Source organism: Aeromicrobium sp. 10G20-16 (assembly GCF_055809665.1).
In genome coordinates, this window is the sequence record NZ_CM147919.1 from 2,525,480 (window position 1) to 2,745,700 (window position 220,221).

The window sequence follows — 220,221 nt, forward strand, 5'->3', positions numbered from 1 at the left end:
CTTCGAGCCTGGTCCGCGCACGTCGCGGCGACCCGCTCGCAGGCGCACTGGTCCCCGACCTGCTGGACGACGATCGTCGGCTCGACGAGATCGCCGCCGGCCGGTGGTGCCTGGCCTCCCTGGACCCCCTGTCCCCGAGCGACGTCGAGCAGCTGCACGAGCTGGCGGTGGTCGTCCTCGATCGGGTGCACGACTCCGCCGTCGGACGCTGGCTCGACGACGCCGGATCCCGGGCGGCCCTGGTGCGACCGGACGGTACGGTGCTGGCATCGGGCCGAGACGTCAGGGCGCTGGTCGCGGCCGCCGCTGGGATCCTTGCGCCGTGCGGAGGGTCGACGTGACGGAGGGCGTGGTGATGGCCGAGCAGCCGCAGAACCGGTTCGATCGTCGCAAGGCACGCACGCGTCAAGCCTTGATCGAGGCGGCGCAACGGCTGCTGTCCGAGGGGCGCACGTCCGCTGCGGTCCAGGAGGTCACGGCTGCCGCCGACGTCGGCATCGGCACGTTCTACAACCACTTCTCGACCAAGGACGAGCTGTTCGACGCGGCCGTCGTCGCAGCGGTCGAGCAGGTCGGCGCCTTCTTCGACGAGGTCGCGGGCGAGCTGGACGATCCGGCCGAGGTGTTCGCCCGCAGCTTCCGGCTGCTCGGCCGGCTGCACCGTCTGGAGCCGCAGCTGAGCAAGGTGCTGCTGGGCTCGGCGCAGGTCCAGCGGGCCGACGTGGGGTTCATGCCACGGGTGGTTCGCGACCTCGAGGCGGGACGGTCGGCCGGGAGGTTCGTGATCGACGACGTCGACGCGGCGTTGATCGTCATCAGCGGCGCGGCGCTGACCCTCGGTGAACGTCTGCACCGCGACCCCGACCTGGACGACGCCGCCACCACCGATCGCGTCACCCGTCACGTGCTCCAGGGACTCGGCCTGTCAGCCGACGACGCCCTCGACGTCTGCTCCCGGCCGCTGTAGTCGCGCGGCCCTGATCGGGTGCCGTCGCCTTGGCCTCAGCGGACCGGATCACCCCAGTGCGCGGAGTCCCGCAGCTGGCCCTTGAGCAGCTTGCCGCCGGCGTTGCGTGGCAACGGCTCCTCCCGGAGCTGGACGTACTGGGGGACCTTGAAGTCGGCGATCCGGTCTCGACAGTGCGCGAGCACGTCGTCCACGTCGATCTCGGCTCCGTCGGCGAAGAGCACCGCGCCCACCTTCTCGCCCATGACCTCGTCGGGCACGGCGATGACCGCGGCGTCGGCGACGCCCGGAGCGCCGAGCAGGGCAGCCTCCACCTCGAGGCTCGAGATGTTCTCGCCGCCGCGGATGATGATGTCCTTGCTGCGATCGATGATGTGCACGCGGCCCGCCTCGTCGACCCGGACGATGTCGCCGGAGTGCAGCCAGCCGCCGGCGAAGGTCTGCGCGTTGGCCTCGGGCCGGTTCCAGTACCCAGCTGTCACGTTCGCTCCCCGCGCGACGAGCTCGCCCACCGTCGGGTCGGCGTCGTCGAGCGGGATCACGCCGAGATCGACCGAGGGGACCGCGTAACCGATGGAGTCGGCGTGATCGACGGCGTCCTCGTGGGGGAGGACGGTCATCAGCGAGGCCGACTCCGACATGCCGTACCCGTTGAAGACCCGGGCGCCGGGGAAGCCTTCCTGGATCGTCGCTACCAGCGCTGGTGCGATCGGCGCTCCGCCGTAGCCGACCCAGCGCACACCGGAGACGTCCGTCTGGGCGAACTGCGGATTGCGCAGGATCAGGGCGTAGATCGCCGGGACCGAGACCATGAAGGTGATCTGCTCGGCCACCAGCGCCTCGAGCAGTCGGGCCTGGTCGAAGGCGGGCAGGATCACCGACGTCCCACCGACGTGCACCGCCGCGAGCAGCTGGGTGTTGCAGCCCGTGACGTGGAAGAGTGGCACCGAGATCAGCGTGCGCATGGCCGGCCCGGAGTCCTCGGGGATGCCGATGGTGCGCGACACGTTGACCGCGTTGGTCAAGAAGGCGGCGTGCGTCGTCGGCACGGCCTTGGGGTGACCGGTGGTGCCCGAGGTGTAGAAGAACGCCGCGACGTCATCGAGGCCGAGCTGGTCGTCGACGAAGCTCTCACCGTCCGGAAGGTCCGACTCCGCGGTCAGGTCCAGCGACACCCCGGCGTCGTCGAGCATGAACCGGGTCTCCGACTCCGACGATCGCGTGTTGGTCGCCACCACGATGCCTCCGGCCATGAGCGTTCCCCAGAACGAGAGCACCCAGCTGGTTCCCGCGGGGTGGCGCACGGCGACGCGGTCCCCCCGCTCGATCCCGCGGTCTCGCAGCCCACCGGCCACCCGTGAGGCTCGGTCCCAGAGCTCGCGGTACGTCATCCGGTCGCCGCCGACCTCCACGACGGCCTCGGTGTCAGGGGAGTGGTCGACCCGGGACTTCAGGAGAGCGACCAGGGACGGAGCGAGTGACTCGTACCGGGGAGCGTTCTCGTCGGTCGTCACCCCTTGGCGATCGAAGGGGTTGTGCGTCCGATCGATGGGGATGATCGTGCTCATCGGGGGTCCTCTCGTCTACGACGGCAGCGCGGTGTCCCTTCAGTGAAGCCGTGGCAGCGCCCGGGGTCTCGCGCACGGGCGCACTGCTGTGTCGTGATCGCGCACAGGGTGCGAACGGCGCCGCCCGTTGAGCAGGGGGCCGCTCGTGAGTGATGAGACGCGCATCACATCGGTTGCTAGCATCCGCCCCAGGAGGTGGCGATGTACGAGCGCACCACGCTGACGGCGCACCACGCGGTCCCGGAGTCCATGGACGCCTGGCGCGACTGGTGCTCGGGCATCCACGGAAACCTCGACGTCACCCTCGACACCCAAACCTTCCGAGGACTGACCACGCGCCAGCGAACCGCGACCTACGAGCTGGTCGACTGGCGCAGCGGGGCCGAAGTGGTCCAGAGGTCGGGCCGCGACATCAAGGGCGACGAGAGGGGCCACTACGAGGTCCTCGTCCCGTTGTCCGGCGACATGCACGTGCTGGGTGACGAGTCGGGCCGGCGTCTGGGGCCGGGGACCGTGGCGTTGCTGCCGATCGACACCCCGTTTCGCCTCGTGCACGATCGCGACGCCTCCGCCGTCACCCTGATCGTCCCGGCCCAGCGGGTGCACGATCGCCTGCCGGGTCCCGAGGGAGGGTTGCCGATGCAGGTCCTCAGCGGCATGGGTCTCGCCCGTGTGGGCCGGGATCTCGTCGTCAGCCTCATGGAGTCCAGCGACGACCTGACGGCGAGCGAGTTCGACCTGGTGTGCGACCGGGCCCTGGATCTTCTCGGGCTCGCCATCGCGGGCTCGGCCCTGGTTCCGATGGACACCGGATCCGACGCCGTCCTGGAGGCGGTCCGGCGACACATCCGCGACCACGCGACGGACCCCGACCTGTCGGTCACGTCCATGGCAGCGGCCATCAACTGGTCGCCGCGATACATCCAGGCCGTCCTGGCGCGCAGCGGCATGACGGCGAGCGACCTGATCCGTACCGAGCGTCTCGAGCTCGCACGAAGCCGCCTCATGACCCCCGCCTTCGCGGGACACAACATCGCGGCGGTGGGCGCCTCCGTCGGCTTCGGTTCGCCCAGCGCCTTCGCAGCCGCCTTCCGGCGACACTTCGGCGTCACGCCGCGAGAGGTGCGCGCCGAGCAGCACGACGCCTGATCCCGGTCCGGCGGGCTCGGTTCGATCCGTCTCCGTGACGTGTGCGCGTCCACGACAGTCCTCTGCGCGCCAGCACGAGACGATCCGCCGGAGTTCCGGTTCGCTGGACGCAGGCCGTTCTGAAGGGATCGGCCCTCGACCGTGGCGAGAGCGACGGTCGAGTGTTCCCCGGCTCCCCGTGGCATCGGCGGCGCCCCAGCGAAAGGCACGCGACCATGACCGCGAACGACTTCACCACGATCGTCACCGACCAGTCCTTCACCGAGGGCCCGCGCTGGCACGACGGCCGACTCTGGTTCTCCGACTTCTACACGAACCGCGTCATGTCGGTCCTCGAGGACGGGAGCGACCTGCGGCTCGAGGCCGAGGTCCCCGGCCAGCCGTCCGGTCTCGGGTGGTTGCCCGACGGCCGGCTGCTCATCGCCTCGCAGCACGACCAGCTGGTGGTGCGGCGCGAGCCCGGCGGCACCCTCGTGACCCACGCCGACCTGTCCGCCCATCTGGACCACCACGTCAACGACATGGTGGTCGACGAGCAGGGCCGCGCCTACGTCGGCAACTTCGGGTTCGACCTGATGGGCGGTGGGTCGGTCACCTCGACGAACCTGTTCCTGGTCGACGTCGACGGCTCCGTCACCGAGGTGGCCGACGACCTCTGGTTCCCGAACGGGATGGTGATCACGGCGGATCGTCGACTCCTCGTGGACGAGTCGTTCGGCAACCGGGTCACCTCCTTCGAGATCGCCGACGACGGCACGCTCACCAACCGCACCACCTGGGCCGAGTTCGGTCCGGCTCCGGTCGAGGACGCCCTCGAGCCCGCGATGGCTCGCCTGGTGATCGCACCGGACGGCTGCGCCCTGGACGGCGAGGGCAACCTCTGGGTGGCCGACGCCATCGGCGGGCGTGTCGTGCAGGTCGCCGAGGGAGGCGCCATCCTGCGCGAGATCCGCACCCCCTCGGGAGTCTTCGCCTGCGCCCTGGGAGGGGACGACGGCCAGACGCTGTTCCTCTGCTCCGCCCCGGACTTCTCCGAGGCGAACCGCAGGCCGGTGCGGGAGGCCGAGATCCTCACCACTCGCCTCGTGCCGTGAGCGACCTCATGGCGAGCAGCGTGCCCCCAAGGTCCGAGGTCGAGTGGGCCCCGTGGGACTCGAACCCACAACCCGCGGATTAAAAGACCCGGGCACTCCGTCATCGGGGGTGATCGGTCGTGATCGTCCGTCCTCGAACCGCTGAAATTCCGGCTCGATCATGCTCCGCCGTGCTCGCTGGTGGCGCCGGTTCATCGCGGGTCTGTGACCATCTCGTGACCAACGGAAGCGTGCCGAGCCGGGCGGGCCCGGGGGCTATTGACTTCGCGCATACCTTCCAGCATGCTTTCAGGCATGACTTCCAGCATAGAAGCGAGACAGTGATATGACCCCCGCCAAGGTGCTAGAGAATCGCGTCAGGCGCGTCGCCGAACGCCGCGGGCTCAAGGCGGTCAAGTCCCGGCGCCGGGACCCCCGCTCCACCGACTACGCCACCTATGAACTAGTCCACCAGTCCGGTGAGGTTGAGGTCGCCGGCCTGAGCCTTGCCGGCGTTGCCGACTACCTAGACATCCTCGACGTGCTCGACAGGTCCGCGGAGACGGCCGAAGCGGATTTCGCCGCACTGATCGAGAAGTTCAATCTGCTCGACGCAAGTAACGAGCTCGATGATCTGTTCAAGAAGTTGCGCGAGGAGGATCGACCCGAGATCGCATTGACGCTCGGGCACGCCCTCGTTGCGTTCATCAATCGGTTTGGCCGGAGGTAGGGGAGGACGATGAGCAATTCGACAACGTGTAGTAGATGTGGCCGCCTTGCACCCGACCAGTCCAGTGAGGCGTTTCTCGGGTGGGAGGCTGGGGCCGACGGAACAACGCTGATTTGTCCGGGCTGCATGACCGGTGAGGAGCTGACCGGCATGGCCGACGATTTCGACGCAGCTGGCGACCAGGCCCAGGCCTACAACGAAGCCGAGTTCTTGGCCATCAAGCTCCTCCGAATCGCCGTCGCAGAGGACTCCGCCGCCCCTCAGACGCAACGGATCGTTGACGAGGTCATGGAGATGCAGTCACGCCGTGAGAGCAGCGGGGTGATCGCTCTCGTCGTCGCAATGGTCCGACAGTACGGGGTAGCCATCGAAGTGCTCGCCCACGCCCAGAGTCGCAAGGTCGAAGAAGTGATCGACGCGTTCGAGAGTCACAAGCTCGAGCAGATCGACCAAGACGAGGAGGGCTGGCCCGAGGACTGAACCACAAGCGGCCCCGCCGCGTGCGCCAACACGACGACGGGGCCTTGATCCGATCACCTTGCAACGAAGGGAACCGAACCCATGAATGACCGTAGAACACCAGTCAGCCAGAACGACCCGCAGGACCAGTACGCCCACCGGACGATGAGCGCCGCTACCGCGTGCCCACACGGCACGACGTGGTGCACCGAACACGACGACGATGTCGATCAGTGCGTCTCGCAGTCCGTCGACCTGCAGGGCGGCAAGATCAGCCTGTGGCTGGTCGCCGAGATCCCCGGGGTCGAACCGGTGATCGCGGTCGACGCGGCGGGCGTGTTGCGACTCGACCAGGTGGCCGGCTTCCGCGATGCCCTCACCCACCTGCAGGCGTCAGCGCAGGCGGGGGCGGCACGATGACGACGGGGGCGGCGACGCGCGACTATGAGGACTGGATGCTCGGTCAGGGGCTGAGCCCCTGCACGATCGAGCAGCGCGTCGAGTTCGAAGCCTGGCGACGGCGCGAGTGGGGCACCTGGGACCTGCCGGCGCCCACGCTCGCGACGTGGCTCGCCGGCTACTCGGGCTGGACTCGCCTGACCTACCACGCGCACCTGTCCTCGGTGTACCGCTGGCTGATGGAGTCCGACCAGCTCGAGCGGAACCCGATGGCGACGATCAGGCGGCCGCCGAAGCCGTCCTCGTCCCCTCACCCGCTCACGCCCGACGAGGTCGCCGCGGTGCTCGACGGCGCGGACGAGACTGTCCGTGGATGGATGCTCCTGGCCCTCCTCGCGGGTCTGCGTGCGCACGAGGTCGCGAAGTTCCGAGGCGAGGACATCGACGCGCAGTCGATCCGTGTGATCGGGAAGGGTGGGAAAGCGGCGACGATTCCGGCGCATCCGTTGCTGTGGGACCTTGCGCAGCGGCGCCCGCGACGTGGGCTGTGGTTCCCGTCGCCGCGGAGGCCCGGGATGCCGTTCGGCACCGGGTACGTGTCGCAGCGAGTCGCCGACCGGTTCCGCGACGTTGGAATCGCGCAGGGGTCGATCCACCGGTTGAGGGCCACTTACGGGACGGGGCTGGTCAGGGCGGGGGTGAACATTCGCCTGGTGCAGACGCTGATGCGGCACTCGTCGCTCGAGACGACCGAGAGGTATCTCGGCGTCAACGAGGACGAGCGAACAGCCGCGATCGGGCTGCTGGGGGTGTAGCTGCTGGGCCTGCACCCGCTGCTGGTGTGGGGTGAGGACTGGATTCGCATGCTGCACGAGTATGACCGGCGGCCGGCCAAGCCGCGGCGCGAGCAGCTCGCATAGCTGGTGATCGTCGCTCGCGAGGGCCCCTCGGCAGGCATCTGCCGAGGGGCCCTTGCACGTGCGTCGCGTCGCCTCGGGGTGCTGCGAACCGGCCTAGGTCTATCGTCGAATGATGTTCTGCACGGCGGTGGAAGGTCCGAATGACCTGACGTTCCTGGGACTGGACGGCTCCCAGTGGGCGATCGTGGCGTACGCCGCGACGGCCGGAACATTCTTGGTCGCGCTCGTTGCCGCTTTCGTTGCCCTGCGGCAACTCTGGCTCGGCCGCGCGACGCGGCTGGACCAGACTCGGCCCTACGTGATGGTCAGCGTCGAGAGGGGCGAGACGTGGTTCCAGCTCCTCGACATCGTCATCGAGAACGTCGGGAACGGTCCGGCCCACGATGTGCGAATCTCGGTGACCCCGTCGCTTGATCGAGCGGTCGCCGACCCGGACGAACCCTCGCTCTCGAACACCAGGCTCTTCACCGAGCCGATGCCGCTCATGCCTCCGAAGTACAGGCTCAGGGTGTTCTTCGACGACATCCGCACGAGGTCCGCAGAGCCTGGCAAGTGGCCAGATCGCTTCACCTTCCAAATCGCCTACAACGATGGTCACGGGAACAAGTTCGACGAGACGATCGTCCAAGATCTCGGCCTCTTGAACGATCAACAGTTCATCATGGTCAAGGGCATCCACGACATCGCCACTAGCCTCGAGGCCCTGACCAAGGTGGTGAAGAAGTCCCCGCTCATCAACGACTCAACGCTCGATGTTGCCGTCGAAGACCGCGAGGTTCGCGCTGCTCGCCTCGCCAGTGAGTCCAAGGCCCGGCGCGAGCTGATGAGGGAGCGCCGAGAAGCGCTCAGCCGCGCGCGTGAGACGCCCAAGGACGACCCAGGCAGCCCCACCTAGACGGCTGCCGCCCCCGCTGGGGCATCGGTCAGCCCCTCGCCCTCATGATGCGCCAGAGGCGCTCAGCCAGCTCGGCGTCGGACTCCCCGGGCTGCTGGTAGACGCTCCCGATCAGCGGCCCACGATCACTCATCGGCGGCGTGCCGCCGAAGAACATCGCGGACTCCGCCGCCTGCCCGAGGTTCGCCGCCGTCGGACGGTTCGCCGATGCCGCGAACTGCGGCGCCCCAGTCGAGGAAACGACCATCGCGTCACCCATCGCCTCGGCAGCCTTCCGCAGCCCAGGCAGGCCCTGGTCGATGCCGTCAGCGATGCCTGCGGGGATCCACTGGCCGACCTCGTCGCGCATCACCTTCGACGGCGAGCTGATCCCCAGCACCTTCTTCAGCCAGCCGGGGATGAGGCGGCCGACCCCGCTCAGCTTGTCCTTGATCCACCGGAACCCGCCCTCGATGCCGTTCAGGAGGCCACGCATGATGTCGCCGCCCACGTTGTAGAGCAGGAGTCCGAGGTTCCCGACGGCCCGCAGGATGCGGCCGGGCAGCCCCTTCATGAAGGTCACGACCTTGTCGACGCCCCCTGAGAATGCGCCGGAGATGGAGTCCCAGTGCTTGAAGATCAGGCCCGGCAGCGACCACTTCAAGAAGAACCCGACGATCATGCCGGGGACCTTCTTGACCTTCTCGACGACCCAGTCCCACACGGCGGCCGTCTTCTCCTTGATGGTGTCCCAGTGCTTGATGATGAGGAACACGGCGCCGGCGATCGCGGCGATCGCGATCCCGATTGGGCCGATCATGATCAACCACGCGGCGGCGGTCCGGATCGCGGAGGCCATGGCCTGACCGGCCATCACGACGTACCCGACTCCGAGCATGGTCATGGACGCGAGCTGCAGGCCGGCGGACATCGCGGCGCCCGCGGACTGGGCGATCCAGCCTGCGACGGCGGCGGCGGCCGAGATGGTGGCCTGGACGCCCATGGCGATGAGCGCAGGGATCAGGACGGCGAAGATCAGCCCGCCGATGACCGTGAAGATCGTCTGGTGGTCCTCGATGAAACCGATCGCGGACTGAGCCGCACCCCAGAGCCACACGAGCGCGGCTCCGGCGGCCGACAGCGACGGGCCGAACTTTTCGGCCGCGGTCGATGCGACGGTCTCGAGGATCGGTAGGGCCCAGTTGCCGAGCTTGAGGAACGTCATCTCGACCTGACGGCGCAGCTGCAGCAGCGACTGGGTCGCGTTGCTGTTCAGGGTCTTGTCGAAGCGGGCCGCGGCGCCTGCGGTGTTGTCCATCGCCGCGCCGCCGTCGTCGAGGGCCTGCAGGAACTTCGGGATGTTGTTCGTCCCGATCTCGGTCAGCGGGTCACCGAACAGGCTGATCGCGGTCTTGGCCTGGGTCGCGGGGTCGGTGATCGCGAGGAGCTTGTCGACGATCTGGCCCATGGCCTTGCCGCCCCGGTCGCCGCCGGCGACCATCGCGTTCGCCATCTCGTCGGCGTCCAGACCGAGGGTCTTCAACGCCGCGCCGGCGCCGGTGTCGTTGAGGTCGCCGACCTTGAGGGTGAACTCCTTGAGGGCATCGCCGGTCTTGTCGAGCTGGAACTGTCCGCCCTTGGCCGCCTCGGCGAGCAGCCCGAACGACTGCTGGCCGTTCAGGCCCAGCTGCGCCAGGAATCCGCCGTACTCCTCGACCGCGTCGAGCATGTCCCCACGCAGGGCGACCGGGACGGCGGTCGACGCCTTGGTCATCAGGTCGAACGCCTCGGTTGAGTCCTTCGCGAGGCCCTGCTTCACCGCCTGCCCGGCCAACTGGGCCGCCCGGGCGACGTCGGTGTCCATCACGTCGGCGAAGTTCATCGCGTAGGACGCGGCCTTGCGGATCTCGGCACCGCTGGCGGTGCCCATGCCGTCGATCGAGGTGTAGACGGCTGCGACGGCGTCGTTCACGGCCTCGATCGACTCGCCGTAGCCGTCGGCGTACAGCCGTCCGGCGACCTTGCCCAGGCGCTTCGACTCAGCCCCGGACAGCCCGAGCTCGGCGGCGAGCTTGTCGTTCGCGGCGTCGACCGACAGGTTCGCCGCCATTGAGGCGCCGACCGCGGTCACGATCCCGACACCGACCGCGGCCGCGAGCTTGAAGGTGTCGTCGCCCCAGTCGCGCATCCACCCGAGGGCGTGGTCCAGCGTGGACTTGAAGTTGTCGTCGTCGATGCCGATGTGGGCGGTCAGTGCCCCCAGGTCCATGCTCACGTGCCCAGCTCCTCACGGATCGCCGCGGCCACGATCGACGCGACCCTGGCCTTCTCGCCGACCAGCGCCGACTCCAGGAACTTCGCCTGTCGGCCCGCGTCGTGGTGCAAGGTCAGGTCCTCGTGCTGCACCACGGCGTAGGGGGTGTCGTACGAGATCAGCGCGGTCAGCGACTCGGAATCCACCGAGGTCGCCCCGGACCGTTCGAGGGTGCCCTCCTCGATCGGGACACGGGTGTTCGCGACCTGCAGGACATGTTCGGCGGCACGCTCCAAGCCCCTCGCGGCGCCTGTGCGGGTCGCCCTGGTGATCGGGCCGACGTTGATGCTGATCGTCGTAGCTCGCGCCATGTCCTCACCCCGCGTACTTCTGCGCCAGTGCCGTGCCGACGCCGTCGGGGTCGCGGATCGCGGCGATGAACTCGGCCGGATCGAACCGGGGGTCAGCGGCCTGCAGGGCGGCTGCGAGGTACGCGACCCGCTGCGCGAGCCTGACCGCGACGTCGTTCATCTCGGCCCGGTTGACCTGCATCAGCTGAGCCGCGACACGACCGGTCGCCTGCTTCGCTGTCGGCCCGCCTGCGGTGGTCTGGATCGCCGCCTCGACTATGTTGGCCTCGAGCGTCCGCGACCGGGCGGTCTTCGCCACGGTGCCAGTGCGGCGGGCAGAGGGCCGGCTCACGCGGGCGGAGCGTTCATCGCTCGGGACACGGCGTCCTCGATCGACAGGGACTCGGTGCCGGACGTCGTCCGCTTCGACGCCTGCGGCCCCGCCTCGTCCAGCTGGGCCTGGATCGCCGACGAGATCGCGTCGTGGGTCTGCATGTCGCGGTGGTTGCGGTAGACGTCCTCATCGGTGGGTCGGCTCATGCTTCCTCCTCGTTGTGGCGCCGCTCCTGCACGGCCGCCTGGTACTCGTCGGTGCCGACCTCGGCGTGCATCAGCACGTCGTCGTGGCAGGCAGGGTGGCGCAGCGGGCGAAAGTCCTCGGGCCGCGGGTCGACAGAGGCGTCACGGATCACGACCGCGCCTCCTGCATCTCGGCGTACTTCTCGCGGTCGGCGCGGAACAGCTGGTTGCGCTCGGGTCCACTGAGCGCCTGGAACTGCTCGAACGTCAGATCCGTCCAGTCCTCACGCGGGCGGGCTCGGCGCTCGGTCTCGAGCTCGGCTGCCTTGCGCTGCTCGGCCCACCGGTCGGCCGACGGCGACGTGTACCCCTTCACGACTTGTGACCAGCTTCGGCGCCCGCCTTGGCCCTGTCGGCCAGGCCCTGGCTCCATGACTGGCTGTTCAGGACGCTGTTGGCCCTGATGATCGCGTCGCCTGCGGCGATCGCCTGGTCGTCCAGGGCGACGTTGTTGGGCGACTTCCGTAGCCCTTTCTGCGACGGGTCGGACGGGTCGTACTGCGGGACATTGAGCCTCTCGGCCTCACGAACCACATCAAGGACCGCGTCACGGCGACGAATCGCTGACCGCATCAGCTTGACCGCTGCAGCCTCAACCGTCGCTTCGAACTCTTCCTGGTCGGCGGTTGCGCCGGCGTGCTCAATTCCCAGCGCGTCGCGCACAAGCCCCGAGACCCGTGCGACTTCCGACTCGAAACGTGCCTTCTCGGCGGCAGCCTTGCGGCGTCGAGCGCCCTCGGCACGCTTGCGGGCGAACTTCGCCAGCCCCTGGGCCTGCTCGAACTCGGTCGGCGTCACGTCGTCGTCGCCGTCGAGGACACGCTGCTCGAGCGCCTCGACGAGCGCGTCAGCTTCTTGGGCCTGGGTGTCGGCGGCCTCGATGGCCTGGTCGATCTCGTCGACCTCCGGTGCTGCCTGTGCGGTCATGCGGTCCTCCTGAGGACGTTCCCCAACGATTCGGTGTCGATTAGCCACATCAGGCCCCGGCGTTGCCGCCGAACCCGACCGGTCCGGGCGAGGCGGCGGGTGTATTCCTCGCTGATTCCGAACCGGTCGGCCGCCTCAGAGACGGTCGTCCAACATGGCGAGCCCACAGTCGCAAGCACGGTTCCGACCTCGGAACTAATCGCAGGGACTGCCCGCTCAGCCAGCGCCGCAAGCGCGGCCAGAAGCTCCTGCGGCGGCAGCACCGCCCGCCCCTTCAGCCCGTTACGGCGGCGCACTCGGTCCGCGTCCAGCTGCGCCCTCGCATCCCGCACCAGGGCATCGAGGACCAACCCCGCGACGGCGGGGTCCTCGATGACGACGCGGACGGGATCGGACATTGGTCAGCGCGCGCCCGGATGTCGGAGGTGCGTGGTCCACTTGGGTCCCGACCAGGAAGCGAGATCACGATGAACCATGAGAGCTACACGCCGACCGACGTTGAAGGCATGCTCACCGAGATGATCGAGTCGATCCGTACCGAGACCGATTCGAGCGCCGTTGTCGGTCTCATCGGAGGCACCCTCGGGCAAATCGTCCGCGCACTGCAGGAAGACCTCACTCGCGCCTACGCGCGTATCGAGGCACTCGAGGCTCAGCCGACGATGGAAGAACTCGCACGTGGTGCGGGGATCTGAAGACGTAGCCGTCATCGGCGCATCCGCAGGTGTCGCCCTGCAGTAGCTCACGGCCGCGACCCCGGCAGTGAGGGGTCGACCACCGGGCGCGGCTCGATGCGACGCGCCATCCACGCAGCCAGGGCTACGGCGATGGTCAGGTCGCCATGCCCCAGCCCCTCACGGCGTTGGAACTCGTACGTGTCCCGACCGGCCGCGCTGATCTTGAGCCGGAACGATTTCAGTTCCTCCTGCAGCACTGGCCGCAACGCCAGATCCTCGGCGATCTGCAACCGGTCCTGCTGCAACGCGACCTGCAAGACGCTCATCAGGTCACGCTTGGCGATTGAGCCTCGCGACGTCCCCTGAGCCTCAGCCGTGATCGTCTTCGCGATCGGCCACCGGTAGCCCATTCGGCCGTCTTGATAGGCGGCTATGAACATGTCCTTGATGCCTCGACCCACCCCGGTCCCGTCGAACAGCAACCACGAGTCCTCCAACTCCTCGGTGCGCATCAGCGCTGCCACGTCTTCGACGATCACGTCGTACGGCGTCCCCAGGTCCCACCGCTGCAGATGCCGCACCTGCAACCGGTCGACCCCCTCGCCGCGGTCCCACCGCCTCATCACCTGGTCGGGCAGAAGCCCAGCCGGGAACGCCTTCACCCGATCCACCACCGCTAGCGCCGTGTGATCGTGCACCTGCCCCAGATCCAGACCAACCACCATCGAACTCATGAACGACCTCCTCCGAACAACGGCGTCACCGCCGACGAAGCCGCAGCCCGGACGGACTCCGACGAGAACAACTGCTGATCGGTGTCAGCGAACCGAGCAAGGCACTCAGCGGAGAACTTCCACGCCGGCATCGCAGCCTCAGCCTCCGCAATCCGCTGCGCATCCCACTGCGCCGACTCATGTACCGACACACGGTGCTTCTCCCACCCCGACCCAGGCGTGTCCCACAGATCGAAGAACCACCCACTCCGCCCGTTCGGCGACGACAACGCCATGAGCACCCCATCCGACGCGACCATCGGCAACACCCCGAAGAACACGTCCTCCGACACCCAGGCGCCCTCGTCGATCACCAACAACGTCACCGCCGAGAACCCCCGCGTCGTCGTGTCCGTCCCCGGCAGCGACACGATCCGCGACCCGTTGTCGAGCTGAAGCTCGCTCTCGCTCTCACGCACCAACCGGCCCGTAGCCCCAGTCCGCGCCAGCACCCCACGACACTTCCGCAGCATCTCGTTCGACTGCCGCTGAGCCTTCGACACGATCAGCACCAACGCCCCCGGCGTGAAGACCGCCACATGCACCGCCTTGTGCGACACCGTCGTCGTCTTCCCCACCTGCCGGGCACACGCCAAGATCGAACGCCGCGCAGTCGACCGCAGCACCTCCGCCTGCCACGGCTCCGGATCGAACCCAGACCGGCGACCGAACGCCACCGCATCCAGCGCCGACGCCAGATCCCCGGCCATGCCCCCACTCACCGCCGACCACCCGCCTCGAGCGCCGGCAGCGAGTCCAGCCGCTGAGCCACCGCGGCCGCCGCCTCCGGGAACGGCGCCAGCACCTCGACCAACGCCTGACGGATCGCCAGCCACTCCGGCGCCGTCGACACGTTCAGCACCTGCACCGTCGACCGCTCATCGAGCTCGCCGGTGATCTTCGCGATCGTCTCCACCAGGCCCCGCAGCTCACGGATCGCGGCCAACGACATGGACGTCTTGCCGTCCGCCTCCGACGCGTCCAGGACTCTCGTGGCCCGGGTGTGCAGATCCTCGAGCCGTGCCAGCGCCGACCGCGGGCCAGCCTCCTCCCGTGCCGCGACGACCCGCGACAGGGCCTGAGACACGTGACTGCCGTGGCGCGACACAGCGTCCTTCCCGACCTTCCACTGTCGCGCGATGTCGCGCAGCGTCCTGCCACTGACGATCGCCTCGTCGATCGCCTCGCGGTCGTCGTGGTTGCAGATGCTGCACCGGGGGCTCACGTCATGTCCCTCGGGTGGAGAACGATCTCTTCGTCGACGACACCACGGTGGTCACGGCGACCGTAGGCCTTGAGGAACTCCCACACCGCGCACTGCAGCCTGGTCGCCACCAGCGGGACCCGGTCGTCCGGGTGTGCCTTCTGCGCGTCCTCGACATCGACCAGCGCGAGCAGGAGCGCGTCGTGGTGACGGTGGCCAGTAGCGAACAGATCATCCTCAAGCGTGCTCATCGGACACCGCCGACCAGCGGATTACGAATCCGATCCACGACGCATCGCCGCAGGTCAGAAGCCGCGACGGTCACGCGATGGTCACACGGAACCCGGGCTGGACGACTCGCGCGCGGCAATCCTGCACCCAGACAGCGAGGCACCGAGGCGGCGATCGGCCGGTGTCGCGGCTCTGGTGAAGGTGTCGCGGAAGGAGGGCTGAGGGTGCTCATGGTGTTCCCTTCGTCTCGGTCTGGGCAGTGGGTGCATCGGTCGGTGCACATGTCCCCGTGTCTTGCTCTGACTGCTCCGACTGCGCTGACTGGGCGTGTTCGCCCCCAGTTGGTGCAGTTGGTGCAGTTGGTGTGTCTCCCCTGGCGGATTGCTCCGACTGGTGCTCCAACTGGGTTCCGGGCAGCGACCAGAAGCTCACCCGGGGGAATCCGACGTTCTCGACGTCGAGCTTGTGGCGACGTCTTGCCCGCTTGAGGGCGTCTTGGCTGTGGCCGGTTGCTGCGCCGTGCTTCTTGATGTCGGCACTGGGTGCGGTGCCGCCCTTGCTGGCGAGGTAGTCGAGCAACCAGGCACCGGCTTCGGTGGCTGCTGAGCGGTCGTCGGGGTCGGTGCCGGCTCGGCGCATGGCTTCGGCGATGGTGCCGTCGACTTCGCCGGTCCACTGGAGTTGGCCGGTCCAGGCGGTGCCGTCGTCGGTGGGCACGGGGTGGCTGGCGACGATGAAGCCAAGGGTGGGCAGGTCGGCGCGTCCGAGGTTGTTCTTCGGCGTGCCGAAGAGCCGTCGGCGCCCGTCGTCGTCGTCGGGGTCGGCGATCACTGTGTGGACTGATCGGGCGACTGCGGTGAACGCCTTGGATGCCATGACGAGCTGCAGAGGGTCGGCGCTGGCGGACTTGTTGTGATGGATCAAGCCCATGATCGCGAGGTTGGCTCGATCGGCGATCGCGGTGAGTGGTTCGAGGGCTCGGCGGACGTCGCCGTCCTTGTGGGTGTCGAGGTTCTCGCTGATGCGCGACATGAGGGGGTCGAGGATCAGGAGTGCGGCGTCGGTGTCGAGTGCGGCTCGTTCGAGCGAGATGAGGTCTCGGGGTAGTGAGAGGCCGACGGTGATCTCGTCGGCGGTGCGGATCTCGATTCGGAACACCCGGTCAAGATCGGCGTCGGCGGCCATGAGACGGGGGACGATGGTGTGTTCCCATGAGTCCTCTGCGGCACAGATCAGGACCGCCTTGGGGTGCCCGAGGTGTTCGCCGGGTAGTTCTCCGCGGGTGATCCGAGCGGTAATCCACGACGAGAGCGTGGACTTGCCGAGGCCCTCACCGCCGGCGAGCAGAACGAGCGTGCCGAGGGCGGCGCGGCCGTCCCACAACCACGAGACGCGTCGCGGCTTGATGGCCGAGGCGGCAGTCAGGACGATGTGGCGCGTGTGCACCTCGTCTCCGCTGTCCGATCCGTTCGCCCCGGGGGAGAGCTCGCTCGGCCCTGGGTCTTCCGGCGGCAGCTGCGGACCCCATTGCCGCGAGTACTCGGCGCTCACGCGGTGGCCGCCAGCTCGTGGTGTGCCGGGTCCAGGTCGGTGGCGCCGAGGTGGAACAGGATCTCGGCGCGGATGGTGTCACTGAGCGGCTCGAGCTCGCACATGTACGCCTTCGCCCGACAGGCCGCGGCCTTCGCTGCGAGACGCTGATCGGTGGCCTGTGCGCCTTGGGTGCCGGCGAAGTCACCAGGCCGGGATCGTGCGGCGTCGAACTCGTCGCCCCTGCGCAGCCAGTACGACGACGTGGCCTCCTGGAGGGCCTGTTGGATGATCCGGCTCGGTATCTCGACGAGGATGTCGGACAGTACGCGGATGACCTGGTCGCTGCAGTCGGGGCAGATCATGAGGCGTCGCCCAGCGGCGAGCTGGGGCCCTGCGGTCGGCGGAGGTGGACGACGCGTCGCTCGGGGATCAGGTCGACGGTGATGCCGAACTCCTGGGCGAACGCGAGTGACGCCGCCCTCATGAGGCTGTCGTGACTCACGCTGACCAGCTCGTCGTTCAGGTCGTCGCTCTCGGCGAGGGCCCGGGCTGCGTCGACGGCGGCCGCACGGAGCCGCTCGCGGGCATCCTGCCACTCGTAGAGCCAGGCTGCCGGCGGTGCCGTGATCGGGTGGACGGTCGCGTCGGCGTTCGACACGGGGGTGGTCTGATCGCTCGCGCGCGGGTCAGATCGCGCGGATGCGCGTAGGCTCTGCTTCACGAACTTCTTCTCCTTCGCCGGGGTGGGATGTCGTTGAGGCCGCTCCTGTTGGTGCAGGGGCGGCTTCGTTCGTCTGGGGGAGCAGGTCGGCCGCGAGGTCGGCGGTGCGGACCCGGTAGCGGTGTCCGACCTTGAGCACGGGGACGGGGAAGTCGCCGGCCTTGGCCATTGCGTACGCCTTGGCCCGCCCGATGGAGTACGCGCGGCCGGCGGTCTCGACGTCGGTTGTGGCGGCGGTGGCGACGAGGTCGCGGAGCTCGTCGAGCGTCATGCCGCCGGCCCATCTCCGGCGAGCAACCGAGCCAGCTGCTCACGGGGGACCAAGATCCTGCGACCGATACGGATCGACGGGATCTGGCCGTTGCGGACAGCGTCATAGGCCTGCCGACGGCCGATCCCGAGCACTTCGGCGAGTTGGTCGACGGTCAGCGGAGGCTCAATGACAGCCATGACGGTTCCTGCTTTCCTGTGAAGACATCATTTCCTGACGTCTCCTATGAGACCCCGGGGGTTCCCATGGGGTCAAGCAGTGTGTATCTTGGGGGGAAAGGAAAACCTGACGTGAGGAAAGCGATGCGACTCGAAGCGGTGATCGGAGCGAACGTCGCCCGACTGCGCGCTCAGCACAAGATCGGCCAGCCGGAGTTCGGGAAGCGGATCGGATCATTCCTGGGCGAACGGGCATGGTCGCGCCAGACGATCTCGGCCATGGAGAACGGCGGCCGTTCCTTCGCCGCCCGTGACCTGGTCGTCCTGGCGCATCTGCTCGAGGTCCCGGTTTCGGCGCTACTGCAGATCGGGTCCGACGTCGATCAGGTCGACGTCGGCGCATACACATTCGGGCGCGACGAACTCGAAGCGTCCGGGTGGCAGTCCGACCCCACGACGCAGGGTCTCGCCGAGGTGCTGGCTGCGCTGGGGAACGTGTCGAGCCGCCTGTCGGACCTGATCGACGACGCCGCGGCGCTGCACCACGACGCGGGCATTCTCACTGCGGCGGTCAGCCGGGTACGTCTACTGCAATCGCTCGAGAGCAAGGGCGCCACGATCGAGGAGGACTACTCATGAAGGGTCGGACGTTCAAGCGGTGCAGCTGCCCGCCGGTGTACGACACCAAGGGCAAGGCGAAAACCTGCCCGAAGCGCCACGGGAGTTGGACCTTCGTCGTCGACGTGACCGTCGGCGACGGACCCCGCCAGCAGCTCAAGCGCGGCGGCTTCGTCGACGCCAACACAGCGCAAGACGAGGTGGACAACGTTCGCGACCTCATGCGCCTGGTGCGCGAAGAGGACATCAGCCCGGGCCGGTTCCGCGAAGCGATCGCGCTGCGGCCGATCCCGCGCGCTGAGGACGTGAAGCGGGCTGACCGGCTCAACCTGACCACCGACGGCAGGGACACCGTTGCCCAGTGGCTGGCGTTCTGGATCGACGCGAAGACCCGCGACACGGGGTCGTCGGTCGTGAAGCCCGTGCGAGCCACGACGGCGCGCTCCTACCGCCAGCACGTCGACGACTACCTCTCGCCCCAGCTCGGCCACATCACGCTCCGCAAGCTCCGCCCCGAGCACATCCAAGGCGCCTACGAGGCGATCCTCGAGAGCCGACCGAACATGAAGCCAGCCACCCTGCGCCGGGTCCACGCCACGCTGCGGTCGGCGCTGCGCGACGCGATGGACCTCGGACGGATCGAGGACAACCCGGCCTCCCGGGTCCACCCGCGAGCGGGGGACCGGCCACAGGTGAAGCCGTGGGAGCCGGCCGAGCTCGGCAAGTTCCTCGACCACGTCATCAGCGACCGCCACGGCCCGATCTTCGAGACGATCGCCGCCACCGGCCTGCGACGCGGTGAGGCCCTGGGTCTCCGCTGGTCCGACGTCGACCTCAACCGCGGCGTCCTCGTCGTCCGACAGCAGCTGCTCGACGTGCGCGCAGGTGAGCCACGCTTCGCACTGCCGAAGTCCGAGGCCGGCGAGAACCGCCTCGTCGAGCTCGACGGCCACACCGTCGACGTGCTCAAGGCTCGCCGGTTCGCCAGCCAGCTCGAGCGTGACGAGTGGCGTGAGGCTTACGAAGATCACGACCTGGTCTTCGCTCAGGAGAACGGGCGTCCGTACGATCCGGCCGCGATCACCAAGGCGTTCACGCGCCTCGTCGCCGAAGCCGGAGTGCGTCGGGTCCGACTCCACGACCTTCGCCACGGTGCCGCGTCGCTGATGCTGGCCGCCGGTGTCCCGGTGGAGATCGTGTCCAAGAGGCTTGGTCACAGTTCCATCGCGATCACCCTGGACACGTACTCGCACCTCCTCGAGGGAGTCGGCCGCGACGCCGCCGAGCGTGCGAACGCTCTGATCCCGCGGGCGGGGCGCGTGCAGGCCCGTGACCAGAATGTGACCACCGAGCCGGTCGACGCCCCTCATGGCGGGACGGTCAATGGCGATACTGACTCTGATTCCGGTGATTCTTCGGTGGGCCCCGTGGGACTCGAACCCACAACCCGCGGATTAAAAGTCCGCTGCTCTGCCAATTGAGCTAGAGGCCCCGGGGCTGGCCCGGTGCGTCAAGTGTCGCAGAGCTTCGCGGCGGTTCGCGTTGACGCCCAGGGTGCGCGGGCGCACCCTGGGCGCACCGATCGGCGTGGTGTCCGTGCTCGCGGGGGTGTTGCTGTGCGGCCGGATCGCGCTGGTCGTCGCCGGTCTCGTCATGTTCGAGCTCGGCGCGCACTGACCTCGGCGGTCGCTCAGGCGCCGCTGGTCTGCATCGCCTCGGCCCACGCGTCGTATCCGCCCAGCAGGTCGCTGACCTCGCGGTGTCCCTCCGCACGCAGCACGCTCGCAGCGACCGACGAGCGCCAGCCGCCGGCGCAGTGCACGAGGATCGGACGGTCCGTCGGCAGCTCGTCGTGGCGGCGGGCGATCTCGGCCAGGGGCACGTGCACCGAGTCCGGGATCGCGCCGTCCTCACGCTCGCCGGCGTTGCGCACGTCGAGGATCACCGTGTCGTCGGGAAGTGTGGCCATCTCGTCAACGGTGACCCGTCGCGACGTCACCACGAGATCGGCCAGCTCCACGAAGGACTCCTCGGGCTCGACCAGGTAGCCCAGCGTGCGGTCGAAGCCGATGCGCGAGAGGCGCAGACCCGCTTCGTCGACCCGGTCGAGGTCGCCGACCACCACCAGCTCGTCGTCCTCGTGGACGACCATGCCGCACGTCTCGGCGAATCGGCCGTCGATGCCCACGTTGATCGAGCCCTGCAGGTGACCGGTGGCGAAGCGTTCCGGGCTGCGGGTGTCGATGACCTTGGCGCCGCCTGCGACGGCCGCGCGCACCTCGGCAGGGCTCAGCGGGGTGAGGTCCTCGCCGGGCTCGAGCAGCTCGCGGTTCTTCAGGTTCAGCGCCGCGTCGGTGGAGAAGTACTCCGGTGCCGACGGTTGACCCGTCGTGACCATCTCGACGAAGGCGTCCTCGTCCATCGGCTGCACGAAGATGTTGGTCCGGCGCTGGGCGCCGATGGTGGAGTCGAGGTCGTCGGACAGGTTCTTGCCGCACGAGGACCCGGCGCCGTGGGCGGGGTAGACCACGGTCTCGTCGGGCAGCGTCAGCAGTACCTCGTGGACCGTGCGGTACATGGCCTTGGCGAGGTCCTCGGCGGTCGAGCCGTCCGAGACGACCAGGTCCGGGCGACCGACCGCGCCGATGAACATCGAGTCGCCGGTCAGCACGGCGTGCGGGGCGTCGTCGGGCCCGTGCTCTCGCACCACCACGCTGATCGACTCCCAGGTGTGGCCGGGGGTCTCGAGGATCTCGAGGTCGACCTCGCCGAGGCTGATGTGGTCACCGTGGCGCAGTGGCCGGACCTCGAACTCGGCCTTGGGAGCTGCGACGGCACCGTAGCCGATCCATGCCCCTGTGGCCGCGGCCAGCTCGAGGTGACCGGCGACGAAGTCGGCGTGCACGTGGGTGTTGATGACACCGACGATTCGCAGGTTCTGCGCCTTCGCGTCGGCGAGGTACTCCGACACGTCGCGGCGGGGATCGACCACGACGGCCTGGCCCGTGGTCTCGTCGGCGATCAGGTAGGACCCGTGCGACAGGCAGCTGAGGTAGTACTGGGTGATGATCATGGTGCTCTCCTTCTGATGGGGCGTGGAACCGGACGGGTCAGGCGCGGCCGGTGAGGATGAAGTTCCAGTACAGGAACGGCAGTCCGTACTTCTTGAGCAGCCACATGTCGCGGCGCTCGTGCGTGGTGTCGATGATCGGGATCGACGGCGCCGGCTGCATCGAGTAGTCGAACTCGGCGAGCAGCATCTTGTTGCGAGCGGTCGTCAGGGGGCAGGACGCGTAGCCGGAGTACTGCGCCTCCGGGCTGCGACCGGTGCGGACCGCGAGCAGGTTCTCGACCAGCACCGGAGCCTGCTTGCGGATGGCCGCGCCGGTCTTGGAGTTGGGAGTGGAGCCGGCGTCGCCGAGCGCGAACACGTCGGGGAAGCGGGTGTGCTGCAGGGTGTGCTGGTCGACCTGCACGTAACCGGCCGGATTGTCGGGGTCGGCGATCGGCGACGCCTTGATCCAGTCCGGCGCGGACTGGGGAGGCACCGTGTGCAGCAGGTCGTAGTGCAGGTCGTGCTTGGTGCCCTCGGCATTGTTCGCGACGATGGCGGTGCCGGTGTCGGAGTTCACCTCGACCATCTCGCTGGAGAACTCGACGTTGATGCCGTAGCGCTCGACCACCTTCTCGAGCTCGTCGGCGAACACCTTCACGCCGAACATGCCAGGTGTGGGAAGCACCAGCGTGATGTCGATGGCGTCCAGCACGCCCTTGCGGCGCCAGTGGTCGGCGGCGAGATAGGCGATCTTCTGCGGTGCTCCGGCACACTTGATCGGGCCGGACGGCATCGTGAACACCGCGCTTCCCGAGGTCATCTGGTCGATGTTGCGCCACGTCTTCTGCGCGAGGTCGAGCTGGTAGTTGCTGGACGCGGACGGTGTCGTGAGTGCTTCGGCCATGCCGGGCACCCGGCCCCAGTCGAGCTGGATCCCGGGGCACACGACGAGCTGCTCGTAGGCGATCGTCAGCCCGCGCTCGGTCTGCACCGTGTGCTGCTCGGGGTCGATCGTCGCGACGCGGTCCTTGACCCACTCGACGCCTTTGGGCATGACGCTGGCCTGCGGCCGCTGTGATCTGGACGCTTGAGCGCGTCCGCCGCCTACCAGGGTCCACAGGGGCTGGTACGAGTGCGTCTCGTTCGGTTCGACGACCGCGACGTCAGTGAGTCCGCCGCGCTTCAGGCGTGCGGCCACGGAGATCCCGGCGTTGCCGCCGCCAACGATGACGACCTGGTGGTGAACTGGGTTTGAACTCATGACGCTCTCCTCGGCGGATGTGGCCCGGGTCGGACCGTTGAGTTGCTCTGGAACGAATGTACGTACATTATGGTGGGAACGCAATGGAGGATCTCGTGAACGACGTCGAACACCTCTCCCGGCCCGGCTACGGCCCCGCCGTGCTGGACCGCGCGCTCGGCGTGCCCTTGTGGACCCAACTGCGCGACGACATCGGGCGGCGCATCGAGCGGGGCGAGTTCTCCGACGTCTTTCCGGGCGAGCACGCGTTGCGCGAGCAGTACGGCGTCAGCCGCCAGACCGTGCGCGTGGCGCTGCGATCCCTGCGCGAGGCCGGTGTCATCTCGGCCGCGCGCGGCCATGAGCCACGCCTGATGCGGTCCCGGATCGAGCAACCGCTCGGCACGCTGTACAGCCTCTTCGCCTCGGTCGAGGCCGCCGGAATGACGCAGAACAGCATCGTGCTCAGCCTGGACGAGCGGTGCGACGCGCAGGCGGCTCTCCGTCTCCGACTTCACGACGAGACGCCCCTGGTGTTCCTGCACCGCATCCGGCTGGCCGACGACGAGCCGCTCGCGCTCGACCGGGTCTGGATGCCGGCCGCCGTCGCGCGCCCGCTGCTGGAGGCGGACTTCACCCACACCGCCCTGTACGACGAGCTGGCCATGCGCTGTGGCGTGCGCCCGGTGGGTGGCAGTGAGGAGATCGACGCGGTGAGTCTCCTGACGCCGCAGGCGGCCTCGCTGGCCACGTCGCCGGGCGCCCCGGCGTTCTCCATCTCGCGGCTCGGTTGCGCCGCGGGCGAGCCGGTCGAGTGGCGCACGACGCTCGTGCGGGCTGACCGGTTCCGCATCCGCACCGACTTCTCCACGGCAACCGGCCTGCGACTGTCCGTCGCCGGCCACGAGACCACGCATTGACCTCCAGGAGGACCCATGAACGACCCCGTCGACGTCCGTACCGCTCACGACCTGCACGAGAGCGGCAAGGTCGTGCTGCTCGACGTCCGCGAGCCCGAGGAGTGGGTCGCGGGCCATGCTCCCGGTGCTTTGCACGTGCCGTTGGGTGAGCTCGATCCCGACCGGATCGGCGAGGGTGAGGTCGTCGCGGTGTGTCGCTCCGGCAACAGGTCCGGGAAGGCTGCCGAGGTGCTGGCGCGGGCCGGCATCCCCGTGCGCAACATGACCGGCGGCATGCAGGCGTGGGCCGAAGCGGGTCTGCCCGTCGTGGCGGCCGACGGCGGGGCAGGGACCGTCGCGTGACCATCGCTCTCGCGGTCGTGTGCGGTCTCGTCATCGGGACCGTGCTCGGCATGCTCGGCGGCGGCGGGTCGATCCTCGCGGTCCCGGCTCTGGTCTACCTGCTTGGCCAGTCGGCGCAGGAAGCTGTCACGGCCAGCCTGGTGGTGATCGGGATCAGCTCGGCGATCGGTGCGCTCAGCTATCACCGCGACCGGTACGTTCGCTGGCGCGTGGGTCTCGTGTTCGGCGTGGTGGGCATCGGCGCCTCGTTCGGTGGCACGGCTCTGAACCGCAGCGTCAACGAGTCGGTCCTGCTGGGCTCGTTCTCGGCCGTGATGGTCCTGTCGGCGGTGGCGATGCTCCGCAGGGCGGTCAAGGACCGCCGACGCGAGCGCGCTGCCGCCCCCGGCCACGGGCCCGTGACCGCCGCCGAGCCGGAGACCCAGCGCGGCCCGGTCGACGAAGGCGTCGTGGCGGCGCCGACCCGCGCGCGGCGGGTCGTGGCGCGTGTCGTGCCGTCCACCGTTGGACGTCGTGTCGTCTTCGAGGTCTTGTTGACGGCGCTGGCGGTCGGCTTCCTGACCGGCTTCCTCGGCGTGGGTGGGGGCTTCATCGTGGTGCCCGCCCTCGTGATGATCCTGCGTTACCCGATGCCGGTCGCGACGGGCACGTCCTTGCTGGTCATCGCGCTGAACGCCGGCGTCTCGCTGGCCATCCACGCGGGCAGCGGCCCGAGCTTCGACTGGGCCGTCATCGGCCCGTTCACCGCTGCCACGATCGTCGCGTCGCTCGTGGGCAAGCGGTTGGCGTCGCGCCTCTCGGTCCGTACCCTCACGGTCGCCTTCGCGATCGTGCTCCTCCTGGTCGCGCTGGGCATCGGCCTGGAAGTCGCTCTGGCCTGACCCGTGACACATACCCCCTAGGGTATTTGATAGGGTCGCCTGCATGACGACGCTGACGACAGATCGCCCGACGCCGCCCGCTGCCGACCCGACTCTTGGCTTCCTCGGGCGGTGGGGTGTCCGCATGGCGACCCATGGCCGCCGGGTGGCGGTCGTCTGGGTGATCGTCGTGGCGGGCTTCGGGTCGCTGGCGCCCAGCGTGTTCTCCGACCTGGCCGGCGCGGGGTGGCAGGACGACGGCTCGGACTCGGTCCAGGCCCGTGAGCTGGCGCAGGAGCACTTCGGCGGCAACGCCTCGACCGCGATCCAGCTCGTGATCCACACCGAGGACGGGTCCGTCGAGTCGCCGGCCGCCCAGGCGGTCATGGACGAGGCGACCGCGATCCTGAAGGCTGACGACCGCATCGCAGAGGTCGTGCCTCCGCAGCCGGGGTTCACCATCAGCCCCGACGGTCGGACGGCCATCATCCTGGCCGGTGCAGGCGCCGACCCCAACGAGATGGTGCGCGCGGTCGACGACGTGAAGGACGACCTGACCGCGTTGTCCGGTGACGGTGTCGACGTCTACCCCACTGGCGCGTCTGCGCTGTGGAGTGACTTCAACAAGGCCAACCACGACGCGATGATCAAGGCCGAGATCATCTCGTGGCCGGTGACGCTGGCCATCATGGTGATCGCGTTCGGTTCGCTGGTCGCGGCCGGTCTGCCCCTGCTGCTGACCATGGCGGGTCTCGGCGCCTCCGCCGGAGCCCTCGTGCTGCTCAACCACGTCACGCCCATTTCTGTCTGGGCGATGAACTTCGCGCTGATGTTCGCGCTGGCCCTGGGCATCGACTACGCCCTGTTCGTGGTCCACCGGTTCCGCAGCGCCATGCACCACGGCCGAACCCCGGTGCAGGCGGTCGCCGAGACCATGGACACCGCCGGCAAGGCGGTCACGCTGTCCGGGCTGACCGTGCTGGTCAGCCTGTCGGCAGTGCTTGTGGTGCCTGCGCCCGCGGTGCGCACGATGGCGGTCGGCATCATGCTCGCGGTGATCTTCGTGCTCGCCGCGACCTTGACCCTGCTGCCGGCCGTGCTCGGCATGCTGGGGCCGCGGATCGACAAGGCGTCACTGCCCTGGGCGGGGGCCCACCAGCCCCGATCACGACGCTTCGCCGCCTGGGGCGAGCTGCTGCACCGTCATCCGCTGCCGTTCGCGGTCGGGTCGGTGGGCGTCTTGGTCCTGCTCGCCCTGCCGGTGTTGTCCCTGAAGGTCGCGATGCCGTCGATCGCCGTGGTTCCCGAGGACGCGCCGGTCCGTGAGGGGTACGCAGTAGTCCAGAGTGCCTTCGGCGAGGGAGCTTCCCGGCGCGCTCCAGGTCGTCGCTCCGGCGTCTGACGCCGCGCAGGTGCGGGAGACGCTGCTCGCGCAGGGCGATGCCTACACGATGGTCGGACCGGCCCAGGCGGCCACCGACGGCAGCGACTACGTGATGGTCCAGGCGATCCCGTCGGTGGATCCGTCGTCGCCCGAGCTCGGCGACATCCTCGACGCGACCCGCGCCGATCTGCCCGCCGATGCCGTCGTCGGCGGAGCGCCGGCCGAGAACCTCGACCTGCAGTCCGCACTCGACCGCTATCTCCCCCTCGTGGTGGGAATCGTCCTCGTCCTCGGCTTCGCGCTGCTCCTGGTGGCGTTGCAGGCTCCGCTCATCGCCCTGCTGGGCACCTTGGTCAGCCTCCTGTCGACCGCAGCGGCCTTCGGGGTCGCGAAGCTGATGTTCCAGGACGGCTTCGGGTCGGGCCTGCTGGGCTTCGAGCCCCAGGGATTCCTCGACGGCTGGGCGCCGGTGTTCTTCTTCGCCATGATCTTCGCGATCGCCATGGACTACACGGTCTTCCTGCTCGCGACCGCCAAGGAGCACTACGAGCTGTCGGGCAGTGCCAAGGACGCCCAGGTCGACGGACTGGCTCACTCGGGCCGGGTCATCTTCGCAGCGGCAGCGGTGATGGTGGCGGTGTTCTTCACCTTCGCCCTCGCCGAGCCGCTACCGCCCAAGGAGATGGGGATCATCCTGGGCGTCGCCGTGCTGCTCGACGCCGCGCTGGTGCGGCTGGTGCTGCTGCCCGTGATCCTGCGGCTGACCGCTCACGGCGCCTGGTGGTCGCCGGCATGGCTTCGTCGCGTGCTGCCGAACATCACGTTCTCGCACTGACGCCCCTTTCCGACGCCCCCGACATTCGAGGAGATCTCATGACCACCGATCGTGCCGTCCTGGCCCTGGCCGGAACCGTGATCCTCGTCAGCGTCACCCTGAGTCTGTTGTTCTCGGCGTGGTGGCTGCTGATGGCGGGCTTCGTGGGGCTGAACCTGCTGCAGTCCAGCCTCACCGGCTGGTGCCCGGCGGCGGCGCTGATGCAACGGGCGGGTGTGCCGGCGCACTCCTGCGAGCGCTGATTCGGACGTTGCCGTGGACGATGCGGAGTTCGAGCGGCTCGTGGAGGAGACGTCGCCGCGACTTCGTGCATACGCGAGCCGGCTGAGCGTACCGGGGGTGTCGGCCGAGGACCTCGTGCAGGACGCCCTCGAGCGGGCATGGTCCCGGCGGGCCTCGTTTCGCGGTGACGCGGCCTGGGCGACGTGGGTCCATCGCATCATGATTCATCGGGCCATCGATCTGTCGCGGCGATCACGACCGGACCCCGCCGTGGTTCTTGCCGGGCTTGTCCCGGCGAGCGCCGACTCCCGGTGGGCTCGCCTCGAAGGGGCCGTGGAGGTGCGTGCTGCCCTCGCCCGGCTTGCCGCGGACGATCGGATCACGTTGGTGCTGCGCGACGTCGAGCAGTGGCCAGTCGCTGACGTCGCCGAGGTCTTGGGATGCAGCCGTGCGACTGCGCAGAAGCGAGTACAGCGTGCCCGTGACCGACTCATCCGTGAGGTGTCGCTCACGGACGGTGCCCCGGTCCCGCCCCGGACGTCCGACGCGTGTCGTGACGCCCGCCGCGACGTTCTCGCCTTTCTGGACGGGCGCCTCGACGGGGCGCACGTGTCGGTGCTCGAGGACCACGTCCGTGGTTGTCTCGCCTGCCCGCTGGTGCTGCACGCCCTGCGAGTGGCCGGCGGCGCAGTCGCAGGGCAGGGCGTGTCGGGGTCGGGTGTCTCGGCGCGAGCGGCCGAGACCGTGCGCAGCTCGCTGCGACACCTGTTCGGCCTACCGGCGCAGGAGCGGAGCGATCAGGCAGACGTCGAAGACCCCGGCCAGAACAGGCACGATGCCGATCGCGGCGATGACGATGCCGGCCGTGCCGCCGACGGCCAGCAGGCCGACGAGGATCAACCCGACGCCGACGAGGATGCGGGCGCCTCGACCGGTCGGGGTGCTCATGAGTTCGGGAATGGACATGATGTCTCCTCGGGTGGTGTGACGGTGGTGTCACCTTCTTCGACGCACTTCCCGAGCGGATCGGACACGATGGGGTCGTGAATCGTGTGACGTGGTGGGACCAGCGGCTGCTGCCGCGCATGATCGACGTCGTGCTGGGGGAACGGGTCACCGGCAGATGGCGCGCCCAGGCGGTGCGGGGAGCCAGCGGCGACGTGCTCGAGCTCGGCTTCGGCTCGGGCCTGAACCTCGGGCACTACGACCCCGGCGTGGCGCGGGTGCTCGCGGTCGAGCCGTCGGACCTGGCGTGGAGTCGCGCGGCAGATAGCATCGAGCAGTTCGGTCGACCGGTCGAGCGGATCGGCCTCGACGGCGCACATCTCGACCTGCCCGACGCCAGTGTCGATGCCGTTGTGTCCACCTGGACCATGTGCACGATCCCCGATCTCGAGGGTGCCCTCGAGCAGGTGCGACGCGTGCTGCGACCGGGCGGTCGCCTCCACTTCGTCGAGCACTCGCTCGCCCCGGGCGACCATGTCGCGCAGGTCCAGCGCCAGCTGCAGCCGGCGTGGGGGCGGGTGGCAGGTGGATGTCACCTCGACCGAGACATCCCGCGCGAGCTGGAGCGCGCGGGGTTGTCCACGCCAGACCTGAGTGAGCGCTATGCGTCGACGCTGTGGGTCGCGCGACCGTTCGGATGGTTCGTGACCGGCCGTGCCGGAGTGGTCAACGCTTGAGGATTCGCGAGAGCAGTCCGGTGGATGCCTCGTTCTCGTGGCCGGCGCACCGGTCGGCCTTGGGGACTCCGCGCATCACGGAATCGACGTGCTGGCCGCAACCGGCCCAGGTGGTCTTGCCGCATCGGCGGCACGCGACTGCTCGGCACATGGGTGATCCCTTCGTCGATGACCACTATACCCCGGTGGGTATAGCCTGTCAGGCGAGGGACAGGAACAGCTTCTCCATGGCCGCGACGTCCATGCTCTCGCCGTCGTCGCTGTCCAGGCACTGGCGCAGGCCGCTGGCGATGACGGCGAAGCCGGCGCGGTCGAGCGCCTTCGAGACCGCAGCGAGCTGGGCCACGACCTCGTGGCACTCGCGTCCCTGCTCGATCATGCGGACGACGCCGCCGATCTGACCCTGGGCGCGGTTGAGTCGCTTGACGACCGGGGTCATGTCATCGGGGTCGAGCTTCACGGCGCATCTCCTCGGAGCTAGATGAGTTCCACCATACCCCGTGGAGTATCAGCTCAGCGCTCGATGCGCTGCAGCAGGCCCTCGGCGGTGCCGGTGACCCACAGCCTGCTGCTGCCCGGGTCGACGGCCACGGTGTCGGCCTGACGTTCGGTGGGGTAGCGGGCGATCACCGTGGGGGTGTCCTGGCTGACGTCGAGGCCCACCAGCTCGTTCTTGGTGATCAGCGTGACCCACACGGTGTCGGTCTTGCGGTCCACCGTGATGCCGTACGGCCGGTCCCCGAGCTTGATCTCGCCCACCTGCTTCAGAGGATCGAGGTCGTAGATCAGCACGTCGCCGCCGCGGGTGTCGGTGACCGCGAGGCGCCCGCCGCCCAAGACCACCCCGTGGGTGGGGCCCTCGCCGGCCGACACGCGGGCGACCCGCTGCAGGGTCGCGATGTCGTAGGTGGTGACGCTGTAGTCCTTCACGTCGATGACGGCGGCGGTGTTGCCGTCGGCGACGACGCCACCGGGCTGCAGCAGGTCGTCGAAGGTCTTCACCACGCGACCGTCACGGACCACCGACATGGAGCCGCTGAACTCGTTCCCGACCAGGACATCGCCGTTGGCGGCGCCGGCGGCGTCGTGGGGCTGTCGCTCGACGTCCGTGGCGCGCACCTCGCCTCCGGGCAGGGACACCTCCCAGATCTGGTTGGCGCTCTCGATCGGCACCAGCACCGGCCCACCGGGCTTCGCGACCTGCAGGTGGCGCACCTTGCCCGGCAGCGGGACGGACTTCACGACACGCATCGTGTCGGCGTCGACCAGCAGCAGACGGAACGGCTTGCGTACCGCCACGGCCAGCAGGCCGCTCTGGTCGTCGTAGACGATGCCCTGCGGCAGGTCGCCGATTAAGGTGGACTCGCCGGCCGGCCTGGCCGTGACCTCCGGTGCGCGTCCGGGCTCGGCGGCCTTCTTGCCCTGCGGCTCGTCCGCTCCGCCGCAGGCCGAGGCGACCAGCGTGGCTGCCAGCATCGATGCGAGCAGCAGACGTGCCCGTGTGGTCCGGTGTCGCCGGGTGGAGCTCATGGGGCGAGTCTGCCCCCTCCGAGACGGGCACGCCGACCGAGCGCGGCTCAGGACTGTGCCAGGTGGAAGGGGGTCCTAGATTGGACCGGGTGGCCGACACGCAGACCCCTGAGCTGACCCCCGAGGAACGATCCCGCCGCTGGCACGCCCTGGCCATCTGTCTGGGTGCCGGCGCGATGACCCTGCTGGACGTCAGCATCGTCAACGTGGCGCTGCCGTCGATCCGCGAGGGCCTGGACGCCGGCAACAGCACCATCCAGTGGGTCGTGGCCGGCTACGCCCTGGCATTCGGCATCGTGCTCGTCCCGGCCGGTCGGCTCGGCGACGCCCGCAGTCGGCGCACCGTCTTCATCGTGGGAGTCGGCGTCTTCACGGCGGCGAGCGCGCTGTGCGGCGCGGCACAGACGCCCTTGATGCTCGGCGCCGCCCGCGTGCTGCAGGGAGTCGGCGGCGGACTGATCTCCCCGCAGGTCTCGGGCTTCATCCAGAACCTGTTCAAGGGTCCGGAGCGTGGTCGCGCGTTCGGCCTGTTCGGCACCACCATCGGCATCTCCACGGCGATCGGTCCCGTGCTCGGCGGACTGCTCGTCCAGCTGGGTGGGCCCGAGTTCGGCTGGCGGCTGGTGTTCTACGTCAACGTGCCGATCGGCATCGCGCTCATGGTGCTGGCCCGCCGGTACCTGCCGGTCGCCGAGCAGGGCAAGAAGCAGTCGCTCGACCCGGTGGGCGTGCTGCTGTTCGGCGCGGCGATGCTGTTCGTGCTGCTGCCGCTCGTCCGCAGCGGCAACGGCAACAGCCTCGCTGATCGACCGTGGTGGTTGCTCGGCGTGGCGGCCGCGCTGCTGGTGGCCTTCGTGGTGTGGGAGCGGTGGTGGACCGCCGGTGACCGCGAGGGCCTGGTCGATCTGGCGCTGCTGAAGGTGGGGTCGTACATGCTGGGCCTCGGACTCGGCACCGCCTACTTCGCCGGCTTCACGTCGATCTTCATCATCTTGACGCTCTACCTGCAGCAGGGGCTCGGCTACACGGCCCTGCAGGCGGGCCTCGCGCAGGCGCCGTTCGCGATCGGATCGGCCCTCGCCGCCTGGCAGGCGGGCCGCTACACCGAGCGGTTCGGCCGCCCGATGGTGGTCGCCGGGCTCGTGCTCATCGTCGTGGGGCTGATCGTCATCGACGTCCAGGTCCCGCGGCTCGACTCCAACGTCGCCGTCTGGCTGGCTCCGGCGCTGTTCGCCAGCGGCGTCGGCGGAGGCATGGTCATCGCCCCCAACATCACCCTGGCCCTCGAGGAGGTCGACCCGGTCCGCGCAGGTGCCGGCGGTGGCCTGCTGCAGACGGCCCAGCGGATCGGCTCGGCGCTCGGCGTGGCGGTCATCCTCGCGCTGTTCTTCGAGCGGGTCGCCTCCACCCGGGGCGACTTCGCAGCGGCGCTGTCGTACAGCCTGCACGCCACGATCGGTTTCATCGCGTTCGCCCTCGCGATGGGTCTGCTCGACATCGTGCGGCGTCGCAGGTCGGCCTCCGCGACGGTCGGCGCCTAGTCACTCCGGGCCATTTTGAGCGAGCCGCTGCCGCCTCGCCCGGGCGCCGTCTACCCTGAGGTCATCAGGGCGCATTTCCCGTTGGGGCCCGCGAGACGACGTCAGGAGTGCCGGCATGAACGATCCGTTCGAGGGTTCGCTGCTCGACCCGGCCGCTCTGGACGAGATCGAGCTGACCAGCCGTCTGATGATCGCCGCCTCGGGCTGCGCTCAGCACCTGTCGCAGTGCGAGGTCGACCAGATCCTCGGCATCGCCGCCGCCAGCTGACCGGCAGCATTCACCGTTCCTGCGTCGTTTCGGCACTCAGTTGACGCCTGCCGTTCACCTGCCTCTAGCATGAGCGTGGCCTTTCCACACTGACGGGAGCACGCGGTGCGATTTCGCATTCGACCGGTCGAGACGACCTTCTACGACCTCTTCTCGCAGATGGCTGCACAGCTGGTCGACGGGGCGGCGCTGCTGGCCGCCCTGCTGGACCCGCAGGCCGACGCCGACGAGCTCGCCGAGCGCATGCGCGAGGCCGAGCACCAGGCTGACGAGATGACCCACGAGATCGTGCGGCGGGCCAACTCGACGTTCATCACCCCGTTCGACCGCGAGGACATCTACAAGCTCGCGAGCAGCCTCGACGACGTCATGGACTTCATGGAGGAGACCGTCGACCTGGTCCACCTCTACGAGCTCGGCCAGCTGCCCGCCGACTTCGCTCCCCAGGTCGAGGTGCTGCAGCGGGCCGCCGCCGTGACGGCCGAGGCCATGCCGCGGCTGCGCACGATGAAGGACCTCGACGAGTACTGGATCGAGATCAACCGGCTCGAGAACCAGGGCGACCGGTCGTACCGCCGCATCGTCGCCCACCTGTTCAGTGGCAGCTTCAAGTCGCTCGAGGTGATGAAGCTCAAGGACGTCGTCGACTCGCTGGAGCACGCCATCGATGCGCTCGAGTCGGTCGCCAACACGGTGGAGCAGATCGCGGTCAAGGAATCCTGAGCGTGGACCTCGTCTTCACCCTGCTGGTCGTCACGATCGGCATCGCCCTCTTCTTCGACTACACCAACGGATTCCACGACGCCGCCAACGCCATCGCGACCTCGGTGTCCACCCGCGCCCTGACCCCGCGGCTGGCTCTGAGCATGGCGGCCGTGCTCAACTTCGTCGGTGCCCTGCTGGGCGTCGAGGTGGCCAAGACGATCAAGGACATCCTCGCCGGCTTCGACGGGATCATCGCGCCCGAGCACGCCCTCACCGTCGTGCTGGCCGCCCTGGTCGGGGCCATCACCTGGAACCTGATCACCTGGTACTTCGGCATCCCCTCGTCGTCGTCACACGCGTTGATCGGCGGACTGATCGGCGTCGGTCTCGCGGCAGGCGTCTCCGTCGACTGGCAGAAGGTGATCGACAAGGTCGCCATCCCCATGGTGCTCAGCCCGCTCATCGGGTTCACCGGTGCCTTCGTGGTCATGACGAGCATCATGTGGGCGCTGCGTCGACGCAATCCGCACGCCGTCAACCGCGGTTTCCGGCGCACACAGGTGGTGTCGGCCGCAGCCCTGTCGTTGGGACACGGTCTGCAGGACGCCCAGAAGACGATGGGCGTCATCGTGCTGGCCCTGATCGCCGCCGGTGAGCACACGTCGGCCAACGACGACATCCCGCTGTGGGTGATCCTGGCCGCAGCCGGCGCCATCAGCCTGGGCACCTTCTCCGGTGGCATGCGGATCATGCGCACCATGGGCCGCCGCATCATCGCGCTCGACCCTCCCCGCGGGTTCGCGGCCGAGTCGACCGCAGCCGTGGTGCTCTACGGCATGGCCATCTACGCGCAGGCCCCGGTCTCGACCACCCACACCATGACGTCGGCCGTGATGGGCGCCGGAGCGTCCAAGCGCTTCAGTGCCGTCCGGTGGGGCGTCGCGCGCAGCATCGTGACCGCGTGGATCATCACCATCCCGGCAGCAGCGGGCGTCGCGGCCCTGTCCTACTTCGTGCTCCGCGTGCTCATTCCGCAAGGCGCCTGACCGAGCGCGCTCAGCGCGCGAGCGTCAGGCGCCGCGCTGGCATGGGTTCACGCGATTCGCGCAGAGCGCGAATCGGTTCACCCAGCCTCGCGTCCGGGGCGCTGCGCGCCGGCACGACTCACGCTGCGCTGGCATGGCTGAGCGCTCGCTCGCAGAGCTCGCTCGGCTCAGCCGCCTCGCGTCCGGGGCGCTGCGCGCCAGCACGACTCACGCTGCGCTGGCATGGGTTCACGCGATTCGCGCAGAGCGCGAATCGGTTCACCCAGCCTCGCAGTCGGGCGGCTACGCCGCGGCACGCTCACGCTGCGCTGGCATGGCTGAGCGCTCGCTCGCAGAGCTCGCTCGGCTCACCCAAACCGGCCCTGGATGTAGGCCTCGGTGGCGGCCTCGGTGGGGTTGGAGAAGATCGCCTCGGTGCGGCCGACCTCGACCAGCTTGCCCGGCATGCCCACGCCGGCCAGGTTGAAGAACGCGGTCTCGTCCGAGACGCGGGCGGCCTGCTGCATGTTGTGGGTCACGATGACGATCGTGTACTCGGTCTTGAGCTCGTGGATCAGGTCCTCGATGACGCTGGTGGAGATCGGATCGAGGGCCGAGCACGGCTCGTCCATGAGCAGCACCTCGGGCTCGACCGAGATGGCACGGGCGATGCAGAGGCGCTGCTGCTGGCCGCCGGACAGTCCCGAGCCGGGACGGTCCAGACGGTCCTTGACCTCGCCCCAGAGGCCGGCGCTGCGCAGCGACCGCTCGACGATGTCGTCGGCCTCGGCCTTCTTCATGCGCTTGCTGTTGAGCTTCTGCCCCGCCAGCACGTTGTCGTAGATCGACATCGTGGGGAAGGGGTTGGGGCGCTGAAAGACCATGCCGACCATGCGTCGCACGTTGACCGGGTCCATGTCGGAGCCGTACAGGTCCTCGCCGTCGATGAGGACCTTGCCCTCGACGCGGGCGCCGCGGATGACCTCGTGCATGCGGTTCAACGACCGCAGGAAGGTGGACTTGCCGCAGCCGGACGGTCCGATGAAGGCGGTGACGGAACGTGCGGCGATCGGGATGGTGACACCCTCGACCGCGAGGAAGTCGCCGTAGTAGATGTCGAGGTCGGAGACGTCGATGCTCTTGGCCATGAACTGATTCCTTGATCCGGAGCGCTGGTCAGCGCTCACCCTTGGGGGAGAAGAAGTACGAGACGAGACGTGCGATGAGGTTGAGCAGCATGACGATCAGCAGCAGCACCAGGGCTGCGCCCCAGGCTCTGTCGATGCTGAACTCCGGCGGCACTCCCGGGTTGCGCTGGGAGGAGTAGGCGAACACCGGCAGCGTCGCCATGCGGCCACCGAAGAGGTTGAAGTTCACCGAGTCGGTGGCACCGGCGATGATCAGCAGCGGGGCGGTCTCGCCGATGACGCGGGCGATCGACAGCGTCACGCCGGTCACGATGCCGGCCAGTGCGGTCGGCAGCACCACCTTGGCGACGGTGCGCCACTTGGGCACGCCCAGGGCGTACGACGCCTCGCGCAGCTCGTTGGGCACGAGCTTGAGCATCTCCTCGCTCGAGCGGACGACGATCGGGATCATCAGGACCGACAGGGCCACCGATCCGCCGATGCCGAGCCGGACGCCTTCGCCGAAGAAGATCACGAACAGGGCGTAGGCGAACAGTCCGGCCACGATCGACGGGATGCCGGTCATGACGTCGACCAGGAACCGCACCCAGCGAGCAAGCCGGTTGTTGTCGGCGTACTCGACCAGGTAGATCGCCGCGAACAGGCCGATCGGCACCGAGATGACGGTGGCCGCGCCGGTGATCAGCAGCGTGCCGATGATGGCGTGGTAGACACCGCCACCCTCGCCGACCACGTTGCGCATCGAGAACGTGAAGAACTGCACACCCAGGACGCTGAGGCCGTTGCTCAGCACGGTGAACAAGATGCTGAGCAGCGGCACCATGGCGACGGCGAACGCCGATCCCACCAGCAGCGTCACCAGGCGGTCGGTGGCCTTGCGGGTGCCCTCGACGGCCACCGACCAGGCGGGAACGACGAAGCACAGGGCCCAGGCCACGAGGGCGCCGGTCAGCTTGCTGTCGGTGGCGAGCCAGGCGCCGACGCCTGCCAGCACCGCGATCATCACGACGACGGTGGGGCCGGCGGACGGCAGCTGTCGACCACGCAGGGCCGTGGCGATGTCCCCGGGGAGCGGGCGGGTCTGGGTCTTGGTCTGGGTCGACATCAGTTGGCTCCGGAGAATTCCTTGCGGCGGTCGACGATGGCTCGCGCCGCGAAGTTGACGAGGAAGGTGATGACGAACAGCACCAGGCCCGTGGCGATCAGCGCGTTGACCGACTTGCCGCTGGACTCAGCGAAGCTCAGGGCGATGTTGGAGGCGATGGTGCTCGGGTTGGTGCTGCTGATCAGTGTGGCGGTGACGACGCCGGCGGTGGCCGACAGCACCATGGCCACGGCGAGAGTCTCGCCCAGTGCGCGGCCGAGGCCGAGCATTGCGGCCGACACGATGCCCGAGCGGGCGTAGGGGAACACGGTCATGCGGACCATCTCCCACCGCGTGGCGCCGAGGGCGAGCGCCGCCTCCTCGTGCAGGCGCGGCGTCTGCAGGAAGATCTCGCGGCAGATGGCGGTCATGATCGGCAGGATCATGACGGCGAGGACGATGCAGGCGGTCAGCAGCGCGCGACCGGTGGTCGAGGCCGGGCCGGCGAAGATCGGGATGAAGCCCAGGTGGTCGGCGAGCCACTTGTAGGTGGGGGCCATGGCGGGGGCGAGCACGAAGATGCCCCAGAGGCCGTAGACCACACTCGGGACGGCCGCCAGCAGGTCGACCATGTAGCCGAGGGTCTGGCCGAGGCGACGCGGCGCGTAGTGCGAGATGAACAGGGCCACGCCGATGGCGATCGGGGTCGCGATGATCAGTGCGACCGCGGCCGAGATGATCGTGCCGAGGACCAGGGGGCCGACGTACGGCAGGAAGTTCTGGCCGCTCTTGACCTCGTCGGGCGAGGCGGTCATGCCGGGCACGCCCTCCGCCGTCAGGAAGATCGCGACTCCGGCCAGCGTGGCGAGGATGAGGACGCCGGCGCCCGTCGCCAGGCTGGAGAAGATGCGGTCACCGGGGCGTACCGGAGCCTTGCCGGGGGCGGCATCCGAGGTGGTGCTCACAGACGTTGCCTTTCGCGGATGTCCATCGATGCAGTCTTGTACAGATGGCTGGCTGAACCAAGGGTGCGGGGCGCCCGGTCTCGTGACCGGGCGCCCCGCGTCGGGTCAGGCGCCCTTGATGGTGTTGATCGCCGCGGCGACCTTGGCCGAGAAGTCGCTGGTCAGCGGAGCCGAACCGGCAGCCTCTGCAGCGGCCTTCTGACCCTCGGCGCTCGTCACGTAGGTCAGCCAGCCCTTGACGAGGTCGGCCGTGGCGGCGTCGTCGTAGCTCTGGCAGGCGATCTGGTAGGACGCCAGCACGATCGGGTACACACCGGGCGTGGTCGTCTTGCGATCGATGTCGATGGCCAGGTCGGTCGCGGCGCGACCGGAGACCGGCGTGGCGGTGTCGAGCGTCTTGGCGGCGGCGTCCGGGGTCGGATCGGTGAACGTGTCGCCGACCTTGACCTTGACCTTGCCGAGGTCGCCGGCCTGGCTCTCGTCCGCGTAACCGATCGTGCCCGAGCCGCCCTTGACCGCGGCGACGACACCCGACGTGCCCTCGGCGGCCTCGCCGCTCTGGATGGGCCAGGTCTCCACGACACCGCCGGTCCAGCCGCCGTCGGAGGCCTTGTCCAGGTAGTCCGTGAAGTTCTTCGTGGTGCCCGAGTCGTCCGAGCGGTGGACCGCCGTGATCTTCGACGACGGCAGCTTGGCGTCCGGGTTCGTCGCGGCGATGGCCGGGTCGTTCCAGGTCGTGATCTTGCCCTCGAAGATGGCGCCGATGGTCTTGGGATCCAGCTTCAGGTCGTCGACACCGTCGAGGTTGTAGATGACCGCGATCGGGCTGACGTAGGTCGGGACCTCGATCACGTCGCCGCCGCAGCGGTCGGCAGCGGAGGTGAGCTCCTCGTCGGTGAGGTAGGCGTCCGACCCGGCGAAGGCGACGCCCCCGGCGAGGAACTGCTCACGACCGGCGCCCGAACCAGCGGGGTCGTAGTTGACCGTGACGTCCGGGTTGGCTCCCTGGAAGCCGGCCTTCCAGGCGCCGACGGCGGCCTCCTGGGCGCTGGAGCCGGCACCGTTGAGCGTGCCACTGAGCGAGCTGCCCGAGTCGGAGCCGGTCGAGCCGGAGTTCTCGTTCGACGCGCCGCAGGCGCTGAGGGTGACGGCGAGTGCGAGGGCGGTCACCGCGGGAGCGGTGAGGCGCAAAGACATGCGGTTCACGGGGGGATCCCTCCATGGGAATGGTTGTTCTGACCCGGTCACCGTAGGAGCGTCAGGTGTATGCCCCCCACGCACGAGATGAACGAGAGGTGAACGACGCTCCAACCTTGGGTCGGGGCCGTGTGGCCCAGGTCATGCCGTCGCTGCGATTGCGGCGTGCCGGCTGTTCACCGGCTGTTCGGCCAGACCGCCTGTGCCGGCGACCGGCGATCACATCTCGGGCTGGGACGCGAGCCGTTCGATCGGCTCGGTCGCGAGGACCCGGCCCTTGCGGTGGTGCACCACGACGGCGTGCCCGGGTGACAGGTCCGAGCCCTCGCAGCCGATGGCGTCGAAGATCCACGGCAACGTGGGTCGATGGCTGCACAGCACCGCGGCCTTCTTGTCGTCGAGCAGCGCGAGCACGGACCGCTGCACGTCGGCGGCTCGGGTGTGCTCGCTGACGCGATCGTCGATCTGCAAGAACGTGCCGATGCGGTCGGTGATGGGCTCGACGGTCTGGACGCAGCGCAGGGCCGGGCTGCTGACGACGCGGCGCACGCCGTAGGCGTCGAGCACCGGCACGAGCTGGCGAGCCCGAGCCGTGCCCGACCGTGTCAGCGGCCGCTCGGCGTCCTCGCCGTCGAAGTCGTCGCGGGCAACGGCCTTGGCGTGGCGCAGGACGATCAGGCTGCTGGTGCGGTGGCCGTCGTCCTGGCGCAGCGAGCGAAACTCCTCCAGCAGATCCCGGTCGTGCGAGTAGCTCAGCAGCTTGCGGGCGTCGCGCGGACGCACCCACCGCACCTCGTCGACCTCCTTGTTGGGGCGGAACGTCGACTCCGTGCCACCGACCTGCCGGGCGATCCAGTAGCTGACGTGCTTGGTGCCGGACGACGTGCGATAGCTGACCCGCTGCAGGGGGTGGCCCAGCCGGACCTGCAGACCGGCCTCTTCCCAGATCTCGCGCACCGCGGTCTGCTGCAGACTCTCGCCGGGGTCGGTCTTGCCCTTCGGAAACGTCCAGTCGTCGTAGCGCGGTCGGTGGACCACCAGCAGCTCGACGGGGGAGCGGCCGGTCGTGCCGAGCTCGCGGGCGGACACGGCACGCCGTCTCCAGACGATCCCGCCAGCGGCCGTGATGATCCGTTCGCTTGCCATGCCCGTATTCTCCACACCGTTGGTGGACAGCAGGTGACGGAGGTGGGGCGACGGTGCGTTCGGCTGTGCTGCGCGTCGTGCTGGCCCTCCTCCTGCTGGTCGCGGGTGCCGGAGCAGGGTGGGCGCTCTCGCGCACCGACGATCAGGGGGCACCACGGCGCGCAGCACTGGTGGCCGCGCTCGACGCCATGCCGCCCGGCACGCTCACGGTCGACTTCACCGACTGGTCGCGGATCGATCGGCCGCTCACCGACGCCGGGCTCGAGGGCCTGACGGCGCGCTCGATCGTCGCGTCGCTGGACACCGAGATGCGCGAGCGTCTGGGGTGGTCGGTCTCGGACCTGCGATGGGAGGCGTTCGGGCGCACCGAGGCCGGCGGCGTGCTGGCCCTGGGCCTGGGCGACGTGTCGGCACAGCGGGCGCAGAGGACCTTCGCGAAGATCGCCGTCGGCGCGGGCGACGCCGATGGTGTGGTCGAGGTCGATGCCGCCCGGGTCAGCACCGACTTCGCCACCACCTTCGCGTGGGTCAGGGTCGTGCCCGGTCGGGACCTGGTGCTGGCGGCCGCGGATCGCAGCTCGCTCGCCGCTGCATCACGGGCGCTGCGGAGCCGCTCCCTGCTGGCGAATCGCTCGGTCGCCGGACTCGCGACCCCGCTGTCCGCGGCCACGTCGGTGCTGCTGCAGGAACGACGTCTGCTGTGCGCCTCGTCGCAGATCGACCCGGACGACGAGGCCGCCCGTCGACAGCTCGACACCACGCTCCGCGGAGTGGGCCGGTTGACGAGTCCCCGATGGGGTGGGCGCGGACTGGTCGGCGGTCGCCCGTCCCGGATCGTGTTCGCGACGGCCTTCGCCTCCGACGACGTGGCCCGTCGTCAGCTGACGGTGCGCACCGCGGTGGCGTCGGGCACCTTCATCGGCCGGACCGGTCAGGTGGCCGACTCGCTGCGCGACCTGCGAGCGCGGGTGGACGGTGAGGTCGTGAGCCTCGACTTCGCCCTGACCGCCGAGGGCGAGCAGTTCATGACCGACACCGGGCCGGTGGTGTTCGCGGGCTGCAGCCCCTAGCGCGACCGGCGGGCCTTGGCGCGTTCGATCAGGGACGCCTGGATGTCGACGGTGCCGTCGTTGCGGGTCCAGTCGCCGTCCGGGCCGAGGCTCCAGGACCGGGTGTCGGGGTCGACCATCGCCTCGAGCAACCCGCCGACCTGGTCGATGTGGTGCTGCTCGGGGATGCGCACCAGCACCTCGACGCGACGATCGAGGTTGCGGTGCATGAGGTCGGCCGAACCGATCCATGCCTGTGGCTCGCCGCCGCACGCGAACCAGTAGACGCGGCTGTGCTCGAGGAACCTCCCGAGGACGCTGGTGACGACGATGTTGTCGCTGAGCCCGGGGACCCCGGGGCGCAGGGTGCAGATGCCGCGCACGACGAGGTTGACCGACACGCCGGCCTGCGAGGCCTCGTACAGCTTGTCGATGATCGCCTCGTCGACGATCGAGTTGACCTTGATCCGGATCCCGGACGGCCGGCCGGCGCGGTGGTGCGCGATCTCGGCGTCGATCAGCTCGACGAGGTTGCGGCGCAGCCCGGCCGGCGCCACCATGAGCCGGTCGTAGGCGAAGTCCTGGGCGAAGCCGGACAGGTTGTTGAACAGGTGCGTCAGGTCCGACGTGATGGCGCGGTCCGACGTGAGCAGTCCGAAGTCCTCGTAGAGGCGGGCCGTCTTGGGGTTGTAGTTGCCGGTGCCGATGTGGGCGTAGCGGCGCAGGCCGTCGGGCTCGTCGCGCACCACGAGCGCCAGCTTGCAGTGCGTCTTGAGTCCGACCAGGCCGTAGACCACGTGGCAGCCGGCGCGCTCGAGCTTGCGGGCCCAGCGGATGTTGGCCTGCTCGTCGAAGCGAGCCTTGATCTCCACCAGCACCAGCACCTGCTTGCCGCTGCGAGCGGCGTCGACCAGCGAGTCGATGATGGGCGAGTCTCCGGACGTGCGGTACAGCGTCTGCTTGATGGCCAGGACCTGGGGATCGGCCGCGGCCTGCTCGATGAATCGCTGCACGCTGGTGGCGAACGAGTCGTACGGGTGCTGGACCAGGACGTCGCGCTTGCCGAGCGCGCTGAACAGGTCGGCGGGCGCTGCCGTCTCGACCTCGGCGAGGTGCTGGTGGGTGCCGGGCACGAACGGGTCGAAGTGCAGGTCGGGACGATCGATGTCGGCGATCTCGTTGAGGCTGCGCAGGTCCAGCGGTCCCCGGAGCCGGACGACCTCGTCGGCCTTGACGCCGAGCTCGGACGCCAGCGTGTCGAGCACGTCGGGGTCGATGGACTCCTCGACCTCCAGGCGCACCGGCGGACCGAACTTGCGGCGCAACAGCTCCTGCTCGAGCGCCTTGAGCAGGTTCTCGGCGTCGTCCTCCTCGACCTCGAGGTCCTCGTTGCGGGTGACGCGGAACGCGTGGTGGGCGACGGCCTCCATGCCGGGGAACAGCAGGTCCAGGTGGGCGGCGATGACCTCCTCCAGGGGGACGAAGCGGCCGGCGTCGGCCGGCATCCACCGGTTGATGATCGGGGGCACCTTGACGCGGGCGAAGTGCTCCTTGCCGGTCGCGGGGTTGCGCATGACCAGGGCGAGGTTCAGTGACAGGCCGGAGATGTAGGGGAACGGGTGCGCAGGGTCGACCGCCAACGGCGTCAGGACCGGGAAGACGCGTTCGCGGTAGGTGGTGCTGATGCCGGCCTTCTCCTCGGCCGTCAGGTCGTCCCAGTGCAGCAGGGCGATGTTCTCGCCGAGCAGCGCCGGGGCGATGGCGTCGTGGTAGGTCGCGGCGTGCTGCTCCATGAGCTCGCGGGTGGCCGCGAGGCTGCGCGACAGCACCTCGCGAGGGCTCAGGCCACTTGCCGTGGGCACCGCGACGCCGGCGGCGATGCGGCGCTTGAGCCCGGCGATGCGCACCATGAAGAACTCGTCGAGGTTGCTGGCGAAGATCGCCATGAAGCGCACGCGTTCCAGCAGCGGGATCGACTCGTCGCGGGCCAGCTCGAGGACGCGGGCGTTGAAGGCGGTCCAGGACAGCTCGCGGTCGAGGAAGCGGTCCGGCGGCAGCGTCCCGACCTCGGGGTCGAACGGCGGGTCGACGTCGAACTCGTCAGGCGAGGCGGGCGACTCCACCGCCGTGGCGTCGGACAGCGCGGCGACGGAGAGGTCTGACGTGTCCATCCGCGTATTTTGGCAGGTCCACGTGAACGCAGACTGAACAAGGTCGACCGAGGCCGCTCACGGCTCGCCAACCGATAGCGTGGGGCCATGTCGATGCTCACCTCAGCCGCCGAGGTCGCACGCGGCACCGTCATGCGCCGGGTCCTGGGGCTCCCCGCTCCCGTGCTGGAACGCCTGGCCGGGGCGCCGGTCGTCATCAACGGGCGGCGTCTGCACCGTGAGATGCAGGTGTTGCTGAGGCTGCAGAAGCTCGAGGGGCCGGCTGCGGAGTCGGTGGCGATCTCCCGCGGCCGCCGGATCATCGCGGCGCAGTCGCGACTCGCGGGCGGCACCCAGCCGATCGGTGCGGTCACCGACCGCACCATCGACGGTCCCGGTGGCCCCCTCCCGTTGCGCTTCTACACCCCCCGCGGCCTCACCCAGCGATCACCGGCGCTGGTGTTCCTGCACGGCGGTGGGTGGATCTACGGCGACCTGGAGAGCCACGACGCGCTGTGCCGGGTGCTGGCCGAGCAGGCGCAGGTGCGCGTCGTCGCGGTCGACTATCGCCTGGCTCCGGAAGCACCGTTCCCTGCCGCGGTCGACGACGCGTTGGCAGCGTGGACCTGGGTCGCCGACCACGCCCAGGCGCTCGGCATCGATCCCGAGCGCATCGCGGTCGGCGGCGACAGTGCCGGCGGCAACCTCGCCGCGGTGGTGTCCCAGCAGACGGTGCAGGCGGGCGTGACGTCGCCGGCCTTCCAGCTGCTGATCTATCCGGCCACGGACTTCGCCGCCAAGGCGCCGAGCCGCGCGACCTACGCCGAGGGGTTCTTCCTGACGCAGGCATTCATGGACCTGGCCGAGGAGAACTACCTGGTGGGGAGCGAGGACCGGGCCGACCCACGGTTGTCGCCCCTGCACGGCGACCTGACGGGCGTCGCTCCGGCCTACGTGGTCACCGCCGGATTCGACCCGTTGCTCGACGAGGGCGCCGCCTACGCCGCTGCGCTCGAGGCGGCGGGCGTCGACGTCACCTACCGCTGCGAGGAGGGGCTGATCCACGGCTTCGCCAACATGGTGGCCGCCGGGCGGGCCGCACCGCAGGCGGTCAAGCGGATCTCGTCAGCCCTGCAGAGAGGTCTGGCCTGACGGCGTGGCGTAGAGGGTGTCGCGGGCGTGGTCGACGAAGCCGAGGCGCCGGTACACCGCGAGGGCGGGTGCGTTGTCGCCCTCGACGTACAGGTCGACGACGGGCACCCCGACGGTGTGCAGGTGGCGCAGGCCGCGAGCGGTGAGTGCGGTGCCCAGGCCCGAGCCCTGCTCCGACGGGTCGACGCCGACCACGTAGACCTCGCCGGGCCCCGTGGGGGAGTCCTCCACCTTGGTCCAGTGGAAGCCGACGACCCGGCCGTCCCGCTCGGCCACGAACAGGCCGCCGGGGTCGAACCAGTCGCTGGCGGCGCGCCGCTCGAAGTCGGCACGGTCCATGGCGCCCTGCTCGGGGTGTGACGCGAACGCGCGGCCGTTGACGTCGACGATCGCGTCGGTGTCGGCGGGGTCGAACGTGCGCAGGGTGATGCCCGTGGGCACGACCTCGGGGGAGGGGGCGCCGTCGAAGGTCAGGCGCAGCACCAGCAACGTGCGCACGGCCTCGAGCCCGGTGACCGCGGCCAGAGCCTGTGCGGCCGGCAGGTCTCCGTGCGCCCAGAACTGGGTCTCGCCGCCGTCGAGGGCTGCGTGGACCAGGTCGCCACCCAGTCCCCGGCGGCGGTGGTCGGGGTGCACGACCAGCTCCACCGGCTGGTCACCGAATGCGAGCCCGACGAAGCCCTCCTCGGGCCCGCCGACGCTGAACCGCGGCTCGTCATCGTCGGCGACGGCCAGGAGGGTGGCCTCGTTGAAGGGGGCCACGCCGTCGACCTCTCGCGCGGCGGCGGCGAGCGCCGTCAGGTCGGTCATCGGCTGCGCAGCGCGACGAGCTGGGCGGCCACCGTGGCGGCCAGGGCGGTCGCGAAGGTCTCGGGCGTGTCGTCGTCGAGCTCGGGCACCACGTGGTGGACGGTGCCCGACTCGAGCAGGTCGATGGCTCCGACCCGTTGGGACCGCGCGAGCTCGTCGGCGTGCTCGAGGTCGCCGTAGACGATCGCGCTGGCCCCCTCGGGAGGCAGCGGGGACAGCCACGCGTTCTCGGCGGCCACCACGACGTCGGCCGGCAGCAGGGCCAGGGCGCCACCGCCGCACCCCTGACCCAGGAGCACCGAGACGGTCGGCACGCGCATGGTCGACATCCAGCTGATGCAGCGGGCGATCTCGCCGGCGATGGCGCCCTCCTCGGCCTCGGGTGACAGCTCGGCGCCGGGGGTGTCGATGAACGACACCAGCGGCAGCCGCAGCTCGTTGGCCAGCCGCATGCCGCGGCGCGCCTCACGCAGCGCGGCGGGGCCCATGGGCGTCAGAGGTGTCTGCTTGGTGCGGTCCTGGCCGATGACGACGCACGGCTGACCGTCGAGTCGGGCGAGCGCCACGAGCATCGCGCTGTCACGCTCGCCCTTCTCGGTGCCCTGCAGGCGGACGATGGCGTCGGAGCCGTACCGCAGGACCTCGCGCACGCCGGGCCGTTGGGCCGACCGGGTGATCTCGATGGACTCCCACGCCGTGCGCACGCGGTCGGTGGTGCCGGCGCGTTGCGGGCGGGTCTGCTCCGACGGGGGATCGACCAGGATGCTGAGCGCGCGGTCGACCAGGAACGGCAGCTCGTCCGGAAGGGCGACGGCGTCGATGATGCCGCGGTTCGCGAGGTTCTCGGCGGTCTGGACGTTGGGCGGGAACGGCCTGCCCTCCATCAGCTCGTAGACCTTGGGCCCGAGGAAGCCGATCAGGGCGCCCGGCTCGCCGAGGGTGATGTGCCCCAGGGACCCCCAGGACGCGAACACGCCGCCGGTCGTGGGGTGGCGCAGGTAGATCAGGTACGGCAGCCCCGCCGCCCGATGGGCCATGAGTGCCCGGGAGATGTCGATCATGTGCACGAAGGCGGGCGTGCCCTCCTGCATGCGCGTGCCGCCGGACGCGGTGGTGGCGAGCACCGGGATGCCCTCGGCGGTCGCGCGCTGCACCGCCGAGACGATGCGCCGTGCCGCCGCCTGCCCGATGGATCCGGCGAGGAACCGGAACTCGCTGGCGACGACGGCGACCGGCCGGCCCCGCATCAGGCCGCGGCCGGTGACGATCGACTCGTCGGTGCCCGCGCGCTCAGCGGCGGCAGCCAGCTCCGCCCGGTACTTGGGATCGTGCCCGGACGTGTCGACCGGTTCGTCCCACGACGTGAACGACCCGGGATCGAGCACCAGGTCCAGCAGAGCCTGGACGGTGAGCGTGGCCATGGGTCAGGACGATACTGCGGCCTCGTGGTTGGACTCCGACGTGGCGGCGACGAATCGGTAGCCGACGTTGCGCACCGTGCCGATGAGCGTCTCGTTCTCGGGCCCCAGCTTGGCGCGCAGTCGGCGCACGTGGACGTCGACCGTGCGGGTGCCGCCGAAGTAGTCGTAGCCCCACACCTCCTGCAGCAGCTGCTGGCGGGTGAAGACCCGGCCCGGGTGCTGGGCGAGGAACTTCAGCAGCTCGAACTCCTTGAACGTGAGGTCGAGGGTGCGGTTCTCGAGCTTGGCGGTGTAGGTGGCGTCGTCGACCACCAGGCCGCTGGAGGCGATGATGTGGCTCTCGGCGTCGACGGCCGCGCCGGCGGCGGCGCGGCCGATGCCCAGGCGCAGTCGGGCCTCGAGCTCGGCGGGGCCGGCCGTGGTGAGGATGACGTCGTCCATGCCCCAGTCGGCGGCGGCCACGGCGAGCCCACCCTCGGTGAGGATCAGGATCAGCGGGCAGTCGATGCCCGTGGTGCGGATGACCCGGGTGAGGCTGCGCACCTGGGCGAGATCGTGACGCCCGTCGACCAGGACGGCGTCGCACGGTGGAGCGTCGAGCAGCGCACTGGCCTCTGCGGGCAGGATCTTCACGTGGTGCGGCAGCAGGGCGAGCGCCGGGAGCACTTCGACCGATGACTGCGGCGTCTTGGTCAGCAGGAGCAGGTGGGACACGAATCCTCCGGATGTGGCTCGATGGTCAAGAATACGACATGTGTCTGACGAGTTGCTGGGAGATGTCGTGAATGAGAACGAGGTCACAGTCCGCTACTGGGCTGCTGCGCGTGCTGCCGCGGGCGTCGAGACCGAGCAGGTCGCGGGCGCCACGCTGGCCGACGTCATCGCCGAGATCTCGCGTCGTCACCGTGATCGTGACCGCTTCGACGACGTCATCGACTCCTGCTCGATCCTGCACGGCGAGATCCCGGTGGGGTCGCGCGATCCGGCCGAGGTGCGCCTGGCGCCCGGCGACTCCATCGAGTTCCTGCCGCCCTTCGCCGGAGGCTGAGGGGGGCCTGGCCCCGCGACTGGCATCATGCAGGTCATGTCGCGCCTGAGGTCCTCTCTGCTGACGGTGGTCCTGGCAGGGGTGCTGGCGCTGGCCGCCTACGCCGACGTGCTGCTGGTCGCCGCGGTGGTGGTGCTCGTGCAGGTGCTCATCGCGTCGGCGCCGAGCCTCGCCGACGCTCGCGGGCGCAGTGTTCCCACTCCGCGATTCGTCCCGGCGCTCGCCGGGGGACTCGTGGCCACCGTCCTCGCGGTCTTCCCGCACTCGCTGACCGGGGCGGCCGGATCGACCGACGTGCTGGGGGTGGCCGACACCGGTGTGTTGGCCGGCCTGATCCCGGCGGTCGCCGTGACGCTGTTCGCCGCCCTGATCACCCAGATGCTGCGCAAGGACGGGCGCCGCGAGCTGACGACCTCGACGGCGTACGCGGTCTCGCTCGGAGTGACCGCTGCGGTCGCGGCCGGGTGGATCGGTGCGCAGCAGTCCCTCGGCGGGGCCCCGGTGGTGGCCATCGCAGCAGCCGGAGCCGTGGCCGGCGTGCTGGTGTGGGCGCTGCCGTTCGACCGCGTGCTCACCGGCTCGGCCGCGGTGCTGGCCGGGGCAGCCGCCGGCGCGGCGGTCGCTGCATCGGTCGACTCGGTGGTGACCGTCGTGTTCGGCGTCGCCGTCGGGTCCGGTTCGGCCCTGTTCGCCGTGATGGGCCAGGTGTTCGGCCGGGCCTGGGTGAGCTCGCGCACGCACGCCTCGGTCGGCTGGGGATTCCCCGGCGCCATGTCCATCGCGCTGGTCGCTCCGATCGCCTACGTCGGTGGCCAGCTGGTGGCGGCGTCGGTGTTCTGACCGCCTTTCGTACCAGCGGTATCCTCAGATCATGACCGGTCTGTACGTCCTCGCCGGCGCGTTGGTGGCCTGCGTCCTCGTGGCGATGGCGCTGCAGTGGCGCAACGGCCGATTCTCCTCGCCCGCGGCGTCGGCGGCCGACGACGAGACGATCCTGACGGCGGACACCATCGGTGGCCCGCTGGGTCGAGACGCCACCCTCGTGCAGTTCTCGAGCTCGTTCTGCGCGCCGTGCCGCGCGACGCGCGTTCTGCTGACGGACATCGCCGGCTCGACCGAGGGGGTCGAGACGGTGGAGATCGATGCCGAGTCGCACCTGGACCTGGTCAACGAGCTGGGCATCCTGCGGACGCCGACCGTCCTGGTGCTCGACGCCCGGGGAGTCGTGCGCACCCGAGCCTCGGGGCTGCCGCGCCGCGACCAGGTGATGAGTGCCCTGTCGGCGGCTACCGTGGGAAGGTCCACGATGTGAACTGCCGTCTCGCCATCTGAGACGAACGACCCGGTGGCTGACGAGGGTCCGTACTGTGGGTGACATGTTCCTGACGACACATCTCACGAGGCGCCGCGCGGTGGATCACTGCCGCACGCGGTCCGCTCTGTGTCGTTCTCACTGATCTGACCGCTACCAGCACCACCACAGTCCAGCAGAACAGTCACCCACCGGCCGCTCACGTGCCGGTGCGCCCATCGCAGGAGCATGCATGTCCACGTCCACCACCCAGGTCGATCCCCGCGGTCTGCGGGTCTCGGCAGCGATCACGTCGGCGGTCCTCGCCCTGGTCCTCGTCCTTCCGTCGCACGTCGCGGTCCCGCTGCTGGCGGCGCAGGTCGCGATCTTCGCCCTCTCGTCGGTCGTCGGGCTGCAGTACTCGCCCTACGCCCAGTTCTTCGCTCGCGTGGTGCGTCCGCGCATCGGTGCACCGCGCGAGACCGAGGACGCCCGTCCGCCCCGCTTCGCGCAGGTCGTCGGGCTCGGCTTCACCGCCGCCGGTCTGATCGCCCTGCTGGCGGGAGCCGGCGTCGTCGGGCTCGTCCTCGTCGGCTTCGCGCTCGTCGCGGCACTGCTGAACGCCACGACCGGCCTGTGCCTCGGGTGCGAGATGTACCTGGGCTTCCGGCGCCTGGGCCTCGTGCGCCCCGCCTGATCCACACAGCCTGATCCCACACAGCCTGATCCCACACAGCCTGATCCCGCACCACCTGAACCATCTCCACCACTCTCATCGCCCGTCAGGGCAGACCATGGAGGTCATCATGAGCCGCGACACCGCACTCGTCACCGCAGACTGGGTCGCCGAACATCTGCAGGACCCGAACGTCGTCCTCGTCGAGGTCGACGAGGACACCGAGGCCTACGACAAGGGCCACATCCCCGGCGCCGTCAAGCTGGACTGGAAGAGCGACCTGCAGGACGGGGTCCGTCACGACTTCGTCTCCAAGGACCGCCTGGAGGCGCTGCTGTCCGAGAAGGGCATCGGCAACGACGACACGATCGTGTTCTACGGCGGCAACAACAACTGGTTCGCCGCCTACGCGTACTGGTACCTGGCGTACTACGGGCACGACAACCTGCGCCTGCTCGACGGCGGCCGCAAGAAGTGGGAGCTGGACTCGCGTGAGCTGACCGACGAGGCCACCACTCGACCGGCCACCACGTACACGGCCCAGGAGCCCAACGACGACATCCGCGCATTCCGCGACGAGGTCGTGAGCGCCATCGGCGTCAAGAACCTGATCGACGTGCGCAGCCCCGACGAGTACGCCGGACGCCTGCTGGCCCCGGCGCACCTGCCCCAGGAGGCCGCGCAGATCGCGGGTCACATCCCCACGGCCGGCAACGTGCCGTGGAGCAAGGCGGCGAACGACGACGGCACCTTCAAGAGCGACGACGAGCTCAAGGGCCTGTACGCCTCGGTCGGCTACGACGAGGGCAAGGACGCCATCGCCTACTGCCGCATCGGTGAGCGCAGCTCGCACACCTGGTTCGTGCTGCACGAGATCCTCGGATACCCGAACGTCAAGAACTACGACGGCTCGTGGAGTGAGTACGGCTCGCTGCGCGGCGTGCCCGTGGCTCTCGGCGACGAGCCGGGAGCAGCCTGATGTGCGGCGCGATCAAGGGTGGCCCGTCCCTCGACGGGGTCGACGTGGCGAACCAGGCCGTCATCCAGGGCGTCGTCACCCGCGGCGGTGAGCCCGTGTCGAACGCCTACGTCCGCCTGCTGGATCGCACCGGTGAGTTCACCGCGGAGGTGCCCACCTCGGCCACCGGACAGTTCCGGTTCTTCGCCGGGCCGGGGTCGTGGACGCTGCGCACTCTCGCGCCACGGTCCGAGCCGGTCGATCGTGCGGTCACGGCGGCGACCGGAGTGGTCGCCGAGGTGGCCGTCGCGGTCTGAGACCGGGCCCTGAGGATCGCTTCCGGGCCGTAACCAATCTGTCGACCTTTCGTTCTGTGGTGTGTAGAATTTTGCGCACCGACCACCTCCTGGCTCCGATCGGACACCGAACCATGACCAAAGCACGCCTCGCCCTCGCGGGACTCCTCGCGGCGCTGTTCACCGTCGTCTCGGCCGGGGCAGCCCAGGCCTACCCCGACCCCACCGTCAAGATCACGATCGGCGACGCGCGCTTCGTCGGCGGACTGCCGCTGACCTACAGCGCCACCTCCGGCGGGGTCGACTGCTCGTGGACCGTCACGTTCAACGGCAAGACGCAGACCGGCACCGGCACGACCCTCGAGGGCACGTTCTCCACGCCGAAGGTCGACAAGATCACGCCGAAGTCGATCACGGCCAGCTGCACGTACACGGTCGATGACAGCTCGACCGGCCCGGCCAGCGGCCCGGCCACCACCGGTTCTGCGACGGCAGTCGTGCCGGCCGGCTTCTTCGCGGTCGACGCCGTCGCCTCGGACTCGGCAACGGTCACCCTGCTGCCGCAGGGCTCCGGGACGGCCTCGGTCGACGGCGCCCTGCCCGACACCGGCGGTTCGAACCTGTGGATCCTGATCCTCGGTGGCGTGCTCGTGGTCGCTGGCGGCGGGGCCGTCATCGTCGCTCGCCGTCGCTGAAGCATCCGGTGGTCGGTGTGCACGGCTCACCTGACGAAGCGCCCGGACTGGAGAGGTGATGTCGCGACGCACGAGGTCGCGACGACACCGACGCTGGTACCAGAAGGTCGACCTGCGCCGAGTCGTGCTGCTGGCCGTCGGCGCCGTGGTCGTCATCGCCCTGGCGGTGTTCGGCTGGCAGGCGTTGACGACGCGTGCGGCGCTCGCCCGGGCTGCGGCCCAGGCCGACCAGCTGCAGCGCCAGCTCGTCACAGCGGACGCCGCCGGTGCGCATGGGACGTTGCGCCAGCTGCAGGTGTCCACCGAGGAGGCGCACTCGGCGTCCGACAACGTCCTGTGGTCGATCGGCGCCCGCATCCCGCTGCTGGGTCGCAACGTCGACGCGGTCCGGACCGTCGCCGCCGAGATCGACCGGGTCGCGGACCAGGCAGCCCCGCCGGTGGTCGATCTCGCCGGGCGGGTCAGCTCCAACACCTTCAGCCCCTCCGGTGGCACGGTGGACCTGCCGGCCATCTCCAGCGTCGCTCCGTCGATCGCTCGTTCGAGCGCGGCTCTGGACACCTCGCGCGCGGCCCTGGACGGCATCGAGACCGACCGCCTGCTGGCCGCGCTCCGCGGTCCCGTCGGGGGCCTGAAGATCAAGGTCGAGACGTTGGCATCGGTCGCGGACAACGCCGACCTCGCCGCCCGTCTGCTGCCGGACCTGCTCGGCGGCGACGGCACCCGGCGCTACCTGCTGCTGAACCAGAACAACGCCGAGATCCGCTCCACCGGCGGCATTCCGGGCTCCTTCGCCGTCATCACCGCCAAGAAGGGCAAGATCACCCTGGGCTCCCAGGGTTCGGCGGTCGGTCTGGGGATGTTCGACGAGCCGGTCGTCCCGCTGACCGACGACGAGCGGGCCGCCTTCCCCAGCACTCTGGGTACCGACCTGCGCGACGTCACCATCACGCCTGACTTCACCCGCACGGCGCAGATCGCCCGCGCGATGGTCCAGAAGCGGCTCGACATCAAGATCGACGGCGTCGTCTCGATCGACCCGGTCGCGCTGAGCTACCTGCTGGCCGGGACGGGACCGGTGAAGCTGCGCGACGGCGTCGTCCTGAACCAGGACAACGCGGTGACGACCCTGCTGAGCACGGCCTACACCCAGCTGGACGCGCGGCAGCAGGACGACTTCTTCGAGCTGGCGAACAAGAAGATCTTCGATGCCTTCGCCGCCGGACAGGGCGACGCGACGGCGGCACTGGGCGGCCTGGTCCGCGGGGTCGAGGAGAACCGGGTGGCGTTCTGGTCGGCGCGCGACGACGTGGAGAAGCTGGTCGCGCCGACCGACCTGGGTGGGACCTTCCCCGGCGACGACGGGAAGACGCCTCACCTGGGGGTCTATCTCAGCGACGCGGCGTCGACCAAGATGGAGTACTACCTCGACCATGACACCACCGTGCAGGCGGTCAACTGTCTCGACGGTGGTCGGCAGGTGCTCACCACCACCACCACGCTGACCTCCAACGCCCCGCAGGACGCCGCCGACCTCACCTTCGTGCCCGGTGACGGCACCTACGTCAAGCGCGGCGAGATGCGCTTGAACGTGCGGATGTTCGCTCCGTACGACGGCGCGTTCACGTCGGTCCGGCTCGACGGCAAGCCCATCGGGCTGAGTGCGGTCACGTATGACGGGCGAGGAACGGCGCGACTCGAGGTCATCCTGAAGCCCGGGCAGACCCGCACGATCACCGCGAACGCCACCAGCGGGCCGGACCAGACGGCGGACGCCGTCTTCAGCACGACACCCGGCATCGCCAGCCTTCGCAACGACTACTCGGTGCCCTCGGCGTGCGGCCGTTGATCGAACATGGCTGTCCCCGGGAATTCGACGAGGTATTCTGCGTCATGATCGATGACGGAGACCCTCGTCGTTCCCAGAGGCTCTTCGCGTTCGCGGCGTAGCCCTGTCTCACAGAATTCGGAAGCACCATGACCCACGTGCGTCGTACCCATGTCCTCCGCCTCGCTCTTGCCGGAGCCGTTGCGGTCCTGTTCACGTTCATGTCGGGAACCGCGGCCCAGGCCTATCCGGATCCGCCGTGCACCGTCACCGCGAACCCGACCAGCGTCCAGGGTGGTCAGTCCTTCACCTACACCGTGAGCTGCTCGGTCGCGTGCGACTACCAGGTCTCGTTCAACGGCAAGACGCAGACGGGCTCGGGCAGCACGATCTCGGGTTCGTACACGGCGCCGGTCGTGGGCAAGACGCAGTACCTGCCGCTCTCGGCCGACTGCGCCTACAAGCCCTCAGGGCACTCCAAGTCCAGCGTGAACATCAAGGTGCTCGGCTCGGCCAACTCCAGCGGCGTGCTGCCTAACACCGGCGGTTCCAGCGTCTGGATCCTCCTTGCAGGTGGCGTGCTCGTGCTGGCCGGGGGCGGCGCCGTCGTCGCCAGCCGCCGCCGAGCCTGATCATCGCCCCGGGTCGGGGCGCCCGCGCGGCCGCGGCAGCGCGTCGACATCCCGTCGTCGTCGCTGCTGCGACGGTCGTCCTGGTGCTCGTCGTGGCGTCGACCGCGGTGTTCGCCTGGCAGGCGCGTGAGGTGAAGGGTCACCTCGACGACGCCGTGCAGCGTGCACGCACGGTGCAGGATCGCCTGGTGGCCGGCGACGCGACGGGAGCACGCGCGCCACTGGGTCGGCTGCAGGAGTCCAGCGAGGAGGCGCGCCGAGGTGTCAACGGCGTGCTGTGGCGGGCGGGGTCACGGCTTCCGCTCGTCGGCGACGACATCGCTGCGGTGCGCACCGTGGCCACCGAGCTCGATCGAGTGGCCGACCAGGCGCTGCCCCCGTTGATCGAGGTGTCCGGTCAGGTCGACGCGAACGCGTTCAGCCCGCGCGGCGGGCGATTCGACACCAGGGCGATCGCAGGCCTCGCCCCGGCCGTCGCCGACGCCGACGCCGTGCTCAGCAGGTCGCAGCGAGCCGTCGACGCGATCGACGTCGACCAGCTCAGCTCGATGCTGCGCGGCCCGGTGAGATCGGCTCAGGGCAAGATCGACGCAGCGGCCACGGTGTCGTCGAGCCTCGACCGAGCGGCCCGGCTGCTGCCGGACATCCTGGGGCAGGACGGCACCCGTCACTACCTGCTGCTGAACCAGAACAACGCCGAGATCCGGCCGACGGGTGGCATCGTCGGATCGTTCGCCGTCATCACCATCAGCGACGGGGCGATGACGCTGGGCCAGCAGGGATCGATCGACGACCTGCCTGCGTCGGCTACCGCGCCGCTGCCCCTGACGGCTGACGAGCAGGCCATCTTTCCGTCCACCATGGGCACCGACCTGCGCGACACCAACATCACACCGGACTTCCCACGGACCGCGCAGATCGCCCGAGCACTGGTGCAGAAGCGCCTCGACACGCCGATCGACGGCGTGCTCACGATCGACCCCGTCGCGCTGTCGTACCTGCTGAAGGGCATCGGTGACATCACGTTGGCCAACGGCACGGTCCTGACGTCCGACAACGCCGTCGACATCTTGTTGGGCCGGGTGTACCGCGAGATCCCGAACCCCCGGCGGCAGGACGCGTACTTCGCCAGCGCGACGAGGTCGGTGTTCGCGCGGTTCGCGTCCGGTGCAGGCGATCCGGTCGAGACCATCAAGGCACTGGTCAAGAGCATCGACGAGAACCGGTTGGCGTTCTGGTCCAGCCGCCCCGACGAGCAGCGGCTCATCGCGCCCACGGCGCTGTCAGGCGCCTTCGTCGGCGACGACGGCGACGTGCCGCACGTCGGGATCTACCTGAGCGACGCCGCGCCGAGCAAGATGGAGTACTACCTGCGGTTCACGACCACGCCGGTCGCCGTCGAGTGCTTGTCCGGCGACCGACAGGTCATCACCACCACGACCACACTCACCTCGACCGCACCGAGAGGGCTGCCGGCATCGGTCGTGGCACTTCCCGGCTTCGCGCCCCCGGACACCATGAGCCTGAACGTGCGGTTGTTCGCTCCCCATGGCGGGAGCTTCCGATCGGTGCGGCTCGGTGACGACGCGGTGGCGATCCAGGCCGGCTCGCTCGGCGGTCGTCCGGTGACCGGTCTCGGGGTGCTCGTCGGACCGGGGGAGACCCGCACCATCACCGCCACCATGGTCTCGGGTCCGGGCGAGTCGGGCCGTCCGGTCTTCAGCACCACCCCCGGCATCGAGTCGCGTCGCAACGACGTCGCGATCGACAGTGCCTGCCGGGGCTAGCTGCGCTCCGCGGCGACCTCCAGCAGCACTGTGGTCGGTCCGTCGTTGACGAGGCTGACCTGCATGTCGGCGCCGAAGACGCCCTGCGCGACCGTCGCGCCGGCCGCGCGCAGCACGGCGCACACGTGCTCGTACAACGGCTCGGCCACCGATCCCGGCGCTGCTGCGGTCCACGAGGGCCGGCGACCCTTGCGGGTGTCGCCGTACAGCGTGAACTGGCTCACGACCAGGATCGGAGCATCGACGTCGGAGGCGGACGCCTCGTCACGCAGGATGCGCAGGTTCCAGATCTTGTGGGCCAGTCGTTCGGCCACGTCGGGGGTGTCGTCGTGCGTGATGCCCAGCAGCACCATCAGGCCGCCGCTCGCCGCACCGTCGACGGCGCCCACGACCTCGCCGTCGACGGCGACCGACGCCTGGATGACTCGCTGGACGACCGCCTTCATGCCCTCACGGTAGGGGACCGGAGCGGTTCGTCGTCGGTCGATAGCATTGACCCATGCCGTTCGTGATCCCCGAGGACCTGCACCCCGACCTGATGCCGGTGGTGTGGCTGCTCGGCACGTGGCACGGGTCGGGCCGAGGCGAGTACCCCACCATCGATGCGTTCACCTACGACCAGGAGGTCGCCTTCGCTCACGACGGGCGTCCGTTCCTGCACTACTTCAGCCGCACGTGGATCACCGACGACGAGGGCGAGCGCGTGCGCCCGGGCGCGTTGGAGACCGGGTTCCTGCGGCCCACGGGTGAGGACTCGCAGATCGAGCTCGTGCTCGCCCACGCCACCGGTTTCGCCGAGATCTGGTACGGACAGGTCGCGGGCGCCCGCGTCACCCTCGCCACCGATCTCGTGGCCCGTACGTCCACGGCGAAGGAGTACACCGCCGGCCAGCGGATGTACGGCCTGGTCGACGGAGCGCTGATGTACGCGTACGACATGGCAGCCGAGGGCCAGGAGATGCAGTCGCACCTGTGGGGGAAGCTCGAGCGTGACTGAACGTCTGCGCAGCCCCCTGCTCGACCTGCCGGGTGCGGTCGAGGCCGACGCCCCCGACGGCGGGGTCGCGGCGCACTACGGGGCCATCTCGTCGGAGCAGAAGTCGTTGCTGTCCGACAGCGGCTTCGTGGACCTGTCGCACCGTGACGTCTTCACCATCACCGGGCCCGACCGTCTCACCTGGCTGCACGCGCTCACCACGCAGCACCTGGAGTCCCTGCCCGCGGGTGAGCACGTCGACGCCCTGCTGCTGTCGCCCCAAGGGCGCATCGAGCACGGCTTCAGCGGTGTCGACGACGGTGAGACGTTCTGGGGTCACACCGAGCCGGGTGCCGCAGCGGGCCTGGTGAAGTTCCTCGAGCGGATGAAGTTCATGAACCGCGCCGACCTCGCGGACGTGTCGAGCGCGCACGCGGTCATCGGGCGGTGCGTGGACGGCCGGCTGGTGTGGGAGCTTCGCGACCGGTCGACGCTGGTCGACCTCTCGACCGAGCTCGGTGCTCCCGTGGGCCTGTGGGCCTGGGAGGCGCTGCGCATCGAAGCCGGCGTGCCCCGCATCGGCCTCGACACCGACGAGCGCACCATCCCCAACGAGGTCGGGCTCCTCGGCACCTCCGTCCACCCCGACAAGGGTTGCTACCGGGGCCAGGAGACCGTCGCGCGCGTGCAGACCCTCGGCCGGCCGCCGCGCCGGCTCGTGCGGCTGCTGCTCGACGGGTCGGTCGACCATCTGCCCGCCCCGGGCAGCCCGGTGCTGCTGGCCGATGCGTCCGTGGGCACCGTCGGCACGTCGGCACGCCACCACGAGCTCGGGCCCATCGCGCTGGCGATCGTCAAGCGCGGTGTCGATCTCGGCGCCACGCTGGTCGTCGACGGCGTCGCAGCGGCCCAGGAGGTCGTGGTGGATCCGGACATCGGGCTGCACGTCCGACCGGTGCTCAAGTCGTGAGTGCTGGCCGGTTCGGTGTGCTCGCGGTCTGCACCGCCAACATCTGTCGGTCGCCGATGATGGAGATCCTCCTGCGCGACCGTCTCGATCCCGATCGGTTCGAGGTCGCGAGCGCCGGGGTGGAGGGGCGCGACGGACAACCGATGGACGCGATGTCGGAGATGGAGCTCATGCGCTTCGGGCTGGGCGCCGACACCTTCCGATCACACCGCCTCAGCGAGTACCTGATCGAGCAGTCGAACCTGATCCTCACGGCTACCGCCGACCACAAGCGCGGTGTCCTGGAGTCGGTGCCACGGGCGATGCGGTCCTCGTTCACGCTGCGCGAGTTCGCGGCACTGTGCGTCCTCGGCGACGACGACCTCACCGCACCGCAGCTGGTGGCCGACGCGGCGGCGCGGCGCCAGCAGCGCACCGGGGCGCTCGACGTCAAGGACCCGTTCCGGCGGTCTCCCCGCGTGCACCGTGAGACCGCCGATCAGATCCACGAGGCGGTGCAGGTCGTCGCCGACCGCCTCAACCGCTGCCCCGCCTGAACGGCTGACCGCGCCGGTCAGCGGCGGGCGCGCCGTCCCTCGGTGGCGCGCGCCGGTCGACGGGGCGCGTCGTCGTAGCCGTACCCGTAGCCGTAGCGGGTGATGCCGCGGGCCGGCACCATCGTCAGGACCGTGCCGAGCAGCGTGGCGCCGACGGCGGCGAGGCGTTCGGTGGCGAGGCGCACCTGCTCGACGCTGGTGCGACCGTGGCGCACCAGCACGATGGCACCGTCGGACAGAGTGGCCACCAGTGCTGCGTCCGTGACCGGGAGCAGCGGCGGCGCGTCCAGCAGCACGACGTCGTAGCGCCGCTGCAGAGCCGTCACCAGGTCCGCCATCGCGTTGGTCTGCAGCAGCTCGGACGGGTTGGGGGGCAGCGTGCCGGTGGTCAGCAGGTCGAGACCGGGCACGCTCGACTCCTGCACGGCATCGCCCAGCTCGACGGAGCCGACCAGGACGCCGGTCAGGCCGGGAGAACGGTCGACGTCGAACAGCTCGTCGAGGCGCGGTCTCCGCAGGTCGGCGTCGACCAGCACGACCGAGTCGCCACCGTGGGCGAGCGCGATCGCAAGATTGGCCGCCAGCGTCGACTTGCCCTCGCCCGGCAGGGAGCTCGTGACGGTGAACACCGCATCGGTGCTGTCGACGTTGAGGAACTGCAGGTGGGTGCGCAGGATCCGGGCGGCCTCGAAGCGTGGATCGTTCGGCTCGAGGTCGGTGACCAGCGGGCGTCGGCCGGCGTGGCGGTCGTAGCCCACCGCCCCGAGCAGCGGCGCCGTGGTCGCGGCAGCCAGGTCCTCGGGGGTGCGGATGAGCCGGTCGGACAGCAGCCGCGAGATCGCGAGGAGCAGCCCGAGCACCAGCCCGGCCAGAGCGCCGCCCGCCATCCACCACGGGACCGAGGGGGAGGTCGCCCGACTGGGGGGTCCCGTGCCGTCGACGACCGTCGCGACCACGGTGGCGGTTCGGCCCTCGTCGTCGGTGGGTGCGGACCTGACGGCTGTCCCGCGGGCGACGAGCAGGTCGACCAGCGACGTCGCTGCCGACTGGCTCAACGAGGCCGCCGTGCGGGCGTTGCCCTGGCGGGCCGAGACGCGCAGCACCGAGGAGCCGTCGACCACCTCGCCGGTCAGCGCACGGTCGATCGCCCCGACCGAGAGCGGGGTGCCGGTGTCGTCGCGTACTGCGGCAGCGACCGTCGGGCCGCCCAGGAGCACGGCGTAGGACGCCAGCAGACGCCCGTCGATCGCGTCTGCGGCGCGCACGCCGTCGACCGGGGTCATCAGCACGTCGGTGCTGGCGGTGTACTCACGCGGTGCGACGAACGTGGCAGCGAGGCCGATGATCGCTCCGACGAGCGCGGCGACGACGGTGCTTCGCCACACCTGCCGCACCAGGGTGCCTCGTGCCCGCGCAGCGTCCGTCGTCACGCCCGCGATCCTAGCGTCTCGCGGCTGCGACAGGGTGCCGCCGTAACCTGCGCGCGCCGGGGTCGTTTCTTCCGGTGGGGACTCGAGCAGGCGCGACAGGAAGGGCTCCGATGGTCCGGCAGGCCAAGGCCACGATGTGGCGGGTGTTCATGGCGTTGCTGGTGACCATGGTGGTGGCCCTGGCGCCGATGGCCGTGCTGCTGTCGTCGCAGTGGTCGATGCCCGACGGTCCTGCGACCTCGTCGGGTTACGGTGAGGCAGTGCTCACGGCCGTGCTGATCGCGGCTGCGGGTGCCGCCGTCGCGGGTGCGTCGGTCGCGCTGCTGGCGGCGCGTCGCCTGCGCCCCGCGCGCGGCTAGGGAGCCCACCGGACGGAGAACAGTGTCGACGACCACAGGCGCTGACTGGCGCCACGCCTTCGCGCGTCGGCTCGTCCTGTCGGACCTGGTGGTCCTGATCTGGGTCTTCGCCACGGCCCACGTGGCGTGGGCGGTGACCCGGGCCGACGTGCTCGACGAGCGGTCCATGGACCCCTATGCGCCCGGTCCGGTGCTCGTGTCGGCGTTCCTGCTGCTGTTGTGGCTCAACGCGCTGACCATCGCCGGAACGCGTGAGTCGATCGTGTTCGGCGGCGGGCCCGAGGAGTACAAGCGCATCGTCACCAGCACGCTCATGTGGTTCGCGGTCGTGGCGTTCACCGGCTACATGGTGCGTGTGCAGATCCCTCGCACCTACGTGGCGGTCTCCGTCGTCTTCGGGCTGGTGCTGCTGCTGCTGAGCCGATGGACGTGGCGCCAGTGGCTGCTGGTCCATCGACAGAACGGCCTGATGTCCAGCCGGACGCTCGTCGTCGGCACGCTCTCCGGAGTGGAGCACCTGATCGACGTCATGGGTGTCAGCTCGCAGTTCGGGTACCGCGTGGTCGGCGTCTGCGTCCCGGACGGCGCCGTGGTGAGCAGCGATCGGATCGGCGGAGTTCCCGTGCTCGGGACCCTCGACACCGTGATGAGCGTCGTCGCAGCACACCAGGTGGAGGCGGTGATCGTGACGGCGTCGGACTCGACCCATCCCGACATGGTGCGCCGGCTGGGGTGGGACCTGGAGGAGCACGACGTCCAGATCATCGTCGCGCCGTCGCTGGCCAACGTGGCGGGGCCGCGCGTGCACGTCCGACCGGTTGCGGGCCTCCCGCTCCTGCACGTCGAGCAACCGGCGTACCGGGGCGCCTCGCGCTACGGAAAGGCCGTGTTCGACCGGGTGGGTGGCGTGCTGCTGCTGCTGATGTTCTCGCCGGTGTTCCTCGCGACGTCGCTCGCCATCCGGCTCGGCAGTCCCGGGCCGGTGTTCTTCCGACAAGAACGTGTCGGACTCGGCGGACGCAGCTTCAAGATGATCAAGTTCCGGTCCATGGTGGTCGGCGCGGAGGCGATGGTCGGCCAGCTGGCGGCCGACTCCGGCAACGAGGTGCTGTTCAAGATGCGCGACGACCCCCGCATCACCCGGGTGGGCCGGTTCATCCGCCGCACGTCGATCGACGAGCTCCCGCAGCTGATCAACGTCGTCAAGGGCGACATGAGCCTGGTCGGCCCGCGTCCGCCGTTGGTGTCGGAGGTGTCCGGATATGCCAGCGAGGTGCGTCGCCGCCTGCTGGTGCGCCCGGGCATGACGGGACCGTGGCAGGTGTCGGGTCGCTCCGACCTGGGGTGGGAGGAGTCGGTCCGTCTGGACCTGTACTACGTTGAGAACTGGTCGATCGTCGGGGACCTGTTGATTCTGTGGAAGACTTTGCGCGCCGTGGTGTCTTCAGAGGGGGCGTACTAGTGACCGATGAGGCAGCCGCACCGAACAGCGGCGGGCCCGTCCCGAGCGGCTTCGCCGACCTCGGACTGTCCGACGAGCTCGTGACCACCCTGGCGCGCCTGGGGTACGAGACGCCCACGCCGATCCAGGCCCAGGCCATCCCGACCCTGTTGTCGGGGCGCGACGTGGTGGGTCTGGCCGAGACCGGCACCGGCAAGACGGCGGCGTTCACCCTGCCCATGCTGCAGAGGATCGATCCTGCTGCGTCCCACGTGCAGGCGCTCGTGCTCGCACCGACCCGCGAGCTCGCGCTGCAGGTGTCCGAGGCGGTCCGGTCCTACGCCCAGAGCATGCCCGGTGTCCGGGTGCTGCCGGTCTACGGCGGGCAGGGCTACAACGTGCAGCTGGCTGGTCTTCGCCGCGGCGCCCACATCGTCATCGGGACGCCCGGTCGCGTGATCGACCACCTCGACCGTGGCAGCCTCGACCTCGGCTCGTTGGAGATGCTGGTGCTCGACGAGGCCGACGAGATGCTCAACATGGGCTTCGCCGAGGACGTCGACCGGATCCTCACCGGCACGCCGGAGTACAAGCAGGTCGCCCTGTTCTCGGCCACCATGCCCAAGCAGATCCGAGCGATCGCCAAGCGGCACCTGCACGAGCCGGCCGACATCTCCACGCCCAAGGCCACCACCTCCACCACGACCGTGCGGCAGCGCTGGATCCAGGTCTCGCAGCACCACAAGGTCGACGCGCTCACACGACTGCTCGAGGTCGAGACCGGCGACGCCATGCTGGTGTTCGTCCGGACCAAGTCCGCCACCGAAGAGCTCTCGCAGCGGTTGCGGGCCCGGGGCCACAACGCCGCTCCCCTGAACGGTGACCTGGTGCAGGCCCAGCGCGAGCGCACCGTCAGCCAGCTCAAGGCCGGCGCGCTGGACATCATCGTGGCCACCGACGTCGCCGCGCGCGGTCTCGACGTCGAACGCATCACCCACGTCGTCAACTACGACATCCCCCACGACACCGAGGCGTACGTGCACCGCATCGGGCGCACGGGTCGCGCCGGCCGCACCGGTGACGCGATCTTGTTCGTCACGCCCCGCGAGCGACGCATGCTCCAGGCCATCGAGAAGGTCTCGGGTCGTCCGGTCGAGCAGATGTCGGTGCCCACGGCAGAGGAGGTCAACGAGAGCCGCACCTCGCGGTTCTCGCAGACCATCACCGACAGCCTGGGCTCTCCGCAGTTCCACGCGTTCCGCGCGCTCGTCGAGCAGTACGCCAACACCCACGAGGTCGCGATGGCCGACGTGGCGGCGGCGTTGGCGGTCATGAGCCAGGACGACAAGGACTTCTTCCTGCGTCCCGATCCGCCGAGGTCCGAACGTCGCGAGCGCCCCCAGCGCGGAGAGGGCGGAGAGCGCCCCGAGCGCGGAGAGCGCGGAGAGCGCGGAGAGTGGTCGGACCGGCCGCCCCGCACGCGCTCGGAGCGCCCCGAGCCACGCGACGGCCGTGTCGTCTACCGCCTCAACGTGGGCAAGCGGCACAAGATCGGACCCTCGTCCGTGGTGGGCGCACTCGCCAACGAGGGGGGTCTCAAGCGGTCCGACTTCGGGCGCATCACCATCGGCCAGGACCACACGCTGGTCGAGCTCCCGGCCGATCTGCCGCCGGCCGTGTTCGAGGCGTTGGAGCGCACCCGCATCTCCGGTCGGCTCATCGACATCCGACTCGACGACGGTCCACCGATCCGGCGCACCCGCGAGGACCGCAAGCCCTACCCCTCGAAGGGCAAGCCGGACGCGCCGCGACGCAAGCCGCGGCACGGGAAGAGCTGATCGATGCACCGCCTGAAGAATCCACGGCGGCGGTACGACTGGGGTTCCACCACCGCCATCCCGGCGTTCGCCGGTGAAGAGGCTGACGGGTCGCCGGTCGCGGAGGAGTGGATGGGCACCCACCCGCTCGGCGAGTCCCTGGCGGTCGAGCGCGACGGCGTCCTCGTGCCGCTGTCGGCCCTCAGCGGAGCCCTGCCGTTCATGTTCAAGATCCTCGCCGCCGCGCGGCCGCTGTCGGTGCAGGTGCACCCGTCGGCGGAGATCGCGCGAGCCGGCTACGAGGCCGAGCAGACCGCGGGCGTGCGGCTCGACGACCCGGAGCGAACGTTCAAGGATCCGCACCACAAGCCGGAGATGGCCTATGCCCTCACGACCTTCGACTCGCTGGTCGGCTTTCGCCCGACGGCCGAGATCCTGCGCGTCCTGCAGGGGCTCGACGTCCCGCTGGCCCATCGACTGGCCGACGAGCTCACGGCCGATCCCGGTTTCGCCGGCATCGTGCGGCTGGTCGAGAACGTCCTCACCGGCGGCGCGACGACGGAGGACGTGCGTGCCGTGGTGGCTGGCTGTGCCGACCTCGTCGATCGGGGCATCGACGTCAGGCGGGCCTACGCCACGGTCGTCGAGGTGGCCGAGGACCACCCGGACGATCCGGGCCTGGTCGTGGCACTGCTGCTGAACCGGCTCACCCTCCAACCCGGTGAGGCGGCGTTCCTCGGCGACGGCATCATCCACGCGCACCTGCGCGGCCTGTGCCTGGAGATCATGGCGGCCTCGGACAACGTGCTGCGTGCCGGGCTCACCTCCAAGCCGCTGAACACGGCAGGCCTCGTGCAGTGCCTCGACGTCGGCATGTCCCGTCTGGCCCGCGTCACGCCGTCGCTGTTCGGCACCTCGATCGACGTGTTCGCGCCGGACGTCCGCGAGTTCGCGCTCGCTGTCGGGCAGTGCTCCGCCGGCGAGCCCGGCGGCATCGAGCTCCCGCCGTCACGACACCGGATCATCGTCTGCACCGGTGGCGACGTCGAGATCGTCAGCGGCGCGGGCGAACGCATGCCCCTGAGCCGCGGGCAGTCGCTGTACGCCGGGCCCGACGACCACGGTCTGCGGGTCGTCGGTCTCGGCGAGGTGGCCCAGGCGTACGTGCCGTCCGAGCAGGCCGCCGCGCCGTCGGGTGCGGGCCTCGTCGACCTGGTCTGACGGGCCGAGGCTCAGGTGCAGCTCGTCGCGACCGCTGTCGCGCAGGGCCGCCGGCACGTCCTTGACCTGCTGAGCGTGCTCACGCGTGGTGACCAGGACGGCGTCCGCGGTGCGCACCACCACGACGTCGCTCACCCCCACCACGGCGATCGTGCTGTCGTCGGTGGCGGTGGCGAATCCGTCGGCGTCGACCCAGACGGTGGTGGTGTCGGACCCGCGCAGGTCGGCCAGCGCGGCGAAGTCGCCGATGTCGTCCCACGCGAACGTGCCGGGAACGACGGCCATGCCGCCCTCGCGGGACACCGGCTCGGCGATGGCGTGGTCGATGGCGATGGGGGTCAGCGTGGGCCAGCGCGCGTCGAGCGACGCCGGATCTGCCGCGATCGCGACCAGTCCTTCGTGCAGGCTCGGCTGCAGCCGGGCCAGGTGGTCGAGGAGGGTGCTGGCACGGGTGACGAACATGCCGGCGTTCCAGCTGAACCGTCCGGAGTCGAGGTAGCGCTGCGCGGTGGCGGCGTCGGGCTTCTCCACGAACGTGGAGATCGCCCGGCCCGTGGGTGCACCGGGCACCTGCAGTGGCGCTCCGGACTCGATGTAGCCGAACGCGGTCGACGGGCCGCTGGGCACGATGCCGATGGTGGCTACCAGCCCGGTGGCCGCGAGAGACACCCCCTGGGTGACGGCGTCGGTGAAGGCCGAGTCGTCGGCGATGACGTGGTCGGCCGCGAACGAGCCGATGATCGCGTCGGGGTCCTGGGCGGCGATGGTCGCGGCGGCCCAGCCGATGGCCGGCATCGAGTCGCGGGGAGAGGGCTCGACCAGCAGGTGCGCCAGGTCCGGCAGCTGCGCGCCGATGGCCTCGGCGTGGGCCGCCCCGGTGACGATCCAGATCCGCTCGGGCGGGAGCAGCCGGCTGAGGCGGTCCCAGGTCTGCTGGATCAACGATCGCCCGGATCGGTCCAGGTCGAGCAGGAACTTGGGATGGCTGCGCCGGGACAACGGCCACAACCGGGTACCGGCTCCACCGGCCGGGATGATCGCGTGGAAGGAGTCGAGGCCGGCCGGGTTCGTCACGGCGTCACTGTACCGAGGGGCCGAGCCCGGGCACCGGGATCGTCGGGGTGACGTCGCCCAGGTCGGTGGCGGCGGACTCCAGCGACACCACGGCGCTCAGGGCGTTGTGATCGGAGACCACCGGGCGGGTGTAGACGCCACCGGTGATGCGCACCAGCTGCTTCCACGCCTCCACCGTGAACTCCTTGGAGGTGAAGATGTGGTCGACCGCCGCTCCGGAGCGCAGCACGCGGGTGGAGAACGTGTGACCGGTGTTGATCGAGGCGTTGACGGGATCGTCGACCGCCTCTCGGGTGTCGACCATGCCGGCGCCACGCATCAGCGAGCCGGGGGAGTCCGAGCTGCGGTGTCGGCCGGAGTTGAAGTCGCCGGCGTAGACGATCGGGTAGCCCTTGGAGTTGATCGCGGCCATGCGGCTGAGCATCGTGCGGGTCTCGGCGGCGCGCTTGGCGTCGTTGCCCTTGCCGTTCTCCAGGTGCACGTCGACGAAGTAGAAGATCCGCTGGGACTTCAGCGTCCGGAACGCCGCCCAGGTCGCATGGCGACCGTGACCGACCGGGAAGTAGCCGCCGCTGAGCTGCTCGAACAGCGCGGGCCGGTAGAAGATGTAGCGCGCCTCGGCCCCACCGGTGGCACGCCGGAAGCCCTGGGACCCGCCGCTGAAGATCGCGTTGGTCGTGACGCCGACGCGCTTGCCGCCGGACTCCTGCAGGCCGAACATGTCGAGCTCGTTGTCGTTGAGGAACTTCGCCATGATGCGCGCGCGGCCGGCGTAGCCCGAGCACTTCTCCGAGCACACGTTCCAGGTGCCCACCTTGAACGAGACCGACGGAACTGCGGTGGTGAAGGCGACGGCCTTGCCCCAGTCGCCGGCCAGCTCGCCGTTGACCGGGCGGACGCGCAGCCAGTACGGAGTGTCAGGCGCGAGCCCGCGGGTGGAGAACGCGGTCACCGGGGTGAGGGTGCGCAGGACCGCGACCCGCTCGGTGAAGTTCTTGTCCTCCGCGATGACGACGTCGTACTGGCGCGCGTTGTCGACCTTCTTCCAGCCGGCGCGGATGCCGTTCGCGCCGATCCGGGGCACCGTGACGTCGGTCATCGCGCCCGGCTTGAGCACGAGGCGCGCGGTGCGCGAGGAGTTGACCTGGTCGCCGTCCACCGCGTCGACGCGGAAGAACTGGTCGGAGCCGGGACTGGTCGGGGTGAGCCCCGACACCGTGACGGACGACTTCGACCCGTCGACGGTCAGCTTCTTGGCGCCGGTCAGGGAGCGGTCTGCTCCCACGCGGACGACGTATCGGTCGGCGCCGGTGCTGCGCCACGTGATCGTGGTGCTGGTGGGGGAGACGGCCTGGTACTCCAGCCGTGTGGGGGCGGGAGCGTCGCCGGAGGTCGCCGCATAGGTGATGCCCAGACCTGCGGCCAGGGCCGCGACGCACCCGGCAGCGATGATGCCCACGCCGAGTCGCCGGCGGTCCTTGCGTCGACGTCGGGTGCCTCGTGCGGGGCTGGACGTCGTGCGATCGGCGCGTCGGCGTGGCTCGAGATTTCTACGAGTGACGACAGGAGTCTCCGGTGCAGGGTGCGGGATTTCGGCCATGATACCGGGTGGATCGCGCCTGCACCGCCGCTCGCGCTGGACCGTGCCGCCCGCCTGCTAGGTGGCCGGGATGGTCAGCTGGACCCGCAGGGGGTTGTGGTCGCTGGCGAAGGGCGTGAGGTAGGCCTTGCTCGCGCTGATGCGGATCATGATCTTCCACTGCCTGACCTCGATGCGGGGGTCGAGGTAGACGTGGTCGACGTGGTCTCCGTAGGTCATCGGCGGGTTCTTGGCCTGGTTCGCGCTGTTCCACGAGGGATTGACCTTCGTCTGGGCCACGTCGATCGCGTCCGGGATCCCGGCCGCGGTGAACGCCTTGAGCGGCCCGTCGTAGCCGCCGGGGTACTTCGAGCTGGCGTTGCTGTCGTTGGAGTTGTAGTCGCCGGCGTACACGACCGGAAGGTTGTCCGGGTTCTCCCGGGTGACCTGCTGCATCAAGATGTTCGCCTGCGCGAAGCGCATGTCGTCCTGCGTCTTGCCCTTGTACGGCTGCAGGTGGGCGTCGACGACGATGAAGCGAGTCCGGTGCTCGAGATCCTTGAACTCGGCCCACACGGCGTACTTCTTCTCGGCCTGGTTCAGCGTGATGGTGCCGGAGTCGAGCACGGAGTACTTCGCCGTGTCGTAGAACAGCGTCTTGGCCGAGTAGTACGCGGCGATTCCGAAGCCGGGCAGCTCGGTCTGGAAACGGGTGTCGCGGTCGTGCGACTCCTGCGTGGCGATGATGTCGGCGCCCGTGGCCCGCACCACCGATCCGGCGATCGGCTTGCGAGTGCTCCACCGCGACATCTTGTTCGACGACGTGACGCACTTGTCCTGGCCGCACAGGTTGTAGGTCAGGACGGTGACGTCGGTCGGCTCGGCCGGTCGGTTGTCGGGCACCAGGTCCGTGGGGATCTTGTCACCGTCGGTGTAGCCGACCTCGTTCACGGCGCGGACCCGGACGTAGTAGTCGGTGCCACCGGTCGGAGCGAGGCCGGTGAAGGTGGTGGTCGTCGCGGTCAGGTCGTCGGCGGAGTAGGCGCAGGACGTCGCGGTGCCGCTGGTGAGCAGGCAGACCGCATAGCTGGCGGCGTTCGTCGACGGCGCCCACGTGACCTTGACGCTGTTGTACGACGGTTCGACCTTGACGCCGGACGGCTTCGCCGGCAGCGGACCGGTGGGCTTGGCGGCGAGGTTGACGGGGATCTTGCTGGACCAGGTGCCGCCGGCGCTGTTGTTGGCGCGGATGCGGACGTAGTAGTCGGTGCCGCCGGTGGGCTTGAGCTTGGTGAAGATGACGGTGAGGCCGGTGAGTGTGGCGGCGTAGCGGTAGCAGGTGGAGGTGGTGCCGTTGGTGGTCAGGCAGGCGGAGTAGGAGGTGGCTCCGGGGACTGCTGTCCAGCGAGCGCGGATCGTGTCGTGTCCGGGCTCGATGGTCACGGCGGGGGCGGCCGGTCGGCTGACCGTGGGCTTGGAGCTGAGGTTGACCGGGATCTTGCTGGACCAGGTGCCGCCGGCGCTGTTGTTGGCGCGGATGCGGACGTAGTAGTCGGTGCCGCCGGTGGGCTTGAGCTTGGTGAAGATGACGGTGAGGCCGGTGAGGGTGGCGGCGTAGCGGTAGCAGGTGGAGGTGGTGCCGTTGGTGGTCAGGCAGGCGGAGTAGGAGGTGGCTCCGGGGACTGCTGTCCAGCGAGCGCGGATCGTGTCGTGTCCGGGCTCGATGGTCACGGCGGGGGCGGCCGGTCGGCTGACCGTGGACTTGGCGGCGAGGTTGACCGGGATCTTGCTGGACCAGGTGCCGCCGGCGCTGTTGTTGGCGCGGATGCGGACGTAGTAGTCGGTGCCGCCGGTGGGCTTGAGCTTGGTGAAGATGACGGTGAGGCCGGTGAGGGTGGCGGCGTAGCGGTAGCAGGTGGAGGTGGTGCCGTTGGTGGTCAGGCAGGCGGAGTAGGAGGTGGCTCCGGGGACTGCTTTCCAGCGAGCGCGGATCGTGTCGTGTCCGGGCTCGATGGTCACCGCCGGCGCACTCGGACGGGCCTCGGACGCCAGGTTCATCGCGACCTTGGGTGCCTCGCGCGTCCCGGCGGAGTTGGTGGCGCGCACCATGACGAACCAGTCGGTCCCGCCGGTCGGCTTCAGGCCGGTGAAGGTGGCGGTGGTGCGCTTGAGGCCGCCTTGGTAGTGCGAGCAGGTGCGCGTCGTCCCGGTCGCGGCGAGACACACCGAGTAGGACGTGGCGCCGGACACGGCCTTCCAGGTGATGGTGGCGGAGTTGTTCGTGGGCGACACCTTCACGCCGGAGGGCGGCGCCGGTCGCGATGCGGCGGAGGCTGGTGAGCCGGCCACCGCTCCGAGCACGAGCATGCCGGCGACGGTGAGGCGGAGGATGAGCGGGCGCATGGGTGTCCTTGCTGGTGGGGAAGCGGCCCCGAGGCCGACCAACTTCTTGAGGATAGGCGAAATCTTCTCATTGGTCACCCTCGTCTCTTGAATCACTTCTGCCTCATCGGCCTCGCGCGCCTCGTCCGGCGGCCGACCTGTCGTGTCACAGTGAAGCCGTGGACGTGGTTGCGGAAGTGGTCAGATCGGGCTTCGTCGAGAGCCGGCATCGCGGTGTCGCCGTGCGCGTGAGCGCTGACGGAGAACCGCTGTGGTCGGTCGGCGACCCGACGGTCGTGGTGTTCCCGCGCTCGTGCAACAAGCCCATCCAGGCGATGGCGATGCTGCGAGCCGGCCTCCCGCTCGACGGGGAGCTGCTCGCCCTGTCGATGGCCAGTCACTCCGGCGAGCCGTTCCACCTGGCCGGCGTGCGAGCGATCCTGGCCGAGGCGGGCCTCGACGAGTCGGCGCTGCAGACGCCGGCCTCGTACCCGATGGACCCGCACGAGCACGCGAGCCTGCTGCGTGCCGGGGGCTCGCGGGCGCCGATCCTGATGGACTGCTCGGGCAAGCACGCCGCGATGCTCCTGACGTGCGTGGTGAACGGCTGGCCGACCGACACCTACCTGGCCGTCGACCACCCGCTGCAACAGCTCGTCGACGCGACCTTCGCCGATCTCGTCGGGTCCTCGCCCGCCGCGGTGGGTACCGACGGGTGCGGCGCCCCGCTGCTGGGGTGCTCGGTGACAGATCTCGCGCGCGCGATCGGCGTCATCCGACGTGGTGAGGCCGGGCCCGAGGGGGAGCGCCTGGTCGACGCGTGGCTGGCCCACCCCGATCACGTGAGCGGGACGCGGCGAGCCGAGCGCGCCCTGATGAGGTCGGTGCCCGGGCTGGTGGCGAAGTCGGGGGCCGAGAGCGTGTACGTGGTGGGGCTGCCCGACGGGACGTCCGCGGCGGTCAAGATCGAGGACGGCGCCGAGCGGCCGCTGTACGCGGTCATGGCGCGCGTGCTCCAGCTCGCCGACGTGCAGGCCGACGTGCTGGGCGAGCGCCCGGTGGTGCTGGGTGGGGGCCGGCCGGTCGGCGAGATTCGCACCGCGTTCTGAGCCGTCGTTCCAGGCACTTCCTCCGTGTGACGCACCTCGCAAACACTTCTGCTTGCATTTGCTAACTTTTGCAAGCACCATGGAGTCATGGCCAAGTTGAGCATGCAGCGCACCGCGGAGGGACTCGGCATCCAGCGCACCGTCGAGGGCCTCGGTGAGTACCTGCGTGAGCAGCGGGGCCAGGCCCAGATGTCCTTGCGACAGCTGGCTGAGCTCGCGGACGTGTCCAATCCGTACCTCAGCCAGATCGAGCGAGGACTCCGCCGTCCGTCGGCAGAGGTGCTGCAGCAGATCGCGAAGGCGCTGCGCATCTCGGCCGAGTCGCTCTACGTCAGAGCCGGCATCCTCGATGCCGACGAGTCGGGTGCGCGGATGGTCGAGGACGCGATCGCGCTCGATCCGCGTCTGACCGAGCGGCAGAAGACCGCTCTGCTCGACATCTACCGGTCGTTCGTCGGAGTCGACGACGCGTCCGACGTCGAGCTGGCCGCCACCGTCACCCACGCCAACACGACGCCCCCCGGGGCGACCCACCAGGAGGAAGCATGACCATCACCGACACCATCAACGCCCAGGTCAAGTCCATCGTCGACGACGTCAAGGGCCTGCCCGAGACGATCAAGAAGATCGACATCGCCGACCTGCAGAAGCAGGCCGAGGGCCTCGTCCAGACCGCCGTCGGCACCGCCACGGCCACCTACACCGACCTCGCCAAGCGCGGCGAGGGCGTCTACGCCAAGGCCAAGGGCCTCACGGTCGACGACCTCCGCAAGACGGTCGACTCGAGCGTCGACGACGTGACCAAGACCGCCAGGGGCTTCGCCGACGACGCCCAGAAGCGTGCCGAGCAGCTCGTCACCGACGCCAAGACGCAGGTCACCAAGGTGACCTCGAAGGCGCCGACGACGGCCCGCAAGGCCGCCGAGAAGGTCGACACCACCGTCAAGAAGACGCCGGAGCCGGCCAAGAAGACGGCTGCCAAGAAGGCCACCACGGCCAAGAAGACGGCCACCACCAAGGCGACGACCGCCAAGAAGACGGCCACCAAGAAGGCCACCACCGCGAAGAAGACGGCCACCAAGAAGGCCTGACTCGCAGCGTCGCCGGAGGCGGGTCCCCCTGGGGGGCTCGCCTCCTGTGCTGTCCCCGGCAGTGTCTCGATAGGGTGAGCGGGTGCTCGACTTCGCCGGACTTCAAGGTGGCATCAGCCTCGTCCTGTCCGTCGGCCTGCTGATCGTCAAGGGTTTTGCGCTGGTCGACTGCATCGGTCGATCGCCGAGCTCGTTCACGGCCCACGACACGCTGCCCAAGCAGACCTGGCTGATCATCTTGGCGCTGGCACTGCTGGCGCACCTGTTGTTCCCGGCGCCGATCGGCCTGTTCAACCTGATCGGCACCGTCGCGGCACTGGTGTACCTGGCCCAGCTGCGCGGGTCGAGCTTCTAGGCGTCGCGTCGTGCCGGGTGCAGCCATCGCGTGATGAGCACGCGCATCAGGGCCAGCTCGTCGTCCGCGGAGATCTCGGGGTGGCTCAGTCGAAGCGCACGGTGCCCGTGGGCGAGGCCGAGCAGCCAGCGCACGACGTCCGGCAGGTGCAGCTCGCGATCGATGCTGTGGTCGGCCTGCGCGGCGACCGCCAGCTGCTCGAGGGTGCGCTCGGTGTCGCGGTTGATCGGCAGATCGGGGTCGCCGGCGAGGCGATCGACCAGGTCGAGCAGCATCTCGATCGGGGCCTCGGGGGCGGTCTCGATGGCGGACATGGCCCCAGCCTAGGGGTCGCGGTGCTAGAACATCTGTTCGATCAGGCCTAGGCTGCGGGTGTGTACTTCCAGGCTTCGTTGCTCGACGGTTCCGACGTCACCGGGCTGACCCCGCTCGCCGGCGCGGTGCAACGACGAGAGCTGACCGACGGGGCGTGGGTGGACGTGCGGCCGGGGTGGGTCACCGGCTCCGACGCACTGTTCACCCGTCTGCAGACCGCCGTGCGGTGGCGCGCCGAGAAGCGCGAGATGTACGACTCCGTCGTCGAGGTCCCCCGGCTGCTGCGCTCGTTCGGCGCACGCGACGAGCTGCCCGATCCGGCGCTGACCGAGGCGCGCGACGCGCTGAACGCGTACTACGCGCCCGAGCTCGGCGAGCCCTTCGTCACCGCGGGTCTGTGCTACTACCGCGACGGGCGCGACAGCGTGGCGTGGCACGGCGACCGCATCGGGCGCGGTCGCACCGTCGACACCATGGTCGCCATCGTGTCTCTCGGCGCTCCCCGACGGCTCTCGCTCCGGCCGCGCGACGGCGGGGAGTCCCTCGGGTTCCTGGTGGGTCACGGCGATCTGCTGGTCATGGGTGGTTCGTGCCAGCGCACCTGGGACCACGCCGTCCTCAAGACCAGCAAGCCGGTCGGCCCGCGCATCAGCGTCCAGTTCCGCCCCGCCGGCGTCCTGTGAAACCCTGGGACAGGCGCTGGGTCAGCCCCTAGGCTGTCGGCGTGTGGTTGCTGTGGATGCCGCTGGCGCTCGCCCTCCTGGTCGACCTGATCTGGTCGCGGAGTCGTCGCAGCAGTCTGGGGTACGTGATCGAGTTCGGGCCGTCGGCCCGCATCGACCTCGCATACTGGATCTTCTACGTGCTCGGCCGTGGTGGTCTGCTGGCGGTGCTCACGCCGATCGGCCTGGTCCACCACGTCGTGGAGCCTCGCCTCCCGGCGGTGCTGGACCCGGTGTCCATGTTCCCGAACCATCAGGTGCTCGCGGTGGTGGGCGTGGCGATCGCCGCACTGCTCGCCATCGACTTCATGCAGTACTGGGTGCACCGACTGATGCACCGGTCGACCTTCCTGTGGCACTTCCACGCGCCGCACCACGCCGCGGACGAGATGACCCTGTTCACCGGCATTCGGGTGACGCTCACCGAGCGCGTCCTCAACGACCTCGCCGCCGGCACGGTCCTGACCCTGATCGGACTGCGGATCGAGTCGGTCATCGTGGTGCTCTACCTGCGCCGCTTCGTCGACATCATCCAGCACTCGAACCTGCCGTGGACCTACGGGCCGCTCGGCATCCTCGTGGCGAGCCCGGTGAACCACCGCTTCCACCACGCGTTGACCGAGCGCGACTGGGGCAGCAACTACGGAAACATCCTGAGCGTCTGGGACCACGTGTTCGGTTCTGCCAACCCGCGCAACCGTGGGCATCGCCGCCAGCTGGCGGTCACCGAGCTGCCGGCCATCGGTCTCGACGAGAGCCACACGGTGGCGACCAGTCGAGGGGTGTGGGCCCTGCCCGGTCTGCAGGACGCGCACATCTGGTGGATGCTGACCATCGGTCGAGCGGGTCGCGCCCGGTCCAGCGACCGGCCCGAGGCCGTCCGCCGGTCGCCGTCCGCGCACCCCTGACCCGGCAGGCCCGGGTCGTCGGGCTCGCTCGACCTACTTGTTCTTGCGGGCGGTGCGGGCGCGCTCGCCCATGTCCAGGACGACCTTGCGGATGCGCACGTTGCCGGGGGTGACCTCGACGCACTCGTCCTCGCGGCAGAACTCCAGGCACTGCTCGAGCGACAGCTTCTTCGGCGGGATGACCTTCTCGAAGTTGTCCGACGTCGCCGAGCGGATGTTGGTCTGCTTCTTCTCCTTGGTGATGTTGACGTCCATGTCGTCGTCACGGGAGTTCTCGCCGACGATCATGCCCTCGTAGACCTCGGTGGCGGGGTCGACGAACAGCACGCCGCGCTCCTGCAGGTTCGTCATGGCGAACGACGTGACCGCGCCGGCGCGGTCGGCGACCAGCGAGCCCGACGGACGGGTCGAGATCTCGCCGAACCACGGCTCGTAGCCCTCGGAGATGTGGTGCGCGATGCCGGTGCCGCGGGTGTCGGTGAGGAACTCGGTGCGGAAGCCGATCAGGCCGCGGGCCGGCACCAGGAACTCCATGCGGACCCAGCCGGTGCCGTGGTTGATCATCTGCTCCATGCGGCCCTTGCGCACCGCGAGCAGCTGCGTGATCGTGCCCAGGTACTCCTCGGGCGCGTCGATCGTCAGGCGCTCCATCGGCTCGTGGCGCTTGCCGTCGATCTCCTTGGTGACGACCTGCGGCTTGCCGACGGTCAGCTCGTAGCCCTCGCGGCGCATCTGCTCGACCAGGATGGCCAGCGCCAGCTCGCCGCGCCCCTGCACCTCCCAGGCGTCCGGACGCTCGGTGGGCAGCACCTTGATCGAGACGTTGCCGATCAGCTCGGCGTCGAGCCGGTCCTTGACCAGGCGTGCGGTGACCTTGGTGTTCTTCTCGCGGCCGGCCAGCGGCGACGTGTTGGTGCCGATGGTCATGGAGATCGCCGGCTCGTCGACATGGATCAGCGGCAGCGGCACCGGGTTCTCCGGGTCCGCCAGCGTCTCGCCGATGTTGATGGTCGCGAAGCCGGCGACGGCGACGATGTCGCCCGGTCCGGCCTTCTCGCCGGGCTTGCGCTCCAGCTCCTCGGTGATCAGCAGCTCGGTGATCTTCACGCGCTCGATCGAGCCGTCGCGCTTGCACCACGCCACCTGCTGGCCCTTGCGCAGCTCGCCCTCCTTGATGCGCACGAGCGCGAGGCGGCCGAGGAACGGCGAGGAGTCCAGGTTGGTCACGTGCGCCTGCAGCGGTGCACCTTCGCTGTACTCCGGAGCCGGCACGGCGTCCATGATCGTCTGGAACAGCGGGATCAGGTTCTCGCTGTCGGGCATGCCGCCGTCGGCCGGCATCTCGGTGGACGCGCGACCGGCGCGGGCGGAGGCGTAGACCACGGGGAAGTCGAGGGCGTCGTCGCCGGCGTCGTCGGGCAGCAGGTCGAGGAACAGCTCGTAGGTCTCGTCGACCACCTCGGCGATGCGCGAGTCCGGTCGGTCGACCTTGTTGACCACCAGGATCACCGGCATCTTGGCGGCGAGCGCCTTGCGCAGCACGAAACGGGTCTGGGGCAGCGGGCCCTCCGACGCGTCGACCAGCAGCACGACGGCGTCGACCATCGACAGGCCGCGCTCGACCTCGCCGCCGAAGTCGGCGTGCCCGGGGGTGTCGATGATGTTGATGGTGACGCCACCGTCGGGCGAGCCGGGGCCGTTGTAGCGCACGGCGGTGTTCTTCGCGAGGATCGTGATGCCCTTCTCGCGCTCGAGGTCGCCGGAGTCCATGGCGCGCTCGGTCAGCTGGTGGTGCTCGTCGAAGCTGCCCTGCTGCTGGAGCATGGCGTCGACCAACGTGGTCTTGCCGTGGTCGACGTGGGCGACGATCGCGACGTTGCGCAGGTCGGAGCGAAGGGGCATGAGAGATGGCCTGCCAGTGATCGAGCCCGGAGATCGTCCGGGCGTGGGAAATCGCCCTCGTGCGCGAGGGCCGTGTCGATCCTAGTGGCCCGGGCCCCCAAGGCCCTCATCGGCGCTGCCTGGAAGGCGCTCATCGGCACTGTGGCCATGACCGACGTCTCACTGCGTGATCGACGCGCCTGTCGCTAACCTTGGTTGCGTCACGCAACGGAGAACAGGGGAATCATGGCCAGCACCGATGCTCCCGGCGCTTCCGAGGACCGCCTCGACGCCGACATCTTGAAGATCGCCGGCGTGGTGGTCCTCGGCGCCATCATGTCGATCCTCGACATCACCGTGGTCAACGTCGCGCTGCCCACGTTCCAGCGGGTGTTCGGCACGGCCGCCGACCCCATCTCGTACTCGCACGTCGCCTGGGCCGTCACCGGCTACACGCTGGCGCTGGCCACCGTCATCCCGTTGACCGGCTGGGCGGCCGATCGCTTCGGCACCAAGCGGCTGTACCTGGTGGCCATCGGCCTGTTCACGGTGGGCTCGCTGCTGTGCGCCACGGCGTGGGACATCAACGTCCTCATCGCCTTCCGCGTGCTCCAGGGCCTCGGTGGCGGCATGATCATGCCGCTGGGCATGACCATCTTGACCCGTGCGGCTGGCCCGGCCCGCATGGGCCGGATCATGGCCGTCCTGGGCGTGCCGATGCTGCTCGGACCGATCATGGGTCCCATCCTCGGCGGCTTCCTGATCGACTCCGCGTCGTGGCACTGGATCTTCCTGATCAACCTGCCGATCGGCATCGGGGCGATGCTCTACGCGTGGCGCGTGCTGCCCAGCGATGCCCCCGAGCCCTCGGAGTCGTTCGACTTCGTCGGCATGCTGCTGATGTCGCCGGGCCTGGCGCTGTTCCTTTTCGGCGTCTCCTCGATCCCCGATGCCGGCACGTTCAACAGCCCGCGGGTCTACCTGTCGATGCTGGCCGGCGCCGCGCTGATCGTGACCTTCGTGTTCCACTCGTTCCGGCCCCGGCACCCGCTGCTGGACCTGCGCCTGTTCAAGAACCGGGACCTCACGATCTCGCTGATCACGATGTTCTTGTTCATCGCGGCCTTCTTCGGTGGCCTGCTGCTGGTGCCCACCTACTACCAGCAGGTGCGTGGCGAGTCGACGTTCGACGCCGGTCTGCTGGTCGCGCCGCAGGGCCTCGGCGCCATGATCACGATGCCCATCGCCGGCCGCCTGGTGGATCGTCTGCCGATCGGGCGCATCGTGCCGTTCGGCCTCACCGGCATCCTCGTCGGCCTGCTGGGACTCACGCAGGTCCGGGCCGACACCCCGTACCCGTTCCTGATCGGCTCGCTGTTCGTGATGGGTCTGGGCATGGGCGGCACGATGATGCCGCTGTTCACGTCGGCGCTCAAGACGCTCACCCACGCCGAGGCCGCGCGCGGATCCACGCTGCTGAACATCACCCAGCAGATCTCCAGCTCGGTGGGAGTGGCGGTGATGTCGGTGCTGCTGTCGAACAGCCTCAAGGGCTCGGACCTGGCCCTGCCGGCCATCGCGTCCCAGCGCGACCCCGCCGTGGCCGAGCGGCTCGGCCCCCAGGCCGTTGCCTCCGGGCTCGCCGACGCCGCCTCGAGCTTCGCGCACACCTACTGGGTGGCGTGGACGCTGGTCCTGCTGACCGTCATCCCGGTGTCGTTCCTGCCGCGGCGACGCCGCGACGTGCCCGAGCCCTCCGGCGGCGAGCAGGTGGCGCCCCATCTGATGTGACCCCCATCGGATGAGGCACCGCCTGATGCGGCACCACCTCATGTGACACCACCTGATGTGACGCAGTTCATTGCGCGTTCGCAATCATTTCGCTTCCGCAACAGTTGCGTTGGCGCTAGCATCGTCGGGTGAACAGTCACGATCGAGCCATCGACGCCCTCCACGGCTTCTTCGCCGCCTGCTCCTCTGCAGGTGACGCCGAGACCGTGGACCACTTCGTGGAGCTCGAGCTGTCGCTGAGTCAGCTCAAGGCCCTCTTCGCCCTGTCGAGGACCGAGTTCCCGCTGCCGATCAACGTGCTCGCCGAGCACGTGCGGCTGTCGGTCGCGGCCACCGGCCGCATCGTCGACCTGCTGGTCACCGCCGGCATGGTCGAGCGTCACGAGAATCCGGCCGACCGCCGGGTCAAGCTCGTCAGCCTGGCACCCGAGGGGCGTCGGGCCACCGACGCCCACATCGAGGCCAAGCGTCGGGCCATGCGCGCCCAGGTCGAGCGCCTGACCGAGTCCGAGGCCGACGCACTCGCTGCGGCCCTCGCCCCCCTCCAGAACGTCCCGCCTCTCGAACAGGAGATCCCTGCATGAGCACCGCCACCCCCCCGGTCGTCGACGACGACGACAAGATCACCCCCGAGATCCTCAAGGTCGCCGGCGTCGTCGTGCTCGGCGCGATCATGTCGATCCTGGACGTCACGGTCGTCAACGTGGCTCTCCCGACCTTCCAGACCGAGCTGGCCCGCTCGCCCGGCGAGCCGCTGGCCTACTCCACCGTGGCCTGGACCGCCACGGCGTACATGCTGGCCCTCGCGGCCGTCATCCCGCTCACGGGCTGGGCGGCCGACCGCTTCGGCACCAAGCGGCTCTACATGACCGCGATCGGCCTGTTCACGGCCGGCTCGGTGCTGTGCGCCGCGGCCACCAACATCGAGATGCTGATCGGCTTCCGCGTGCTCCAGGGCCTGGGCGGCGGCATGCTGATGCCGCTCGGCATGACCATCATGACCCGCGCTGCCGGCCCGCAGCGCATGGGCCGACTGATGGCGATCCTCGGCATCCCGATGCTGCTCGGCCCCATCCTCGGCCCGATCATCGGCGGCGTCCTCATCGATGCCGCCTCGTGGCACTGGGTGTTCCTGATCAACCTGCCGATCGGTCTGATCGGTCTGGTCTACGCATCCCGCGTCCTGCCCAAGGACGCGCCCGAGCCCAGCGAGAAGCTCGACGTCGTCGGCATGATCATGCTCTCTCCCGGCCTGGCGTCCCTGCTGTACGGCGTCTCGACGATTCCCGAGCAGGGCACGGTGGCGTCGGCCAAGGTGCTCGTCCCCGCCGCCATCGGCGTGCTGCTGATCGTGTCGTTCGTCGTGTACTCGTTCAAGCCCGAGCACCCCCTGCTCGACCTGCGCCTGTTCCGCAACCGCAACCTGACCGTCGCCATCATCACGATGTTCCTGTTCGCGGCAGCGTTCTTCGGAGCACTGCTGCTGGTGCCCACGTACTTCCAGCAGGTGGGCGGCGACTCCGTGCTCAAGGCAGGCCTTCTGGTGGCTCCCCAGGGCATCGGCGCCATGCTGACCATGCCCATCGCGGGCGCCCTCACGGACAAGATGCCGGTCGGCCGGATCGTCCCGTTCGGCTTCGCAGGCATCCTGGTCGGCGTGTTCGGGTTGTCGCAGAGCACCGACCCGTCCACGTCCAACTGGACCATCATGGGCTGGCTGTTCGTCACCGGTCTGGGCATGGGCGCCACGATGATGCCGCTGTTCACCTCGGCGCTGAAGACGCTCAAGGAGCACGAGGTCGCTCGCGGCTCGACGTTGCTCAACGTCACCCAGCAGGTCGCGAGTGCCACGGGCATCGCCACCATCTCGGTGGTGCTCACCAACGCGATGCGCAGTGGAGCCGTCGTCGCGGGCACCGAGCAGATCCCGGGCACCGACGGCGGGCTCGCCGCGGCCCAGCTGGCGGCCGCCTCGAACGGTCAGACCGGCGCCCCGATCGACGTCCCGGCCCAGGTGCTCCAGCAGGGTCTGCAGGATCTGGCCGACGCGTTCTCGTCGTCGTACCTGGTCGCCTTCGCCGTCCTGGTCGTCACCTTGATCCCGGTGGCGTTCCTGCCCCGCAAGCGCGAGACGTCGCACCTGCTCGACGACGACGGCAGCACGCCGGCGTCGGTGATGATGCACTGACCGCTCCGGCACGACGACGGGCCCCCCACCATCGCGGTGGGGGGCCCGTCGTCGTCAGGCAGCCGAGGCGTCAGTCCTTCGAGGCGGTCTCCGCGTCGCGGAGGGCTGTCTCGATGCGGCCGTCGACCGGGTCGGCGAAGTGCTCGTCGAAGTTGTCGACGAGGTCGCCGGTGATGTTCTCGGACATCTCCTGCTCGAGCTCGCGCACGCGGGCCCGTCGCGCCAGCCGGGTGATCTCCCGATGCTCGCCCTTCAGCGCCTTGTAGGTGGCATAGGCCATCGCGATCATGACCACGCTGAACGGTGCTGCGGTGAGGATCGCGCCGGTCTGCAGCGCGCCGAGGCCGCCGGCCAGCAGCAGGCTGATGGCGACGCCGCCCTCGAGGAAGGCCCACATGACGCGGCTCCACTTCGGCGGGTTGGGGTCGCCGCCGGAGGCCAGCATGTCCACCACCAGCGAACCGGAGTCCGACGAGGTGATGAAGAAGATCGTGACCAGGATGATCGCGATGCCGGCCAGCAGGCCGCCGCCGGGGAGCACGTCGAACAGGTTGAACAGCACCGTCTCGCTCTGCTGGACGCCGTCGGGTCCGACCAGGTCGCCCTCGGTCATCTGGCGCATGATGGCGGTGCCGCCGAGCGCCGTGAACCACAGCGCGGTGACGAGCGTGGGCACCAGCAGCACGCCGGCGACGAACTCGCGGATGGTACGACCGCGCGAGATGCGAGCGATGAACACGCCCACGAACGGCGCCCAGCTCATCCACCAGCCCCAGTAGAAGGTGGTCCAGGCCGACTGCCACTGGATGCCCTCGTCCCCGGCCAGCGCGCTGGTGTTGAAGCTCATCGGGATGATGCCCACCAGGTAGTTGCCGATGTTCTGCACGGTGTCGCGCAGCAGGAACAGCGTCGGACCCAGTGCCACGATGGCGAGCAGGAACGCACCGGCGAGGAGCAGGTTGGCGTTGGACAGCCACTTGATGCCCTTGCCGACGCCACTGACCACCGACAGCGTCGCTGCGCCGGTGATGACCACGATGACCATGACGCGGATCAGGTTGGTGGGCTCGCCGATGATGCCGAGGCTCGCCATGCCGGCCGTGATCTGCTGCACGCCGAGGCCCAGCGAGGTGGCCACGCCGGCCACGGTGCCCACGACGGCGATGACGTCCACGACGTCACCCAGGCGGCCCTTGACCCGGTCGCCGAAGATCGGCTCGAGGGTCCACCGCAGCGAGACCGAACGGCCCTTGCGGTGGATGGCGTACGCCATGGCCAGGCCGACGACCACGTAGATCGCCCAGGCGTGCAGACCCCAGTGCAGGAACACCTGCGCCATCGCGGCGTTGGCCAGGTCTGCGTCGGTGCCCGTGACGCCCGGCTTCGGGTCGGTGAAGAACGTCAGCGGCTCGGCGGCACCCCAGAACACCAGGCCGATGCCCATGCCGGCCGCGAACAGCATCGCGAACCAGGCGGGCAGACTGAACTCCGGCGGCTCGTCGTCGTCGCGGGCCAGCTTGATGTCGCCGAAGCGCCCGATGCCCATCCAGAGGGCGAAGATCACGAATCCGCTGACGGCCAGCGTGTAGTACCAGCCGATGCCGCTGATGACGCCGCTCTGTGCCTTCTCCAGGACGGTGTCGGTGCCGTCGGGGAAGATCACCGCGAGCAGCACTACGGTGGCCAGGATGGCCACGGCCGGGTAGAAGACGCCGGGGTGCACCGACTGCAGGAATGCCAGTCGCTTGCGGCCCGAGGGGCCGGGTGGGGGAGCGGAGCTTCCCGGGGTGTCGGGGGTGTCCGCGGAGGGTGGTGAGGCCTGGGTGGTGGCCATGGACGGTCCTTCCTGATCGAGTCGAAGGGCCTTCACGACCATTCCAGCCTGATCAGCACGCGTCAAATGGACGTCACCTGACGGGCGCGGCGTCAGCCGTCGCGCGCCACCTTGTGCTGCGCGGCCTGGGCGACGGGCTTGACCACCATCAGGTCGACGTTGACGTGCTGGGGCCGAGACACCACCCAGGCGATCGTGTCGGCGATGTCGCCGGCGGTCAGCGGCTCCCGCACGCCGGCGTAGACCGCGTCGGCCCGGTCGCTGTCGCCGCCGAACCGGTTGAGCGAGAACTCCTCGGTCTGCACCATGCCCGGCGCGATCTCGGTGACGCGCACGGGCCTGCCGACCAGCTCGAGCCGCAACGTCTCGGTCATGACCGCCACGCCGTGCTTGGCCGCGGTGTACCCGCCGCCGCCCTCGTAGGCGATGCGGCCGGCGGTCGATCCCACGTTGAGCAGCGTCCCGGCACCGCTGGCCTCCAGGGCGGGCAGGAGCGCGCGGGTCACGTTGAGCGTGCCGATGACGTTGATCTCGTACATCTGTCGCCACGCGTCGGCCGATGCCTCCGCGACGGACTCGAAGCCGATCGCGCCGCCTGCGTTGTTGACCAGCACGTCGAGTCGAGGTCCGACCTGCTCGGCGAGCCGTGAAACCTGCTCGGGGTCGGTGACGTCGCACGCGACGGCGGTGCCGCCGATGTCGGCGGCCAGGTCAGTCAGTCGATCGAGCCGCCTGGCGGCGCAGAACACGTGGAACCCGTCGGCGGCGAGTGCGCGGGCCGTGGCTTCGCCGATGCCGCTGCTGGCTCCGGTCACCACGGCGGTCCGGGCGGAGGATGAGGACGTCATGTCGTCATCCTCGCGCACCGGGACCGGGTCAGCGCTTGCTGCCCTCCAGCGTGCCCGAGATGGGCCCCGCCGGATCGGTGGCCAGGCAGGTGATCTCGTGGTCGCCCTGCCCCCACGACTGCTCCGAGGGGAACAGGTAGTTCAGGTCGAGCTCGGAGTCGTCGAACGCCAGGCCCACGTAGGTCTCGAACTCGGCGGCGCACGCGTCGTCGGCCTTGGCCTGCACGGCGTCGTCGCCGGGGAAGTCGTCTCCGGAGATCGGGGCCACCGCGAACACCTCGTAGTCGTGGTCGTCGGTGCAGGGAACGGCGGGAAGGGTCTCGAGCTCGTCGGCCTCGCCGGGATCGTTGTAGCAGTCACCGACCTTCATCTCGAAGACGCTGGCCTTCTCGTTGGCCTCGGTGATCGCCCCTGACTCGTCGCGGACGGTGTCCTCGGCGGTCGAGCAGCCCGACAACAGGGCGGCGGCGATGGTCAGTGCGGCGGCGGGCAGACCCATCATGCGGGTGGGTGCGGGAGTCATTCTCATGGCGGAATCGTAGAGGAAGCCGGGGTGCACCGGGTGCGCCTTGGGCGGACTGCGAGAAGATGGTGTGGTGGACGGTCAGGTGCGCGACATCCGGCGGGTGGCGATGCTCTCGGCACACACGTCACCCCTGGAGCAACCGGGCGGTGGCGATGCCGGAGGAATGAACGTCTACGTGCTGGAGCTGTCGCGCCAGCTGGCGCGGCGCGGCGTCGAGGTCGAGATCTTCACCCGTGCCACGAGCCGGCACCAGCCGGTGCTGGTCGAGGCCGAGCCGGGCATCCTCGTGCACCACGTCACGGCAGGCCCGTTCGAGGGACTGCAGAAGAACGACCTGCCGTCACAGCTGTGCTCCTTCGTCCGCGACGTGCTGCGGGTCGAGGTCGAGCGGGATCCCGGGCACTTCGACCTGGTGCACTCCCACTACTGGTTGTCCGGCCAGGTGGGCACCGTCGCCAGCGAGCGCTGGGACGTCCCGCTGGTGCACACGATGCACACGATGGCCAAGGTCAAGAACGCCCAGCTGGCCGCGGGCGACTCCGCCGAGCCCATCGGCCGTGAGTTCGGCGAGGACGAGATCGTGCGGCTGGCCGACCGCCTGATCGCCAACACCGACGAGGAGCGGCGCGAGCTGATCGAGCTGTACGCGGCCGAGCCCGACCGCGTCAGCGTCGTCCACCCGGGCGTCGACCTGGACGTGTTCCGAGCCGGCCGGCGGGCTGCGGCGCGCGCTGCGCTCGGCCTCGCCGACGACGCGCAGGTGGTGCTGTTCGTCGGCCGCATCCAGCCGCTCAAGGCCCCCGACGTCGTGATCGCGGCGGCTGCGACCATGCTCCGGCGCGACCCGTCCCTGCGAGACCGGCTCGTCGTCGCCGTCGTCGGTGGCGCCTCCGGCAGCGGGCTCGAGCACCCCACCGCGCTGACGGACCAGGTCACGGACCTGGGCCTGGACGACGTCGTGCGGTTCGTTCCTCCGGTCGACCAGGCCACGCTCGCCGACTGGTACGCAGCGGCCTCCGTCGCGTGCGTGCCGTCGTACAACGAGTCGTTCGGTCTGGTCGCGATCGAGGCCCAGGCCTGTGGCACGCCGGTCGTCGCCGCTCGCGTGGGGGGACTCAGCACGGCGGTGGCCGACGGGGTCAGCGGCATCCTGGTCGACGGCCACGACCCGGACGACTACGCGACCGAGCTGCACCGGTTGCTCGCTGACGACGACCTGCGCGAGGCCATGGGACACAAGGCCGTGCGCCACGCCGAGACGTTCGGGTGGGACGCCACCGCCGACCGCACCCTCGCGGTCTACTCAGCAGCCCTCGCCGACCACAGGAGTCGTCCGTGAACGAGCCGTCCAGCGACCACGGGTCCGCCCCGTCGACCTCGAGAGTGCGCGAGCTGATCCTCGACACGTTGCAGTCCAACGAGCTCGAGCACACCGAGCACCGCCCCGGCGTCTTCGACGTGACGCTTCCGGGGGAGCGCAAGCTGCAGACCATCTGCCGTCTCGACGTGGGCAAGCACGCACTCGGCATCCACGCCTTCGTCGCCCGCCAGCCCGACGAGAACCACGAGGGCGTCTACCGCTGGCTGCTGGAGCGCAACCTCAAGATGATCGGGGTCGCCTTCGCCGTCGACTCAGCAGGCGACATCTACCTCGACGGTCGCCTGCCCCTGCACGCCGTCACCGCCGATGCAGCTCGACCGGGTGCTGGGGGCGGTGCTCACCTACGCCGACGAGTCGTTCAACACCATCCTCGAGCTGGGCTTCGCCTCGTCGATCCGCAAGGAGTGGGCGTGGCGTGAGTCACGTGGGGAATCGACGCGCAACCTCGAGGCGTTCAAGCACCTGAGACCGCACGACTGACAGCTCGAGGAGGCAGCCATGAAGGCCGTGGTGTTCTGCGACGTCACCGACCCGTCGTCCTACCTGGGCGCCACCCGGTTCGAGCGTGCCGCCGCCACCTTCACCATCCTGACCGGCGAACCGGTCGAGATCGCCTACCGTGCCGCCCGCCGCACGGTCACGCTCGACGACGACGAGGCGGTGGCGGCCGCGCGCATCAGCGGCATCGACCTGAACCTCGACGAGCGCGTCCTGGCCGACTCGTCCGACGCGTGGAGGCTGCTCACGTGGGCGGCCGAGAGCGGCGACGCCACGCAGCGCGACCTGCTGCACCAGGTCTGGCGCGCCCACTTCCTCGAGGGCGCCGACATCGCGGACCACCTGGTGCTGGCCAGCCGTGCCGCGCTGGTCGGACTCGACCTCGAGACCGCCGAGGCGCTCCTGGCCAGCACCGACTACGAGCCGGAAGTGCGCCGTCAGGTCGAGACGGCCGACGAGCTGAGCATCACCGACCTGCCGTTCGTGGTCGTCGACGGCGACCGGACGCTCGCCGGGTTGATGTCGCAGAACGACTACGTCCAGGTGCTCGGCGACCTGCACCGATCGGAGCGGTAATAGGCTCGGTGCCATGAGCACCCTGATCCTGCTGCGCCACGGCCACAGCGAGTGGAACGCGAAGAACCTGTTCACCGGCTGGGTGGACGTCGACCTCAACGAGCAGGGGGTGACCGAGGCCCACCGCGGCGCCGAGCTCCTGGCCGATGCCGACCTGGCCCCGGACGTGTCGCACACGTCGTTGCTCCGCCGAGCCATCCGGACCTCGCAGATCGTCCTCGACGGCATCGACCGGCACTGGATCCCGGTCAAGCGGTCGTGGCGCCTCAACGAACGCCACTACGGCGCACTGCAGGGCAAGGACAAGAAGGCCACGCTCGAGGAGTTCGGCGAGGAGCAGTTCATGCAGTGGCGTCGCTCCTTCTCGACCCCACCGCCCCCGCTGGACGACTCCTCGGAGTTCAGCCAGGCGTCCGACCCGCGCTACGCGGACCTGCCCGACGAGCTGCTGCCGCGCACGGAGGCCCTCGCCACGGTCATCGACCGGTTGCTGCCGTACTGGTACGACCAGATCGTCCCGGACCTGCGGGCTGACAAGACCGTGCTGGTCACCGCACACGGCAACTCGTTGCGTGCCCTGGTCAAGCACCTCGACGGCATGGACGAGGAGTCGATCGTCAGCCTCAACATCCCCACGGGCATCCCGTTGGTCTACGAGCTCGACGACGACCTGAGGCCGACGGTGCGCGGCGGACAGTACCTCGATCCCGACGCTGCTGCCGACGCCATCGCGGCCGTGGCCAACCAGGGTCGATAGACCGAACGCCCGGATGCGTCGTCAGGCGTCGTACTTGTAGCCGAGGCCCCGCACGGTCGTGAGCGTGACCGGCTCGGCCGGGTCGTGCTCGATCTTGGCCCGCAGGCGCTTGACGTGCACGTCGAGCGTCTTGGTGTCGCCCACGTAGTCGGCGCCCCAGACGCGGTCGATCAGCTGCCCACGCGTCAGCACCCGCCCCGGATTGCGCAGGAAGTACTCCAGCAGCTCGAACTCCTTGAGCGGGAACTTGGTGACCTCGCCGTCGATGGTCACCAGGTGCCGGTCGACGTCCATCCGCACGCGGCCGGCTTCGAGCGAGGCGCCGTCCTCGACGTCGTCGACCGCGCCGCGACGCAGCACGGCACGGATCCGGGCGACCAGCTCGCGGGGGGAGTACGGCTTGGTCACGTAGTCGTCGGCGCCGAGCTCGAGGCCGACGACCTTGTCGACCTCGGTGTCCTTCGCGCTGACCATGATGATCGGGACCGACGAGATCTGGCGCAGCGCCCGGCACACCTCGGTGCCGGACAGGCCCGGCAGCATGAGGTCGAGCAGCACGATGTCGGCGCCGCCGCGGTCGAACTCGGTCAGCGCGTCGGGGCCGGTCTCCGCGATCGCGACGTCGAAGCCCTCCTTGCGCAGGACGTAGGACAGCGCCTCGCTGTAGCTGGTCTCGTCCTCGACGACCAATACCCGTGTCACGTGGTGCTCTCCCTGTTCTCGGCCCTGTTGATGGTGCCCGAATCGTTGGTCTCCGTGGGTGCGCTGTCGTCGAGCTCAGCGTCGAACGCCGGCAGCAGCAGGGTGAAGGACGAACCCAGACCCGGCTCGCTCCACACCTCGACGGTCCCGCCGTTGCTGGCAGCGACGTGCTTGACGATGGACAGACCCAGTCCCGTGCCGCCGGTGGCCCGGGCCCGTGCGGGATCCACGCGGTAGAACCGCTCGAAGATCCGGTCGATCTCCGGGCCCGGAATGCCGATCCCGTTGTCGGCGACCATGATCTTGACGTCGCCGTCGGCGAGCTCGGCGCTCACCACCACGCGCGATCCGCTGGGGCTGTAGGTGACGGCGTTCTCGACCAGGTTGCTCACGGCCGCGTGCAGCTGTGCCCGGTCGCCGTGGACGAACAGATCGGGCTGCACGGACTGGATCACGTCGATCGTCTTGCCCTCGGCCTCGGTGGCCGAGTGCTCGCAGGCCTCGGCGACCAGCTCGCCGACCTTGATGGTCGCGGCGTCCTCGCTGAGCACGTCGCTCTGCAGGCGGGACAGGTCGATGATCTGCTGCACCAGACGGGTCAGCCGCTCGGCCTCGAGGTGCATGCGGGCGGAGAACCGAACGACCGCCTCGGGGTCGTCGGCGGCCTCGCCGACGGCCTCGGCCAGCAGGTTGAGCGCGCCGATGGGGGTCTTGAGCTCGTGGCTGACGTTGGCGACGAAGTCGCGGCGGATCGACTCCAGTCGCTCGTCGCGGGTGCGGTCGTCCGCGAGCACGAGGATCAGCCGTGAGGACAGGGGAGCGACGCGGGCGTGGATGTGCTGGGTGGTGCCTCGCGCGGGCTGCAGCACGAGATCGGCCTCGCGGACCTGGCCGTCACGTCGGACCTGACGCACCAACGCCATCAGCTCGTCCTGCGCGAGGCGGTCGTCGGCGACGATGCCCAGCGCGATGGCCGGCGCCGACGCCTTGACGACGGTGTCGGAGGAGTCGACGAGCACGGCCGACGACGACAGGACCGAGAGCACCGACTCCGCGCCCGGAGGCACGACGGCTGCGGGTTCGACCGGCCGGTCCGCGACGTGGTCGACGGTCGGCCGGCGTCGCGCGACGGCGAAGCCTCCGACCAGCACGCCGAGCATCACCAGGCTGATCGCTGCGGCGATCACGGCTGCGGTGCTGGTGCTGTCCACGGACTCATCGTAGAGCGACGACACGCCGCACCCCGCATCCGAAGGGCCGAGAACGCAGGCCTTTCGGCTCGCGTTCACGACGCGTTCACCGCAGGTCGCCGTCCGTTCACCCCCGGCGAATAGGCTGAGGACATGCGCGATCAGTATTACGAAGAGCTCGACCACATCGTCGACGAGCTGGTGCAGCTCACCGGCACCGTCCGTCGAGCCGTGTCCGACGCCACCACGGCACTGCTCCAGGCCGACGGCGCGGTGGCCGAGTCGGTCATCGACGCAGACAAGTCGATCGACGAGAACTGCGACTCGCTCGAGGAGCGCACGCTGCTGCTGCTGGCCACCCAGCAGCCGGTGGCCACCGACCTTCGCCAGCTCGTCGCCACGCTGCGCATGCTGGCAGACCTGCAGCGCATGGGTGCACTCGCGGTGCACGTCGCCAAGATCGCCCGACGCCGCATGCCCGACGTCGCCGTTCCCGAGTCGCTGCACCCGACCATCACCTCGATGGCGAAGGTCGCCGACTCGATGATCGACTCCGCCTCACGCATCGTCGCCAACCGCGACGTGCCGGCCGCGCTGCGGCTCGAGGAGGAGGACGACGAGATGGATCGTCTCCGCAAGGACCTGTTCCGCGCCCTGCTCGCCGACGAGTGGCAGCACGGCGTCGAGTCGGCCGTCGACATCGCCCTGCTGGGCCGGTACTACGAGCGCGTGGGCGACCACGCGGTCTCGATGGCGCGTCGCGTCGTGTACCTGGTCACCGGCCAGCTCACCTGACGACCGCACCCACCAACGAACGAACAGCACCGGCTTCGGCCGGTGCTGTTCTTGGCTTTCAGCCGGTCGCCACCTTCGTGTAGTAGTCGTCGCGCGTCACGACCGGCGCCTCGATGACGGCCGGGGAGCCCTTCTGGAAGGTCACCGTCAGCCGGACGTACTCGCCCACCGGTGCGTCCACGACCGTGTACACGTCAGATCCTCCCTCGGCGCCGAGCAGCACGTTCTGCTGCGAAGGCAGCGACACGTCCGTGTCGGGGCCTGTGACCTTGAGGGTGGCATCGGTCAGCGTCGTGGCGCTCATCGCGGTGATGGCGTCCGAGGAGTCGTTGTTGTTGACCGCGCCCGCCGACACCGTCGCGGTGCCGTCGGGGTTGATGACCAGCAAGGTGTTCAGCAGGTCGACGTCGCCACGGTAGTTGGCGCCGACGGCCGGCTGGTACGGCTGATTGGTCTGGGCGCTGAAGTTCGTGTCGGTGCAACCGCCGAGGGCGAGGGCGGCGGTGGCCACCGCGGTGGCTGCGGCGAGTCTCATCGGTCGTCGAAGGGGGCGCACGGCTCCTGCTTTCGCGGATCGGATCGGGAGGCGGATCGGCCGGCCCGAGGGCCGAACGATGCTGCCTCCAGATCGTATCCGAGCGGCCGGGAGGACCGAGCATTGACCGCTGTCGGCGTCGTCTGCTATGGCGTGGACGGCCGGAATGACCCGAAATCGCAGACCTCATCGCATGTTAGAATGGGTGTCCTACGAAAGGGTGTTCTCTTCATGACGTTCTCGGTCGGCGAAACCGTTGTCTATCCCAATCACGGCGCTGCAGTCATCGAAGACATCGAGACCCGGACCATCAAGGGCGAAGAGCGCGACTACCTCGTGCTCCGCATCATCGCCCAGAACGATCTCGTGGTGCGCGTGCCTGCATGCAACCTGGATCTGGTCGGTGTGCGCGATGTCGTCGACGAAGCAGGTCTGGAGCGGGTGTTCGGAGTGCTGCGTGCCGAGCACGTCGAGGAACCGACCAACTGGTCGCGTCGTTACAAGGCGAACCTCGAGAAGCTGCACTCCGGTGACGTCCTGAAGGTCGCCGAGGTCGTGCGTGACCTGTGGCGTCGCGACCACGAGCGCGGCCTGTCCGCCGGCGAGAAGCGCATGCTGGCCAAGGCCCGCCAGATCCTGGTCTCCGAGCTCGCTCTCGCGGAGAAGACCAACGAGGACAAGGCCGAGACCCGGCTGGACGAGGTTCTCGCCTCCTGACGCCCCCTCCGACTCCTCGGCCAGAGGTCCCTCGGCCTAGGAGTCGGACTCCCTGAACACCAGCGCCGTGGCGATGGCAGCGATGCCCTCGCCACGGCCTGTCAGTCCCAGCCCGTCGGTGGTCGTGGCCGACACGGACACGGGTGCGCCCAGCGCCTGCCCCAGGACTTCCTGGGCCTGGTCGCGCCGCACCCCGATCTTGGGGCGGTTGCCGATGATCTGCACCGATGCGTTGCCGATCACCCAGCCATGGCCGTGCACGCGTCTGGCCGTCTCGACCAGGAAGTCCGCTCCGGACGCACCGGACCACTCGGGGTCGGCGGTGCCGAAGTGGCTGCCGATGTCTCCCAGACCGGCGGCGGACAGCACCGCGTCGACGAGGGCGTGCGCTGCGCAGTCGCCGTCGGAATGACCCTCGAGACCGGCCGCCTCGTCGGGCCAGTGCAGGCCGGCCAGCCACAGGGCACGACCGGGCTCGAGGCGGTGCACGTCGGTGCCGATGCCGATGCGGGGTGAGGTCACGCCTCCGATCATGCACCACACGTGCCGCTCGCCGATGTGATCTGTCGCGTCGGACGCGCACGATCGGGGTGCTGGCGGCACCATGGACGTGTGCAGCTCCTCTCGCCCGATCGCCTCCGGTGTCCTGGCCGCTGCGGCCGGTCTCGCCGTGTCCGAGGGCCTCTCCGCCGTGTTCAACCTGCGTGAGTCGCCCCTGCTGGCGGTCGGTCAGGGAGTCATCAACCTGACTCCGGGTCCGATCGCCGAGGCGATCATCGGGGTGGTCGGCACGGCCGACAAGCCGTTGGCCGTCACCTCGGTGGTCGCGGCGGTGCTCGCCCTCGGTGCGCTCGTGGGCGCCTGGTGGTCGGCACATCGGGTGCGCGCGATGCTGCTCGTGGCCCTGCTGGTCGTGGGCGCGTCGGTCGCCGTGCTCGTGCGGCCCTACGGTTCGGCGCCGGGGGTGTTCGGTGCCGTCGCTGCGGGCACGGCGATGATCGGGGTGCTGCAGCTGTTGGCCCCTCGGTCGGGTCGAGACGGTGCACCGACCGACCGGCGGGCCTTCCTGCGCACCGTCGCGTTCCTCGGCATCGGCATCGCGGTGGTGGGCGTGGGCAGCCAGCTGCTGGCGGCCCGTCACCGGCGGCGTCGCGACATCGAGGCGCTGCGTGCCGCCATCAAGCTGCCGGATCGTCGCGTGGTGGTGCCGAGCGGCGCCGATCTCGGTGTGCCCGGCGTCGCGGCCTGGAACACCTCGAACCGCGACTTCTACCGCATCGACACCTCGCTGAGCGCTCCGCTGATCGACCCTGCGGAGTGGCGCCTGCGCATCCACGGCATGGTCGACCGCGAGATGACCCTCACCTACCAGGACGTGATCGACCGCGGTCTGACCGACGCCTGGGTGACGCTGTGCTGCGTCTCCAACCCGATCGGCGGCGACCTGATCGGCAACACGGTGTGGGGCGGCGCCTCCATCAAGGACATCCTCGACGAGGTCGGCGTCCAGCCCGGCGCCGATGCCCTGCTGTCCACCTCCGAGGACGGCTGGACCTGCGGCACGCCACTCGCGGCCCTGACCGATGGTCGCGACGCGATGCTCGCCGTGACGATGAACGGTGAGCCGCTGCCGATCGTCCACGGCTTCCCGGTGCGCCAGGTGGTGCCGGGTCTGTACGGGTACGTCTCTGCGACGAAGTGGGTCACGGACTGGGAGATCACCCGGTTCGCCGACTTCGAGGCCTACTGGACCCAGCGCGGGTGGGGTGAGCGCGGACCGATCAAGACGGGGTCGCGCATCGACGTGCCCCGCTACGGCGACGAGCTGCACGGCCGGACCGACCACCATCGGCGGTGTCGCCTGGCACCAGCACGTGGGGATCAAGGGCGTCGAGGTGCGAGTCGACGAGGGGCCGTGGCGGGCGGCCGAGATCTCGTCCGTGCCGACCGCAGACACCTGGGTGCAGTGGAAGATCGACTGGACGGCCACGCCGGGTCGCCACACCGTCGCCGTGCGCGCGATCGACGGCGACGGCGTCGTGCAGACCGCCGACATCGCCGACGTGCTGCCCGACGGCGCGACGGGCCACCACACGATCAGCGTCCCCGTCAGGTCCTAGCGGCGACGCCTCCGGGGCCGCCGCGACCGCTCAGGCGCAGAGGGAGTCGGTGGCCTTGCTCGTCGTGGCCTTGACCGGCTTCGGGACCACGGGATCGACGCCCGCGGTGACCCGGTCGGCGCCGAGGATGAGCCAGACACCGGTCATGCCGGTGGGCTGGACGACGATCTTGGCGTCGAAGCCGAAGTCCTTATTCAGCTTCTTGGCCGTGGCCATCGCCTCGTCCGAGCTGTCGACGAAGATGCGCGTCGTGTCGGACGGCTTCTGGGCCGTCTGCAGGCCGCTGACCGTGAAGCCGAGATCGGTCAGGGAGGTCTGCGCCCGCGTGGCCAGCCCCTGCGTCTGCGCTGCGTTCAGCACGCGCACCGGTGTGGTCGCGGCGGCGGTCGAGTCCTTGCTCACGACCGGCATGGGCTTGTCGTCCGCGACGGCGGCGAAGATCGTGTCGGCGTCGGGAGTCTTGACCACCCGGTTCGGGTCGGTCGGCGCCGCCCCGTTGGGCATCGTGACGAAGGTGATCGCGTCGTCGGGAACGGCTCGCGCTCGCTTGGCCAGTCCGGTCAGGGCGGGGATCGACGAGATGCCGTCGTCGACGGTGATGGACTTCGTGAGCGCGTTCAGGAACTTGAACAACCGGTCGGGCCGGGTGAGCACGTTGGTGCTGCGGGCCTGCGCGATGATCGAGGACATCACGACCTGCTGGTGTCCGAGACGACCGATGTCGCTGCCGTCGCCGACGGCGTGACGCGTGCGGGCGAGCGCCAGGGCCTGCTTGCCGTCGAGCTTCTGCTTGCCGGCCGGCAGGTTGAGCTTCGCGTCGCGGTCGACCATCGGCTGGTCCAGGCACACGTTCACGCCGCCGAGGGCGTTGACCATGGACGCGAAGCCGTCGAAGTCGAGCTGGACGAAGTGGTCGACGCGCACGTTGCTGATCTGCTCGACCGCGCGGACCGAGCAGGCCGGTCCGCCGTCGAGCGCGGAGTTGATCATCCCGTAGCCGCCCGCGAACGCCCCGCTGCCGGTGTCGTCGCACGACGGCAGCTCGGTGAGGGTGTCGCGGGGGATCTGCACGGCGTCGATCCGGGCGTTGTCCTTCGCGAAGTGCACCAGCATCAGCGCGTCGCTGCGCTGCGATCCGTTGCCCTTGCCGTACTCGTCGTTGCCGAGATCGCGTGAGTCGGAGCCGATGAACAAGATGTTCGTGGCGCCCTTGGGGGTGTCGTCCTTGACGATCGAGTCGCCGATGGGCTGTGCCGCGATGTTGCCCTGCAGCTTCCAGACCGCTGCCGCGGCGCCGACGCCGAGCACCAGCGTGAACACGCCGACCGAGATGATCGCGCGGCGGGCGAACTTCCGCCGTCGCGAGACGTCACCTCGGCGCTTGGGCGCGGTGGGGGACTTGGGCACGCGTGTACTCCTGACAAGGGGTCCAGAACGTCCAAGAATACGGGCAGATCCTGAACGAGACATGTGAAGACCACCGCGGTGCCGCCGCGCGTCGGGAGGACCCCCTCGGAGCCGATACCCTTGGTCGGTGGCAATCAGGCTCTACGACTCCGCGACGCGGCAGGTGCGGACCCTCGAACCGGTCGTCCCGGGGAAGGTCTCGATCTACCACTGCGGGCTGACGGTGCAGGGACCGCCGCACATCGGGCACATCCGCAAGGAAGTGGTGTTCGACGTGCTGCGGCGCTGGTTGCTGCGCGCGGGCCTGGAGGTCACGATCGTGGCGAACGTCACGGACATCGACGACAAGATCCTCGGCAAGGGCGCCGAGCAGGGGCGGCCGTGGTTCGCGGTGGCCTACGAGAACGAGCGCGCCCTGCACGCCGCCTACGAGGTGCTGGGGTGCATCCCGCCCACCTACGAGCCCCGCGCCACCGGCCACGTGCCGGAGATGATCGAGATGATGCAGCTGCTCATTGACCGCGGTCACGCCTACGCGGCCGAGGACGGCTCGGGCGACGTCTACTTCGACGTGCGCTCCTGGCCGGCGTACGGCGAGCTGTCGAACCAGAAGATCGACGACATGCTCCCCGCCGAGGACGCGCCGGCTGACGGCAAGCGAGATCCGCGCGACTTCGCGCTCTGGAAGGGCCATAAGGACGGCGACCCCGTGACCGCCTCGTGGGCGACCCCCTGGGGGCGGGGCCGTCCGGGCTGGCACCTGGAGTGCTCGGCCATGGCAGGCAAGTACCTCGGTGACGAGTTCGACATCCACGGCGGCGGACTCGACCTGCGCTTTCCGCACCACGAGAACGAGCTGGCCCAGTCGACGGCAGCCGGACAGACGTTCGCTCGCACCTGGATGCACAACGCGATGCTGAACCTGTCGGGCTCGAAGATGAGCAAGTCGGTGGGCAACACGCTGCTGGTCAGCGAGGTCGTCAAGCGGGTACGCCCCATCGAGCTGCGGTACTACCTCGCGTCGGCGCACTACCGCTCGATCGTGGAGTTCTCCGAGGAGGCACTCACGGAGGCGGCCACCGCCTTCACGCGGATCGAGGGATTCGTCACGCGTGCCGCTGAGCTGGTCGGCGCCGGCGACCTCGGCGACCCGACGCTGGCCTTCGCCGCCGCGATGGACGACGACCTCTCGGTACCGGCCGCGCTGGCCGAGCTGCAGCGCGTCATCGCCGAGGGGAACCGGATGCTGGCCGCCGGCCCGTCCGAGGAGCTGCGCTCGGGCCTGGCCGCGGTGCGGGCGATGCTCGACGTGCTCGGCCTCGACCCGTTGTCGCCCGTGTGGGCCGACGGCGGTGCGGCCGGGGGCGAGCGTGACGCGATCGATGCGCTGGTGGCCGGCCTGGTCGAGCAGCGCCAGCAGGCCCGCGCCGACAAGGACTTCGCCACCGCCGATCGGGTGCGCGACCAGCTCGCCGCGGCCGGCATCGACGTCGAGGACACACCGCAGGGACCACGGTGGTCCCTGCACCCGAAGGGAGCCCGCTGACATGGCCGGCAACAGCCAGCGCCGAGGGGCGATCAAGAAGTCCGGCAAGGGCAATCCCACCGCCGGATCGGGCGGCCGCCGCCGCAAGGGACTGGAGGGCAAGGGCCCCACGCCGAAGGCGAACGAACGCCCCAACCACAAGGCGTACAAGTCCGATCGGGTAGCCGACCGCCGCGACGTCGCGCGCCCCAAGCGCAAGCCGGGCTCGCAGGCCGAGTGGGTGTCCGGACGCAACCCGGTGGTCGAGCTGCTGCGTGAGCGGGTGCCGGTGCAGGCGCTGTACGTCGCCGAGGGCACCGAGCGCGACGAGCGCATGCGCGAGATCTTCAAGCTCGCCGCGGAGCAGCACGTCAACCTGCTCGAGATCGGGCGGCCCGAGCTGGACAAGCTCACCCTCGGCGCCAGCCACCAGGGCATCGCGGTCAAGCTCAACGCCTTCGAGTACGTCAAGCCCGATGCGCTGCTGGCCCTGGCCGCCGAGCGCAAGGAGCCGGCCCTGATCGTGATGCTCGACGGCATCACCGACCCCCGCAACCTCGGCGCCGTGATCCGGTCGGCGTCCGGGTTCGGCGCGCACGGCGTGATCATTCCCGAGCGTCGCGCCGCGCAGATCACGGCGGCCGCGTGGAAGACGTCGGCCGGTGCGGCCGCGCGGGTGCCGGTCGCGCGGGTCACCAACCTCACGCGCACGCTCAAGGAGCTGCAGGAGGAGGGGCTGATGGTGATCGGCCTGGCCGCGGACGGCGACGTCGACCTGCCCGACTCGAACCTGATCGACGGCCCGGTCGTGCTGGTCATCGGCAGCGAGGGCAAGGGTCTGTCCCGGCTGGTGGGCGAGACCTGCGACCAGATCGCGTCGATCCCGATGAGCACCGGTCTGGAGTCGCTGAACGCCGGCGTCGCCGCTGGCATCGCCCTCTACGCCGTCTCCCGCACCCGCCCCTGATTCCCCAAATTTTGCGGGCTCAAGCACCGTTCGACCAGGGCAGAACGGTGCTTGAGCCCGCAAAATTCGGTACTTGTCAGCCGAGGACGCGGTCGAGGTAGTCGTTGGTGAAGCGGCGGTCGGGGTCGGCCTGGTCGCGGATCTGGACGAAGTCGTCGAACTTGTCGTAGCGGTCGGCGAAGTACGTCGCGTCGAGGGTGTGCATCTTGCCCCAGTGCGGCCGGCCGTCGTGGGCGGTGAAGATGTCCTGGGCCGCCGCGAAGTAGGCCGTCGGGTCCGTGCGCCAGTACTGATGCACCGCGACGTAGCAGTTGGCGCGGTCGTGTCCGGTCGACAACCACGCGTCGTCGGGTGCGGTGAACCGCACCTCGATCGGGAAGCTGATGTGCTCTCCGCTCGTCGCGAACCAGCGCTGCAGCTCGCCGATGACGTCGGGCAGCGCCGCACGGGGGAGGGCGAACTCGGACTCGCGGAACCGCACGGTGCGCGGCGACACGAACACGTCGTAGGAGTGGTCGGTGTACTCGCGCGCCCCGAGCACCGATCCGCTGAGGCGGTTGATGCGGGGGATCAGTGCAGGTCGCCGGGCGGCGACGCGGTTGACGCCCTCGAAGACCGTGTTGCTGAGGAACTGGTCGTCGAGCCACCCCTTGAACCGGCCCAGGGGCTCGCGGACCGTCCCCTCGGGGACCCGGTTGTTCCGCTTGACCAGGGCCTTCTCGGTGTGGGGGAACCAGTAGAACTCGAAGTGGTCGTTGTCGTCGACGAGCGCGTCGACGTCGGCCAGGACGTCCGGCAGCGTCATCGGCTCCTCGCGGGCGTGCAGCAGGAAGGCCGGGACGCACTGCAGGGTGAGCTCGGTGATGATGCCGAGCGCCCCGAGCGAGACCCGTGCCGTCTGGAACCAGGGATGCCGCTCGTCGATCTCGAGGATGTCGCCGTTTGCCAGCACCACCTGGACGCCGACCACGGCCGCGGCGATGCCCTGCAGGCGGCCCCCGGTGCCGTGCGTGCCGGTGCTGACGGCTCCGGCGACCGACTGCGGGTCGACGTCGCCGAGGTTGGGCAGGGCCAGACCGAGCTGCTGCAGCTGGGGATTGAGCCGGTGCAGGGAGATGCCCGCCTGGACGCGGACTCGTCCGGTGACGGGGTCGTGCGACACGATCTGGTCGAGCCGGTCCAGGTGCACCTGCACGCCGTCGGTGGCGGCGATCGCCGTGAACGAGTGGCCCGCCCCGACGGTCTTGACCCGCAGCCCGTCGGTCTCGGCGCGCTCGACCAGGGCGACGACCTCGGCCGTCGAACCCGGGTGGGCGATGCGTGTCGGGTGGGCGGTGACGCTGCGCCCCCAGTTGGTCCAGGAACGATCGGCGCTCATCCGAAGTTCTTCCCCTCGCCCCGATAGGTGGCCAGCTGTTCGGTGCGCCCGGACGCGTCGACCAGCACGACGTCGTCGAAGCGTTCGCACATCTCGCCGGCCTTGGCATGGCGCATCAGCACGCGTTGGCCGATGGAGAGCTCGCGTGCGCCGGCGCCCTTCAGCGGCGTCTGCACCTCGCCGGTGCCCTCGGACTCGATCAGCGACAGACCCTCGGGCCACACCGGCGTGGGGCGACGGTTCTTGTGCGTGGCGCCCGAGGCGATGTAGCCGCCGGAGAACACGGTGGCGATGTCGTCGCTGGGGCGTCGCACCACCGGGAGCGCGAAGAACGCCGCAGGCCGGGCGTCGAAGGCGTCATACCCGTCGAACAGCGTCGGCGTGAACAGCCCCGATCCGGCCGTCAGCTCGGTGATGGCAGGGTCGGCGCCGGTCACCTCCAGGCTGCCGGTGCCGCCGGCGTTGACGATCTCGATCGGCGCCACGTGCCGCACCGCCTCGACCACCCGGCCGCGGCGGTCCAGGAGCTCGGCGGCCGAGCGCCGCTTGACCAGCCGAACCGCCGGGGAGGTGTCGGGCAGGCCGGCGATCTGCGCGTCGTAGAACATCAGTCCGACCAGTCGGAAGCCGGCGCGGCCGCCGATCATCTGCGCGAGCCGCGCGGCGTCCTCGACGGTGTGGACGGGGGAGCGGCGGACGCCCAGGTGCACCGGTCCGACCCGCAGCGATGCGTCCACGTCCAGGCACACGCGGATCTCGGGGCGGTCCACGTCGAGCAGCGAGTCGATGACGTCCAGCCCTTCGACGCTGTCGACCATGACCGTGATGGCCGCCGTGCGGCGTTCGTCGGCCACCAGGTCGCGCAGCGCGGCGGCGTCGACGGTGGGGTAGGCCAGCAGGACGTCGGTGGCACCGTGGTCGACCAGCCAGTTCGACTCGGCCAACGAGTACGACATGATCCCCGCGAACCCGTCGCGCGCCAGGGTGCGCTCGACGACGGAGCGCACGCGCACCGACTTGCTCGCCACGCGGATCGGGACGCCGCCGGCTCGTCGGACCAGGTCATCGGCGTTCGCCCACAACGCCTCGGCGTCGATGACCGCGAGCGGGGCACTCAGGTGGCCGGTCGCGGCGAGCAGGTGCTGGTACGGAGGAGCCACGCCGCCAGTATGTCGCAGCAGGTTTCAGGTGGGGCGTGTGTGGATACTGGACCAATGCGTCTGTTCGCCGCGCTCGCGTGCTCCTTGCTGCTGCTCTCCGGGTGCACGGGTGGCGACACCAAGGTGTCGACCGGTGACCCGCTCACCTTCGATGCGCTCGGGTTCAACGTCCCGGAGTCCGACGGCACCCTCGACCCGGGCAAGCCGCCGGCGGTCCCGTCGGGGTTCAACGAGGCTCGCTACCAGCGCATGGTCGACGCGCTGACCACCTGGGCGCAGGCCACGACGCTCGACGCGGACGTCCGCACGGCGAAGGATCCCGCGGAGGTCATCGGTGCTCGACTGCCCGATGCCGTGAAGTCGCAGGTGATCAAGCTGGGTGCGACGTCCGTCGCGCCGCGTCTTGCTGCCGCCAACGTGTTCGCCGACGACGTCACGATCGTCGGGAAGCCGCGGGTGACCACGGCGTGGGCGGCCGAGACGATCGAACGCGACGGCGCTCCGTCGTTGAGCCTGAAGCTGCAGACGCGCGCTGCCTACGAGGTCCGCGCTGCCGACGGCCCCACGCGGGTCATCGGCGTGCTGAGGGTCCACGAGCTGATCACCCGCGAGGGCGAGACCGGCCCCATCGGGGTGGGGTTCGGCTGGCAGGAGTTCGGGGCGTCCGACTGCACCCTGGCGCTGTCCGACGCGCTCAGGCCCGACGGCGACCTCGAGACGGCCAAGACTGATCTGCAGACCTTCCTCGGTGTGGCCGTGGGCGACCAGGTCGAGATGCCGCAGCTGCCGACCGACGACACGGTCGACGAGGAGTACCTCGACCGCTGCCGCGCCGGTCAGGTCTGAGCGTCACCTACGATGGTGCCGCGGGCTCGACTCGCACGCCTCTGTAGCTCAGTCGGTAGAGCGCCTTACTTGTAATAAGGATGTCGCGGGTTCGAATCCTGTCGGAGGCTCCGAGTCAGGTGCGACGCCGCAGCAACCCGCGCAGGTACTCGGCCTGGCCGAGATGCTTGGCGGCGTCGTCGATCACCGAGACCAGGCGGGCCGACACGGTGACGGGCGGGTCCCAGCGATCGTCGATGACGCGATCGAGGTCGTCGGCACCCAGGCCGTGGACCACCTCGCGGGTCAGGTCGGTGACCGCTGCCTGGTAGTCGACGAACAGCTGGGGGTCCGTGGCGGGGAAGGCCGCGACGTCGTCGGCCGACATGCCGTAGCCGTGGGCGTCCGGCGGGTAGGGCAGGGCGAAGCGCTCGACGAACCCGTCGGCGCGCCAGGCCTGCTCGCGATCGACCAGGGCGGACACCTGGGCGTCCTGCTGTCGCGCGAGGTGCCACACGAGCCAGGCCACGTGGTTGGCAGCGTCGTCGGGTCGCCAGAGCAGGTCGTCCGGGCTCAGGCCGTCGACGACCGCGGCCACCCCGTCGGTGATGCGGGAGAACGCGTCGGTGAGCAGCTGGTGGGTGTGGGCGAGGTCGGTGCTCATGGGGACCACGGTGCCACTCGGTGACGATTCCGTCTCACCTGGTGAACCGGCCACGCGTGACACATCGTCAGGCCTAGCGCGACGGCAGGAGGCATCATGACGACACAGCAGACGACGACCCGCCAGATCGAGATCGGATCCTTGCGAGTGGGCGACGAGGCGGTGTTCGTGGACGGCGACGTGCCGTTCACGGTGGCAGCCGCCTCCGAGAGCGCGGGCGCGGTGCGCCAGCTCGACATCGTGCGTGCGGACGTCGACGGCCCCGGCGTGCGGGTGACGGTGCCAACCCACCAGCGCGTCGCGCTGGTGGTCGACCCGACGAGGTAGCCCGGCTCGCTCAGGTGCCCTCGGGCGCGACGTCGTCGGCGGCCCCGGCGACCCGCGAGGCAGGCCGCGGCGCCCACCGCTACTATGCAACGAGTTGCACATACCCGAGGAGCTTCGTCGTGACCCTGCCCGAGATCCTGCGCCGCCCCATGGCGCTGCCCGTCCTCGCCTCGCCGCTGTTCATCGTGTCAGGACCTGAGCTGGTCGTGGCCCAGTGCACGTCCGGCGTCATCGGCTCCTTCCCGGCGCTGAACGCTCGTCCGGCGTCGATGCTGGGCGACTGGCTGGACCAGATCACCGAGCAGACCACCGCGTTCGCCGACCAGCACCCCGAGAAGCCCGTCGCGCCGTTCGCCGTGAACCAGATCGTGCACAAGTCCAACGACCGCCTCGAGGCCGACGTGCAGATGTGCGTCGACCACCGGGTGCCGATCGTGATCACCTCGCTGGGGGCGCGTCCGGAGATCAACGACGCGATCCACTCCTACGGCGGCATCGTGCTGCACGACGTCATCAACGACCGGTTCGCGCACAAAGCGATCGAGAAGGGCGCTGACGGTCTGATCGCCGTGGCCGCAGGTGCGGGTGGACACGCCGGCACCACCTCGCCCTTCGCGCTGGTGCGGGAGATCCGTCAGTGGTTCGACGGCCCGCTGCTGCTCTCGGGCTCGATCGCGCACGGTGCATCGATCCTCGCCGCGCAGGTCGCCGGCGCCGACCTGGCGTACGTGGGTTCGGCGTTCATCTCGACCGACGAGGCCAACAACACCGAGGCGTACAAGCAGATGATCGTCGACAGCACGGCCGACGACATCGTCTACAGCAACCTGTTCACCGGCGTGCACGGCAACTACCTCAAGGGCAGCATCGAGGCCGCCGGGCTCGACCCGGCCGACCTGCCCGAGTCCGACCCGTCGGCGATGGACTTCGGTTCCGGCGGTGGCTCGGACGCCAAGGCGTGGCGCGACATCTGGGGCTCTGGCCAGGGCGTCGGCAGCGTCACCAAGCGCCAGAGCGTCGCCGAGCTGGTGCAGCAGCTGCGCGCCGAGTACGACGCCGCTCTCGCCGCGCCGATCTTCGACGGACGGTCCACGGCCGCCCTGCGCTGAGTCAGTCGGGCAGGTCCACGCGCAGGAACGCCGGACGGTACAGGAACGGGTCGGCCTCCACCTTCTGCACGTCGGTGTTGTTCTGGCTGTAGGAGATGACCACCGTCCCCTTCTCGGGCAGCAGCTCGGGGTGCGCCAGCGGCATGTAGCGCAGTGTCCCGGTCGCCGTGTCGGTCGGGATGCGTGCGACCGGCGGCCCGGCAGTGAACGGCCCGGTCGGCCCGGGGGCGCTCCAGATGACCACGTCCGAGCCGAGGAACTCGTCACGCTTGCTGACCGCGTACCACCGTCCGTCCTGCTCGAACACGCTCAGCGTCTGCGACACACCCCCGTCGGCCGGGATCAGCACGGCAGCCCGCGTGGCCCGCTTCTGCCACCGCGCTCCGTCCCAGTAGCGCCACGTGGACGGTTCGTTGATGGTCTCGGGACGTGTGCGGGCCACCTGCAACGAGAATCCGAACGTGTCCCCCTGGTTCGCCGTGCCGTACAGGTAGGCCCACCCGTCGTGCACCGTGCTGGCCGCGCCCCACGTCGGTTGCCGGGTCCCCGACCTGTCGGGTCCGATGTCGGTGACGCTCACCAGCTGGGGCACGCCGCCGACGCGCACGACGAACACCGCGACCGCCGGGCCGAGGTTCTCGAAGGCGAGCGCCCCGTCGGGCGCCGTCGCACCCTGGACGCGCTGGGCCGTCACACCGACGAGGTCGTAGCCGGTGCGCTCGATGTGTGCGATCGACATCGGCCAGTACCCCACCCCGTCCGCGCGATCGGGGATCAGCGCCCCGCCGTCGGCCGGGAGCACCGCGTTCGCGCAGGTGGGCCCGAACACGAGCATCGAGTTGCGCACGAAGCGCTGGCCGACGAAGTCTGCCGCTCGCAGGGTGTCGCCGAAGACCCACAGGCGACGGCCGTCCTGCAGCGTCACGTCCGCCCCGACGTCGGCTCCCTGGAACTCGCCGCTGCCGCGGAGGGTGCCCACGAGACGATTCAGCTCGCCCACGGTGGTGACGTCCTGGACGGGGAGGCAGCGGGTCTGGCTGGCCAGGGACGGGGCGGGGGCGGTGGTCGGGCCCGGGTGCGGCGCGACGGCGATGGCCGTCACCAGCAGCACGGCCGCCGGTGTGGTCACCAGCGCGACGCGCAGCCGCCACGGGAGTCGAGAACGCGTCACGGGACAACGCTCGCACATGGTTCGCTAGCCTCGACGTCATGGAGCGCACCCGCCGGTGGTCCGTGGCGGTCGTGGTGGCCCTCCAGGTCCTCGTGCTCGCGTCGATCGTGCTGGCAGGTGCACCGTCGTCGCCCCGGACGTCCGTGGTGGCCGTCGTCGCGCCGCCGGTGGTCTCGGCGGCCGTGATCGACCAGGTCCGCCGGTCCGGCCACGGTGACCTCGACGTGCGCGCGGTCCGATCGGCGACGGCCGCGCGGGCCGCGGTCTCCGACGGGTCGATCGACGCGGCCGTCGTCGTCGATCTGCGCCGTGAGAAGGACACGATGATACTGGCGTCGGCCAACGGCGCCGACCTGAATCGGGCCCTGGTACGCGTGGCTGACACCGTGGAACGGTCGTTCGGGCGCGAGATCGACGTCGAGGACGTGGTCGCGACACGGCCCGGCGACGACGACGCGCGGGGGGTGTTCGCGGTCGTGGCGCTGTGCCTGTTGCTCGGCTTCGTCGCTCCGGTCGCGATCACCTGGGTTCGGGGGCCCGTCGAGCCGACCTTCCGGCACGGCCTGGTGCGGCTGGGCTTCGTGGCGATGATCTCGGTGGCGCTCGGCCTGTTGGTGGGCCTGGGGGCTGCCGCGCGCTACGACGGAGACGCGGGTGCGTGGTGGCTGATCGCCGGGCTGACGCTGGCGGCCACCACCGGCGTGACGTTCGCCCTGGAGAGCCTCTTCGGTGTGCTGGGGATCGGTGTGGCGATGGCGCTGCTGGTGCTGCCGGCGGCCCCGATGGCGCACCTCACGTCCACCTCGATGCTTCCGCAGCCGTGGGCCACCCTGACGCCGTGGCTGCCGCACGGTGCGGCGCTGGAGGCCGGTCGCGGCCAGGCGTACTTCGGCGGGTTCGCGGCCCGACCGGTCGAGGTGCTGGCCGGCTGGTGTCTGTTGGCGCTGCTGACCCTGGCCGCCGCTCGCCGCGAGCGCTCGCGCGATGCATCCGTGGCGGCGACTCCCGAGGACGTTCCCCAAGATCTTCACTGACGGCGAGCGGGTCGACCTGCGATCATGACGCCCATGGCTAGCCACAGCACGGTCTTCGAGCGGCAGGCGCCGTCGGACACGCAGGTCGACGCGGCCCTGGCCGCCGCCGAGCACCGCGTGTTCTGGCTCGACGACGCTCCCGGCACGAGCTACCCGCTGCTCGAGGGCCACCGTGAAGCCGACCTGACCGTCGTGGGCGGCGGCTACTGCGGGCTGTGGACCGCTGTGCTCGCAAAGCGACGTGATCCGCAGGCGCGGGTCGTGCTGCTCGAGGCCGAGTCGGTCGGATGGGCTGCGTCGGGCCGCAACGGCGGGTTCGCCGAGGCGAGCCTGACCCACGGCGAGGAGAACGGGCGAAGCCGCTGGCCCGACGAGTTCGACACGCTCGAGCAGATGGGCCTGGCCAATCTCGATGCCATCGAGCGCGACGTCACCGACCTCGGACTCGACGTCCAGTTCGAGCGCACCGGCACGATGGCGGTCGCCTACGAGCCGCACGAGGTCCGCTGGCTGGAGGAGTCCGACGAGGGGGAGTGGCTCGACGAGGCGGCCGTGCAGGCCGAGATCGCCAGCCCGATCTACCGCGCCGGACGCTGGTCCAAGGACGACTGCGCCCTCGTGCACCCCGGCCGGCTCGCGCGCGAGCTCGCCCGTGTCGCCACGGACCTCGGTGTCGAGATCCACGAGCACTCCGGCGTCGTCGGACTCGCCTCGGGCCTGTCGGGGCCGGTCACCGTCAGCACGGCTCGCGGATCGGTGCGCAGCACAGCGGTGGCCCTGGCCACCAACGTGTTCCGGCCCCTGCTGCGCCGTGCCCGCCTGTCGACCGTCCCTGTGTACGACTACGTGCTGATGTCCGAGCCGATGAACCCCGACCAGCTCGCCTCGGTGGGGTGGCGGCACCGGCAGGGCGTCAGCGACCTGGCCAACCAGTTCCACTACTCGCGGCTCACCGCCGACCACCGCATCCTGTACGGCGGCTACGACGCGATCTACCACCCCGGACGCGCGGTGCGGTCGCAGTACGAGGACCGCGACGCGTCGTACCGGCGCCTCGCGTCGCACTTCCTCACCACCTACCCGCAGCTGGAGGGCCTCGGCTTCAGCCACCGCTGGGCCGGGCCGATCGACACCTCGACGCAGTTCTGCGCCTTCCACGGGCTGGCCCGTCGCGGCCGGGTGGCCTACGCCGCCGGCTTCACCGGGCTCGGTGTCGCCGCCACCCGCTTCGCCGCCGAGGTCATGCTCGACCGCCTCGCCGGTGAGGAGACACCGCGGACGCAGCTGGAGATGGTGCGCAAGAAGCCGTTGCCGTTCCCGCCCGAGCCGATCGCGGCGATCGGCATCAAGGCGACGACCTGGTCGTTGGACCGGGCCGACCACCACGAGGGTCGTCGCAACCTGCTGCTGCGCACGCTCGACAGACTGGGCCTGGGTTTCGACTCCTGAGCCGCAGCGGGCCGTAGTCTCCACCTGAGACGATGTCCGTCCATCGACGAGGAGTGCCCATGACCACCGACCTGCCCCAGTCGCGCCACCTCGTGACGGACGTCCCCGGACCGCGATCCGTGGAGCTGATGGCCCGCAAGACCGCTGCCGTCGCCACCGGTGTCGGCACGACGATGCCGGTGTTCGTGGCGCGCGCGGGCGGTGGCATCGTCGAGGACGTCGACGGCAACCGGTTCATCGACCTGGGGTCCGGCATCGCGGTGACCACGATCGGCAACGCCGCACCCCGGGTCGTCGACGCCGTGTCGGCGCAGGTCGCCGACTTCACCCACACCTGCTTCATGGTCACGCCCTACGACGAGTACGTCGCGGTGGCCGAGAAGCTCAACGAGCTGACGCCCGGCTCCGGCGACAAGCGCTCGGTCCTGTTCAACTCCGGCGCCGAGGCGGTCGAGAACGCCGTCAAGATCGCCCGGGCACACACCAAGAAGCAGGCCGTGGTGGCGTTCGACCACGCCTACCACGGCCGCACCAACCTGACGATGGCGCTGACGGCCAAGTCGATGCCGTACAAGAGCGGCTTCGGCCCGTTCGCCCCCGAGGTCTACCGCGCGCCGATGTCGTACCCGTACCGCGACGGGCTGCTCGACAAGGAGAGCGCGATGGATGGAGGGCTCGCCGCCCGCCGCGCCATCACGGTGATCGAGAAGCAGGTGGGCGCCGACAACCTCGCCGCCGTGGTCGTCGAGCCGGTGCAGGGTGAGGGTGGATTCATCGTGCCGGCCGACGGGTTCCTGCAGACGCTGCTCGACTGGTGCCGCGCGAACAACGTGGTGTTCATCGCCGACGAGGTGCAGACCGGCTTCGCCCGCACCGGCGCGATGTTCGCCTGCGACCACGAGGGCATCGAGCCCGACCTGATCGTCACCGCCAAGGGCATCGCCGGCGGACTGCCGCTGTCGGCGGTGACCGGCAGGGCCGAGATCATGGACGCCCCGCACACCGGCGGGCTCGGTGGCACCTACGGCGGCAACCCGATCGCCTGCGCCGCCGCGTTGGCCACCATCGAGACGATCGAGGCCGACGACCTGGTGCAGCGGGCGGCCGCCATCGAGACGCTGATGAAGGACCGCCTGCACCGGATGCAGGCCGACGACGACCGGATCGGCGACGTGCGGGGACGCGGCGCGATGATCGCCGTCGAGCTGGTGCACTCCGGGACTGCCGATCCCGACCCGGCGCTCACCGCGGCGGTGGCCAAGGCGGCTCACGCGGCCGGGGTCATCGTGCTCACCTGCGGCACGTTCGGCAACGTCCTGCGTTTTCTGCCACCGCTGTCGATCAGCGACGACCTGCTCACCGAGGCCCTCGACGTGCTGGCCGAGGCCCTGGCGGATCAGCCGTCGGCGTAACCCACCTGCTCGTCCGCGTCGCACCGTAGGATGGGGTCAGCGGCGTCCTCAGGTCTGTGTCCACACAGCCCGATCTCGTCGGGACGAACCGATCGGTGGACCGATGAGCGACGCCCAGCCCTCCGAGAACCAGCGGCCCTTCCAGAGCACCCGCAAGGTGGCGCCTCCGCCCGACCACAGCCGCATGGGTTTGAGCAACGAGGTCCGCGAGAAGCCGCGGGTCGTCGCGTGGGGCCCGGGCGACGGACGTCCCAGCCGGCCGATCATCGTCGCGCTCCGCGAGGCCGGTGTCGACTGCTGGATCGGGTCCCGGCGAGAGCCCCCGGGCAACTTCGAGGTCAGCTGCCCCGCTGACGCCCTCGACGACGTCGCGGCGCTCATCCACGCCGTCGACGACCAGGCCGTCGTGCTGACGAGAGGACGCTGACCGCCGACGGTGCCATGATCTCGTCATGGAACATCCTCTCGATCCCCTCGGCGCTGACGAGTTTCGCGCCACCACGGCACTGCTGCACCGAGATCACGGGGTCGGTGAGGGCTGGCGCTACTGCTCCATCGAGGCCGTCGAGCCGGCCAAGACCGCCCTCGACGCCTTCGGTGCGGGAGGGCCGGCTCCGGCCCGCGTGGTCGAGGCGATGTGCCTCGAGCGCGCCACGAACCGCACGTTCCGCGGCCGCGTCGACCTGACCGCCGGCGCGGTCCTGTCGTTCGACCACGTCCCCGGCGTGCAGGCCAACTTCACCGTCGACGAGTGGGAGGAGGCCGACGCCGCGCTGCGGGCGCACCCCGACGTCATCGCCGCCCTCGAGCGCCGTGGCATCACCGACCTCTCGCTGGTGTTCATGGACACCTGGACCTACGGCGAGGCCGTGATGCCCGAGCAGTGGAAGGACCGACGCATCGGCTGGTCGGACACCTGGGTCCGCGCAGCGCCCGGAGCCAACCCCTACGCGGGGCCGGTCAACGGGCTGCACTGCGTCATCGACATCAACACCATGGAGCTGCTCGACATCGAGGACACCCACACGGTGTCGCGTCCTGAGGTGATGGGCGAGTACGTGCCACGTCACGTGCCGGACCGGCTCAAGGGCCACCGGCCGCCGCGCAAGCCGCTGGAGGTCACCCAGCCCGAGGGCATCGGCTTCGAGGTCGACGGCCACGAGCTGCGCTGGCAGAACTGGACGATGCGCGTCGGCTTCAACCACCGCGAGGGCATGACGATCCACGCCGTCACGTACGACGACGCCGGCCGCACGCGGCCGATCGCCCACAAGCTGAGCTTCGCCGAGATGATCGTGCCCTACCGCGACCCCAGCGTCGACCACTTCCGGCGCACGGCCTTCGACATCGGTGAGTGGGGGCTGGGCTTCATGACCCAGTCGCTGGAGCTCGGCTGCGACTGCCTGGGCGAGATCCGGTACCTCGATGCCGTGCTGCACGACAGCACGGGCGAGCCCTACACGATCACCAACGCCATCTGTCTGCACGAGGAGGACAGCGCCGTCGGCTGGAAGCACGTCGACCACGGCGACGACGGCGCGGGCGGACACGTAGGGGCGGAGGTGCGGCGCCAGCGACGCTTCGTCGTCTCGTTCCACGTGACGGTCGCCAACTACGAGTACCTCGTCTACTGGCGCTTCTACGAGGACGGCAACATCGAGTGCGAGGTGCGCGCCACCGGCATCATGGTCGTCACCCACATCGAGGAGGGCCAGCCGCATCCGCACGGCACCTTGGTCGACCAGCGGACGTACGCGCCGTTCCACCAGCACTTCCTGGTCGCGCGCCTGGACCTGGAGGTCGACGGCCGGCAGAACACGGTGTACCGCTCCGAGACGGTGGCGGACCCGATCGGTCCGGACAACCCGCTCGGGCTGGGCATCCGGCAGGTCAGCACCCCGATCGCGACCGAGGGGCACGACGACTTCAGCTGGGAGAGCCAGCGCGCCTGGAAGGTCGTCAACGACGGCTCCACCAACGGACTCGGCACGCCGGTGGCCTACAAGCTGGTGCCGTCCGGGGCGATCCCCTCGTTCTTCGATCCCGCCTCCCCGTTGTTCCAGCGGGCCCAGGTCATCGGTCACACCGTGTGGGTCACGCCGCACGACGCCGACGAGCGGTGGCCCGCCGGCGAGTTCGTCAACCAGAGCCTGGTCGACCACGGCCTGCCCGAGTGGATCCAGCAGGGTCGCTCGACCGCGGACACCGACGTGGTGCTCTGGTACGTGTTCGGCATCCACCACATCACCCGGCCCGAGGACTGGCCGGTCATGCCGGCCGACATCGTGTCGTTCTGGCTCAAGCCGATCGGCTTCTTCGACCGCAATCCCTCGCTGGACGTCGAGCCGTCGCCGTCCGGCGGGTCGTGCTGCGGCACGGACGGATGCACCTGCGAGCACTGAGCTGATGCCGCTGACAGGCGGACGGGGGCGGGTCGGCGGGCCCCAGTAGAGTCATCGAGGTGAGCACCGTGAGCATCTCGAACTCCATCGTCGTCCGTCTCACTCTTCCCGCTGGAGGGCTCGCGGTCAGCGAGCTCACGGCGGCCGTCGAGCGTGCTGGTGGGCAGGTCACGGCCCTCGACGTCTCGTCGTCGACCCCCGAGATGCTGCAGGTGGACCTCACGGTCTCGGCGTCCGGGCCAGAGCACGCCGACCAGCTCGTCGCCGCGTTGCGCACCATCGACGACGTCGTGGTCGCCAAGGTCTCGGACCGGACCTTCCTGATGCACCTCGGCGGAGTCATCGAGACGGCGAGCAAGCACCCCCTGCGCAACCGCGACGACCTCTCGATGATCTACACGCCCGGCGTCGCGCGCATCTGCCAGGCGATCGTCGTCGATCCCGAGGACGCGCGACGGCTGACCATCAAGCGCAACAGCGTCGCCGTGGTCACCGACGGCTCGGCCGTCCTGGGGCTGGGCAACATCGGACCCAAGGCCGCGCTGCCGGTCATGGAGGGCAAGGCCGCGCTGTTCAAGGCGTTCGCCGACATCGACGCCTGGCCGTTGTGCCTGGACACGCAGGACGTCGAGCAGATCATCGAGACCGTCGCGGCCATCGCCCCCGGTTTCGCCGGCATCAACCTCGAGGACATCTCCGCACCGCGATGCTTCGAGATCGAGCAACGCCTGCGGGAGCGTCTGGACATCCCGGTCTTCCACGACGACCAGCACGGCACGGCCGTGGTGGTCCTGGCAGCCCTGCGCAACGCGCTGCGCGTCGTGGGCAAGGACCTGGCGACCGCCCGCATCGTGCTCGTCGGGGCCGGTGCCGCCGGCACCGCCGTCCTGAAGGTGCTGCTGCACGCGGGCGCCTCGGACGTCCTGGTCTGCGACGTCGAGGGCGTGGTCTACGCCGACCGGCCCGGTCTGCACGAGTCGCTCGCCTGGACGGCGGCGCACACCAACCGTGCCGGTGTCACCGGGTCGCTGCGCGACGCGCTGCCCGGCGCCGACGTGTTCATCGGAGTGTCGGCGCCCAACCTGATCGACGCCTCGGACGTGGCCTCGATGGCTCAGGACTCCATCGTGTTCGCCCTGGCCAACCCCGACCCGGAGATCGACCCGGCGATCGCGCGTCGGCACGCGGCGGTCGTCGCGACCGGGCGCTCGGACCACCCCAACCAGATCAACAACGTGCTCGCGTTCCCGGGGATCTTCCGTGGCCTCCTCGACGCGCACAGCCACGGCATCGGCATGGACGTCCTGACGGCGGCCGCCGACGCGATCGCGGACTCGGTCAGTGCCGACGAGCTGGGGCCCAACTACATCATCCCCAGCGTGTTCCACCCGGAGGTGCACCAGCGGGTCGCCGCTGCGGTCGAGAGCGTGTTCTGAGGTCCCGACCGAGGGTCTAGCCCTCGGCGAGGATCTCGGCGACGTGGGAGTCCTCGGGAGGAGCGCCCGGCCCGACCGCGTGGTCGATGCGTTCGTTGATGTACCGCAGGATCTCGGCGGTCGTGGCGACCACCGGCACGGCCAGGAACGCACCCGTGATGCCGAAGAGCGTGCCGCCGGCGGTGACGCCCAGGAGCACGACGGCGGGGTGCAGGTTCAGGTTCCTGCCCTGCAGCAAGGGCGACAGCACGTTGCCCTCGAGCTGCTGGACCGCGACCACGATGATCAGCGCGATGAGCGCGTCCTTCGGGTTGTTGGTGACCAGGGTGACCAGCACGGCGACGGCGCCGCTGACGAAGGCGCCGATGATCGGGATGTAGGCGCCGAAGAACGTCAGGACCGCGAGTGGGATGGCCAGCTCGACGCCCAGGATCGCGAGGCCGGCACCGATGATCACGGCGTCGATCAGGGCGACGAGGGTCTGGGTGCGGATGAAGCCGCCGAGCGTCCCCCACGAGCGCGACAGCACCTCGGCGATGTGCTCGCCGGCACGGTGGCCGCCCAGGGTGCGCGCCCACGGCAGGAAGCGGTGGCCGTCCTTCACGAAGTAGAAGGTCAGCAGCACGATGACCACCAGGTTGACCACGGCCGAGGTGGCGGTGCTGATGGTCGAGAAGATCCCCGAGCTGATGGCGGCAGCGCTCTCCTGCAGCTTGTCCTGCACGGCGCTGACGGCGCGCGTGATCTGGCCGTCGGACAGCTTCAGGGGGCCGTCGGTGAGCCAGTCGCGCACGTTCTGCAGGCCGTCCGACGCGCTGCGTGCGATCTCGCCGGCCTGTCCGGCCACCTGCGGGGTCAGCACGGCGATGAGGCCGATGATGAGGGCGACGAAACCGGTGACGACGGTGAGCGCGGCGAGCGCCGACGGCCAGCCCTTGCCGCGCAGCCAGGCCACCGGCGGCTGCAGGACGCTGGTGACGATCAGCGCGATGGCGACGGGGAACAGGATCACCCACAGCTGACCGACGATCCATCCCACGACGACGCCGGCTGCGGCGATCACGACGATGCGCAGCGACCAGCGCTGCATGCCGCTGAACGCGTCGTCGATCACGACGGCGCGGTCGCGCACCCTCGGCTGTTCGTCGTCCATCCGTGCAGCCTAGTGGGGCAGTGACCAGTCGACCGGTTCCGCACCCTGCTCGGCGAGCAGCGCGTTGGCGCGGCTGAAGGGGCGCGATCCGAAGAACCCGCGGTACGACGACAGGGGGCTGGGGTGCGCGGAGGCGATCTGCGGGACGCCGCCGAGCATCGGGGCAAGACTCTGTGCCGCGCTTCCCCACAGGATCGCGACCAACGGCCCGCCGCGCTCGACGAGGGCGGTGATCGCACGCTCGGTGACGGCCTCCCAGCCCTGCCCGCGATGGCTGTTGGCGTCGCCGGCGCGCACCGTGAGGACGCGGTTGAGCAGCAGCACGCCCCGGCGGGCCCACGGGGTGAGGTCGCCGGCGGCCGCCGGGGCGATCCCGAGGTCGTCGTGCAGCTCGGTGTAGATGTTGCGCAGGCTCGGCGGCAGGGGTCGCACCTCGGGGGCCACGGAGAACGACAGCCCCATGGCGTGACCGGGCGTGGGGTACGGGTCCTGTCCGACCACCAGCACCTTCACCTGCGCCAACGGCTCGGCGAAGGCACGCAGGACGTTCTCCCCGGCCGGCAGGTACCGGTGTCCGGCGGCGTTCTCGGCACGCAGAAACTCGCCCATGGCCGCGATCTGGTCGGCGACGGGCGCGAGAGCGGCGGCCCAGTCCGGTGCCATCAGCTCCTCGAGCGGGCGGCTCATGCGGACTCCACCGGTGCGGGCTGGAGCGATACGGGTCGGGGCTGCAGGGCTCGGCGGGCCAGGATCCCGGCGTCGACGCAGCCGGCGATCGGCAGGACGAACGTGGTGGGCAGCGACACCCAGCGGGTCAGGATGCCGATGACGGCGGGCCCGGCGAGCAGGCCCAGGTAGCCCGCGCTGGTCACACGGGCCATGTAGCGGCCGGCGTTGTCGGGGTCGATCCGGCCGGCCGCGCTGAAGAACTGCGGGATGCACCCGGCCAGGCCGATGCCGAACACCGCCCAGGCGACGATGGCGACCCACGGGACCGGCGCGAGGGCGGCGCCGGTGAGCCCTGCCGCCCCGACCAGTGCGGCGCGCTGCACGTAGGCGGCCGATCCGATCCGCGCCACGACGCGGTCGGCGAGCAGTCGCACCGTCGTCATCGCCACGGAGAACGCGCCGAACGCGTAGGCCGCGACGGACTTGTCGGCGCCGAGCGTGTCGTGCAGGTGCACGGTGCTCCAGTCGTAGGCGACCCCCTCGCTGAGGAACAGGGCGAACGCGAGCAGGGCGATCACCACCACCCGCGGAGACCAGCCGATCGTGCCGCGTGGAGGTGTCGACCCGGCCGGGCTGATCGCCGGGCCCGGACGGCGCGCCAGCACGTGCGGTCCCGTTGCCAGGCTCGTGGCCACGACCACGGCGCCGCCGGTGCACAACGTCCAGCGCAGGTCGACGCCCAGGCCGATCGCCGCACCACCGACCAGCGAGGCGACCAGCCCGCCGAGGGAGAAGAACGCGTGGAACGCGCTCATGATAGGACGCGCGTAGGAGGTCTCGACCTCGACGGCGTGGGAGTTCTGCGACACGTCGACGAACCCGTTGGACAACCCGAGCGCGGCCAGTGCGAGGGCGAGGGTCGGCACGCTGGTCGCGAAGGCCGGTCCCGCGAGGCTCAGGCCGAGCACGACGCACGACACGACCGCCACCCGACCGCTGCCGAACCGGTCGACGAGGCGTCCGGACACCTGCATGCCGCCGAGCGCGACGACGCCCATCAGCAGGATCAGGTAGCCCAGCTGCTCGGTGCTCGCACCGGTGCGGTCGCGGATCTCGGGGATGTTCACGACCCACAGGCCGAGCACGAAGCCGTTCATCGCGAAGAAGCAGAACGTCACCGTGCGGGCGCGCAGGAGCGTCGCGTCCACCGAGGTCATGGAACGACTGTAGTCACCGCTAGAGTGTGCTCCGCAGTGTCAGCAGTTGCCGCCTACCGCGCGTTGTTGCGGATCGTCGGGCCCGCCTACGTCCTCGTAGCCTTCCTCGGGCGAATTCCGCTTGCCATGAGCCAGCTCGGCGTCCTGGTGCTGGTCAGCTCGACCACCGGCCAGTACGGCGTCGGCGGTGCCGCCGCGGGCATCCTCGCCGTCGCCAACGCCGTCGGCTCGCCGCTCGCGGGAGCGCTGGCCGACCGGGTCGGGCAGCGGCCCGTGGTGCTCGTCCAGTCACTGGTCGGGGCCGGGGGTCTGGCCTCGATCGTCCTGGTCACCCACCCGGGGGCCTCGGAGGCGGCCATCTTCGTGGCCGCGGCGATCACCGGGTTGGCCATCCCGCAGATCGGTCCGCTGGCACGGGTCCGGTGGCGTCCGATCACGCGCGACGAGGCCGACCAGCGCCGTCTGGTCGACGCGGCGTTCTCCTACGAAGGCGCTGCCGACGAGGCCTCGTTCGTGCTCGGGCCGGCCCTCATCGGGGTGCTCGCGATCATCGCCGAACCGGCCGGTGCGCTGATCGCTGCCGCCGTGCTGCTGGCGGTCTTCGGATCTTGGTTCGCGATCCACCCGACCTCGGCGCTGGTGGCACGCGACGCCGTGCAGGGTGCGGTGGGCGCAGACCCGCTGTGGACCGTGCCGTTCGCCGTGCTGGTGGTCGCGCAGCTGTGCATCGGGACGATCTTCGGCAGCGTGCAGACCGGCACCACGGTGCTGGCCACCGCCGAGGGGCAGGCGGGCCTCGCCGGACTCATCCACGCGGTGCTCGGCATCGGCAGTGTCACCGCCGGCCTGGCGATCGCGGCGCTGCCCGAACGCATCCTGTACGCCACCCGGCAGCTCGTCGCGGCGTTCGCCCTGCTCGCGCTGGCGTTGCCGCTGCTGCTGGTCGACTCGCTGCCGGCGTTGGTGCTCGTCATCGCGCTGCTCGGGTTCGCCGTCGCGCCGTACATGATCAGCAACTTCGCCCTGGCCGGGATCCTGGTGCCGCTGCACCGGGTCGGCACGGCCATGACGCTGCTGGCCGGGGCCACCGGCATCGGCTACGCGCTGGGTGCAGCCACGGCCGGCCACCTCGCCGACCAGGGCGGCCACCGTCCGGCGTTCGTCGTCACGATCGCCGCAGCCGGGCTTGCCGCGCTGCTGGCCGCCGTCTCGAACCGGGCGCTGCGCGAGGCCCGTCCGCTGGCCCACGCCTAGGCGCGCCCTAGGGTCGGGTCCGGCGCCACACGCCGACCCCGAGCGCGGCGATCGTGCGGGCGGCGGCGAGCAGGGCGGCCAGCCACAGCAGGTAGGTGACCGACAGGCCGACCGGCGAGGCCATCCCGCCGGACACCTGGGCGAGCAGCGCGGCGATCACGGCGAAGACTCCGGACCGCACGGCGATCCCCAGCTCCTCGTCGCCGGGGCGCTGACCTTCCATGCCGCCAGTCAAGCGCCGATCGTCGTGCTCGGCAGCCCGAGAGCGTCACCGACGGCCGCGTTGAGCAGGGCTCCGTCGTGGGTGCTCAGTCCGGCCGCGAGGGCCGGGTCGTCGGCCGTGGCCTGCTGCCAGCCCTTGTCGGCCAGCGCCACCGCGTACGGGAGGGTCACGTTGGTCAGCGCGTAGGTGGACGTGCGCGGAACGGCGCCGGGCATGTTCGCGACGCAGTAGAAGATCGAGTCGTGCACGGCGAACGTCGGGTCGTCGTGGGTGGTCGCGCGTGAGCTCTCGAAGCAGCCGCCCTGGTCGATGGCGATGTCGACGAGCACCGAGCCGGGGCGCATCTGCGCCACCAGGTCGTCGCTGATCAGCGTGGGAGCCTTGGCCCCCGGCACCAGCACGGCGCCGACGACGAGATCTGCCTCGCGGACGGCGTGGTCGATCGCGTACGCGCTGGAGGTGATCGTGGTGATGCGGCCGCCGAAGCGGGCGTCCACCTGGCGCAGCCGCGGCACGTTGAGGTCCAGGATCTGCACGTGCGCGCCCATGCCGGCAGCCACCTCGGCCGCGTTGACGCCGGAGACTCCGGCACCGATGACGACGACCTCGGCGGGGTGCACGCCGGGCACGCCGCCGGGCAGCACGCCGCGGCCGCCCTGGCTCTTGAGCAGGTGGTGGAACCCGACCTGGGGCGCCAGCTTGCCGGCGACCTCGGACATCGGGGCGAGCAGCGGCAGGGATCCGTCGGCCAGCTGCACGGTCTCGTACGCGATCGACGTGGTGCCCGCCGCCATCAGGGCGTCGGTGCACGGCCGGCTCGCGGCCAGGTGCAGGTAGGTGAAGAGGGTCTGGTCGGACCGCATGCGGCCGTACTCGGACTCGATCGGCTCCTTGACCTTGAGCACCAGCCCGGCCGCGGCCCAGACCTCGTCGGCGGTGTCGAGCATCGTGGCGCCTGCGGCGACGAACTCCTCGTCGGTGATGGCCGAGCCCAGCCCGGCGTCGGTCTCGACGACGACCTCGTGGCCCCGGCGGGTCAGTTCGTGGACCCCGGCCGGGGTGATCGCCACCCGGTACTCGTGGTTCTTGACCTCGCGGGGGACTCCGACGATCATGACTGCTCCTCTGACGGTGGAATGGCTCCATCGTGAAGGAACCGCTGTCATGAGTCCACCTGTCCGTACAAGATTCTGCAGTACGATCAAGTCTCGAACAATGAGGTGTGCGCAGGAGTGAGGAGCGGGTCGTGCCGAAGGATGTTCAGTCGGGTCTGGACGAGATCGATCGCCGCATCGTGGACGTCGTCAGGCGATCGGGCCGGCTGGCCAACAACGCCCTCGCCGAGGCGGTGGGAGTCGCGCCCTCCACCTGCCTGACCCGGTTGCGTTCGCTGGTCGATCGTGGGGTCATCTCCGGCTTCCACGCCGAGGTCGCGCCCGCATGGTTCGGCCGCCCGATCGAGGCGATGATCGCGGTCAGCGTCAGCGCGGAGGCGCGCGCCTCCATGGGGGAGTTCTTCGATCGGGTCTCGGCGATGGAGCCGGTGCTCAACGCCTACTACCTCGCCGGCGCCGACGACTTCCACCTCCACGTGGCCAGCGAGAGCACCGAGCACCTGCGCCGGTTCGTGACCGACGAGCTCAGCACCCGGCCGGAGGTGGCCCGCACCGAGACGAACCTGATCTTCGCCCACCAGCGCGGAGGCGCGGCCTGAGGAGTCGTCAGCCGGGTCGACCGCAGCCCGAGAGTCTCGGCCCCGGAGAGTCTCAGCCCCGAAGAGTCTCAGCCCCGGAGAGTCTCAGCCCGAAAAGTTTCAGCCCCGGAGAGTCTCGGCAATGTGGACGACCGCGTCGCCGCTGTTGACCAGCGGCGCCTCGGTGTGGCCGATCACGACGCCGTCGCGGTCGGCGTGCACCAGGCGGACCCGCTTGCCGAACGAGTCGAACAGTCCGCCGAGACGCTCGCCGCGCTCCACCTGCTGTCCGAGACGCACCTCCAGGTGCAGCATCCCGGTGCCCCTGGCGCGCACCCAGGCACTGCGCCGGCTCTCCAGGCTGGGGTCGGGTGGGTCCTCCGCCAGCGCGTCGACCATGTCGAGGTGCGCCAGCACGCGCCGGACCCCCAGCACGCCCGCCTCGACCGCCCAGGGGTCCATGCGCCACGCCTCGCCGGCCTCGTAGAGCAGCACCTTGGCGCCGCGTTCGCGGGCGGCGTGCCGCAGGGACCCGTCGCGCAGACGGGCGTGCATCATGACCGGGGCGGCGAACGCCTCGGCGAGCTCGCGCGTCTCGGGGTCGTCGAGGTCGGTGCGGATCTGCGGCAGGTTGGTCCGTCGGTCCGACCCGGTGTGCAGGTCGATGCCGACGGTGCACTTGTCGACGACCTCGGTCATCATCAGGTGCGCGATGCGTCCGGCCAGCGACCCCCGGGCCGAGCCGGGGAACGAGCGGTTCAGGTCGCGACGGTCGGGCAGGTAGCGGTCACCGGTCATGAAGCCCAGCACGTTGACGATGGGCACCGCGATGACCGTGCCCCGCAACGTCTTGGGGTCGAGGTCGGCCAGCACCTGGCGCACCACCTCGACGCCGACGGCCTCGTCGCCGTGGATGGCCGCGTTGACCCAGATCGTGGGGCCGTCCTCGCGGCCGTGCACGATGCGCACCGGCAGGTCGACGTCGGCGCCGGTGACCAGTCGGGTGATCGGCAGCGACACCGACCGCTGCAGTCCGGGCCGCACCCGCACCGAGCCGATCTCGAACGACGCGCGGGGCATCAGCGCCCCCTGTTGCGGCGGCGGACGGCCACGCGGGGCCGCCCCGCCAGGTACGAGCCGGCCGGGTCGATGGCGTACCCCTGGCGTAGCGCCTCGCGACCCAGCAGCATTCGAAAGCCCATCTCGTCGCGGCGGCTCAGGGTCATCTCGACCGTGATGGTCCGGCCCGCGAGCGTCACCTGGAGGGGGACGACGAGGCGTTCCTCGCTGTGCCCGGACGAACTGCGCACCTCACGCCGGTCGAGCACCGGCACCTCCAGCGAGGCCGGGTCCTTGTCCGAGCCCTGCCACGGGTGCACCGAGAAGCGTACCCACAGGTCGCCGTCGCGATCGAGCTCCTCGACGTCGAACGCGTGGATGGCCGACGTGCGGGCGCCGGTGTCGAGCTTGGCCTTGATCCACGGGATCTCGAGGTCGGGCAGGCTCACCCACTCCCGCCAGCCGACGACGGTGTAGGAAGGAACGGACGGGGTACGCGTCGAGTCGTGCGCGTCCTCGGACTGCGCCGGACCCGGTTCGGTCGCCATCCCTGACCCCTTCCCTTGCCCCACTTCGATTGACGAGGATCCATGAAGCTCGCGATCTTGTCCCGTGCTCCCCGCTCGTACAGTACGCAGCGACTCCGGACAGCCGCCCTCGACCGGGGGCACGACGTCAAGGTACTGAACACGCTGCGCTTCGGCATCGACCTGTCCGGTGACGAGCCCGACCTGCAGTTCCGGGGCAAGCGGTTGTCGCAGTACGACGCCGTGCTGCCGCGCATCGGCAACTCCGTCACGTACTTCGGCACCGCGGTGGTGCGCCAGTTCGAGCAGATGGACGTCTACACGCCCAACACGTCGTGGGGCATCAACAACTCGCGCGACAAGCTGCGCGCCACCCAGATCCTGTCGCGCCACCAGATCGGCATGCCGGCCACGACGTTCGTGCGCGATCGCGGCGACGTCATCTCCGCGATCGAGCGGGTGGGCGGGGCTCCGGTGGTCATCAAGCTGCTCGAGGGCACCCAGGGCATCGGGGTGATCCTCGCGCCGGACATCAAGGTGGCCGAGGCGATCATCGAGACCCTGCAGAGCACCAAGCAGAACGTGCTCATCCAGCGATTCGTCTCCGAGAGCAAGGGCCGCGACATCCGCGCCCTCGTGGTGGGCGACCGGGTCGTGGCGGCGATGCGGCGCGTGGCCAAGGGCGACGAGTTCCGTTCCAACGTGCACCGCGGTGGCTCGGTGGAGAAGGTCGACCTCGACCCCGAGTACGAGAAGGTCGCGGTCCGGTCGGCCCAGATCATGGGTCTGCGGGTCGCCGGCGTCGACATGCTCGAGGGCAAGGACGGCCCGTTGGTCATGGAGGTCAACTCCTCGCCGGGCCTCGAGGGAATCGAGTCGGCCACCGACCTCGACGTCGCAGGCTCCATCATCGACTTCATCGACAACCAGGTCGCCTTTCCCGAGATCGACGTGCGCCAGCGCCTCACGGTCTCCACCGGCTACGGTGTGGCCGAGATCCTGGTGCAGTCTGCGTCCGACATCGTCGGCAAGCCGCTGGGGGAGTCGGGCCTGCGCGAGCGCGACATCACGGCGCTCACCTTGCAGCGCGGCACCAGCGTCATCCCCAATCCCCGCAGCCACCACGTGCTGGAGGCCGGCGACCGCCTGCTGTGCTTCGGCAAGCTCGAGGAGATGCGCTCGATGATCCCGAGCCGTCGCAAGCGCACCCGCAAGGTCAAGAAGCTGCCCGCGGAACCCATCCATGACGCACCCTCAGGCGTCTGACAGGTCGATGTCCTTGAACCACGAGTCGGTGGCGTAGTCGGTGGTCCAGCCCATCGACAGGTAGAGCTGATCGGCCTTGGTGGGGGAGTCGGCGTCGACCTCCAGGCCCACGCGGTCGCGGCCGCGCTGTGCCGCGTCGGCGATCACCGTGCCGAGCAACGACTTGGCGACTCCGCGGCCGCGAGCGGCCCGGTTCACGCCGATGTACTCGACGTACGACCCCTCGGCACCGCCGGGGCGGGCGGTCAGCAGCGAGCAGACCACGGTTCCGGCCGGGACCGGGTCGCCGCCGTCCTCGGGGTCCACGTACGCGAGCCACCAGTAGTCCCAGCTGTGGTTGGGATCCTCGCGGAGGCGCTGCACGAACTCCGAGAAGCTTCTCCCGGTAGGAGTTGAAGTGGTCCTCGAAGGACTCCTCCAGCATCTGGTGCACGATCTGCAGGTCAGCCGCGACAGGGAAGCCGTTCTCGTGCCGCTCGACCTGGCGCACGATCACCCCGGCGCGCGGTTGCAGGTCGGCCTCGTCGGGGGTGACCGGACGGTCCATGTGCAGCCACGTGCGGCGCTTGGTGTAGCCGGCGTCGGCGAGCCAGCCGGCCTGACGGGAGTCGGTGGCGAAGGGGCTCTCGTCGAGGCGGGTGGCGTCGATGCCGCGAAGACGGGCCATCGCGACGGCGGCGTCCTCGGCCCAGGCGTAGAAGATCGCGGCGATCTGGTCGACCTCGGGGACGTCGCGGTCGAAGTAGCCCCAGATCAGTGCGCGACCCGCGGCGCGGTCGTGGACGGTGATCCATGCGCGGGGCACGTCGTCGGCACCGACGGCCACCAGCTGTCGCCTGGTCCACGACGCCGGGCCGGCGACCTCGGACTCGATCCCGGCGGGGTCGACGTGTGCCTCGCCGGTGCCCTGCAGCTCGTCGAGATGGCGCAGCTCGACCAGCGCATCGATGTCGCCGTAGGCGGGCGTGCGGGCGGTCCAGGAGCCGGGCAGGTCCGGCAGATCGGCGGTCGGGTCGGTGCTGGTGGTGTCCGTCATCTCGTCCATTGTCCCCCGAGCCGCTGATCAGCGAGGGTAGAGGACCCGGAATCGCTCGAGGACGACCGGCATCTGGGGGCTGAAACCGCGGTCGTGCGTGGCGAAGTCGGTGAAGAAGCGCTCGTGGACCTCGCGCCAGTACGCCAGCGAGCGGTCGCCCTCTCCCTCCAGGTGCGCGTGCTCGGCGTCGACGTCGTCGAACGGGACCACGTCGACCTGCATCACCTCGATGAGAGCACGGGGGTGGTCCTCTCCGTCGATGATGATGTTGAGGTCGCCGACCCGCGGCAGGGGTTCGCTCGCGTGCTCGTAGTCCCACTGGGCGCCGGCCGTGGCGGTCTTGGTGCCGTCGAGCACCAGCGCGAGCAGCTCGTCGGCCTGCTCGGGCGTGCCGCCGAACGCCCATGCCGGCGGAGCCAGGGCCTCTCCGGAGTAGGCACCCAGATAGCCGGGAACCGGGTTGGTGCGGGTCTGGTGGCGTGCGGCCGACCAGAACTCGTCGAGCTCGGTGGGATCGATCATCAGCGGGTCAGCCGATCCAGGAACGCCACGAGCAGCGCCTCGCGCAACGCGGGGGGTGCCACGTCCAGCAGCGCGTTGACCGGTGCCATCTGCTCGGGCAGCTCGACCTCGCCGGTGCCGTCGCCCAGGCCGGCGAGTGCGAGGAGCTGGTCGAACTGGGCGTCGTCGAGTCCGGTGGGGTCGATGGCGGCAGCTGCCGCGCGCAGGTCGTCGTCGACCGCGACCGGCCCCGCCGAGACGGCGGCGGTCACCGACTCGCGCAGGGCGTCGAGCAGGTCGGGAACCGACGGTGCCGTGGCGGCGCACAGCGTGAAGTGCAGCGACGGAGGGTCGTCGCCGAAGGACATCTGGGGCTGCACGAACCACCCGCGCCGGGTCATCTCGTCGCTGATGGTGAAGACGTCGCAGGTGTCGTCCGTGGTCACGGCCACGAGCGAGGAGTCGGGGGCTGCCACCAGCGTCAGCTCGGGGATGTCGGTCACCCCGCTCACGAGCGCGTCGGTGCCGGCCAGGGTCTGGGCGACCAGGTCGCGGTAGCCGTCGAGGCCGATGTGGTGCACGACGGCCCAGGCCGCGGCGAGTGGCCCACCGGACTTGGTCGACTGCATCGTGGAGTTCAGCATCGTGTAACCGGGCCAGTCGGCGCTGGCGAAGAACTGGGTGCGGCGGCCCCGCGGTGTGGAGTGCAGGAGCAGCGAGACCCCCTTGGGGGTGTACGCGTACTTGTGCAGGTCGACCGAGATGCTGCTGACCCCCGGGACGCGGAAGTCCCACGGGTCGACCGGGCGACCGAGCGCCTCGGCCCAGGGCAGCACCCAGCCGCCGATGCACGCATCGACGTGGAAGCGCACCCCGTGGTGCCCGGCCACGGCGGCGATGTGCTCGATCGGGTCGACCACGCCGTGCGCGTACGACGGTGCGGATGCGGCCACGAGCACCAGCCGGTCGAGATGCTCGGCGATCGTCGAGGACATGGCGTCGACGTCGGCGCGGTGGGTGACCGGATCGACCGGGACGACGATCCGCTCGACGCCGAGGTAGTGCGCGGCCTTGGCGAACGCGGCATGGATGGTGCTGGGCACGACCATGGCCGGGTGCTCGACGTGGGGCAGCGCGTCGCGAGCGGCCTGGACCGCCAGCAGGATCGACTCGGTGCCGCCGGAGGTGACGGTGCCGACGGCGTCGCTGGTGCCGTGCAGGACCCGGCGACCGACGGCGACGAGCTCGCGCTCCATGGTCAGCAGGCTCGGGAAGGCGGTCGGGTCAAGACCGTTGCTGGAGGCGAACATCGACAACGCCTCACGACCGATCGCGTCGGCGTCGGCCAGGCCCGAGTCGTAGACGTAGGCCAGGGTGCGACCGCCGTGGGTGGGCAGGTCACCGGCCTGGAGCGTGTTCAGCCGGTCGAGGATCTGCTCGCGGGTCAGGGCCTGCTCAGACATGTCCGTCTCCTGGTCGGTCGGGACAGCGCCGCAGGGTGACAGCGCTCAAGGCGATGATGACAGCCGGCACCACGGAGAACCCGATGGCGATCGCGGTGAGCGTCCGGTCGGACTGGGTCACGTCGCCGGTGGAGGACACGTACCCGCCGATCGCCAGCACGACGGCGAACAGTCCCGGCCCGATGGCCAGTCCGAGCGTCTCGCCGGCCGTCCACACCCCGGTGAACACCCCGACGCGGTTCTGGCCGGATCGCAGCGCGTCGGCGGCGGCGATGTCGGGAAGCATCGCGAGCGGGAACACCTGCGCCCCGGCGTAGCCCACGCCGACGACCGCCGCTGCGGGGTACACCAGCCACACGGCGTCCTGGCGTGCTGCGAACAGCAGCAGCGCCCCGCCGACGAGCAGCGCCGTCGACAGCTGGTAGCCGAGCTTCTTGCCGTGTCGTCGGGCGAAGCGTTCCCACCAGGGCGTCACGACCAGGGCAGGAGCCACGAACGCGGCGAACAGGATCGTGGCGGCGGCGGAGGTGCCCAGCAGGTCGTCGGCCACGTAGGCGACGCCGGCCAGCATGGCGCCGATGCCGACGGCCTGCAGCACGAAGGTGGTCAGCAGGTCGCGAAAGGCCGGATCCGCCCGCACCAGCCTCAGCTGGTCGAGCAGTGATCCCTCCGCCGTCACCGTCTGCACCTCGGGCGCCGATCGCGTGCCGCGCCACGCGCCGAGGGCGCCGATCGCGATGATGGTCGCCACGTACAGCCCCATGACGCGGTGACCGGTGGTGTCGTCGTCGAAGGCGTTGACGACCAGGGGTGCGGTGGCCCCCGACAGCAGGATCGCCAGGGCGAGGACGGCCACGCGCCAGGTCATCAGCCGGGTGCGCTCGTCGTAGTCGGCCGTCATCTCGGCAGGCATCGAGACGTAGGGCACCTGGAAGAACGAGTACGCGGTCGCGCACAGCAGGAACAGCACCACCACGTACCCGCCGGCGAGCCAGGCGGGTCCGGTCGGCCCGGCGAACAACAGCGCGAAGGAGGCTGCGAGGGCGAGCCCGCCACCGAGCAGGAACGGGCGACGGCGCCCGCGGGGAGAGGTCGACGCGTCGCTGATGCGTCCGCTGATCGGGTTCAGCACCACGTCCCAGGCCTTGGGGGCGAAGACGATCACTCCGGCCACGAGCGCGGCGATGCCGAGGGTGTCGGTCAGGTACGGCAGGAGCAGCAGCCCCGGCACCGTGCCGAACGTGCCGGTCGCGACGCTGCCGAGCGCGTAGCCGCGCCGCACGCCGACCGGAAGGGTGACTGACATGGCGTCACCCTAGGGCTGCCGCCGCGACCCGGTCGACCGCTTCAGGACTCACAGCTCGCGCAGCGACTTGGCGTGCGGGTCGCGGTGGTCGGCGAGGTCGTGCAGGAAGTTCGCCGCCCACAGCTCGATGTTGTTCTCCATGACCTGCTTGCGCATGGCCTTCATGCGCCGTGAGTTCTCCCGCGGCCCGGCCTGCACGGCCTCGAGCAGCTTGGCCTTCAGTCCGTTGATGTCGTGCGGATTGACGTGGTAGGCCGACTTGAGCTCCGAGGCGGCACCCGCGAACTCGCTGAGCACCAGCGCGCCGCGGTTGTCGTAGCGGCAGGCCACGTACTCCTTGGCCACCAGGTTCATGCCGTCACGCAGCGGCGTGACGACCATGACGTCGGCCGCGCGGTACAGCGCTGCCATCTCCTCGCGCGGGTAGGAGGCGTGCAGGTACTGGATGGGCTGGTGACCGATGCGGCCGACGTCCCCGTTGATGCGGCCGACCAGTCGGTTGATGTCGTCGCGCAGGATCTTGTACTGCTGCACGCGCTCGCGTGACGGCGTGGCCACCTGGACGAAGACGGCATCGTCGACGTGCAGCGAGCCGTCGGCGATCAGCTCGCCGAACGCGCGCAGTCGCTGACGCAGCCCCTTGGTGTAGTCGAGCCGATCGATGCCGAGGATGACGGTGGCGGGGTTGCCGAGGCTCTCGCGGATCTCGGCCGCGCGGGCGAGGACGTCGGGCTTGCGTGCCAGCTCCTCGAAGCCTGCCGCGTCGATGGAGATCGGGTACGCCCGGGCGACGACGGTGCGGCCGTCGGGCAGGTAGACGAGGTCGCGGTGCGTCTTGTGCCCCACGCGCTGGCGCACGAGCCGCACGAAGTTCTGGGCCGCGCCCGGCATCTGGAAGCCCACCAGGTCGGCGCCGAGCAGACCCTCGAGGATCTCCTTGCGCCACGGCAGCTGCTGGAACAGCTCGGTGGGAGGGAACGGGATGTGCAGGAAGAAGCCGATGCGCAGGTCGGGTCGCAGCTCGCGCAGCATCGACGGCACCAGCTGCAGCTGGTAGTCCTGCACCCACACGATGGCGTTCTTGCGGGCCACCTTGGCGGCGCGCTCGGCGAAGCGACGGTTGACCTGGACGTAGGAGTCCCACCACTCGCGATGGAACTCCGGTGCGACCACGACGTCGTGGTACAGCGGCCAGAGGGTGGCGTTGGAGAAGCCCTCGTAGTACTCCGACACCTCCTGCTCGGACAGGTGCACCGGCACGAGCTGCAGTCCGTCGTGCTCGAAGGGCTTGAGCTTCTCGTCGGCGGCGCCGTGCCACCCGATCCAGGCGCCACCGTTGCTGCGCATCACCGGCTCGAGGGCCGTGACCAGGCCGCCCGGCGACTTGCGCCACAGCGTCTGGCCGTCCGGCGCCGTGATGCGGTCGACAGGCAGGCGATTGGCGATCACCACGAAATCTGCGGTGCCAGTGGGCATGGCTTCACCCTAGCCGGGGCAGGGCCACCCCACCGGTGCCGCACGACTAGCGGGGCGCCACGCCGATCTGCGTCAGGATCTGGTCGAGCTGGTCCATGATCTGCACGGTCTCGTCCAGCGGGAGCAGGTCGGACTCGGTCAGCCCGGCGCGCAGGCAGCGGCCGACCTCCTCGATCTCGTGGACGTAGCCGCGCCCGGTGCGCGGCGCGCTGATCGTGGAGACCGACTCGCCCACGGCGACGGTGAAGTCGTCGGGGTGGTGGAAGCGGGCGGGCACCTCGATGCGGCCCTCGTCGCCTGCCACCGTCGCGCCGTCGCCGGTCCAGGCGACCTGGCTCCAGCCGATCGTCGCGACGGCCCCGGACGCGTAGGTCAACGTGGCGCCGCCGGCGATGTCGATGCCGAGGTCGGACAGAGTTCCGGCCGCGGCGATGGAGCGGGGCGGGCCGAGCAGCAGGTGGGCCAGGGTGAGCGGGTAGATGCCGACGTCCAGCAGGGCGCTGGCGCCGAGGGCGGGGTCCCACAGTCGGGCCTTGTGCGTGGGGGCGACGAAGCCGAGCTCGGCGTGCAGCATGCCGACCCGCCCGACCTTGCCGGCCGCGACCATCTCTCGCACGCGGCGGATCGCGGGATTGGTCCGCATCCACATCGCCTCGGCGAAGAACAGGCCGCGGCTGCGCGCCTCCTGCACCAGGCGTGCCGCGTCGGGCGCGTTCATGGTGAGGGCCTTCTCGCACAGCACCGCCTTGCCGGCCTCGAAGCACGTCATGACGTCCTCGACGTGTCGGCTGTGGGGGCTGGCGACGTAGATGACGTCGACCTCCGGGTCAGCCGCCAGCTCGGCGTACGAGCCATGGGCGCGGGCGTCCTCGTGGTCGTCGGCGAAGGCCTCGGCCGCGGCGAGGGTGCGCGAGCCGACGGCCGCAAGGGTGTGTCCCGCCGCGAGGGCGAGGTCGTCGGCGAACGACCGGGCGATGTGGCCCGTGGCGAGGATTCCCCAGCGGATGGTCGATCCGGCACGGTCGTTCACGGATTCATCATGACAAATCGGTGGTCCGAGCGAATGGGCGTGGTCGAATGACAGGCGTGTAGTTCGTGTCGTAGACTTCCGCTATGAGCGCTGCGGAGATGTCGGGACGTCCCGGGGTCGATGTATCCCCCTCGCTGACAGAACGCGATCGCGAGATCCTCGCCCTCGAGCGGGTCTGGTGGCAGTACACCGGCACCAAGGAGCAGGCGATCCGCGAGAAGTTCGACATGTCGACCACGCGCTACTACCAGGTGCTCAACGCCCTGATCGACCGCGAGGACTCCCTCGCCTTCGACCCGCTGCTGGTCAAGCGCCTGCGTCGGCTGCGATCGGAGCGCCAGCGCAGCCGATCGGCACGCCGCCTCGGCTTCGACGTCTGAGCAGCACGTGGTCGAGCATCGCAAGAACCCCCGCACCAGGGTGAAGGTCCCGGCGGGATGGTTCATCGTCGTCAGCGTGGTCGCGTGCGTCGGCGCCGCCGGGTGGCTCGGCGTCATGCTGGTCGGCCCCACCCCGGCGTCCGCCGACGGTGCCTCGGGCACCGACTCCGCCGCTGCGTCCTCGCCGTCGCCGAAGGCTGACCAGGCCGAGACCACCGCGCCAGAGACCACTGCGCCCGAGTCCGACACGACCGAGCCGTCGCCGACCGCGAGCGCCACGCCGGCGTCGCGCACGGCTCCGGTGTCGATCCTCAACAACACCGGCATCAAGAACCTGGCCAGGTCCTTCTCCGTCACGGTGTCCGACGCCGGGTGGACGGTCGCCGGGCTGGGCAACTGGCGCGGCCAGATCGTGTCCAACACGGTCTACTACCCCGACGGCATGCAGCAGCAGGCCGAGCTCCTGGCCGACGACGTGGGCATCGAGCGGGTCATGCCGAGCATCGTCCCGATGCGCATGGACCGGTTGACCATCATCTTGTCGGGCCCGCAACAATAGGGCTCATGCCCGGCATCATCGCTGCACCGCCGGTCGATGACCCGCAGGGCACCCTGCTGGCCCTCGACTTCGACGGCACCCTCGCGCACATCGTCGACGATCCGACGCAGGCGTTCGCACACCCCGGCGCGGTCACGGCGCTGGGGCGCCTCGGGCGCACTCTCGGCGCGGTCGCGATCATCACCGGTCGTCCCGTCACGCAGGCGCTCGACCTCGGCGGGTTCGCCTCGGTCGAGGGTCTCGACGAGCTGGTGATCTTCGGCCAGTACGGTGCGGAACGCTGGGACGCGTCGTCCGGCGAGGCGATCGGTTCCGAGCGCGTCGAGACCATCGATCGGCTGGCCGAGCAGCTGCCTGACATCCTCGCGGCCCACGGAGCGGCCGGGGCGCTGATCGAGGACAAGGGCCTGGCCCTGGCGGTGCACACACGGGGCATGCAGTCCGATCTCGTCGAGCGACTGCACGGCCCCCTGGCCGCCATCGCCGGAGAGCTGGGCCTCACGCTCGAGCCGGGGCGACAGGTGCTCGAGATGCGGTTCTCCGGTGCCGACAAGGGACATGCCCTGCGCACGCTGGTGGCCGAGACGGGCGCGCGCACCGTGGTGTTCGGTGGCGACGACCTCGGCGACATCCCGGCCTTCGAGGCGGTCGACGACCTGCGTGCTCGCGGCATGCGCGGGCTGCTGGTCTGCTCGGCCTCGGCGGAGCAGGACGCCCTCGTGGCGCGGGCGGACGTCGTGCTCGACGGGCCGGATGCGGTCGCGACCTGGCTGTCGGACTGGGCGGACGCGCTCGGCGCATGACCGCTGACGTGCGGCTGCCCCACACGGGTTGGACGCGCGTGCGCACCGTCGTCAACTGGATCAACCTGAGCACCCCGCTCGGCCTGCTCGTCGCGCGTGTCGGCGGTGCCACCGTCACCCCGCGCGGTCGTGGCACGTACCTGGCGACCGGGTACCGCCACCGTTTTCCCGTCGCGGGTGCCTTCACGGTGGGCAGCGTCATCACCTCCCGTCACGACCTCGGGTACCTGCTGGAGCGACCGGTGCTGCTGCAGCACGAGGACCGGCACTGCACCCAGTACGCCTTCGCGATCGGCCCGGTCATGATCCCGCTGTACGTGGTGGCCGCGGGTGTGTCGTACGCGTTGGCAGGGGACCACGCGTCGTACAACCCGTTCGAGCGGTTGGCCGGTCTCGACGACGGCGGCTACCGGTCACCCCGACTCCGCTGGGCCGACCGGCACTGACGTCCACGCAGCGAGAACGGTCGTCTCACGATGTGGTCTAAGTAGACACATCGTGAGACGCGACCTAGGCTGGGAGCACCTCATCACGAGGGGCAGAGGGACGCGGCCCGTTGAAGCCCCAGCAACCAGTCACCGGCGAGAGATCGCCCACGGCCAGGTGCTAACTCCGCCCCGGGTGATCGTCGCCCGGGACAGATGACAGGAGCGACATGACCCTCACTGCCGAGCCCCGCCCCACGACAGCCTCCAGCGCCACCGAGCTTCGCCCCGGCGCCTTCGGCCCGGCACGCGAGCTGGTGTGCCGCGAGTGTGGTGCCACCCGTGATCTCGGTCCGCACTACGTCTGCGCCGACTGCTTCGGCCCGTTGGAGATCGGCTACGACTTCGGCGCCGTCACGCGCGAGCAGATCGAGGCCGGGCCCGCCAACATCTGGCGCTACAAGGCGCTGCTGCCCGTGCCGGACGACATCGAGACCACTCCCAACCTCGAGCCCGGATTCACCCGCCTGCTGGAGGCGAAGAACCTGGCCGCCGAGCTGGGGCTCACCCGACTGTGGGTCAAGGACGACAGCACCAACCCCACCAACTCGTTCAAGGACCGCGTGGTGGCCATCGCGCTGTCGGCCGCCCGCGAGCTCGACGCCAAGGTGTTCGCCTGTCCGTCCACGGGCAACCTCGCCAACGCCGTGGCCGCGGCCGGGGCGCGTGCGGGCATCCGCACGGTCGTGTTCATCCCCAGCGACCTCGAGACTCCCAAGCAGGTCAACTCGGCGATCTACACCGAGAACCTCATCGCGGTCGAGGGCACCTACGACGACGTCAACAAGCTGGCCAGCGAGATCGCCGGTGAGCAGGACGGCTGGGCGTTCGTGAACGTCAACGTCCGCCCGTTCTACGCCGAGGGGTCCAAGACCCTGGGCTACGAGATCGCCGAGCAGCTCGGCTGGCGCCTGCCCGACCAGATCGTGATCCCGGTGGCCTCGGGCTCACAGCTGACCAAGGTGCACAAGGCGTTCCGCGAGCTGGTGGCACTGGGGCTCGTGGAGGACAAGCCGTGCCGCATCTTCGGCGCGCAGGCCGAGGGGTGCTCGCCGGTGTCGGCCGCGCACAAGGCAGGTGTCGACGCGATCCGCCCGGTCAAGCCCGACACGATCGCCAAGAGCCTCGCCATCGGCAACCCGGCCGACGGCATCTACGTGCTCGACATCGCCCGCGAGACCGGGGGAGCGGTCGAGGACGTCACCGACGACCAGATCCGCGACGCCATCGTGCTGCTGGCACGCACCGAGGGCATCTTCACCGAGACCGCCGGCGGAACCACGATCGGCGTCCTGCAGAAGCTGGTCGAGACCGGCCAGCTCGATCCCGACCTCGAGACCGTGGTCATCAACACCGGCCACGGACTCAAGACCCTCGACGCCGTCACCGACCGTGTCGGGCCGCGCGCCACCATCGCCGCCACGTACGACGCGTTCGTCGCCGCCGACATCGCCTGAACCGCACCCGACCAGCAGGAGCACCCATGAGCATCTCCGTCCGGATCCCGACGATCCTGCGCACGTACACCCAGGACCAGTCGCAGGTCACCGCCGAGGGCGGCACCCTGGCCGAGGTGCTGGACTCCCTGGAGGCGAGCCATCCCGGCATCAAGGCGCGCGTCGTCGACGAGAAGGGCGCACTGCGCCGGTTCGTCAACATCTACGTGGCCGAGGAGGACGTCCGGTTCAGCCAGGGTCTCGACACCCCCACCCCCGACGGCAGCCAGGTCTCGATCATCCCGGCCGTGGCGGGAGGGTCCTGACGCTCCGAGCGGACTGAGGGCGCAGCCCGGCCGTCGCCGGAGGAGCCTGACGGTCCCGTCGACCTGTAAGGTCGAGGCCGACGCGCCTCGCCGGTGGCGCAGAGCAACAACCCGCTGGGTCAGCAAGGGGTCGGATGATGGTGCAGGGCACGGTCAAGTGGTTCAACGCCGACAAGGGCTACGGCTTCATCGAGGTCGAGGGGCAGGACGACGTCTTCGTCCACTGGTCCAAGATCGCCTCCGAGGGCTACAAGACCCTCGACGACGGTCAGGCCGTCACCTTCGAGGTCGTCGACGGCCCCAAGGGCCGCGAGGCGCACGAGGTCGTCAGCGCCTGAGCGATGGCGACGATCTATCACACGGCCACCACGCTCGACGGTCATCTGGCCACGACCGACCACTCGCTCGACTGGTTGTTCGTCGTGGAGGGCGACGACTCCACCGACACGTTCGGCGAGTTCATGGCCGGTGTCGGGGCGATGGCCATGGGCGCGTCCACCTACGAGTGGCTGCTGCGCGAGGAGAACCTCGTGGCCGAGCCGCAGAAGTGGCGCGAGTGGTACGCCGACCGGCCCACCTGGGTGTTCACCCATCGCGACCTTCCGCAGATCGCCGGCGCCGACATCCGGTTCACCTCCGATCCGGCATCGACCGTGCACGCCCAGATGGTGGCGGCGGCCGGTGACCGCGACGTGTGGCTGATGGGTGGTGGCGACCTGGTGGGGCAGTTCGCCGACGCGGGACACCTCGACCGGATCGTCGCCACGATCGCGCCGGTCACGCTGGGCGCGGGCGCTCCGCTGCTGCCGCGCGACATCCGGTCCGACCGCCTCACGCTGGTCGGCGTCACGCAGCGCGGACAGTTCGCCGAGCTCACCTACGACGTCACCTGACGGGCCTCGTTGCATCCCGTTGATTAGCACTCGTATAGTGAGAGTGCTAGTTCGTCGACCATCCACAGTCGGAGTAATTCACCCATGTCAAAGACCATTGCCTTCAATGAAGAGGCCCGCCGCGGTCTCGAGCGCGGCATGAACCAGCTCGCCGACGCCGTCAAGGTGACGCTCGGCCCCAAGGGCCGCAACGTCGTGCTGGAGAAGAAGTGGGGAGCCCCCACGATCACCAACGACGGCGTGTCCATCGCCAAGGAGATCGAGCTCGAGGATCCCTACGAGAAGATCGGTGCCGAGCTCGTCAAGGAGGTCGCCAAGAAGACCGACGACGTCGCTGGCGACGGCACCACCACGGCCACCGTCCTGGCCCAGGCACTCGTGCGTGAGGGACTGCGCAACGTGGCCGCCGGCGCCAACCCGATGAGCCTGAAGAAGGGCATCGAGGCCGCCGTCGACGCCATCAGCGCGCAGCTGCTCGGCATGGCCAAGGACGTCGAGACCAAGGAGCAGATCGCCTCCACCGCCTCCATCTCGGCCGCCGACACCACCGTCGGCGACATCATCGCCGAGGCCATGGACAAGGTCGGAAAGGAAGGCGTCATCACCGTCGAGGAGTCCAACACCTTCGGGCTCGACCTCGAGCTCACCGAGGGCATGCGCTTCGACAAGGGCCACCTGTCGGGTTACTTCGTCACCGACCCGGCCTCCATGGAGACCGTGCTCGACGACCCGTACATCCTGATCGTCAACAGCAAGATCAGCTCGGTCAAGGACATGGTCCCCGTGCTGGAGAAGGTCATGGCGTCCGGCAAGCCGCTGGTCATCATCGCCGAGGACATCGAGGGCGAGGCCCTGGCCACCCTGATCGTCAACAAGCTCAAGGGAGTCTTCAAGTCCGTGGCCGTCAAGGCTCCGGGCTTCGGCGACCGCCGCAAGGCCATGCTGGCCGACATCGCCATCCTCACCGGTGGCGAGGTCATCAGCGAGGAGGTCGGTCTCAAGCTCGAGAACGCCGATCTCACGCTGCTCGGCACGGCTCGCAAGGTCGTCACCACCAAGGACGAGACCACCATCGTCGAGGGTGGCGGCTCGGCCGACCAGATCGCCGGCCGGGTCAACCAGATCAAGGCCGAGATCGAGAACAGCGATTCGGACTACGACCGCGAGAAGCTGCAGGAGCGCCTGGCCAAGCTGGCCGGTGGCGTGGCGGTCATCAAGGTCGGCGCGGCCACCGAGGTCGAGCTCAAGGAGCGCAAGCACCGCATCGAGGACGCCGTGCGCAACGCGAAGGCTGCCGTCGAGGAGGGCATCGTCGCCGGTGGCGGCGTGGCTCTCGTGCAGGCCGCCGCTGCGGTGTTCGAGAAGCTCGAGCTCAGCGGTGACGAGGCCACGGGCGCCAACATCGTGCGCGTCGCGGCCTCGGCTCCGCTGAAGCAGATCGCCATCAATGCCGGACTCGAGGGTGGAGTGGTGGCCGAGAAGGTCGCCAACCTGCCCGAGGGCGAGGGCCTCAACGCGGCCACCGGCGAGTACGTCGACCTGATCGCCGCGGGCATCATCGACCCGGCCAAGGTCACGCGCTCGGCGCTGCAGAACGCGGCGTCCATCGCGGCGCTGTTCCTCACCACCGAGGCCGTCGTGGCCGACAAGCCCGAGCCGGCTCCCGCCGGTGGCGCCCCCGACATGGGCGACATGGGCGGCATGGGCGGCATGGGCTTCTAGTCCGCACCACCCGCGCGACCTGCACCACCCGAGAGCCCCCGACCGCACCGCGGTCGGGGGCTCTCGCCCGTCCACCGGCCTTCCCCGCGAGTGGCGCAAAGTGGTCGACTTTCACGTTCGAAACGAGCCGAACTGCGCCACTTGCGGTTCAGGTTGCGCCACTCGCTGGCCTCGATCGAGGGCTCGTGGGGCGAGCGAAGCGCTCGATGCGGTGCAGCAGTGCCCCGTAGCCCGTCGGGGAGAAGGTCGACAGTCGTGCCTCGCGCTCCCACCGGGCGACCCTGCGATGGTCGTGAGCGAGGCCGAGCGCGTCCTCCGCATCGCCGATGATCTGCGCCGGATCGTCGGTCACGTCGCGTGCGCCGTAGGCGAACCGCTCGATGCCGTGTCGAGCCAGCAGACGATCGCGGCGCATGTCGCGCAGGTGCACGTCAGCGTCGCGGTGCACGCCACCGTCGAACTCGGCAGCACGTCGGGTGCCGCGAATCCGCAGGTCGAGCGACCAGATGATCTCGCCGCCCTCGGACCTGAGCTCGTGCTGGGGCTCGACCGGAATGCCGGCGAGCACGTGCAGCAGCCGCAGGACGGTCTCCCACGGCGACTGGGAACGCTCGTCGGCCAGGAGCAGCGCACGCCGGAGAACCCGCACGCCGCGCCGGCCCGCGCGCATGGTGTCCCTGATGGCCGAGATCGTGGTGTCGTGTCGCTGCAGCGCGCAGTCGATCACCACCACGAGGTCCACCAGGCTCAGGTGCTCGGCGAGCTCGACGATGGTCCACTCCGGTGAGGCCACGCGGAGACCGCGGTACCGACGGCGGTGCTCGTCCGGAAGGTCGCAGCGGCGCACGTACACCCCGCGTCGATCATGGTGAGGGGCGTCGCCGTCGGTGCAGGCGATGAGGGGCTCGTCGGGAATGTTCGGCAGCCACCATCCGCGCAGCCTGGCTGACGTGAGGTGCGTGAACACGGCGTCCGGCGGCAGCGCGAGCGCCACGGCTGCACACACCGTGGCCAGGTCGTCGCCATCGGCGGCCGCCATCGACACGCCGTTGACCGGATGGAAGTACTCGGAGTTGCGCAGGCGGCTGCGGGTCACGCCGTGGTGGCCGGCCTCGCGATGCAGGATCGGTTCCATCGGCCGATCGTGACCGCCCGGAGCACGCCCGCCCACTGTCGTCATCCGGCGTGTGGATCTGTCCCGTCCTCCACAACCGCCGAGTGGCGCATCGTGATCATCGAGTGGCGCAATTCGGCTGGATTCGAGCGGCATTCTCGACCAGTTTGCGCCACTCGCGGGGAAGGGGGCTAGAGGTGGGTGCGGACGTCGCGGAGCTCGGGGAAGAAGGTGAGGGCGAGGGCGCGCTGCAGGAAGGGAACGCCGCTGGAGCCACCGGTGCCGCGCTTGTGGCCGATGATGCGCTCGACGGTCTTGAGGTGGCGGAAGCGCCACAGCTGGAAGCTCTCCTCGACGTCGACCAGCTCCTCGCACATCTCGTAGGCGTCCCAGTGCGCGTGCGGGTCCGCGTAGATGCGCCGCACCACCTCGACCACGTCCGGATGCGCGGCGTACGGCTGGCTCACGTCGCGGTCCAGGACGTCGGCCGGGACGTCGTGGCCGCGACGGGCCAGCAGGTGCAGGAAGGCGTCGTACAGCGACGGGGTGTTCAGGTCGGCCAGCAACGCGTCGTGCAGCGCGGGATCGTGGTCGAAGACCTTGATCATCTGCGGGTTCTTGTTGCCGAGCAGGAACTCCACCGTCCGGTACTGCGGTGACTGGAACCCCGACGACTTGCCCAAGGAGTCGCGGAACTGCACGTACTCGACCGGCGTCAGGGTCTCCAGCACCGACCACTGCTCGAACATCTGCCGCTGGATGGCCTTGATGCGGGCCAGGCGCTTCAGGGCGGGGGACAGGTCGTCGGAGCCGATCAGGGCGATGGCCGACCGGAGCTCGTGGATCAGCTGCTTGAGCCACAGCTCGGTGACCTGGTGCTGGATGATGAACAGCATCTCGTCGTGGTGGTCCGACACCGGTTGCTGCGCCGAGAGCAGCGCCGGCAGCTGTAGGTAGCTCGCGTAGGTCAGCTCTCCGCGCAGGTCGGTGGCGACCCCCTCGTCGATGGGACGGAACGAGGCGGACTCGGATGCTTCATTCATGTCTGCAACCTATGGCAAGGTCGTCGCGTGGCGAACAGACCTGACCCTCCTGCCAGCTGGGTCGCGCGTGTCGACGTAGCACTCGCGGGCTGTCCGCAGTGCCGTTCGGAGAAGGCCTGGACCGGCACGCGGTGGCGCGTCGGCGGGTCCACCGTGGCGCACCTGTTCGGAGGTGAGGACCAGCTGTTCCGCCTGATGGTGCGCGCGTCCCACGACGAGGTCATGGCCTTCGAGCTGCAGGGCCACCCGTACTTCCGAGCCGGGTGGGGACGCAACGTCGTCGGCATGGTGGTCGACGATCGCAGCGACTGGGACGAGATCGCCGAGCTCGTGGTCGAGTCCTACTGCGTGCAGGCGCCGCCCTCGCTGGCCGAGCAGGTCGATCGACCCGCCAGGTGATCTGGCTGACAGAATCACCGGATGGACGCCGACCACCGCACCCGCCTGCGCGCCGCCGGCGTCGAGGCGGACGCCCTCGACGCGCTGACGTGGCACCTCCAGGTCGACGCGATGCCCGCGTGGTGGCACGAGTGCGGCAACGCGCTGTATCTCGCCGACGGCGCCTCGTTGCCTCCCCGGGTGCTGGCCGACCTCACGACCTTCCCGGTGCACGACGTGCTGATCGCCGTGGGAGCCCCGATGGAGTGGCTCAGCTCGTTGTTGGTCGGAGGGGACCGCGCCACGGTGTTCCTCGACCGTCGGTGCGTGCTCACCGCCGGTGAGGTCTACTGCGGTGCCGATTCGCAGATCGTCCTGCACGGGCCCGTCGTGGCCACCCGGCAGGCGGTGGTCGATGCTCGCAACGGCGGCAGCATCGTCGCCCAGGGCGACCAGCTGTGGGCAGCGAATGTCTACGTCGCCACCGACGACATGCATCGGCTCGCCGACGCTGCCACGGGCGATCGACTCAACCCGTTCGGTGGGCGCATCACCATCGGCCGGCACGTGTGGCTGTGTCGCGACGCCGTGGTCACCGGACACGCCGACATCGGTGACGGTGCGGTGGTGGCCATGCGGTCGGTGGTTCGCGGTCAGAAGGTGCCGTCCCGCGCGGTGGCGGCCGGGGTCCCGGCGCGCACGGTGCGCACCGACGTCGAGTGGAGCCACGACGACCTTCCGTAGACGCTCGCCCGATCGACGTGATGGCACAGTTGACCCATGGCGGTGATCGAGGCGGTGGGGCTGGGCAAGTCCTTCGGGGACAAGCGCGTGGTCGACGACCTGTCGTTCTCCGTCCAGCCGGGCAGCGTCACCGGCTTCCTGGGACCCAACGGGGCGGGCAAGTCCACCACGATGCGCCTCATGCTCGAGCTGGACCGCGGCGACGGGCGCACCACGTTCGACGGCCTGACGTTCGGCCAGATCGACCACCCGATGCGTCGCGTCGGCGCACTGTTGGAGGCCAAGCCGTTCCACCCCACGCGCACGGCGCGCAACCACCTGCGGATGATCGCGGCCCCCAACCACATCGGCGACGACCGCGTCGACGCCGTGCTCGACCTCGTGGGCCTGTCGAGCGTGGCGCGCCACAAGCCGCGCACGTTCAGCCTCGGCATGGGGCAACGGCTCGGCCTGGCCGCGGCGCTGCTGGGTGATCCCGACGTCCTGATCCTGGACGAGCCGAGCAACGGGCTGGATCCGGCCGGCATCAGCTGGTTGCGGCAGCTGCTGCAGACGTTGGCTCGCGACGGTCGATCGGTGCTGGTCTCCAGCCATCTGCTGCAGGAGATGGCCGTGCTCGCCGACCGTCTGGTCGTCATCGGTCGGGGCGTCATGCTGGCCAACGGAGCGGTCGACGAGTTCATCGACGCGAGCCGTCTCGGCACCGTCCGCGTGCGCACCCCGGACGCCGGGCTGCTGGTTCCCGCTCTCGCGCCGCTCGGGGGTGGCGTCACCGTCGACGGTGACGACCTGGTGGTCACGGCGCTGACCGCCGACCAGGTCGGCGACGCAGCGCTGGCAGCCGGTGCCCGCATCCATCAGCTGGTGACCGAGCGCCCCAGCCTCGAGGACGCGTTCCTCGAGGCGACCGGACTGTCCGAGGAGTTCGGCTCCAGCACGGGTGCCGCCTCGTGATCGACGCCCTGCGGTACGAGTGGGTCCGCCTGAGGACGCTGCGGTCGACCTACTGGTTGATCGGGCTCGCGCTGGCCTTCCAGGTCACGATGTCGAGCCTGATCGCGTGGCGCATCAGTGTCGCCAGCGGGTCCCTGGGCGAGGACAACACCTTCGACGTTATCGTCACGATCGGCGCCTCCTCGGGTCTGGCGCCCCTGTTCATCGGCTACATCCTCGGCCTGCTGGGCGTGTTCTCGATGGGCCACGAGTACCGGCACGGCATGATCCGGGCGACGCTCACGGCGGTGCCGCACCGGGCGACGGTGCTGACCGCCAAGATCCTCACGACAGCAGGTGTGGTCGGAGCAGCGGCGGTGGCGTGTCTCGCGCTGGGACTCGCGTCCATGCTGGTGTTCGGCCTGCCCCTGCCGGACCTCGGTGCGATGGTGTCCCTCGGCGCGGGCACGGCGATCTTCGCGATGCTGTTCGCCCTGTCCGGGCTGGCGTTCTCCACGCTGGTGCGCAACCAGACGGCCGCCGTCGCGATGCTGATGCTGATCCCGACGGTGTTCGAGCAGATCGTCAAGGCCATCGTGTTCGCCATCAAGGCGGCCTCCGACGACCCGACGTCCACGACGGGCGTCGTGACGATCCTCAAGTACCTGCCGTACGACGCCGGCGGACAGATGTACACCCGCATCTCGATCGGTGACATGTTGCGGTTCTTCGGCGTCGTCCCGTTCGGCCCCGTCGGCGGCGGCATCGTGATGGGCGTGTTCGTGGCAGGCCTCCTGGCGCTGAGCTACTGGGCGTTCCTGCGCCGGGACGCCTGACCTGCACCACCCGCGACCGGCGTCGGCGTCATGAATTGCCGCGTGCGCCCTCTCTGGTAGGTACGGCCATGCGCCATGGCCGGTCGAAGATCTTCTGAGGACGTTCATGCGCATCGCCAGCCGGGCCCCCCACCGTCGCGGATTCGCGCGCCGGACCATGCTGCTGTCGTTCGTCGTGGCCGTGCTGGCTCCGCTGGTGTCGGCGCTGCCCGCGACGGCCGCTGATCCGGTCACGGCGCCCGTGATCGACGGTCGCAGCCAGGCCACGGCCGCCGCGTCGTGCTGGGAGATCAAGCAGAACGATCCGACTGCCACCGACGGCGCGTACTGGCTGCTCACGCCCCAGCTGGTCTACCCGCGCAGGTTCTACTGCGACATGACCACCGACGGTGGCGGCTGGGTGCTGATCGGTCGCGGGCGGCAGGGATGGTCGTGGAGCAACGACGGTCTGGGTGCCGCCGACGACCTGGCGAACGACCCTTCCGGGCCGACCGCCTTCCCGGTCAAGCAGCTCAGCGGGAGCGTCATCGATGCTCTCGCGGGCGGCAAGCGCATTGACTCGATGACCGACGGTGTCCGCGTGCGCCGCGCCACCACCGTCGACGGCACGCAGTGGCAGGAGTCCGGCTGGACGTACCAGAGCCGCGACCGATGGTCCTGGACCCTCAGCGCCGGCTTCCCGGTGGCCTCGGCGCACATCGGCACGGCGACCGGTTCGGGCACCACGACCCGCGACATCGGGCTCGACGACGGGTTCAATCGGATCTGGACCTTCGACGACGCGGCCAACGACTTCGTCCGCGGGTTCAACTACGGCTACAACGTCGTCGGCAGCGCCGACGCGAACAGCTACCTGTTCTCCCAGCGGGGAGACGGCCGCTACCCCTCGCCGTTCAGCCAGGTCTTCCTGCGTCCCAAGCTGATGACCGCCGATCTCACCTACCCGGCGATCCCGCCCGGCGGCGCGCCGGCGAGCACGCAGAAGGCCATCCCCGAGAGCGGCACGATCCCGTCGACCTGGGGCGTCAGCGGCACCGGCGCCGGGGGCACGGGCGAGAACGCCACCGAGGTGCAGGCCTTCGCCCAGATCGGCAACGTCATGTACGTCGGCGGCAACTTCACCACGGTCCAGAAGGGCGAGGGTGCCACCGGCGCGAACAAGATCGCGCGGCCCTACCTGGCCGCCTTCAACGCGACCACCGGCGACTACCTCTCGTCGTTCGCTCCGCCCGCCCTGAACAACCAGGTCAAGTCGCTCGCGGCGCTGCCCGGCGGCCGTCTGGCCGTCGGGGGAGAGTTCACGACGGTCGGCGGGACCAGCCGACCGGGTCTGGTGGTGCTGAACGCCACGACCGGTGCTGTCGACACCGCCTGGAACGTGAAGATCCTCAACAAGCTCTCGGGCGGCAAGGCGTCGATCCGCGGGCTCGACGTGAGCGGCGACTACCTGTACGTGGGCGGCGCCATGACCCACTTCCTCGTGGGCACCCGTGAGACCTACGCCAAGGGCGCCGGACGGGTCAAGATCTCGACCCGCACGCCCGATGCGAGCTGGAACCCCGAGTTCAACGGCACCGTCACGGCGCTGGACGTCAGCGACGACGGTTCGCGCGTCTACTACGCCGGATACTTCACCAAGTCGCGGACCGCCGACGCCCTGCGCGGCGCAGCGTTCAGCACCGCCAGCGGAGCGGCCCGGATCGCCCCGACCTGGACCCCGGTGTCCAGCACCGCGGGCTCGGCGCGGTACCAGCAGGCCGTCAAGGAGGTGGGGTCGCGGGTGTGGCTCGGCGGGTCGCAGCACAACATGTTCGGCTACGACCGCACCACGTTCGCGCTCAACAAGACCCACATCACCAAGTGGGGCGGCGACATCCAGGCACTCGAGGCCGGCAACGGCCTGGTGTTCGCGGGCTGTCACTGCGAGGACTGGAACTACTCCGACACCGCGGACTTCGACGGCACGTCCCCCGGGCAGACCACCGTGGGCTGGTCGCAGGCGGACGCGATGGACTTCATCGGTGCCTACGACGCGACCTCCGGTGACTACGTCTCGAACTTCGTCCCGCAGCTGAAGGCACGCAACGGCATGGGCGTCTGGGCGATCAAGGTCGCCACGGACGGCACCGTCTGGGCCGGCGGCTCGCTGACCTCCGGTGTGTCGACCCACGGCATCAACCAGTGGATCGGCGGGTTCACCCGATTCGCGGCGCGCCCGCACACGGCGCCCCTGCCGCCGACCTCGCCCGCGGCCAGCCTCGCAGGCGGTGACGCCACCGTCTCGTGGGCGGCGTCACCGACCACGAGCGGACCACCGATCACCTACCAGGTGCTGCGCAACGACCGCGTCGTCGCGACCACCCAGTCCACCGTGGTCGTGGTTCCCGGATCGACGACGGACGACTCGTTCTTCGTCCGTGCCGCCGACGACGCCGGCAACCGCTCGGCGACCACCGCCGCCGTGCGGGCCACGGCCGGAGCGCCGTCGCCGGTGCTGCTGCCCTCGGGCTCCACGTGGTCGTACCTGTTCGACGACACCGCCGCCGTCCCCGCCACCTGGCAGCAACCGGCCTACCCGGCCACCGGCTGGAAGAGCGGCGCGGCGCCGCTCGGCTTCGGGTCCACCGACGTCGCCACCAACATCGACGTCCCCGCCGGCACCCGCCGCGCGGTCGTGTCGTACTACCGCTCGACCTTCACCGTCGCGCCGGGATCGAGCTACGGCTCGGTCACGTTGACCACGCGTGCCGACGACGCGGTGGCGGCCTACGTCAACGGTGTCGAGGTCGGTCGCGCGAACCTTCCCTCGGGTGACCTGTCCGGCTCCAGCTACGCGTTGTCGGCACCGCGCACGGCCGCGGCCCAGCAGGCCCCGGTCAGCTTCACGGTGCCGGTGTCGGTGCTGCGGCAGGGAACCAACACGGTCGCGATCTCGGTGCACTCGATGTACCGATCGACACCTGACTCCAGCATGGACGCCACGGTCACCTCGACGCCGGGCACCGAGGAGCCGCCCGCTCCGCGGTCCACCCTGCTCGCCGAGCGGTCGACCTGGTCGTACCTGTTCGACGACACCGCGACGGTGCCGTCGAGCTGGCAGCAGCCGGGCTTCGCGCCCACGGGCTGGAAGACCGGCGCCGCACCGTTGGGCTTCGGCTCTCCGTACGTGGCGACCAACACCGACGTGCCCAGCGGCGCCCGGCGTCCGGTCGTCGGGTACTACCGCACGACGTTCGACATCGCGCCGGGCTCGACCTTCGGCACGGTCACCCTCACGACGCGGGCCGACGACGCGGTCGCCGCCTACGTCAACGGCGTCGAGGTGGGGCGCGCCAATCTCGACCCGGGACCGCTGTCGAGCTCCAGCTATGCCCTGTCCGCTCCACGAACCTCCGCGGCGATCGCCGAGCCCGTGTCGTTCGAGGTGCCGGTGTCGGTGCTGCGCCCGGGAACCAACACGGTCGCGATCTCGGTGCACTCGATGTACCGCTCCACACCGGACTCGAGCATGGACGCCTCGATCAAGGCGTCCGAGGGATCGAACCCGGTCGTCGCACCACCGACCACGACCAACCTCGTGGCCGAGAAGTCGACCTGGTCGTACCTGTTCAGCGCGACCACCGCGCCGCCGGCCAGCTGGCAGACCGATGCGGCCGGAACCGAGGCCTGGGGCACCGGGGCCGCGCCACTGGGGTGGGGATCAGGACCCATCACCACCAACATCGACGTGCCGTCGGGCGAGACCCGCGGACTCACCTCCTACTTCCGTCGCACGTTCGCGGTGGACGATCCGGCCGCGTTCAGCGCGCTGACGCTGACCACGAGGGCCGACGACGGCATCGCGGTGTACGTCAACGGCGTGGAGGTGGTGCGATCGAACCTGCCGACCGGCCCGCTCACCTCGGGCACCTACGCGTTGTCGTCGCCCAGCACGCAGGCTGCCCTCGATGCTCCGCTGGTGGTGCAGGTGCCGACCTCGGTGCTGGTCGCCGGAGCCAACACGATCTCGGTGGAGGTCCACTCCAACTATCGCTCGGCGCCGAGCTCCAGCATGGACCTGTCGCTGGTCGGGACGTCATGACCGGACCGCGTCCAGCACAGGCGTGGTCACAGCTGGCGCAGGCGCAGAAGAGCGGCGCGGGCGTGCCGTGGTACATGCGTGTGGTGAATCGACGACTCGGTCGCGCACTGGCCGCGGCCGCGTCGCCGACGTCGGTGACACCGAACCACCTGACGGCTGCGAGCTTCGTGGCGTTCCTCGCGGGAGCCGGTCTGCTCGCCGCCGTGCCACCCGGCGTCGCAGTGGCGGTCGGGTCGATGCTGCTGCTCCAGCTCGGGTTCGCGCTCGACGCCGCGGACGGCCAGCTCTCGCGCCTGCGCGGCACGGGATCACCGGCCGGCGAGTGGCTCGACCACGTCGTCGACTCCGCCCGGCACCTGCTGTTCCACCTGGCGGTGATGATCGGGCTGGTCCGCTTCACCGACCTGGCGGAGGTCGCGCTGCTGCTGCCGCTCGGCTTCGCCGTGGTCGCCAGCGTGCGGTTCTTCGCCCAGATCCTCGCCGAGCAGCTCGCCCGGCGTGATCCGATCGCCGGTCCGGAGTCGGTGCCGCGATTCGGCACGTGGATCCAGGCGCCGGCCGACACGGGCCTGAACAACCTGGTCGTGCTGCTGTGGCCGTGGACACCGGTGTTCTTGACGGTCTACGGCGCCTTCGCCGCGCTGAACGCCGTGCTGCTGGCTGCGACCGCGGTGCGCCGATACCGTGAGCTGCAGCGACTGGGCGGACAGAAGGCTGAGGCGTGAGCACGAGTACAGAGCTTCGCGACACGACGGGCACGCCGGTGCGTGAGCAGGGCATCGCGGGGTATCGCGGCGAGATCGGGCTGCCCGCGTGGCCGGTGCTGACGTTGCTGTGGGGTTTTCCGTTGTGGTGGATCACGGGGATGACGGTGATCATGGCCGGGATCCTGACCGTCGTGATGGTGTCCTACCTCGTGATCGGTCGGACGCTCCCGGTCCTGCCCGGCATGGCGGCGCTGGGGGCGTTCTTCCTGTGGGTCGTCGCCTGCGTCACGATGATCGACTCGGGTGCGCGGTTGCTCGGCTACGCGTATCGCACCACCATCGTGCTGTTCGTGGTGACGGCCTTCGTGTACACCGTGCGATCGGCCGGTCAGCTGACGCGCCGCCGCATCATCAGCGCCCTCACCTTCGTGTGGTTCTTCACGATCGGCTGTGGGCTGGTCGCGATGGTGATTCCCGAGGTGCGCCTGACCACGCCGGTCGGGCTGCTGCTGCCTGACGCGGTGCGCTCGAACGAGTACGTCCAGGACCTGTTCTTCCCGCCGATGGCCGAGATCCAGACTCCGTTCGGATCGCCCGAGACCTTCGTGCGCCCCTCGGCCCCGTTCCCCTACGCCAACAGCTGGGGCGTGGCGATCGTGCTGCTGTCGCCGCTGGCCATCGCCTGCTTCCTGCAGGCTCGGTCGCTGCTGCTGCGCGTGGCCATCCTGGTGGCGTTCGTCGCGATGCTGCCGCCGGCGATCGCCACCGGAAATCGCGGCATGTTCGCTGCCCTGGCGGTGTCGGGTGTCTACGTCGTGGTGCGCATGGCGTTGCGCAACCGCGCAGCACCCGTGCTGAGCATGGGTGTCCTGGGCCTGGCCGGTCTGGCGGCGCTGATCGCCAGCGGGTTGCTCGATCGCATCGCGGTGCGGCAGGAGTACGGAGACTCGCTGGGCACGCGCACCGCCCTGTACGCCGAGACGATCCAACGGACGTTGCAGTCGCCGCTGCTGGGCTACGGCGCGCCACGGCCCGGGTTGCAGCAGGACGTGTCGGTCGGCACGCAGGGGTACGTGTGGATGCTGATGTTCAGCTACGGGTTCGTCGGGCTGGCCCTGTTCCTCACCTTCCTGTGGGGCACCACGCTGCGCACGTGGGCCGCGCCGGGAGACGTCGACCTGGTGCTGCACAGCGTGCTGGTCGCGGCCAGCCTGGTGATCGTGGTCTACGGCCTCGACATCATGCAGCTGCTGTCCATCATCCTTGTGGCTGCCGTTCTGGTGCGGCGCCGGCACGGGCTGGAGCCGTACGACCCGGACGATCCCGACGAGCTCGTCGACATCGGGCTGAACGCCGCGCGTGGCTGATCAGGCGCCGGTGCGGCGCTCCCTCGGCTCGTCGAGCATCGGCGGTGCCGGAGCGATCAACCTCGTCGGCGGTGCGGGCGGGGCGCTGCTCGGTCTGGCTCTGGCGGCCGTCGTCGGACGCGCCCTCGGCACGTCGGGTGCCGGGCAGTTCTTCATCGCCGTGGCGGCCTTCACCATCGCGTCGAACGTCGCCGAGCTGGGTGCCGACACCGGCCTGATCAGGTTCGTCTCGGCGGCCGGTGCCACCGGGCGGCTCGACACCGTGCGGTCGTTGGTGCACACGGCGGTGCGGCCCGTGGTGGTGGGCGGGACGATCTTCGTGGCTCTCGTCGCGGTGCTGGCCGCCACCGGCGCGGTGCCCACCGCGTTGCCCGGCCCGTTGATCGTGGCCGGTGCCGCCGTCGCGGTGGTCTCGTCACTGTTCGCGATCCTGCTGTCGATCACGCGTGGTTTCGGCGACGCCACCACCTTTCCGCTGCTGCAGAACATCGCGCTCCCGGCCCTGCGGCTCGCGGCGGTGTCGCTGGCCGTGGCGCTCGGTGCGTCCGCGGTGCAGGCGCTGTCGGCGTGGATCGTTCCCACGCTGGTGGTCACGGCGATCGCGGCGCTGGTGGTGCGCCGCCAGCTGCGCCGGCACACCGCGGATCTTCCCGCGGCCGTGGCCGATCGGCGCGCGTTCTGGTCCTTCAGCGCCACCCGCGGGCTCAGCTCGGCCGTGGAGATCCTCCTGGAGTGGATCGACGTGCTGCTGGTCGGCGCGCTGGCCTCGGCCGAGGCGGCCGGCGTGTACGCGGTCGTCACCCGCAGCGCCCGGGCCGGCGACGTGGTGCAGCAGGCGGCGCGGATCGCGATCGGTCCGCAGATCAGTGCGGCCCTGGCCACCGGCGACGTGGCCCGCGCGCGACACGTCTACGGTGTCGTGACCGCAGCGATGATCTGGTTGGCCTGGCCCTTCTACCTGGTGCTCGCGATCTTCGGCGACGCCGTGCTGAGCCTGTTCGGCCCCGGCTTCGATCGCGGTGCCACGGCGCTGGCGGTGCTGGTTGGTGCCATGGCGGTCGCCACCGCCGCCGGGGCGGTGCAGACCATCGTGCTGATGGGTGGCCGCAGCGCCTGGCAGCTGGCTGACAAGTCGGGGGCACTGGTGCTGAACGTGGCACTGAACCTCGTGCTGATCCCGGCGTGGGGCATCGAGGGGGCCGCCGTCGCCTGGGCGGTCACCATCGTGGCCGACACCGCCGTCGTGGCGTGGCAGGTGCAGCACCTCATGGGCGTGCATCCGGAGGGCAACCACCTGTGGGCGGCTGCAGCGCTGTCGGTGGCCGTCGTCGGCGGGATCGGCGTCGCGAGCCGTCTGGCCTTCGGATCCAGCGTCGCCGTCATGCTCGCCACGGTCGCCGTGGCGGCGGTGGTCTACCTCGCGGTGAGCGTGGTGCTGCGCGAGCGGCTGGGACTGACCCGTCTCAGCGGTTGATCGACAGCATCTCGGGCCGCGTTGGGAACAGTGCGGTCAGGCCGATGTCCACGTTCTTGGACCGCAGCAGCCCGGCGAGCCGTCGCAGGGCCGCGGCGTCGTCGGTCGTGGTCCGTGCGAGCACGACCGAGTCCGACCGCGTGGCCAGAGCGACCTTGTTGGCGTCCGACGCGAGGCTCGTCGTGTCGAGCACGATGACGCCTCCGGCCCACGACGTGCGCTTCTTGTCGGTGGGCCATCCGCGGCTGATCTTGCCCTCGTTGATGCCGCCGGCATCGACGAAGTGGGCGGCGCGTCCGCGTCGGGCCAGTGCATCGACCAGCTCCTGCCCCGGTGAGATGAAGCTCTGCGGGTCGTCCTCGGCGTCGACCATGATGATGAACGCGTCGGTGCGCAGGTCCTGCGGGATCTTGAGCATGAACGCGGCGATGTCCCACGTGTCGGCGCGGTTGGTGTCCTTGGTGCCGTCGAGCACGATCTGGTCGCCGATGGAGGCGAGCCCCTCGACGCCGCCGATCTCGGTGTCCTCCTCCTTGCGCGAGAGCGCGAGCGGGATGCCGAGCAGCAGCCCGAGGAAGCCGCCGGCGGTGCCGAGGGCGAGCGGTCCGGGGCTGGAGCGGGTGGTCGGCGTCTCGGCGTTGCCGATGACCTGGCCGGGGTTCAGGTCGACGTTGCCGAGGCGTGCGAGCTGGTTGGCGAGGGCGTCGACCTGGATCTGGATCGAGCGTTGCTGGATCGTCGAGGAGTTCTGCGACTGCTTCGACCGGGTCTGCAGCTCCTCGATCTGGCTGGTGGCCGCCTTGGCGAGGCGGTCGAGCTCGGCCGCGGCATCGGCGCGTCGCGTGGTGAGGTACGCCTCGGCGACAGGCGTCGGCCCCGGCCGCGGCCTGCTGCGGGGTGTCACCGGTGAAGCCGATGTCGAGGATCTGCGAGTCGCTGGGGTTGGTCACCCGCGTGGCGTTCTGCACGTCCTCGGCCGAGAACTTGTAGCGCGGTGCCAGCAGCTTGGAGGTGGCCTCGGCAACCTTGCGCGACGTGACGACCTGCTGCTCGGTCGGCATGCTGATCGACTGCGTGGAGTCCGAGCCGGCGACGATCGGGTTGGAGTTCATGGCGTTGACCGCGACGGTGGTCTCGGACGAGTACTTCGCCGGGATGACGATCGAGGCCAGGACGCCCAGCACCACACCGACGATCGCCGTCATGGCCACGACCGGCCAGTGACGGCGCAGCTTGCCCGCGATGTCCGTGAGCTGTGCGGGGGGCGGCGGTGTGGCCATGCGGTGAAGTCCCATCAGGGTCGATCGAGTGCGGCGTACGGGTCGTACACGTAGGAGAGCGACGTGTCCCCCCATCATGACGGGAGCAACCGCGTGCATCCGGTAGTCCGAAGGTCATGGTGATCTCGGTCACGGAGTCGGGACCTAGATCCTGATCCCTTTGAGCGGTATCCCGGGGTCTTTCGGGACGGTGTTGTCCGGATTGCTGGAAGATTTTGCAGTGATGATGTCTATTTGGTCCCAAGGGACTGGACGGGCTTTGGTCCTTCGTGCCACGATGAGCTTGGGATGTAACTCCTGTTTGCATGTGCGCGCTGCACAGGCTGTCCCGGGTAGCAACACCAGATCCAGGGGACCAGGGGAACACCATGAACCAGCAGCGGAACGCGTCCTGTGCGGACGTCGACGAGTTCGATCTTCCGCAGATCGAGGAGCTCGACGACGCCACCTTGATCTCCATGGCCCGGGCCGACCATCCCGATGCCTTCGGCGTGCTCTACGCCCGCTACTCGTACGCCGGACGCCGCCTCGCGCGTCACCTGGGCCAGGCGGAGGACTCCGACGACGTCGTCTCCGAGGCGTTCGCGCAGGTGCTGGACCTGGTGCGCCGCGGCAAGGGGCCCGATCGCGCCTTCCGTGCCTACCTGTTCACCACGATCCGGCACGAGGCCGGTCGTCGCGCCAAGGCGCGTCAGCGCGTCATGCCCACCGACGACGACGCCCAGATCGACACGCCGGTGCAGTTCGGTGCCGGTCAGCTCGACCACTTCGAGAAGACCGCGGTGCGCGCCGCGTACGAGTCGTTGCCCGATCGCTGGCGCACGGTGCTGTGGCACCTCGACGTCGAGGGCCGCAAGCCGAACGAGCTCGGCCCGCTGATGGACCTGTCGCCCAACAGCGTCTCGGCGCTGGTGTACCGCGCCCGCGCCGGTCTGCGCGAGGCCTATCTGGCCCAGCACGTCGGCACCGCCGGTGTGGCTGAGGGCGCCGACTGTCACGGGGTCCGCAAGGTGCTGCCCGGCTTCGTGCGGGACACCCTCGCGGCACGCGATCGGTCACGCGTCGAGCACCACCTGGTCGACTGCGCGGCATGCGTCGGCGTGCACGCCGACCTGCGGCACGAGAACCTGCGCGTCGGCTGATCTCGCCGCACTCGCGTCACGTTCAGGGGCGTGGGCACTCTCCGTAGGAGATACCCGCAGCGAACAGGATCCCCACAGTGAACGAGTCACGGCCCATGTACGACGTCGGCTACACCAGTGGCGTCTTCGACATGTTCCACGTCGGACACCTCAACCTGTTGCGTCGTGCGCGCAACTACTGTCACCACCTGGTGGTGGGCGTGGCCAGCGACGAGTACACCGAGCGGCTGAAGCGCCGGGCGTCGGTCGTTCCGTGCGACGAGCGCATCGAGATCATCTCCGCGCTCGGCATCGTCGACGAGGTGGTCATCGACCGCTCGGAGGACAAGTCCGTCATGTGGCAGCAGCGCCGGTTCGACGCCATCTTCAAGGGCAACGACTGGCAGGGCACGCCGAAGGGCTACCGCCTCGAGCGGTCGATGGGCGAGCTGGGCGTCGACGTCGTCTACTTCCCGTACACCCGGCACACGTCCAGCACGATGCTGCGCGAGTTCCTCCACGGACGCGACGACGCGTGAGCCCGACTCATCCTGCGGTGACGGCCGTCGTGCCGACCCATCGACGACCCGAGCTGATGAAGCTCGCGGTCGAGAGCGTCGTGGAGCAGGACTACGCCGGCGACATCGAGGTCATCGTGGTGTTCGACGGGTGTGACGTCGACCTGCCGACGATTCCTGCCCGGCCCGGACGCACCGTGCGGGGCGTCCGCAACCAGCGCACGCGCGGCCTGGCCGGCGCACGCAACACCGGGATCGTGGAGGCGGGCCACCGGTTCGTGGCCTTCCTCGACGACGACGACACCTGGCGGTCGCACAAGCTGTCGGTGCAGATGCCGGTCTTCGCCGCCGAGCCGGACGTCGCCCTGGTGGGATCGGGGATGCGGGTGGTCAACCAGGGCACGTCGACCCACACGCGCCTGGTGCCCAGCTCGACGGTCACCTTCGACGACCTGATCGAGGACCGGCTGGCCGGGCTGCACTCCAGCAGCTTCGTGTTCCGTCGCGACCAGCTCGTCGAGACCATCGGCATGATCGACGAGCGTCTCCCGGGCAGCTACGGCGAGGACTACGACGTGCTGCTGCGCACCGCGCAGGTGGCACCGATCCACGTCGTCAACGAACCGCTGGTCGACGTCCGCTGGACGGGTCAGTCCTACTTCTACGGGCAGTGGAACACCTACGCCGATGCTCTGCAGTACCTGCTGGACCGCCATCCGGAGTTCGCCTCGCAGCCGCGCGCCCACGCCCGGGTCAAGTCGCAGGTCGCCTTCGCCCTCGCGGCGGGCGGGCGCCGATCCGAGGCGCGCTCCTGGGCTCGCGAGGCCCTGAGCGACCACCGCGCCAACGTGCGCAGCTGGCTGGCGCTGGCGATCTCCTACCACCTCGTGAGCGCCAGCGCGATCGCTCGCGCGGCGAACGCGGTGGGACGGGGGGTGTAGCGCCATGGCGGTGGTCGGGCTGGAGTCCGCGCTCCCCGACGTCACGATCGACCCGGCCTCGACCGACCTGCCGGTCGATGCCCGGCTGCAGCTGTCGTCGCTGAGGCAGGGCCTGCTCGGTGACGTCGCCGTCGTCGTCACAGCCGCCGTGGCGATCGCCGTGGCCGGCTTCTCGATGGGGCCGGCGGTCGCTCTGCTGGCTCTCGTCGCGGTGTGGCGCGTCTACAGCTACGCGGCACTGCGCCCCTACGAGCGTGCTCGTTCGTTCACTCCCGTCGTGCGGTTCGCCCAGGCGCTAGGCGTCGGTGCCGTGGTCGTCGTCGTGCTGGGTGTTGCCGACGAGCCGTCGGTGCGCCGAGCCGCGGTGGTGCTGGTCGCCGTCGGTGTCGTGGCCGCCACGGCCACCGCGGTCCATCGGGTGGCCTTCCGCCGCACGCCCGCCGTGCTGATCGGCCCGTCGGCCCAGGTGTCGCAGCTGCAGCAGCGGTGGTCGGCTCGCCGCGACGTGGTCGTCGTCGACACCTACTGCTGGTCCGGTTCGCTCGACGCACCGCAGCACCGCTCGGCCATCGCGGCCGACGTCCTCGCCGCTGTCTCGCAGGCCGACGCCACGTCCGTCGTCATCGCCGGTGGATCGTCGTTGTCGTCCCCGGCGGTGAGCCACCTCGTCTGGGCGCTGCAGCGTGCCCACGTCGAGTGCCTCGTGGTCGCCGGACTCAGCGAGCACGCCGAGGCGGTGCAGCCGCGTCGCATCGGCGACCAGATGGCGTTGGCGCTGCGACCTCCTCAGGACCACCTCGCGGCCCAGCTGGTCAAGTCCACGATCGACCGTGTGGGCGCCGCTGTGGGCCTCGTGGTCCTGTCGCCGTTGCTGGTGGCCATCGCGGTGGCGGTGAAGCTGGACTCGTCCGGCCCGGCCGTGTTCAGCCAGATCCGTACCGGCCGCGACGGCAGGCCGTTTCGCATGTACAAGTTCCGCAGCATGGTGACCGACGCCGAGCACCGCCTGGGCGACCTGCTCGAGCTCAACGAGGCCAGCGGACCGCTGTTCAAGATCGCCCAGGACCCGCGCATCACCCGCCTCGGTCGATTCCTGCGCAGCACCTCGCTCGACGAGCTGCTGCAGCTGGTCAACGTGGTCAAGGGCGACATGTCGTTGGTCGGTCCGCGCCCGGCCCTGCCCAGCGAGACCGCCACCTACGACACCTGGACCTGGCGCCGGCTGCACGTCAAGCCGGGTCTGACCGGTCTGTGGCAGGTCAGCGGGCGCTCGACCCTGACGTGGGAGGAGGCGGTGCGCAAGGACCTGGAGTACGTCAACAACCAAGGGCTGCGTCTCGACCTGGCCATCCTCTGGCGCACGGCCGGAGCGGTGCTCCGGCGCGAGGGCGCGCACTGATCACCGGCCCGTAACCGCCGGTTGCAGGCGACTAGAGTGTGCTGAACTGCCCGGCCACGGCTACCGTCGGGCCTGCACCTGGACGCCGGACCCGGAGGTACACCATGAGCGATCTCGCCTACAGCCTGAAGGTCTTCAGGAGGATAGGCCTGATCGCCCCCACGTGGCCGCACCGGCTCGTGGGCGCTGGCCTGCAGCTGGCCAAGTGGGGCCCGGGCTTCCCGTCGGGCGTGCACGCCTGCGCCGCCCGCTTCCCGCACCAGGAGGCGATCATCGACGACGTCGGCAGCCTCACCTGGCGCGAGATGGCCGACCAGATCAACCAGCTCACCGACGTGCTGGCCGAGCGGGGCGTGGATGCCGGCGACTCGGTCGCTCTGCTGGCGCGCAACCACCGGTACATCGTCATGGCGATGGTGGCCATCATGCAGCGCGGTGGTCGGGTGCTCTTGCTGAACACGATGGCCAGCAAGTCCCAGCTCGGCGAGCTGGCGAAGCGCGAGTCGGCCAAGCTGGTGATGCTCGACGAGGAGTTCCTGCCCGTCGCGGCCGACCTGCCCCGCGAGGACCTGCTGCTCACCTGGTCTGACGATGACGGCAAGGACGCCGGTGTCTCCACGGTGGCCGGGGCCATCGTCGGGCGTCCGACCTCGGGGCACAAGGTGCCCGACAAGCACGGCAGCGTCGTCATCTTCACCTCCGGCACCACCGGGCTGCCCAAGGGCGCCCGGCGCGAGGAGCCCAAGGACCTCAAGCCCCTGGTCACCTACTTCGGCGCGATCCCGTTCTCCGGCAACTCCACGATCGTGCTGGCCGCGCCGCTGTTCCACTCGTGGGGGCTGATCAACTTCGGCTTTGCGCTGTCGACCGCCCCCACCTACGTGCTGCGCCGGCGCTTCGATCCCCAGCAGGTGCTGGCCGACATCGAGCAGCACCGCGCCGAGGTGCTGGTGGTGGTGCCGTTGATGATGCAGCGGCTCGTCGACGCCGACCCGAAGGTCATCGAGGGCACCGACGTGTCGTCGCTGAAGATCACCGCGAGCAGCGGCTCGGCCCTGGCCGGTGACCTCGCCAACCACTTCATGGACATGTTCACCGACTCGGTCTACAACTTCTACGGCGCCACCGAGACCGGTTGGGTCACCATCGCCAGCCCGAAGGACCTGCGGGAGGCTCCGGGCACCGCCGGCGTGCCGCCGCACCGCACGACCGTCAAGATCCTCGACCCCGACGGCAAGGAGCTGCCGCAGGGCGAGACCGGTGTCATCCACGTCGGCAACGACATGCCGTTCGGCGGCTACACCGACGGCAACACCAAGGCGTTCGCCGATGGGTTGATGAGCACCGGCGACCTCGGGTACTTCGACGAGAACGGCCGCCTGTTCGTGGCGGGCCGCGACGACGACATGATCATCTCCGGTGGCGAGAACGTGTTCCCGCGCGAGCTGGAGGACGCCCTGATCGAGCACTCCGCGATCGCCGACGTGGTGGTCACCGGAATCCCGGACAAGGACTGGGGGCAGTGCCTGGCGGCGTACGTCGTGCTGCGGGACGGGGAGAAGCTCAGCGAGGACGAGGTGAAGGCCTACGCCAAGGATCACGTGGCTCGCTTCGCGGTGCCGCGGCAGGTGATGTTCCTCGACGAGCTGCCCCGCAACCCCACCGGCAAGGTGATGAAGCGCGAACTCCCCGAGTTCGAGTAGGCGCCAGGTGAGTCCCTCGGTCGGCCCGGTCGACCGCTTCCAGCGCAAGCACCGCATCGTCGGGTTCCCGATCGCGGTTATCTACAAGTACTTCGACGACCAAGGTGCCTACCTGGCCGCGATCATCACCTACTACGCGTTCATCGCGATCTTCCCGATCCTGTTGTTGAGCACGTCGATCCTGGGCTTCGTGCTGCAGGGCAACCCCGACCTGCGCGAGACGCTGCTCAACTCGGCGCTGAACCAGTTCCCGATCATCGGCGACCAGCTCGGGCGGCCCGAGGGCTTGCAGGGGTCGACCACCGCGATCATCGTCGGTGCGGTCACGGCGCTCTACGGCTCGATGGGGCTGGGGCAGGCAGTGCAGAACGCGGCCAACATCGCGTGGTCGGTGCCCCGCAACAGCCGGGCCAACCCGTTCCTGCTGCGCTTTCGCAGCCTGATCTTCCTGTCCATCGGGGGCATCGGCATCCTTGCGCTCGCCATCGCCACCTCGATCCTGGCCAACCCCGACGCGCTGGGGACCGACCTGGTCCCGGCGGTGGGCATCGTGTCGCGCGTCGTCGGCTTCGTGCTGACGCTGGCGATCTTCGTGGCGATCTTCCGACTGATCAGCCTCGGCCGGGCCAAGACGCGGGCGGTGTTTCCCGGCGCGTTCGTCACCGCGGTGCTGTGGCAAGGCCTGCAGCTGGTGGGCAACACGTACGTGCGCGAGGTCATCGCCAAGGCCAACCAGGTCAACCAGACCTTCGCGTTGGTGCTGGGTCTGGTCGCGTTCATCTACGTCGCGGCGATCATGGTGATGCTCGGCCTGGAGGTCAACGTCGTGCTGCGCCGCCGGCTCTTCCCCCGCGCCCTGCTGACGCCGTTCACCGACAACGTGGTGCTGACCGATGCCGATCAGCGCGCGTACGCGGCCTATGCCAAGAGCCAGCGCCACAAGGGGTTCGAGGAGGTCATCGTGACCTTCGTGGACCGCGAGCAGGACCGCGACGTGGACGAGCCACCCGCGGCGGATGATGCGCCCACTAGGGTGGAGTCCGACCAACCGGCTCCAGAGACGCACAGGTGATCAGATGCCCACGGGCAAGGTGAAGTGGTACGACGCAGACAAGGGCTTCGGCTTCCTCAGTCGTGAGGGGGGCGAGGACGTCTACGTGCGCTCCGACGCTCTGCCCGAGGGCACCACGTCGCTGAAGGCCGGCGCACGCGTGGAGTTCGGCATCGTGTCCGGTGGTCGCGGCGACCAGGCGCTGCAGGTGCGGCTGCTCGAGCCGGCCACCTCGGTGTCCCGCTCGCAGTCGCAGGCGCGCCGCAAGGACCCCGAGGCGCTGGCGGTCATCGTCGAGGACCTCATCCGGATGCTCGACGACATCGGCGAGGGCTACCGGCACGGCCGCCACCCGGACCGCTCCAAGGCGAAGCCGGTCGCCCAGGTGCTCCGCGCCGTCGCCACCGAGCTGGAGCTGTAGGGACCCCTCGCTCGCCACGCCCGCAATCTCTCAATCCACCTAGCAGATCGGCTGCGCGGGGCTAATGTTTGCGGATGAGGCTTGTCGCGGGGGTGGTGGCCGCCGTGGCTCTGCTTGAGGCGATGGTGCTCGCATTCATTCCATTCGCCCGATCCGGTGTTCTTGGAGAGAACACTGAGAGCAAGCCATTCCTTTACCCGTTGACGACTGTGAGCTACTGGCTCACGGCTGTCCCTTGCTTAGTCGCGGTTGTCGTCCTCGCCTACTGCGCTTTGTCAGTCTCGAAGTACTCGCGCTTGTCGCGAGGTTCGACCCTGCGCACAGGCTCGTTGGTCGGGTTTGCACTCATCCAGCTTGGCTATTTCGTGTTCGCTGTCTGTGTCGGACTTCTCGACGAAAGCCCGCCAATGTTCGGTTATTCGCTGCTTGGCATGGCCGCGTTCTTGCTCGCGGCTGCTCTACTCCGCGTGCGCCCGCGCGGTCGCGTGGCTGCCTAAGAGTCGACACGGGTCTCCAAGCCCACAAACTCCCAATACACCTAGTGGAGTCCTGACCTATCCCGGCTCCAACGGGCGACTAGGCACTACATGTGTGGGACGCACTATTGATCCCCGTCGCTCGGTGTCAGACTGTCCGGGTGAAACTCCGTTGGCGTCGAGGGCGAGACCCTGAAAAGTCGCCTCCGTACGTCGCACGAGAGTCGGGCACGGAACGATTTCTGGTCGTCCACGACTACGGCATGGGTGCGATCTGGTGGTGGGTCTGGGCATCATCCGCCGAACGGATCATCTACGAAGTGGCGGAGGTCGAAGTGGTCACGGACCAAGAGCGGATCGCCGAAGCTCACACCTGGGATGCCGTCCCCGAGATGAACCTGGGCGATCCTGAATCGCCCATCGCAGGTCTTCGTGCGAAACGTTCGTCAGATAGGAACCATCCGGACGGCGGCAAACTGTGGGGACGAGAGCGTGTGTATCTCCGGTATCCATCCGAGCCAGGTGTCTTGTTCTTCATGGAGTTGGGAGCCGACGGACGGCGAATCCGTCAGGTCGAGGTCGCGCCTGAGGGTCGGAAGCGTTCGACGCCGAAGGACTGGTTCAATCCACCTTTTGATCTTTTCGATCCAGAGTTTGCCGCGATGGAGATCAACGAGGAAGAGTTCACGACCGAATGGAACCAGGCAACCGATCCATGACCTCCCGGGGTCCGCGACCACGGCGATAGGCACTGCCAAGCCCGCCTGTGCTGCCCTGCTGGGGGTTATGCGGCGTGGATGATGAGGTCGCCGGCGGGGTCGACGGTCAGGTGTGTCTTTTGTCGGTGGTGTCGTCGGCAGAGGGCGCGGAGGTTTGCTGCGTTGGTGGGTCCTCTGGGGTGGGGGATGTGGTGGTCGAGGTCTGATTCGGTGGCGGGCCGGTTGCAGTGGGCGACTTGGCAGGTGCCGTCTCTGATCTCGATGGCTGTTCTGAGTGCTGGTGATGGTGTGTAGCCGAGTTCGGTGATGTCGAGGATCCGGCCCAACGGGGTGGTGATGATGCGGTGGAACAGGGTGCCGGGTTGTTGGGCGAGGTCACGGACCATGTCGGCGGGGAGAGCGTAGTCGCCGTCGAAGGACTCGCCGGGTTCGTTGGTGTAGCCGGCGAGGCTGGTGACGGGGATGGTGACACCGATGACCGCGCGACGGCTGACCGACCCGGCGCCTGCTTCGTCGAAGAGCCAGGCGGTCATCTCGTCGGCGCGTTTCTGGTCGAAGGAACGATCGTCGGCCGGCAGGTTCTTGGCTCTGCGGGTGAGCTCGTGGTCGAGGGCGATGATGGTGTCGGTGGGCAAGAATGCGTGGAGCCAGGACATGCCGGCTTCGCCGTGCTCGACGACCACTCGCCGCTGCTCACGCTCGGACTGTGCTGTGGTGATGGGGTCGCCGTAGGTGGCGACGAACCGCCGCAGCTTCGCCTTCAGCTGGGCTGCGGTGTGGGTGGGTGCATAACGCACGAGGTCGTAGTCCAGGTGGATCCGGACGTGGTTGTCATCGGGCAGCCGCAGCAAGGCTGAGGCGATCAGCCCCACCCGGTACGAATCGATCCGACCAGCAACGAAGGCGTCCCAGGTGTCGGGCAGGTCAGTGGCGACGCGGCCGTATTCGGCGAGGCGGCACTGGATCGACCGCACCGGCATGTGCAGGGTGGCGGCGAGCTCGTCGTCTGCGTATCCGATCTCGAGATCACGGATCTCGGCGTTGCGGGCGTGCTGGGCCTCACGGGCGCGGAGTTGTTTGAACGCCAGCATGTCAGCTGCTGTCTCGGCTTCGAGCCGCGCTCGCTCGGCCTCGCGGGCGGTGATCCGGTCGAGGATCGCCTGTCCGGGGTCGGGGTGCGTGGTCATGGGTCCATTGTAGTCGAACGGGTGTTCGATGGACAGTGTTTTCCACTGATCCGACAGCGTTTTCGTGGGTCCGGTCAAGGCGTCAGGTGTGGTTCGCCTCGCTTAGCTCACGGTCGCTCCGCTCCCTGGCGAACGGATCTTCGCGGGCCCTAGGGACGAGCTCTGCGAGGACCGTGAGCGAAGCGAAGGGCACAGTCGGCCGCAGGCGGCCTCCTTGGCGAACAAGGTGCTGCACGGACCCTAGGGACGAGCTCTGTGGCGGGATTCGCGGGTCAGTCGGCAGGCGAGGGAGCGGGGCGTTCGGACACCCGGGTGAGCACGAAGACCAGCCAGCCGATCAGGAGCGCGGCGACGGTCAGGAGGCCGAGGCGGGGGCTGGCGCCGAGGGTGAACAGGCCGATGCCGATCAGGCCGCCGATGACCCACGACAGCTGCAGCAGGGTCTCCGAGCGCGCGAACATCGAGGTGCGCACGCTCTCGCGCACGTCCCGCTGGATGATGGCGTCGAGGCTGAGCTTGCCGAGCGACTGGCACAGGCCGACGGTGATGCCCAGCAGCACCGCGGTCCACCAGGTGAACAGGATGCCGATGGTGGTCATGACGGCCACGTCGAGCACCAGCACCGCGATGACGACACGTTCAGGCAGGCGCGACTTGAGGATGTTGCCGACCAGGATGCCCAGCGTGTTGCCGAGGCCGGCGCCGCCGATGACTAGTCCCAGCAAGATGGTGGCGTTGCCGTCCCAGCCGACCGACGCCGGTGGCTCGCGCAGTCGGAACGCCATGAAGATGGTCAGGAAGCCCGACACCAGACGCAGCCCGGAGTTGCTGCGCAGTCCGTTGACCACCGCGTGGGTGATGACGATGCCGCGCCGCTGGTTGTCGCGATCGCGCGACGGGTCGGCGATGGCCGACAGGTCCACCTGCTCCTCGCCCTCGCTGCTGTCCACCCGGGCCGGCAGGAGGATGGCCAAGATGGTGCCGACCACGAACAACAGGGCCGCATAGCGCAACGACCACGGCGCGCCGATGAGCGCGGCGAGTCCGGCCAGCGGCGCCGAGATCGCGGCGGCGCCGGTGCCCGTCAGCGAGATGCGCGAGTTCGCCTTCACCAGCGTGAAGTCCGCCGGCAGGATGCGTGGCACGGCAGCGGCTCGCGTGACGCCGTACGCCTTCGAGGCCACGAGGCAGCCCAGCGCGGCGAAGTAGAACGTGGGGGACTCGTCGACCACGGCGCCGGCCAGCACCCAGCAGCAGAACGCGCGGACCGCCAGGGTGGAGCCGATGGCCCACCTGCGTCCGCGGCGGAAGCGGTCGAGGAACGGGCCGATCAGGGGCGCCACGATGGCGAACGGGAGCATCGTCAGCACCAGGAACAGCGCCACCTGGCCGCTGGCCTCGTCGGTGGGCACCGTGAAGAACAGGGTGCCGGCCAACGAGATGGCGACCGCGGCGTCGCCGGCGGTGTTGAACGCGTGCAGCTCGAGCAGGCGCGACAGTCCGCTCTCGCCGGCACCTCCCGCGTGGGTGAATCGGCGAGCGCCGGAGAAGGCCGCGTTTCCGCCGCGACCGACGGCGCGCCCGACACCAACCGACACCCGACCGATCCGCTGCACGGGGGTGGGGTCGCGCGGGGTGGGGTCGTCCTGCCCGTCGCTGTCCGGCGTGACGGGGTCGAGGCGGCGGGTGCCGTCCATGTCCTCGTCCTGCATGTGATCCATCCTGCCTCAACCCGGGCCGTCATGACCCGTGACGTCTCAACCAGGGGTATGGGAGACAATGGCACCATGACCGATCCGATCGAGACGCCCGACGCGCCGCTGGCCGCTGCCGTCGACATCGCCCGCGCCGCCGCGGTCGAGACCGCCGCGCCCGACCCGGTCGGCGATCATCTCGGGGTCGTCGCCGACGGCGAGCGCCTGGTCTCCCACCACTTCGCCTGCACCGGCGGCGGCTACCGCGGGTGGTACTGGTCGGTGAGCGTGTCGAGGGCTCCCGACTCCGACAACGTCACGATCAACGACGTCGTGCTCCTGCCCGGCGACGAGGCCATCACGGCGCCGGAGTGGACGCCGTACAAGGAGCGCATCCGCCCCGGTGACCTGAGCCCGGGCGACGTGCTGCCGCCCGAGGACGACGACCTGCGACTCGTTCCCGCGTGGAGCGCCGGCGACGGCGAGGAGCAGACGCCCGACCGCTACTTCGCCCGCGAGGTGGGCCTGGGTCGCGAGCGGGTGCTGTCGCTGGAAGGTCGCGAGATGGCCGCCGATCGCTGGCACGACGGCGATCAGGGCCCCGACACCCCGATGGCCCACGAGGCCAAGGGCGTCTGTGCCGGTTGCGGCTTCCTGATCAGCCTGGCCGGGCCGCTGTCGGAGCGCTTCGGCGTGTGCGGCAACGGCATGGCCAACGCCGATGGGCGGGTCGTCTCGCTCGAGCACGGCTGCGGTGCCCACTCCGAGGCGCGCCTGAAGCGCTCGGCCTCGGCTCCGGCCCTGCCGCCGCCCGTGCTCGACACGATCACCGACGACACCATCGTCGTGGAGGTCGACACCACCACCACCACCGAGACCACCGCGACCGAGGCCACCACCGCCACCGAGACCGCCACCCCGGAGGACGAGGACGCGACCGACCCGTCGTGACCTGATTCACCCGTCTCTGGGGCTGAAGTGTGACAGCCGAACCGCTATAGTTGCGATATGCAACGAAATGACTTGGTGACGCTGGACGGGACGACCTTCAGCCCGACCTCACCCGCCACCGCCACTCCTCCCGCCGTGCCTGAGGCCGCCACAGCTCCTCCGGCCGGGGGAGAGCTGACCCACCGCGAGATCCTCGAGATCCTGTTCGGCCTGCTGGCCGCACTGTTCACCGCGATCCTCAGCTCGACCATCGTGTCGAACGCCCTGCCCACGATCATCGCGGACCTGCAGGGCTCGCAGACCCAGTACACCTGGGTCGTCACGTCGTCCCTGCTGGCCATGACGGTCTCGACGCCGGTGTGGGGCAAGCTGTCGGACCTGGTCAACAAGAAGATCCTGGTGCAGGCATCGATCATCATGTTCGTCCTGGCCTCGATGGCGGCGGGATTCTCCCAGTCGGTCCCTCAGCTGATCGCCATGCGCGTCGTGCAGGGTCTGGCCATGGGCGGACTGACCGCCAACGCGCAGTCGATCATCGGGTCGGTCATCCCGCCGCGCGAGCGGGGCCGCTACAGCGGCTACATGGGCGCCACGATGGCCATCGCCACCGTCAGCGGTCCGCTGCTGGGCGGCGTCATCGTCGACACCCCCGGGCTCGGCTGGCGCTGGACCTTCTTCGTCTGCGTCCCCCTGGCCGTCATCAGCCTCGTCGTCCTGCAGAAGTTCCTGCACCTGGCGACCGTGCGTCGCAAGGTCAACTTCGACTACGCCGGCGCCGTGCTGATCGCGATCGCGGCCAGCCTGCCGCTGCTGTGGGTCACCTTCGCCGGCAACTCCTTCGGCTGGCTGTCGTGGCAGACCGCCGCCTTCCTCGGCGGCACCGCCCTCGCAGCCGTGCTCGCCGTGCGCGTCGAGCTGACCCACCCCGAGCCGCTGGTGCGCATCGCGGTGGTGAAGGAGCGGACCACCGCTCTGGCCATCATCGGCAGCATCGCCGTGGGCATCGGCATGTTCGGCGGCTCGGTCTTCATCGGCCAGTACTACCAGGTGGCCGGCGGTCACACGCCGACCCAGGCCGGCCTGATGACCATCCCGCTGATGCTCGGCTCGCTGGTCGGAACCATCACCTCCGGACAGCTGATCACCCGGTTCGGTCGCTGGCGCCGCTTCCTGATCATCGGCTCGACGTCGTTGATCATCGGCCTGGCCCTGCTCGGCACCATCAACCACACCACGCCGGAGTGGCACGCCATGATCTTCACCGCGTTCCTCGGCCTCGGCATGGGCATGCTGCTGCAGAACTACGTGCTGGCCGTCCAGAACACCGTGGACGTCAGCGAGGTCGGCTCGGCCAGCGCCACGGTGGCGTTCTTCCGGTCGCTCGGTGGCGCGGTGGGTGTGTCCGTGCTCGGTGCGATCCTCGCCACCCAGGTCAAGGACGACGTCACCAGCAAGCTGTCGGCCCTGGGCATCCAGGGCGGTGGCACCGGTGGCGGAGCGCTGCTCGACACCAAGAACCTGCCGCCGCAGATCGCCGAGATCGTGCGGTCCGCCTACGGCGACGCCACGGCGACGATCTTCGCGGTCGCCGCAGTCGTCTCGGTGCTCAGCCTGATCGCCGCCCTGCTCATCCGCGAGGTGCCGCTGCGCACCACCGTCGAGAAGCGCGACTGACTAGCGCTGGACTCGTCGGCCCGGTTGCAGTCGCAGCGCGTTGCGGCGACGGCGGCAGTACTCGATGCCGATGAGTCCCAGTCCGAAGCCAGCCAGTGCGGTCCACAACCACCAGGTGCGGCCCTCGCTCTCCAGCGTGCCGAGGAACGGCAGCATCGCGACGGCGACGACGCCCCAGATGATGGTGCCGACGGTCATGGTGCGGACGCCGTCGACGTCCATCGGCTCGACCTCGGCGACCCGGTGCGTGGTCTTGCCGATCTCGAGCTCGGTGATCTCGGGCCGGCCGAACTCGTGACGACGAGCGGCGCGGTCCAGTCGAGCCATCTCCCGCGAACCCATCTTGCGCTCGACCGTCTCCGGGCCGTCGCCCTCGCGGATGATCCAGTCGTCGGTCACGGTGTCAGCGTACCTGTCATGCTGGCCCGGTCATGTCAGGCCAGTCGTGATCGGAAGGGGCCATGAGACCGAGCCACCGCCGTCTGCTGATCCCCGGCCTGCTGCTCGCGCTCGTCGTGGTCGTGGTGATCGCCTCCCTGGCGCGCCGCGCTGACGCGGCCGAGACCCCCGGCCAGCCTCCGCCCGGCTCCACGACGGTCAGCACCATCGCCGATCCGCGCATCACCGAGGCCAGCGGGATGGCGATCAGCCTGGACGACCCCGACCTCGCCTACGTCGTGAACGACTCAGGTCAGTCGCAGGTGATCTACGCGGTGCGCGTCTCCACCGGCGACGTCGTGGGGACCACCACGGTCACCAACGGACAGTGGCGCGACAGCGAGGCGCTCTCGATCGACGCCGCGGGCAACCTGTGGGTGGCCGACACCGGGGACAACCTGGTCAACCGCGACGACGCGGCCCTGTACGAGCTCGCCGAACCGGGGGCCGGGGACCACACCGTGACGGCGACGCGGTACCCCGTGTCGTACGAGGGCGGCGCAGCCGACGTCGAGACCCTCCTGATCGATCCGGTCTCCGACGCCAAGTACCTGGTCGGCAAGGGGTTCGTCGGTGGCGACGTCTACGCCCTCCCGGCCACGTTGAGCCGGACCGGCACGAACCTGGCCGCTCGCATCGGCCGGGCGCAGGGGATCGTCACCGACGGCGCCTTCACCCCGGACGGCGGCACGGTGCTGCTGCGCACCTACGTCGACGTCCGCGCGTTCGACCCGACGACGTGGGAGCAGACGCGCACGATCGCGACCCCGCCGATGGTGCAGAGCGAGACGCTGGCCGTGGAGCCGGGCGGGCGCACCTTCCTGGTGGGCAGCGAGGGCGCGGCGTCGCCGCTGATCCGACTGGCCGTCGACGCCCCCGCCGCCACCCCGAGTCCGACCCCCACCCCGGACCCCGTGCCCGTCGACGCCAACGGCGACCCGCGGGCCAACCAGGGCTTCGCCGGACGGGCGTGGTTCGGTGCCGGTGCCGGCATGCTCGGTCTGCTGCTGATCAGCAGGTGGGTGTCCAAGGGGCGCTGATCGTGCGCTCGTGGAGCCTGCGCACGACATCGGTGCGCCGTCTCGACACCGCCGAATCAGTTCTGGCAGGCTTCGGCCGTGGATGACTTCTTCAAGATCACCAGCCGTGGTTCGACCGTTGCCCGCGAGGTCCGAGGAGGCGTGGTCACGTTCTTGACCATGGCCTACATCGTGGTCCTCAACCCGATCATCCTGGCCGGCGTCGCCGACGCCGATGGACGCTATCTCGGCGGTGGCACCGAGCCCGGCTCGGGCTTCACCACGATCGCCGCCGTCACCGCGCTGGTCGCCGGCGTGCTGACCATCGCCATGGGGCTGGTCGCCAACTTCCCGCTCGCTCTCGCCACCGGCCTGGGGCTCAACGCGTTCGTCGCGTACTCGATCGCCACGCAGATGACGTGGGCCGACGCCATGGGGCTGGTGGTCCTCGAGGGCCTGATCATCCTGGTGCTCGTGCTCACCGGGTTCCGAAAGGCCGTCTTCGACGCGGTGCCGCGCCAGCTCAAGACCGCCATCGCGGTCGGCATCGGCTTGTTCATCACGCTGATCGGCCTGGTCGACGCCGGATTCGTGCGCACCACCGGCATCGCCGCGCCGCCGGTGCAGCTGGGCATCAACAACCAGCTGGCCGGCTGGCCGGTGCTGGTGTTCATCATCGGCCTGCTGATCATGATCACGCTGTACGCGCGCCACGTGCCCGGGGCCATCCTCATCGGCATCGTCGTGACCACGGTCATCGCGATCGTCGTCAACGCGATCGCCGACGTGCCGGCCGGTGGCGGCGACCCCACGTCGAAGGGCTGGAACCTCAACGTGCCGTCGCTGCCCGACTCGGTCTTCGCGACTCCCGACTTCTCGCTGCTGGGCAACTTCTCGCTGTTCGGCTCGTTCGAGCGGGTCGGCCTCGTCACGGCCTCGCTGCTGGTGTTCACCCTCCTTCTCGCCGACTTCTTCGACACCATGGGCACGATGACCGCCATCGGTGCCGAGGCGGGACTGAACGACGAGGACGGCACCCCCGTGGGAGCCCAGCGCATCCTGGTGGTCGACTCGTTGGCCGCCGCGGCCGGCGGGGCCGCCGGTGTCTCCAGCAACACCTCGTACATCGAGTCGGCCGCCGGCGTGGGCGATGGCGCGCGCACCGGTCTGGCCTCGGTGGTCACGGGAGTGCTGTTCCTCCTCGCCACGGTGGCCGCTCCGGTCGTGCAGCACATCCCCAACGAGGCGGCGGTTCCGGCGCTGGTCCTGGTGGGCTTCTTGATGATGAGTCAGGTCAAGAACATCTCCTGGGACGACGACGAGATCGCGATCCCGGCCTTCCTGACGATCGTGCTGATGCCGTTCACCTACTCGATCACGGCCGGCATCGGTGCCGGCTTCGTCACCTACACGGTGCTCAAGGTCGTCAAGGGCAAGGCCGCGAGCCTGCACCCGCTGATGTGGGTCGTGTCGGGGCTGTTCGTCGTCTACTTCGCCATCGAGCCGATCAGCGGCTGGCTCACCTGAGCACCGCCACCTAGATTGGGCGCCATGCTGATCTCCCTGGGTGACAAGATTCCGCACGTCGACGACACCGCGTGGGTCGCGCCGAACGCCACGCTCGCCGGAGCCGTGAGTCTGGGAGCCGGGGCGAGCGTCTGGTACGGCGCGGTGCTGCGCGCGGACAACGAGCCGATCACCATCGGGGCGCGCACCAACGTGCAGGACAACTGCTCGTTCCACGTCGACGTCGGCAAGCCGGTCACGCTCGGCGAGGGCGTGTCGGTCGGCCACAACGCCGTCGTGCACGGCGCCACGGTCGAGGACCACGTGCTCATCGGCATGGGCGCGGTGGTCATGAACGGTGCCGTGATCGGCGCGGAGTCGATGGTCGCGGCCGGCTGCCTGGTCACCGAGGGCACCGTGGTGCCTCCGCGCTCGCTGATCGCCGGTGTGCCGGGCAAGGTCCGGCGCGAGCTCACCGATGACGAGGTCGCCCACCTGCACCAGAACGCCGCCACCTACGAGGCGCACCGCGACCTGCACGCGGGTGGTGTGGTCGAGGAGCGCTAGGCGCCTCGCGTCGCGCGGGGTTTGTTCGCCAGGGAGCGGAGCGACCGTGAGGCCGGAGGCCGAGGCGAACGTGGGGTTCGTGCTGGGGTGAGCCGTTGGGTTGGTGTCGCCTCGCTGCGCTCACGGCGCTCGTTCCTCGCGCCTGGCGACCGGGGGTGTGGTGTTTGTTCGCCAGGGAGCGGAGCGACCGTGAGGCCGTAGGCCGAGGCGAACGTGGGGTTCGTGCTGGGGTGAGCCGTTGGGTTGGTGTCGCCTCGCTGCGCTCACGGCGCTCGTTCCTCGCGCCTGGCGACCGGGGGTGTGGTGTTTGTTCGCCAGGGAGCGGAGCGACCGTGAGGCCGTAGGCCGAGGCGAACGTGGGGTTCGTGCTGGGGTGAGCCGTTGGGTTGGTGTCGCCTCGCTGCGCTCACGGCGCTCGTTCCTCGCGCCTGGCGACCGGGTGCGGGGTCTGCTCGCCGGGGAGCGGAGCGACCGTGAGGCCGCAGGCCGAGGCGAACGTGGGGTTCGTGCTGGGGTGAGCCGGTCGGTTGTTGTCGCCTCGCTGCGCTCGTTCCTCGCGCCTGGCGACCGGGGTGTGGGGTCTGTTCGCCAGGGAGCGGAGCGACCGTGAGGCCGCAGGCCGAGGCGAACGAACGGTGTGGGCTTGGGTGAGCCGTTCGGCTGGTGTCGCCTCGCTGCGCTCGTTCCTCGCGCCTGGCGACCGGGGGTGTGGGGTCCGGGCGACCGGCTAGAGGCGCTCGACGACCCAGTCGATGCAGGCGGTGAGGGCGGTGACGTCGTCGGGCTCGACGGCGGGGAACATGCCGACGCGCAGCTGGTTGCGGCCCAGGCCGCGGTAGCTGTCGACGTCGACGATCCCGTTCTCGCGCAGCGCCCGGCTGACGGCGTCCTGCCCCACACCCTGCAGGTCGATGGTGCCGACCACCTGCGAGCGCTCGGCCGGAGCGGTCACGAACGGGCTCGCGAACGACGACTGCTCGGCCCAGGCGTACAGCCGCCCGGCGGAGTCGGCGGTGCGGGTGGCAGCCCAGTCGAGTCCACCCCGGTCCAGCATCCAGCGCACCTGCTGCTCCATCAGGAACAGCGTCGCGATGGCCGGCGTGTTGTAGGTCTGGTCCTGCACCGAGTTGTCGATGGCCGTGACGAGGTCCAGGAAGGCCGGGATGTAGCGCCCGCTCGCCTTGACCGAGCGCGCACGCTCCATCGCCGCCGGGGACATCAGCGCCACCCAGAGCCCGCCGTCGGAGGCGAAGCCCTTCTGCGGGGCGAAGAAGTAGACGTCGGTCTGCCGCAGGTCGACCGACAAGCCACCAGCCGCCGACGTGGCGTCCACGACGACCAGCGCGTCGGGGTCGGCGCCGTCGACGCGGTCCACCGGCACCATCACGCCGGTGGAGGTCTCGTTGTGCGCCCACGTGTAGACGTCCACGCCGGGGGTCGCGTGGGGGAGTGGGTGCGTGGAGGGGTCGGTCTCGAGGATCTCGGGATCGGCCAGCCACGGAGCGGCCGAGACGGCCGTGGCGAGCTTGCGGCTGAACTCGCCGTGCACGAGGTGCTGGCTGCGCTGACGCACCAGTCCGTGCGTGGCGGCGTCGAAGAAGGCGTGCGAGCCGCCGAGCCCCAGGACGACCTCGTACCCGTCGGGCAGCGTGAACAGGTCGGTGAGACCGGACCGCAGCGAGCCGACCAGCTGCTTGACGGGAGCCTTGCGGTGCGACGTGCCCATGACGTCGGACGCCGCCAGTGCGTCGAGCGCCTCGGGTCGGACCTTGGAGGGGCCGGAACCGAAGCGACCGTCGGTCGGCAGCAGGTCGGCGGGGATCTTCACCCCCGTAGTTTGTCAGGACTGCGTCGTCGTGGCGCGGGTACGTCACACGTTCGTCACATTGCTCACATTCGGTGGCGCCCGTCACAGGGCCTTCGTACGATGCCCCCTATGCCCTCCGAACCGGTGTCAGACCCCGGCTTTGTCGCCGTCCCCCTGGCAGAAGGCCTCACGCCCGATCGCGAGGGGTGGGAGAAGGCCACTGCCGCAGTGCTGCGCAAGGCCCGCCGACTGGGCGACGACGCTCCCGACTCCGACGCGTGGGCGGTGCTGACGTCCACGACGCTCGACGGCATCGAGGTCACGCCGCTCGGCACCGCCGACGTCGACACGCCCGACCCGGGTCTGCCCGGTCAGGCACCGTTCACCCGCGGCTCCACGCCCACCCGCGAGCCTCGACGGCTGGGACAACCGAGCCTGGTTCGCCGACCCGGACGCCGAGCGCACCGCCGCCGACGTGACCACGGACCTCGAGAACGGCATCAACTCCCTGTGGCTCTCGCTGGGCACCGGCGGCACACCGATCGCGGCTCTCGCCACGATCCTCGAGCCGGTGTTCGTCGACCTGGCCGCCGTGGTCATCGACGCCCCGCACGAGCCGCTCGAGGCGGCCGAGGCCTTCGTCGCCGTGGTCGACGACAAGGGTGTCACCCCGGCAGCAGGCACCACCCTCGGCTTCGACCCGCTCGGTGCAGCGCTGCGCGGCGTCGGCGTCACCGACCTCGGTCTCGTCGGCGAGGTCGCCGAGCTGGCTCAGCGGATCGGCACCCGGGCCGTCACCGTCGACGCCACGGCGGCGCACGACGCCGGCGCGTCCGACGCGCAGGAGCTGGCGTGGTCACTCGCCACCGGCGCCCGGTACCTCCGCGTGCTGAGCGAGGCCGGCATCGCCGTCGACGACGCAGCCGAGCTGATCGACTTCCGGTACGCCGCCACCGATCAGCAGTTCCCCACCATCGCCAAGCTGCGTGCGGCCCGCCGGCTCTGGAGCCGGGTGCTGGAGCTGAGCGGTGCGACGGCGGCACAGGGGCAGCTGCAGCACGCGGTGACCTCGCGGCCGATGATGTCGCGCTACGACCCCTACGTGAACATGCTGCGCACCACCGTCGCGGCCTTCGCCGCCGGCGTCGGCGGCGCGGCCGCGGTCACGGTGCTGCCGTTCGACGAGCCGCTGGGACTGCCGGAGGCGTTCAGCCGCCGCATCGCCCGCAACACCTCCAGCCTGCTGATCAGCGAGTCGCACGTCGGCGCGGTCACCGACCCCGCCGGCGGAGCGCACGCGGTGGAGCAGCTCACCGACGACCTCGCCCGCGCGGCGTGGGACCTGTTCGGTCAGCTGGACGACTCGTCGGACCCGGTCGCTGCGATCAGGCCGATGATCGAGCAGGCCGTGTCGGACCGGGCCCTGGCCATCGCCACCCGCGCGATGCCACTCACCGGCGTCTCGGAGTTCCCGAACCTGCACGAGGAGACGCCCGAACGTCGGCCGTACGCCAAGGGTCGCGCCGAGGTGTTCCGGTACGGCCACGAGTTCGAGGCCATGCGTGACCAGCCGGCCACCACGCCGGTGTTCCTGGCCACCATGGGCACGATCGCCCAGCACACCGCTCGCGCGACGTTCGCGACCAACCTGTTCGCCGCCGGCGGTGTCGACGTCGTCGCTGCCGGCCCCACCGAGGACGTCGCCGGCGTGCTGGCCGCGTACGACGGCAGCTCGCCGGTCGTGTGCCTGTGCGGGCCCGACCCGCTGTACGACGACTGGGGGTCGGACCTCGTCACGGCGCTGCGCGACGCCGGCGCCCAGCACGTGGTGCTCGCAGGCAAGCGAGACGTCGGTGCCGACAGCACGGCGGCCATGGGGCTCGATGCCCTGGCCTTCCTCCGCCAGATCAGAGAGGTGCTCACGTGAGCATTCCCGAGAAGCTTCGCCGGGCTGCCGCTCGACGCCGACACCCCCGCACCGGCCGACGCCGCCGCGTACGCCGCCGCCACCGAGGGCGCTGAGCCGTGGGCGTCGCCCGAGGGCATCGACGTCAAGGGCCTCTACACCGCCGACGACCTCGACGGCCTGGACGGCCTCGACACGTTCCCGGGCCAGGCGCCGTTCCTGCGCGGCCCGTACCCGGCGATGTACACGACCCAGCCGTGGACCATCCGCCAGTACGCCGGGTTCTCGACCGCCGAGGAGTCCAACGCGTTCTACCGTCGCAACCTGGCCGCCGGCCAGAAGGGCCTGTCGGTGGCGTTCGACCTCGCCACGCACCGCGGCTACGACTCCGACAACCCGCGCGTGGTCGGTGACGTCGGCATGGCGGGCGTGGCCATCGACTCCATCTACGACACCCGCAAGCTCTTCGAGGGCATCCCGCTCGACGAGATGAGCGTGTCGATGACCATGAACGGTGCCGTCCTGCCGGTGCTGGCGCTGTACATCGTGGCGGCCGAGGAGCAGGGGGTGAAGCCGGAGCAGCTCTCGGGGACCATCCAGAACGACATCCTCAAGGAGTTCATGGTCCGCAACACCTACATCTATCCGCCGGCACCGTCGATGCGGATCATCTCCGACATCTTCGCGTACACCGCCGCCAAGATGCCGCGGTTCAACTCCATCTCGATCTCCGGGTACCACATCCAGGAGGCGGGAGCCACGAACGACCTCGAGCTGGCCTACACGCTCGCCGACGGCGTGGAGTACATCCGCGCCGGCCTCGACGTCGGGCTGGACATCGACGCGTTCGCCCCGCGCCTGAGCTTCTTCTGGGCCATCGGCATGAACTTCTACATGGAGGTCGCCAAGATGCGCGCGGCCCGGGCGCTGTGGGCGCGGCTGGTCTCGGGCTTCGACCCGAAGAACCCCAAGTCGTTGAGCCTGCGCACGCACAGCCAGACCTCCGGCTGGTCGCTGACGGCCCAGGACGTCTACAACAACGTGCAGCGCACGGCGATCGAGGCGATGGCCTCGACGCAGGGTCACACCCAGAGCCTGCACACCAACGCCCTCGACGAGGCCATCGCGCTGCCGACCGACTTCAGCGCCCGCATCGCCCGCAACACCCAGCTGCTGCTGCAGCAGGAGTCCGGCACCACCGACATCATCGATCCGTGGGGCGGCTCGTACTACGTCGAGAAGCTCACCCACGACCTCGCCAACCGCGCCTGGGCCCACATCACCGAGGTCGAGGAGGCCGGCGGGATGTCCAAGGCCATCGAGGAGGGCATCCCCAAGATGCGCATCGAGGAGGCGGCGGCCCGCACGCAGGCGCGCATCGACTCCGGCCAGCAGGCGGTCATCGGCGTCAACACCTACCGCCTGGCCGACGAGGACGACCTCGACGTGCTCAAGGTCGACAACAAGGCCGTCTACGCCTCGCAGGTCGAGAAGCTCGAGAGGCTGCGCGCCGAGCGCGACCAGGACGAGGTCGACGCGACCCTCGCCGCGCTCACCAGGAGCGCCGAGAAGGGTGCCAGCCGCGACGGCTCGCTGGACGGCAACCTGCTGGCGCTGGCCGTCGACGCGGCCCGCGCCAAGGCCACCGTCGGTGAGATCTCCGACGCGCTGGAGAAGGTCTACGGCCGCCACCAGGCCGTGATCCGTACGATCTCAGGTGTGTACCGCACCGAAGCCGGCCAGGCGGGCAACGTCGCCAAGGTCCTCGAGGCCACCGAGGAGTTCGAGGCCGCCGAGGGACGCCGTCCGCGCATCCTGGTCGCCAAGATGGGCCAGGACGGCCACGACCGCGGCCAGAAGGTGATCGTGACGGCCTTCGCCGACATGGGCTTCGACGTCGACGTCGGACCGTTGTTCTCCACGCCGGAGGAGGTCGCCCAGCAGGCCGTCGACGCCGACGTGCACATCGTGGGCGTCTCGAGCCTGGCGGCGGGTCACCTGACGCTGCTGCCGGCGCTCAAGGAGTCGCTGGCCGAGATGGGTCGCCCGGACATCATGATCGTCATCGGCGGCGTCATCCCGCCCGACGACGTGCCGACGCTCAAGGAGATGGGCGCGGCGGCGGTGTTCCTGCCGGGCACCGTCATCGCCGACTCGGCCCTCGACCTGCTCGACAAGCTGCATGGTCAACGTCGCTGACCTCGCGGACGACCTCCGCATCGGCCAGCGGGCCGCGATCTCGCGGGCCATCACGCTGGTCGAGTCCAGCCGGGCCGACCACCGGGCGGAGGCGCGCGAGCTGCTCGGCCTGCTGACCCCCGAGGCCGGCGGGTCCATCCGCGTCGGCATCTCGGGCGTGCCCGGCGTGGGCAAGTCCACGTTCATCGAGGCACTCGGCACGCACCTGATCGACGAGGGTCACCGTGTCGGCGTGCTGGCGGTGGATCCGTCCAGCGTGCGCACCGGCGGCTCCGTGCTGGGCGACAAGACCCGCATGGCCAAGCTCGCGGTCAGCCCCGACGCCTACATCCGGCCGTCACCGAGCGCCGGCACCCTCGGAGGTGTCGCCCGGGCCACGAGCCAGGCCATGACGGTGCTGGAGGCAGCCGGCTTCGACGTCGTCCTCGTCGAGACCGTGGGCGTCGGCCAGTCCGAGATCACCGTGGCCGGCATGGTCGACACGTTCTGCTTCCTGACCATCGCGCGCACCGGCGATGCGCTGCAGGGCATCAAGAAGGGGATCCTCGAGATCGCCGACGTCATCGCCGTGAACAAGGCCGACGGCGAGCGGGTCCGCGAGGCCGAGGCCACCTCCAAGGACCTCGCCGGGGCCCTGCGCCTGGTCTACGCGGGCACCCAGGACTGGGTGCCGCCGGTGCTGACGTGCTCGGCCATCGAGGGCACCGGCATCGACACCGTGTGGAGCCGGATCATCCGGCACCGCGAGTTCATGGGGTCGCGCGGACTGCGCGACAAGCGCGCCCAGCAGCAGCTGGACTTCACCTGGGCGCTGGTGCGCGACGAGCTCGACCAGCGGCTGCGCACCGATCCGCGGGTCGCCGCGATGCGGGCCGAGATCCGCGAGGCCGTGCTGTCCGGCGAGATGCCTGCCGCCACTGCCGCCGACCAGATCTTGGCTGCCTACGACGGTCAACCGCCCCGCTAGCATGGGCCGCCTGTACTGATCGGCACCGTGACGACAGGAGCGCAGATGACAGTTCGCAGCCGCGTGGGCTCGGCCCTCCGGGCCACGATCGGTCCGGCTCGCACGCGAGCACTCGCCCGTCGCCTGTCGGGCCCGGAGCCGACGGTCCCTGCGAGCACGAGCTCGACCCTGCGGCCGTCGGACCCGTTCGTCCCGGCGCCGAAGGCCACGCTCACCCACTACGCCTTCCTCCAGGGCGTCCACGAGCGTCTGCGGCCGCGTACCTACGTCGAGATCGGGATCCGCAACGGAGACAGCCTCGCCCTGTCGAGGGCGCGGTCGGTGGCGATCGATCCAGCCTTCTCGATCACCGCCGAGCTCGCCTGCGAGGTGCAGCTCGTCCGGACCACCAGTGACGAGTTCTTCGCCCGACCCGCACCCTATGAGTTCCTGCGCGGCGTGCCGATCGACCTCGCCTTCATCGACGGCATGCACCTGTCGGAGTTCGCTCTTCGCGACTTCGCGGGGGTCGAGCCCGCCATGTCGAGCAGCGGCGTCGTCGCGCTCGACGACATGCTCCCGCGCAACGCCCTGGAGGCTGCCCGTGACCGCGCCACCCGGGCCTGGGCCGGCGACGTGTTCAAGGTGGTCGAGATCCTGCGGCGACGTCGTCCGGACCTCGTCGTCGTCCTCGTCAACACGCGCCCGACCGGCACGGCCCTCGTGTTCGGCGCGGACCCGTCCTGGCGTGGGGCCGAGGAGCTGGTGGCTGAGGAGTCGGACTTCCTGCAGGCGCCCGACCCGCAGGATCCGCCGCAGTCGACGCTCGACCGCACCGGGGCGGTCGCACCCGAGACGGTGCTGGCGTCGCCGATCTGGGACCTGCTCGTCGCCGAGCGGGAGGACCCGAACCCCGACCGGCGCGAGGCGATCCTCTCGGAGGCGCGCAGCTGGCCGACGCTGACGATGCCGCACTAGCGTGCGCTCCGTCAGCCGGTCGGACCGCAGCGCGGAGGCCAGAGCTCGCCGTCTCGTCTCGGCGGTGGGCACGGGTGACCTGACCCGTGTCACCGTCTGCTCGGACGAGGACGGCCTCGAGGAGCAGCTGCGCCGGACGGGGCCGCACGACGTGATCGTGACCGACGTCCCCCAGGAGCGCGTGGAGGCGGTCTGGCGACTCGCTCACCCGCACCTGCGCGAGGGCGGGGTGTTCGTGCACCACGGGCGGAGCCGCAGCGCGGGACGAGCGGTACGACGACGGATCGCGCAGATCGCCAGCACCGACGGCGACGCCTGGTCGGTCACCGTCGGCACGGTGCGCAGGGCCGGACGCGTGGTGGCGGTCGAGAAGGCCGGATCGGACCGCCTGATGCTCAGCCACGCCGACGCGACGCAGGTCCTGGCCCGACGGCGCGACGGCATCCGGGTCGAGGTCCTCGCCGAGCTTCCGGCCGGTCGGTACGAGCATCGTGCCCAGGTCACCAGTCATCACGTGGGCCCCGAGCCCATCGGCCTGCTGCGCACCATCGACCATCCCACGCAGCACCTGCGTCACTACACCGGTGCGGTGGTGGTGGCCAACGGATCGATGGTCCATGCGGGGCAGGTCATCCTGCCCGACTCCTTCCGGTACTACGCGCACGGCCCGGACAGCCCGCGGATGTCGCCGTCCGTCCCCGGATTCGCACGTCTCGACGCCAAGCGTCAGCCCCGCCAGCGCCTCGAGGGCGACTTCTACCTGCTCGACTCGTTCTTCCCGGGCCACTTCGGCCATCACTGCACCGAGGTGGTGTCCCGGTTGTGGGGCTGGGACGAGGCCAAGCGGCGCCTGCCCGACCTCAAGGCGCTCTACACGCGCTGGGGCAACGACACGCGCGAGAACACGTTCGAGGAGGCGACGTTCACGGCCTACGGGATCGACCCGGCGGACCTGGTCGAGGTCCGCCGACCGGTCGAGGTCTCGTCGTTGGTCGCAGCAACCAACATGTGGCACAACAAGAAGCCGCACTTCACCCATCCCGACATGCAGGGGGTGTGGCACCGGCTGGGCGACGCGCTGGCCGACGTGCCGGGCGATCCCTCTGAGCGGGTCTTCGTCTCGCGCGCCGAGGGCAAGCGCGGCACCCACAACCTCGCCGAGGTCGAGCGCTACTTCAATGACCACGGGTTCGAGGTCGTCTACCCCGAGCGACTGTCGTTGGGGCGCCAGGTGGGCGTCATGCAGGAGGCTCGGGTCGTCGCGGGCATCGCGGGGTCCGCCCTGTTCAACGTGATGTTCGCCCGCCACCTCACCCAGCTGATCGTTCTCTCCTCCGACACCTACACCGCTCGCAACGAGCACCTGTTCGCGTCGTTGCTCGGTGGCCGGCTCGACTACTTCTGGTCACCGGCCGACATCCCCCACCCGCCGGGGGCCTGGAGCCACGAGGCCTTCACCTCCTCGTGGTCGTTCGACTTCGCTCAGCACCGGGCAGCGCTCGACGGCGTCATGGACCGGCTCGACGCCGACGGCTGACCGAGCGACGGCTCTGAGCCGAACCCGCAGGGCTGTGACACGATCACGCCATGGAACGCTCCGTCACCGCCCACCTGCAGCTGCACGCGTACGGGCCGGCGGACATGATCGTGTCGCTGGCGGTCGCCGAGGGGCTGGCCACCGAGGAGTCGATGACGATCGAGGCCAACGGTGCCGCGGTGGACGCCCACGTGGTCCAGGGTCGCCACGGCACCCGGCTGCACCGATTCACGGCGCCTGCCGGTCCCCTCCAGATCACCTACCGCGCCACCTGCGTGGGACAGGCCGAGGTCCCGCCCGTCGACGAGCTCGACATCATCGAGTACCGCCGGCCGTCGCGGTACTGCGAGTCCGACAGCCTCTTCGCGACCGCGCAGAGCGAGTTCGCCGGACTGTCGGGCGTGCCGCTGATGGATGCCATCGGCACCTGGGTGCACGGGCACCTCACCTACGTGCCCGGTGTCAGTCAGCACACCGACGGCGCGGTCAAGGCCTTCCTCGCACGGCGGGGGATCTGCCGCGACTACGCCCACCTCGTGGTCGCGCTGCTGCGGTCGCTGGACACGCCGGCGCGCCTGGCGGCGGTGTACGCGCCGGGCCTGTCGCCGATGGACTTCCACGCGGTGGCCGAGGCGTACGTGGACGGCGGGTGGCACGTGGTGGACGCCACCGGACTGGCGCCGCGGCAGTCGTTGCTGCGGATCGCCACGGGCCAGGACGCCTCGGAGACGGCCTTCTTGTCCCAGCACGGCGCGGCGGTGGACCTGCAGTGGATGGAGGTCATGGCGGTCGTGGACGAGCTGCCCGTCGACGACCACACCGGGCTGGTCATGCTGCGCTGAGCGGTGTCACCGCCTGTGACGGCACGTGGATCAAAAAGAACCATCGAAGACTAGTCACAAAGAACTAGTTGTCGGGTAGAGTGTGGGTCAACGGTGCACCGCAGGCCGGTCCAAGCCCATCGGGGGGTGGCTTGGGCCACGTTCCGTTCGACCGAAGGGTCGGCTGCCTCAGGGGGAGGCGGCCGACCCTTCGGCGTTGCGGCGGCCGACCCTTCGGCGTTGTGGCGGCCGACCCTTCGGCGTTGCGGCGGCCGCCGCAGAGCGGATCAGGGCTTGGCGATGGCCAGGGGAGCGTAGGTCGCGTCGCCGCTGGTGACGGTCCAGCCGCCGATGTCCCAGCCGGCGCCGTCGGTGCGCAGCAGGTAGCGGGCGCGGGTCGGCACGGTCATCATGTCGTCGCGCTGGTCGTCGGTGGAGAACACGGGCAGCGATGCTCGTGCGGTGAAGCTCGCCGACAGCCGGGGCGAGGACCTGGAGCTGTCGAGCCCGATCGAGACGGTCGACCAGCGGGGGTTGATCCACACCGCTCTGTCCTCGTAGCCGGCGGTGGATCGCTGCGGGCCGTAGAACGCGTGGCCGGGTCCTGCCGACCGCAGCAGCACCAGGCCGAGCTGGGTGGCGGCGGTGTCGAAGGCGCGCGAGTCGACGGGTGCGGCCACCAGGTCGGCGATCCTCGGCCGGTAGAAGGTCTGGGCGGTGGACGGCGCGATCTCGGCGAGGACGCTGTCGAAGCTCGCCGCGCGGTACGCGGTCCGTGGCAGGGACAGCCGGGAGTAGCGGTGGTCGAACACGAACGCGACGGCGGTGCAGGCGGCGGTCTCGACGCGTTCGCGACCGAACGCCGCCAGGGCTGCAGCCGACGCATCGACCCGTACCGCCGGGCACCAGTCGACGTCGGAGCCGTCGACGACGACGGCGCCGGGACGTCCCGGCCAGACGCCTGCGAGGGACTCGGGAGCCCGGTCGCGATCAGGTGTCGAGGCGACCGAGGTGTCGGCTGGTGCGACGGTGGGGTCCGGCGCAGGGGTCGCCGTGGCCGACGCCGTGGCCTCCGGTCGGGCGTCGAGGACGCCGTCGGGAGTCGTCAGCCCGACGACCAGGCTGACGGCGAGCACCCCGAGGATCAAGGCAGCGACGACCACGCCGGCTGTCGTCCACGAGGGCTTCTTGTGCATGCGGCCGCTAGGCCGACCAGCTGGCGTCCCATCCGTCGACCTCGTCGGCGCTGCGGGTGGCAGGGCCGGTGTAGATCGAGGACGGACGGATCAGGCGGCCGGTGTTGTACTGCTCGAGGATGTGCGCGCTCCAGCCGGCGGTGCGAGCGGAGGTGAACATCGCGGTGAACATGTTGGACGGGATCTCGGCGAAGTCCAGGACGATGGCCGCCCAGAACTCCACGTTGGTCTCGAGGACGCGATCGGGACGACGCTCCTTGAGCTCCTTGAGGGCTGCCTCCTCGAGTGCCACGGCGACCTCGGCGCGAGGCGCCTTGAGCTCGTGGGCGGTGCGACGCAGCGTGCGGGCCCGCGGGTCCTGCGCGCGGTAGACGCGGTGGCCGAAGCCCATCAGTCGCTCACCGGAGTCGAGCAGCTTCTTGACGTACGCCTCGGCGTCGCCGGTCTTCTCGACCTCCTCGATCATGCCGAGGACGCGCGACGGTGCTCCGCCGTGGAGGGGTCCCGACATGGCTCCGACCGCGCCGGACAGGGCCGCGGCGACGTCTGCGCCGGTGGAGGCGATGACGCGTGCCGTGAAGGTGGAGGCGTTCATGCCGTGCTCAGCCGCAGAGACCAGGTAGGCGTCGATGGCCTTGGCGTGGTCCGGGTTGACCTCACCGCGCCAGCGGGTCAGCATGCGCTCGACGATGGTGTCGCACCGGTCGATCTCGGCCTGCGGCACCATCGGCTTGCCGAGTCCGCGAGCGGCCTGCGCCACGTAGGACAGCACCATGACGGCGGTGCGCGCGAGGTCGTCGCGCACCTCCTCGGAGGTGGGGATGTCGTAGAGCTGGCGCAGTCCCCACACGGGGGCCATCTGCGCGATGGCGCTCTGGACGTCGGCGCGGATGTCGCCGGAGTGCACCGGGATCGGGTACGGCTCGGCCGGGGGCAGCCCGGGCTCGTACGCTCCGTCGACCAGCAGGCCCCAGATCTTCTCGAACGGCACGCGCCCGACCAGATCGTCGATGTCGACGCCGCGGTAGCGCAGCGCCGATCCTTCCTTGTCGGGCTCGGCGATCTCGCTCTCGAAGGCGACGACGCCCTCGAGGCCGTGGTGCACCACTACGTCATCAGTCATGTTTGCATTCTGCCTTGCACCGATACGGTGGTCGCATGCAGACCCCCGATCTGTCGCGGATGCGGCGTGACTACGCGGACGGCGGGCTGGATGAGCGCGAGCTCGACGAGGCGGGCCGGGGCGCCGACCCGGTCGGCCTGTTCGACCAGTGGCTCGGCGACGCCGTCGAGGCGCAGGTGCACGAGCCCAACGCCATGGCCCTGGCCACCGCCACGACGGGTGGCGTCCCGTCCGTGCGGATCGTCCTGCTCAAGGGCTTCGACGCCCGCGGGCTGGTGTTCTACAGCGGCTACGAGTCGCGCAAGGGTGCCGAGCTGGCGGCCAACCCCGTGGCCGCGGCGACCATGCTGTGGCACCCGATGCAGCGGCAGGTGCGCGTCGAGGGAGCCGTCACGCGGGTCGACCCGGCCGAGTCCGACGCCTACTTCGCGGCGCGACCGCGCGGCTCGCAGATCAGCGCCGTCGCGTCGCCGCAGAGCCGTCCGATCGCGGACCGGGCCGAGATGGAGCAGCGCCGCGCCGACGTGGAGCGCACCTTCGACGGTGTCGACGTGGTGCGGCCCGACACCTGGGGCGGTTATCGGATCGCGCTGGACGTCGTCGAGTTCTGGCAGGGGCGCACCAGCCGCTACCACGACCGGCTGCGGTTCACCCGTGCGCGAGACGGGGCCTGGACGCGCGAGCGACTCGCGCCCTGACCGCTACTGCTGCAGCGTGCTGTGCCGAGGCCGGGGCGCCACGACGCGGCCCGACGCGGCCTGGTCGGCCGTGTACTGCTCGGTGCTGATGCCGATCACGTCCGCAGGGTCGCGGCCCTCCTCGGCGAACACGCGTCGTGCGACGTCGGCCCACGACTCGACCGGACCGTCGCCGGTCACGTGGTGCGTGCCGAACGGTGCTTCCGTGCGGAGCAGGTCGATGATCGCCTGGGCGAGGTGCGCGGCCGGGGTGAGTCGGCCGACCTGATCGTCGACGACCCGGGGGCTGACCCCGTCGCGGGCCAGCGTGCGCATCGTGTCCACGAAGTTGCGTCCGTCGCCGACGACCCAGCTGGTGCGCACCAGGTAGTGGCGGGGGACCAGCGACGTGACGGCCTCGCCGGCTGCCTTGGTCTGACCGTAGACGCTCGTGGGCGACACCGGCTCGTCGACGGCGTGCTCGGTCGACTCGCCGTCGAACACGTAGTCCGTGGACACGTTGACCAGGGTGAGCCGGTGCTGCAGGCACAACCGGGCCAGGGCTGCGACGGCGGTGACGTTGATCGCCCACGCGAGCCGGCGCCCGTCAGGCGTCTCCGCGGCGTCGACGGCGGTGAAGGCGGCGGCGTTGATGATCGTGTCGACGCCCGACACGTCGAGGCGCTCGATCGCCGCGACGTCGGTGAGGTCGAGGTCGGCCTCGCTGAGGAAGATGGCCTCCGGGACGATCTGGCGCAGCGCCCGGCCGAGCTGGCCGTCGGCACCGATCACCACGGTGCGCATCGGCGCGATCGGGTCGACGTCGGCCAGCGGCGGATGGGCGCGATCCTTGGCCGACACCTCGGTCAGGGGCAGCGGCCACGCGATGGCGAGCGTGGGGTCCTCGAGGTTCACGAACGTGTAGGCCGCCTCGGGCGACCAGTGGTCGTTGACCAGGTAGGAGTAGGCGGTGCCGTCACGCAGCGTCTGGTAGGCGTTGGCGACCCCACGCGGCACGAAGGCGGCTCGTGACTCGTCCAGCTCGGCGGTGACCACACGCCCGAAGCCGTCGCCGGGGCGCAGGTCGACCCACGCGCAGAACACCGCGCCGGTCACGACGGACACCAGCTTGTCCCACGGCTCGGCGTGGATGCCCCGGGTGGTGCCCGCGCGGCCGTTGAACGAGACGTTGTGCTGGACCGGGCCGAAGTCGGGCAGGCCGAGCGACGTCATGGAGGCGCGTTGCCAGTTCTCCTTGAACCAGCCGCGCTCGTCGGCGTGGACCGCGAGATCCACCAGCCGCAGACCGGGGATCTCGGTGGAGTGGATCGACAACCCGCTCACGTCAGGTCTCGGTAGTGCTCGAGCAGACGGCTCATGGTCGAGAGGGCGTCCTGCATCTCGGTCAGGTGGCTGGGGTCGAGCACGCGCAGCATCTGCTTGATCTCGGTGCTGGAGATGCCGTCCGTGCGTGGCAGGTACTCGACCCGGCACAGCCGCTCGAGCTCGTCGAACTTGCCTCGCCAGTCGTCGCCGATGGCGAACACGTCGACGCCGTGCTCGACGATGTCGGTGGCCTTCTGCTCCCACGACGACTCCGGGATGACCAGGTCGACGCCCTTGACGTTCTCGATGATGCGAGCACGATCCTCGTACGACACCACCGACGTCTTGCCCTTGCCGGCGTTGAACTCGTCGGTGGACACCCCGATGATCAAGCGGTCGCCCAGGGCCGCGAGCCGCTGGATGAGGTTCAGGTGGCCGATGTGGAACAGGTCGAAGGTGCCGTAGGTCAGCACGGTGCCCGTGGGGCGTGACGCGGTCATTGGTTCTGCCTCGCGTAGAACTGCTCGGTGGTGATCTTGGCGGGCCGCCACCACTGCTCGTGCTCGCGGTACCACTCGACGGTCGCGGCCAGTCCGGCCTCGACGTCGCGGTGCACCGGCTCCCACCCGAGCTCGGTGCGAAGACGCGTGGGGTCGATGGCGTAGCGCAGGTCGTGGCCGGCGCGATCCGTGACGTGCTCGAAGTCGTCGGGGTCGCGCCCGAAGATCTCCAGGAGGGCCGCGACCACCTGGCGGTTGCTGCGCTCGCCGTCGGCGCCGATCAGGTAGGTCTGGCCGATCTCGCCGGCGGTGAGGATCTGCAGCACGGCGCTGCTGTGGTCGTCGACGTGGATCCAGTCGCGGACGTTGAGACCCTCGCCGTAGACCTTGGGCCGCAGGCCGTCGATCAGCTGGGTGATCTGGCGCGGGATGAACTTCTCGACGTGCTGCCAGGGTCCGTAGTTGTTGGAGCAGTTGCTGATGGTGGCCCGGACGCCGAAGGATCGCACCCATGCGGCCACCAGGTGGTCCGAGCCGGCCTTGGTGGACGAGTACGGGCTCGAGGGACGGTAGGGCGTCGACTCGGTGAAGCGTTGCGGGTCCTCGAGGGCGAGGTCTCCGTAGACCTCGTCGGTGCTGATGTGGTGGAACCGGACGTCGTGGCGGCGGGCCGCCTCGAGCAGGGTGAAGGTGCCCACGATGTTGGTCTGGACGAACGGGCTCGGATCGTCCAGGGAGTTGTCGTTGTGCGACTCCGCGGCGAAGTGCACGATCGCGTCGTGGTCGGCGACCGCGTCGTCGACCAGCTGGGCGTCGCAGATGTCGCCGATCACGAGGCGGCACCGGTCGGCCGGCAGCCCGTCGAGGGAGTCGCGGCTCGCGGCGTAGGTGAGCTTGTCGAGCACGGTGACCGACAGATCGGTGTGCTCCAGCACGTGGCGCACGAAGTTCGAGCCGATGAAACCGGCTCCGCCGGTGACGAGCAGGGTGCGCATGGGACCAGCCTAGAGTGCGGTCCGCGCGCCGGGGAGGGGCCCGCGCCGCTCTACGATGGGCGGATGCGAGGAATCATCTTGGCCGGAGGAACCGGATCGCGACTGCACCCGGTGACCCTGGGCGTCAGCAAGCAGCTGGTCCCGGTCTACGACAAGCCGATGATCTACTACCCGCTGTCCACGCTGATCCTGGCCGGCATCAGCGACGTGCTGATCATCACGACGCCGCACGAGGCGGACGGATTCGGCCGACTGCTCGGTGACGGCTCGCAGTTCGGCATCGACATCACGTATGCCGAACAACCCAGCCCCGACGGACTGGCGCAGGCCTTCGTCATCGGCGCCGACCACGTCGGTGACCAGCCGGTGGGACTGGTCCTGGGCGACAACATCTTCCACGGAGCGGGTCTCGGCACCCAGCTGGCACGGTTCGCCGACCTCGACGGCGCCGCGATCTTCGGCTACCGCGTCGCCGACCCCACGGCCTACGGCGTCGTGGAGTTCGACGCGGACGGCGTGGCCATCTCCCTGGAGGAGAAGCCCAGCCAGCCGCGCAGCAAGTTCGCGGTGCCGGGGCTGTACTTCTACGACCCCTCGGTGGTCGAGCGCGCCGCCGCTCTCGAGCCGTCGGCGCGCGGCGAGCTGGAGATCACCGACCTGAATCGCACCTACCTCGACGACGGCAAGCTCGCCGTGCACGTGCTCGACCGCGGCACGGCGTGGCTCGACACCGGGACGTTCGACGGACTGGCCGAGGCGGGCGAGTTCATCCGGACGGTCCAGAAGCGGCAGGGCATGTCGATCGGCAGCCCCGAGGAAGCAGCGTGGCGTCAGGGCATGCTCGACGACGCAGGCCTGCAGCGCCAGGCCGAGCGCTACGCCAAGAACTCATACGGCGACTATCTCGCGTCGTTGCTCGAGGGCGCGCCCTAGCCGACGCCAGCAGTTCATCCGCGCGTCACCGACGGGTCGGATCGTCGTCGCCGGTGGGCGCGACCGTGCTGTCATGACTGGTCTGCCGTTCACGTTGGCGCTGGGTTTCAGCCTTGCCTTCGCCGAGTCCGGGCTCGGCCTCGGCATGCTGATCCCCGGTGAGACGGGTGTCGTCCTGCTGGCCGCCACGACCAGCAGCACGACTGGTCTGGTCCTGCTGGGTCTGGTCGTCACGGTGGGAGCCTCGTCGGGCGACCACGTGGGCTACCTGCTCGGGCGGCGGTACGGGGACGCGCTGCGCGAGACGCGGCTCGTCGGGCGGGTCGGGCGACGCAGCTACGACCGAGCTGCCGACCTCATGCGTCAGCGTGGAGGGGCCGCGGTCTTCCTCACCCGGCTGGTGCCGCTGGTGCGCACCCTGACGCCGGCCGCAGCGGGGGCATCGGGCCTGGCGTACCGGCGCTTCCTGCCCGCCTCGCTCGCCGGGTCCGCGATGTGGGCCGGTCTGTACATCGGCGGTGGGTCGGCCGTCGCGGCGGCCGGCACCGTCCTGCACGACGTCTTCGGACGCGCCTGGTGGCTCGTGCTGGTCGTGCTGGCACTCGGAGCGCTGCCGGTGCTGCTGGTCCGCAGCCTCACCGGGGTGCGCCCGACGGTGGCTGCGCTCGACGTCGAGGGCCACGAGTGGCGGCAGCGGTCGCCGCGGCCGGTGGGTGCCTCGGCTCTGGTGGGGGAGTTCCGCGTCGATCGTCGCCCCGACCCGCTGCTGCTGCGCCGCTGACCGCTCAGCCGTCGTGGATCGGCCGGGTGACCCGGTAGCGCACGAACGAGGGCACCAGCACGGCTGCCGCGACGACGCCGACCACCACGAGCACCCCGCCGCCGGCTGCGGCCGTGGCCGCCCCGACGCCGGCCGCGGCCAGGCCGTGGGCGGTGTCGGCCACCCGCGGCCCGCCGGCCACCACGACGGTGAACACGCCCTGCAACCGTCCGCGCATGGTGTCGTCGGCAGCGGCCTGGAGCATGCTCGTGCGGAACGCCGCCGACGCGATGTCGGCGGCGCCACCGAGCGCCAGCATCGCGAGGGCGAGCACCAGCATGGGCGTGGCCCAGCGGTCCGCCAGCGCGACGGCGACGCCGAACACCGCCATCGCCACGCCCCAGACGACGATGCTGACGACGACGGCCAGGCCGTGTCGTTCGACGCGCGACACCCATCCGCTGAACACGCCGCCGATGACGGCGCCGGTGGGAATGGCGGCGAACAGCAGCGCGAACACCAGACCGCCCTCCTGAGGGCCACCGAAGTTGACGTTGGCGATCTCGGGGAACAGCGCCCGAGGCATGCCGAACACCATGGCGATCAGGTCGACGACGAACGACATCAGCAGGACGGGCTGGGTGCGCAGGTAGCGGAAGCCGTCGATCACGGCGCTGATGCCGGGCACGACGACCTTCTCCAGGACCGGCAGCGCCGGCAGGCCGATCACCGCGCCGAGCGTGGCGAACAGCGTGATCGTGTCGACCAGGTACAGCCAGGTGAATCCCGTGAACGGGATGAGCACGCCGGCCAGCAGCGGCCCGGCGATGCCGCCGGCCATCGCGATGGTCATGTTCAGCGAGTTGGCGGCCGGCAGCAGCTCAGCGCTCACCAGCTTGGGCAAGATGGCCGTGCGGGTGGGCTGGTTGACCGCGAAGAACGCCTGCTGGACCGCGAACAGGCTCAGCAGCAGCCACACGTTGGTGTTGCCCAGCAACGACTGCAACCAGAACAGCCCGCTGGTGACGATCAGGCCGGCGGTGGTGATCACCAGCAGGGTGCGGCGGTCGAAGACGTCGGCGAGCGCGCCGCCGTACAGCCCGAAGACGACCAGCGGGACCAGTCCGAACACGCCGGTCAGCCCGACGAAGACCGACGAGCCGGTGTCGGCGTAGATCTGGGCGGGAACGGTCACGACCGTGAGCTGGGCGCCGATGACGGTGACGATGTTGGCGGTCCAGAGCCGCCGGAAGTGCCGGTTCTGCAGAGGCCGGGTGTCGGCGAGGACTCGCGAGAGATCCAGACGCCGTTGCACGAGGCAACAATGTACGCCCCGTCGGTCTGACGTGAGACGTCAGAAGGTGCTCGGGTCGATCTCGATCCAGACCTGCTCCGAGCGGGCCAACAGCTCGGTGCCGGCGTGCATCGCGGTGCTGGTGATGAACTTGCGGCCGTCGTGCCGGTCGAGACGCCCGGTGATCGTGCACGGCTCGCCGACTCGGGGCGTGCGCAGGACGTGTCCTGTCATCCGTCCGAGCACGGTGGGGTGCACCGTGAAGTCCGCCGTCCAGCCTCCCGCGCAGTCGATGGCGGCCCACACGATCGGCGTCGCCAGCGCGCCGGACGCGTCGAGCAGGTCGGGATGGGGCGACCAGGTCGCGGCCACCGTCGTGCTGCCCGGCTCGACCGGGCCGGTGAAGACGCGCAGCCCGTCGCCCTCGGAGCGATCGGGCCCGCACGTGAAGCAGGTGCCGAACGGGTGCGCGACGTGTCCGGGGTACGCCGCCTCGCCAGCTGCCGCCTGCTGCGGGGTCGGTGCCGGTGGTGCATCGCGTGCGAACGTGCCGGGACTCGCTTCACCGACCAGGGCGCCACCGGCGGTCAGCAGACGCACGGATTGGCCGTCGTGCTCCCAGCTGAGCGCGACGTCCAGGGGCGGCGGCTGCCGCAGGGTCGAGGTGACGGGGGTGGAGTCGTCCAGCTGCGTGGCGATCAGGCCGCAGACGTAGCCGCCGTTGCCCGAGCGTGCCGGACCGTTGAACCGTCCCTCGATCGTGACCATTCCTGCACGCTACCGCCGAGGGGTCAGTCCTTGAGCTCTGCGTATCGCCGCAGCGACTCCGCGCGCTCGGCCGCATGGTCCACGATCGGCGCCGGGTAGTCCGCCGGCGGGTCGTCGAGCTTCCACGGCTCGTGGACGTACCGGTCCGACAGGTCGCGCAGCTCAGGCACCCAGCGGCGCACGTAGGTGCCGTCGGGGTCGAACTTCTTGCCCTGGGTGATCGGGTTGAAGATCCGGAAGTAGGGGGCCGCGTCGGTGCCGCACCCGGCCACCCACTGCCAGCCGTGCTGGTTCGACGGCGGGTCGGCGTCGACCAGCAGGTCCAGGAAGTGGTCGGCGCCGACGGTCCACTCCAGGTGCAGGTCCTTGACCAGGAAGCTCGCCACGATCATGCGGACCCGGTTGTGCATCCAGCCCTCGGCCGCGAGCTGGCGCATGCCGGCGTCGACGATCGGGAACCCGGTCCGGCCGTCCTTCCACGCCTGCAGGTCGTCGCCGGGCTCGTCGTAGGTCATGCGCTCGAAGTCGGTGTTGTAGTAGCCGTTGATGGTGTCGGGCCGGTGCAGCACGACGTCGGCGTAGAACTCCCGGAACGCGAGCTCGCGCTGGTAGGCCGCGGCTCCGTTCGACCGACGTTCGGCGAGGTCGGCCAGCAACGTGCGCGGGTGCACCATGCCCCACTTGAGGTAGACCGACATCCGTGACGTGAGGTCGCGACCCGGCAGGTCCCGCAGGTCGTCGTACGCGTCGACGTGCTCGAGCCACTCGTGCCACCGGCGGCGGGCTGCCTCCTCGCCCACGGGCGGGAGGGTCACCCCGGCAGGGGGATCCACGTCCGGCAGCTTCGTGGTGCGCACGTCGGCGCGGATCCAGGGGACGGAGCGGACGCCGGGCGCGGGGGCGCGCCACCCGTGCTGCTGCCACGCCCGGTAGAACGGCGTGAACACGCGGTACGGCGTGCCGTCGTCCTTGGTGACCCGGCCCGGGGCCACGGCGTAGGACGATCCGGTGCGGACCAGCTCGACGCCGTCGTCGGCGAGCGCGCGCTCGATGCGGTCGTCACGCTCTCGCTCGTAGGGCTGGTAGTCGGCCGCGACGTGCACCGATCCGGCCCCCACGGCGCGGGCGACGAGAGGCACCTTCTCCTCGGGCTTGCCGTGCACCACGACGAGTCCGTCGACGCGGTCGCTGAGGTCGGACAGCGACCGCATCAGGTAGGCCAGGCGCGTGCGGCCGTTGGGCCCCCAGTAGTGGTCGTCGAGCACGAACATCGGCACGACGCCGTCGGGACCGGACTCGATCGCAGCCCGGAGAGCCGGATTGTCCTGCAGTCGGAAGTCGGAGCGGAAGCACATGACGGAGGTCGGCACGTCCCTCATCCTTCCGCCTGGGCACGGTGGGTGCACGTCGTGGAAGAATGCATGTGTGAGCGACCTGATCGACACCACCGAGATGTACCTCCGCACGGTCTACGAGCTGGAGGAGGAGGGCATCGTCCCCCTGCGCGCCCGCATCGCCGAGCGGCTGCACCAGAGCGGACCGACGGTCAGCCAGACCGTCGCACGCATGGAGCGCGACGGTCTGATCACGGTCGAGGGTGACCGCCACCTGGAGCTGTCCGACAAGGGACGGCAGCTGGCCACCCGCGTCATGCGCAAGCACCGCCTCGCCGAGCGCCTGCTGACCGACATCATCGGCCTGGAGATCGAGTTCGTGCACGAGGAGGCCTGCCGCTGGGAGCACGTGATGTCCGAGCAGGTCGAGCGGCGTCTGGTCGAGCTGCTCGAGCACCCCACCGAGTCGCCCTACGGCAACCCGATCCCGGGGCTGGAGGAGCTGGGCGGAGCGCCCGAGCCGGTGGACTTCCTCGACGGCGTCCACACCCTCACCGAGGCCATCGCCGGCACCACCGAGCCGGTCCGCGTCGTCGTGCGGCGCATCAGCGAGCCGCTGCAGACCGACACCCAGGTGATGTCGGTGCTGCGCCGCGTCGGGGTGCTGCCCGGCAACGACGTGCTCGCCTCGTCCGGCAGCGCCGGCGTCGTGGTCGCCCGTCAGGGTGAGACGGCCGAGATCGACGCCGAGGCCGCGGGCCACGTGTTCGTCACCCGCTGATCGCGCTCACTTCCTCGGCGGCAGCGGGATGAAGCCGCTGGTGCGGCGGACGTAGTCGTCGTAGCCGGGCTTGGTCTTCTTCATGCCCTTCTCGTTCAGCGAGGCGCCGGTGACCTTGGTCAGGAAGAAGGTCATCGCGATCGGGCTGACCACCGTGAGGAGGCCGGGCAGCGAGCCGGCGACCACGATCCAGGTGCCCGCCCACACGCACGCGTCGCCGAAGTAGTTCGGGTGCCGGGTGTAGCGCCACAACCCCTGGTCCATGATCTTGCCCTTGTTGTCCGGGTCGGACTTGAACGCGGCGAGCTGCGCGTCGCCGACCGACTCGAACACGAAGCCGAGCAGCCAGACCGCCAGCCCGACGACGAGAAGAGGGGTGACGATCTCCTGGTTGTTCGCGCCCACCATGAGGGGAGTGGCCACGAGGAACATCGCGATGCCCTGGGGCACGAACACGCGCATGAGCGCCACCTGGGCGAACGGACGCCCGTCGGCCTCGGCGAGCTCGGCGTAGCGCGGGTCCTCGTCGGCCTTGGAGTTGCGACGGTGCAGGTGCCAGGCCAGACGCCCGCCCCAGATCGCGACCATCGCCACGAGGATCCACGGCAGCGCCCGGTCGCCGTCGCCGCCCAGCGAGATGATCGCGGACACCACGGAGACCAGCACGAAGCCCAGCCCCCACAGGGTGTCGACCACGGTGAGCTTGTGCTGGCGATTGGCCCAGGCAAGTCCGAATCCCATGAACGCGACGATCGCGCCGAGACCCCCGAGGAGGGTGATCGCGGACTGGGACAGGTCGTTGTCGATCACTGCAGCCACGCCAGCGGCTCGGCGGGCATGCCGCTGACACCGGTGTCGGACGGCTTGACCGCGAGGATCTGGTCGACGCCCATGCGGTTCTCCTCGAAGGCCAGCGATCCGCCGACGAGGTACAGGCGCCACACGCGTGCCATCTCCTCACCGACCAGCGCGACGGCGGTGCTCCAGTTGGACTCCAGGTTCTCCGCCCACGCGGCGACCGTCTGCGGGTAGTGCTCGCGCATGGCCTGCACGTCACGGATCTCCAGACCCGGGGCGGAGATCAGGCCGATGGTCTTGGCCAGCGGCTTCATGTGCATGTCGGGCGCGATGTAGGTCTCGATGAAGGGGCCGCCGCCGGGACGGTCGCCGGGCTTCTCGTTGCTGCGTGACATCTGCTGGATGACCACACGGCCGCCGGGGCGCAGGTAGCGGTGAATGGCCGCGGTGAAGACCTTGTACTCCTCGTCGCCGACGTGCTCACCCATCTCGACCGACGCGATGGCGTCGATCTCACCGTCGCGCACACCGGACTCGGACAGGTCGCGGAAGTGACGCAGGCTCACGTTGACGCGGTCGCTCAGTCCGCGCTCGGCCGCCAGCTTCAGCACGAAGTCGCGCTGCTCCGACGACAGCGTGACGCCCGTGACGTGGACCCCGTAGTGCTCCGCGGCGAACAGGGTGAGCGATCCCCAGCCGGAGCCGATGTCGACCATGCGCATGCCGGGCTCGAGCCCGAGCTTGCGGCAGATCAGGTGCAGCTTGGCGGTCTGCGCCTCCTCGAGCGTCATCTCCGGCGTGCGGTGGAAGCCCGACGAGTACGCCATGTTCGGGTCGAGGATCAGCTCGTAGAAGTCGTTCGACAGGTCGTAGTGGTGCGAGATCGCGGCGCGGTCGCGCTCCTTGCTGTGCAGCTCGCCGGTGAGGTTGGACTCCGACGCGGGTGCGGCGGGCCGACGGCCGATGGCGCCGATGCGCAGCGCCAGCCAGATCGTGCGCAGCACCAGCCGCGGACCGATCTTCGGTCGTCCGGCGTCGTCGTCGACGCTGCGTGCCTCCCGCACGGCGGCCCAGACGGTGCGGAGTCCGTCGCCGAGATCGCCCTCGACGTCGAGGTCGCCCTGCACGTAGGCGCGCGCGACGCCGAGCTCGCCCGGCTTCCACATGATGTGGCGCAGGGCCCGCTTGCGGCGGATCACGAGCACGGGAGCGCCGGCCGGCCCGGCCTCGCTCCCGTCCCACGCGCGCAGCCGTACGGGGATGGGCATGCCGAGAGCGTCCTCGGCCACGTCGGTCAGGGCAGCAGCAATGTTCACCCGTTCATTGTCGTGGGTGCACGCAGGCGCCGCACGACCAACCCGACTGGCAGGTCACGTGTACCGAGACCCGGCTGCACCGGGCGGCCGCTGCGCGGCGTGGCGGTGCCGCCCGCTCTCGGTGCCCCCGACAGGAATCGAACCTGTGACCTACCGCTTAGGAGGCGGTCGCTCTATCCGACTGAGCTACGGGGGCGTCGAGTGTCAGCGTAACGGTGACGAGATCGGTCGCTTAGGATGTGCACCATGCCCGCTGCCGTCTTCGCGTTCAGGGCGGTCCGCCTGAGGCGATGGACCGTCGCGCTCGCGCTCGCCCTCGGAGCACTGGGCATCTGGCACAGCACCGACTCCTCGAACGCGGCCCTCGCGGACACCAGCGTGTGCACGCAGGCCAGGCCGCTGCCGGTCGGCACCTCGACGCAGATGGTCGAGCACGACGGGCAGGAACGCAGCTACCTGCTGCACGTTCCGCCCGGCTACGACGGCACCACCCGCACGCCGGTGATCTACCTGTTCCACGGGCTGGGTGGCACGCCCGAGAAGGTCATGGGCACCAGCGGCATGGCGCAGGTGGCCGACCGTGAGGGATTCATCGTGGTCGCCCCGCAGGCTCGCGGCGCCGTCGCCGAGTGGAACTTCCGGCCGCCGGTCGACAGCGGTGCCTCCGACGTCAGCTTCACGCGCGCACTGGTCGACCACGTCCAGGCCGAGGGCTGCGTCGCCACCGATCGCGAGTTCGCGGCCGGCTTCTCCAACGGGTCGGCTCTGGTGCTGGCACTCGCCTGCGACCCGGACAGCCCCTTCGCCGCCTACGGGGCCGTGTCGGGCCCCTACATCGCACCGAACTGCGCCACCGCCAAGCCGGCCTCGATCGCGTACTTCCACGGCCTGCGCGACTCGGTGGTGCCCTACACCGGAGCGGACACGGCCATCGGCCCGTTGCCACCGGTCGACGACACCGTCGCCCAATGGGTCGCGCACGACAAGTGCCCGGCACGGGAAGCCACCACCACGGCCACCGGTGTGCTGCGGCACTTCGCGTGGCGGGGGTGCGCCGACGGTTCGGCCCTGTCGGTCTACGTGCTGGAGGACTCCGGCCACCAGTGGCCCGGTCACCAGGTCGACGCGAGCGGCCTGATGTGGGACTTCTTCAGCAACGCCCGACGATGACCTCCGCCGAGACCCCGGAGCAACGGCGTCGTCGGCGTGCGGTCGAGCTGTTGGGCGACGTGGAGCCGCAGGTGTCGCGGGACGAGACGCCCGAGGGGTGGCACGAGGAGGGCGGCACCTCTCGCGAGGACGAGCTCCTGCGAGACGTGCCGCCCCATCACGGCTGAGCAGGCGACTACGGGCGGTTCGCCAGGGCGTCGCGGATCTCGCGCAGCAGGGCGATGTCCTCGGGCACGGCGGCCGGTTCCGGCTCGATGCCGGCAGCGCGTCGTTCCTGGATCTTCTTCATCGGCACGACGATCGCGAAGTAGACCACGGCTGCGGTGATCGCGAAGGTGACGATCGCCGTGATGAACACGCCGATCGCGATGGTGGTGTCCGGGTTCCCGTCGCGGATCTGGAACGAGAGGCCTCCGCCCGGGTCGGCGCTGACCGAGGCGATCAGCGGGTTGATGAACGACGCGGTGAAGCTCGCGACCAGCGCCGTGAACGCGGTGCCGATGACGACGGCGACTGCGAGGTCGACGATGTTGCCGCGGAGGAGAAAGTCCTTGAATCCTTGAAGCATGGGTGCCCCCAACGAGTGAGTAGGTGATGTGTCTTCCTCGAGACGATATCCCCGCCCGGACCCCTCGTCACGAGGTCACCAGCACTCCCAGCTGCGCGTCGAGGGCCGCCGCTGCCAGGGCGAGGGCAGCCGTGCGATCCGTGACCACGCCGATGGCAGCGGTGCCTGCTGACCGGTCGTCGACGGTGGGCACGAGCGCGACGGTCGCGCCGGCGGCCACGACCTGCGCCGCTCCTCCGTCGGGAGCCGTCGCGACCACGTCGACGCGATCGCCCACCCGCAGCCCGGCGACGGTGACCGGGTCGTCGAGCCGCACCATCGTCAGGGCGGCGTCGGGGCCGTGACCGTCGAGGCTGCGGGGTTCGATGACACGGCGGTCGGTGAGGGGTTCGCCGGCGCGCATCGGACCGGCGACGCGCCGACCGCGCGCTGCGGACTCGTCGAGCAGGTGGTCGGGTCGGACCCGTGCGGGCATCGAGACGACGGTGAGGTCGTCACGGGTGAGCACGTGCCCGGAGTCGAGGTCGCGTGCCGCCACGACGACCTGGCCACCGGCCTCGTCGGGCTGCAGCGACTGCAGGCCGGCCAGCACCGCCAGCGCGGCGAAGGCCGCGGCCAGTGGGCGGCGGTGGTCGAACAGGGCGGTGCGCAGGCGGTCCATGCCGGGACTGTAGGAACGATGCGGGTGCCGCGTCGTCGCGCGTCCACAGGCGCAGCGGTCAGCTGTCGGACGAGGTGCTGCTGGACGTGCTGGCGGCCGGCTTCGTGCTCTTGGTGTCCGAGGTGCTCGAGGAGGTGGTCGAGGTCGAGGACCCCGAGTCCTTCGGCCGGCTGTCGTTGCGGTAGAAACCGGACCCCTTGAAGACCACCCCGACCGCGTTGAAGACCTTGCGGAGGTTGCCGCCGCAGGCAGGACAGACGGTCAGGGCGTCGTCGCTGAAGCTCTGGTGGATCTCCAACGCCTCGCCGCAGTCGGCGCACTGGTACTGGTACGTGGGCACAGGGGCTCCTGGTCGAAATTCGGGCTCGATCGTCAAGGGTACAGTTGGCTGCACTGTGACCGATCCACCTGTGACCGATCCCCGATGACCGAGTGGCTTCTGCTGGCCGTTGCCTTCGCCCTGATGCTCGCCTGCGGTGTGTTCGTCGCGGCCGAGTTCTCCTTCGTGACCGTCGACCGCGCGACCATCGAGCGTGATGCCGCCGACGGCGACCGAGGCGCGCAGGGCACCTTGCTGGCACTGCGGTCGTTGTCGACCCAGCTCAGCGGCGCCCAGCTCGGCATCACCATCACCAACCTGGCGATCGGCTTCCTCGCCGAGCCCGCCCTCGGCACCTTGCTACGAGGGCCGCTGAAGGATCTGGGCCTCGAGGGGGGCGCGCTCAGAGGCGTCTCCTACGGGCTCGCGATCCTGCTCAGCACCATCGTCACGATGCTCGTGGGCGAGCTGATCCCCAAGAACTTCGCCCTGTCGTTGCCCCAGCAGACGGCGGCGTGGATGCAGCTGCCCCAACGGGCGTTCACCAAGTCGATGGCGTGGCCCATCCGCCGCCTCAACGGCACGGCCAACCGCATCCTGCGGGCACTGGGAGTCGAGCCGCAGGAGGAGCTGCGATCGGCCCGTTCGCCGCTGGAGCTGCGGTCGCTCGTGCTGCGGTCGGCGATCGAGGGTGCCATCGACGACGAGACCGCCGACCTGGTCGCGCGCAGCATCGCGTTCGGCGAGCGCACGGCCGCCGACGTCCGCACGCCGCGCGTCCGGGTCCGCTTCCTCGAGTCGCGCGACACGGCAGCCGACGTCATCGAGGCGGCCAGGGAGACCGGCCACTCGCGCTTCCCGGTCATCGGTCGCAACCCCGACGACGTCGTCGGGATCGTGCACGTCAAGCAGGCCGTCAGCGTGGAGATGTCGAGACGTCGATCGGTGCGGGTGTCGGAGATCGCCGATCCGGCCGCCACCGTGCCCGACAGCATCGAGCTCGATCCGTTGCTGACGTTCCTGCGCGACCAGGGGATGCAGATGGCGATCGTCGTCGACGAGTACGGCGGAAACGACGGGGTGGTGACGCTGGAGGACCTGGTCGAGGAGATCGTGGGCGACATCGCCGACGAGCACGACCGTGTCTCCGAGCGCAGCCGGCACCGCCGCGACGGCACGTGGTCGCTGTCGGGGCTGCTGCGTCCCGACGAGGTGCTGGAGCAGACCGGGGTGGCGCTGCCCGAGCACGAGGACTACGAGACGATCGGTGGTCTCGTGCACGCGCTGCTGGGGCGCATCGCGGTCAGGGGTGACGTCGTCGCGCTCCAGGTCGACGCCGTGCCGGACGGCGACGACGACGAGCCCGAACCCCTCGACGTCACGCTGACGGTCGAGCGGATGGACGGGCGGCGGGTCGAACGACTGTCGCTGACCGTGGGAGGGCCGACGCATGGGTGACTGGTGGGCCGTGCTCCTCACGGTGGTCCTGTTGGCGCTCAACGCCCTGTTCGTGGCGGCCGAGTTCGCCCTCATCTCCGCGCGACGCACCCAGCTGGAGCCGCTGGCAGCGTCGGGTTCGCGCACCGCCAAGCTGGCACTGCGCGCCATCGAGAACGTCACGCAGGCGATGGCGGCGGCGCAGCTCGGCATCACGATCTGCTCGCTCGGCCTCGGCGCCGTGGGCGAGCCGGCCATCGCGCACCTGATGGAACCCGGCTTCGAGGCGGTCGGCGTCCCTGAGGCGTTCCTGCACCCGATCTCGTTCGTGATCGCGCTGACCATCGTGGTCTACGCCCACGTCGTCCTGGGCGAGATGGTGCCCAAGAACCTGGCGCTGGTGGGACCCGACCGGGCGGCCCTGGTGCTCGGCCCGTTCATGCTGGGTGTCATCGCGGTGCTCAAGCCGTTCGTCGTGTCGCTCAACGGCGTCGCCAACGCCTTCGTGCGGCTGTGCGGCGTGGAGCCCAAGGACGAGGTGGCCAGCACGTACACCCATGACGAGGTCGCCAGCCTCGTGGAGGAGTCACGTCGCGAGGGCCTGCTGGACGAGGACGAGTACGGGCTGGTGGCGGGTGCGCTCGACTTCGGCGGTGGCACCGTCGACCAGGTGCTCCTGCCGCGCGACGGGCTGGTCACCATCGAGCCGTCGGCCACTCCGGTCGACGTCGAGGTGGCGTGCGCCGAGACCGGGTTCTCGCGCTTCCCGGTGGCCGATGCCTCCGGTGACCTGGCCGGCTACCTGCACATCAAGGACGTGCTCGAGACCGAGGCCGATGCCCGGCAGAAGGTGATCGCCGACAAGTGGGTGCGCCCGCTGGCCACCGTCAAGAGCGGGTCGGGTCTGTACGACGCGCTGCGCACGATGCAGGTGCGCGGTTCCCACATGGCCCGGGTGGCCGACGACGACGGCGACGTGCTCGGAGTGATCCTGCTCGAGGACGTGCTGGAGGAGCTGGTCGGGGAGATCAGGAGCGTGCGGTGACCGGATGTGCGAGCGAATTGTGACGTGGAAGTACTGAAAGTCCAGTAATGACACGCATGTGACTCGTGTTAATTTTCGGACTGGTGTGTTTTATGGGACGGAAGTGACGTAGTTTCGAGGGATGCGAGCCCCTTTCTTCCTCTCGCACGCCCTCGTCTCGCGTGCCGTCGTGGCGTCCTGTGCGGCTGTCGTGGTGTCGACCGCGTTCGTGTCGCCGGGTGCGCAGGCCGACAACCCGTCCGTCGGGCAGATCCAGGTGCGGCTGGTGCAGATGCGCCAGGACCTCAACGGGCTCTACGCGCAGTCGGCGGCGGCGGCCGAGCAGCTCAACGGGGCCAAGGTTCGCCTGGACCAGGCGCGCGCGGACCTCGCTCAGCGCAAGGCCGAGCAGAAGAAGGCCCAGGCGGCCGTCGACCAGTACCGCGAGGCCGTCGCGGCGGTGACCGTCGAGCGGTTGCAGACCAACCCGCAGGGACGCGCACTCGTGTCCGTGCTCGGCGGGCAGGACCCGTCGGACATCTTGGAGAACGCCACCGCGAGCACCGCGGCCGACGAGGCGCTGACGGCCGCCCTGGACACCCTCGACGCCCGCCAGACGGTTCTCGACGCCGCGGCGCGTGCCATCGCCAAGACGGTGCGGGAGCAGGAGCAGGCACGAGCCGACGAGGTGGCGGCGCAGCGGAGCATCGACGCGTCCATCGCTCGCGCCGAGCAGATGGCATCGTCCGCCGAGGCCGAGCGCGACACGCTGCTGCGCCAGCTGGCCGTGGCACAGAACCGTCCCCTGGCCGCGGTGACGCGGGCCCAGGACGCGCTCGACGAGCGGATCGACGAGAGCGGGCCGGGCGGTCCGCCGGTCGCGGCCCCGGATCCGTCTCCGTCCGAGCCGCAGACTCCGTCACCCGCACCCACCACCAGCTCGCCGCCGTCCAGTCCGCCGCCGGCCCCGACGCCGGATCCGCCGAACCCGCCGGCAGCGTCGAGCAGCAAGGTCGAGAAGGCGATCGCCTTCGCGAAGGCCCAGCTGGGCGAGAAGTACGTGTGGGGTGGCGCCGGGCCGTCCTCGTGGGACTGCTCTGGGCTGACCATGCGTGCGTGGCAGGCCGCGGGCGTGAACATGGCGCACTACGCGGGCTCGCAGTACGCGGCGACCAAGAAGGTGCCGGTCAGCAAGATCCGGCGCGGCGACCTGCTGTTCTGGAGCGACGGCAGCGCCAGCTCGATCTATCACGTCGCGCTCTACCTGGGCGATGGCCAGATGATCCATGCACCCCGCCCCGGCCGGACGGTCGAGATCGTGCCGCTGAGCTACTGGATCATGCCCGATCTCGCGTCGCGCCCGGGCTAGCCGCCGACCGGTTCAGGGCACACGAAACAGGCCCTGGGGCGTGAGTGCCATGTGCACCGGCACGTCGTGCGGCTCGTGCGGCACCTCGGGCAGCAGCTCGTGCGCGAACACCAGCGCGCAGCGCGGCACGTCGATGCCGGCGAGCGCCCGGTCGTAGTAGCCGGCGCCGCGGCCGAGCCGATGTCCGGCGTGGTCCACGGCGAGGGCGGGCAGGATCAGCACGTCGCACGTCGCCGGGGTGTGGGCACCGAGCCGTGGGCCGGTCGGCTCGGCCATGCCGAGAGCGGCGGTGGTGGTCGTTGCCGCCGGTTCGACCGCGGCCCAGTCAAGGGTGTGGTCAGGCAGTGATACGGGGGCGACGACCTCGGCTCCCCGAGCCAGCAGATCGGCGACGAGGGGCCCGGTTCCGGGTTCGGACGGCATCGAGAGGTAGACCGCGACACGTCGGGCCCGGCTGATCACCGGGGTCGAGGCCGCGTGCTGGGCGATCGACTCGGCGCCGGCGCGACGTTCGTCGTCGGACATGGCGGTGCGCCGTGCCGACAGCTCGGCCCTCAGGTCCGCCTTGGATGTCATGACTGGAGCCTAGGGTGATCGACATGGAGATCGTCGACCGCGACAACAGGCTCGCCAGCCTGGCGGAGGCCCTGCGGGCGTCGTGGGGTCCGGACACGTGTGCACCCGAGGACGTCGACTCGTGGTCGCCGGACCGTCCGGCGCGCGGTCAGTGCATCACCACGGTGCTGGTGGTCCACGACGAGCTCGGCGGGCGGCTGGTGCGAGGCGAGGTGCTGGTCGGCGGCGAGCAGGTCGACTTCCACTGGTGGAACCGGCTGCCCGACGGCACGGAGGTGGACCTGACGCGCGAGCAGTTCGCGGCTCACGAGGTGGTGGTCGGCGGCACCTCGGTCGACCGGCCCACCGGCTCCCATCGCGTCGAGGCCGAGTACGCCGTCCTGCGCAACCGGGTGCGGCAACATCGGTCGGCGGTGTCGTAGGTGCCGCCGGCCGACAAGTCGTGCGCCTCGTGCGGACGCACCATCGAGTGGCGCAAGAAGTGGGAGCGCGACTGGGACGACGTCCGCTACTGCTCTGCCGCGTGTCGGCGCCGCGGTGTCACTGCGGCTGACACCGACCTGGAGCAGCGCATCCTCGCGATGCTGGGCGAACGAGCCCGCACGTCGACGATCTGCCCGTCCGACGTGGCCCGTGAGGTCGCACCCGACGACTGGCGTCCGTTGATGGAGCCGGTGCGACGGGCTGCCCGCCGCCTGGTCGATCGCGGCGAGGTCGAGATCACCCAGGCCGGCCACGTCGTCGACCCGTCGACCGCCAAGGGCCCGATCCGGATCCGCCTGCCGCGGTAGACGTCAGCTGCGGACGCGACGACGACCTGCTCGTCCGCCTCGGGATGTGGCACCGGTGCGGTGCGGGGCCGGCTCAATGGTGGAAGTGCTGTGCCTCAGTGCATGGGACTGGATCTGGTCCTCGGTGCTGAGAAGGTTGATCCGTCCGATGGGAAGGAAGGTATTCGCGTGGCCGTAGAAGTCGCGTGGGCGTCGATCAAGGCTCGCTTCCGGAGTGAGGCGCCTTGGTTGCTGGGTATTCGGTCGAAGGCTCCGGTCGAGGTGCTGATGTCGGTGGTGAACGGCGCGGTCGAGGAGTTCAACGTCTCGGTTGCGTCTGAGTATCCGTTGGAGTCGGCGTGGCCCACCCCGAAGGGTGTGGCGTTGTCTGGTGAACCCGTGAACTGGGAGGTGACGGCGGGGATGATCGACGCGGTCGTGGCTGCGTTGGAGCGGGCTGGGGTGGACGCGAAGGTCGGCATCTTGGGCAGCACGGACATTCCGGACGTCGGCCGGCACAACGACGGGATCTCGGCGGGGATGTGCGTGGTCGGTGAACCGTACTGGGAGACACCGGGCGATCCCGGAACCCGACATGCGCTGCAGCGGATGTGGGATCCGGACCCGGCCGCGCAGGATCGGGTGGTCGATCTGGCCATCGACTGGTGCCGCGCCGGCGACGGCGGGCTGTGGTTGGCCGGCGAGCTGACGACCCAGATCCCCCGGGAGCAGGCCGCGTCCATCGTGCGCAGGTACCTGAAGGTGGGCGAGCGTTGTTTGCTGTTGTCGTTCGATGGGACTGACGTCCAGCGGCAGGTGACGCTCCACATCAACGGCTACGTGACGGTCGACATCGGCGGGCTGCAGCGGCCCGCGTGGAGTGACTGTGTTGCCGAGCTGACGGACGTGCTGGTGCGCGCGTCGGGCTTCCTCAACTGGGGCTTCGTCCTGGGCCTCCCTGAAGGCGGCGATGGTGTCGGCCACCGAGGGGTGCGCTCCATGCATTACGCGCTCTGGCACCCCTACGACAGAAATGGTGGGGAGGTCGCGCTGGCGGTGCGCAAGCAGGACCCTCGCCGCGTCCCCGAGCTCGTGCTCGACGTCTACGGCGTGCAGGTGTTGGGACCGGGACGCGATCTGACCCAGGTCGACCCGTCCTGGGAACAGACCCCTCTGCCCCATCATCGAACTCTGGTGCGCGCCACCGACCTTGAACCGTGGTTCACCGGACAGGTCGAGCTGCAGACGCTGCTCGACGCACGTGAGAGCTTCAACGACCTCGTCGATCCACTGTGGTCGCCCGAGCCGACCTGAACCCGGGTCAGGCGGCGTGGATGATGAGGTCGCCGGCGGGGTCGACGGTCAGGTGTGTCTTTTGTCGGTGGTGTCGGCGGCATAACGCTCGGAGGTTGTTGGCGTTGGTGGGTCCGCGGGGGTGGGGGATGTGGTGGTCGAGGTCTGATTCGGTGGCGGGCCTGGTGCAGTGGGCGACTCGACAGGTGCCGTCGCGGATCTCGATTGCTGTGCGCAGCGTGGGTGAGGGTGTGTAGCCGAGTTCGGTGATGTCGAGGATCCGGCCCAACGGAGTGGTGATGATGCGGTGGAACAGGGTTCCGGGTTGGGTGGCGAGGTCACGGACCATGTCGGCGGGGAGGGCGTGGTCGCCGTCGAAGGATTCGCCGGGTTCGTTGGTGTAGCCGGCGAGGCTGGTGACGGGGATGGTGACACCGATGACCGCGCGGCGGCTGACCGACCCGGTGCCTGCTTGGTCGAAGAGCCAGGCGACGAGCTCGTCGGCGCGTTTCTGGTCGAAGGAACGATCGTCAGCGGTGAGGTTCTTGGCGCGGCGGGTGAGCTCGTGGTCGAGGGCGATGATGGTGTCGGTGGGCAGGAACGCGTGGAGCCAGGACATGCCGGCGTCGCCGTGCTCGACGACCACCCGCCGCTGCTCACGCTCTGTCGCCGCTGTGTTGATGGGGTCGCCGTAGGTGGCGACGAACCGGCGCAGCTTCGCCTTCAACTGGCTGCCGGTGTGGGTGGGTGCGTAACGGACGAGCTCGTAGTCCAGGTGGATGCGGACGTGGTTGTCATCGGGCAGCCGCAGCAAGGCTGAGGCGATCAGACCGACCCGGTACGAATCGATCCGACCAGCAGCGAAGGCGTCCCACGTGTCGGGCAGGTCAGTGGCGACGCGGCGGTACTCGGCGAGGCGGCACTGGATTGACCGCACCGGCATGTGCAGGGTGGCGGCGAGCTCGTCGTCGGCGTATCCGATCTCCAGGTCACGGATCTCGGCGTTGCGGGCGTGCTGGGCCTCACGGGTGCGGAGCTGCTTGAACGCCAGCATGTCGGCTGCCGTCTCGGCTTCGAGCCGCGCTCGCTCGACCTCGCGGGCGGTGATCCGGTCGAGGATCACCTGTCCGGGCTCGGGGTGCGTGGTCATGGGTCCATTGTACTCGAACGGGTGTTCGATAGACAGTGTTTTCCACTGCTAGATCAAGGATTTGTCGGGGTCGAGTCTGGCTGGTCCGCGTGGTTCGCCTCGCTTCGCTCACGGTCGCTCCGCTCCCTGGCGAACGGATTTTCGCCGGCCCTGGGGACGAGCTCTGCGAGGACCGTGAGCGAAGCGAAGGGCACGGCTGCTCCGGTCTCGCCGATAGGGTGACGACATGTCGGGTCTGGAGCAGGCGCAGGGTCGGATGAGGGCCGCCGGAGTGGCCCAACGCGCCATCGACGTGTTCTCCGCGTTCTACGAGCAGCTCGACGACGACGCCTCCGGGCTGATCCGCGAGGCCGACGTGTCGCCGCTCGACGGCATCGCCCACGCCAGCGCGCTCGAGGTGTCCGAGGCCGACTGTCGTGCCGCCGCAGATGTCACGGCAGTCATCAAGCTCAACGGCGGGCTCGGCACCTCGATGGGCCTCGATCGGGCCAAGACGCTGCTCCCGGTGCGGCAGGGGCAGAGCTTCCTCGACGTCATCGCCGGGCAGGTGCTCCACGTCCGCCGCGAGCACGGCGTGCGGATGCCGCTGATCTTCATGAACAGCTTTCGCACCCGCGACGACACCCTCGCCGCCCTGGCCGCGCACCCCGACCTCGCCGTCGACGGACTGCCGCTGGACTTCCTGCAGAACCAGGAGCCCAAGCTGCGCGCCGACGACCTCACCCCGGTCGACTGGCCGGCGGGTCCCTCCCTCGAGTGGTGCCCGCCCGGCCACGGCGACCTCTACACGGCGCTCGAGGTCTCGGGCGTGCTGGCCACCCTGATCGAGCAGGGCTACCGCTACGCCACGGTGTCCAACGCCGACAACCTCGGGGCCGCTCCCGACCCGGAGATGATGGGCTGGTTCGCCGCCACCGGCGCTCCCTACGCCGCCGAGGTCTGCCGTCGCACCCCGGCCGACGTCAAGGGCGGCCACCTCGTCGTGCGCAACGCCGACGGTCGACTCGTGCTGCGCGAGACCGCCCAGACCGCTGCCGAGGACGTCGCGGATGCCACCGATCTGACGAGGCACCGCTACTTCCACACCAACAACCTGTGGTTCGACCTCGAGGCCCTCCAGAGCCTGCTGCTCGAACGCGACGGCGTCCTCGGCCTGCCATTGATCCGCAACGCCAAGACCGTCGACCCGGCCGACCCGTCCTCGACGCCCGTCGTGCAGATCGAGTCGGCCATGGGCGCAGCGATCGAGGTGTTCGACGGCGCCACCGCCATCGAGGTCGACCGTTCACGCTTCCTGCCGGTCAAGACCACCAACGACCTGCTCCTGCTGCGTTCCGACGTCTACGGAGTCGGCGCCGACCACCGCGTGCGCGCCCAGGTGGACCCGCCGTTGATCGACCTCGACCGGCGGTACTTCACCACGATCGCCGACTTCGACGCACGCATCCCGACACCGCCTTCGCTGGTCGACGCGACGTCGCTGACGGTGCGCGGTGACTGGCGATTCGGCCGCGACGTCGCGGTGGTCGGGGCGGTCACGCTCGACGACACCGACGCCACGCAGAGCGTTGCTCCGGGCACCCGGTTGACCGGCGGCTAGGCTGACCGGCATGGCAACGGACGACACGACACCGCCCGAGGGCACGTCGGGTCGTCCCGACGCGAGCACCGGGTGGGACGACCTGCCGGAATCCACCGCCCCGACCGAGGCGGAGAACAGCGCGCCAGCGGAGCCTGAACACTCGGCGCCGGCCGCGCCGACGGCGGAGTCGCAGTCCGACACGCCCGCGGAGCCCGATGCCGAGAGCGACACGGAGTCGCCGACCACGCCAGCGCCCGAGGCAGACGCAGGCGAGGCAGAGGCAGGCGAGGCAGAGGCAGAGCCTGACGACACCGAGACGCCGACCGCTCCCAGCGGCCCCCGAGCCAGGCCGCGCCCGGCGAGCATCGCCGAAGGTCGCCTGACTGTCGAGGACCACCTCGAGAAGATCTTGCGCGGCATCGGACCGCTCACCGCCTACGACCAGCCCCTGGTCGAGTCGCTCGGCCTGCCGCTGCACGAGGCCTACGTCAGCGAGATCGACCTGCCGCGCTTCGACAACGCGTCGATGGACGGCTACGCCGTGCGGGCCGAGGACGTGGCGGGCGCCACCACGGCGTCGCCGGTCGTGCTGCCGGTGGTCGGCGAGATCGCCGCGGGTTCGGCCAAGCCCTTCGCCATCAGCGCCGGCACCGCGGTCAAGATCATGACCGGTGCGCCGATCCCGCGTGGCGCCGACGCCGTCGTCCCGTTCGAGGCCACCGACCGCGGCAACAACCGGGTCACCATCAGCGAGTCGGCCGAGGTCGGCGCCTGCATCCGCCGGCAGGGCACCGACGTCGCCGCGGGCGACGAGGTGCTGCCCGCCAGCACCGTGCTCGGTCCGCGCGAGATCGGGCTGCTCGCCTCGCTGGGCGCTCCCCGCGTGCGCGCCCGTCCGCGTCCGCGCGTCGTCGTGCTGTCCACCGGCTCGGAGCTGCGCGAGCCCGGCACCCACCTCGACTACGACTCCATCTACGACGGCAACAGCTACATGCTGGCCTCGGCGGTGCGCGCCGCCGGTGCGATCTGCTACCGCGTGGGCGCCGTCGACGACAATCCCAAGACCTTCCGCCGCGTCCTGTCCGACCAGCTGGTCCGGGCCGATCTCGTCGTCACCAGCGGCGGCATCAGCAAGGGCGACCACGACGTCGTGAAGGAGACGCTGTCGGCGCTCGGCACCGTCGACTTCGTCGAGGTGGCCATGCAGCCGGGCAAGCCGCAGGGGTTCGGCAGGGTCTTCGACGAGCAGACCCCGATCATCACGCTGCCGGGCAACTCGGTGTCGGCCTATGTGTCGTTCGAGGTCTTCGTGCTGCCGGCCATCCGCCGGCTCATGGGGCGCACGCCCTACCGCCGCCCAATGGTGCACGCCGTGCTGGCGCAGGACGTTCAGTCGCGTTCGGGCGTCCGGCAGTACCTGCGCGGCGTCTTCGAGGTCACCCACCGTGGCGCCAAGGTCACCCCGCTCGAGGGCACCGGCTCGCACCTGGTCGGAGCGCTCTCGCGTGCCAACGCGCTGATCATCGTCGGCGAGGACCAGACAGCGCTCAACATGGGCGACACCGTGCGCACGCTCGTGCTCGACCGGCCGTTCTGATGGCCGACCGCTTCACCCACCTCGACGACTCCGGGGCCGCGCGCATGGTCGACGTCACGGACAAGGACGTCACGGCCCGCACGGCCACCGCTCGGGGTCGGGTCGAGGTCAGCTCCGAGGTCATCGACCTCCTCCGCGGTGAAGGGGTGCCCAAGGGCGACGCCATCGCCACCGCACGAATCGCGGGCATCATGGCTGCCAAGCGCACTCCGGACCTGGTGCCGCTGTGTCACCCGGTGGCCATCAGCGGCGTCGAGGTCGACCTGGTCGTCGAGGACGACGCCGTCGCCATCACCGCCACCGTGCGGACCGCAGACCGCACCGGCGTCGAGATGGAGGCCCTCACGTCGGTCACGGTCGCGGCGCTCACGGTCATCGACATGGTCAAGGCCGTCGACAAGGCGGCCCGCATCACCGGTGTCGAGGTCGTCGCCAAGTCCGGTGGCCGCAGCGGCACCTGGACCCGGCCGTGAGCAGGTCAGCAGCGGTCGTCGTCGCCTCGAACCGAGCGGCCGCGGGCGTCTACGAGGACACCACCGGCCCGCTCCTGGTCGCCGCGCTGCGCGAGTGGGGCTTCGACACCCCTGACCCCGTGGTCGTCCCGGACGGCCCCCCGGTCGGCGAGGCCGTCGGTGACGCGATCGCCTCGGAGGTCGCGGTCGTGCTCACCACGGGCGGAACCGGCATCAACCCCACCGACCGCACCCCGGACGTCGTGGCGCCGTTGCTCGACCGTGAGCTGCCCGGCGTCGCCGAGGCCATTCGCGCCCAAGGCATCTCGCAGGGCGTCCCCACCGCTGCGCTGTCGCGTGGCGTCGCGGGCGTCGCGGGGCGCACCCTGGTCGTCACGTTGCCCGGATCGCGCGGGGGAGTGCGCGACGGGCTGGCCGTGCTCGCCGACCTGGTGCCACACGCCGTCGACCAGCTGGCCGGAGGAGACCATCCCGGTTCGATGTCGCCAGAGTCCGGACCGTGACGATCGGCTGGCCGGTCGAGCTGCAGCACGGCCAGATCGGGCTGCGGCCGATCCGCCGTCGTGATGCCGCCACCTGGGCACGGCTGCGCCGCGAGAACGCGGCCTGGCTGGGACCGTGGGACGCCAGTCTGCCGCCCGAGGCCGGACCGCCAGCGGCGTCGTTCGTGGCGATGACCGGCACCCTTCGCCGTCGCGCGCGTCAGGGCTTGTCCATGCCGTTCGCCACGACGTGGGACGACGAGATGGTCGGCATGGTGACCGTCAGCAACATCACCTGGGGCTCCGCGCGCTCGGCCACCATCGGCTACTGGGTGGCGCAGTCGCACGCGGGTCGGGGCGTCACCCCCATCGGTGTCGCGCTGGTGTGCGACCACCTGTTCACCACGGTGGGTCTGCACCGCATCGAGATCGCGATTCGGCCCGAGAACGAGGCGAGCCTGCGGGTCGTGGCCAAGCTGGGGTTCACCGAGATCGGTCTGGCTCCGGCGTACCTGCACATCGCCGGCCGCTGGCGCGACCACCGTGTCTTCCAACTGCTGGCCGAGGATGCGCCGCGCGGCCTGCTCGGTCGGGTCACCTCCTGAGTCACATCCGTCACACATTCGGCGGCGACACACGCACCTCACTCCCGAGGAACAGGTCGGACAGGACCTACCGTTTTGCACGTGGGAGCGAGTAGCGGGTTGATCATCGCGTTCGTCGTCGCTGTGTGGGCGGCGTACTTCGTGCCGCTTGCCCTGCGCCGCTACGACGACGCCGGCAAGAACGCCTCCGTCGACGACGCCGGCGCCACCGGTCGGGTCATCGCCAGCACGGCTCCGACCGCCGCCTCCACCCCTGCTTCCGCATCGACCACCTCTGCGACTGCGGCCGCGACCCTCGATCGTCCCGCGGCCCGACTGGCCGCACGCCGTCGCCGACGCACCCTGCTGACCCTGCTCGGACTGTTCGTCGTGGTGGCGGGTCTCGCCGTCGTCTCGGTCGTGCCTTGGCTCGGTGTGGTCGTGCCGGCCGTGCTGATCATGGCCTGGCTGATCGCGTGCCGGATCCAGGTGCGCGGCGAGCTCGGGCTGTCCAAGCCCCGCCAGCGCCGCTCGAGCGGGTCGGCCGGCTCCAGCGCTGCCGTGCCGTCGGACCAGGAGGACACCATCGTGGTGTCCGGCCAGTTCGAGGACGTCGATCCTGCGCGTCCCCATGTCATGGAGAACGCCGAGCTCGCCGTCGATGCACTCGACGACCAGATCGTCATCGCGGTCCCGAGCGTCTCCACGTCGGGTGAGGCGCTGTGGGACCCGCTGCCGGTCACGCTCCCGACGTACGTCACCAAGCCGCGCGCGGGCCGCACGGTCCGCACCATCGACTTCACCCAGCCGGGTGCCTGGACCTCGGGTCACATCGAGGGCGAGAACGAGAAGCTTCCCGCAGCGCGACGTCGCCTCCTCGGGTGACGACCAGCGCCGCGCCGTGGGCAGCGCGCTGCCTGATAAAGTTCCCGCCGAGGGGCATTGGCGCAGTTGGTAGCGCGCTTCGTTCGCATCGAAGAGGTCAGGAGTTCGAATCTCCTATGCTCCACTCGCACGTGAAGGCCCCGCATCTCCTGCGGGGCCTTCTGCTTCTCTCGTGACGTTGCGGGGCGTTCACGTGCGAATCAAGGATGGTGATTCGGGGAGGAGCGAGCGCCAGCGAGCGACGGAGTCTCCTATGCTCCACTCGCACGTGAAGGCCCCGCATCCCCTGCGGGGCCTTCTGCACGGAGCCTTCGTCGTGTGGACCATCGTCTCGATCATGTCGGTGATCGCGCGATCGTCTCGCCCGGTCCATAGACTGGGTCCATGATCCGGGCGCTGACGACAGGTGCGGCCGTCGTCACCGTCATCGGCGCAGCGGTGTTCGGCGGCGCCGCCCTGCTGCACGATGCGCCCCGCGACGCCGCGGCGCGCACGTCACCTGCGGCCATCGAGACCGCTGAGCTGCCTCGGGCCACCCGGGTGATCGCGCCGCCGCCGGCACGGTTCAGCCGATCCGTGTACGGACCCACCACGATGCCGGGCTCGGGGCTGATGCTCGATCTGTGCCGCGGGCCGGTCGCCATCGACCTGGGCGGGACCCACCCGTTGCTCGTCGCCGAGCACGACTACTGCGGTGGAGCGGCGTGGATCCCGAAGCTGCGTGAGGGCGACACGGTCGACCTCACGGGCAAGGGCGTCCAGGACGGTCGCTACGAGGTCACCGACGTCAGTGAGGCCCAGCGCCGCGTCGCGCGGTTCAGCGATCTTCCCGACGATGCGACCATCGTCCTGCAGACCTGCATCTCCGACACCAAGATCATCCTGGTCGGTCTGCAGCCTGCGCACAACGTCCTGGTGTCCTGACGACGGCCAGTCCCACCCGCCACGTGCGGTGACTGCAATCACACCAGTTCTAGTTCTTTGTGACTAGGACATAGGTCCTCGAATAGGTTCGGTATGACTATGGTCCCGGGACCTAGGCCCCTCATAGATTCCTCGGTGGGAGACGCGCTCATCCGAGTGCGCAGATTCATCTAGAGGGAGAAACATCATGAACGGATTCATCAAGCTGTACGCGGTTCTGTCCTCGTTCGAGGCCACCATCGCCGATCGTCGCGAGAACAAGGGCGTCACCGCCATCGAGTACGCGCTGCTCGCGCTCGGTGTCGCTGCGGCCGTCGGCCTGGCCGCGACCGCTCTCGGTACCAAGATCACCACGACGTTCTCCGGCATCCTTCCCTGAAGGTTCGCCCGACGAACAGCTGACGTCGCCGCGGGCCCCTCGGGGGTCCGCGGCGCTGTCATCTCGTCAGGTCGATCGACATGACACGAGTCAATTGAGACTCCCGCGGCATCGTCGCGGTCGAGTTCGCCTTCATCGCGCCGCTCCTGCTGGCCCTGATCATGGGGGCCGTCGAGTTCGGCGACCGGTACAAGTCCACCGCGACGTACAACAACGCAGCGCTCGTCGCGGCTCGCTCGTACTCGTACAGCAACAGCGCCGCCTCGGCGACGGCTGCTGCTCGCAATGCCGGCGTCCCGTCCTCGGTGACGCCCACCTACTCGTTCAAGTTCGACAGCGGACTGGGCGCCAGCAGCTGTGCTCCTGCCTCCGACGGCACCTACCCGAACGTGACGGTCACGATCACACGGACCGGCATCCCCGCCGTGACCCCGCTGCCCAGCCTGCTTCCGGGCATGTCGTCCACGTTCTCGGTCACCGGCAAGGCGGTGGCCCGATGCGCCGCCTGACGTCTCGACGCTCCGAGCGCGGTGTCGCGGCCGTGGTGTTCGCCATCGCCGCGCCCGTGCTCATCGCGGCCGTCGGCCTCAGCGTCGACTCGGGCAACCTCGTCCTGCAGCGCGGCAACCTGCAGAAGGCGGCCGACAGCGCCGCACTGGCCATCGGCCAGGACTGCGCGCGCGCCTCACGCACCAGCGCCACTGCCACGCAGAAGGCGCGCTGCACTCCGTCCGGCGCCCAGGCCACGGCCCAGCTGATGGTCAACGGCAACGCCCCCGGCGCGACGCCATCGGTTCCAGGCACCCTGACGCCCACCCAGGGGACCCTGACGCTCACCGTCACCAAGACCGTCCCCATGACCTTCGCCGCGACGGTCGGTGTCCAGCCGCGCACGCTCACGGCGACCAGCACCGTCACGTGGGCGCAGGTCCCGACGGCAGCCGACACCTTCCCGCTCGGCATGAACGTGTGCGACTACAACGCGTGGAAGCTGAACCCGACGACCACGCACCAGCTGTACCGCTACGACACCTACCAGGACTACCGCGGCCTGATCACCAACGCCCGTACCTGCGCCAAGCCCGGTGGAGGCACCGATCGCAGCATCTACGGTGCGCTGTGGCTCGTCGACGCCAGCGCCTGGTTCAGCGAGTCCGGCTGCGTCGTCTCGACCGGCATCGGGCTCACCGGCTCGATCTCGGCGACCAACCTGCTGTTTCCTTACGGCTGCGTGCTCAGGGCCCAGGGACTGGTCGTGGGCAAGACCTATCTGTTGCCGATCTTCGACTCGCCGACCTGGAACGGCATCGGCACGACCCTGTTCCCGAGGATCCGTGGATATGCACCGTTCGTGATGACTGGCTGGACGATCGGCGGAAGCCTCAACGTCGGCATGGTCGAGACACGGGACTACTCGGCGCCGCGGTGCTACGACAGCGTCCTGATCTTCTTCAACGGGTGTCGGGGCATCCAGGGCTACTTCTCCGGCTCGATCGTCCAGCTGGACGAGGCCACGTCCTACGGCGTCAATCCCGACGCCGACTTCGGTTCCGTTCGCGTCAAGATCACGGGTTGAGAGGCCACTCATGAACAAGAAGCTCATCGCCTTGCTGATGGCGGGACTGCTGACCGTCGCCGGTGTGGGTGCCGTCATCGCCTACGCACAGGGTGCGGACGAGCGCGCCTACGACAACGCCCAGCTGGTCCCGGTGCTCGTCGTGAGCGAGCCGGTCCCGGCCGGCTCGCCGGCCAATCGTCTGGCCGGAAGCGTCGAGACCAAGCGCGTTCCCAAGTCCGTCCTCGTCAAGGATGCGGTCACAGACCTCGCACCTCTCGGGGACGAGGTCACCAACGCCGCACTGGTTCCTGGTGAGCAGGTGCTGCGCAGTCGTTTCGGTCCACCGGCGGAGAAGGAGGTCGACACCTCGGAGCTGCCTGAGGGCATGCAGCAGATCGACCTCACGATGCTCCCGCCGCGTGTGCCGCAAGGCACCAAGGCCGGCAGCGTGGTCGGTGTCGTCGCGAGCTACCTCGATGGGGCCGCCGGTACGGGCTCCACCCGCATGACCCTCAGCAAGGTGCGGGTCATGGCCGTCAAGGAGGGCGTGGCCGGTGACGCCGGCGCCGGGGTCTCGACCGAGAACGGCGTCCGGGTCACCCTGGCGGTCACCACCCACCAGGCCGAGAGGCTCGCCAACGCGACCGAGTTCGGCAAGGTGTGGTTGACGCTGCAGAACGACAAGACCGACGTCAGTGGTTCGAAGAAGACCAGCCCGAAGGAGGTCCTGGGATGAGCGACATCATGCTGCTCGGAGGCGACGGTGGGTTGGAGTACCGCATCGGCACCTTCGGCGACGACGTGGACAAGGTCTCCCTCGAGGACACCTTCCAGCCGGGCTTCGACGTCCGGTCGATCATCACCGTCGACTCGACGCCCGACGTCCTGCTGCTCGGTCCCGAGCTCGACCACGACACGATGCTGTGGATCGCCGAGTCCGTCGACGCGATGCGCGTGCCCACGGCGGTCGTCGCCGTTGCCGAGGCCACGCCGAAGCTGGTGCTGGAGGCCATGCGCGTCGGCATCCGCGACATCATCGATCCGGACGCGCCCGATGACGACTTCCGCGAGGTGCTCGGTCGGGCGCGTGAGCACGTGGCGCGCTTCCTGGGGGCCGCCACCGACGCGACGCGTCGCGTCGACGGCCGGACGATCGTGGTCGCCTCGCCCAAGGGCGGTGTCGGCAAGTCGACCGTGGCGGTCAACATCGCCGTCGAGATGGCACGCATCGCGCCGTCGCAGGTCGTTCTGGTGGACCTCGACCTGAGGTTCGGCGACATCGCGACCATGCTCGACATGTCCCCGGACCACTCGATCAGCGACGTGTTCGCCAGCCGCAGCGGATTGGACACCCTGCTGCTCAAGACCTTCCTGACCGCGCACCCGAGCGGTCTGTGGGTCGTCGCGGCGCCGGACTCACCGGCGGCTGCCGACACGATCGATGCCCAGCAGGTGCACCAGCTCCTGCAGGTGCTCGCCCAGCAGTTCCGGTACGTCGTGGTCGACACGGGTTCCGGCCTGGACGAGCACACCCTCGCCGCCATCGAGGAGTCGACCGACGCAGTCCTGGTCACGAGCCTCGACGTGGCCGGTGTGCGCAACATGCGCAAGGAGATCGAGCTGCTCGCCACCGTGGGTGTGCTGCCTGCGCGCCAGCACCTGGTCGTCAACATGGCCGACCGGCAGTCCGGTCTGAAGCCGGTCGACGTCTCCACGGTCGTCGGTCTGCCCATCGAGACCGTCGTCCCGCGATCGTCCGACGTGGTGCTCGCCTCGAACAGGGGAGTGCCGCTGCTGACGAAGAAGCGTCAAGGTGGTGCGGCCGCCAAGGGCCTGCGATCGATCGTGACTGCCGTCCTGCGTGACGCAGGTGAGTCCGCATGAGTCTCAGTGAGCGTCTTGAGTCGGCGCGGCAGCCGATCCCGATCAAGCCGCGACCCCGACGCCAGGCGGACGAGGTCGAGTCGAACCAGGGTGCAGCCCTCAAGCAGCTGAAGTCCGATGCCATCAGCGCGCTGCTGGACCGCGTCGGGTCGCGCCTCACCGACTCCTCCATCACCGACGACCAGCTCAAGGTCGTCGTCCGCGACGAGCTGTCGGAGATCATCGCCGCCGAGCAGGTGCTGCTGACCGGCGAGGAGCGCCGCAACCTGATCAAGGACATCGAGGACGATGCGCTCGGTCTCGGGCCGCTGCAGCGTCTGCTCGACGACAGCACCGTCAGCGAGATCATGGTCAACGGCCCTGACCGCATCTACGTGGAGCGTGGCGGTCGCCTGATCGATTCCGGCATGGCCTTCTCCTCCGAGCTCCAGCTGCGCCGCGTCATCGAGCGCATCGTGTCAAAGGTGGGGCGGCGCATCGACGAGTCGTCGCCGATGGTCGACGCCCGCCTCCAGGACGGGTCGCGCGTCAACGCCGTCGTGCCGCCGCTTGCCGTGCATGGATCGTCATTGACCATCCGCAAGTTCTCCGAGACCCCGTTGCGGGTCACCGACCTGGTCCGGATGGGAACCATGACCGAGCCGCTGGCGGAGTTCCTCAACGCCTGCGTGGAGGCTCGCCTGAACATCTTGGTGTCCGGTGGAACCGGCACCGGCAAGACCACGCTGCTCAACGTGCTGTCGTCGTTCATCCCGTCGTCGGAGCGCATCGTCACGATCGAGGACGCCGTCGAGCTGAAGCTCATGCAGGACCACGTCGTGACCTTGGAGAGCCGTCCGTCCAACATCGAGGGCAAGGGCGAGATCACCATCCGTGACCTGGTGCGCAACTCGTTGCGCATGCGGCCCGACCGCATCGTGGTCGGCGAGGTGCGCGGCGGGGAGTCGCTGGACATGCTGCAGGCGATGAACACCGGTCACGACGGCTCGCTGTCCACGGTCCACGCCAACTCGCCGCGCGACACGGTCTCGCGACTCGAGACGCTGGTGCTGATGGCTGGCATGGACCTGCCGCTGCGTGCCGTGCGTGAGCAGATCTCCTCGGCGGTCGACCTGATCGTGCAGCTGTCCCGCATGCGTGACGGCACGAGGCGGATCAGCTACGTGACCGAGGTGCTGGGGATGGAGGGGGAGAACGTCGTGCTGCAGGACGTGTTCCTCTTCGACTACGCCGCGGGTCTGGACTCGAGTGGTCGGATGAAGGGCATGCCGACCTTCACTGGCGTCCGACCGCGCTTCATCGACAAGTTCGAGGAGATGGGCCTGCCGTTCGACCAGGAGAAGTTCATGAGCAGGGTCGGGGCTGGTCGGCCATGATGCTCGGACTCGCCATGTTCTGCCTGCTCATCGGGTTCGGCATCGTGCTGTACCTGGTGATGGAGCCGTCACTGGTGCGCGTGTCGTCGTCGCGACGTGGTGCGGGGGCGCAGGAGAGCGGTCTCGCGGTGGTCGGCGACCGTCTCTCGGGAGCGGTCGACAACGCGCTGCGCAGCGGCTCGTGGTCACCGGTCAGTGCCGTCTCGCTGGAGCTCGCCGGGATCTCGACGACGCCCGGCACCTTCCTGGTCACGGTCGCCGCCGCGATGCTGGCCACCGCCATCTTGAGTGCGACGTTGACCGGCAGCGTGCTGCTCGGGCTGCTGGCAGGTGCGCTCGTGCCGTTCGTCGCCAAGATCGTGCTCGCCAACCGCACGACGAAGCGTCGGTCCGCCTTCGCCGAGCAGCTCGACGCGACGCTGCACCTGTTGGCGTCCGCGCTGCGCGCCGGCCACAGCCTGCCCCGGGCCCTGGACACCACCGCCCGTGAGTCGCTGTCGCCGACGAGCGAGGAGATCAGCCGCCTGATCAACGAGAACCGCATCGGTCGTGATCTGGTCGATGCCATCCACACCTCGGCCGACCGGATGGACAACGAGGACTTCCACTGGGTCGCGGAGGCCATCGCCATGCAGCGCGAGACCGGCGGCAACCTCAACGAGGTGCTCGAGCGGGTCGGCGACACGATCCGCGAGCGCAACGCGCTCATGCGCGAGGTCCACACCCTGTCGGCTGAGGGTCGCGGCTCGGCCAAGATCCTCATGGCTCTGCCGGTGCTCGTGGTGATCACGCAGTCCGTGATCAATCCCAGCTCGCTGCAGATCCTGCTGCACACCAGCACCGGACACATCGCCGTCGGAGTGTCGGCGGTGCTGTTCCTGGGCGGCATCGTGTGGATGCGCTCCGTCACGAAGGTGAAGATCTGATGGCCCCCGCGATGTTCCTGATGCTGGCGTTGGTCCTGCTGCCGGCTGCGCTGTGGTTCCTGGCCCAGGCGTTCGAGCTGATCCCCGCCAGCGGCGCCGGCGTGCGCTCCCGACTGGGGCAGGGCCAGGACGCTGAACGAGGCGCCACCGTGGCGCAGGTGTCGGGCCGAGTCACGGCGGGCACGTGGCGCGCGTTCACGACCGCCAAGTCCTTGGCCACCATGGAGCGCAACCTGGCGGTGGCCGGCAAGCCGGCTTCGGCCGTGCGCACCCTGCTCAAGATCAAGGTGTTCGCGCCGATCCTCGTCCTGCTGTTCGGTTGGTCCTTCGTCGGAGCTTCCGGTGGCCTGGTGCCGTGGCTGACCGTCGGTCTCGGCGTCTTCGCCGCCTACCGCTACCCCGACATCTACTGCTCGTCGCGAGCCAAGGAGCGGCGCGACCTGGTCGTGGCCAGCCTCCCCGACGTCCTGGACCAGCTGACCATCGCGCTGGACGCCGGCATGAGCTTCGAGTCAGCGTTCGCGCGGGTGGGTGCGACCCACCGTGGTCCTCTGGGACCGGAGATCCTCCGCACGGTGCAGGACATGGCCGTCGGCATGCCTCGTCGCGAGGCGTACCTGGCGTTGGCCGAGCGCAACGACATCGCCGACCTGAGCCAGCTCATGCGCAGCCTGGTCCAGGCCGAGGAGTTCGGCGTGCCGATCTCCCAGGTCGTGCGCCTGCAGGCTGACGAGATGCGGGACAAGCGTCGTCAGCGAGCAGCCGCCTCGGCGCAGACGGTGCCGCTGAAGCTGATGTTCCCGATGATGGCGTGCCTGCTGCCGGTCATGTTCATCATCCTGCTGACCCCCGCGGTCGTCGGCATCGGAAAGACGTTCTGATCGCAGGTCTCGACAGACCGGTCGACCCTCGTGCTCGCTGGGGGTGCGACGATGTCACCATGACCGGGACCTCGGACCCCCACGAGACGTCGGTCGTCGAGGCTGCGGCTCAGCTCGGCGTCAGCGACCGGCAGGTCCGCAACCTGGTCGCCCGGGGCGAGCTGTTCTCGCCCCGCAGGGGCCGCATCAGCGTGGTGTCCCTGACCGACTACGTCGCCCGGCGCGGCGAGGTGCAGGCGCGCGTGTGGTCACCCCGCACGGCGTGGGCGGCTCTGGAGCTGATGACCGGCGGCGCGGCGAGCTGGATGGGTTCGTCGCAGAGGTCACGCCTGCGCCGGGAGCTGGCCACGCTCGATGCCCAGCGTGTGGTGTCCAAGCTGCGCAACCGCGCCGAGGTCCGCACCTATCGGGTGGCGATCGACCGGCTGCCGCGCCTCGAGGCCGAGGTCGCCGTGGTGCGTCCCGGTGAGGACCGCCTGGACGCCTACGTCGACGAACGCGTCCTGTACCGCCTGATCAGCGAGCAGCAGATGGTCCGCACCGTCCCGGGCAACGTCACCGCCCGCGTGCTGCCCGAGGACGTCGGCCAGGACTTCGCCGAGATGGTCATCTCGCACGGGTCGGTCGTGGCCGGTGTGGACCTGATGACGTCGATGGACCCGGTCGAGCGCCGCATGGGCGAACGGTTGGTCACCGAGGCTCTGTACTGGGTGCGCTAGGAGGGCCGCTCGGGTCCGACCGGTCAGATCCAGCGGGGTGACCACATGCGGCTGTACCAGGCGTCGTAGGGGATCAGCTGGTCGGTGAGGATCGGGTAGAAGTAGCAGAACAGCCCGACCGCGGTCACGGCGAACGCCCCGATCGCCACCATCGCCACGTACCGACCCCGCACCGTGGTTCTGGACCGGTAGGCGAGGTCGGCCAGCATCGCGATCGCCACGATCATGAACGGCACCACGGTGACGGCGTAGAATGAGAAGATCGGCCGGTCGTCGTTGAGGAACCACGGCAGCCAGCCCGACAGGACGCCGACCAGCGGGACGGCCCAACGGCCCTGCCCGGTGGCGACCCAGGCCACGAGCGTGCCCACGGTGGCCATCGCGCCACCCCACCAGACGGCCGGATTGCCCAGGATGGTCACCACGCGGATGCAGCTGGAGTCGGCGGCTGCCCCGCAGGTGGCGGCCGGAAGATCGTTCTGCGCGTCCACCCCGACCGGACGATCGAGCACGAGCCAGCCGATCGGGTTGGACTGGTACGGGTGCGTGGCCGCGTTCAGGCCCTTGGTGTGGAAGTCGTAGGTCATCACGTGGAAGTGCCACAGCGACCGCAGGGCGTCGCGGGTCTCGCCCAGGAATCCGCTCGGCGGACGGTCGAGGTAGGTTCCCCAGGGCGCCGAGTAGTCGCCGTACCCGTACCCGAAGCGTGCCTCGAAGGTCTGGTGGTGGATCAGCCACCCCGTCCAGGTGAGCAGGTACACCACACCGGCCACGAGCACGATCGATGCGAAGGCCGGTATGCCGGTGCGCAGCAGTGCGGTCCACCGCTCGCGCCGTGCCATCACCTCCCAGACGACCACCAGGACGCCGAACGCGGCCAGCGAGTACAGGCCGCTCCACTTGGTCGCGCAGGCCAGGCCGAAGCACACGCCCGCGCCGAGCTGCCAGGGTCGCCACCACCCGCGGATCCGTTCGCGCGCCATGGCCTGGTCGTGATCGGCCACCAGGCAGGTGACGGCGGCGAGGATCCAGAACGCCAAGAAGACGTCGAGCAGCGCGAGCCTCGACATGACGAAGTGGGCGCCGTCGACGGCGAGCAGCAGTCCTGCGAAGCAGCCGATGATCGTCGAACCGGTCAGGCGGCGCACCAGTCGTGCCAGCAGCAGCACGGTGAGCGAGCCGATCACGACCGCGGAGATCCGCCAGCCGAACGAGTTGAGGCCGAACAGCTGCTCGCCGACGGCGATGAGCGCTCGCCCGGCCTCGGGGTGCACCACCCACGACGGCTGGCCGGTCATGAGCCCGGTCAGGTCGCCGGCGACGATCTTGTCGTTGGCGTTCTCGACGAAGTCCTGCGCGTAGCCGTGCTGCAGCATCGACCACGCGTCCTTGGCGTAGTAGGTCTCGTCGAACATCAGCCGGTCGGGGCTCGCGACGTTCCAGATCCGCAGCACGAAGGCGAGGATCGCCACCCCGATGGGCCCGATCCATCCCCAGGCCCGATCAGACGGTCGGAGCAGCCGGTTGGTCACACGCACCAGGACAGCCTAGGCCGCGGCTCCGCGCGCCGTGCTGCGACGATGGGGGTGTGCTGATCCTCGCGGGTACCCCGATCGGGCGGGCCGACGACGCGAGCCCGCGGCTGCGGGAGCTGCTCGGCTCGGCCGACGTCGTGGCGGCCGAGGACACCCGACGTCTGCAACGACTGGCCGCAGACCTGGGCGTGACCATCACGGGACGGGTGACCTCGTACTTCGAGGGCAACGAGGAACGTCGCACTCCCGAGCTGGTCGAGCAGCTGCGCGGGGGAGCCACCGTGCTGCTGGTCACCGACGCCGGCATGCCGAGCGTGTCCGATCCCGGGTACCGGCTGGTGGCTGCTGCCGTGGACGCGGGCCTGGACGTCACGGCCGTTCCCGGCCCGTCCGCCGTCCTCACGGCTCTCGCGGTGTCCGGCCTGCCGGTCGACCGGTTCTGCTTCGAGGGGTTCGCGCCCCGCAAGGCCGGAGAGCGCGCACGGGTGTTCGGGGCGCTCGCGCAGGAGCCCCGCACGATGGTCTTCTTCGAGTCACCGCACCGCACCGGTGCGACGCTCGCCGCTCTCGCGGTCGCCCTCGGTGGCGATCGTCGCGCCGCCCTGTGCCGCGAGCTGCACCAAGACCCACGAGGAGGTGGCGCGCGGCACCCTCGACGAGCTCGCTGACGTGGGTCGGCGAGCAGGAGCACGGCGTGCGCGGCGAGGTGACCCTGGTCGTCGAGGGCGCCACCGCCACCGGTCGCGAGTACTCGGCCGAGGAGCTGCGTGCGCTGGTCGACGAGGCGCAGTCCACCGGATTGAGCCGCAAGGACGCCGTGGCCGAGGTCGCCGCCAGCACGGGGACCCGGCGCAAGACCGTGTTCGACGCCGCTCACTAAGATGGCGTTCGTGCCCGAGCAGCCTGCCGATCCGGTCTTCTACCTGACGACCCCGATCTACTACGTCAACGACGCCCCTCACATCGGCCACGGGTACACCACCGTCATGGGCGACATCCTCACCCGCTGGCACCGCCAGCGTGGCGAGCGCGTCTGGTACCTCACCGGCACCGACGAGCACGGCCAGAAGGTGCTCCGCAAGGCCGAGCAGAACGGCGTCGACCCCCAGGCGTGGGTGGACCGCCTGGTCGAGGACGAGTGGAAGCCGATGCTGTCCACCCTCGACATCGCCAACGACGACTTCATCCGCACCACCGAGCAACGCCACCTCGACGGTTCCCAGGCCTTCTGGACCGACCTGTACGAGCGCGACGCGGTCTACAAGGGCGAGTTCTCCGGCTGGTACAGCGTCGGGTCCGAGGAGTTCGTCGGTGACGACGACGTGGTCGACGGCGAGGGCGACGACGAGGGGTTCCGCGTCTCGTCCCTCGACGGCAGCCGGGTCGAGCGCGTCACCGAGGAGAACTACTTCTTCCGGCTGTCGGACTACCAGCAGCGGCTGCTCGACCTGTACGAGAGCCAGCCGGACTTCATCCAGCCCGAGTCCGCGCGCAACGAGATCGTCTCGTTCGTCAAGCGCGGACTGCGCGACCTGAGCATCTCCCGCTCCACGTTCGACTGGGGCATCGAGGTGCCCTGGGACGCCGACCACGTCATGTACGTGTGGATCGAGGCGTTGCTGAACTACGTCACGGCCATCGGCTACGGCACCGACCCCGAGCGCTTCGACGACACCTGGCCGGCCGTGCACCTGGTCGGCAAGGACATCGCCCGCTTCCACGCCGTGATCTGGCCGGCCATGCTCATGGCGGCCGGTCAGCCCGTGCCGCACCGCGTCTTCGCGCACGGCTGGTTGCTGGTGGGCGGGCAGAAGATGAGCAAGAGCAAGGCCAACGGCATCCGTCCCGACGAGCTGGTCGACGTGTTCGGTTCCGACGCCTACCGGTACTACTTCGCGCGTGCCCTGACGTTCGGCAGCGACGGCTCGATCTCGTACGAGGACCTCAACGCCCGCTACCACGCCGACCTCGCCAACGGGCTGGGCAACCTGGCCTCCCGGGTGGCGGCGATGATCGGCAAGTACTTCGACGGCGCGATGCCCCCGAGCGGTGACCTGACGCCGGCCGAGCAGGCCATCGTCGACCTGACCGCCCGGGCGGTGACCGACGCCGACGCCGCGATCGAGGTCCTCGCTCCGCACGAGGCGCTCGCCGCGCTGTGGCGCATCGTCGACGAGCTCAACGGCTATCTCGCCGAGCAGGCCCCGTGGAAGGCCGCGAAGTCCGACCTCGAGCGCACCGGAACCATCCTGGCGACGGCTGCCGAGGGCCTTCGGGTGCTCTCGATCGTGCTCGCGCCGTTCATGCCCAGGTCCACCCAGGTCCTGTGGGAGTCCCTCGGCGCACACGAGGCGATCGGGGCGCTCGCGGACCAGCGCATCGGGGACGCCGCCACGTGGGGCCAGCTGCCCGTCGGCACCTCCATCACCAAGCCGGACTCGCTGTTCCCGCGCATCGAGACGCCGGACTCGTGACCGAGACGCCGGGGTGGCCGGAGGCTCCCGAGCCGCTGCCATCGCCGGTGGTGGACAACCACTGCCACCTCGACCATCCGGTGCGCACGGCGAAGGACACGCCGGCGTCCCTGATCCCGGTGGACGAGGCGCTTGATCGGGCCGCCGCGGTCGGTGTCACCCGCACGGTGCAGGTGGGCTGCGACGTCGAGAGCTTCGCGCTGGGCCGTCGAGACGGCAGCGGCGTACCCGTCGGTGGTGGCGGCCGTCGCGCTCCATCCCAACGACGCCGCCCGGATGGCGCCGGACGAGCTCGAGGCGGGTCTGGCCGAGATCGACCGGCTGGCCGCTGATCCGCACGTCCGCGCGGTGGGGGAGACGGGGCTGGACTACTTCCGCACCGGGGCCGATCGTCGTCCGGTCCAGCACGCCTCGTTCCGCGAGCACATCCGCATCGCCAAGCGGCACCACCGCACCCTGGTCATCCACGACCGAGACTCCCACGACGACGTGCTGGCGATCCTCGACGACGAAGGCGTGCCCGAGCGCGTGGTGATGCACTGCTTCTCCGGCGACGCCGACTTCGCACGCCAGTGCCTCGATCGCGGGGCCTACCTGTCGTTCGCCGGCACCGTCACGTTCAAGAACGCCGAGAACCTGCGCGAGGCGCTGCGGATCACCCCGATCGACCGGATCCTGGTCGAGACCGATGCGCCGTTCCTCACACCGACGCCGCACCGCGGGCGCCCCAACGCCTCGTTCCTGATCCCCCTCACGGTGCGCTTCATGAGCGAGATTCTGGGGCTGGAGGTGCCTGAGGTGTGTCGTGCGATCAACGCCACCACGGACCGTGCCTTCGGTGGTGGGTGGCCCGAACGGGTTTGACGCCACCCGGGGCCCCGCTATCGTGGGATGTTGCCGTGCTCTCGACCCCCTCAGGATGCATGTGAACTCCGCACGACCCCGTCGATCCCTGCCGATCATCGCGTTGAACATCGCGATCATCCTGCTCGTCGCTGGCGGCACCGCCGCCTACGGTGCGATGAGCCGTTCGGTGACCCTCACCGTCGAGGGCACGAGCCACACGATCCGGACCTTCGGCACCTCCGTGTCCGACGTGCTCAAGGCGCGCGACATCGAGGTCAAGCCCGCCGACAAGATCAACCTGCACCCCTCGCACGAGCTGTCCGACGGCGACGACATCACGGTCGCGTACGCCAAGCCGGTCACGTTGTCGGTCGACGGCGAGGTCAGCCAGCACACCGTCTACGAGAAGACCGTCAGCGGTGCGCTCGACGATCTCGGCGTCAGCGTGCCGGCCGACGCGTTCGTTTCCGAGGACCCCGACGCGACCCTGTCGCGCACCGACAACACCGTGGTCGTGAGCACCAGCAAGAAGCTCACCGTGGTGGCGGACGGCGAGAAGCACGAGCTCGACACCACGGCGCCGACCGTCGCGGGCGCGCTGAAGGAGGCCGGCGTGGCCCTGGGTGGCGACGACGAGATCAAGCCCAGCATCTTCTCCTACGTCGAGCCCGACCAGGTCATCCGCGTCGTGCGCATCACCACCACGAACAAGACCGAGACGGTCCCGGTCGACTTCGACACCGACGTCACCAATGACGCCGATGCGCTCAAGGGCGAGGTCAAGGTCGTCACCCCCGGCAAGAAGGGCACCAAGCGCGAGGACGTCGAGCTGGTGTACGCCGACGGGAAGCTGCGTGACCGCAAGGTGCTGAGCAGCGAGGTGCTGACCGCGCCGGTCACCCAGGTCGAGCAGCACGGCACCAAGGTGCCGCCGCCGACCTCGCCCGACAACGACACGGTCTGGGACAAGATCGCCCAGTGCGAGTCCGGTGGCAACTGGAGCATCAACACCGGCAACGGCTACTACGGCGGCCTGCAGTTCAGTGCCGCCACGTGGAAGAGCGTCGGCGGGCCGGGCCTGCCGCACCAGAACAGCCGCGAGGTCCAGATCAAGTACGCGAAGATCCTGCAGAAGCGCTCCGGTTGGGGTCAATGGGGCTGCGCCAGCGCGAGGTTCAACTGAGCCCATCGATTCCAGACGGTGGGGGTCAGGGCGCTCCCGGTGACGAGCCCGTCCGACTCCTCGGGCCCGCGGAGGTGCGGGAGCTGGCCGCACGGTGCGGCATTCGTCCGACCAAGCAGCGCGGGCAGAACTTCGTCATCGACGCCAACACGGTGCGGCGCATCGTGCGCACGTCCGGGGTCGGACCCGACGACGTCGTGGTCGAGATCGGCCCGGGTCTCGGGTCGCTGACCCTGGGTCTGCTCGAGGTGGCGGCGCACGTCACAGCGGTCGAGATCGACGAGGTCCTGGCCGGTCAGCTGCCGGCCACCATCGACTCCCACGCCCCCGGCAGGTCCTTCGAGCTGGTCGTCGCCGACGCCATGAAGGTCCAGACGTTGCCCGGAGCGGCACCGACCGCGCTCGTCGCCAACCTGCCGTACAACGTCTCGGTGCCGGTGCTGCTGCACTTCTTCGAGCACTTCTCGACCATCGCGAGCGGGTTGGTGATGGTGCAGTCCGAGGTGGCCCACCGGCTGGCGGCGGCTCCCGGGTCGCGGACCTACGGCATCCCGAGCATCAAGGCGGCCTGGTACGGCGACCTGCGGCTGGCCGGATCGATCGGGCGCACCATCTTCTGGCCGGCACCCAACGTCGACTCGGCGCTGGTGGCGTGGACCCGGCGTGAACCGCCCGGCGACGACGAGCTGCGGCGCCGCACCTTCGCGGTGGTGGACGCCGCGTTCGCCCAGCGGCGCAAGACCCTGCGCTCGGCGCTGGGCTCGTTCGCCGGATCGCCCGCCGCCGCCGAGGACGCCCTGGTCGCAGCGGGCATCTCGCCGCAGGCTCGCGGCGAGCAGCTGGCACTGGCCGACTTCGTCCGCCTCGCAGACGCCTTCGGACCATCCCCTAGGTTGATGCCGTGACCTCCGTGACCGTCCGCGTGCCCGCCAAGATCAACTTGTGCCTCGGCGTCGGCCCGGTCCGTCCGGACGGCTACCACCCGCTCGCCACGGTCTACCAGGCCGTCGACCTGCACGACGAGATCAGGGCCACGGCGCGAGACGACGACCAGGTGACCATCACCGTGCACGCCGAGATGGATGCGTACGCCGAGTCCGTGATCGTGCCGGAGAACGAGGACAACCTCGCGGTGCGTGCGGCGCGGGCCCTGCAGGAGGCCACCGGGGCCGATCGCGGCGTGGACCTGGCGATCCGCAAGGTCATCCCGGTCGCCGGCGGCATGGCCGGCGGGTCCGCCGACGCGGCAGCAGCGCTGGTGGCCTGCAACGAGGCGTGGGGCACCGGCCTGACCAAGGCGGACCTCGATCCGATCGCGGCACGGCTCGGCAGCGACGTCCCGTTCCTTCTGCACGGGGGCATCGCGCTCGGCGGCGGACGTGGCGAGACGGTCAGCCCGGTCCTGGCGCGCGGCGGGTACCACTGGGTCTTCGCCACGGCCGCGCACGGCCTGTCCACGGCAGCGGTCTACGCCGAGTTCGACCGCCTCAACGAGGGCCAGCTGATCGACGATCC

228 protein-coding genes, 4 tRNA genes, 6 pseudogenes and 1 riboswitch (2 of these 239 only partly in view) are annotated in these 220,221 nt (G+C 69.9%); of the genes and pseudogenes, 148 read left to right on the plus strand and 90 right to left on the minus strand.

The window, feature by feature from the left end:
• Nucleotides 1-341 carry the 3' portion of a bifunctional 3-(3-hydroxy-phenyl)propionate/3-hydroxycinnamic acid hydroxylase gene (locus AC0L5F_RS12845; RefSeq protein ID WP_473313788.1) on the plus strand. The gene continues 874 nt to the left of window position 1, outside the view, so only the last 341 of its 1,215 coding nucleotides appear in the window; its start codon lies off the left edge, out of view; its stop codon occupies nucleotides 339-341.
• Nucleotides 338-967 carry a TetR/AcrR family transcriptional regulator gene (locus AC0L5F_RS12850; protein WP_473313789.1) on the plus strand — a complete coding sequence of 210 codons (630 nt, stop codon included), beginning with the start codon at nucleotides 338-340 and terminating at the stop codon, nucleotides 965-967. The genes AC0L5F_RS12845 and AC0L5F_RS12850 overlap by 4 nt, the downstream gene beginning before the upstream one ends.
• A gap of 35 nt (nucleotides 968-1,002) precedes the next feature.
• Here AC0L5F_RS12850 and AC0L5F_RS12855 read toward each other — a convergent pair whose 3' ends face one another.
• On the minus strand, nucleotides 1,003-2,535 hold the full coding sequence (locus AC0L5F_RS12855) for a class I adenylate-forming enzyme family protein (protein ID WP_473313790.1): 1,533 nt from the start codon (nucleotides 2,533-2,535) through the stop codon (nucleotides 1,003-1,005).
• 201 nt (nucleotides 2,536-2,736) lie between these two features.
• Here AC0L5F_RS12855 and AC0L5F_RS12860 point away from each other — a divergent pair, with 201 nt between their 5' ends.
• The 7 genes from AC0L5F_RS12860 (at nucleotide 2,737) to AC0L5F_RS12890 (ending at nucleotide 8,160) form a co-directional block, all read left to right on the plus strand.
• Nucleotides 2,737-3,684, plus strand: coding sequence for a helix-turn-helix domain-containing protein (locus tag AC0L5F_RS12860; protein WP_473313791.1), 948 nt, complete (start codon nucleotides 2,737-2,739; stop codon nucleotides 3,682-3,684).
• Between the two features lie 215 nt (nucleotides 3,685-3,899).
• Nucleotides 3,900-4,778: an SMP-30/gluconolactonase/LRE family protein gene (locus tag AC0L5F_RS12865; protein ID WP_473313792.1), complete on the plus strand. Its 879-nt coding sequence runs from the start codon at nucleotides 3,900-3,902 to the stop codon at nucleotides 4,776-4,778.
• Nucleotides 4,779-5,103: 325 nt separating this feature from the next.
• Nucleotides 5,104-5,487 carry a hypothetical protein gene (locus AC0L5F_RS12870; RefSeq protein WP_473313793.1) on the plus strand — a complete coding sequence of 128 codons (384 nt, stop codon included), beginning with the start codon at nucleotides 5,104-5,106 and terminating at the stop codon, nucleotides 5,485-5,487.
• A 9-nt stretch (nucleotides 5,488-5,496) separates the two neighbouring features.
• Entirely contained in the window at nucleotides 5,497-5,967 is a 471-nt protein-coding gene (locus AC0L5F_RS12875) for a hypothetical protein (RefSeq protein ID WP_473313794.1), read from the plus strand.
• A gap of 81 nt (nucleotides 5,968-6,048) precedes the next feature.
• Nucleotides 6,049-6,366, plus strand: a complete 318-nt coding sequence (locus AC0L5F_RS12880; RefSeq protein WP_473313796.1) for a hypothetical protein — start codon at nucleotides 6,049-6,051, stop codon at nucleotides 6,364-6,366.
• Nucleotides 6,367-6,401: 35 nt separating this feature from the next.
• Nucleotides 6,402-7,160 carry a tyrosine-type recombinase/integrase gene (locus tag AC0L5F_RS12885; RefSeq protein WP_473313797.1) on the plus strand — a complete coding sequence of 253 codons (759 nt, stop codon included), beginning with the start codon at nucleotides 6,402-6,404 and terminating at the stop codon, nucleotides 7,158-7,160.
• A 214-nt stretch (nucleotides 7,161-7,374) separates the two neighbouring features.
• Nucleotides 7,375-8,160, plus strand: coding sequence for a hypothetical protein (locus tag AC0L5F_RS12890; protein WP_473313799.1), 786 nt, complete (start codon nucleotides 7,375-7,377; stop codon nucleotides 8,158-8,160).
• 28 nt (nucleotides 8,161-8,188) lie between these two features.
• Here AC0L5F_RS12890 and AC0L5F_RS12895 read toward each other — a convergent pair whose 3' ends face one another.
• Genes AC0L5F_RS12895 through AC0L5F_RS12930 form a run of 8 tightly spaced genes read right to left on the minus strand, consistent with a single transcriptional unit; the run spans nucleotide 8,189 to nucleotide 12,647 of the window.
• Nucleotides 8,189-10,414, minus strand: coding sequence for a phage tail tape measure protein (locus AC0L5F_RS12895; RefSeq protein WP_473313800.1), 2,226 nt, complete (start codon nucleotides 10,412-10,414; stop codon nucleotides 8,189-8,191).
• Nucleotides 10,411-10,764, minus strand: coding sequence for a hypothetical protein (locus AC0L5F_RS12900; protein ID WP_473313801.1), 354 nt, complete (start codon nucleotides 10,762-10,764; stop codon nucleotides 10,411-10,413). Before AC0L5F_RS12900 ends, AC0L5F_RS12895 begins: the two co-directional genes overlap by 4 nt.
• A 4-nt stretch (nucleotides 10,765-10,768) precedes the next feature.
• A complete protein-coding gene (locus AC0L5F_RS12905) occupies nucleotides 10,769-11,062 on the minus strand; it encodes a hypothetical protein (RefSeq protein ID WP_473313802.1) in 294 nt (97 codons plus the stop codon).
• Between the two features lie 29 nt (nucleotides 11,063-11,091).
• Nucleotides 11,092-11,283 carry a hypothetical protein gene (locus AC0L5F_RS12910; protein ID WP_473313803.1) on the minus strand — a complete coding sequence of 64 codons (192 nt, stop codon included), beginning with the start codon at nucleotides 11,281-11,283 and terminating at the stop codon, nucleotides 11,092-11,094.
• Nucleotides 11,280-11,435: a hypothetical protein gene (locus AC0L5F_RS12915; protein ID WP_473313804.1), complete on the minus strand. Its 156-nt coding sequence runs from the start codon at nucleotides 11,433-11,435 to the stop codon at nucleotides 11,280-11,282. Before AC0L5F_RS12915 ends, AC0L5F_RS12910 begins: the two co-directional genes overlap by 4 nt.
• Nucleotides 11,432-11,638, minus strand: coding sequence for a hypothetical protein (locus AC0L5F_RS12920; protein WP_473313805.1), 207 nt, complete (start codon nucleotides 11,636-11,638; stop codon nucleotides 11,432-11,434). The genes AC0L5F_RS12915 and AC0L5F_RS12920 overlap by 4 nt, the downstream gene beginning before the upstream one ends.
• Nucleotides 11,635-12,249: a hypothetical protein gene (locus AC0L5F_RS12925; protein ID WP_473313806.1), complete on the minus strand. Its 615-nt coding sequence runs from the start codon at nucleotides 12,247-12,249 to the stop codon at nucleotides 11,635-11,637. Before AC0L5F_RS12925 ends, AC0L5F_RS12920 begins: the two co-directional genes overlap by 4 nt.
• Nucleotides 12,246-12,647: a hypothetical protein gene (locus tag AC0L5F_RS12930; protein WP_473313807.1), complete on the minus strand. Its 402-nt coding sequence runs from the start codon at nucleotides 12,645-12,647 to the stop codon at nucleotides 12,246-12,248. Before AC0L5F_RS12930 ends, AC0L5F_RS12925 begins: the two co-directional genes overlap by 4 nt.
• A 69-nt stretch (nucleotides 12,648-12,716) precedes the next feature.
• On the opposite strand from AC0L5F_RS12930, the gene AC0L5F_RS12935 reads away from it, so the two are divergent.
• Nucleotides 12,717-12,944, plus strand: a complete 228-nt coding sequence (locus AC0L5F_RS12935) for a hypothetical protein (RefSeq protein ID WP_473313808.1) — start codon at nucleotides 12,717-12,719, stop codon at nucleotides 12,942-12,944.
• Between the two features lie 47 nt (nucleotides 12,945-12,991).
• Here AC0L5F_RS12935 and AC0L5F_RS12940 read toward each other — a convergent pair whose 3' ends face one another.
• The 9 genes from AC0L5F_RS12940 to AC0L5F_RS12980 all read right to left on the minus strand — a co-directional run bounded on the left by AC0L5F_RS12940 (nucleotide 12,992) and on the right by AC0L5F_RS12980 (nucleotide 17,838).
• Nucleotides 12,992-13,660 (minus strand): hypothetical protein, encoded by a 669-nt coding sequence (locus AC0L5F_RS12940; protein WP_473313809.1) that lies wholly within the window; start codon nucleotides 13,658-13,660, stop codon nucleotides 12,992-12,994.
• Nucleotides 13,657-14,409, minus strand: coding sequence for a terminase large subunit domain-containing protein (locus AC0L5F_RS12945; protein ID WP_473313810.1), 753 nt, complete (start codon nucleotides 14,407-14,409; stop codon nucleotides 13,657-13,659). The genes AC0L5F_RS12940 and AC0L5F_RS12945 overlap by 4 nt, the downstream gene beginning before the upstream one ends.
• A gap of 8 nt (nucleotides 14,410-14,417) precedes the next feature.
• On the minus strand, nucleotides 14,418-14,924 hold the full coding sequence (locus tag AC0L5F_RS12950; protein ID WP_473313811.1) for a hypothetical protein: 507 nt from the start codon (nucleotides 14,922-14,924) through the stop codon (nucleotides 14,418-14,420).
• A complete protein-coding gene (locus AC0L5F_RS12955; protein WP_473313812.1) occupies nucleotides 14,921-15,154 on the minus strand; it encodes a hypothetical protein in 234 nt (77 codons plus the stop codon). Before AC0L5F_RS12955 ends, AC0L5F_RS12950 begins: the two co-directional genes overlap by 4 nt.
• A gap of 208 nt (nucleotides 15,155-15,362) precedes the next feature.
• Nucleotides 15,363-16,580 (minus strand): AAA family ATPase, encoded by a 1,218-nt coding sequence (locus AC0L5F_RS12960; RefSeq protein ID WP_473313814.1) that lies wholly within the window; start codon nucleotides 16,578-16,580, stop codon nucleotides 15,363-15,365.
• Nucleotides 16,581-16,681: 101 nt separating this feature from the next.
• A complete protein-coding gene (locus tag AC0L5F_RS12965) occupies nucleotides 16,682-17,029 on the minus strand; it encodes a hypothetical protein (protein ID WP_473313815.1) in 348 nt (115 codons plus the stop codon).
• Nucleotides 17,026-17,325, minus strand: coding sequence for a hypothetical protein (locus tag AC0L5F_RS12970; RefSeq protein WP_473313816.1), 300 nt, complete (start codon nucleotides 17,323-17,325; stop codon nucleotides 17,026-17,028). The genes AC0L5F_RS12965 and AC0L5F_RS12970 overlap by 4 nt, the downstream gene beginning before the upstream one ends.
• Nucleotides 17,326-17,353: 28 nt before the next feature.
• Nucleotides 17,354-17,659: a hypothetical protein gene (locus AC0L5F_RS12975; protein WP_473313817.1), complete on the minus strand. Its 306-nt coding sequence runs from the start codon at nucleotides 17,657-17,659 to the stop codon at nucleotides 17,354-17,356.
• Complete coding sequence (locus AC0L5F_RS12980; protein ID WP_473313818.1) at nucleotides 17,656-17,838, minus strand: helix-turn-helix domain-containing protein; 183 nt, start codon at nucleotides 17,836-17,838, stop codon at nucleotides 17,656-17,658. The genes AC0L5F_RS12975 and AC0L5F_RS12980 overlap by 4 nt, the downstream gene beginning before the upstream one ends.
• 111 nt (nucleotides 17,839-17,949) lie before the next feature.
• Here AC0L5F_RS12980 and AC0L5F_RS12985 point away from each other — a divergent pair, with 111 nt between their 5' ends.
• Nucleotides 17,950-18,456: a helix-turn-helix transcriptional regulator gene (locus AC0L5F_RS12985; RefSeq protein WP_473313819.1), complete on the plus strand. Its 507-nt coding sequence runs from the start codon at nucleotides 17,950-17,952 to the stop codon at nucleotides 18,454-18,456.
• Between the two features lie 602 nt (nucleotides 18,457-19,058).
• Nucleotides 19,059-19,634: pseudogene (locus AC0L5F_RS12990) on the plus strand (tyrosine-type recombinase/integrase); the annotation flags it as partial.
• 220 nt (nucleotides 19,635-19,854) lie between these two features.
• Here the strand turns inward: AC0L5F_RS12990 and AC0L5F_RS12995 are convergent.
• Nucleotides 19,855-19,927 (minus strand) — tRNA-Lys (locus tag AC0L5F_RS12995).
• Nucleotides 19,928-19,989: 62 nt separating this feature from the next.
• Between AC0L5F_RS12995 and AC0L5F_RS13000 the strand changes: the two genes are divergently transcribed.
• Nucleotides 19,990-20,112, plus strand: coding sequence for a hypothetical protein (locus AC0L5F_RS13000; protein WP_473313820.1), 123 nt, complete (start codon nucleotides 19,990-19,992; stop codon nucleotides 20,110-20,112).
• Nucleotides 20,113-20,125: 13 nt separating this feature from the next.
• Here the strand turns inward: AC0L5F_RS13000 and AC0L5F_RS13005 are convergent, their stop codons facing one another.
• Together AC0L5F_RS13005 and AC0L5F_RS13010 are read right to left on the minus strand one after the other, a co-directional pair.
• Nucleotides 20,126-21,508, minus strand: a complete 1,383-nt coding sequence (locus AC0L5F_RS13005) for an MBL fold metallo-hydrolase (RefSeq protein WP_473313821.1) — start codon at nucleotides 21,506-21,508, stop codon at nucleotides 20,126-20,128.
• Between the two features lie 37 nt (nucleotides 21,509-21,545).
• Entirely contained in the window at nucleotides 21,546-22,751 is a 1,206-nt protein-coding gene (locus tag AC0L5F_RS13010; RefSeq protein ID WP_473313823.1) for an NAD(P)/FAD-dependent oxidoreductase, read from the minus strand.
• Between the two features lie 95 nt (nucleotides 22,752-22,846).
• Here AC0L5F_RS13010 and AC0L5F_RS13015 point away from each other — a divergent pair, with 95 nt between their 5' ends.
• From AC0L5F_RS13015 to AC0L5F_RS13045, 7 genes and pseudogenes are all read left to right on the plus strand, one after another.
• Nucleotides 22,847-23,650 carry a GntR family transcriptional regulator gene (locus tag AC0L5F_RS13015; protein ID WP_473313825.1) on the plus strand — a complete coding sequence of 268 codons (804 nt, stop codon included), beginning with the start codon at nucleotides 22,847-22,849 and terminating at the stop codon, nucleotides 23,648-23,650.
• 15 nt (nucleotides 23,651-23,665) lie between these two features.
• Complete coding sequence (locus tag AC0L5F_RS13020; RefSeq protein WP_473313826.1) at nucleotides 23,666-23,992, plus strand: rhodanese-like domain-containing protein; 327 nt, start codon at nucleotides 23,666-23,668, stop codon at nucleotides 23,990-23,992.
• Nucleotides 23,989-24,873: a sulfite exporter TauE/SafE family protein gene (locus AC0L5F_RS13025; RefSeq protein WP_473313827.1), complete on the plus strand. Its 885-nt coding sequence runs from the start codon at nucleotides 23,989-23,991 to the stop codon at nucleotides 24,871-24,873. The genes AC0L5F_RS13020 and AC0L5F_RS13025 overlap by 4 nt, the downstream gene beginning before the upstream one ends.
• Before the next feature lie 43 nt (nucleotides 24,874-24,916).
• Nucleotides 24,917-26,254 (plus strand): MMPL family transporter, encoded by a 1,338-nt coding sequence (locus AC0L5F_RS13030; RefSeq protein ID WP_473313828.1) that lies wholly within the window; start codon nucleotides 24,917-24,919, stop codon nucleotides 26,252-26,254.
• A 10-nt stretch (nucleotides 26,255-26,264) separates the two neighbouring features.
• Nucleotides 26,265-27,071 carry an MMPL family transporter gene (locus AC0L5F_RS13035; RefSeq protein ID WP_473313830.1) on the plus strand — a complete coding sequence of 269 codons (807 nt, stop codon included), beginning with the start codon at nucleotides 26,265-26,267 and terminating at the stop codon, nucleotides 27,069-27,071.
• 38 nt (nucleotides 27,072-27,109) lie between these two features.
• Nucleotides 27,110-27,313: a YgaP family membrane protein gene (locus AC0L5F_RS13040; RefSeq protein ID WP_473313831.1), complete on the plus strand. Its 204-nt coding sequence runs from the start codon at nucleotides 27,110-27,112 to the stop codon at nucleotides 27,311-27,313.
• Nucleotides 27,314-27,353: 40 nt separating this feature from the next.
• A pseudogene (locus AC0L5F_RS13045) lies at nucleotides 27,354-27,896 on the plus strand (RNA polymerase sigma factor); the annotation flags it as partial.
• Nucleotides 27,897-28,067: 171 nt separating this feature from the next.
• Here the strand turns inward: AC0L5F_RS13045 and AC0L5F_RS13050 are convergent.
• The gene (locus AC0L5F_RS13050; RefSeq protein ID WP_473313832.1) at nucleotides 28,068-28,259 is read right to left on the minus strand and encodes a YgaP family membrane protein; all 192 of its coding nucleotides are present in this window, start codon (nucleotides 28,257-28,259) and stop codon (nucleotides 28,068-28,070) included.
• 77 nt (nucleotides 28,260-28,336) lie between these two features.
• Here AC0L5F_RS13050 and AC0L5F_RS13055 point away from each other — a divergent pair, with 77 nt between their 5' ends.
• A complete protein-coding gene (locus AC0L5F_RS13055; RefSeq protein ID WP_473313833.1) occupies nucleotides 28,337-28,975 on the plus strand; it encodes a methyltransferase domain-containing protein in 639 nt (212 codons plus the stop codon).
• Between the two features lie 199 nt (nucleotides 28,976-29,174).
• Here AC0L5F_RS13055 and AC0L5F_RS13060 read toward each other — a convergent pair whose 3' ends face one another.
• Together AC0L5F_RS13060 and AC0L5F_RS13065 are read right to left on the minus strand one after the other, a co-directional pair.
• Entirely contained in the window at nucleotides 29,175-29,435 is a 261-nt protein-coding gene (locus AC0L5F_RS13060) for a metal-sensitive transcriptional regulator (protein WP_473313834.1), read from the minus strand.
• A gap of 53 nt (nucleotides 29,436-29,488) precedes the next feature.
• Nucleotides 29,489-30,505 (minus strand): YncE family protein, encoded by a 1,017-nt coding sequence (locus AC0L5F_RS13065; protein ID WP_473313835.1) that lies wholly within the window; start codon nucleotides 30,503-30,505, stop codon nucleotides 29,489-29,491.
• 89 nt (nucleotides 30,506-30,594) lie between these two features.
• On the opposite strand from AC0L5F_RS13065, the gene AC0L5F_RS13070 reads away from it, so the two are divergent.
• The 4 genes from AC0L5F_RS13070 to AC0L5F_RS13085 all read left to right on the plus strand — a co-directional run bounded on the left by AC0L5F_RS13070 (nucleotide 30,595) and on the right by AC0L5F_RS13085 (nucleotide 34,065).
• Nucleotides 30,595-32,046 (plus strand): MFS transporter, encoded by a 1,452-nt coding sequence (locus tag AC0L5F_RS13070; RefSeq protein ID WP_473313836.1) that lies wholly within the window; start codon nucleotides 30,595-30,597, stop codon nucleotides 32,044-32,046.
• A gap of 115 nt (nucleotides 32,047-32,161) precedes the next feature.
• Nucleotides 32,162-32,314 (plus strand): hypothetical protein, encoded by a 153-nt coding sequence (locus AC0L5F_RS13075; protein WP_473313837.1) that lies wholly within the window; start codon nucleotides 32,162-32,164, stop codon nucleotides 32,312-32,314.
• A 105-nt stretch (nucleotides 32,315-32,419) separates the two neighbouring features.
• Nucleotides 32,420-33,037 carry a DUF47 domain-containing protein gene (locus tag AC0L5F_RS13080; protein ID WP_473313838.1) on the plus strand — a complete coding sequence of 206 codons (618 nt, stop codon included), beginning with the start codon at nucleotides 32,420-32,422 and terminating at the stop codon, nucleotides 33,035-33,037.
• A gap of 2 nt (nucleotides 33,038-33,039) precedes the next feature.
• Entirely contained in the window at nucleotides 33,040-34,065 is a 1,026-nt protein-coding gene (locus tag AC0L5F_RS13085; RefSeq protein ID WP_473313839.1) for an anion permease, read from the plus strand.
• Between the two features lie 347 nt (nucleotides 34,066-34,412).
• Here AC0L5F_RS13085 and pstB read toward each other — a convergent pair whose 3' ends face one another.
• The 5 genes from pstB to AC0L5F_RS13110 form a co-directional block, all read right to left on the minus strand.
• Nucleotides 34,413-35,192, minus strand: coding sequence for a phosphate ABC transporter ATP-binding protein PstB (gene pstB, locus AC0L5F_RS13090; RefSeq protein WP_473313840.1), 780 nt, complete (start codon nucleotides 35,190-35,192; stop codon nucleotides 34,413-34,415).
• Between the two features lie 28 nt (nucleotides 35,193-35,220).
• On the minus strand, nucleotides 35,221-36,297 hold the full coding sequence (gene pstA, locus AC0L5F_RS13095; protein WP_473313842.1) for a phosphate ABC transporter permease PstA: 1,077 nt from the start codon (nucleotides 36,295-36,297) through the stop codon (nucleotides 35,221-35,223).
• The gene (pstC, locus tag AC0L5F_RS13100) at nucleotides 36,297-37,241 is read right to left on the minus strand and encodes a phosphate ABC transporter permease subunit PstC (protein ID WP_473313843.1); all 945 of its coding nucleotides are present in this window, start codon (nucleotides 37,239-37,241) and stop codon (nucleotides 36,297-36,299) included. Before pstC ends, pstA begins: the two co-directional genes overlap by 1 nt.
• A gap of 105 nt (nucleotides 37,242-37,346) precedes the next feature.
• Entirely contained in the window at nucleotides 37,347-38,438 is a 1,092-nt protein-coding gene (gene pstS / locus AC0L5F_RS13105) for a phosphate ABC transporter substrate-binding protein PstS (RefSeq protein WP_473316193.1), read from the minus strand.
• A 219-nt stretch (nucleotides 38,439-38,657) separates the two neighbouring features.
• Nucleotides 38,658-39,584 carry an NUDIX hydrolase gene (locus AC0L5F_RS13110; RefSeq protein ID WP_473313844.1) on the minus strand — a complete coding sequence of 309 codons (927 nt, stop codon included), beginning with the start codon at nucleotides 39,582-39,584 and terminating at the stop codon, nucleotides 38,658-38,660.
• A gap of 53 nt (nucleotides 39,585-39,637) precedes the next feature.
• Here AC0L5F_RS13110 and AC0L5F_RS13115 point away from each other — a divergent pair, with 53 nt between their 5' ends.
• On the plus strand, nucleotides 39,638-40,654 hold the full coding sequence (locus AC0L5F_RS13115) for a hypothetical protein (RefSeq protein ID WP_473313845.1): 1,017 nt from the start codon (nucleotides 39,638-39,640) through the stop codon (nucleotides 40,652-40,654).
• Here the strand turns inward: AC0L5F_RS13115 and AC0L5F_RS13120 are convergent.
• Nucleotides 40,651-42,804, minus strand: a complete 2,154-nt coding sequence (locus AC0L5F_RS13120) for an RNA degradosome polyphosphate kinase (protein ID WP_473313846.1) — start codon at nucleotides 42,802-42,804, stop codon at nucleotides 40,651-40,653. The genes AC0L5F_RS13115 and AC0L5F_RS13120 overlap by 4 nt on opposite strands.
• Nucleotides 42,805-42,891: 87 nt before the next feature.
• On the opposite strand from AC0L5F_RS13120, the gene AC0L5F_RS13125 reads away from it, so the two are divergent.
• Nucleotides 42,892-43,935, plus strand: coding sequence for an alpha/beta hydrolase (locus AC0L5F_RS13125; RefSeq protein WP_473313847.1), 1,044 nt, complete (start codon nucleotides 42,892-42,894; stop codon nucleotides 43,933-43,935).
• On the opposite strand, the gene mshD is transcribed toward AC0L5F_RS13125, so the two are convergent.
• From mshD to AC0L5F_RS13140, 3 genes are read right to left on the minus strand one after another with little or no spacing between them, the layout of a single operon-like run.
• Entirely contained in the window at nucleotides 43,909-44,745 is an 837-nt protein-coding gene (mshD, locus tag AC0L5F_RS13130; RefSeq protein WP_473313848.1) for a mycothiol synthase, read from the minus strand. The genes AC0L5F_RS13125 and mshD overlap by 27 nt on opposite strands.
• Entirely contained in the window at nucleotides 44,742-46,166 is a 1,425-nt protein-coding gene (locus AC0L5F_RS13135; protein ID WP_473313849.1) for a carboxyl transferase domain-containing protein, read from the minus strand. Before AC0L5F_RS13135 ends, mshD begins: the two co-directional genes overlap by 4 nt.
• A 3-nt stretch (nucleotides 46,167-46,169) precedes the next feature.
• Nucleotides 46,170-46,880, minus strand: a complete 711-nt coding sequence (locus AC0L5F_RS13140; protein ID WP_473313850.1) for a winged helix-turn-helix transcriptional regulator — start codon at nucleotides 46,878-46,880, stop codon at nucleotides 46,170-46,172.
• Between the two features lie 67 nt (nucleotides 46,881-46,947).
• Here AC0L5F_RS13140 and AC0L5F_RS13145 point away from each other — a divergent pair, with 67 nt between their 5' ends.
• The 10 genes from AC0L5F_RS13145 to AC0L5F_RS13190 all read left to right on the plus strand — a co-directional run bounded on the left by AC0L5F_RS13145 (nucleotide 46,948) and on the right by AC0L5F_RS13190 (nucleotide 55,377).
• On the plus strand, nucleotides 46,948-47,214 hold the full coding sequence (locus tag AC0L5F_RS13145; RefSeq protein WP_473313851.1) for a MoaD/ThiS family protein: 267 nt from the start codon (nucleotides 46,948-46,950) through the stop codon (nucleotides 47,212-47,214).
• Between the two features lie 36 nt (nucleotides 47,215-47,250).
• Nucleotides 47,251-48,054, plus strand: a complete 804-nt coding sequence (locus tag AC0L5F_RS13150) for a hypothetical protein (RefSeq protein ID WP_473313852.1) — start codon at nucleotides 47,251-47,253, stop codon at nucleotides 48,052-48,054.
• A gap of 31 nt (nucleotides 48,055-48,085) precedes the next feature.
• On the plus strand, nucleotides 48,086-48,526 hold the full coding sequence (locus AC0L5F_RS13155) for a TlpA family protein disulfide reductase (protein WP_473313853.1): 441 nt from the start codon (nucleotides 48,086-48,088) through the stop codon (nucleotides 48,524-48,526).
• 232 nt (nucleotides 48,527-48,758) lie between these two features.
• Nucleotides 48,759-49,202, plus strand: a complete 444-nt coding sequence (locus AC0L5F_RS13160; RefSeq protein ID WP_473313854.1) for a DUF4395 domain-containing protein — start codon at nucleotides 48,759-48,761, stop codon at nucleotides 49,200-49,202.
• Nucleotides 49,203-49,311: 109 nt separating this feature from the next.
• Nucleotides 49,312-50,160, plus strand: a complete 849-nt coding sequence (locus AC0L5F_RS13165) for a sulfurtransferase (RefSeq protein WP_473313855.1) — start codon at nucleotides 49,312-49,314, stop codon at nucleotides 50,158-50,160.
• Nucleotides 50,160-50,456, plus strand: coding sequence for a DUF1416 domain-containing protein (locus tag AC0L5F_RS13170; RefSeq protein ID WP_473313856.1), 297 nt, complete (start codon nucleotides 50,160-50,162; stop codon nucleotides 50,454-50,456). Before AC0L5F_RS13165 ends, AC0L5F_RS13170 begins: the two co-directional genes overlap by 1 nt.
• A gap of 113 nt (nucleotides 50,457-50,569) precedes the next feature.
• Nucleotides 50,570-51,130 carry an LPXTG cell wall anchor domain-containing protein gene (locus AC0L5F_RS13175; RefSeq protein WP_473313857.1) on the plus strand — a complete coding sequence of 187 codons (561 nt, stop codon included), beginning with the start codon at nucleotides 50,570-50,572 and terminating at the stop codon, nucleotides 51,128-51,130.
• 58 nt (nucleotides 51,131-51,188) lie between these two features.
• Nucleotides 51,189-52,979: a DUF4012 domain-containing protein gene (locus tag AC0L5F_RS13180; RefSeq protein ID WP_473313858.1), complete on the plus strand. Its 1,791-nt coding sequence runs from the start codon at nucleotides 51,189-51,191 to the stop codon at nucleotides 52,977-52,979.
• Nucleotides 52,980-53,116: 137 nt separating this feature from the next.
• The gene (locus tag AC0L5F_RS13185) at nucleotides 53,117-53,590 is read left to right on the plus strand and encodes an LPXTG cell wall anchor domain-containing protein (RefSeq protein WP_473313859.1); all 474 of its coding nucleotides are present in this window, start codon (nucleotides 53,117-53,119) and stop codon (nucleotides 53,588-53,590) included.
• A gap of 83 nt (nucleotides 53,591-53,673) precedes the next feature.
• The gene (locus AC0L5F_RS13190; RefSeq protein ID WP_473313860.1) at nucleotides 53,674-55,377 is read left to right on the plus strand and encodes a DUF4012 domain-containing protein; all 1,704 of its coding nucleotides are present in this window, start codon (nucleotides 53,674-53,676) and stop codon (nucleotides 55,375-55,377) included.
• On the opposite strand, the gene dtd is transcribed toward AC0L5F_RS13190, so the two are convergent.
• A complete protein-coding gene (gene dtd / locus AC0L5F_RS13195) occupies nucleotides 55,374-55,823 on the minus strand; it encodes a D-aminoacyl-tRNA deacylase (protein WP_473313861.1) in 450 nt (149 codons plus the stop codon). The genes AC0L5F_RS13190 and dtd overlap by 4 nt on opposite strands.
• A gap of 53 nt (nucleotides 55,824-55,876) precedes the next feature.
• Here dtd and AC0L5F_RS13200 point away from each other — a divergent pair, with 53 nt between their 5' ends.
• From AC0L5F_RS13200 to AC0L5F_RS13210, 3 genes are read left to right on the plus strand one after another with little or no spacing between them, the layout of a single operon-like run.
• Nucleotides 55,877-56,374 (plus strand): heme-binding beta-barrel domain-containing protein, encoded by a 498-nt coding sequence (locus AC0L5F_RS13200; protein ID WP_473313862.1) that lies wholly within the window; start codon nucleotides 55,877-55,879, stop codon nucleotides 56,372-56,374.
• Nucleotides 56,367-57,323: a CAF17-like 4Fe-4S cluster assembly/insertion protein YgfZ gene (gene ygfZ / locus AC0L5F_RS13205; protein ID WP_473313863.1), complete on the plus strand. Its 957-nt coding sequence runs from the start codon at nucleotides 56,367-56,369 to the stop codon at nucleotides 57,321-57,323. Before AC0L5F_RS13200 ends, ygfZ begins: the two co-directional genes overlap by 8 nt.
• Nucleotides 57,320-57,859 (plus strand): arsenate reductase/protein-tyrosine-phosphatase family protein, encoded by a 540-nt coding sequence (locus AC0L5F_RS13210; RefSeq protein ID WP_473313864.1) that lies wholly within the window; start codon nucleotides 57,320-57,322, stop codon nucleotides 57,857-57,859. The genes ygfZ and AC0L5F_RS13210 overlap by 4 nt, the downstream gene beginning before the upstream one ends.
• A gap of 17 nt (nucleotides 57,860-57,876) precedes the next feature.
• Here AC0L5F_RS13210 and AC0L5F_RS13215 read toward each other — a convergent pair whose 3' ends face one another.
• On the minus strand, nucleotides 57,877-59,289 hold the full coding sequence (locus AC0L5F_RS13215; protein ID WP_473313865.1) for a tyrosine-protein kinase domain-containing protein: 1,413 nt from the start codon (nucleotides 59,287-59,289) through the stop codon (nucleotides 57,877-57,879).
• A gap of 110 nt (nucleotides 59,290-59,399) precedes the next feature.
• On the opposite strand from AC0L5F_RS13215, the gene AC0L5F_RS13220 reads away from it, so the two are divergent.
• The 4 genes from AC0L5F_RS13220 to manA are packed head-to-tail and all read left to right on the plus strand — an operon-like array spanning nucleotide 59,400 to nucleotide 64,127.
• Nucleotides 59,400-59,648, plus strand: a complete 249-nt coding sequence (locus AC0L5F_RS13220) for a hypothetical protein (protein WP_473313866.1) — start codon at nucleotides 59,400-59,402, stop codon at nucleotides 59,646-59,648.
• Nucleotides 59,649-59,670: 22 nt separating this feature from the next.
• Nucleotides 59,671-61,110, plus strand: coding sequence for a sugar transferase (locus AC0L5F_RS13225; protein WP_473313867.1), 1,440 nt, complete (start codon nucleotides 59,671-59,673; stop codon nucleotides 61,108-61,110).
• Nucleotides 61,110-62,927, plus strand: a complete 1,818-nt coding sequence (locus tag AC0L5F_RS13230) for a DEAD/DEAH box helicase (RefSeq protein WP_473313868.1) — start codon at nucleotides 61,110-61,112, stop codon at nucleotides 62,925-62,927. Before AC0L5F_RS13225 ends, AC0L5F_RS13230 begins: the two co-directional genes overlap by 1 nt.
• A 3-nt stretch (nucleotides 62,928-62,930) precedes the next feature.
• Entirely contained in the window at nucleotides 62,931-64,127 is a 1,197-nt protein-coding gene (manA, locus tag AC0L5F_RS13235) for a mannose-6-phosphate isomerase, class I (RefSeq protein ID WP_473313869.1), read from the plus strand.
• Nucleotides 64,128-64,241: 114 nt separating this feature from the next.
• Here manA and AC0L5F_RS13240 read toward each other — a convergent pair.
• The 3 genes and pseudogenes from AC0L5F_RS13240 to AC0L5F_RS13250 form a co-directional block, all read right to left on the minus strand.
• Nucleotides 64,242-65,201, minus strand: a pseudogene (locus AC0L5F_RS13240) (mannose-1-phosphate guanylyltransferase); the annotation flags it as partial.
• Nucleotides 65,202-65,205: 4 nt separating this feature from the next.
• Entirely contained in the window at nucleotides 65,206-66,660 is a 1,455-nt protein-coding gene (locus AC0L5F_RS13245) for an endonuclease/exonuclease/phosphatase family protein (RefSeq protein WP_473313870.1), read from the minus strand.
• Nucleotides 66,661-66,858: 198 nt separating this feature from the next.
• On the minus strand, nucleotides 66,859-69,183 hold the full coding sequence (locus AC0L5F_RS13250) for a fibronectin type III domain-containing protein (protein ID WP_473313871.1): 2,325 nt from the start codon (nucleotides 69,181-69,183) through the stop codon (nucleotides 66,859-66,861).
• A 158-nt stretch (nucleotides 69,184-69,341) separates the two neighbouring features.
• Here AC0L5F_RS13250 and AC0L5F_RS13255 point away from each other — a divergent pair, with 158 nt between their 5' ends.
• From AC0L5F_RS13255 to AC0L5F_RS13270, 4 genes are all read left to right on the plus strand, one after another.
• Complete coding sequence (locus AC0L5F_RS13255) at nucleotides 69,342-70,271, plus strand: asparaginase (protein WP_473313872.1); 930 nt, start codon at nucleotides 69,342-69,344, stop codon at nucleotides 70,269-70,271.
• An 87-nt stretch (nucleotides 70,272-70,358) separates the two neighbouring features.
• Nucleotides 70,359-70,820, plus strand: coding sequence for a helix-turn-helix domain-containing protein (locus AC0L5F_RS13260; RefSeq protein WP_473313873.1), 462 nt, complete (start codon nucleotides 70,359-70,361; stop codon nucleotides 70,818-70,820).
• The gene (locus AC0L5F_RS13265) at nucleotides 70,817-71,362 is read left to right on the plus strand and encodes a hypothetical protein (protein WP_473313874.1); all 546 of its coding nucleotides are present in this window, start codon (nucleotides 70,817-70,819) and stop codon (nucleotides 71,360-71,362) included. Before AC0L5F_RS13260 ends, AC0L5F_RS13265 begins: the two co-directional genes overlap by 4 nt.
• Nucleotides 71,363-71,444: 82 nt before the next feature.
• Nucleotides 71,445-71,717 carry a DUF2516 family protein gene (locus AC0L5F_RS13270; RefSeq protein ID WP_473313875.1) on the plus strand — a complete coding sequence of 91 codons (273 nt, stop codon included), beginning with the start codon at nucleotides 71,445-71,447 and terminating at the stop codon, nucleotides 71,715-71,717.
• Here AC0L5F_RS13270 and AC0L5F_RS13275 read toward each other — a convergent pair.
• On the minus strand, nucleotides 71,714-72,031 hold the full coding sequence (locus tag AC0L5F_RS13275) for a hypothetical protein (protein ID WP_473313876.1): 318 nt from the start codon (nucleotides 72,029-72,031) through the stop codon (nucleotides 71,714-71,716). The two genes, AC0L5F_RS13270 and AC0L5F_RS13275, sit on opposite strands and share 4 nt — an antisense overlap.
• A 60-nt stretch (nucleotides 72,032-72,091) precedes the next feature.
• Between AC0L5F_RS13275 and AC0L5F_RS13280 the strand changes: the two genes are divergently transcribed.
• A complete protein-coding gene (locus AC0L5F_RS13280; RefSeq protein WP_473313877.1) occupies nucleotides 72,092-72,715 on the plus strand; it encodes an alpha-ketoglutarate-dependent dioxygenase AlkB in 624 nt (207 codons plus the stop codon).
• A gap of 41 nt (nucleotides 72,716-72,756) precedes the next feature.
• Complete coding sequence (locus AC0L5F_RS13285; protein ID WP_473313878.1) at nucleotides 72,757-73,662, plus strand: sterol desaturase family protein; 906 nt, start codon at nucleotides 72,757-72,759, stop codon at nucleotides 73,660-73,662.
• Between the two features lie 33 nt (nucleotides 73,663-73,695).
• Here AC0L5F_RS13285 and typA read toward each other — a convergent pair whose 3' ends face one another.
• Entirely contained in the window at nucleotides 73,696-75,564 is a 1,869-nt protein-coding gene (typA, locus tag AC0L5F_RS13290) for a translational GTPase TypA (RefSeq protein WP_473313879.1), read from the minus strand.
• Between the two features lie 225 nt (nucleotides 75,565-75,789).
• Between typA and AC0L5F_RS13295 the strand changes: the two genes are divergently transcribed.
• From AC0L5F_RS13295 to AC0L5F_RS13305, 3 genes are all read left to right on the plus strand, one after another.
• Complete coding sequence (locus tag AC0L5F_RS13295; RefSeq protein WP_473313881.1) at nucleotides 75,790-77,334, plus strand: DHA2 family efflux MFS transporter permease subunit; 1,545 nt, start codon at nucleotides 75,790-75,792, stop codon at nucleotides 77,332-77,334.
• Nucleotides 77,335-77,462: 128 nt separating this feature from the next.
• Nucleotides 77,463-77,918, plus strand: coding sequence for a MarR family winged helix-turn-helix transcriptional regulator (locus AC0L5F_RS13300; protein WP_473313882.1), 456 nt, complete (start codon nucleotides 77,463-77,465; stop codon nucleotides 77,916-77,918).
• A complete protein-coding gene (locus tag AC0L5F_RS13305; protein WP_473313883.1) occupies nucleotides 77,915-79,522 on the plus strand; it encodes a DHA2 family efflux MFS transporter permease subunit in 1,608 nt (535 codons plus the stop codon). Before AC0L5F_RS13300 ends, AC0L5F_RS13305 begins: the two co-directional genes overlap by 4 nt.
• Before the next feature lie 70 nt (nucleotides 79,523-79,592).
• On the opposite strand, the gene AC0L5F_RS13310 is transcribed toward AC0L5F_RS13305, so the two are convergent.
• From AC0L5F_RS13310 to AC0L5F_RS13320, 3 genes are all read right to left on the minus strand, one after another.
• Nucleotides 79,593-81,356 carry a BCCT family transporter gene (locus AC0L5F_RS13310; protein WP_473313884.1) on the minus strand — a complete coding sequence of 588 codons (1,764 nt, stop codon included), beginning with the start codon at nucleotides 81,354-81,356 and terminating at the stop codon, nucleotides 79,593-79,595.
• A gap of 92 nt (nucleotides 81,357-81,448) precedes the next feature.
• Complete coding sequence (locus tag AC0L5F_RS13315; protein WP_473313885.1) at nucleotides 81,449-82,204, minus strand: SDR family oxidoreductase; 756 nt, start codon at nucleotides 82,202-82,204, stop codon at nucleotides 81,449-81,451.
• Between the two features lie 28 nt (nucleotides 82,205-82,232).
• Nucleotides 82,233-82,733 carry a septum formation family protein gene (locus AC0L5F_RS13320; RefSeq protein ID WP_473313886.1) on the minus strand — a complete coding sequence of 167 codons (501 nt, stop codon included), beginning with the start codon at nucleotides 82,731-82,733 and terminating at the stop codon, nucleotides 82,233-82,235.
• 67 nt (nucleotides 82,734-82,800) lie between these two features.
• Here AC0L5F_RS13320 and mshA point away from each other — a divergent pair, with 67 nt between their 5' ends.
• The 4 genes from mshA to AC0L5F_RS13340 all read left to right on the plus strand — a co-directional run bounded on the left by mshA (nucleotide 82,801) and on the right by AC0L5F_RS13340 (nucleotide 85,942).
• Entirely contained in the window at nucleotides 82,801-84,069 is a 1,269-nt protein-coding gene (gene mshA, locus AC0L5F_RS13325; protein ID WP_473313888.1) for a D-inositol-3-phosphate glycosyltransferase, read from the plus strand.
• Entirely contained in the window at nucleotides 84,066-84,530 is a 465-nt protein-coding gene (locus AC0L5F_RS13330; protein ID WP_473313889.1) for a type III secretion system chaperone family protein, read from the plus strand. The genes mshA and AC0L5F_RS13330 overlap by 4 nt, the downstream gene beginning before the upstream one ends.
• 79 nt (nucleotides 84,531-84,609) lie before the next feature.
• Nucleotides 84,610-85,185 carry a DsbA family oxidoreductase gene (locus AC0L5F_RS13335; protein WP_473313890.1) on the plus strand — a complete coding sequence of 192 codons (576 nt, stop codon included), beginning with the start codon at nucleotides 84,610-84,612 and terminating at the stop codon, nucleotides 85,183-85,185.
• A gap of 13 nt (nucleotides 85,186-85,198) precedes the next feature.
• The gene (locus AC0L5F_RS13340; RefSeq protein ID WP_473313891.1) at nucleotides 85,199-85,942 is read left to right on the plus strand and encodes a phosphoglyceromutase; all 744 of its coding nucleotides are present in this window, start codon (nucleotides 85,199-85,201) and stop codon (nucleotides 85,940-85,942) included.
• Between the two features lie 21 nt (nucleotides 85,943-85,963).
• Here the strand turns inward: AC0L5F_RS13340 and AC0L5F_RS13345 are convergent, their stop codons facing one another.
• On the minus strand, nucleotides 85,964-86,644 hold the full coding sequence (locus AC0L5F_RS13345) for a response regulator (protein ID WP_473313892.1): 681 nt from the start codon (nucleotides 86,642-86,644) through the stop codon (nucleotides 85,964-85,966).
• A complete protein-coding gene (locus AC0L5F_RS13350; protein ID WP_473313893.1) occupies nucleotides 86,641-87,855 on the minus strand; it encodes a sensor histidine kinase in 1,215 nt (404 codons plus the stop codon). Before AC0L5F_RS13350 ends, AC0L5F_RS13345 begins: the two co-directional genes overlap by 4 nt.
• Nucleotides 87,856-87,987: 132 nt before the next feature.
• Between AC0L5F_RS13350 and phoU the strand changes: the two genes are divergently transcribed.
• On the plus strand, nucleotides 87,988-88,629 hold the full coding sequence (gene phoU / locus AC0L5F_RS13355; RefSeq protein ID WP_473313894.1) for a phosphate signaling complex protein PhoU: 642 nt from the start codon (nucleotides 87,988-87,990) through the stop codon (nucleotides 88,627-88,629).
• Between the two features lie 58 nt (nucleotides 88,630-88,687).
• On the opposite strand, the gene AC0L5F_RS13360 is transcribed toward phoU, so the two are convergent.
• Nucleotides 88,688-89,164 carry a hypothetical protein gene (locus tag AC0L5F_RS13360; RefSeq protein WP_473313895.1) on the minus strand — a complete coding sequence of 159 codons (477 nt, stop codon included), beginning with the start codon at nucleotides 89,162-89,164 and terminating at the stop codon, nucleotides 88,688-88,690.
• 231 nt (nucleotides 89,165-89,395) lie between these two features.
• Between AC0L5F_RS13360 and AC0L5F_RS13365 the strand changes: the two genes are divergently transcribed.
• Nucleotides 89,396-89,881 carry a CarD family transcriptional regulator gene (locus AC0L5F_RS13365; protein ID WP_473316194.1) on the plus strand — a complete coding sequence of 162 codons (486 nt, stop codon included), beginning with the start codon at nucleotides 89,396-89,398 and terminating at the stop codon, nucleotides 89,879-89,881.
• A 36-nt stretch (nucleotides 89,882-89,917) separates the two neighbouring features.
• Here the strand turns inward: AC0L5F_RS13365 and ispF are convergent, their stop codons facing one another.
• Complete coding sequence (gene ispF, locus AC0L5F_RS13370; RefSeq protein WP_473313896.1) at nucleotides 89,918-90,415, minus strand: 2-C-methyl-D-erythritol 2,4-cyclodiphosphate synthase; 498 nt, start codon at nucleotides 90,413-90,415, stop codon at nucleotides 89,918-89,920.
• Between the two features lie 76 nt (nucleotides 90,416-90,491).
• Here ispF and AC0L5F_RS13375 point away from each other — a divergent pair, with 76 nt between their 5' ends.
• Nucleotides 90,492-92,075 carry a molybdopterin-dependent oxidoreductase gene (locus AC0L5F_RS13375; protein ID WP_473313897.1) on the plus strand — a complete coding sequence of 528 codons (1,584 nt, stop codon included), beginning with the start codon at nucleotides 90,492-90,494 and terminating at the stop codon, nucleotides 92,073-92,075.
• Here AC0L5F_RS13375 and AC0L5F_RS13380 read toward each other — a convergent pair.
• On the minus strand, nucleotides 92,032-93,408 hold the full coding sequence (locus AC0L5F_RS13380; protein WP_473313898.1) for an LCP family protein: 1,377 nt from the start codon (nucleotides 93,406-93,408) through the stop codon (nucleotides 92,032-92,034). The genes AC0L5F_RS13375 and AC0L5F_RS13380 overlap by 44 nt on opposite strands.
• A 127-nt stretch (nucleotides 93,409-93,535) precedes the next feature.
• Here AC0L5F_RS13380 and cysS point away from each other — a divergent pair, with 127 nt between their 5' ends.
• Together cysS and rlmB are read left to right on the plus strand one after the other, a co-directional pair.
• Nucleotides 93,536-94,954 (plus strand): cysteine--tRNA ligase, encoded by a 1,419-nt coding sequence (gene cysS, locus AC0L5F_RS13385; protein WP_473313899.1) that lies wholly within the window; start codon nucleotides 93,536-93,538, stop codon nucleotides 94,952-94,954.
• Between the two features lies 1 nt (nucleotide 94,955).
• Nucleotides 94,956-95,900, plus strand: coding sequence for a 23S rRNA (guanosine(2251)-2'-O)-methyltransferase RlmB (gene rlmB, locus AC0L5F_RS13390; RefSeq protein WP_473313900.1), 945 nt, complete (start codon nucleotides 94,956-94,958; stop codon nucleotides 95,898-95,900).
• Between the two features lie 76 nt (nucleotides 95,901-95,976).
• On the opposite strand, the gene AC0L5F_RS13395 is transcribed toward rlmB, so the two are convergent.
• Both AC0L5F_RS13395 and AC0L5F_RS13400 read right to left on the minus strand, forming a co-directional pair.
• A complete protein-coding gene (locus tag AC0L5F_RS13395; protein WP_473313901.1) occupies nucleotides 95,977-97,278 on the minus strand; it encodes a D-arabinono-1,4-lactone oxidase in 1,302 nt (433 codons plus the stop codon).
• Nucleotides 97,275-98,438 carry an amino acid deaminase/aldolase gene (locus tag AC0L5F_RS13400; protein ID WP_473313902.1) on the minus strand — a complete coding sequence of 388 codons (1,164 nt, stop codon included), beginning with the start codon at nucleotides 98,436-98,438 and terminating at the stop codon, nucleotides 97,275-97,277. Before AC0L5F_RS13400 ends, AC0L5F_RS13395 begins: the two co-directional genes overlap by 4 nt.
• Before the next feature lie 54 nt (nucleotides 98,439-98,492).
• On the opposite strand from AC0L5F_RS13400, the gene AC0L5F_RS13405 reads away from it, so the two are divergent.
• Entirely contained in the window at nucleotides 98,493-99,284 is a 792-nt protein-coding gene (locus tag AC0L5F_RS13405) for a hypothetical protein (RefSeq protein ID WP_473313903.1), read from the plus strand.
• A gap of 37 nt (nucleotides 99,285-99,321) precedes the next feature.
• Nucleotides 99,322-99,394 (plus strand) — tRNA-Thr (locus AC0L5F_RS13410).
• 5 nt (nucleotides 99,395-99,399) lie between these two features.
• On the opposite strand, the gene AC0L5F_RS13415 is transcribed toward AC0L5F_RS13410, so the two are convergent.
• Nucleotides 99,400-99,927 (minus strand): mycothiol transferase, encoded by a 528-nt coding sequence (locus AC0L5F_RS13415; RefSeq protein WP_473313904.1) that lies wholly within the window; start codon nucleotides 99,925-99,927, stop codon nucleotides 99,400-99,402.
• 96 nt (nucleotides 99,928-100,023) lie between these two features.
• On the opposite strand from AC0L5F_RS13415, the gene AC0L5F_RS13420 reads away from it, so the two are divergent.
• Entirely contained in the window at nucleotides 100,024-100,254 is a 231-nt protein-coding gene (locus AC0L5F_RS13420; protein ID WP_473313905.1) for a hypothetical protein, read from the plus strand.
• A gap of 119 nt (nucleotides 100,255-100,373) precedes the next feature.
• A complete protein-coding gene (locus AC0L5F_RS13425) occupies nucleotides 100,374-101,363 on the plus strand; it encodes an NAD(P)H-dependent flavin oxidoreductase (protein WP_473313906.1) in 990 nt (329 codons plus the stop codon).
• A 1-nt stretch (nucleotide 101,364) separates the two neighbouring features.
• Here the strand turns inward: AC0L5F_RS13425 and AC0L5F_RS13430 are convergent, their stop codons facing one another.
• Nucleotides 101,365-102,534, minus strand: a complete 1,170-nt coding sequence (locus AC0L5F_RS13430; protein WP_473313907.1) for a DUF4185 domain-containing protein — start codon at nucleotides 102,532-102,534, stop codon at nucleotides 101,365-101,367.
• Nucleotides 102,535-102,572: 38 nt separating this feature from the next.
• On the opposite strand from AC0L5F_RS13430, the gene AC0L5F_RS13435 reads away from it, so the two are divergent.
• The 6 genes from AC0L5F_RS13435 (at nucleotide 102,573) to AC0L5F_RS13460 (ending at nucleotide 110,267) form a co-directional block, all read left to right on the plus strand.
• Complete coding sequence (locus tag AC0L5F_RS13435; protein ID WP_473313908.1) at nucleotides 102,573-103,568, plus strand: hypothetical protein; 996 nt, start codon at nucleotides 102,573-102,575, stop codon at nucleotides 103,566-103,568.
• 33 nt (nucleotides 103,569-103,601) lie between these two features.
• Nucleotides 103,602-105,017: an NAD(P)/FAD-dependent oxidoreductase gene (locus AC0L5F_RS13440; RefSeq protein WP_473313909.1), complete on the plus strand. Its 1,416-nt coding sequence runs from the start codon at nucleotides 103,602-103,604 to the stop codon at nucleotides 105,015-105,017.
• Nucleotides 105,018-105,076: 59 nt separating this feature from the next.
• Nucleotides 105,077-106,429, plus strand: coding sequence for a 4-aminobutyrate--2-oxoglutarate transaminase (gene gabT / locus AC0L5F_RS13445; RefSeq protein WP_473313910.1), 1,353 nt, complete (start codon nucleotides 105,077-105,079; stop codon nucleotides 106,427-106,429).
• A gap of 103 nt (nucleotides 106,430-106,532) precedes the next feature.
• A complete protein-coding gene (locus tag AC0L5F_RS13450; protein ID WP_473313911.1) occupies nucleotides 106,533-106,856 on the plus strand; it encodes a hypothetical protein in 324 nt (107 codons plus the stop codon).
• A gap of 25 nt (nucleotides 106,857-106,881) precedes the next feature.
• Nucleotides 106,882-108,831, plus strand: coding sequence for a primary-amine oxidase (locus AC0L5F_RS13455; protein ID WP_473313913.1), 1,950 nt, complete (start codon nucleotides 106,882-106,884; stop codon nucleotides 108,829-108,831).
• Nucleotides 108,832-108,890: 59 nt separating this feature from the next.
• Nucleotides 108,891-110,267: an NAD-dependent malic enzyme gene (locus AC0L5F_RS13460; RefSeq protein WP_473313914.1), complete on the plus strand. Its 1,377-nt coding sequence runs from the start codon at nucleotides 108,891-108,893 to the stop codon at nucleotides 110,265-110,267.
• 16 nt (nucleotides 110,268-110,283) lie between these two features.
• On the opposite strand, the gene AC0L5F_RS13465 is transcribed toward AC0L5F_RS13460, so the two are convergent.
• From AC0L5F_RS13465 to AC0L5F_RS13475, 3 genes are read right to left on the minus strand one after another with little or no spacing between them, the layout of a single operon-like run.
• On the minus strand, nucleotides 110,284-111,420 hold the full coding sequence (locus AC0L5F_RS13465; RefSeq protein ID WP_473313916.1) for an AI-2E family transporter: 1,137 nt from the start codon (nucleotides 111,418-111,420) through the stop codon (nucleotides 110,284-110,286).
• A gap of 9 nt (nucleotides 111,421-111,429) precedes the next feature.
• Nucleotides 111,430-112,107 carry a uracil-DNA glycosylase gene (locus AC0L5F_RS13470; RefSeq protein WP_473313917.1) on the minus strand — a complete coding sequence of 226 codons (678 nt, stop codon included), beginning with the start codon at nucleotides 112,105-112,107 and terminating at the stop codon, nucleotides 111,430-111,432.
• Nucleotides 112,104-113,306 (minus strand): MFS transporter, encoded by a 1,203-nt coding sequence (locus tag AC0L5F_RS13475; protein ID WP_473313918.1) that lies wholly within the window; start codon nucleotides 113,304-113,306, stop codon nucleotides 112,104-112,106. The genes AC0L5F_RS13470 and AC0L5F_RS13475 overlap by 4 nt, the downstream gene beginning before the upstream one ends.
• A gap of 36 nt (nucleotides 113,307-113,342) precedes the next feature.
• Between AC0L5F_RS13475 and AC0L5F_RS13480 the strand changes: the two genes are divergently transcribed.
• Complete coding sequence (locus AC0L5F_RS13480) at nucleotides 113,343-114,560, plus strand: MFS transporter (RefSeq protein WP_473313919.1); 1,218 nt, start codon at nucleotides 113,343-113,345, stop codon at nucleotides 114,558-114,560.
• A gap of 7 nt (nucleotides 114,561-114,567) precedes the next feature.
• Here the strand turns inward: AC0L5F_RS13480 and AC0L5F_RS13485 are convergent, their stop codons facing one another.
• Together AC0L5F_RS13485 and ald are read right to left on the minus strand one after the other, a co-directional pair.
• On the minus strand, nucleotides 114,568-114,783 hold the full coding sequence (locus AC0L5F_RS13485) for a hypothetical protein (protein ID WP_473313920.1): 216 nt from the start codon (nucleotides 114,781-114,783) through the stop codon (nucleotides 114,568-114,570).
• Between the two features lie 8 nt (nucleotides 114,784-114,791).
• Nucleotides 114,792-115,898, minus strand: coding sequence for an alanine dehydrogenase (ald, locus tag AC0L5F_RS13490; protein WP_473313921.1), 1,107 nt, complete (start codon nucleotides 115,896-115,898; stop codon nucleotides 114,792-114,794).
• A gap of 131 nt (nucleotides 115,899-116,029) precedes the next feature.
• On the opposite strand from ald, the gene AC0L5F_RS13495 reads away from it, so the two are divergent.
• The gene (locus AC0L5F_RS13495) at nucleotides 116,030-116,497 is read left to right on the plus strand and encodes an Lrp/AsnC family transcriptional regulator (RefSeq protein WP_473313923.1); all 468 of its coding nucleotides are present in this window, start codon (nucleotides 116,030-116,032) and stop codon (nucleotides 116,495-116,497) included.
• 99 nt (nucleotides 116,498-116,596) lie between these two features.
• On the opposite strand, the gene AC0L5F_RS13500 is transcribed toward AC0L5F_RS13495, so the two are convergent.
• Nucleotides 116,597-117,556, minus strand: coding sequence for a succinylglutamate desuccinylase/aspartoacylase family protein (locus AC0L5F_RS13500; RefSeq protein ID WP_473313924.1), 960 nt, complete (start codon nucleotides 117,554-117,556; stop codon nucleotides 116,597-116,599).
• Nucleotides 117,556-118,083 (minus strand): ATP-dependent zinc protease family protein, encoded by a 528-nt coding sequence (locus AC0L5F_RS13505; protein WP_473313925.1) that lies wholly within the window; start codon nucleotides 118,081-118,083, stop codon nucleotides 117,556-117,558. The genes AC0L5F_RS13500 and AC0L5F_RS13505 overlap by 1 nt, the downstream gene beginning before the upstream one ends.
• Before the next feature lie 42 nt (nucleotides 118,084-118,125).
• Between AC0L5F_RS13505 and AC0L5F_RS13510 the strand changes: the two genes are divergently transcribed.
• Nucleotides 118,126-119,328 carry a RimK family alpha-L-glutamate ligase gene (locus tag AC0L5F_RS13510; protein WP_473313926.1) on the plus strand — a complete coding sequence of 401 codons (1,203 nt, stop codon included), beginning with the start codon at nucleotides 118,126-118,128 and terminating at the stop codon, nucleotides 119,326-119,328.
• On the opposite strand, the gene AC0L5F_RS13515 is transcribed toward AC0L5F_RS13510, so the two are convergent.
• On the minus strand, nucleotides 119,317-119,691 hold the full coding sequence (locus tag AC0L5F_RS13515) for a GNAT family N-acetyltransferase (RefSeq protein ID WP_473313927.1): 375 nt from the start codon (nucleotides 119,689-119,691) through the stop codon (nucleotides 119,317-119,319). The two genes, AC0L5F_RS13510 and AC0L5F_RS13515, sit on opposite strands and share 12 nt — an antisense overlap.
• A gap of 34 nt (nucleotides 119,692-119,725) precedes the next feature.
• Between AC0L5F_RS13515 and AC0L5F_RS13520 the strand changes: the two genes are divergently transcribed.
• Nucleotides 119,726-120,391 carry a hypothetical protein gene (locus AC0L5F_RS13520; protein WP_473313928.1) on the plus strand — a complete coding sequence of 222 codons (666 nt, stop codon included), beginning with the start codon at nucleotides 119,726-119,728 and terminating at the stop codon, nucleotides 120,389-120,391.
• Here AC0L5F_RS13520 and AC0L5F_RS13525 read toward each other — a convergent pair whose 3' ends face one another.
• The 5 genes from AC0L5F_RS13525 to AC0L5F_RS13545 are packed head-to-tail and all read right to left on the minus strand — an operon-like array spanning nucleotide 120,392 to nucleotide 126,140.
• A complete protein-coding gene (locus AC0L5F_RS13525; protein WP_473313929.1) occupies nucleotides 120,392-120,886 on the minus strand; it encodes an ASCH domain-containing protein in 495 nt (164 codons plus the stop codon). It abuts the gene before it with no gap.
• Complete coding sequence (locus AC0L5F_RS13530; protein WP_473313930.1) at nucleotides 120,886-122,328, minus strand: pyridoxal phosphate-dependent decarboxylase family protein; 1,443 nt, start codon at nucleotides 122,326-122,328, stop codon at nucleotides 120,886-120,888. Before AC0L5F_RS13530 ends, AC0L5F_RS13525 begins: the two co-directional genes overlap by 1 nt.
• A complete protein-coding gene (locus AC0L5F_RS13535; RefSeq protein WP_473313931.1) occupies nucleotides 122,321-123,634 on the minus strand; it encodes an MFS transporter in 1,314 nt (437 codons plus the stop codon). Before AC0L5F_RS13535 ends, AC0L5F_RS13530 begins: the two co-directional genes overlap by 8 nt.
• Before the next feature lie 48 nt (nucleotides 123,635-123,682).
• On the minus strand, nucleotides 123,683-125,110 hold the full coding sequence (locus tag AC0L5F_RS13540) for an alpha,alpha-trehalose-phosphate synthase (UDP-forming) (protein ID WP_473313932.1): 1,428 nt from the start codon (nucleotides 125,108-125,110) through the stop codon (nucleotides 123,683-123,685).
• 46 nt (nucleotides 125,111-125,156) lie between these two features.
• On the minus strand, nucleotides 125,157-126,140 hold the full coding sequence (locus AC0L5F_RS13545) for a Gfo/Idh/MocA family protein (RefSeq protein WP_473313933.1): 984 nt from the start codon (nucleotides 126,138-126,140) through the stop codon (nucleotides 125,157-125,159).
• 83 nt (nucleotides 126,141-126,223) lie between these two features.
• Between AC0L5F_RS13545 and AC0L5F_RS13550 the strand changes: the two genes are divergently transcribed.
• From AC0L5F_RS13550 to groL, 9 genes are all read left to right on the plus strand, one after another.
• Entirely contained in the window at nucleotides 126,224-126,520 is a 297-nt protein-coding gene (locus AC0L5F_RS13550; protein WP_473313934.1) for a DUF3263 domain-containing protein, read from the plus strand.
• 7 nt (nucleotides 126,521-126,527) lie between these two features.
• The gene (locus tag AC0L5F_RS13555; protein WP_473313935.1) at nucleotides 126,528-127,079 is read left to right on the plus strand and encodes a LytR C-terminal domain-containing protein; all 552 of its coding nucleotides are present in this window, start codon (nucleotides 126,528-126,530) and stop codon (nucleotides 127,077-127,079) included.
• A gap of 5 nt (nucleotides 127,080-127,084) precedes the next feature.
• The gene (gene otsB, locus AC0L5F_RS13560) at nucleotides 127,085-127,882 is read left to right on the plus strand and encodes a trehalose-phosphatase (RefSeq protein ID WP_473313936.1); all 798 of its coding nucleotides are present in this window, start codon (nucleotides 127,085-127,087) and stop codon (nucleotides 127,880-127,882) included.
• Complete coding sequence (locus tag AC0L5F_RS13565) at nucleotides 127,879-128,328, plus strand: hypothetical protein (RefSeq protein WP_473313937.1); 450 nt, start codon at nucleotides 127,879-127,881, stop codon at nucleotides 128,326-128,328. The genes otsB and AC0L5F_RS13565 overlap by 4 nt, the downstream gene beginning before the upstream one ends.
• A 77-nt stretch (nucleotides 128,329-128,405) precedes the next feature.
• Nucleotides 128,406-128,530: riboswitch (SAM riboswitch) on the plus strand.
• Nucleotides 128,531-128,537: 7 nt separating this feature from the next.
• Entirely contained in the window at nucleotides 128,538-129,824 is a 1,287-nt protein-coding gene (gene thrC, locus AC0L5F_RS13570) for a threonine synthase (protein ID WP_473313938.1), read from the plus strand.
• 26 nt (nucleotides 129,825-129,850) lie between these two features.
• The gene (locus AC0L5F_RS13575) at nucleotides 129,851-130,129 is read left to right on the plus strand and encodes a MoaD/ThiS family protein (RefSeq protein ID WP_473313939.1); all 279 of its coding nucleotides are present in this window, start codon (nucleotides 129,851-129,853) and stop codon (nucleotides 130,127-130,129) included.
• 137 nt (nucleotides 130,130-130,266) lie between these two features.
• Nucleotides 130,267-130,467 carry a cold-shock protein gene (locus AC0L5F_RS13580; protein ID WP_473316195.1) on the plus strand — a complete coding sequence of 67 codons (201 nt, stop codon included), beginning with the start codon at nucleotides 130,267-130,269 and terminating at the stop codon, nucleotides 130,465-130,467.
• A gap of 3 nt (nucleotides 130,468-130,470) precedes the next feature.
• Nucleotides 130,471-131,022 (plus strand): dihydrofolate reductase family protein, encoded by a 552-nt coding sequence (locus AC0L5F_RS13585; RefSeq protein WP_473313940.1) that lies wholly within the window; start codon nucleotides 130,471-130,473, stop codon nucleotides 131,020-131,022.
• A gap of 84 nt (nucleotides 131,023-131,106) precedes the next feature.
• Entirely contained in the window at nucleotides 131,107-132,744 is a 1,638-nt protein-coding gene (gene groL, locus AC0L5F_RS13590; RefSeq protein ID WP_473313941.1) for a chaperonin GroEL, read from the plus strand.
• Nucleotides 132,745-132,892: 148 nt separating this feature from the next.
• Here groL and AC0L5F_RS13595 read toward each other — a convergent pair whose 3' ends face one another.
• Together AC0L5F_RS13595 and AC0L5F_RS13600 are read right to left on the minus strand one after the other, a co-directional pair.
• On the minus strand, nucleotides 132,893-133,879 hold the full coding sequence (locus tag AC0L5F_RS13595; protein WP_473313942.1) for a hypothetical protein: 987 nt from the start codon (nucleotides 133,877-133,879) through the stop codon (nucleotides 132,893-132,895).
• 170 nt (nucleotides 133,880-134,049) lie between these two features.
• Nucleotides 134,050-134,901 (minus strand): tryptophan 2,3-dioxygenase, encoded by an 852-nt coding sequence (locus AC0L5F_RS13600; protein ID WP_473313943.1) that lies wholly within the window; start codon nucleotides 134,899-134,901, stop codon nucleotides 134,050-134,052.
• Nucleotides 134,902-134,928: 27 nt separating this feature from the next.
• On the opposite strand from AC0L5F_RS13600, the gene AC0L5F_RS13605 reads away from it, so the two are divergent.
• The 8 genes from AC0L5F_RS13605 (at nucleotide 134,929) to AC0L5F_RS13640 (ending at nucleotide 145,421) form a co-directional block, all read left to right on the plus strand.
• Nucleotides 134,929-135,300, plus strand: coding sequence for an MmcQ/YjbR family DNA-binding protein (locus AC0L5F_RS13605; protein ID WP_473313944.1), 372 nt, complete (start codon nucleotides 134,929-134,931; stop codon nucleotides 135,298-135,300).
• A gap of 21 nt (nucleotides 135,301-135,321) precedes the next feature.
• On the plus strand, nucleotides 135,322-136,023 hold the full coding sequence (locus tag AC0L5F_RS13610) for an acyltransferase (protein ID WP_473313945.1): 702 nt from the start codon (nucleotides 135,322-135,324) through the stop codon (nucleotides 136,021-136,023).
• 36 nt (nucleotides 136,024-136,059) lie between these two features.
• Entirely contained in the window at nucleotides 136,060-136,977 is a 918-nt protein-coding gene (locus AC0L5F_RS13615; protein ID WP_473313947.1) for an ATP-binding cassette domain-containing protein, read from the plus strand.
• Nucleotides 136,974-137,792 (plus strand): hypothetical protein, encoded by an 819-nt coding sequence (locus tag AC0L5F_RS13620; RefSeq protein ID WP_473313948.1) that lies wholly within the window; start codon nucleotides 136,974-136,976, stop codon nucleotides 137,790-137,792. Before AC0L5F_RS13615 ends, AC0L5F_RS13620 begins: the two co-directional genes overlap by 4 nt.
• A 106-nt stretch (nucleotides 137,793-137,898) precedes the next feature.
• The gene (locus tag AC0L5F_RS13625) at nucleotides 137,899-141,873 is read left to right on the plus strand and encodes a fibrinogen-like YCDxxxxGGGW domain-containing protein (protein WP_473313949.1); all 3,975 of its coding nucleotides are present in this window, start codon (nucleotides 137,899-137,901) and stop codon (nucleotides 141,871-141,873) included.
• Entirely contained in the window at nucleotides 141,870-142,598 is a 729-nt protein-coding gene (locus AC0L5F_RS13630; RefSeq protein ID WP_473313950.1) for a CDP-alcohol phosphatidyltransferase family protein, read from the plus strand. Before AC0L5F_RS13625 ends, AC0L5F_RS13630 begins: the two co-directional genes overlap by 4 nt.
• A complete protein-coding gene (locus tag AC0L5F_RS13635) occupies nucleotides 142,595-143,947 on the plus strand; it encodes an O-antigen ligase family protein (RefSeq protein WP_473313951.1) in 1,353 nt (450 codons plus the stop codon). Before AC0L5F_RS13630 ends, AC0L5F_RS13635 begins: the two co-directional genes overlap by 4 nt.
• Nucleotides 143,940-145,421 carry an oligosaccharide flippase family protein gene (locus AC0L5F_RS13640; protein WP_473313952.1) on the plus strand — a complete coding sequence of 494 codons (1,482 nt, stop codon included), beginning with the start codon at nucleotides 143,940-143,942 and terminating at the stop codon, nucleotides 145,419-145,421. Before AC0L5F_RS13635 ends, AC0L5F_RS13640 begins: the two co-directional genes overlap by 8 nt.
• On the opposite strand, the gene AC0L5F_RS13645 is transcribed toward AC0L5F_RS13640, so the two are convergent.
• Both AC0L5F_RS13645 and AC0L5F_RS13650 read right to left on the minus strand, forming a co-directional pair.
• Nucleotides 145,411-146,325 carry a hypothetical protein gene (locus tag AC0L5F_RS13645; RefSeq protein WP_473313953.1) on the minus strand — a complete coding sequence of 305 codons (915 nt, stop codon included), beginning with the start codon at nucleotides 146,323-146,325 and terminating at the stop codon, nucleotides 145,411-145,413. The two genes, AC0L5F_RS13640 and AC0L5F_RS13645, sit on opposite strands and share 11 nt — an antisense overlap.
• A 160-nt stretch (nucleotides 146,326-146,485) precedes the next feature.
• Nucleotides 146,486-146,800, minus strand: a pseudogene (locus AC0L5F_RS13650) (Wzz/FepE/Etk N-terminal domain-containing protein); the annotation flags it as partial.
• 269 nt (nucleotides 146,801-147,069) lie between these two features.
• Here AC0L5F_RS13650 and AC0L5F_RS13655 point away from each other — a divergent pair.
• The 9 genes from AC0L5F_RS13655 (at nucleotide 147,070) to AC0L5F_RS13695 (ending at nucleotide 155,050) form a co-directional block, all read left to right on the plus strand.
• Entirely contained in the window at nucleotides 147,070-147,843 is a 774-nt protein-coding gene (locus tag AC0L5F_RS13655) for a sigma-70 family RNA polymerase sigma factor (RefSeq protein ID WP_473313954.1), read from the plus strand.
• Nucleotides 147,844-147,920: 77 nt separating this feature from the next.
• Nucleotides 147,921-148,361 carry an FAD synthase family protein gene (locus AC0L5F_RS13660; protein ID WP_473313955.1) on the plus strand — a complete coding sequence of 147 codons (441 nt, stop codon included), beginning with the start codon at nucleotides 147,921-147,923 and terminating at the stop codon, nucleotides 148,359-148,361.
• Nucleotides 148,358-149,281, plus strand: a complete 924-nt coding sequence (locus AC0L5F_RS13665) for a glycosyltransferase family 2 protein (protein ID WP_473313956.1) — start codon at nucleotides 148,358-148,360, stop codon at nucleotides 149,279-149,281. The genes AC0L5F_RS13660 and AC0L5F_RS13665 overlap by 4 nt, the downstream gene beginning before the upstream one ends.
• 4 nt (nucleotides 149,282-149,285) lie before the next feature.
• On the plus strand, nucleotides 149,286-150,680 hold the full coding sequence (locus tag AC0L5F_RS13670) for a sugar transferase (RefSeq protein ID WP_473313957.1): 1,395 nt from the start codon (nucleotides 149,286-149,288) through the stop codon (nucleotides 150,678-150,680).
• 104 nt (nucleotides 150,681-150,784) lie between these two features.
• On the plus strand, nucleotides 150,785-152,383 hold the full coding sequence (locus AC0L5F_RS13675) for an AMP-binding protein (RefSeq protein ID WP_473313958.1): 1,599 nt from the start codon (nucleotides 150,785-150,787) through the stop codon (nucleotides 152,381-152,383).
• A gap of 7 nt (nucleotides 152,384-152,390) precedes the next feature.
• Entirely contained in the window at nucleotides 152,391-153,455 is a 1,065-nt protein-coding gene (locus tag AC0L5F_RS13680) for a YihY/virulence factor BrkB family protein (protein ID WP_473313960.1), read from the plus strand.
• Between the two features lie 4 nt (nucleotides 153,456-153,459).
• Nucleotides 153,460-153,855, plus strand: a complete 396-nt coding sequence (locus AC0L5F_RS13685) for a cold-shock protein (RefSeq protein ID WP_473313961.1) — start codon at nucleotides 153,460-153,462, stop codon at nucleotides 153,853-153,855.
• A 74-nt stretch (nucleotides 153,856-153,929) separates the two neighbouring features.
• Nucleotides 153,930-154,352, plus strand: coding sequence for a hypothetical protein (locus tag AC0L5F_RS13690; RefSeq protein ID WP_473313962.1), 423 nt, complete (start codon nucleotides 153,930-153,932; stop codon nucleotides 154,350-154,352).
• A 242-nt stretch (nucleotides 154,353-154,594) separates the two neighbouring features.
• Complete coding sequence (locus AC0L5F_RS13695) at nucleotides 154,595-155,050, plus strand: hypothetical protein (RefSeq protein ID WP_473313964.1); 456 nt, start codon at nucleotides 154,595-154,597, stop codon at nucleotides 155,048-155,050.
• Nucleotides 155,051-155,115: 65 nt separating this feature from the next.
• Here AC0L5F_RS13695 and AC0L5F_RS13700 read toward each other — a convergent pair whose 3' ends face one another.
• Both AC0L5F_RS13700 and AC0L5F_RS13705 read right to left on the minus strand, forming a co-directional pair.
• Nucleotides 155,116-156,237 carry an HNH endonuclease gene (locus AC0L5F_RS13700; RefSeq protein ID WP_473313965.1) on the minus strand — a complete coding sequence of 374 codons (1,122 nt, stop codon included), beginning with the start codon at nucleotides 156,235-156,237 and terminating at the stop codon, nucleotides 155,116-155,118.
• 272 nt (nucleotides 156,238-156,509) lie between these two features.
• Entirely contained in the window at nucleotides 156,510-157,949 is a 1,440-nt protein-coding gene (locus AC0L5F_RS13705; RefSeq protein WP_473313966.1) for an MFS transporter, read from the minus strand.
• A gap of 75 nt (nucleotides 157,950-158,024) precedes the next feature.
• Here AC0L5F_RS13705 and AC0L5F_RS13710 point away from each other — a divergent pair, with 75 nt between their 5' ends.
• Nucleotides 158,025-158,882 (plus strand): DUF3027 domain-containing protein, encoded by an 858-nt coding sequence (locus tag AC0L5F_RS13710; RefSeq protein ID WP_473313967.1) that lies wholly within the window; start codon nucleotides 158,025-158,027, stop codon nucleotides 158,880-158,882.
• A gap of 57 nt (nucleotides 158,883-158,939) precedes the next feature.
• Nucleotides 158,940-160,556 (plus strand): MDR family MFS transporter, encoded by a 1,617-nt coding sequence (locus tag AC0L5F_RS13715; RefSeq protein ID WP_473313968.1) that lies wholly within the window; start codon nucleotides 158,940-158,942, stop codon nucleotides 160,554-160,556.
• Here AC0L5F_RS13715 and AC0L5F_RS13720 read toward each other — a convergent pair whose 3' ends face one another.
• Nucleotides 160,557-160,955 carry a DUF2530 domain-containing protein gene (locus AC0L5F_RS13720; RefSeq protein ID WP_473313969.1) on the minus strand — a complete coding sequence of 133 codons (399 nt, stop codon included), beginning with the start codon at nucleotides 160,953-160,955 and terminating at the stop codon, nucleotides 160,557-160,559. It abuts the gene before it with no gap.
• Nucleotides 160,956-161,017: 62 nt separating this feature from the next.
• Between AC0L5F_RS13720 and AC0L5F_RS13725 the strand changes: the two genes are divergently transcribed.
• The 3 genes from AC0L5F_RS13725 to AC0L5F_RS13735 all read left to right on the plus strand — a co-directional run bounded on the left by AC0L5F_RS13725 (nucleotide 161,018) and on the right by AC0L5F_RS13735 (nucleotide 164,086).
• Complete coding sequence (locus tag AC0L5F_RS13725; RefSeq protein ID WP_473313970.1) at nucleotides 161,018-162,034, plus strand: hypothetical protein; 1,017 nt, start codon at nucleotides 161,018-161,020, stop codon at nucleotides 162,032-162,034.
• A 78-nt stretch (nucleotides 162,035-162,112) separates the two neighbouring features.
• Entirely contained in the window at nucleotides 162,113-163,540 is a 1,428-nt protein-coding gene (locus AC0L5F_RS13730) for an NCS2 family permease (protein WP_473313972.1), read from the plus strand.
• A 24-nt stretch (nucleotides 163,541-163,564) separates the two neighbouring features.
• Nucleotides 163,565-164,086 (plus strand): gamma carbonic anhydrase family protein, encoded by a 522-nt coding sequence (locus AC0L5F_RS13735; RefSeq protein WP_473313973.1) that lies wholly within the window; start codon nucleotides 163,565-163,567, stop codon nucleotides 164,084-164,086.
• A gap of 727 nt (nucleotides 164,087-164,813) precedes the next feature.
• On the opposite strand, the gene serC is transcribed toward AC0L5F_RS13735, so the two are convergent.
• Nucleotides 164,814-165,914: a phosphoserine transaminase gene (gene serC, locus AC0L5F_RS13740; RefSeq protein WP_473313974.1), complete on the minus strand. Its 1,101-nt coding sequence runs from the start codon at nucleotides 165,912-165,914 to the stop codon at nucleotides 164,814-164,816.
• A gap of 454 nt (nucleotides 165,915-166,368) precedes the next feature.
• Here serC and AC0L5F_RS13745 point away from each other — a divergent pair, with 454 nt between their 5' ends.
• From AC0L5F_RS13745 to AC0L5F_RS13770, 6 genes are read left to right on the plus strand one after another with little or no spacing between them, the layout of a single operon-like run.
• Nucleotides 166,369-167,820, plus strand: a complete 1,452-nt coding sequence (locus AC0L5F_RS13745; RefSeq protein WP_473313975.1) for a methylmalonyl-CoA mutase family protein — start codon at nucleotides 166,369-166,371, stop codon at nucleotides 167,818-167,820.
• 24 nt (nucleotides 167,821-167,844) lie between these two features.
• Nucleotides 167,845-169,998 (plus strand): methylmalonyl-CoA mutase, encoded by a 2,154-nt coding sequence (gene scpA, locus AC0L5F_RS13750; RefSeq protein ID WP_473316196.1) that lies wholly within the window; start codon nucleotides 167,845-167,847, stop codon nucleotides 169,996-169,998.
• The gene (gene meaB / locus AC0L5F_RS13755; RefSeq protein WP_473313976.1) at nucleotides 169,982-170,965 is read left to right on the plus strand and encodes a methylmalonyl Co-A mutase-associated GTPase MeaB; all 984 of its coding nucleotides are present in this window, start codon (nucleotides 169,982-169,984) and stop codon (nucleotides 170,963-170,965) included. The genes scpA and meaB overlap by 17 nt, the downstream gene beginning before the upstream one ends.
• A 45-nt stretch (nucleotides 170,966-171,010) precedes the next feature.
• Nucleotides 171,011-171,922 (plus strand): class I SAM-dependent methyltransferase, encoded by a 912-nt coding sequence (locus tag AC0L5F_RS13760; RefSeq protein WP_473313977.1) that lies wholly within the window; start codon nucleotides 171,011-171,013, stop codon nucleotides 171,920-171,922.
• A gap of 1 nt (nucleotide 171,923) precedes the next feature.
• Nucleotides 171,924-173,459 carry a glycosyltransferase family 61 protein gene (locus AC0L5F_RS13765; RefSeq protein WP_473313978.1) on the plus strand — a complete coding sequence of 512 codons (1,536 nt, stop codon included), beginning with the start codon at nucleotides 171,924-171,926 and terminating at the stop codon, nucleotides 173,457-173,459.
• A 50-nt stretch (nucleotides 173,460-173,509) separates the two neighbouring features.
• Nucleotides 173,510-174,301 carry a transglutaminase-like domain-containing protein gene (locus tag AC0L5F_RS13770; protein ID WP_473313979.1) on the plus strand — a complete coding sequence of 264 codons (792 nt, stop codon included), beginning with the start codon at nucleotides 173,510-173,512 and terminating at the stop codon, nucleotides 174,299-174,301.
• Between the two features lie 266 nt (nucleotides 174,302-174,567).
• On the opposite strand, the gene AC0L5F_RS13775 is transcribed toward AC0L5F_RS13770, so the two are convergent.
• On the minus strand, nucleotides 174,568-175,476 hold the full coding sequence (locus AC0L5F_RS13775; protein ID WP_473313980.1) for a hypothetical protein: 909 nt from the start codon (nucleotides 175,474-175,476) through the stop codon (nucleotides 174,568-174,570).
• A gap of 7 nt (nucleotides 175,477-175,483) precedes the next feature.
• Nucleotides 175,484-176,599 carry a citrate synthase 2 gene (locus AC0L5F_RS13780; protein WP_473313981.1) on the minus strand — a complete coding sequence of 372 codons (1,116 nt, stop codon included), beginning with the start codon at nucleotides 176,597-176,599 and terminating at the stop codon, nucleotides 175,484-175,486.
• Between the two features lie 35 nt (nucleotides 176,600-176,634).
• On the opposite strand from AC0L5F_RS13780, the gene pdxH reads away from it, so the two are divergent.
• Nucleotides 176,635-177,297 carry a pyridoxamine 5'-phosphate oxidase gene (gene pdxH, locus AC0L5F_RS13785; protein ID WP_473313982.1) on the plus strand — a complete coding sequence of 221 codons (663 nt, stop codon included), beginning with the start codon at nucleotides 176,635-176,637 and terminating at the stop codon, nucleotides 177,295-177,297.
• Nucleotides 177,298-177,300: 3 nt separating this feature from the next.
• Here the strand turns inward: pdxH and AC0L5F_RS13790 are convergent, their stop codons facing one another.
• Genes AC0L5F_RS13790 through rfbB form a run of 3 tightly spaced genes read right to left on the minus strand, consistent with a single transcriptional unit; the run spans nucleotide 177,301 to nucleotide 180,097 of the window.
• Entirely contained in the window at nucleotides 177,301-178,620 is a 1,320-nt protein-coding gene (locus tag AC0L5F_RS13790) for a sugar nucleotide-binding protein (protein ID WP_473313983.1), read from the minus strand.
• A complete protein-coding gene (locus AC0L5F_RS13795) occupies nucleotides 178,617-179,102 on the minus strand; it encodes an adenylyltransferase/cytidyltransferase family protein (RefSeq protein WP_473313984.1) in 486 nt (161 codons plus the stop codon). Before AC0L5F_RS13795 ends, AC0L5F_RS13790 begins: the two co-directional genes overlap by 4 nt.
• On the minus strand, nucleotides 179,099-180,097 hold the full coding sequence (gene rfbB / locus AC0L5F_RS13800; protein ID WP_473313985.1) for a dTDP-glucose 4,6-dehydratase: 999 nt from the start codon (nucleotides 180,095-180,097) through the stop codon (nucleotides 179,099-179,101). Before rfbB ends, AC0L5F_RS13795 begins: the two co-directional genes overlap by 4 nt.
• A gap of 63 nt (nucleotides 180,098-180,160) precedes the next feature.
• Here rfbB and rfbA point away from each other — a divergent pair, with 63 nt between their 5' ends.
• A complete protein-coding gene (rfbA, locus tag AC0L5F_RS13805) occupies nucleotides 180,161-181,030 on the plus strand; it encodes a glucose-1-phosphate thymidylyltransferase RfbA (protein ID WP_473313986.1) in 870 nt (289 codons plus the stop codon).
• Between the two features lie 73 nt (nucleotides 181,031-181,103).
• The gene (locus AC0L5F_RS13810) at nucleotides 181,104-181,811 is read left to right on the plus strand and encodes a DedA family protein (protein ID WP_473313987.1); all 708 of its coding nucleotides are present in this window, start codon (nucleotides 181,104-181,106) and stop codon (nucleotides 181,809-181,811) included.
• Nucleotides 181,812-181,815: 4 nt separating this feature from the next.
• Here AC0L5F_RS13810 and AC0L5F_RS13815 read toward each other — a convergent pair whose 3' ends face one another.
• The 3 genes from AC0L5F_RS13815 to AC0L5F_RS13825 are packed head-to-tail and all read right to left on the minus strand — an operon-like array spanning nucleotide 181,816 to nucleotide 185,231.
• On the minus strand, nucleotides 181,816-183,105 hold the full coding sequence (locus tag AC0L5F_RS13815; RefSeq protein WP_473313988.1) for an MFS transporter: 1,290 nt from the start codon (nucleotides 183,103-183,105) through the stop codon (nucleotides 181,816-181,818).
• A gap of 39 nt (nucleotides 183,106-183,144) precedes the next feature.
• Entirely contained in the window at nucleotides 183,145-183,852 is a 708-nt protein-coding gene (locus tag AC0L5F_RS13820) for a hypothetical protein (RefSeq protein ID WP_473313989.1), read from the minus strand.
• A gap of 23 nt (nucleotides 183,853-183,875) precedes the next feature.
• On the minus strand, nucleotides 183,876-185,231 hold the full coding sequence (locus AC0L5F_RS13825; RefSeq protein ID WP_473313990.1) for a cryptochrome/photolyase family protein: 1,356 nt from the start codon (nucleotides 185,229-185,231) through the stop codon (nucleotides 183,876-183,878).
• Nucleotides 185,232-185,277: 46 nt separating this feature from the next.
• Between AC0L5F_RS13825 and AC0L5F_RS13830 the strand changes: the two genes are divergently transcribed.
• Nucleotides 185,278-185,967, plus strand: a complete 690-nt coding sequence (locus AC0L5F_RS13830) for an iron-dependent transcriptional repressor DtxR (protein ID WP_473313991.1) — start codon at nucleotides 185,278-185,280, stop codon at nucleotides 185,965-185,967.
• A gap of 6 nt (nucleotides 185,968-185,973) precedes the next feature.
• Here the strand turns inward: AC0L5F_RS13830 and AC0L5F_RS13835 are convergent, their stop codons facing one another.
• The 3 genes from AC0L5F_RS13835 to AC0L5F_RS13845 all read right to left on the minus strand — a co-directional run bounded on the left by AC0L5F_RS13835 (nucleotide 185,974) and on the right by AC0L5F_RS13845 (nucleotide 188,277).
• A complete protein-coding gene (locus AC0L5F_RS13835; protein ID WP_473313992.1) occupies nucleotides 185,974-186,786 on the minus strand; it encodes a DUF1295 domain-containing protein in 813 nt (270 codons plus the stop codon).
• Entirely contained in the window at nucleotides 186,774-188,081 is a 1,308-nt protein-coding gene (locus AC0L5F_RS13840; RefSeq protein WP_473313994.1) for a class I SAM-dependent methyltransferase, read from the minus strand. The genes AC0L5F_RS13835 and AC0L5F_RS13840 overlap by 13 nt, the downstream gene beginning before the upstream one ends.
• 122 nt (nucleotides 188,082-188,203) lie before the next feature.
• Nucleotides 188,204-188,277 (minus strand) — tRNA-Arg (locus AC0L5F_RS13845).
• Nucleotides 188,278-188,327: 50 nt separating this feature from the next.
• Here AC0L5F_RS13845 and AC0L5F_RS13850 point away from each other — a divergent pair.
• Nucleotides 188,328-189,251: a CE1 family esterase gene (locus tag AC0L5F_RS13850; RefSeq protein ID WP_473313995.1), complete on the plus strand. Its 924-nt coding sequence runs from the start codon at nucleotides 188,328-188,330 to the stop codon at nucleotides 189,249-189,251.
• On the plus strand, nucleotides 189,248-189,418 hold the full coding sequence (locus tag AC0L5F_RS13855) for a hypothetical protein (RefSeq protein WP_473313996.1): 171 nt from the start codon (nucleotides 189,248-189,250) through the stop codon (nucleotides 189,416-189,418). Before AC0L5F_RS13850 ends, AC0L5F_RS13855 begins: the two co-directional genes overlap by 4 nt.
• 8 nt (nucleotides 189,419-189,426) lie before the next feature.
• Here the strand turns inward: AC0L5F_RS13855 and mscL are convergent, their stop codons facing one another.
• The 3 genes from mscL to AC0L5F_RS13870 all read right to left on the minus strand — a co-directional run bounded on the left by mscL (nucleotide 189,427) and on the right by AC0L5F_RS13870 (nucleotide 190,820).
• Nucleotides 189,427-189,819: a large conductance mechanosensitive channel protein MscL gene (gene mscL, locus AC0L5F_RS13860; RefSeq protein ID WP_473313997.1), complete on the minus strand. Its 393-nt coding sequence runs from the start codon at nucleotides 189,817-189,819 to the stop codon at nucleotides 189,427-189,429.
• A gap of 67 nt (nucleotides 189,820-189,886) precedes the next feature.
• Nucleotides 189,887-190,480 carry an SAF domain-containing protein gene (locus tag AC0L5F_RS13865; protein ID WP_473313998.1) on the minus strand — a complete coding sequence of 198 codons (594 nt, stop codon included), beginning with the start codon at nucleotides 190,478-190,480 and terminating at the stop codon, nucleotides 189,887-189,889.
• 58 nt (nucleotides 190,481-190,538) lie between these two features.
• The gene (locus AC0L5F_RS13870) at nucleotides 190,539-190,820 is read right to left on the minus strand and encodes an FmdB family zinc ribbon protein (RefSeq protein WP_473313999.1); all 282 of its coding nucleotides are present in this window, start codon (nucleotides 190,818-190,820) and stop codon (nucleotides 190,539-190,541) included.
• 84 nt (nucleotides 190,821-190,904) lie between these two features.
• Between AC0L5F_RS13870 and AC0L5F_RS13875 the strand changes: the two genes are divergently transcribed.
• From AC0L5F_RS13875 to AC0L5F_RS13885, 3 genes are all read left to right on the plus strand, one after another.
• Nucleotides 190,905-192,257: a hemolysin family protein gene (locus AC0L5F_RS13875; RefSeq protein ID WP_473314000.1), complete on the plus strand. Its 1,353-nt coding sequence runs from the start codon at nucleotides 190,905-190,907 to the stop codon at nucleotides 192,255-192,257.
• Complete coding sequence (locus tag AC0L5F_RS13880; RefSeq protein ID WP_473314001.1) at nucleotides 192,250-193,281, plus strand: hemolysin family protein; 1,032 nt, start codon at nucleotides 192,250-192,252, stop codon at nucleotides 193,279-193,281. Before AC0L5F_RS13875 ends, AC0L5F_RS13880 begins: the two co-directional genes overlap by 8 nt.
• A gap of 121 nt (nucleotides 193,282-193,402) precedes the next feature.
• Entirely contained in the window at nucleotides 193,403-194,629 is a 1,227-nt protein-coding gene (locus tag AC0L5F_RS13885; RefSeq protein ID WP_473314002.1) for a C40 family peptidase, read from the plus strand.
• Between the two features lie 12 nt (nucleotides 194,630-194,641).
• On the opposite strand, the gene AC0L5F_RS13890 is transcribed toward AC0L5F_RS13885, so the two are convergent.
• On the minus strand, nucleotides 194,642-195,205 hold the full coding sequence (locus AC0L5F_RS13890; RefSeq protein ID WP_473314003.1) for a 5-formyltetrahydrofolate cyclo-ligase: 564 nt from the start codon (nucleotides 195,203-195,205) through the stop codon (nucleotides 194,642-194,644).
• A 23-nt stretch (nucleotides 195,206-195,228) separates the two neighbouring features.
• Here AC0L5F_RS13890 and AC0L5F_RS13895 point away from each other — a divergent pair, with 23 nt between their 5' ends.
• From AC0L5F_RS13895 to AC0L5F_RS13905, 3 genes are all read left to right on the plus strand, one after another.
• Nucleotides 195,229-195,627 carry a YunG family protein gene (locus AC0L5F_RS13895; RefSeq protein WP_473314004.1) on the plus strand — a complete coding sequence of 133 codons (399 nt, stop codon included), beginning with the start codon at nucleotides 195,229-195,231 and terminating at the stop codon, nucleotides 195,625-195,627.
• Complete coding sequence (locus AC0L5F_RS13900; RefSeq protein WP_473314005.1) at nucleotides 195,628-195,996, plus strand: DUF3253 domain-containing protein; 369 nt, start codon at nucleotides 195,628-195,630, stop codon at nucleotides 195,994-195,996. It begins immediately after the preceding gene.
• A gap of 102 nt (nucleotides 195,997-196,098) precedes the next feature.
• A complete protein-coding gene (locus tag AC0L5F_RS13905; RefSeq protein WP_473314006.1) occupies nucleotides 196,099-197,289 on the plus strand; it encodes a hypothetical protein in 1,191 nt (396 codons plus the stop codon).
• A 7-nt stretch (nucleotides 197,290-197,296) separates the two neighbouring features.
• On the opposite strand, the gene AC0L5F_RS13910 is transcribed toward AC0L5F_RS13905, so the two are convergent.
• Entirely contained in the window at nucleotides 197,297-198,418 is a 1,122-nt protein-coding gene (locus tag AC0L5F_RS13910; RefSeq protein WP_473314007.1) for an HNH endonuclease signature motif containing protein, read from the minus strand.
• A gap of 226 nt (nucleotides 198,419-198,644) precedes the next feature.
• Here AC0L5F_RS13910 and AC0L5F_RS13915 point away from each other — a divergent pair, with 226 nt between their 5' ends.
• The 17 genes from AC0L5F_RS13915 (at nucleotide 198,645) to AC0L5F_RS13995 (ending at nucleotide 212,668) form a co-directional block, all read left to right on the plus strand.
• Nucleotides 198,645-200,018: a UTP--glucose-1-phosphate uridylyltransferase gene (locus tag AC0L5F_RS13915; RefSeq protein WP_473314008.1), complete on the plus strand. Its 1,374-nt coding sequence runs from the start codon at nucleotides 198,645-198,647 to the stop codon at nucleotides 200,016-200,018.
• A 10-nt stretch (nucleotides 200,019-200,028) separates the two neighbouring features.
• Complete coding sequence (glp, locus tag AC0L5F_RS13920) at nucleotides 200,029-201,597, plus strand: molybdotransferase-like divisome protein Glp (protein WP_473314009.1); 1,569 nt, start codon at nucleotides 200,029-200,031, stop codon at nucleotides 201,595-201,597.
• Entirely contained in the window at nucleotides 201,597-202,070 is a 474-nt protein-coding gene (moaC, locus tag AC0L5F_RS13925; protein WP_473314010.1) for a cyclic pyranopterin monophosphate synthase MoaC, read from the plus strand. Before glp ends, moaC begins: the two co-directional genes overlap by 1 nt.
• A complete protein-coding gene (locus tag AC0L5F_RS13930) occupies nucleotides 202,067-202,573 on the plus strand; it encodes a MogA/MoaB family molybdenum cofactor biosynthesis protein (protein WP_473314011.1) in 507 nt (168 codons plus the stop codon). The genes moaC and AC0L5F_RS13930 overlap by 4 nt, the downstream gene beginning before the upstream one ends.
• Nucleotides 202,570-203,157, plus strand: a complete 588-nt coding sequence (locus AC0L5F_RS13935) for a GNAT family N-acetyltransferase (RefSeq protein ID WP_473314012.1) — start codon at nucleotides 202,570-202,572, stop codon at nucleotides 203,155-203,157. Before AC0L5F_RS13930 ends, AC0L5F_RS13935 begins: the two co-directional genes overlap by 4 nt.
• An 81-nt stretch (nucleotides 203,158-203,238) precedes the next feature.
• Nucleotides 203,239-204,021 carry a divisome protein SepX/GlpR gene (gene sepX / locus AC0L5F_RS13940; RefSeq protein ID WP_473314013.1) on the plus strand — a complete coding sequence of 261 codons (783 nt, stop codon included), beginning with the start codon at nucleotides 203,239-203,241 and terminating at the stop codon, nucleotides 204,019-204,021.
• A gap of 51 nt (nucleotides 204,022-204,072) precedes the next feature.
• Nucleotides 204,073-204,145: transfer RNA gene (locus tag AC0L5F_RS13945), tRNA-Ala, on the plus strand.
• Between the two features lie 260 nt (nucleotides 204,146-204,405).
• A complete protein-coding gene (locus AC0L5F_RS13950) occupies nucleotides 204,406-204,945 on the plus strand; it encodes a hypothetical protein (RefSeq protein WP_473314014.1) in 540 nt (179 codons plus the stop codon).
• A gap of 187 nt (nucleotides 204,946-205,132) precedes the next feature.
• A complete protein-coding gene (locus tag AC0L5F_RS13955; RefSeq protein ID WP_473314015.1) occupies nucleotides 205,133-205,324 on the plus strand; it encodes a Flp family type IVb pilin in 192 nt (63 codons plus the stop codon).
• A gap of 161 nt (nucleotides 205,325-205,485) precedes the next feature.
• The gene (locus tag AC0L5F_RS13960) at nucleotides 205,486-205,833 is read left to right on the plus strand and encodes a hypothetical protein (RefSeq protein ID WP_473314016.1); all 348 of its coding nucleotides are present in this window, start codon (nucleotides 205,486-205,488) and stop codon (nucleotides 205,831-205,833) included.
• Nucleotides 205,821-206,900 carry a pilus assembly protein TadG-related protein gene (locus tag AC0L5F_RS13965; protein WP_473314017.1) on the plus strand — a complete coding sequence of 360 codons (1,080 nt, stop codon included), beginning with the start codon at nucleotides 205,821-205,823 and terminating at the stop codon, nucleotides 206,898-206,900. The genes AC0L5F_RS13960 and AC0L5F_RS13965 overlap by 13 nt, the downstream gene beginning before the upstream one ends.
• Before the next feature lie 10 nt (nucleotides 206,901-206,910).
• A complete protein-coding gene (gene cpaB, locus AC0L5F_RS13970; protein WP_473314018.1) occupies nucleotides 206,911-207,618 on the plus strand; it encodes a Flp pilus assembly protein CpaB in 708 nt (235 codons plus the stop codon).
• Nucleotides 207,615-208,766 carry a CpaE/TadZ family protein gene (locus tag AC0L5F_RS13975; RefSeq protein WP_473314019.1) on the plus strand — a complete coding sequence of 384 codons (1,152 nt, stop codon included), beginning with the start codon at nucleotides 207,615-207,617 and terminating at the stop codon, nucleotides 208,764-208,766. The genes cpaB and AC0L5F_RS13975 overlap by 4 nt, the downstream gene beginning before the upstream one ends.
• The gene (locus AC0L5F_RS13980; RefSeq protein WP_473314020.1) at nucleotides 208,763-210,142 is read left to right on the plus strand and encodes a CpaF family protein; all 1,380 of its coding nucleotides are present in this window, start codon (nucleotides 208,763-208,765) and stop codon (nucleotides 210,140-210,142) included. Before AC0L5F_RS13975 ends, AC0L5F_RS13980 begins: the two co-directional genes overlap by 4 nt.
• On the plus strand, nucleotides 210,139-211,068 hold the full coding sequence (locus tag AC0L5F_RS13985) for a type II secretion system F family protein (RefSeq protein ID WP_473314021.1): 930 nt from the start codon (nucleotides 210,139-210,141) through the stop codon (nucleotides 211,066-211,068). Before AC0L5F_RS13980 ends, AC0L5F_RS13985 begins: the two co-directional genes overlap by 4 nt.
• Entirely contained in the window at nucleotides 211,068-211,949 is an 882-nt protein-coding gene (locus AC0L5F_RS13990; RefSeq protein ID WP_473314022.1) for a type II secretion system F family protein, read from the plus strand. The genes AC0L5F_RS13985 and AC0L5F_RS13990 overlap by 1 nt, the downstream gene beginning before the upstream one ends.
• A gap of 59 nt (nucleotides 211,950-212,008) precedes the next feature.
• Nucleotides 212,009-212,668: a hypothetical protein gene (locus AC0L5F_RS13995; protein WP_473314023.1), complete on the plus strand. Its 660-nt coding sequence runs from the start codon at nucleotides 212,009-212,011 to the stop codon at nucleotides 212,666-212,668.
• A gap of 23 nt (nucleotides 212,669-212,691) precedes the next feature.
• Here AC0L5F_RS13995 and AC0L5F_RS14000 read toward each other — a convergent pair whose 3' ends face one another.
• Complete coding sequence (locus tag AC0L5F_RS14000) at nucleotides 212,692-214,206, minus strand: dolichyl-phosphate-mannose--protein mannosyltransferase (RefSeq protein WP_473314024.1); 1,515 nt, start codon at nucleotides 214,204-214,206, stop codon at nucleotides 212,692-212,694.
• A gap of 50 nt (nucleotides 214,207-214,256) precedes the next feature.
• Here AC0L5F_RS14000 and rsmI point away from each other — a divergent pair.
• The 6 genes and pseudogenes from rsmI to AC0L5F_RS14030 form a co-directional block, all read left to right on the plus strand.
• Nucleotides 214,257-215,083 (plus strand): annotated as a pseudogene (rsmI, locus tag AC0L5F_RS14005) (16S rRNA (cytidine(1402)-2'-O)-methyltransferase).
• Between the two features lie 10 nt (nucleotides 215,084-215,093).
• Nucleotides 215,094-216,677: a methionine--tRNA ligase gene (metG, locus tag AC0L5F_RS14010; protein WP_473314025.1), complete on the plus strand. Its 1,584-nt coding sequence runs from the start codon at nucleotides 215,094-215,096 to the stop codon at nucleotides 216,675-216,677.
• A pseudogene (locus tag AC0L5F_RS14015) lies at nucleotides 216,674-217,541 on the plus strand (TatD family hydrolase). The gene metG and the pseudogene AC0L5F_RS14015 overlap by 4 nt, the downstream one beginning before the upstream one ends.
• Nucleotides 217,542-217,602: 61 nt before the next feature.
• Complete coding sequence (locus tag AC0L5F_RS14020) at nucleotides 217,603-218,706, plus strand: ubiquitin-like domain-containing protein (protein ID WP_473314026.1); 1,104 nt, start codon at nucleotides 217,603-217,605, stop codon at nucleotides 218,704-218,706.
• A gap of 74 nt (nucleotides 218,707-218,780) precedes the next feature.
• The gene (rsmA, locus tag AC0L5F_RS14025; RefSeq protein ID WP_473314027.1) at nucleotides 218,781-219,611 is read left to right on the plus strand and encodes a 16S rRNA (adenine(1518)-N(6)/adenine(1519)-N(6))-dimethyltransferase RsmA; all 831 of its coding nucleotides are present in this window, start codon (nucleotides 218,781-218,783) and stop codon (nucleotides 219,609-219,611) included.
• Nucleotides 219,608-220,221 carry the 5' portion of a 4-(cytidine 5'-diphospho)-2-C-methyl-D-erythritol kinase gene (locus AC0L5F_RS14030; protein WP_473314028.1) on the plus strand. Its footprint extends 307 nt past the window's final position, so the window shows 614 of its 921 coding nt (coding positions 1-614); the start codon lies at nucleotides 219,608-219,610; the stop codon falls past the right edge of the window. The genes rsmA and AC0L5F_RS14030 overlap by 4 nt, the downstream gene beginning before the upstream one ends.

What these genes read in the sequence shown, in the direction of transcription:
- AC0L5F_RS12945 (WP_473313810.1), bottom strand. Translation starts at nt 14,409, where the DNA reads ATGGCCGGGGATCTGGCGTCGGCGCTGGATGCGGTGGCGTTCGGTCGC.
- groL (WP_473313941.1), top strand. Translation starts at nt 131,107, where the DNA reads ATGTCAAAGACCATTGCCTTCAATGAAGAGGCCCGCCGCGGTCTCGAG.
- AC0L5F_RS13955 (WP_473314015.1), top strand. Translation starts at nt 205,133, where the DNA reads ATGAACGGATTCATCAAGCTGTACGCGGTTCTGTCCTCGTTCGAGGCC.
- AC0L5F_RS13315 (WP_473313885.1), bottom strand. Translation starts at nt 82,204, where the DNA reads ATGACGTCCTCATCCTCCGCCCGGACCGCCGTGGTGACCGGAGCCAGC.
- AC0L5F_RS13690 (WP_473313962.1), top strand. Translation starts at nt 153,930, where the DNA reads ATGAGGCTTGTCGCGGGGGTGGTGGCCGCCGTGGCTCTGCTTGAGGCG.
- AC0L5F_RS13850 (WP_473313995.1), top strand. Translation starts at nt 188,328, where the DNA reads ATGCCCGCTGCCGTCTTCGCGTTCAGGGCGGTCCGCCTGAGGCGATGG.
- dtd (WP_473313861.1), bottom strand. Translation starts at nt 55,823, where the DNA reads ATGAAGGCGGTCGTCCAGCGAGTCATCCAGGCGTCGGTCGCCGTCGAC.
- AC0L5F_RS13485 (WP_473313920.1), bottom strand. Translation starts at nt 114,783, where the DNA reads ATGGAAGGTCAGCGCCCCGGCGACGAGGAGCTGGGGATCGCCGTGCGG.
- gabT (WP_473313910.1), top strand. Translation starts at nt 105,077, where the DNA reads ATGACCACCGACCTGCCCCAGTCGCGCCACCTCGTGACGGACGTCCCC.
- AC0L5F_RS13420 (WP_473313905.1), top strand. Translation starts at nt 100,024, where the DNA reads ATGACGACACAGCAGACGACGACCCGCCAGATCGAGATCGGATCCTTG.
- AC0L5F_RS13580 (WP_473316195.1), top strand. Translation starts at nt 130,267, where the DNA reads ATGGTGCAGGGCACGGTCAAGTGGTTCAACGCCGACAAGGGCTACGGC.
- pstB (WP_473313840.1), bottom strand. Translation starts at nt 35,192, where the DNA reads ATGGCCAAGAGCATCGACGTCTCCGACCTCGACATCTACTACGGCGAC.
- AC0L5F_RS13685 (WP_473313961.1), top strand. Translation starts at nt 153,460, where the DNA reads ATGCCCACGGGCAAGGTGAAGTGGTACGACGCAGACAAGGGCTTCGGC.
- AC0L5F_RS13615 (WP_473313947.1), top strand. Translation starts at nt 136,060, where the DNA reads ATGGCGGTGATCGAGGCGGTGGGGCTGGGCAAGTCCTTCGGGGACAAG.
- rfbB (WP_473313985.1), bottom strand. Translation starts at nt 180,097, where the DNA reads ATGCGCACCCTGCTCGTCACCGGCGGAGCCGGTTTCATCGGCTCGAAC.
- AC0L5F_RS12890 (WP_473313799.1), top strand. Translation starts at nt 7,375, where the DNA reads ATGATGTTCTGCACGGCGGTGGAAGGTCCGAATGACCTGACGTTCCTG.
- AC0L5F_RS13600 (WP_473313943.1), bottom strand. Translation starts at nt 134,901, where the DNA reads ATGAATGAAGCATCCGAGTCCGCCTCGTTCCGTCCCATCGACGAGGGG.
- AC0L5F_RS13510 (WP_473313926.1), top strand. Translation starts at nt 118,126, where the DNA reads ATGAAGCTCGCGATCTTGTCCCGTGCTCCCCGCTCGTACAGTACGCAG.
- AC0L5F_RS13880 (WP_473314001.1), top strand. Translation starts at nt 192,250, where the DNA reads ATGGGTGACTGGTGGGCCGTGCTCCTCACGGTGGTCCTGTTGGCGCTC.
- AC0L5F_RS12965 (WP_473313815.1), bottom strand. Translation starts at nt 17,029, where the DNA reads ATGATCTGCCCCGACTGCAGCGACCAGGTCATCCGCGTACTGTCCGAC.
- AC0L5F_RS13565 (WP_473313937.1), top strand. Translation starts at nt 127,879, where the DNA reads ATGACCGCTGACGTGCGGCTGCCCCACACGGGTTGGACGCGCGTGCGC.
- phoU (WP_473313894.1), top strand. Translation starts at nt 87,988, where the DNA reads ATGCGCGATCAGTATTACGAAGAGCTCGACCACATCGTCGACGAGCTG.
- AC0L5F_RS12980 (WP_473313818.1), bottom strand. Translation starts at nt 17,838, where the DNA reads ATGGCTGTCATTGAGCCTCCGCTGACCGTCGACCAACTCGCCGAAGTG.
- AC0L5F_RS12955 (WP_473313812.1), bottom strand. Translation starts at nt 15,154, where the DNA reads ATGAGCACGCTTGAGGATGATCTGTTCGCTACTGGCCACCGTCACCAC.
- AC0L5F_RS13725 (WP_473313970.1), top strand. Translation starts at nt 161,018, where the DNA reads ATGAGACCGAGCCACCGCCGTCTGCTGATCCCCGGCCTGCTGCTCGCG.
- AC0L5F_RS13710 (WP_473313967.1), top strand. Translation starts at nt 158,025, where the DNA reads ATGACCGATCCGATCGAGACGCCCGACGCGCCGCTGGCCGCTGCCGTC.
- rlmB (WP_473313900.1), top strand. Translation starts at nt 94,956, where the DNA reads ATGGCCGGCAACAGCCAGCGCCGAGGGGCGATCAAGAAGTCCGGCAAG.
- AC0L5F_RS12935 (WP_473313808.1), top strand. Translation starts at nt 12,717, where the DNA reads ATGAACCATGAGAGCTACACGCCGACCGACGTTGAAGGCATGCTCACC.
- AC0L5F_RS12930 (WP_473313807.1), bottom strand. Translation starts at nt 12,647, where the DNA reads ATGTCCGATCCCGTCCGCGTCGTCATCGAGGACCCCGCCGTCGCGGGG.
- AC0L5F_RS13625 (WP_473313949.1), top strand. Translation starts at nt 137,899, where the DNA reads ATGCGCATCGCCAGCCGGGCCCCCCACCGTCGCGGATTCGCGCGCCGG.
- AC0L5F_RS13455 (WP_473313913.1), top strand. Translation starts at nt 106,882, where the DNA reads ATGGAACATCCTCTCGATCCCCTCGGCGCTGACGAGTTTCGCGCCACC.
- glp (WP_473314009.1), top strand. Translation starts at nt 200,029, where the DNA reads ATGGCAACGGACGACACGACACCGCCCGAGGGCACGTCGGGTCGTCCC.
- AC0L5F_RS13770 (WP_473313979.1), top strand. Translation starts at nt 173,510, where the DNA reads ATGGAACGCTCCGTCACCGCCCACCTGCAGCTGCACGCGTACGGGCCG.
- AC0L5F_RS13825 (WP_473313990.1), bottom strand. Translation starts at nt 185,231, where the DNA reads ATGAGGGACGTGCCGACCTCCGTCATGTGCTTCCGCTCCGACTTCCGA.
- AC0L5F_RS13525 (WP_473313929.1), bottom strand. Translation starts at nt 120,886, where the DNA reads ATGATCGATCCCACCGAGCTCGACGAGTTCTGGTCGGCCGCACGCCAC.
- AC0L5F_RS13030 (WP_473313828.1), top strand. Translation starts at nt 24,917, where the DNA reads ATGACGACGCTGACGACAGATCGCCCGACGCCGCCCGCTGCCGACCCG.
- AC0L5F_RS13895 (WP_473314004.1), top strand. Translation starts at nt 195,229, where the DNA reads ATGGAGATCGTCGACCGCGACAACAGGCTCGCCAGCCTGGCGGAGGCC.
- AC0L5F_RS13175 (WP_473313857.1), top strand. Translation starts at nt 50,570, where the DNA reads ATGACCAAAGCACGCCTCGCCCTCGCGGGACTCCTCGCGGCGCTGTTC.
- AC0L5F_RS13050 (WP_473313832.1), bottom strand. Translation starts at nt 28,259, where the DNA reads ATGTCCATTCCCGAACTCATGAGCACCCCGACCGGTCGAGGCGCCCGC.
- rfbA (WP_473313986.1), top strand. Translation starts at nt 180,161, where the DNA reads ATGCGAGGAATCATCTTGGCCGGAGGAACCGGATCGCGACTGCACCCG.
- AC0L5F_RS12860 (WP_473313791.1), top strand. Translation starts at nt 2,737, where the DNA reads ATGTACGAGCGCACCACGCTGACGGCGCACCACGCGGTCCCGGAGTCC.
- AC0L5F_RS13005 (WP_473313821.1), bottom strand. Translation starts at nt 21,508, where the DNA reads ATGATCATCACCCAGTACTACCTCAGCTGCCTGTCGCACGGGTCCTAC.
- AC0L5F_RS13780 (WP_473313981.1), bottom strand. Translation starts at nt 176,599, where the DNA reads ATGACTGATGACGTAGTGGTGCACCACGGCCTCGAGGGCGTCGTCGCC.
- AC0L5F_RS13250 (WP_473313871.1), bottom strand. Translation starts at nt 69,183, where the DNA reads ATGCGCCCGCTCATCCTCCGCCTCACCGTCGCCGGCATGCTCGTGCTC.
- AC0L5F_RS13065 (WP_473313835.1), bottom strand. Translation starts at nt 30,505, where the DNA reads ATGAGCTCCACCCGGCGACACCGGACCACACGGGCACGTCTGCTGCTC.
- AC0L5F_RS13295 (WP_473313881.1), top strand. Translation starts at nt 75,790, where the DNA reads ATGGCCAGCACCGATGCTCCCGGCGCTTCCGAGGACCGCCTCGACGCC.
- AC0L5F_RS13395 (WP_473313901.1), bottom strand. Translation starts at nt 97,278, where the DNA reads ATGAGCGCCGATCGTTCCTGGACCAACTGGGGGCGCAGCGTCACCGCC.
- AC0L5F_RS13915 (WP_473314008.1), top strand. Translation starts at nt 198,645, where the DNA reads ATGTCGGGTCTGGAGCAGGCGCAGGGTCGGATGAGGGCCGCCGGAGTG.
- AC0L5F_RS13855 (WP_473313996.1), top strand. Translation starts at nt 189,248, where the DNA reads ATGACCTCCGCCGAGACCCCGGAGCAACGGCGTCGTCGGCGTGCGGTC.
- AC0L5F_RS13960 (WP_473314016.1), top strand. Translation starts at nt 205,486, where the DNA reads ATGGGGGCCGTCGAGTTCGGCGACCGGTACAAGTCCACCGCGACGTAC.
- AC0L5F_RS13700 (WP_473313965.1), bottom strand. Translation starts at nt 156,237, where the DNA reads ATGACCACGCACCCCGACCCCGGACAGGCGATCCTCGACCGGATCACC.
- ispF (WP_473313896.1), bottom strand. Translation starts at nt 90,415, where the DNA reads ATGATCGGAGGCGTGACCTCACCCCGCATCGGCATCGGCACCGACGTG.
- AC0L5F_RS13530 (WP_473313930.1), bottom strand. Translation starts at nt 122,328, where the DNA reads ATGTCTGAGCAGGCCCTGACCCGCGAGCAGATCCTCGACCGGCTGAAC.
- AC0L5F_RS13540 (WP_473313932.1), bottom strand. Translation starts at nt 125,110, where the DNA reads ATGCCCACTGGCACCGCAGATTTCGTGGTGATCGCCAATCGCCTGCCT.
- AC0L5F_RS12975 (WP_473313817.1), bottom strand. Translation starts at nt 17,659, where the DNA reads ATGACGCTCGACGAGCTCCGCGACCTCGTCGCCACCGCCGCCACAACC.
- AC0L5F_RS13500 (WP_473313924.1), bottom strand. Translation starts at nt 117,556, where the DNA reads ATGCCCCGCGCGTCGTTCGAGATCGGCTCGGTGCGGGTGCGGCCCGGA.
- AC0L5F_RS13135 (WP_473313849.1), bottom strand. Translation starts at nt 46,166, where the DNA reads ATGGCCACGCTCACCGTCCAGGCTCTGCTGGACCTGGTGCTCGATCCC.
- AC0L5F_RS13415 (WP_473313904.1), bottom strand. Translation starts at nt 99,927, where the DNA reads ATGAGCACCGACCTCGCCCACACCCACCAGCTGCTCACCGACGCGTTC.
- otsB (WP_473313936.1), top strand. Translation starts at nt 127,085, where the DNA reads ATGCCCGGCATCATCGCTGCACCGCCGGTCGATGACCCGCAGGGCACC.
- AC0L5F_RS13675 (WP_473313958.1), top strand. Translation starts at nt 150,785, where the DNA reads ATGAGCGATCTCGCCTACAGCCTGAAGGTCTTCAGGAGGATAGGCCTG.
- AC0L5F_RS13865 (WP_473313998.1), bottom strand. Translation starts at nt 190,480, where the DNA reads ATGGACCGCCTGCGCACCGCCCTGTTCGACCACCGCCGCCCACTGGCC.
- pstA (WP_473313842.1), bottom strand. Translation starts at nt 36,297, where the DNA reads ATGTCGACCCAGACCAAGACCCAGACCCGCCCGCTCCCCGGGGACATC.
- ald (WP_473313921.1), bottom strand. Translation starts at nt 115,898, where the DNA reads ATGATCGTCGGAGTCCCCCGCGAGGTCAAGAACCACGAGTACCGGGTG.
- AC0L5F_RS13275 (WP_473313876.1), bottom strand. Translation starts at nt 72,031, where the DNA reads ATGTCCGCCATCGAGACCGCCCCCGAGGCCCCGATCGAGATGCTGCTC.
- manA (WP_473313869.1), top strand. Translation starts at nt 62,931, where the DNA reads ATGCACCGCCTGAAGAATCCACGGCGGCGGTACGACTGGGGTTCCACC.
- AC0L5F_RS13320 (WP_473313886.1), bottom strand. Translation starts at nt 82,733, where the DNA reads ATGAGAATGACTCCCGCACCCACCCGCATGATGGGTCTGCCCGCCGCC.
- AC0L5F_RS13465 (WP_473313916.1), bottom strand. Translation starts at nt 111,420, where the DNA reads ATGGACGACGAACAGCCGAGGGTGCGCGACCGCGCCGTCGTGATCGAC.
- AC0L5F_RS13435 (WP_473313908.1), top strand. Translation starts at nt 102,573, where the DNA reads ATGGAGCGCACCCGCCGGTGGTCCGTGGCGGTCGTGGTGGCCCTCCAG.
- AC0L5F_RS13120 (WP_473313846.1), bottom strand. Translation starts at nt 42,804, where the DNA reads ATGGACACGTCAGACCTCTCCGTCGCCGCGCTGTCCGACGCCACGGCG.
- AC0L5F_RS13160 (WP_473313854.1), top strand. Translation starts at nt 48,759, where the DNA reads ATGTCCACGTCCACCACCCAGGTCGATCCCCGCGGTCTGCGGGTCTCG.
- AC0L5F_RS13450 (WP_473313911.1), top strand. Translation starts at nt 106,533, where the DNA reads ATGAGCGACGCCCAGCCCTCCGAGAACCAGCGGCCCTTCCAGAGCACC.
- AC0L5F_RS12900 (WP_473313801.1), bottom strand. Translation starts at nt 10,764, where the DNA reads ATGGCGCGAGCTACGACGATCAGCATCAACGTCGGCCCGATCACCAGG.
- AC0L5F_RS13310 (WP_473313884.1), bottom strand. Translation starts at nt 81,356, where the DNA reads ATGGCCACCACCCAGGCCTCACCACCCTCCGCGGACACCCCCGACACC.
- AC0L5F_RS13810 (WP_473313987.1), top strand. Translation starts at nt 181,104, where the DNA reads ATGACTGGTCTGCCGTTCACGTTGGCGCTGGGTTTCAGCCTTGCCTTC.
- AC0L5F_RS13775 (WP_473313980.1), bottom strand. Translation starts at nt 175,476, where the DNA reads ATGCACAAGAAGCCCTCGTGGACGACAGCCGGCGTGGTCGTCGCTGCC.
- AC0L5F_RS13535 (WP_473313931.1), bottom strand. Translation starts at nt 123,634, where the DNA reads ATGTCAGTCACCCTTCCGGTCGGCGTGCGGCGCGGCTACGCGCTCGGC.
- AC0L5F_RS13200 (WP_473313862.1), top strand. Translation starts at nt 55,877, where the DNA reads ATGCCGTTCGTGATCCCCGAGGACCTGCACCCCGACCTGATGCCGGTG.
- AC0L5F_RS13010 (WP_473313823.1), bottom strand. Translation starts at nt 22,751, where the DNA reads ATGAGTTCAAACCCAGTTCACCACCAGGTCGTCATCGTTGGCGGCGGC.
- AC0L5F_RS12925 (WP_473313806.1), bottom strand. Translation starts at nt 12,249, where the DNA reads ATGACCGCACAGGCAGCACCGGAGGTCGACGAGATCGACCAGGCCATC.
- AC0L5F_RS13075 (WP_473313837.1), top strand. Translation starts at nt 32,162, where the DNA reads ATGAACGATCCGTTCGAGGGTTCGCTGCTCGACCCGGCCGCTCTGGAC.
- AC0L5F_RS13040 (WP_473313831.1), top strand. Translation starts at nt 27,110, where the DNA reads ATGACCACCGATCGTGCCGTCCTGGCCCTGGCCGGAACCGTGATCCTC.
- AC0L5F_RS13180 (WP_473313858.1), top strand. Translation starts at nt 51,189, where the DNA reads ATGTCGCGACGCACGAGGTCGCGACGACACCGACGCTGGTACCAGAAG.
- AC0L5F_RS13610 (WP_473313945.1), top strand. Translation starts at nt 135,322, where the DNA reads ATGGACGCCGACCACCGCACCCGCCTGCGCGCCGCCGGCGTCGAGGCG.
- AC0L5F_RS13820 (WP_473313989.1), bottom strand. Translation starts at nt 183,852, where the DNA reads ATGGTCACGATCGAGGGACGGTTCAACGGTCCGGCACGCTCGGGCAAC.
- AC0L5F_RS13715 (WP_473313968.1), top strand. Translation starts at nt 158,940, where the DNA reads ATGCAACGAAATGACTTGGTGACGCTGGACGGGACGACCTTCAGCCCG.
- AC0L5F_RS13875 (WP_473314000.1), top strand. Translation starts at nt 190,905, where the DNA reads ATGACCGAGTGGCTTCTGCTGGCCGTTGCCTTCGCCCTGATGCTCGCC.
- pdxH (WP_473313982.1), top strand. Translation starts at nt 176,635, where the DNA reads ATGCAGACCCCCGATCTGTCGCGGATGCGGCGTGACTACGCGGACGGC.
- AC0L5F_RS13595 (WP_473313942.1), bottom strand. Translation starts at nt 133,879, where the DNA reads ATGGAACCGATCCTGCATCGCGAGGCCGGCCACCACGGCGTGACCCGC.
- moaC (WP_473314010.1), top strand. Translation starts at nt 201,597, where the DNA reads ATGGCCGACCGCTTCACCCACCTCGACGACTCCGGGGCCGCGCGCATG.
- AC0L5F_RS13360 (WP_473313895.1), bottom strand. Translation starts at nt 89,164, where the DNA reads ATGAGACTCGCCGCAGCCACCGCGGTGGCCACCGCCGCCCTCGCCCTC.
- AC0L5F_RS13760 (WP_473313977.1), top strand. Translation starts at nt 171,011, where the DNA reads ATGACAGTTCGCAGCCGCGTGGGCTCGGCCCTCCGGGCCACGATCGGT.
- AC0L5F_RS13365 (WP_473316194.1), top strand. Translation starts at nt 89,396, where the DNA reads ATGACGTTCTCGGTCGGCGAAACCGTTGTCTATCCCAATCACGGCGCT.
- AC0L5F_RS13795 (WP_473313984.1), bottom strand. Translation starts at nt 179,102, where the DNA reads ATGACCGCGTCACGCCCCACGGGCACCGTGCTGACCTACGGCACCTTC.
- AC0L5F_RS12875 (WP_473313794.1), top strand. Translation starts at nt 5,497, where the DNA reads ATGAGCAATTCGACAACGTGTAGTAGATGTGGCCGCCTTGCACCCGAC.
- AC0L5F_RS13305 (WP_473313883.1), top strand. Translation starts at nt 77,915, where the DNA reads ATGAGCACCGCCACCCCCCCGGTCGTCGACGACGACGACAAGATCACC.
- AC0L5F_RS13905 (WP_473314006.1), top strand. Translation starts at nt 196,099, where the DNA reads ATGGGACTGGATCTGGTCCTCGGTGCTGAGAAGGTTGATCCGTCCGAT.
- AC0L5F_RS13695 (WP_473313964.1), top strand. Translation starts at nt 154,595, where the DNA reads ATGGGTGCGATCTGGTGGTGGGTCTGGGCATCATCCGCCGAACGGATC.
- AC0L5F_RS12940 (WP_473313809.1), bottom strand. Translation starts at nt 13,660, where the DNA reads ATGAGTTCGATGGTGGTTGGTCTGGATCTGGGGCAGGTGCACGATCAC.
- AC0L5F_RS13550 (WP_473313934.1), top strand. Translation starts at nt 126,224, where the DNA reads ATGAGCGCTGCGGAGATGTCGGGACGTCCCGGGGTCGATGTATCCCCC.
- AC0L5F_RS13950 (WP_473314014.1), top strand. Translation starts at nt 204,406, where the DNA reads ATGATCCGGGCGCTGACGACAGGTGCGGCCGTCGTCACCGTCATCGGC.
- mshD (WP_473313848.1), bottom strand. Translation starts at nt 44,745, where the DNA reads ATGACCGACCTGACGGCGCTCGCCGCCGCCGCGCGAGAGGTCGACGGC.
- AC0L5F_RS13990 (WP_473314022.1), top strand. Translation starts at nt 211,068, where the DNA reads ATGGCCCCCGCGATGTTCCTGATGCTGGCGTTGGTCCTGCTGCCGGCT.
- AC0L5F_RS13470 (WP_473313917.1), bottom strand. Translation starts at nt 112,107, where the DNA reads ATGAGCCGCCCGCTCGAGGAGCTGATGGCACCGGACTGGGCCGCCGCT.
- pstS (WP_473316193.1), bottom strand. Translation starts at nt 38,438, where the DNA reads ATGTCTTTGCGCCTCACCGCTCCCGCGGTGACCGCCCTCGCACTCGCC.
- AC0L5F_RS13440 (WP_473313909.1), top strand. Translation starts at nt 103,602, where the DNA reads ATGGCTAGCCACAGCACGGTCTTCGAGCGGCAGGCGCCGTCGGACACG.
- AC0L5F_RS13335 (WP_473313890.1), top strand. Translation starts at nt 84,610, where the DNA reads ATGAAGGCCGTGGTGTTCTGCGACGTCACCGACCCGTCGTCCTACCTG.
- AC0L5F_RS13125 (WP_473313847.1), top strand. Translation starts at nt 42,892, where the DNA reads ATGTCGATGCTCACCTCAGCCGCCGAGGTCGCACGCGGCACCGTCATG.
- AC0L5F_RS13475 (WP_473313918.1), bottom strand. Translation starts at nt 113,306, where the DNA reads ATGACCTCGGTGGACGCGACGCTCCTGCGCGCCCGCACGGTGACGTTC.
- AC0L5F_RS13340 (WP_473313891.1), top strand. Translation starts at nt 85,199, where the DNA reads ATGAGCACCCTGATCCTGCTGCGCCACGGCCACAGCGAGTGGAACGCG.
- AC0L5F_RS13020 (WP_473313826.1), top strand. Translation starts at nt 23,666, where the DNA reads ATGAACGACCCCGTCGACGTCCGTACCGCTCACGACCTGCACGAGAGC.
- AC0L5F_RS13110 (WP_473313844.1), bottom strand. Translation starts at nt 39,584, where the DNA reads ATGGCAAGCGAACGGATCATCACGGCCGCTGGCGGGATCGTCTGGAGA.
- thrC (WP_473313938.1), top strand. Translation starts at nt 128,538, where the DNA reads ATGACCCTCACTGCCGAGCCCCGCCCCACGACAGCCTCCAGCGCCACC.
- AC0L5F_RS13995 (WP_473314023.1), top strand. Translation starts at nt 212,009, where the DNA reads ATGACCGGGACCTCGGACCCCCACGAGACGTCGGTCGTCGAGGCTGCG.
- AC0L5F_RS12910 (WP_473313803.1), bottom strand. Translation starts at nt 11,283, where the DNA reads ATGAGCCGACCCACCGATGAGGACGTCTACCGCAACCACCGCGACATG.
- AC0L5F_RS12855 (WP_473313790.1), bottom strand. Translation starts at nt 2,535, where the DNA reads ATGAGCACGATCATCCCCATCGATCGGACGCACAACCCCTTCGATCGC.
- AC0L5F_RS13735 (WP_473313973.1), top strand. Translation starts at nt 163,565, where the DNA reads ATGCTGATCTCCCTGGGTGACAAGATTCCGCACGTCGACGACACCGCG.
- AC0L5F_RS13655 (WP_473313954.1), top strand. Translation starts at nt 147,070, where the DNA reads ATGAACCAGCAGCGGAACGCGTCCTGTGCGGACGTCGACGAGTTCGAT.
- AC0L5F_RS12870 (WP_473313793.1), top strand. Translation starts at nt 5,104, where the DNA reads ATGACCCCCGCCAAGGTGCTAGAGAATCGCGTCAGGCGCGTCGCCGAA.
- AC0L5F_RS13265 (WP_473313874.1), top strand. Translation starts at nt 70,817, where the DNA reads ATGACCATCACCGACACCATCAACGCCCAGGTCAAGTCCATCGTCGAC.
- AC0L5F_RS13165 (WP_473313855.1), top strand. Translation starts at nt 49,312, where the DNA reads ATGAGCCGCGACACCGCACTCGTCACCGCAGACTGGGTCGCCGAACAT.
- AC0L5F_RS13405 (WP_473313903.1), top strand. Translation starts at nt 98,493, where the DNA reads ATGCGTCTGTTCGCCGCGCTCGCGTGCTCCTTGCTGCTGCTCTCCGGG.
- AC0L5F_RS13220 (WP_473313866.1), top strand. Translation starts at nt 59,400, where the DNA reads ATGGTCCGGCAGGCCAAGGCCACGATGTGGCGGGTGTTCATGGCGTTG.
- AC0L5F_RS13975 (WP_473314019.1), top strand. Translation starts at nt 207,615, where the DNA reads ATGAGCGACATCATGCTGCTCGGAGGCGACGGTGGGTTGGAGTACCGC.
- AC0L5F_RS13585 (WP_473313940.1), top strand. Translation starts at nt 130,471, where the DNA reads ATGGCGACGATCTATCACACGGCCACCACGCTCGACGGTCATCTGGCC.
- AC0L5F_RS13670 (WP_473313957.1), top strand. Translation starts at nt 149,286, where the DNA reads ATGGCGGTGGTCGGGCTGGAGTCCGCGCTCCCCGACGTCACGATCGAC.
- AC0L5F_RS13505 (WP_473313925.1), bottom strand. Translation starts at nt 118,083, where the DNA reads ATGGCGACCGAACCGGGTCCGGCGCAGTCCGAGGACGCGCACGACTCG.
- typA (WP_473313879.1), bottom strand. Translation starts at nt 75,564, where the DNA reads ATGCCCCTTCGCTCCGACCTGCGCAACGTCGCGATCGTCGCCCACGTC.
- AC0L5F_RS13980 (WP_473314020.1), top strand. Translation starts at nt 208,763, where the DNA reads ATGAGTCTCAGTGAGCGTCTTGAGTCGGCGCGGCAGCCGATCCCGATC.
- AC0L5F_RS13260 (WP_473313873.1), top strand. Translation starts at nt 70,359, where the DNA reads ATGGCCAAGTTGAGCATGCAGCGCACCGCGGAGGGACTCGGCATCCAG.
- AC0L5F_RS12885 (WP_473313797.1), top strand. Translation starts at nt 6,402, where the DNA reads ATGCTCGGTCAGGGGCTGAGCCCCTGCACGATCGAGCAGCGCGTCGAG.
- AC0L5F_RS13705 (WP_473313966.1), bottom strand. Translation starts at nt 157,949, where the DNA reads ATGCAGGACGAGGACATGGACGGCACCCGCCGCCTCGACCCCGTCACG.
- mscL (WP_473313997.1), bottom strand. Translation starts at nt 189,819, where the DNA reads ATGCTTCAAGGATTCAAGGACTTTCTCCTCCGCGGCAACATCGTCGAC.
- AC0L5F_RS13155 (WP_473313853.1), top strand. Translation starts at nt 48,086, where the DNA reads ATGACCGGTCTGTACGTCCTCGCCGGCGCGTTGGTGGCCTGCGTCCTC.
- AC0L5F_RS13150 (WP_473313852.1), top strand. Translation starts at nt 47,251, where the DNA reads ATGTCGCGCCTGAGGTCCTCTCTGCTGACGGTGGTCCTGGCAGGGGTG.
- meaB (WP_473313976.1), top strand. Translation starts at nt 169,982, where the DNA reads ATGGTCAACGTCGCTGACCTCGCGGACGACCTCCGCATCGGCCAGCGG.
- AC0L5F_RS12865 (WP_473313792.1), top strand. Translation starts at nt 3,900, where the DNA reads ATGACCGCGAACGACTTCACCACGATCGTCACCGACCAGTCCTTCACC.
- AC0L5F_RS12880 (WP_473313796.1), top strand. Translation starts at nt 6,049, where the DNA reads ATGAATGACCGTAGAACACCAGTCAGCCAGAACGACCCGCAGGACCAG.
- AC0L5F_RS13965 (WP_473314017.1), top strand. Translation starts at nt 205,821, where the DNA reads ATGCGCCGCCTGACGTCTCGACGCTCCGAGCGCGGTGTCGCGGCCGTG.
- AC0L5F_RS13910 (WP_473314007.1), bottom strand. Translation starts at nt 198,418, where the DNA reads ATGACCACGCACCCCGAGCCCGGACAGGTGATCCTCGACCGGATCACC.
- AC0L5F_RS13885 (WP_473314002.1), top strand. Translation starts at nt 193,403, where the DNA reads ATGCGAGCCCCTTTCTTCCTCTCGCACGCCCTCGTCTCGCGTGCCGTC.
- AC0L5F_RS13630 (WP_473313950.1), top strand. Translation starts at nt 141,870, where the DNA reads ATGACCGGACCGCGTCCAGCACAGGCGTGGTCACAGCTGGCGCAGGCG.
- AC0L5F_RS13985 (WP_473314021.1), top strand. Translation starts at nt 210,139, where the DNA reads ATGATGCTCGGACTCGCCATGTTCTGCCTGCTCATCGGGTTCGGCATC.
- AC0L5F_RS13575 (WP_473313939.1), top strand. Translation starts at nt 129,851, where the DNA reads ATGAGCATCTCCGTCCGGATCCCGACGATCCTGCGCACGTACACCCAG.
- cpaB (WP_473314018.1), top strand. Translation starts at nt 206,911, where the DNA reads ATGAACAAGAAGCTCATCGCCTTGCTGATGGCGGGACTGCTGACCGTC.
- AC0L5F_RS13890 (WP_473314003.1), bottom strand. Translation starts at nt 195,205, where the DNA reads ATGACATCCAAGGCGGACCTGAGGGCCGAGCTGTCGGCACGGCGCACC.
- AC0L5F_RS13170 (WP_473313856.1), top strand. Translation starts at nt 50,160, where the DNA reads ATGTGCGGCGCGATCAAGGGTGGCCCGTCCCTCGACGGGGTCGACGTG.